The following is a 225940-nucleotide window of genomic DNA, read 5'->3' on the forward strand; positions in this document are numbered from 1 at the left end:
TCCATACGGACCGGAGACGGGGTATTTTATAGTCTGGCGTTGACTTTTGGCACGCTGTTGAGTTCTCAAGGAACGGACGCTTCCTTTGTACTCACCCTCTCGGGCTTTCCTCCGGGCGCTTCCCTTCTGTGCTTCACACTCTATCAGGAGTTTTTCCGCTCTCTTACCGCTCTGTTTTCCATCCGTACACACAAAAGACATACGGACACACAGCAGCGGATCCAAGATTGGATCACTTCTGAAGGGTGCTGCCCCCACCTCGCCGGCAGTTGACTGCGGGCCTCGGTCGTGGGCAGGGATCTGACAGTACATGCCCTCCCCACCCGAGGCAAATCGATTACGCACCGCACACGGCAGGGCCCTCTTCACTCGTGCGGAATCCTCAGTTCCTATGACTTAGGCTTCCGATCAGTGCGCCGTCCAGGACAGGTAGTGACGGCGCGTGACGAATCTCCACCTGGGAGGCTTCCCATGACCACCGTGTCGTCCCCGATCGCCGGACGCGCCATCGGACTCGCGGCAGTGCCCGATCCGGTCTTCTCCGGCGCGATGGTGGGACCCGGTACCGCCGTCGACCCCGTCCGTGAGCCGCACGCCGCGGTCTCCCCCGTAGACGGTGTCATCGTCTCGCTGCACCCGCACGCGTTCGTCGTCGTCGACGCCGAGGGCCACGGCGTGCTGACGCACCTCGGCATCGACACCGTCCAGCTCAACGGCGAGGGCTTCGAGCTGCTCGTGAACAAGGGTGACACCGTGACCCGCGGCCAGGAGGTCGTGCGCTGGAACCCGGTCGCCGTCGAAGAGGCCGGCAAGTCGCCGGTCTGCCCGATCGTCGCGCTCGAGGCGACCGCCGACTCGCTCGGCGACGTCCGCGAGGACGGCGACGTCAAGGCCGGCGACCAGCTCTTCAGCTGGCAGTAGCCGATACCGCTCCCTAAGAAGGGGAGCGGCACGTACGACATCCAACCGCGGCGGCGCGGTCGCCGCCGCATCAACCGGAGACGGGTGAAATGGAGACAACGCTGCGAGGCGTCGGCGTGAGCCACGGTGTGGCGATCGGCGAGGTCCGGCACATGGGCACGGCGGTGCTGGAGCCGCCGGCCAAGCAGATTCCGACGGACGAGGCGCCGCGCGAGCAGGGCCGCGCGCGCCAGGCCGTGGAAGCTGTGGCCGCCGACCTCATCGCGCGCGGCAACCTGGCCGGTGGCGAGGCCCAGCACGTGCTGGAGGCCCAGGCCATGATGGCCCAGGACCCCGAGCTGATGGCCGACGTCGAACGGCGCATCACCGTCGGCAGCACCGCGGAGCGCGCGGTGTACGACGCCTTCGCCGCCTACCGCGCGCTGCTCGCCAACGCCGGCGAGTACCTGGCCGGCCGCGTGGCCGACCTGGACGACGTGCGGAACCGCATCGTCGCGCGCCTGCTGGGCGTGCCGATGCCGGGCGTGCCGGACAGTGACGAGCCCTACGTGCTGATCGCCCGGGACCTGGCTCCCGCCGACACGGCGCTGCTGGACCCGACGCTGGTGCTGGGCTTCGTGACCGAGGAGGGCGGGCCGACCAGCCACAGCGCCATCCTGGCGCGGGCGCTCGGGGTGCCGGCGGTCGTGGCGCTGCCGGGCGCGGGTGAGCTCGCCGAGGGCACGGTGGTGGCCGTGGACGGCAGCACGGGTGACATCTTCGTCGACCCGAGCCCGGAGAAGCGCGCCGAGCTGATCAAGACGGCCGAGGAGCGCAAGGCGGCGCTGTCGGCGTCGTCCGGCCCGGGTGCGACGTCGGACGGTCACAAGGTGCCGCTGCTGGCGAACATCGGTGGCCCGGCGGACGTGGCGGCCGCGGTCGAGGCGGGTGCGGAGGGCGTGGGCCTGTTCCGCACCGAGTTCCTCTTCCTGGACGACAGCGCGAAGGCGCCGTCGGAGGCCAAGCAGGTCGAGGCGTACCGCAAGGTGCTGGAGGCGTTCCCCGAGGGCCGTGTGGTCGTGCGGGTGCTGGACGCGGGCGCGGACAAGCCGCTGGACTTCCTGACGCCGGCCGATGAGCCGAACCCGGCGCTGGGCGTGCGCGGTCTGCGGACCCTGCTCGACCACCCGGAGGTGCTGCGCACGCAGCTCACCGCGCTGGCCAAGGCCGCCGAGGGGCTGCCGGTCTACCTCGAGGTCATGGCCCCGATGGTGGCGGACCGCACGGACGCGAAGGCCTTCGCGGACGCGTGCCGCGAGGCGGGGCTCCAGGCGAAGTTCGGTGCGATGGTGGAGATCCCCTCCGCCGCGCTGCGCGCCCGTTCGATCCTGCAAGAGGTCGAGTTCCTGTCGCTGGGCACCAACGACCTGGCGCAGTACACGTTCGCGGCCGACCGTCAGGTCGGTGCGGTCTCGCGGCTCCAGGACCCGTGGCAGCCGGCGCTGCTCGACCTCGTCGCCGCGTCCGCCGAGGCGGCCAAGGCCGAGGGCAAGAGCTGCGGCGTGTGCGGTGAGGCCGCGTCCGACCCGCTGCTGGCCTGTGTGCTGACCGGTCTGGGCGTGACGAGCCTGTCCATGGGTGCGGCGTCGATTCCGTATGTCCGCGCGACGCTGGCCAAGCACACGCTGGCCCAGTGCGAGCGTGCCGCTGCCGCGGCCCGTGCGACGGACTCCGCGGAGGAGGCCCGGCTGGCCGCGCAGGCGGTGCTGTCCGGCGAGTGAGCCGGCCGTCGCCGTAGCGATGCTGTGAGGTGAAGGGTGTCCCGCCGTGGCGGGGCACCCTTCGCTCGTTGTCGGCCCCGCTCCGGCGTCTCATTCGTCCAGAGGCAGCCCCGCGCGGTAGTCGACGCCGGGCTCCGGTGGTACGGGTTCGCCGGTGCGGGCATCGGTGCAGTAGGCGGCGAAGACTTCCGCTTCGGTCAGCGGGTGGAGCCTGCCGCCGGCCTTGAGGTTCCAGCCGCGGACGGTGTCGCGCCGGCCGGGCAGGGTGCTGCGCAGGACGACTCCCCCGGGCCGGTCCGTGGCGATGCCCGCCGCGAGGACCGTGCAGAACAGGAGGGCGGCCGCCTCGCCGAGGTGCAGCAGGCCGTCGTCGCGGGTCTCGGTGCGGAGGGCGGCGACGAGCGGCGCCGGTCCTTCGGCCGGGACGCTGCACACGAGGTGGTGGGTGCCGGGGCCGGCCGCTTCGATGATGCGGCGCAGGAGTGCGGTGGCCCGGGCGAAGGCGGCGCGGCCGGTGTCCTGGCCGCAGGAGTCGCAGTCGCCGCGGGTGAGCAGGGCGGAGGCGTACTCCCAGGTGGCCTGTTGTTCCGCTTCGGCGACGAGGCGGGGCAGCAGGCGGGCGAGGGGCTGGCCCTCGTAGGTGACCTTGGTGCCGGCGGCGGCGACCTCCGCGGTGTAGCGCGTGCGGCTGGCCGGGGTGTCGGGGTCGAGGCGGGACTCGGTGCAGAACTCCTCGTAGCCGGCGGGGTCGAAGAGGGCGACGCTCGTGTGCGTGCCCCGGGCGGCGAACTCGCGCAGCAGGCCTTCCATCTGCCGCATGTACGTGGCGTGGTCGTCGAAGGTGAAGCTCGCGTAGCCCTGCATGGCCGCGAAGTCCTCCGCGCCGGCCAGGACGGCCACGGTGCCGGGGACTTCGCTGCGCAGGCGTCGCCGGGCACTCACCATGCGCCGTGCGGTGGGCGGTCTCTTCCTGCCGTCCCGCTGCCGGGGTCCGGTGTGCGGCCGCTTCCCGGCCGGAGTGCGCTTCCTTCCCCCGCTGCCGCCCCCGGTGCGGTCCCCGTCCGACGGCCGTCCTCTTCCGTTGCTCGTGTGCGCCATCTGTCTCCCCCTCAGCGCGTGTGATCAGTGCTCACTCACCGTAAGGCGGGGCACTGACATTGCGGTCTCGTCATCGTCGCGGGTGAGCCTGCGCTGGGCGAGGCAGATGACGGCGAGACCTGTGCCGAGGCCGAGCCAGCCGAGGGGGCCCACTGCGATGGCGCCGGTCACGACCAGGGGGCCGGCGCTGCGCTGGGCGGCTTGTGCGAGGCCGTGGACGCCGAGGTAGGCGCCCTGGGCCGTGGGCGGTGCGAGGGCTACGGACAGTTCCCAGGACACGGTGGCGTGGAGCATCTCGGCGACGGTGAAGGCGGTCGCGGCCAGGGTCAGTGCCGTTGCGGCGAGCCAGCGGTTGCCGGTGGCCGAGGCGGCGAGGGCGGCTCCGCCCGCGAGGTAGGCCGCGGCCAGGGGGACCAGTGCGCTGCGTGCCTTCGTCACGGTCGTGCCGAAGCGGGCGAAGGGGACCTGGAAGCAGACGACGAGGACGTTGTTGAGGACGAGGAGGAGGGGAATGGCCTGGTGCGGGAGGGTCGTTGCCGTGACCGCCCACAGGGCGAGGCCGATCTGGAAGACGGAGTCGTCGAGGAAGAGGACGGCTTCGGTGGCGGTGTAGGTGAGGTAGCGGCGGTCACGCCAGGGGCTGCGCGCCGGGGCGGGGTGGGCCTGCGCCATGGCCGCGGTGTCCGCACCGGTACGGGCGCCGTTCGTGGCCACGATCCGGGCCGGCGACGGTGGTTCGCCGCAGCGCAGGGTGAGGAGGGCGATGGCGGCGAAAGACAGGGCGTCGCCGGTCAGCAGCCAGCGGTAGACGGCGGTCGTTCCTGTGGTGAGGGCCGCGGCCGCGACGAGTCCGCCGACGGCCCAGCCCAGGTTGGAGGCGGTGCGGTTGATGGCCTGGTAGCGGCTGCGGTCGGGGCCGGCGATGCGTGTCGCGTAGAGCTTGGTGAGGACGGAGGAGGCGCGGTCGCCGAGGCTGCCGACGGCGGTGACGGCGATCAGGAGCCGGAGGTCCGTGGTGGTGAGGAGGGTGAGAGAGGCGACGGCGCGGAGGACTTGGACGGCGGCGAGCAGCGGCCGGAGGGGGACGCGGTCGGCGAGGAGGCCGCCGAGGGGCGGGCCGGCGATGCCGACGGCGCCGGAGACGCCGAGCAGCAGGCCGATCTCGGCCGTGCGGAGTCCGGCGACGTAGGTGAAGTACAGGGCCGCGGTGGCCGCCCAGAGGCCGGAGCCGGCCTTGTCGACGAAGGTGACGGCCAGCATGCGGCGGCCGTCCCGTCCCCCCGGTATCTGCATGTGCTGATCCCCCTTGACCCGGATATTGTATTGATACATACTCAGATCTGTGGCAACACAATATGAGATCACCGGTACGAACGCCAAGGGGATTGCCGCGTCCATCGAGCGCGGCGTCGCCGACGGCGCCCTGACTCCCGGGAGTTCGCTCCCCCCGGTGCGCGCGCTCGCCGAGCGGCTCGGCGTGAGCCCGGGCACGGTCGCCACCACGTACAAGGAGCTGCGCCGCCGGGGCATCGTCGTCACGCGCGGGCGCGGCGGCACGGTGGTGGCCGAGGCCCCCGCGGTCGCCTCCCGGCGCCCGCCGAAGGTGCCGGAAGGGCTTCGCGACCTGGCGGGCGGCCACCCCGACCCGGCCTTCCTGCCGGAGCCGGTGCCGCCCGCACGGGTCGCGGGCGCGGCGCGCTCGCACCGGGCGGCGCCGCGGCTGGCCCGGCTGGAGGAGATCACCCGCGCCTGGTACGAGCGCGACGGCGTCCCGTCCGCGCACGTGACCTTCGCGCACAGTGCGCTCGACTGCGTGGCGCGGCTGCTCTCCACCGAGCTCCGCCCCGGTGACGCGGTGGCGATGGAGGACCCCGGCTACCACCACATGCTGGACCTCGTGCCGGCGCTCGGCCTGCGGATCGTGCCGGTCGCGGTGGACGACGAGGGGATGCGGCCGGAGGAGCTGCGGGCCGCCGTGCGCGGCGGGGTGCGGGCCGTCATTTGCAGCCCCCGGTCACAGAATCCGTACGGGGGCTGCTTCACCGCCTCGCGCCGGGACGCCCTGGCCGCGGTGCTCGCGGAGGCGCCGGAGGTCCTGGTGATCGAGAACGACTACGCCGCGGAGGTCTGCGGCGCCCCGTTGCACAGCCTGACCGCCGGGGGCGGGCTGCCGCGCTGGGCCCAGGTCCGCACGGTCACCAAGCACTTGGGGCCCGATCTGCGCTGGGCGGCGGTGGCGTGCGACGCGACGACGCTGGCGCGGCACGACGGGCGGCTGCTGCTGACATCCGGCTGGGTCAGCCACCTGCTCCAGGAGACCGTGGCCGGGCTGCTGACCGATCCGTCGGCCCTGGCCCTGGTCGCGGAGGCCCGCACCGCCTACACCGCTCGGCGCGAGGCGCTGATCGGGGAGCTGGCCCGGCGCGGGATTTCCGCGCACGGGCGGGGCGGGCTGCACGTGTGGGTGCCGGTACGGGATGAGGCGGCCGTGGTCAGCGGGTTGCGGTCGGCGGGGTGGTGGGTGGCCGCGGGGGCGCGGTTCCGGATCGGGACGGCTCCCGGGGTGCGGATCACTACGGCGGATCTGCGACCGCAGGAGGCGGAGCGGCTTGCGGCCGATTTCGCCGCGGTGCTGGGTGAGGCGCAGGCTACGTACGGGGGGTAGGGCGTTCGCGGCCCAGCTCCTCGTAGAACTTCAGCAGGTCCGCGTTGTCCACCGAGCCCGGGTTGACCGCCTTTTCCAGGGGCGTGCCCTGGAGGAGGCGCTTGACCGGGACCTCGATCCGCTTGCCGGTGAGGGTGTGCGGGATCGCCGGGACCTCGATGACCTCGTCGGGGACGTGGCGCGGTGAGAGGTTCTCGCGGATGGTGCGCTTGATGCGGTCCAGCAGCGCGTCGTCCAGCCGGGCGCCCGGCGCGAGGTGGACGAAGAGCGGCATCCAGTAGCCGCCGTCCGGCTGTTCGGCGCCGATGACGAGGGACTCGCGGATCTCGGGGAGCCGTTCGACGACCTCGTAGATGTCGGCGGAGCCCATGCGGACGCCCTGCCGGTTGAGGGTGGAGTCGGAGCGGCCGTGGATGATGACGCTGCCGCGCGAGGTGAGGGTGATCCAGTCGCCGTGCCGCCAGACGCCGGGGAACATCTCGAAGTAGCTCTCGCGGTAGCGGGTGCCCTCGGGGTCGTTCCAGAACCGGATCGGCATCGACGGCATGGGCTTGGTGACGACCAGCTCGCCGACCTCGTCGGTGACGGGCTTGCCGTGCGGGTCCCAGGCCTGGAGGCCGGTGCCGAGGCAGGGGGCCTGGAGCTCGCCGATGTGGACCGGGAGGGTCGGCACGGCGCCCGCGAAGCAGCTGCACACGTCCGTGCCGCCGCTGACGGAGGCGATCCACATGTCTTCCGACACCTCGTCGTGGATCCAGCGGAATCCGTCGGGCGGCAGCGGCGAGCCCGTCGTGGCGACGCACTTGACGCGCGAGAGGTCGAAGTCCCGGCCGGGGTGGACGCCGGCCTTGCGGCAGGCCATGACGTACGCGGCGGAGGTGCCGTAGAGGGTCGTTCCGGTGCGCTCGGCGACGCGCCACTGGGCGCCGGTGTCGGGGTGGCCGGGGCTGCCGTCGTAGAGGACGACGGTCGCGCCCACGAGGAGGCCGGAGACGAGGAAGTTCCACATCATCCAGCCGGTGGAGGTGTACCAGAAGAAGCGGTCGCCGGGGCCGAGGTCGCAGTGCAGGGAGAGCTGCTTGAGGTGTTCGACGAGGATGCCGCCCTGGGACTGGACGATGGCCTTGGGCAGGCCGGTGGTGCCCGAGGAGTACAGCACCCACAGCGGGTGGTCGAAGGGGACCTGCTCGAAGACGGGCTCCGTCTCCGCCGCGACCAGGGCGTCCCACTCCAGAGCGCCTTCGGGGGCCGGGGTGCCCAGCAGCGGGATGTGGACGACGGCGCGCAGCGTGGGCAGGCCGGCGCGGAGTTCGGCGACGGTGCCGGCGCGCTCGTGCTCCTTGCCGCCGTAGCGGTAGCCGTCGACGGTGAACAGGACGACGGGCTCGACCTGCTGGAAGCGGTCGAGGACGCTGCGGGCGCCGAAGTCGGGCGCGCAGGAGGTCCACACGCCGCCGACGGCCGCGGTGGCGAGGAAGGCGACGACGGCCTGCGGGATGTTGGGCAGGTAGCCGCTGACGCGGTCGCCGGGGCGCACGCCGAGGCGGCGCAGTTCGGCGGCGAGCGAGCCGACCTGCCGGCGCAGCTCCGCCCAGCCGACGGGGCGCGGGTCGTGGGTCTCGTCGACGGCGAGCAGGGCCGGTTCGCCGGCCCGTGCGGGGTCCTCGGCGGCGCGCAGGGCGTGCTCGGCGTAGTTGAGGGTGGCGCCGGGGAACCAGCGGGCGCCGGGCATGGCCGGGTCGGCGAGGACGCGCTCGTAGGGGTGGGAGAAACGGACGCCGGACCATGCGGTGAAGGCCTGCCAGAACGTCTCCAGCTCGTCGACGGACCAGCGGTGGAGCGCGGCGTAGCTCGCGGCGGGGTCGCCGGGGACGGCGGCCGGGGCGCCGTGCCGCTCGGCGGCCCACTGCTGGAAGCGGGTGACCTGTGCGCGGGCGATGCGTTCCGGGCCGGGGCTCCAGAGGGGCTCCGGGCTGCCGGTGTGCTGCGGTGCGGTGGTCATGACTGCTCCCGGGCTCCTGCGCGTCGTGGGCGGTGCCGCGCACGGCCGGGTGAGCGCATGGCGCGGCTGAGCAAGGACGATGCCACGTGATCGACTCCTGCACCAGAGCCGGTGGCGTACATCTCCTTCGCCCTGCTCCCTCACCCGCCGCCCCGCCACGCGTCATGTGTGCGCAGGTCCTCCCTGCGTGGGTGAACGCCGTCTGAACGCAGGGCGCCGGCGATCGTGCGGGTGGCAGGCTGAGCAGCATGGATGCGCGTGATCTGCTGCGGTTACTGAGGACGGTCCGTACGGCGCGGGGGATGCGGTCCCTGCGGTCGGCGCTGCGGCGGCGGTGCACGGACAGAGCGGGGCTGCCGCGGCCGGGTGCGGAGCGGGCCCGGGTGCCGGGTGCGGCGCAGGGGGCCGATCCCCTGCCGGGCGGCGGGGTGGTGCACTTCGCTCGGTCGTCGCTGCGGGTGCGGGTGACGGCGGGCGGTGCGGTGTTCTGCGGCTGGGACGGGGCCGGGCCGGAGCCCTCGTACGCGCTGGCCGGGCGGGGTCCGGAGGCGGACGAGCGGGCGGTGCTGGAGCCGGACAAGGACGGCGGCTGGCGGGTGGTGTCGGAGCGGGTGCTGGTCGTGGTGGGCCGTCACGGGTCGGTGGAGGTGCGCACGCCGGGCGGTGTCCTGCTGCGGCGCGACCTGCCTCCGCGCTGGTGGGAGCCGGCGGACACGGCGGCGGGCGGGCAGCAGGGCGGGGCGCGCTGGGCGGTCCGCTCGGAGGTGCCCGCGGACGCGCGGTTCTTCGGGCTGGGCGGCAGGTCGGCCGGTCCGCGGCTGCGGGACGGCACGTACCGGCTGTGGAACACCGATCCGGACGGGGCGTTCGAGCCGGGCGACGATCCGCTGTACATCACGATGCCGGTGCAGCTGGTGGTGGCGGACGCGGGGACGCACCTGGTGTTCCACGACGACACGTGGGACGGGCGGGTCACGCTGGCGGAGGGCGAGGAGGGGGCGGGTTCGGGCCATGACCGGCCGGGCCGGTGCGAGGTGCGCATGGACGGCGGCCCGCTGCGCTACTGGGTGCTGGCGGGGACTCCGGCGCGGGTGTTGCAGGGCTGGTCGGTGCTGACGGGGGCCGCCGCGGTGCCGCCGTCGTGGGCGCTCGGGCACCACCACGCGCGCTGGGGCTTCGGCAGCGAGCAGGAGGTGCGCCGGGTGGTGGCGGGCTACGCCGAGCGCGGGCTGCCGCTGTCGGTGCTGCACCTGGACATCGACCACTACCGGGGGCACCGGGTGTTCACGGTGGACCGGGAGCGGTTCCCCGATCTGCCGGGGCTGGCGGCGGAGCTGCGGGAGAAGGGGGTGCGGCTGGTGTCGATCGTGGACCCGGCGGTGAAGGCCGAGCCGGGCCAGTGGGTGTTCGACAGCGGTACGGCGGCCGACGCGTTCGTGCGGGACGGCCGGGGGCGGCGGGTGCGGGGCGAGGTGTGGCCGGGCGAGTCGGTCTTTCCGGACTTCACGGACCCGCGGGTGCGCAAGTGGTGGGGCGGGCTGTACGGGGAGCGGCTGGCGCAGGGCTTCTCGGGGGTGTGGCACGACATGAACGAGCCGGTGTCGTTCGCGCCGTTCGGGGATCCGTCGCTGCCGCTGTCGGCGCGGCACTCGCTGGAGGGCCGCGGCGGCGACCACCGCGAGGCGCACAACGTGTACGGGCTGTCGATGGCGCGGGCGGGTCACGAGGCGCTGTGCGAACTGCGGCCGGCCGAGCGCCCGTTCCTGTTCTCGCGCTCGGGCTGGGCGGGCATGCAGCGCTACGGCGGCACGTGGTCGGGCGACGTGGCGACGGGCTGGCCGGGGCTGCGGGCGTCGCTGGCGCTGGTGCTGGGCCTGGGGCTGTGCGGGGTGCCGTACTCGGGGCCGGACGTGGGGGGCTTCTCGGGGTTCCCGTCGCCGGAGCTGTTCGTGCGCTGGTTCCAGCTGGGCGCGTACGTGCCGCTGTTCCGCACGCACTCGGCGATCACGGCGGGGCGGCGGGAGCCGTGGGAGTTCGGCGCGGAGGCGCTGGAGCACACGGCGGCGGCGCTGCGGGAGCGGACACGGCTGCTGCCGTACTTCGTGACGCTGGCGCACCTGGCGCAGCGCACCGGGGCGCCGTACGTGCGCCCGGTGTGGTGGCGTTCGCCGGAGGACCGGGCGCTGCGGGACTGCGAGGACGCGTTCCTGCTGGGTGACGCGCTGCTGGTGGCGCCGGTGCTGGAGCAGGGTGCGGACCGGCGGGCGGTGCGGCTGCCGCGCGGGCGGTGGTACGACACGGCGACGGGCCGGGCGTACGAGGGGCCGGGGCAGGTGCTGCTGGACGCGCCGCTGTCGCGGATCCCGGTGCTGGCGCGGGCGGGTTCGGTGATCCCGGTGCGGGCGGAGGCCGGCGGTCCGGTGGAGCTGGAGGTGTGGGCTCCGGCCCCGGGCCGTACGGGCGGCGGCGTCCTGGTGCCCGACGCGGGGGACGGCTGGGAGGCGCCGGAGGTGGTGCGGTTCACGACGTGTCTGCGGGACGGAGCGGTCGTGGTGGAGCAGGAGGGCGCCGCGGAGGTCGGGTATCCCGTACGGGTGCGGGGTGAGGGCGTGAAGTGAAGTGAGGGGGCGGGCGCTCTTCCCCGGGCACCCGTCTCCCTGCTATCTGGTCGTCATGGACAGAACCCGGTTCTCTGCCGCCCTGCGGGCCGTCACCCTGCTCATAGCGGCTCTCCTGGCCCTGCTGACCTTTCCGTTGTCGCCTCCGGCGCAGGCTGCCGCGGCGCACGAGCCGCGCCCGCCGCGCGGTTTCGTCGCCCTCGCCGACGTGGATCCGACGATCCTGCAAGAGATGCGGTACGTCACCGTCCACAACTTCACGGGCCATCGCGTCGACGGCTACCGGCGGCCCCTGTGCGTCCTGACGCGGGAGGCCGCCGAGGCCCTGCACCGGGCGCAGCTCTCGCTGCTGCGCCGGGGCTACTCGCTGAAGGTGTACGACTGCTACCGCCCGCAGCGGGCCGTGAACGACTTCGTGGAGTGGGCGAAGGACCTCGCGGACACGCGGATGAAGGCGGAGTTCTATCCGCGCGTGGACAAGACGCGGCTGTTCGCGGACGGGTACATCGCGGAGAAGTCGGGGCACAGCCGGGGCAGCACGATGGACGTGACGCTGGTGAAGCTGCCGGTCCGGCCGACGAGGCCGTACGTGCCGGGTGAGCCGCTCGTGCCGTGCTACGCGCCGCGGCAGCAGCGCTTCCCGGACAACTCGGTCGACATGGGGACGGGCTTCGACTGCTTCGACACCCTCGCGCACACGCTGGACCCGCGGATCACGGGCGTGCAGCGGGCGAACCGGCTGCTGCTGAAGTCCGCTCTGGAGGGCGTCGGGTTCGTCAACCTGCCGGAGGAGTGGTGGCACTTCACGCTCAAGCCGGAGCCGTTCCCGGACACGTACTTCGACTTCCCCGTCCTGCGCCGTCCGTACGGGATCGGGGCGCTCTAGCCGGCCCGGTGGGCGAGTTCGGCGAAGCGCTGTTCCACCACTGACACCAGCACTCCCTTCACCGATTCCTTCTCCCGTGCGTCGCAGAGGATCACCGGCACGCCGGGGTCCAGGTCGAGGGCGGCGCGCACGTCGTCCTCGGGGTAGCGGTCTGCGCCGTCGAAGCAGTTGACGGCGAGGGTGAAGGGGATGCTGCGGCGCTCGAAGTAGTCGACGGCGGCGAAGCAGTCCTGGAGCCGGCGGGTGTCGGCGAGGACGACGGCGCCCAGGGCGCCGCGGGCCAGCTCGTCCCACAGGAACCAGAAGCGGTCCTGGCCGGGGGTGCCGAAGAGGTAGAGGACCAGGTCGTCGCGGAGCGTGATGCGGCCGAAGTCCATGGCGACGGTGGTGGTGCGCTTGCCCTCGACGCCGGCGGTGTCGTCGACCGGCCGGCCGGCCTCGGTGAGCAGTTCCTCGGTGTGCAGCGGCCGGATCTCGCTGACCGCTCCGACGAGGGTGGTCTTGCCGACGCCGAAGCCGCCGGCGACCAGGAGTTTGAGGGCCACCGGGGCCGGCGCGGGGCGCGTGCGGCCGCGGTCTGCGCGCAGGAGCCTCATGGTTGTTCGTCCTCCGGTCGTGGGTGCCCGCGGGGGCCGGCGCCCCCGGTGGAAGGTGATCGTTCCGTAAAGACCATGGCCACGACAAGTCTCGACGGAGGGCCCGTCAGCTCGGACCGGGCGTCGCCTCGCGTCGGCCGGGGAGTCCCGTGCGCCGGATCCGGCGGGCCCGCGGGCCGGTTCACAGGGCCCGCAGGCCGTCGATCACCACGCGCAGAATGCTTTCGTCGGGCAGTTCGGCCGGCGGCACCGGGCGGGTGACCCGCACCAGGCCCGCGTGCACGAGGTCGCCGACGAGCACCCGCACCACGCCGACCGGCAGGTCGAGCCCGGCCGCCAGCTCCGCGACGGAGCGCGGCAGGCCCTCCGTGAGGTCCACGATGTCCAGGTGTTCCGGGGACAGCGTCTGGTCGGCGAGGGCGGCGGCGGGCCGGCCGGCCGGATCCTCGGCGACGACGACCGCGATGAGGTCGAGGCCGGCCCCGTCCGCGATCCGGGTGCGCCCGCGGGTCATGGCGTACGGGCGGACCACCGGGCCCGCCGCGTCGTCGTACCAGCGCACGTCCCCGTCGCCGGGGCCGTCCCCGGGCAGGCCGGCGGTCACCCGTCGGCGGCCACGCCGGTGCGCGGAGCCGTGGCCAGGTGCGCGCCCACCCGCTTGACCAGCAGGGTCATCTCGTAGGCGACCTGGCCGATGTCGGAGTCGGCGTCGGCCAGGACGGCCAGACAGCTGCCGTCGCCGGCGGCGGTGACGAAGAGGAACGCCTCGTCCAGCTCGACGACGGTCTGGCGGACCTTGCCCGCCTCGAAGTGCCGGCCGACGCCCTTGGCGAGGCTGTGGAAGCCGGAGGCCACGGCCGCCAGGTGCTCGCCGTCCTCGCGCGAGAGGTCCTTGGAGGTGCCGGTCGCCAGGCCGTCGCCGGAGAGCACGAGCGCCTTGCGGATGCTGCCGACGCGCTCGACGAGTTCGTCGAGGAGCCAGTTCAGCTCGCCCGTGGCGGCGGGCTCGGCGCCGGCTGCGGTGGTTGTCGCGTTCTCGGCCTTCGGTGCGGTCATCGACCGTCCCCCTCCGATGTGGTTCGTGGTGCTGTTCTCGGTGATCTTCTCGGTGCGTCCGCCTCATTGTGCTCCCGGCCGCGCTGCCAGCCGCGCTGGAGGGCGGCCATCCTGGCCCGCACCTCGTCGGCGTCGCGCTCGGGTTCCGGACCGGCGGGGTCCGTGCCGGTGGTCCCGCCCCGGGTACGGGGGGCCTCCGGATCCTTCCTCAGCTGGGGGGCGAGGCTCGCCTGGCGCACGCGCCGGGGCAGCCCGCCGGACGGGGTCCGCTCGGCCCCGGGCCCCTCGGGAAGCTGCGGGGAGGGCCTGCGGCGGGGCAGGGGCACGAGGGCGCCGCCCGCCCGGTGGTGCTCCTCCCCCTCGTCCGCGCACGGCTCGAACGGGCAGAGCACGTCGTCGTCCGCGGCCGGGCGGGCGGGTGCGGGCGGGCGGCCCGCGGCCGGGGAGAGCGCCTCGTGGCGGGGCGGCGGCGTCGTGCGGCCGCGGGCGAGGAACTGCTCGCCGGTGTCCTCGTCCCCGGGGCCGGTTCCCGCGCCCTTTCCGGCTCCGGCCTCGGTCAGCAGGTCCAAGGGGATGAAGACGACGGCGGTGGTGCCCCCGTACGGGGAGGTCTGGAGCGTGACCTTGACGTCGTGGCGGCGCGCGAGGCGGCTGACGACGAACAGGCCGAGCCGGTCGGTGTCGGAGAGCTCGAACTCGGGGGTCTCGGCGAGCCGGAGGTTGGCCTCCAGCAGGGCGTCCGGGGACATGCCGAGGCCCCGGTCGTGGATCTCCAGGGTGAAGCCGTTGGCGACGCGCTGGCCGTGCACCTGCACGGCGGTGTGCGGCGGGGAGAACACGGTGGCGTTCTCCAGGAGTTCGGCGACGAGGTGGGTGAGGTCGCCGACGGCGGGGCCGCGGACGGCCAGCCGCGGCAGGCGCCGCACCTCGATCCGCTCGTAGTCCTCGACCTCGGCGACGGCGCCGCGGACGACGTCCATGAGGCGGACGGGCTTGCGCCACTGCCGGGCCGGGGCGGCCCCCGAGAGGATGACCAGGCCCTCCGCGTGGCGGCGCATGCGCGTGGTGAGGTGGTCGAGGCGGAAGAGGTCGGCGAGCTCCTCGGTGTCCTCGGTACGGCGCTCCATGGCGTCGAGCAGGGTGAGCTGACGGTGCAGCAGGACCTGGCTGCGGCGGGCGAGGTTGACGAAGACGTCGGCGACGCCGCGGCGCATGTCGGCCTGTTTGACGGCGGCCTCGACGGCGGCCCGCTGCAAGGTGTTGAGGGCCTTGCCGACCTGGCCGAGCTCGTCCGGCCCGAAGTCGCGCAGCGGTGCCTCGGCCGCGAGGTCGACCTTCTCACCCGCGGCCAGGCGGCGCATGACGGCGGGCAGCCGCACGCCGGAGACCTCGTGGGCCTCCTTGCGCAGCTGCCGCAGGTCGCGCACGAGGCCGCGGCCGATGCGCAGGGAGATGACGAGGGAGGCGACGAGCGCGGCGGCGCCGAGGACGCCGGCGACGGCGGCCTTGGTCAGGACGCGGGTGGCGATGGGCTCGACGCGGTCGGCATAGCGGCCGGTGGCCTCGGTGTTCATCCGGGCGAGCTCGTCGAGGACGACGCCCGCGGCCTTCTCCCAGCGCTGCGGGTCGATGGTGCGCGGGGCGCGGGCGTAGCCGGCGAGGATCGCGGTGTCCTCGGCGGCGCGCAGGGTGTGCGGCGCGGTGCCCCGCCAGTACTCCTCGAAGATCTTCTGGTCGGCGGCGGGCAGGACGGCGAGGTTGGTGCTGTAGAGGATCTGCCGCTCGGCGACGCGGTCGGAGACGGCCCGCAGGTCCTGGCGGCTCATGGTGCCGGCGGTGAGGGCGGCGGCGAGGAGGGCGTCCTCGCGGGAGAGCGCCTCGCGGGCGCGGGCGACGCCGATGAGGGCGCGCGCCTGCTTGTCCATCTCGGCGTCCTCGAAGGCGCCGAGGCTGCCGAGGAAGGCGTAGTACGGCTCCACGAGGTCGTTGTAGGCCTGGAAGGCGCCGTGCCGGCTGATGGAGTCGTCCCGGATCTTGCCGCGCAGGCCGTCGAGGTCGCCGAGGGCCTTCTCGATGCGCCGGAAGCGGACGTCCGTGGCGGGGCTCATGTCGTCGCGGACCTTCGCGGCGCCGGACCGGAAGGCCGTGGCCGCCCGGTCGGTCGTGGCCTGCTGATCGCGCAGGGCGGCGAGGTTGTCGGCGCGGCGCGGGTCGGCGAGCAGGACGAGGGCCTGGCGGCGTTCCTTCTGCAGCGCGCGGACGAGGTCCTCGGCGGGGAGGCCGGCCGTGCGGATGGCCTCGGCGGCGTTGAGCAGCCGGGCGGCCTCCGTGCCGGTGATCACGGTGGCGAAGACCCACAGGCCGGTGAGCGACACCAGCGGCACCAGCAACAGCGCCACGATCTTCCGGCGGATGGACTTCCCGCGAAAGCGCATGGCCTCCCCAACGTCGACCCCGCTCCGGCGGCGTGGTGTTCCGACAACAATGCGGCGTGAGCCTACTACTGCGTGGTACACGACTCGAAGACCAGTACGGTGATCGGACTGCCGGGACGGCCACCCGTATGGCGGTAATTCCTTGCCCATGGGAACTATCGGGCACGGTCCTTCGCTCTTGTGAAGGGAGCCGGACCGCTCTGTCCGGCCGTCGGCAGGGGAGTCGGCGGGGTGGTCCGCCGACGAGGGGGTGAGCCGTCGTGGAGCGGGATCATGACGTCCCGTCGTACCGTGCGCGACCGGCGCTGTGGGTGGAGGAGCCCGCCCGCAGGCGCCGGATGCCGGATCCGGTGCGGACGGCCGCGGTGCGCGCGGTCCTCTTCGCCGCCTTCACGCTGGTGCAGGGCATGGTGGCGGCGCTGTTCGCGCTGGCCGGGAGCTGGCTGGCGCTGCCGGCGCTGCTGTGCGTGCTGGCGAGTGTGGTGGCCACCACATGGGCGGTGCTGGACGTGTGGGTGACGCGGCAGGTGTGGCGGCAGCGGCACGGAGTGGTGTCCGTGCCCAGCAGTACGGCGCGTGCGCGCAGAAGGGCCCGTCGCCCCGGCTTCCCCTGATCGTCAACTGCCCGGTAGGTTCGGCAGTTGACGGTGGCGTACACCGGGCACGGGCGGGCGGACGGGCCATGGGGGGATGTACGGATGGCGGAGCGGGACCGGGCGGTACATCGGATTCCGGAGATCCTCCGGGATGCCGGCTGGACGGTGTGTCTGGTCGGTGAGGAACAGTCGGGCAAGCTGGCGCAGGTGACGGCCGGGCTGCGGCGCGGCCCGGACCCCGCGGGCTCGGGAAAGCTGATCACCTCCGGCTTCTCGTACTGGGGCCTGGAGTCGACGGTGGCGTGGGCCCACGCGTGCAACGACCTGTACTACCCGGTGATGCGCGAGAGCATCGCCTCCTTCAGCCGCCGCTGGCGCGGCCTGAGCGAACGGCTCCCCGACGGGCCGCTGCACTACGTGAGCCTCGGCCCCGGCACGGGCCAGAAGGACCAGGCGCTGCTGCGCTCCCTGGACAGCCGGGGCCGCTGCGGCTGCTATCTGCCCGTGGACGTCAGCGCCGAGATGCTGCGCCTCGCCCAGCGCGAGGCGCTCCAGCACCTGCACGTGCCCGCCGCGGACGTGCTCCCGGTCCAGCTGGACTTCTCCATGCCCGCCAACCTCGACCGGCTGGGCACACTGATCCGCAGCACGGTGGGCGACGAGCCGGTGGTGTACTCGCTGCTGGGCAACACCCTGGCGAACTTCGACAGCGACACGCAGCTGCTGACCCTGCTGGCCGAGAAGCTGCTGCGGCCGCAGGACCGCTTCCTGCTGGAGGTGGCCAGCACGGCCGGGCAGGACGAGGTGGCGGCCCGGGCCGCCGCGCAGGAATACGAGAACAGCCCGCGCTTCCGCGAGTTCGTCACCAGCGCCCTGCTCCAGTACACCGACCTGCAAATCGACATGAACAGCCTCACCTGCGAGGGGCTCGTCGAGGGCGACCGGGCGCTGCTGGTCAAGGTGATCTACCGCAACCGGACGGGCGCCGAGCTGGAGCTGACGCTGCCCGACCGCAGCACGGTGCCGTTCCCCGACCAGGACACCATCCGCCTCCTGCTCAGCCGGAAGTACACCCGCGCCGGGCTGGAGAAGATGCTGGTGGACGCCCGGGTCACTGCGGTGGGCGAGACCCACGAGGCCGGGCACACGTCCTTCGACCGGCCCGCGTTCGGGATGACGCTGCTGCTCCTGGCCAAGGGCGACGGGGTGCGGCCCGACGGGCCCAACCCCTTCGACTGACGGCGCGTCACCGTGACGGGGTTCCTCGGCCGGTTCGGCCGGCAGTTCTTCGCCGCCGCCACCATCGCCTGCCTGCTGCTCGCGCTCGGCGTCTGCGGCTGGTGGCTGGTCGTCGCGCAGGGGCGCGACGAGCGCTTCGAGCCCGCGGCCTCCGGGTTCGCGCTCGTCGCCGCCATCACCGGGGTGTACGCCGAGCGGCGGGCGGCCGCCCGCGAGCGGCGCGCCCAGGTGCTGCACGCCTTGTCCGACGAGCTCGTGAAGAACACCGAGTTGCTGACGGGCGGGGGCTTCGCGCCGCTGGACCGCTTCGCGCCGAAGGCGCGCGTCTACCCCCGCCTGGTGCAGTCGGCGACGGACGCGGCGCTGGTGTCCGGGGTGTTCGCCGACCCCGGGCACGCCGCGCTGGTCTCCCTGCTGCACCGCTGGCGGGACGCGGTGCACGACTTCAACCGGCGCCTCGACCTCACCGAGCTGCGCACGTACGTCTCCCGGGTGCCCGCCGAGGAGCTGCTGGCCATCGACGAGGCCATGCACCGCCCGGGCGGGCAGCTCGACAGGCTGCGGCAGCTGCGCGACAGCATCGAGGAGGTGCTGCGGGCCTAGCGGGCCGGGGCGCCACGGGCCGTGGAGGCCGCGGCGCCCGCCGGCTCGCGCCTGTGGGCGCCCGCCGGCTCAGGCCTGAGCCGGTGCCTCCTCCGCCGGGCGGCGGTACATCCGCGTCGCCGTGATCTGGCCGTGGACCTGCTCCCCGTCCGGGTCCTGCTGCTGGGGCAGGCCCGGGCGCAGGTGCTCCTCGACGCTGATGTACTTCAGGCCCGCCCTCAGGTCCGCGTCGTTGCGCAGCCGGATGACCAGCGGGAACTCGGCCAGGGCCGTGGTGTCGAACAGGCCGGTGGTGTACAGCAGCTGGACGCCGAGGGCGTCGGCGACGGCCCGCTGGAGCTCCAGCAGGTACGTGGCGTTGGCGCGGCCGATGGGGTTGTCGAGGAACAGGGTGCCCGCGTGGCGCTGCTTGTCGCGGCCGCGGTCGTTGCTGCGCAGCGCCGCCATGGTGCAGTACAGGGCGATGGCCGCGGTCAGCAGCTGGCCGCCGGAGAACACGTCGCCCATCTGCCGGACGGGCACCCGCTCGGCGCGCAGCACCGCGTCGGGCTTGAGGATCTCCACGGCGACGCCGCGCGGCAGCAGGGCCGCCTGGACGCCGCGCAGCAGCAGGGACATGCCGTCGCGGCGCAGGTCGGAGTTCTTCTTGACGGCGGAGCGGGTCGCCTCGTCGATGACCTCGCCGAGGCGCTCGGTGAGGGTGCTCTGGTCGGGGTCGTCGAAGCGGATGCGCAGGAACTCCTGGCCCGACCACTCCCCCAGGCCCTCGGGCAGCCGGGACAGGCGCTGGGCGGAGCGCAGGGTGGTGAGCGAGGACTCCACGAGGCCGCGCAGCCGGTCCACGATGCTGTCGCGGTTGCGCTCCAGCTGCTCCAGCTCGTCGGTCAGCACGCGCAGGCGGGGCGCGAACGCCTCGGCCCACGCGGCCGCGTGCTCGGGCAGGGCGGCCGCGGGCAGCTCGCGGATCTGCTGGCGGGCGGGGGTGCGCACCTGCTCGTAGCGGGTGGAGTTGGCGTGCCGGACGAGGACGTCGCTCGCCTCGCGGACGGCGGACTCGGCGGCCGACAGGTCGCCCGCGCAGCCGCGCAGGGAGCGGCGGGCCTCGGCTGCGGCCTGGCGGGCCTCCTCCAGGCCGCCGGTGTACGGCTCGGGCTGTTCGGCCTCGTCCTCCGGGGAGTTGTCGCGCAGGAGGTCGCGCAGGAGGGCGGCGGTGTCGTCGAAGCCGGTGGCGGCGTCCTCGGCGGAGCGGTGGGCGCGCAGCAGGTCGCTGTGGGCGGCGCGGGCGCGCTCCAGGGCGTCGGTGCGGGCGGCGAGTTCGCCGGTGGCGGTGCGCAGGAGCTCCTTGGCGCGCTCGGCGTCGCCGGGCACGAGCTCTTCGGGGAGCTCGGTGTGGGCGCCGCCGTCGGCCGGGGCGAGGCGCTCGGCCTCGCCGCGCAGCCGGCCGAGCTGCTCGCTGGCCGCGGAGGCGCGGCTCTCCAGCATCTGGACGAGCTCTTCGGCGCGGGCCGCGGCGGCCTGCCGGGAGGGGCCGTCGGCGCCTTCGGTGCCCTCCAGGAGCTGGGCGGCGCGGGTGCGCACCTTGTTGGTGAGCCGGTCCAGTTCGTTGCGGGCGGCGCTCTCGTCGCTCTCGGCGCGGGCTTGCTCGGCGCGGAGGTCGGCGCCGACGCCGACCTTCTCGTAGACCTGGGAGGCGGCGCGGTAGGCCTCGCGCAGGGCGGGCAGCGAGGCGGTGGGGGGCTCGGCGGCCTCGGGCACCTCGTCGGGGGCGCCGGCGATCTCCGCGCGCTCGGCGCGCAGGGCGCGGGCGGTGCGGCGGGCGTCGTCGGCGGCGCGCTGGGCGGTGCGGCGGTCCTCGTCGGCGGCGCGGGCGCGGTCGACGAGGGTGGCGGCGCTCTCCTCGGCCTCGGCGGCCTCTTCGGCGAGCTCGCGGGCGCGCGTCTGCCAGTTGGCGCGCTCGCGCAGGCGGTAGGCGAGCCCGGCGAGGGCGTCGGCGACGCGGCGGGCGCGCTGGGCGGTCTCCTGCCGCTCGTCGCGCACGCGGGCGGTCTCGGCGGCGGTCTCCTCCGCCTCGGCGCGGGCGGCGCGCAGGCCGGCGAGCTCCTCGTGGGCGGTGTCGGCGGCGCCGCGGGCGCGGGCGGCTTCGGCGGCCAGCTCGGCGAGGCGGCCCGCGGGGCAGCCGGCGCGCCAGGAGGAGAGGCGGGCGGCGAGGGTGCGGTCGCCGGCGAGGCGGGCCGCTATGGCGCGGATCTCCTCGTCGCGGGCGAGGGCCCGCTCGCGCAGGGTGTGCCGCTCCTCGTCTGCCGCGCGCTCGTCGTGCATGGCGGGGTTCGGCGGTACGAGGAAGACGCCCGTGTCCTGCCGGCCGGTCTCCGGTACGGGGGCGAGCAGGGCCTCGGAGGTGCCGACGGCGAGGGCGGAGCGGGGCAGCAGGGAGGCCGCGCCGAGGACTTCGCGGGCGCGGGCGTGGGAGTCGGCGTCGGTGATGACGACGCCGTCGACGAGCTCGGGGCGGGCCGCGAGGACGGCGGCGTGCCGGGCCGGGTCGACGGCCTGGGCGAGGTAGCGCCAGCCGGGCAGGGCGGGGATGCCGTGCTCGCCGAGGTACTCCACGGCCGCGAGGACGTCGGGGCGGGGCGGCAGCAGGCCGCCGTCGCCGAGGGCGCCCAGGATGCGGGAGTCGTCGGCGGCGGCCGTGCGCAGGTCGAACAGCTGGCGCTCGGAGGCGGCGACGCTCTCGTCGAGCAGCTCGCGCAGCGCGTCGGCGTTGCGGTCGAGCTCCTCGGCGGTGAGCGGGCCGGTCACGGGCGGCCGCTGGGCGTTGCCGCGGGCGGCGGCGCGTACGGCGCCGGGGTAGTACAGGCCCGCGGCCTGGGGGTCGCCCTCGGCGGAGCGGCGCGGGGCGGGCGGCTGCTCGCCGCCGTCCGGGTCGGACTCGGCGCGCGGGCCGGGCACCTGGCCGGCGGCGGCCGGCTCGGGCAGGCCCAGCAGTTCGGTCAGGCGCTGCTCGGCGCCGATGGACTCGGCGGCGCGCCGCTCGGCGTCGTGGGCGGCTTCGGCGGCCGTGGCGGCGTCCGCGGCGCGGGCGGCGGCCAGCTCGGCGCGGCTCTCGGCGGCGGCTGTCTCCTTGGCCCGGTCGGCTGCCTGGCGGGCGGCCTCGCGCGCGGCTTCGTAGGCGGCGACGGCCGGCTTCTCGGCGTCGCTGGCGGCGAGCGCGGCACGGGCCGGGTCGGCGTCGGGGCCGGTGTCGTCGATCCAGCCGGCGCGGACGGCCTCGGCGGTCTCCTGCTCGACCTCGGCCAGGCGCTGGCGCAGGTGGCCGGCCTCGCTGCGGGCGCGCTGGGCCTCCGTGGCGGCGGCGGTCGCGTCGCGGTGGGCGGCCTCGCTCGCCTCCTGGAGGGCGGCGGAGCGCTCCTCCTCCTCGTTGGCGCGCTGCTCGCCGATCCCGGCGGCGGTGTTGAGGGCCCGTACGAGCTCGGTGGCGGCCTCGGCGCGGGCGGCCAGGGCGGGGGCGGCGTCGCGCTCGGCCTCGCGGATGGCGGCGGCGACGCGCGCGGAGCGGTCGGCGGCGGCGCGGTGGCGCAGGACGGTCTCGGCGGCCTGCCAGGCGGAGTGCAGCGTGCGGGCGTCGTTGAGCTCGCGGCGCTGGGCGGCGGCGGCCTTCTCGGCGGCGGCCAGGGCCAGGGAGGCGTGCCGGTAGGCGATTTCGGCGGCGACGAGGGAGCTGCGGCCGCGCTCGGTGTCGGCGTCGGTCACGGCGTGGGCCGCCGCGGCCACTTGCTCGGCCAGCTCGGCGGTCCGGCCGCGCTCTTCGAAGGCGCGGGCGGACAGGCGGCGGGCCAGGCCGCGGGTGCGGCGCTCGGCGCCGGTGTGCACGCCGCGGGCCTGCTCGCGCTTGACGGCGGCGTCGGCGATGCGGGAGAGCAGGTCCAGGGAGCCGGCGGTGAAGTCCCGCTCGGCGGTGAGCTCGGCGCGTCGGCCCAGCTTGTGGGCGAAGCCGTGCACGAGGTCGGCGAGGCCGTCGGTGTCGCGGGTGTCGGTGACCGCGCGCAGCAGCAGGTCCGTGAAGTCGGAGTCGTTCTTGACGGCGAAGAGGCCTGCGGCCTCGCCCTCGTCGGCGTTCATCTCGCGCTGGTAGCGGAAGAGTTCGGGGTCCAGGCCGAGCTCGCCGAGGTGCTCGTTCCAGCGCTCGTGGACCTCCTCCCACACCACGTCCAGGTGGGGGTAGGCCTTGCCGGCCTCGGTGAGGGCATCGCGGAAGCCCTTCATCGTGCGGCGGCGTCCCCGTGCGCCGGAGGCGCCGGAGAGCACAGAGCCGGAGGTGCCGTCGGCGGCGGTGCGCATCGCGGTGGACTCGGCCACGGGCAGGGCGTCCAGGCTCAGGCCCGGGCCGGGCCGGAACGAGTACCAGGCCTCGGCGAACTTCCGCGGGTCGTTGGAGACCTGGCGGCCGCGCCACTCGCTGACCTTGCCGACGACGATGGTCTCGCCCGTCAGGACGTGCTGCCACTCCAGGGCGACGTGCCCGCAGTCGTCGGCCAGCAGGAACTTGCGGAGCACGCCCGAGCTGGCGCCGCCCAGGGTGTTGCGGTGGCCCGGCAGCATGACCGAGAAGATGAGCTTGAGGAGGACGGACTTGCCGCCGCCGTTCTCCAGGAAGAGCACGCCGGCCGGGGCGGGGCGGCGCGGCGGCCCCACCGGCTCCTCCTCGAAGAACTCCGCCTGCGCGGGCGCGGGGGTGGGCACGGGCGCGCCCACTCCCCGCAGGTCCAGCACGGTGTCGGCGTAACGCGCACCGGCGGGCCCGATGGAGTAGAGGCGGACCCGGGACAGCTCGTACATGGCGGACTCTCGTGTGTGGCGGGACGGTGGTCAGGAGGACTGGCTGTGCTGGTTCTCGAAGAACGGCAGGCCGGCGTCGGCGACCAGGTCGAGGTCGTCGGCGTCGTCCGGCGGCAGGAGCGTCGCGCTGCCGTCGCCGACGGGCACGACCCCCAGCTCCAGCAGCTCGGTCATGGCGGCGCTGCCGGCCATGTCGCGGACCTGGAGCTGGTAGCGGGCGGTGGTGCGGAACGCGCCGCCGGCGTCGTCGCCGGTGCGCTGGAGGAAACCGGAGTCGACGAGGAAGGCGACGGCCTTGGCGATGATGCCCGTGGTCGAGCCGGCCAGGCGGCGGGCGTCCTTGGTGGCGCCCGTCGCGCTGCGGCGCGCGTAGACCCGCCAGGCGGCCTCCAGGCCGGGGGCGTCCGTCGTCGGGTCGGTGTTCTCGCCCTGCGCGGCGGAGCGCTCCTCCAGGCGGCGGCAGGCCTGCCGGACGAACGTGTCCACGCCGTTGACGGTGATCCGGCCGATGTAGCCGTCGTCGGCGAGGTCCTCCGGGCGCGGGAAGGCCAGGGCGGCGACCGCGAGGTGGGCGAGGCCGTGCAGGAAGCGGTCGCCGGAGTCGACGGTGGCGCGGCGGGCGTAGTCGCCCATGCGCACGGCGAAGACGGAGTCCTCCGCGGCGGTCACGGCCATGCCGGCGCGGGTGGACACCTCCAGGACGATCAGGCCGAGGCCGGCCGCGACGGCGTCCGCGAGGCGGGCGAACGCGGGGTCGTCGCGGTGGCGGCGCAGCAGCTCGGTGTACTCGGCGTCCCGCGCGGGCGCGAGCTTGGGCTGCAAGCCGAAGGCGATGAGCCGCGCCGCGTCGGCCGCGTCCGCGGGGGTCACGGCACCGGGGCCGCTCGCCGCTCGGGGTTCGCCGCTCTCGGGTCCGCCCGTGCCGGGCTCGTCGGCCGGGGCCTCGGCGTCGTACTCAGTCACGGTGTGCTTCTCCTGCGGAAGAGGTCGTGCGGTGGGTTCGGCACCGCCGGAATGCGCCGTCGCGGCCGGTCGCCGTCGCGGCGGAAGGGCAAGCCCGGCTTCCCGGGAACGCGTGGTCGACCGTTGCAGCCGCGGGGCTCTCCGTGCCGGGACGGCTCCCGGTGCCTTCTTTTCCGCCGCAACGGCGAGGAGACGTACGGTGCGGCCCGGCGGTGCCGGGACGGCCGCAAGCCGTCGTCGTCGCCCGCGGGCGAGCCGCAATGTCGGGCCGGGCAGAAATCCGGGCCGCATGCCGCAGGCGCCCCGTCATGACGCCTCCGCCCGGTCCGCGGCCATGCCCGCCGCGTCGAGGAGCGCCGTGCCGACGATGAGGTCGGCGCCGCCGAATTCGGGGTCGTCGAGGACCGTGCCGTCGTCGACGGCGAAGAGGAGGGACTGCTCGCCCTGGCGGTAGGCCGTGCCGACCGCGGGGCTCGCGGCGTGGACGGCGAGGAGGGCGAGGAGGTAGGGCAGTTCGGGGTCGCGGCGGCGGGCGTCGGCGAGGAGCCCGGAGAGGCGGCGCGGCGCGTCGGGCGGCAGGGTGAGCAGCTCCATGGCGCTCGCGAGCTGCTCCTCGCTGAAGCGGCTGTCGTCGGGCGTGGCGATGAGGTCCGGCTCGGGCATCTCCGCGCCGAGGTGCTCCCGCTCGGCGGGCGGGCTCAGGAGTATGTCGACGAGGTCGGCGACGCGCACGGAGACGGGCGTGCGCAGCCCCGTGCCGTGGGCGAAGAAGGCGTCGGTGACGCGCCCGGCCGCCTCGAGCGGCAGGGGGAGGACGGGGGCGAGGAGCTGTCCGTAGAGGTCGAGCCCGGCCCGGCCGGAGGAGACGGCGAACGCCTGGCGGTCCTGCTCGGCGCGGAAGAGGGGCCCGGCCTCCAGGAGCCGGGACTGGAGCTGGGTGTGGCGGCGGATGCAGTCCTTGACGATGTCGACGAGCTCGGCGGCGCGCCGCTTGTGCTCGGCGCCCTCGGCCTCGTCGCGCGCCTTGCGGATGTTGGTGAGGATCGCGTTCTCGTGGCGGTAGCGGTCGGCGACGTGGTCGAGCGCTTCGGCGATCATGTCGGGGACGGCTTGCAGCCAGTCGACGGCGCGGACGTTGCGCCGGGTGGCGTCGAGGGTCTTGCGGAGGGTCTCGGCGTACTGCACGGTGCGGTAGCGGGCCTGCTCCGCGGCGAGCTGGGCGTCGGCGAGCCGGCCCCGGCTGATGAGGACCTCCAGCTTCACCTCGGCGGCGATCTGCGCGCTGGTGACGTCGGTGTCGAGGGCGCCGACGAGGACGTTGACGGCTTCGTCGGTGGTGCGCAGGAAGACCGTGCCGCCGGGGCCGGGCACCTCCTCGACGAGCTTGAAGTCGTAGTCGCGCCGGACGTAGACCCCGTCGGCCCCGAAGGTGCCGTAGACGGCGCGGAAGCCGCGGTCGACGCTGCCGACGTTGATGAGGTTCTCCAGGACCCAGCGGGCCACCCGCTCGTGCTCGGCCTGCGGCCGCTCCGGCGCCTGGGCGGCGACGCGCGGCTGCAGCCGGGCCACTATCTGCTCGTGGTCGGCGCCGGTGTCGAAGTCCATGTTGAGCGTGACCAGGTCGATGGCGGAGAGCGCCACCTCCGCCATGGCGTAGACGCCGTACTCGCCCGCGAGGTTGGCCTTGCGCGCGTCCAGGTCGTGCAGCGGCGCCGTGCAGGCGAGCGCGCGCAGGCGGCGGGCCAGGCCCTCGTCGGCGGCCGGGCCCGGGGCCGGCCGCGACGGCCCGTTGAGCTGGGGCGGAGCGGCCGCCGGGGCTGGAGAAGTCACGTCGCACAGAGTAGGCGGTCACACCGACAACGGACGAAACGGCACGGGCGGAATGTCCGGCACGCCCCTAGTGTGTGGCTCCGCCTTCCGCACGGATGTCCGTGGTGCGCCCCGCGGCGGTGACGGCGATCACACAGAGTGCTTCCGCGGTGGCGGGGACGGGCAGCGAGGGCAGGGCCCGGTCGGTGACCTGTGCGGGCGCGTAGGGGACGTGCACGAATCCGCCCCGCAGGCCGGGCCGTTCGGTCGCGGCGAGGTGCATCAGGCCGTAGAAGACGTGGTTGCAGACGAACGTGCCGGCGGTCTGGGAGACCGACGCGGGCAGCCCGGCCTCGCGCACGGCCGCGACGCACGCCTTGACGGGCAGGGTCGCGAAGTAGGCGGCGGGCCCGCCGGGGACGACGGGCTCGTCGACGGGCTGCGCGCCCGCGTTGTCGGGGATGCGGGCGTCGTCGACGTTGACGGCGACGCGTTCGACGGTGATGTCGGGGCGGCCGCCCGCCTGCCCCACGCAGAGGACGAGGTCCGGCGCGGTGCGGTCGACGGCCTCCCGGAGGGCGTCGAGGGCGGTGCCGAAGGCGCAGGGCAGTTGTGCGGTGGAGAGGACGAGCCCGTCGGCGCCCCGCGCGGCGGCCGCGCGGACGGCCTCCCAGGAGGGGTTCACCCCCTCCCCTCCGAAGGGCTCGAATCCGGTGAGCAGGACACGGGTCACGGCTGGTTCCCTCCCGGCGGGCCGTCAGACGGCGAAGGCGTACATGATGACGATGTTGCAGCCGAGCAGGGCGAGGGCCGTCGGCATCTGGGCCTTGATGGGCCCGTACTGGTCCTTCAGTTCGAGGAGCGCGGCCGGGACGATGTTGTAGTTGGCGGCCATGGGCGTCACCAGCGTGCCGCAGAAGCCGGCGAGCATGCCGATGGCCAGGACGGCCGGGGCGTTGCCGCCCTCCTGGACGACGAGGACGGGCCAGCCGACGGCCGCGGTCATGACGGGGAAGGCGGCGAAGCCGTTCCCCATGACGACGGTGAAGAGGAACATGCCGACGCAGTAGACGGCGACGGCGGCGAAGAGCGAGCCGTCGGGCAGCACGGCGGTGGCGATCCGGCGGACCTGGTCACCGACGCCGGCGACGGAGAAGATGCTGCCGAGCGTGGCGAGGAGCTGGGGCAGCAGCATCGCCCAGCCCATCGACTCCAGCATGGAACGCCCGGCGTGCACGGGCGTCGAAAGCCGCTTCTCGCGCAGCATCACCATGCCGGCGACGAGGGCGACGACGGCTCCGATGCCCAGGCCGAGGATGGTCTCGCTGCCCTTCTGGAGGACGGGTTCGCCGTCCAGGGAGAGCTTCTTGACGCCGACCGCGCAGATGAGGGCGACAACGGGGATGGTGAGGGCGGGCACGAACAGGCGGTTCCCCCACCGCTGTGCGCGCGCCTCCCGCTGCTCGGGCGTGGCGGCGGTGCCCTTGCCGCGCCCGGTGAAGCCGAAGCCCGCGAGGCAGACCATGACGAGGACGGCCGCGCCCAGGGGTTCGGCGGGGGCGGACTTGTCGGCGACCCAGGTGCCGTAGATGAAGCCGAGCCCGAGCAGGCCCCAGAAGGCGGCGGTGCCGACGCGCTTGGGGTTGGTGCGGTCGGTGAGCATCTGCGCGGCCATCACCAGGAAGATGCCGCCGACCAGCCAGTAGAACCACTCCGCCTTGATCACTTGACGGTCTCCCCGAGTTCGGCGGTGCGGCCGGGCCCGGGGTCCGCCCCGGGCAGTTGCCGGTCGAGCCGCAGCAGCCGCCAGCCGTGGACGGCGAGCGCGCACAGGGCCGTGGGCACGGCCCACAGCGCGAGCTGGAGCGGTTCGAGGTGCGTGTGGTACGTGGTGTTGACGAAGCCGGTGATCAGCAGGATCGAGCCGACCGCCAGGAAGACGTCCTCGCCGAAGAACAGCCCGACGTTGTCCGCGCTCGCCGCGAACGAGCGCACCTTCTCGCGGGCCTTCTCGCTCAGCGGCCCGTGCCGGCGCTCGGCGGCGCCCTCGGCCATGGGCGCGGCGAGCGGCCGCACGGTCTGGGCGTGCCCGAAGACGTTGTTGAGGCCGACGGCGGCGGCCATCTGGCGCAGCAGGAGGTAGAGCGCGAGGAAGCGGCCCGCGGTGAGCCCGGCGAAGCGGGTGATCAGGCGGCGGGCCTGTTCCTGGAGGCCGTGGTGTTCGAGCAGGCCGATGACGGGCAGCGTGATCACGAAGATCGTCACCGAGCGGCTGGAGGCGAACCCGGTGCCGAAGGCGGCCAGGACGCGCTGGAGGGAGAGGCCGCCGAGGAGGCCCGTGACGATGCCGGCGGCGCCGACGACCAGCAGGGGGTTGCGTCTCGTGGCGAAGCCGAGCACGACCACGAGGACGCCCAGGAGAACGATCATGGGCTCCGCCTTCCGGGATCCCGGACGACCCTCACTCGATCGGGTGAGGGGATTGGCGAGGAGGCTAAGATATTGTTCAACAATTCTCAATAGGCTTTGGGTTCTCAGCAGGCATTGGGGATGACGATGGCCCTGTCCACCGCACAGCGCGTCGCCGGCGTGCTCCGCGACCGCATCGAGGGCGGCGGCCTGCCGCCCGGCACCCGGCTCTCGGAAGAGGCCCTCGGCCGGGACCTCGGGGTCTCGCGCAACACCCTGCGCGAGGCGTTCCGGCTGCTTATCCACGAGAGCCTGGTCGTGCACCGGCTCAACCGCGGCGTCTTCGTCCGCGTCGTCGACCCCGCCGACGTCACCGACATCTACCGCGTCCGCGCGGCCCTGGAGTGCGCCGGCGTGCGGGCCGCCGCGGGGGCCGGGCGGCCGCTGCGCGAGGCCGTGACCGCGGCGGTGGAGGAGGCCGGGCGTGCCGCCGCCGGGGGCGACTGGCAGGAGGTCGGCTCGGCCGACCTGCGCTTCCACCGGGCGCTCGCCGCCCTGTCCGGCAGCCCGCGCATCGACGCCGCGATGGACCGGCTGATGGCCGAACTGCGCCTGGCCTTCCACGCGATGCCCTCGCCGCGCCGCTTCCACGAGCCCTTCCTCGCGCGCAACCGCGCCTTGGCGAAGCTCCTGGCGGACGGCGAGTACGCCCGCGCGGAGAGCGAGCTGACCACCTATCTGGACGACGCCCTGGAGCTCATCCTGGGCGCTCTGCGCGAGCGGGAACGGGAAGGGGAGAACGCATGAACGCCCACGGCACGGCCGTGCTCGACCTCAACGCCGACCTCGGGGAGGGCTTCGGGCGCTGGCGCCTGACCGACGACGACGCCCTGCTGTCGGTCGTGACCAGCGCGAACGTCGCCTGCGGCTTCCACGCCGGCGACCCGTCCACGATGCGGCGGGTCTGCGAGCGGGCCGCCGAGCGCGGCGTGCGCATCGGCGCCCAGGTCTCCTACCGCGACCTGGCCGGCTTCGGGCGCCGCGCCATGGACGTGCCCCCGGACGAGCTCGCCGACGAGATCACCTATCAGATCGGCGCGCTGCGCGTCTTCGCGCGGGCGGCCGGCGCCGACGTCGCCTACGTCAAGCCGCACGGCGCGCTCTACAACCGCACGGTCACCGACGCGGAGCAGGCCGCTGCCGTCGTCGCCGGGGTGCTGCGCGCCGGCGGGGCCCTGCCCGTCCTGGGCCTGCCGGGCTCCCGGCTGCACGAGGCCGCCGCGCGGGCCGGACTGCCGGTGGTCGGCGAGGCGTTCGCCGACCGCGCGTACACAGCCGCGGGCGCGCTCGTGCCGCGCCGGACACCCGGCGCGGTCGTCCTCGACCCGGACGCCGTCGTCGCCCGCTCCGTACGGATGGCCCGGGAGGCCGCCGTGACGGCCCTGACGGGCGAGGAGGTCGCCGTGCAGGCCCGCTCCCTGTGCCTGCACGGGGACACGCCGGGCGCCGCGGACCTCGCCCGCAGGGTGCGCGCCGCGCTGGAGGCCGCGGGCGTCCGCCTGGAGGCCTTCGCGTGACCGCGCACCCCGTCGGCGCCCCGCCCCGCCGGCCCCTGCGCGTCGGCCCGCACGCCCTGCTCGTCGAGGTCGCCGGCGGCGAGGAGGCCCAGGCACTCCACGCCGAGCTGCTGCGCCGCCGGGCCGCCGGGACCCTGCCGGCCGTCACCGAGATCGTGCCCGCGGCGCGCACCGTCCTCCTCGACGGGCTCGCCGACCCGCAGGCCCTCGCCGCCGACATCGTGCGCTGGGACGTGCCGCCGCTCGCGGCCTCCGGCGGCACCCCCGTCGTCCTGCCGGTCCGCTACGACGGGGCCGACCTCGCCGAGGTCGCCGCCCTGTGGGGGGTCGCCGCGGACGAGGTCGCGGGAATCCACTCCGGCCTCGAATTCCGCGTCGCCTTCTGCGGCTTCGCCCCCGGCTTCGGCTATCTGACCGGCCTCCCGGCGCACCTGCACGTGCCGCGCCGGGCCACGCCCCGCACCGCCGTGCCCGCGGGCGCGGTCGGCCTGGCCGGCCCGTACACGGGCGTCTACCCCCGCTCCTCCCCCGGCGGCTGGCAGCTCATCGGCCGTACGGACGCGGTCCTGTGGGACGCGGCGCGGGAACCGGCGGCGCTGCTGGCTCCCGGCACCCGCGTACGTTTCGAGGTGAGCGCATGACCGGGTCCGGAACGGACGGCCCCATGTCCGAAACGGACGACCGTACGACCGGAACGGCCGCCGGCCCGCCCGCCCTGACCGTCGTCCGGCCCGGCGCCCTGACGACCGTGCAGGACCTCGGCCGGCCCGGCCACGCGCACCTGGGCGTCGGCCGCTCCGGCGCCCTGGACCGGCCCGCGCACGAGCTCGCCAACCGCCTCGCCGGCAACCCCGCGGGCCACGCCACGCTGGAGACCACCGTCGACGGCTGCGCCGTGCGCGCCGGTACGGCCGTGACCGCGGTCGTGACCGGCGCGCCCTGCCCGGTGCGGGTCGACGGCCGCCCCGTGGCGTGGGGGGCCGCGGTGCGGGTGCCAGCGGGCGCCGTGCTGGACGTGGGCCGGGCAGCCGGGGGGCTGCGCAGTTACGTGGCGTTCGCGGGCGGCCTCGCCGTGCCGCCCGTCCTCGGCAGCCGCTCCCGCGACCTGCTGTCGGGCCTCGGGCCGGAGCCGCTCGCCGCGGGTGCGGTCCTGCCGCTCGGCGCGCCCTGCGGGCCGCCCGCGCACGCCGACGCCGTCCCGTGGGCGGGCCCGCCCGTCGGCGGGCTGGTGCTCCCGGTCGTGCTCGGCCCGCGCGACGACTGGTTCACTCCCGCCGCGCTGCGCACCCTGGCCCGCGGCGCCTTCCGGGTGGCGGCCGCGAGCAACCGGATCGGCCTGCGGACCGAGGGGCCGGCCCTGGAGCGCGCCACGGACGGCGAGCTCCCGAGCGAGGGCATGGTCCTGGGAGCCGTCCAAGTCCCCCCGGACGGCTGCCCGGTCGTCTTCCTGGCCGACCACCCGACGACCGGCGGCTACCCCGTCGTGGGTGTGGTCCCCGAGGCGGAACTGGCCGCCGCGGCCCAGGCCGTGCCCGGCACGCCGGTGCGGTTCGTGCCCGTACGGGGCTGAGCGCGCCCGTACGGGGACGGCTGGGCGTGCCCGTACGGGCAGGGGCCGCCGCGCGTCACGGCCGCGGGCGGCCTGCCCCGTGCTCGTCGCCGATCGGCCCCGGAGCTAACCGGTCCCAGGGTCAACCGGTCCCGGAGTCAGTCGAGGCCGCGGATGATGTGCGACTCGGCGTCGGGGTCCTCGCCGGTACGGTCCGGGGTCTCGCTCTGGACCGAACGGCGGGTCCGCGCGGCCTCCTCCCGGGTCTCGCCCCGGTGCTGCATCCGCTCGCCCTGTCCCTTGAGCTGTTCCACGGCCGCCTCCTCGCATCGCCGAACCCCCGGAAACCGACTGCCCGGGTTCCCCCAGGGTGACGGGGCGAAACCAGGTCCCAACACAGGGGAAATCGCCAGATATAACGACCCCCATTCAGGTGAAAATGCCGCCAATCAGGTTAAAATGCAGGCAGGTCAGACCTGACACTGAAAGAAGGTGGCTGACGTGACCGCCCCTACGTCGCCCCGGATAGACCAGCACCCGGACATCCTGGCGCTCCGCGCCCACTCCGAAGCGGCGACGAGCACCCCCGTCGCCCAGGCCGTTGAGGCACTCGCTCTCCTCTGCGGCGTCTACCTGGCCGCTTCACCATGGATTGTGGGCTTCAGCGGCGCCTCCACCCTTGCCATCCACAATCTGATCGTGGGTGCGGCCTTCGCATGCCTGGTCGGCGGTTTCGGCCCCGCCTATGAGCGCACCCACGCGATGAGCTGGGCAGCCCTCTGCCTCGGCGCCTGGACGATCATTTCGCCCTGGGTCGTCTCCGGTCACGCGTTCGCCACGGCCGCCGTCGTCAGCAATGTCATCGTCGGAGCGGTGGCATGCCTGGTGGCCCTCGCCCTGGCACGCATGGGGATGGCGAGGTCACGGCGCTGACCGCCCCCCGCCCTGAAGAAGGCTGGATTTCGCCGTTCTGCGGTTCTCCACCGCTCCTGCCCCTTGCCGTTGTCGTCGCCGTGGCCGTCCAGCCGGGACGGCCACCGGCGGCAGCAACGGCATTGGCAAGGGCACGAGCAAGGGGTAAGGGCGCGGCACCAGCGGCAACCTCAATCACCCTTTTCACCCCTGGGGATGAAAACTCGGGTGATCTTCCTACCTGATGACTCCGCCGGACCTGAAGTGGCAATGCTCCCCTCTCACTGATCACTTCAACCTCATGAGGTCCGACGCATGACGATCGCGCCCGGGGTCGGCACGGGCCGGGGGACGGCACTGCCCGCCGCATCCGCGGGAGAGAACCTCCGGCTCACCCTCGTCTATTTCCTCCCCAACTACCTCAAGGGCGCCTTCCGGTCCCGGCCCCGGATCGCCGCGCTCGTCGCGCGCGCGGACACCGCCCGCCGCGCCCCGGAGGCCATGCGCCGGCTGCGGCGGCGGCACGGCCGCGGCCCGGTCATGGTGCGCGGCGCCGCCGGCCCCGCCCTGCTCGTGCTCGACGCCGACGACGCCCGGCAGGTGCTGTCCGGCCCGGCCGAGGTCTACGCGGTCGACACCTGGGAGAAGGTGAGCGGGTTCGCGCCCGTCCAGCCCGAGACCCTCGTGGCCTCGCACGGCCGGCAGCGCATCGTGCGCCGGATGTTCAACGACGCGGTCCTGGACGCCGGCTGCCCGGTGCACCGGCTCGCGGACCGCTTCCTGCGCGTCGCCGGGGAGGAGGCCGCCGCCCTGCTGGGCCCCGGAGCCGTGGCCGGGCTGCGCGCCGAGGCCCTGCGGGAGAGCTTCGAGCGCGTGGGGCGGCGCTGCTTCCTGGGCGAGGCGGCCGCCGACGACGTGGAGTTCTCCCGGCTGCTCGGCGAACTCCTCGCCGAGGCCAACTGGATGGGGGCCCGCCGCTGGCGCGCCGGCCGCGCCCGCCGACTGCGCCGCAAAATGATGCAGCGCCAGGCGAGATATCTGTACGAGGCGGATCCGCGCAGCCTGGCCGGGCTGTTCGCGGCCGCGCCCCGGGGCCCCGAGACCGCCCCGGAGTGCCAGGTCAGCCACTGGTTCATGGCCCTCGGCTCGCTGAGCTCGGTGACGGCGCAGACGCTCGCCCTGCTCGCCACGCACCCGCGCCACCACGAGCGCGTCATGGAGGAGATCCGGGCGGCGGACCGCACCCACGGCCCGCGCACCGTCCCCGGCTTCCTCGGCATGCCCTACCTGCGCGCCTGCGTGCAGGAGGCGGCCCGGCTGTGGCCCCCGGTCGCGGGCCTGACGCGCCGGACCACGAGCGAGACCCGCTGGCGGGACGCCGTCGCGCCGGGCGGGGTCGGCGTCGTCGTGCCGGTCGCCTTCCACGCCCGCGACGGCGAACGCCTCGACTACGCCCACCGGTTCGCGCCCGAGAAGTGGCTGGACGGCACCGCGGAGCGCGACTGGGCGGTCGGCCCGTTCGGCCGTGGCGAGGCCCAGTGCAGCGGCATGGAGCTGGCGCTCCAGCTGGCCACCGGGTTCGTCGCCGAACTGCTGCGCGGCGGCGAGCTCGCCGTCGCGGGGGTCCGGCTCGGCCCCGGCCGGCCGCTCCCGCACACCTTCGACGCCTCGCGGCTGCGGATCGGGATCCGCGGCCCCCGGGCGCCGGAGGCCAGCACGGCGAAGGCCCGGGCCGCGCAGTCCCGCACGCCGGAGGAGGACGCATGACGGCAGCAAGCACCCCGGGCCCCCGGGACACCACAGGGGCCGGCCCGCAGGACGCGGCGGCCGCGGCCCGGCTCACCGCCGTGGCCCGCGAGCTGGCCGAGGCCGCCGGAGCGGTCCGGGCGGCGGGGCGGGCGGTCACGGCCGTCGCGAGCGACCCCGCGCTGCTCGCCTCGCTCGGCCGCTCGCCCCGCAGCGGCCTGCGGGCGGCGGGCGCCCTGGCCCGCGGCCTCACCGAGCCCGCCGGGCTCGGCCACGCCCCGGACGGCGGGCGGGCCGGGCACGCCGCCCGGCTGGCCGGCGTGGCCGCCCGCCGCGGGAGCCTGGCCGGCGACCTCGCGGCCACCGCGCTGCGGCTGCGGATCCGGCTGTGCGCGACCCGGCACGCCGAGTACGGGGCCGAGAGCCCGGTCCGGCGGATGCTCGTGGCCGTCGAAGCGGGCCTGCCCGCCCTGGCCCTGCGCATCCTCCGGGAGGACGTCCGCGTCCGCAGCGCCGGGCACGCCCTGGCCGCGCTCGCCCCGGCGTGGGAAGAGGTGACGGCGTGGGACGCCCTGGCCGACGGCAACCCCTTCAACGACGCGGCGGCCTGGCACACCGTCACGGGCACCCGCGTGCAGAGCGCTCCCCCGCCCGTCCCCCGGCCCCGCCGCTCCCCCGGCGCGGGCTCCCTCGCGGAGCCGCCGGACGGCGTGTTCCCGGACGGCCTGGACGAGGACGGCGGCATCTGCGCCCACCTGCGCAACCTGGCTGCCCTGGGCCCGGGCAGGATGCTCACCCGGCAGGTCACGGGCCCGGACGGCACCACCCGGTGCCTGGTGCTCCTGCCCGGACCGGAGTTCGTCCTGCCGCGCACCGCCTCCCCGGAGGGGTTGGTCGCGGCCGTCGCCGCACTCGGCTGCGGCGGCTCCCCGTACACGCTGGCCGCCCGCCACGCCCTCCGCCGCACCGTGCCCGACGGGATGCCGGTCGCGCTCGTCGGGCACGGCCTGGGCGGTGTGACGGCCCTGCACCTGGCCGGCGGCCCGGGGCGGACCGGCCGGGCCGTCACGCACGTCGTCACCGTCGGCTCGCCCACCGGCTCCGGGCGGCTGCCCGCGCCCCGCGCCCGCGTCGCCGGGCTGGCCGAAGAGCACGACCTGATGCCCCGTCTGGAGGGCCGCAGCCCGGTCCCGGCCCTGCCCCCGCCGCCGTGCCCGTCCCCGGACCGGCTGGAGCTCGCCTGGACGGATCCCTCGTACGACCTCCCGCTGTGCCTCGGCGCGGAGGCGTACGCGCAGAGCCTCGACAAGAGCGCCCCCGAGGCCCGCGACCGGGTGGACGAGCTGCTCGCCGCCTACCGGGGCCGGCCCGGAAAGACCGCCGTCCACCGCCTCCCGGGCGGCTAGGCCGGTGCGCCCGAGCACACGGAACTCCTTACGCACCACCCGCCGCAACCCTCACGGAGACTGTCGATGACGCCGGTACCGCGCCGCCGCGAGTGGCACGACCTCCCCTTCCCCCTCGCGCTGCTGGACCTCAGAAGACAGCGGCAAGTGCTGCGGACGCACAATCTGTACGACACCTACGGGGCCGGCGGGGAGCGTCCCCGCACGCCCGTCGCCGAACTCCTCCCCCACCGCAGCTACGACGGCTCGGGCAACGACCCCGGCGACGCCGACATGGGCCGGGCGGGCACCCGCTTCGACCGCAACTGTGCGCTGCCCGAGACGTACCCCGAGCCCGAGGACGACGGGCTGCTCTCGCCCAGCCCCCGCGAGGTCAGCCGGCAGCTGCTGCGCCGCCGCTCCGGCTTCCGCCCGGCGACCGGGCTGAACCTGCTGGCCGCGGCGTGGATCCAGTTCCAGAACCACGGCTGGTTCAGCCACGGCGACAACCGCGCCGACCGGCCGCTCGACGTGCCGCTCGGCGCGGACGACGACTGGCCGCAGTGCCCGATGCTCGTGCGCCGCTCCCGCCCCGACCCCGTCCCCCGCACGGACACCACCCGGCCGCCCACGTACGAGAACACCGTCAGCCACTGGTGGGACGGCTCCCAGCTCTACGGGTCGAGCGAGGAGCGGTGCCGCGCCCTGCGCACGGGCGAGCGCGGGAAGCTCGCCCTGGCCGGCGGGCGGCTGCCCGACGAGACCGCGCCCGGGCTGTCCGGCATCGACCTCACCGGCTTCAACGACAACTACTGGGTCGGGCTGTCCCTGCTGCACACGCTCTTCGCCAAGGAGCACAACGCGATCTGCGACCGGATCGCCGCCGCCCACCCCACCTGGGGCGACGAACGGCTCTTCCAGACGGCCCGGCTCGTCAACACCGCCGTCATGGCCAAGATCCATACGGTCGAGTGGACCCCGGGGATCATCGCCCACCCGGTCACGCGGGCGGCCATGCACATGAACTGGTACGGGGTCCTGCCCGCGCGGGTGCGGCGCCGCACCGGCCGGTTCGGCAGCGGCGAGATGCTGTTCGGCATCCCCGGCTCCCCCACCGACCACCACGCCGCGCCGTACTCGATGACGGAGGAGTTCGTCTCCGCGTACCGGATGCATCCGCTGATCCGCGACGAGTACGCCGTCCACTCGCACCGCACGGGCGCGCTCGTCGAGCGGACCGGCTTCGACGAGCTCCAGGCCCTGGCCACGCGGCCCGCGGTGGACAAGTACGGCGTCTCCGACCTGCTGTACTCCTTCGGCATCATGAACCCCGGCGACATCACCCTGCACAACCACCCCGACTGCCTGCGCGACCTCGTCCGGATCTCCGGCGAGCACGTCGACGTCGGCGCGGTCGACGTGCTGCGCGACCGCGAGCGGGGCGTGCCCCGCTACACCGCCTTCCGGGCCGCGCTGCACCGCCCGCCCGTCTCCGGCTTCGAGGAGCTGACCGGCGGTGACGTGGGGCTCGCCGCGGAGCTGCGCGAGGTCTACGACGGGCGGCTCGACCGCGTCGACACCATGGTCGGCATGTACGCCGAACGGCGGCCGCGGGGGTTCGCGTTCAGCGACACGGCGTTCCGGCTGTTCGCCCTGATGGCCTCCCGGCGGCTGAAGAGCGACCGCTTCTTCACCCGGGACTACCGCCCCGGGATCTACACCGCCGAGGGCATGGAGTGGATCGACCGCACCGGCATGGCCGACGTGCTCCTGCGCCACCACCCGGAGCTGGCCCCGGCGTTGCGGGGGGTGCGCAACGCGTTCGCGCCCTGGCGGATGCTGCGGCCCGGGGGGATCCGGTGATGGGCGGGGGCGCGGAGCACGCGCCCTGGTCACAGCCCGTCCGGGCGCAGGCCGCCTCGCTGCGGGAGCAGGCGGCCCGGCTGCGGTCGAGCGCGGAGGAGGTGGCGTCGCTGGGGGCGGAGGGCGCCGCGCTGCGCAAGCGGATGGTCGCCCACGCGGACCGCGCCGAGACGGCCGCGCGCTCCCTGGAACGCGCGGCGGAGTCCTTGGCTCACCACGAGGCGGTCCTGGCGGCCTTGGACCGCCGCCTGGAGGAGGGCGGCTCCGGCCCGCTGCGGCCGCGGTGGCGGTAGGCCCACCGGGCGGCCCGGAGCCGTAGGCGACCGAGCCGCCGTCCGGATTCCGCCGGACCCTCGCCATCGTGGCCGCGCGCATCGCGGCGGGTGCTTGCGCTGCCGCAAGCATGTGAGCACCGTCGCCGCGACGAAGGACCACGACAGTGGAGCCCGGCGGTGCCGGCACTGCCGTCCAGGCGGTCGGCGCCGGCGCCCGGGCGGCAGGGCCGGAGGGGGCGCCGGCGGCACCCCCTCCCTCCGCCGCCGTGGCGAGCAACCACAAGCGTGGAGCCCGGCGGTGCCGACGCCGCGGCAGTCCGGCGCGGCCTTAACGGGCCGCCAGCGCTCCCGCCGGTTCCCGGGCGTACCAGCGGTCGGCGCGGAGTTCGGCCAGGCCCTGGTCCGCGAGGCCCTGGACGTGCTTGGTGACCGTGCGCGGCTGGTAGCCCGCGGACGCGCACAGCTCTTCCAGGGAGGCCCCGGCGGCGCCGCACGTGCGCAGGCTCTCCCAGGTGCGCGCGGCGTGCCTGCCGAGCCCGGTCTCCTGCTCCAGGGGCTGCTGGGCCACCGTCACGGCCGGCCGCACGGGCATCACGCGGGGGCGGGCCGCGCCGACCGGCCGCGGTGTGCGGTTGACCCTGCGGTGCCTGCGGCCCTTCTGGCGTTTGCTCATGGATGTACCACTGCTCCGTCCTGTGGCGGGGTGCGTGCTGCGTGCTCTCCCCCGGGTCAACCCGGCGGTCATCAGGCGGTTACGGCCCTGTCTCCGAGTGTGCGGGACATCACGCGCGAGCCAGGAAGGACGCGCCGCAAGTGCTTCTGGTGGCATATGTGACGCTTGGGACGTGCGCATTCTGATAGTGGAGGACGAGGCCGGACTGGCCGATTCGCTGCGGCACGGCCTGTCCGCCGAGGGCCATCTGGTCGACGCCGTCCACGACGGGCACCGCGGTCTGGAGGCGGCGCTCACCGGCGTGTACGACGTGATCGTCCTGGACGTGATGCTGCCGGGGCTGAGCGGCTACGAGATCTGCCGGCGGCTGCGCGGGCTCGGCCAGTGGACGCCGGTGCTGATGCTCACCGCCAAGGACGGCGAGTACGACGAGGCGGAGGGGCTGGACGCGGGGGCGGACGACTACCTGTCGAAGCCGTTCTCGTTCGTCGTACTGCTCGCCCGGCTGCGCGCCCTGGGCCGCCGCCGGGGCCCGGCGGCGGCGCTCCCGCTGCGCGCCGGGGACCTGGTGCTGGATCCCGCGGCGCGCCGCTGCGCGCGCGGCGGGCGGGAGATCGAGCTGACCGCGCGCGAGCTGTCCGTCCTGCGGTACCTGATGGCGAACGCCGGGCAGGCGGTCGCCAAGCGGGACATCCTGGACGAGGTCTGGGACTTCCCCGGCGACACGGACCCGAACATCGTCGAGGTCTACATCTCCTCGCTGCGCAAGAAGATCGACGCGCCGTTCGGCCGGCGCACCATCGTGACGGTGCACGGCACCGGCTACCGCATCGACCCGGACGACGGATGCGCGTGAGACTTCCCTCGTCCCTGCCGTGGAGGCTGCGGCCGCCCCGTACGGTACGGGGCCGGTGCGCGGCCGCGGCGGCGCTGGCGATGGCCGTGGTCCTCGGCGTGGGCGGCACCTGGCTGTACTTGGTGCTGCGCGCCAACCTGCTGGACACCACGACCGGCCGCACCGAGCTGGCCGCCCGCGAGGTGGCGGCGCAGGCGGACGCCGGGGAGCTGCCCGCGCTGCTGGCCGCGCCGCGCGCGGGCGTCGACATCGTGCTCGTCCTGGACGCGGACGGCCGGGTCGTCGCGACGACCCGGCCGTCGGCGGAGGCCCTCGCCGAGGAGCTGGCGCCGCTGCGCCCGGAGGCCGGCCGGGACTCGGCCCACCGCATCCTGTCCGGGGCGCGGGCGGCGGGCGGCGGCCGGGCCGGCGAACCGGACCGTGCCGACGTGGTGGCCGTCCGCGCCCCGGCGCCGCCGGGGCCGGGCGGGGAGCGGCACGAGCGGTACGTGTACGCGCTGACCGTCCTCAACGACGTCGACGGCGCCACGCACGCCGTCGCGGTCGGGCTCCTGGCGGGCGCGCCGCCGCTGATCGCCCTGGCCGCGGCCATCGCGTGGGCGGTGACGGGGCTGGCCCTGCGGCCGGTGACCACGATCCGCACGGAGCTGGCCGCCGTCACGGCGAGCGCGCTGGACCGGCGGGTGCCGGTGCCGGCGGCCGGCGACGAGGTGACGCAGCTGGCCCGTACGGTCAACGCCACGCTGGACCGGCTGGAGCTGGCGGTCGGCCGGCAGCGGCAGTTCGTCGCGGACGCCTCGCACGAGCTGCGCAACCCCGTGGCCGCGGTGCGCTCCCGGCTGGAGGTCGCGCTGGCCGCGCCCGGCGGGCCGTCGCCGGAGGCCGTCGGCGCGGCGCTGGAGGACACCGTCAGGTTGCAGCGCGTGGCGGCGGACCTGCTGCTCCTGGCCCGGTTCGACGCGCGGGCGCCGATGGCCGCCGCGGAGCCGGCGGACCTCGCGCTGCTGGCGGCCGAGGAGGCGGCCCGCCGGCCGGCGCCGCGGGTGCCGGTGAGCGTGCGCGCGGGCGCCCCGGTACCGTTGCGCGGCCGGACCGGCCAGCTGGAGCGCCTGCTGGCGAACCTGGTCGACAACGCGCTGCGGCACGCCGCCTCCCGCGTGGTGATCACGGCGTCGCTCGACGAGGCGGCGGGGCGGGCGGTGCTGGAGGTGGCCGACGACGGGCCGGGGATCCCGGAGGAGGAGCGCGAGCGGGTCTTCGAGCGCTTCGTGCGGCTGGACGCGGCGCGCACCCGGGAGAGCGGCGGCAGCGGGCTGGGCCTGGCCATCGCCCGGGAGATCGCGCGGGCCCACGGCGGGAGCCTGGAGGCGGCGCCCGGCGGGGAGCCGGGCGGGAAGGGCGCGCGGCTGGTGGCGCGGTTCCCGGTGACCGGCGGGCCGGCTGACCCGGTGGCCGGGTCCCCACCGCACGGAACATCCGATTCCTGAACGTCCGTTCAGGAATCTCAGCTTTTCTTCAGGCCGGTCCCCCGATAGTGATCGGTGTGACCGTGGATTCCGTGCACCTCGACGGCAGTGACGAGCACCGCGTGCGGGCGCGGGGCCCGTCGGCGGCCGTGCGGCGGGGCCGCGAGGCGCTGCTGCTCGGCCTGGCCGTGCTGATCAGTTGCTTCGGCTACGTGTACACCGGCCTCGCGACGACCGGCCGGGTCCCGGACGGCTTCGCCGGGTTCGCGGGCGCCATGGGGTGCCTCGCGCTCGTGCCGCACCTGGCGGCGCGCCGCTGGGCCCCGTACGCCGACCCGCTGATCCTTCCGCTGGCCGTGCTGCTGTCGGGGATCGGCCTGGTGCTGCTGTACCGGCTGGACTTCTCGTACGCCGCGCGCTACTCCTCGGAGCCGACGGCCGCCGGCCAGCTGATGTGGACGGTCATCGGCGTGAGCTTGTGCGTGGGCGTGCTGATCGTCCTGAAGGACCACCGCCGGCTCCAGCGGTACATCTTCCTGACGATGGCCGTGGCGCTGGTGCTGCTGATGGCCCCGGCGTTCTTCCCCGGCGACACCTACGGCGCCAAGCGGTGGATCTTCATCGGCTCGCTGTCGTTCCAGCCGGGCGAGTTCGTCAAGACCATGATCGCGGTGTTCTTCGCGGGCTATCTGGTGATCCACCGGGACGCGCTGGCGCTCACGGGACGCAAGGTGCTGGGGGTGCGGCTGCCGCCCGGCCGGCAGCTCGCGCCGATCCTGACGGTGTGGGTGCTGAGCCTGCTGGTGCTCGTCTTCGAGCGCGATCTGGGCACGTCACTGATCTTCTTCGGGCTGTTCGTGGTGATGCTGTACGTGGCGACCGAGCGGTTCAGCTGGGTGCTGTGCGGGGTGCTGATGGCGGCGGCGGGCGCGGTCGTCGTCGGCTCGGCGGAGCCGCACGTCAAGGGCCGCATCGACGCCTGGCAGCACCCGTTCGCCGCGCTGCACAGTCAGAGCGCCGGCTCGGACCAGCTCGCGAAGGCGCTGTTCGGCTTCGGCAGCGGCGGCGTGACCGGCACGGGCCTGGGCACGGGCCACCCCGACCTGATCGGCTTCGCCGGCCGCAGCGACTTCATCCTCACCACGGTCGGCGAGGAGCTGGGCCTGGCCGGCACGATGGTCGTGCTGATGCTCTACGCGCTGCTGGCCCAGCGGGGCCTGAGCACGGCCGTGGCCCTGCGCGACCCGTTCGGGAAGCTGCTGGCGGTGGGCCTCTCGGCGGCCCTGGCCTTGCAGGTCTTCGTCGTGGCGGGCGGAGTGCTGGGCCTGATCCCGCTGACCGGCAAGGCGCTGCCGTTCCTCGCCAAGAGCGGCTCCTCGCTCGTCGCCAACTGGCTGATGGTGGCGCTGCTGATACGGATCAGCGACAGCGCGGGCCGGGCGCGCGCCGCGGGCGGGACCGGATGACGGCTTTTCGGTCGTGAAGGAGCGCCGGGCGACGCCTTGTTGACTGAGGCACCCATTTTTGCGGAGGCTTGGGTTACCGCCGGACGGCCGCACGGCCGGCGGCGGTACGGGGGAGCCACGGAATTCGCAAGAAGACCAGGTAGGAAAGAGGCGCCCGGATGTCCATCGCCCACGACGAGCCCACCGCCTATCCCTTCAACGAAGCCACCGGACTCGACCTGTCCGGGAAGTACGCGGAAGCGCGCAGCGGCGAGGGCCTGCTGCGCGTCCGCATGGAGTACGGCGAGCCCGCGTGGCTCGCCACGCGCTACGCCGACGCCCGGCTCGTCCTCGGCGACCGGAGGTTCAGCCGCGCCGAGGGCCTCCACCACGACGAGCCGCGCCGCGGCGAAGGGCCGCGCGACACCGGCCTGCTGAGCATGGACCCGCCCGACCACACCCGGCTGCGCACGCTGGTCACCAAGGCGTTCACCACGCCGCGGGTCGAGAAGCTGCGCCCGGACGTGCGCGCGCTCGCCGAAGGCCTGGTGGCCGCGATGGTGGCGGCGGGCCCGCCCGCCGACCTGGTCGAGGACTACGCCCTGCCCATCCCCGTGGCGGTGATCTGCCGGCTGCTCGGGGTGCCGCTGGAGGACCGGCCGCGGTTCCGCAGGTGGAGCGACGCCGCGCTGTCGACGAGTTCGCTGACCGGCGAGGAGAAGACCGCGAACCGGGACGAGCTGCGGGCCTACATGGCCGGGCTCATCGAGCAGCACCGCGCGCACCCGGCCGACGACCTGATGACGGCGCTGATCGAGGCCCGCGACGTCAACGACCGGCTCTCGGAGCTGGAGCTGACCGACCTGTGCGTGGGCATTCTCGTCGCCGGCCACGAGACCACCGCGACCCAGGTCCCCAACTTCGTGCTCACCCTCCTCGGCCACCCCGGCGCGCTCGAACGGCTGCGCACCGACCCGGACCTGATCCCGGCCGCCGTCGAGGAGCTGATGCGCTACGTCCCGCTGGGCGCGGGCGCCTCGTTCGCCCGTTACGCCCTGGAGGACGTCGAGGTGGGCGGGACGCTGGTGCGCAAGGGCGAGGCGGTGCTGGTGTCCGTCGGCGCGGCCAACCGGGACGCGGGGCGGTTCGCCGACCCGGAGACCCTCGACATCGGGCGGACGGGCAATCAGCACCTCGGCTTCGGCCACGGCGTGCACCACTGTCTCGGCGCGCCGCTGGCCCGGCTGGAGCTGCAAGAGGCGCTGCGGGCCCTGGTCCTGGGGCTGCCGGGGCTCCGCCCGGCCGGTGACATCGTGTGGAAGACGGAGATGCTGGTCCGCGGGCCGCGCTCGATGCCGGTGGCGTGGTGAGGGCCGTGCCGGACGCGACGACAGGAGCGGCGGCGGACACGGAGGCTACGAACGCGCAGACTGCGAACGCTCAGTCTGCGGACGCGAAGGCGTGGCGGGTGACCGTGGACCGGAGCGCGTGCCTCGGCTCGGGGATCTGCGCGTCCCTGGCCCCGGAGTCGTTCCGCCTGGAGGACGAGCGGTCCCGGCCGGTGAGAGAGACGGCGGAGCCCGGCGAGGCGCTGCTGGACGCGGCGGACTCGTGCCCCGCGGCGGCCATCACCGTCACCGAGGGGACGGAGGTCATCGGACCCAGGCCATGAGGTGACGGCCGGTAGTGGTGCGGCGCGGAGGTACGAACGGGCCGGGATGGGTACCTACCCCGGTGCCCGGGCCCGACCGCGTGCCCGCCGGCCGAAGGGACATCCGCAATGCAGCATGTCCGGCTCCCGCACCGCAGAGGCGGGGCGCTCCTGGCCCTCCTCCTCGCGCTGTTGTCCGTCACCTCCGCAGCCGCCGCGGCGCCGCCCGGGCCGCGGACCCGTACGCCGGACGGGCCGGTCGTGGGCACCGACCACGGCCAGGTGCGCGGCAGATCGCACGGCACGTACACCACGTACGAGGGCATACCGTACGCCGCGCCGCCGACCGGACCGCTGCGCTGGCGCGCCCCGCAGCCCGCACGCCCCTGGGAAGGCGTGCGGGACGCGGGGGCGCCCGGCCCGGTGTGCCTGCAACTGCCGGTGTTCGGCCCCGGGCCCGTCACCGGCTCCGAGGACTGCCTGTACCTCAACGTCACCACGCCGTCCGGCCGCGCCCCGGGCCGGGGCCGGCCCGTCATGGTGTGGGTGCACGGCGGCGGCTTCACCGGCGGCTCCGGCAGCGACTACGGCGCGGGGCGGATGGCCGCGCGCGGCGACGCCGTCGTCGTGACGCTCAACTACCGGCTGGGCGCCCTCGGCTTCTTCGGCCACCCGGAGCTCGGCGACGCGCCCTCCTTCGGCCTGGCCGACCAGCATGCGGCCCTGCGCTGGGTGCAGGCCAATGCCGCGCGCTTCGGCGGCGACCCGCGCAACGTGACCCTGTTCGGCGAATCGGCCGGCGCGATCAGCACCTGCGCCCAGCTCACCTCGCCCGGCGCGGCCGGCCTCTTCCACAAGGCCGTGCTGCAAAGCGGTTCGTGCGCGACGACGTTCCCCCGCGGCGCCACCGTCCCTGGCACGCCGGCCGCCGCCTTCTTCGTGCCGCAGAAGACCGTCCAGGACGCGGGTGCCACCGCGGCGGGCCGGCTCGGCTGCCCGGAGGGGCCCGGGGCGCTGGACTGCCTGCGCGGGCTGAGCGCGGAGAAGCTGGTGACGCCCGAGCTGTCGCAGGAGTTCAGCAAGCCCTCCTACGGCAACGCCCTGCTGCCGTCGGCGCCGGACCGCGCGCTGACCGCCGGCCGCTTCCACCGGGTGCCGGTGGTCCAGGGCACGAACAGCGACGAGATGCGGCTGTTCGTCGGCCTCAACCTGGGCACGTACCCGCTGCGGGACGAGCGCGACTACCGGGCCCGGCTGACGGAGTCCTTCGGCGCGGCCGCGGGCGCCGTCCAGGCGGAGTACCCGCTGAGCAAGTACCCCACGCCCGCGCTGGCCTGGGCCGCGGTGCTCACCGACAACACGTTCGCGTGCTCGTCGGACCGGGTGAACAAGGCACTGGCCGGGCGCACGCCCACGTACGCGTACGAGTTCGCCGACCGTGACGCGCCCGTCCTCCAGGGCATTCCCGAGGTGCCCGGGTTCCCCTACGGGGCCTCGCACGCCTTCGAACTGCCCTATCTGTTCGACGGCTTCCCGCTCCAGAAGCCGCTGAACGAGGCGCAGGTCGCGCTGGCGGACCGGATGACCGACTACTGGACGCGCTTCGCGCGCACCGGCGACCCGAACGCGCCCGGCGCCCCGCGCTGGCCGGTCTTCCGGGACCGGGCCCCGCTCACGCAGTCCCTCGCGCCGGGAGCGGACGGCATCCGTCCGTTCGACTTCGGCGCCGCCCACCACTGCGGGTTCTGGGAGAAGCAGCGGCAGGGCTGAGCCGGACTGCGCGCCGGGTGTGCCCGTAGCACGATGAAGGCATGCTCCTCGCCGATGTCGCCCGCGTGTCCGCCGAGGTGGCCGCGACGTCCGCGCGGTCGGAGAAGACCGCCCTGCTGGCCGGTCTCTTCCGCGGCGCGGACCCGCACGAGGCGCCGGTCGCCCTGACGTACCTGTCGGGGCGGCTGCCGCAGGGCAGGATCGGCGTCGGCTGGAGCGTGCTGCGCGATCCGCCGGCACCCGCGGCCGTGCCCGTGCTGACCGTCGCGGAGGTGGACCGGGCGGTCGGCGCCCTCGCCGCCGTCGCCGGCAAGGGCGCGCAGGCCGAGCGGCGCCGCCTGGTGGACGCGCTGATGGGCGCGGCCACCGCGCAGGAGCAGCGCTTCCTGCGGGGCCTGCTCGGCGGGGAGCTGCGCCAGGGCGCCCTGGACGCACTCGCGGCCGAGGGGCTCGCGGCGGCCGCCGGCGCGGACCCCGCCGAGGTGCGGCGGGCCGTGATGCTGGGCGGTTCGCTCGCCGCGGTCGCCCGGGAGCTGCTGGCGCGGGGCCCGGCGGCGCTGGCGGACTTCCGGCTGGAGGTCGGGCGCCCGGTGCTGCCGATGCTGGCGCACACCGCCGGGGACGTCGGCGAGGCGCTGGACCGGCTCGGGCCTTGCGCCGTCGAGGAGAAGCTCGACGGCATCCGCGTGCAGGTGCACCGGGACGGCGGCTCCGTACGGATCTGGACGCGCAGGCTGGAGGAGATCACCGAGCGGCTGCCGGAGCTGTGCCGCGTGGCGCGCGAGCTGCCGGTGTCGTCCGCCGTGCTGGACGGCGAGGTGATCGCGCTGGACGCGGAGGGCAGGCCGCGCCCGTTCCAGGAGACCGCGGGCCGGGTCGGCTCGCGGCTGGACGTGGCCGGGGCGGCGGTGACGGTGCCGCTGTCGCCGGTCTTCTTCGACCTGCTGGCCGTGGACGGCCGGGACCTGCTGGCGCTGCCGGCGGCCGGGCGCCACGCGGAGCTGGCGCGGGTGGTGCCCGGGCCGCTGCGGGTGCGGCGGCTGGTGGTCGCGGATCCGGCGGATGCCGGAGCCCGTGCCGCGGCGCGGGACTTCGCGGAGGAGGTGCTGCGGCGCGGGCACGAAGGTGTGGTGGTCAAGGCGCTGGACTCGCCTTACACGGCGGGGCGGCGGGGCTCCGCGTGGCTGAAGGTGAAGCCGGTCCACACCCTGGACCTGGTGGTGCTGGCGGTGGAGCGGGGGCACGGGCGGCGTACGGGGAAGCTGTCGAACCTGCACCTGGGAGCGCGGCGGCCGGACGGCTCGTTCGCGATGCTGGGCAAGACGTTCAAGGGCATGACGGACGCGATGCTGGCGTGGCAGACGGAGCGGCTGCGGGAGCTGGCGGTGAGCGACGACGGCTTCGTGGTGACCGTGCGGCCGGAGCTGGTGGTGGAGGTCGCCTTCGACGGCGTCCAGCGGTCCTCCCGGTACCCGGCGGGGGTGACGCTGCGGTTCGCGCGGGTCGTGCGGTACCGGGAGGACAAGCGGGCGGAGGAGGCCGACACGGTGGACGCCGTGCTGGCCCTGGGCGCTACGGGTTGACGTTCGCGGGGACGGCCGCCATCTTGCGCTTGAGGCTGCCGAGTTGCCCGTGTTCCTGGAGCAGGGCCCGGTAGTCGAGGGCGGGGGCGACCGGGGAGCCGTCGGTGAGGCTGAAGGCGACGGTGTACTCGGTGGTGTCCTCGCCGCGGGAGAAGGCGGGGGCGGCGGTGGCGCTGACGGCGCCCGGGGCGCCGGGGGCGGTCGCGGCCGGCGCGGGACCGCACGACTCGCCGCGCAGTAAATCACCCCCGCCGCAACGGCGATCGACCACGAACGGCCGGTCCGGCGGTGCCGGACCGGCCGTTCGTGGTCGGGTCCGGTCCCCGCCCGGCCGCGTGGGCTCACTCGCCCCGGAAGAGTTCCAGCAGGTCCTGCCGCCCGAAGACGCCCGCCGCCTCCACGGCGGACGGCGCGCCCGCGGCGGGGTCCGCGCCGTGCGCCAGCAGCGTGCGGACGATCTCGTCCTCGCCCTTGAAGACGGCGCCCGCGAGGGGCGTCTGCCCGCGGTCGTTGGGCCGGTTCGGGTCCGCGCCGCGCTCCAGGAGGGCCAGGACCGCGTCGAGGTGGCCGTGGTAGGCGGCCAGCATGACCAGCGAGTCGCCGCGGTCGTTGGTGAGGTTGGCCGGCACGCCGGCGTCCACGTAGGCGGCGAGCGTGTCGGTGTCGCCGTGGCGCGCCAGGTCGAAGACCTTGGCCGCGAGCTGGAGCACCTCGGGGTCGTGGGCGGGCTCGGTCTCGGGGGTCTGCTCGGTCATGGGTCCGCGGTCCTCCGGTCAGTGCGCACGGGTGCACGCGATGTCGGTGTACCCCCACCCTATGTACGGGCGGCGCACGCTGTCCGGCAGGCACGGACGCGCCCATCCGGGTGAATCACCGGACAGCCGCGCGGGAAGTTCCGTGGCCGGCCGGCGCCGGGGCGGAGGCGCGGACCGGGGCCGCGGGGCAGGCGGTTTGCATATTTGCGGCCTCCCGCGACTCTCCGCCGTCCCTCCACCGGGCCCGGCAACGGGCCCACTGATCGAACTGCGAGGTCTTTATGCGGCATTAATACTTTCCGTGAGTCCTGAGGAGCTCATGGTGAACCCCTCGACCCACTCAGGAGAAACGTCATGATCCTGTCCATGTCCGGCGTCGTGCTGTTCGGTGTCATCGTCTACCTGTTCTTCCGCAAGGACAGCCTGAAGGCCAGCCACGCCATCGTCTGCGCCCTCTTCGGCTTCTACCTCTCCAGCACGGCCATCGCCCCCAGCATCAGGGCCGGCAGCGCCAGCCTCGCGGGGCTCCTGGGCGGCCTCAAGTTCTAAAACCCCCGCACCGGCCCGGCGCCCCGGCCCCGACCACCCGCAGGAGGAGACCGACGTGGACCCACGACAGCTCCCCCGCACCCTGGCCGGCGGCCGGCCCGCCGCGCGCGGGCAGGAGCTCGCGCGCACCGCGGCCGACAGCGCGGCCGACATATTCCACCCGCTCTGCGTCATCGCGCGCGGCCTGCGCGTCCTGGCCGCCGGGGCGTGGCGCAGGTGGCAGCGGACACCGGGCGACCGCCGCGGCCCCACGCTGCTGCTGGCGGGATCCTGCGCGGCCATCGTGGCGCTCGTGCCGTACGGGCCGGTGCTCAGCGGCGTCGTCCTGATGACCGTGGCGGCCTGGGCGGGGCGCGACCGCGACCCGGCGTACGAGACGGGCCGCGAGAGCGAGGGCGAGCGGCTCCAGGCGCTGTACGAGGCCCTCGTGCCCTACTTCTCCGTCCCGGAGGACCCCGCGCCGCTCTACGCGCACGACGGCGACTGGGAAGAGGCCTTCGCGGCCCACTCCTTCGGCCACGGGGGCCGGCTCGACTCCCTGGAGCTGCGCTACCCGGCCTATTTCACCGACGGCGAGCCGGAAGCGCGGGCCAGGATCGAGCAGTTGCTGCGGGTGAAGGCGGGGCGGGGGCGCGAGTACCGGTTCGACTGGGACGAGGAGGCCAACCGCCTCCACGTGCGCGTGCTGCCGCCGCTGCCCGCCGACATCTTCGCCCAGCGGTTCGTGACCGCGCCCGGCGAGGCCGTCCTCGGCTTCACCGACCCCGGCGCCGTGCACCGCACCCTGCCCGTCTTCGACGGCACGGACCGCCGTGACGAGCCGCCGGTGCTGTGGCGCACGGGTCCGCGCTCCACGGAGCCGCACCTGCTGGTCCTCGGCCGGGCCGCCGCCGGCACGAGCACGCTGCTGCGCTCCCTCGCGCTCCAGGCCCTGCACCAGGGCGACGTGGTCGCCGTCGACGGCGGCGGGGCCGGCGAGTTCTCCTTCCTCTGCGGCCGGGACGGCGTGCTGGCCGTCGAGTCCTCGGCCGCCGGTGCCGTCGCCGTCCTGGAGTGGGCCTCGCACGAGACCGAGCGGCGGCTCCTGGCCGCCAACCGCGCGCGCCAGGAGGGCCGCCAGGCGCCCGAGGACGTCCGCCGGCCCCTGTGGATCGTCGTCGACCGGCCCACCGCGCTGGGTCACCTGGCGGCGGCCGACGGCCGGGCCGATCCGCAGGTGCTGCTGCAAGTGCCGTTGCGGCACGGGCGGATCGCGAACGTCACGGTCGTCCTGGGCGATCACCTCGACGACGCGGCGGCCCTGCTGACGGATCCGGTGCTCGCGCACACGCGCGCCCGCGTGCTGCTCGGCGCCGTCACCGACGAACAGGTGCGGACCGTGCTCGGCGCCCCGCCCCGCACCACGCCACCGCCGGAGACCCCGCCGGGCCGCGGCTACGCCCGCCTGGGCTCGGGCCCGGTCCACCGCCTCCAGGTGCCGGCGACGCCGGACCCGTACGACGAGGAAACCTCCGACCACGAACGCGAGACGGTCCTGGCGCTCCTGCCGAACGCGGGGCCCGCCCCCGCCGGGGCGTAACGGGATTCCGCCGCCGCGGCGCAGCCCGGCCGTGCCGGGTGCGGCTCAGGCCACGTACGTCCTCGGGGCCTCCACCGCCGCCGTCGCGCCGCTGGCCACCAGGCGGGCCGCCTCCGCCAGGCGGGAGGCCGCCTCCTCGGCGACCGCGCCCGTGACCGTGAACGGGAGGCGGACGTAGCCCTCGAAGGCGCCGTCCACGCCGAAGCGCGGGCCCGACGGCACGCGCACCCCGAGCCGTTCGCCCGCCTCGGCGATGCGGGAGCCGGACAGGCCGCCGGTGCGGACCCACAGCGTGAGGCCGCCGCGGGGCACGGTGAACTCCCAGTCGGGCAGGTGGCGGCGGACCGCCGCCACGAGCGAGTCGCGGCTCTCGCGCGTCGTCGTGCGCCGTATCCCGACGGCGGAGTCCCAGCCGTCGGTGGTCATCAGCCAGGTGACCGCGAGCTGTTCGAGGACGGGCGTGCCGAGGTCGGCGTACGCGCGGGCGGCGACCAGGCTGCGGATCACGTCGGGCGCGGCCCGCACCCAGCCGATCCGCAGCCCGGCCCAGAAGGACTTGCTGGCGGAGCCGACGGTGATGACCGCGCTGCCGGCGGGGTCGAAGGCGCAGACGGGGCGCGGCAGTTCCAGGCCGGGCTCCAGGCAGAGGTCGGCCATGGTCTCGTCGGCGACGAGGAGCGTGCCCGCGGCGCGCGCCGCCTCGACGAGCTGCCGGCGCTGCTCCTCGGTGGCGAGGGCGCCGGTCGGGTTGTGGAAGTCGCCGATGACGTAGGCCATGCGGGGCGCGGCGTCGCGCAGCACCTGGCGCCAGGCCGGCAGGTCCCAGCCGGCGAGGCCGTCGCCCATGGCGACGGGCACCAGCCGGGCGCCGGCCTCGCGCATGAGCTGGAGGACGTTGGCGTACGAAGGCGAGTCGACGGCGACCCGCTCGCCGCGCCCGGCGAAGAGCCGGCAGATCGCGGCGACGGCGCCCATGGCCCCCGTGGTGATCATGATCTGCTCGGGCATGGTGGGCACGCCGCGGGCGGTGTAGCGGTCGGCGACGGCCTGGCGCAGGGCGGGCAGGCCGGCGGGGTAGTCGCCGTGGGTGGCGGCGTAGGGCGGCAGCTCCTCCAGCGCGCCCTGGACGGCGCGGCCGAGCCAGGGCTCGGGGGCGGGCAGGGCGGCGCAGCCGAGGTCGATGACGGAGCCGGCGGCCTCGGGGGGCAGCGGGTCCAGGGCGCGGGTGGGCAGCGGGTTACCCGCGGGGACGGCGGTCCAGCTGCCGGCGCCGCGCCGGGATTCGAGGAAGCCTTCGCTGCGCAGCGCCTCGTACGCGGCGGCGACGGTGGTGCGGCTGACGGAGAGGGCCGCGGCGAGCTCCCGCTCGGCGGGCAGCCGGGCGGCGACGGGCACGCGCCCTTCGAGCACGAGCAGCCGGATGCCGTCGGCGAGCGAGCGGTAGGCGGGGGCGCGGCGGCCGCCGAGCGGTGTGACCGTGCCGCGGCCGCCCTGCGGCGTCTCGCGGTCCTGCTGGGAGCCGAGGAGGCGCGCCAGTTTCTGCGCACCCACCGACGAGGTCCAATGACTCATCTGAATCGGTCCACCTTTCGGCGATTGGCCATGGATCTTGCGTCCACCTGTCCTCCAGAGTGTCACGTGGCAGGCCACTTGCACCACTGCGGGTGGCCGCGACTTATGCCGTCCACACGGCCTTCGGGCCGTACCGAGCACCAGGAGGATCCGTGTCCGCATCAGGGGGACCGTCAGGAGAGCCATCCCTCACCCGCCGGCTGATACAGCTCTACGTCGGCCTCGCGCTGTACGGGGTGAGCGGGGCGCTCCAGCTGCGGGCGGGGCTGGGGCTCGCGCCGTGGGACGTGCTGAACCAGGGCGTCGCGCGCCACACGGGCATCTCGATCGGCGCGGCGTCGATCGCGATCGGCGCGCTGGTCCTGCTGCTCTGGATCCCGCTGCGGCAGCGGCCGGGCCTGGGGACGGTCTCGAACGTGCTGGTCATCGGCCTGGCGATGGACGCGACGCTGAGCGTGGTGCCCGACCCGCGGTCCCTGTGGCTGCGGATCCCCCTGCTGGGCTTCTCGGTGGTGCTGTGCGCGGTGGCGACGGGGCTGTACATCTCGGCGCGGTTCGGCCCGGGCCCGCGGGACGGCCTGATGACGGGGCTGCACCGGCGCACGGGCCGCTCGGTGCGGCTGGTGCGGACGTGCATCGAGGTGGCCGTGCTGGCGACGGGCTTCGTGCTGGGCGGTTCGGTGGGTGCGGGCACCGTCTTCTACGCCCTGGCGATCGGCCCGCTGTCGCAGTTCTTCCTGCGGCGGTTCGCTCTTCCGGAACAGGCCGCTCCGGCCCCCGTGGCTCCGGCCGGGGAGAAAGTTCCGGACCTGGTTTAGGCCGGGACGAAGCGGGCCGGTAGTGTACGCCTTCGACCCACCGAACGAACCGTTACTGCACGCTAAAGCGACAGAAACGCAGGGTGACATCCGTTGCCAGATGTGACAAAACGGGCGTTGGTGGGTACAACAAGGGGCGGCACGACGGGCGACGCATGTCCCTCAACGGGAATCTTCACCGCCGACCGGACGTTGACCGGATGACGACGACAGCGACACCTGTCCTGTGGGCGACTAAGCCCGGGAGGCACGATTCATGAGTGAGCGAGCTCTCCGCGGCACGCGACTTGTGGTTACCAGCTACGAGACCGACCGCGGCATCGATCTGGCCCCGCGCCAGGCGGTGGAGTACGCATGCCCGAACGGCCATCGATTTGAGATGCCGTTCTCGGTAGAGGCGGAGATTCCGCCGGAGTGGGAGTGCAAGGCGTGCGGCGCCGTGGCACTCCTGGTGGACGGCGATGGTCCTGAGGAGAAGAAGGGCAAGCCTGCGCGTACGCACTGGGACATGCTCATGGAGCGACGTACCCGTGAGGAGCTGGAGGAGGTGCTGGCCGAGCGGCTGGCGGTCCTTCGTTCCGGCGCCATGAACATTGCCGTTCATCCGCGGGACACCCGCAAGTCCGCCTGAGCGGGCACCACGCAGTACCAGCAGTACAAAAGGGCCCGGGCCACTGCCGAAGCAGTGGCCCGGGCCCTTTTGCGTCTCCCTGAGCCGTCTCCCTCAGCGCGGCAGCCGGGGGCCGCCCGGGCGCGGGGCCGGCGGCTCGTCGTCGCGGATGACCTCGCCCTGGACGACCTTGCCGCCGGGCCCGCCCGGCCCGCCCGTGCCGCCCGCGGCCCCCATGCCGCCGAGATCGGCGGTGCGGGCCTGCCGGAAGGCGTCCCCGAGCGTGCCGGGGGCCGCCGGGCGGTTCAGCCACCGCTCCCCCGCCTTGCGCAGCAGGGCGCGGGTGGGCGGGAAGAGGCAGAGCAGGCCGGCCGCGTCGGAGAGCAGCCCGGGCAGGATGATCAGCAGGCCGCCGAGCATCGTGAGGGCGTTGCCGCCGGTCTCCTGGCCGCCCGGCTCGGCGGTCGCGCCGCCGGGCTGGAGGGAGACCGTGAGCCGCTTCCAGGCCCGCCGCCCCGCCCGCTTGATCACGTAGGAGCCGAGGACGACGCCGCCGGCCAGCAGGGCGAAGACGGTCAGGCCGCCGGCGGCGCCGGCCACCAGCGTGAGCAGCCAGATCTCCAGGACGGCCCAGAGGGCGACTCCCAGGGGGATGAGCCTGCGGGCGCGCCGCCGCTGCGGCGGGCGGCCGTTCATCGTCTGCTGTGCTCCGAACGTCATGCCTCAAGTGTGCCTGGCCTGCGGCGGAAGCCGGGCGCGGCACTTATGGGCCGCTTACGGCGCGGCCGGCCCGGACGGGGCGCCGCACGTCACGGCGCCGCCCGCCGGGCTACTTGCGGCCGAGCGCCTTGCCGACCCGGGAGCCGACGCCCCAGGAGGTGACCCGCCACAGCGCCTCGGCGACGATGTCGCGGCTCATCTTGCTGTCGCCGAGCTCGCGCTCGACGAAGGTGATGGGGACCTCCACGACGTGGAAGCCGGCCTTGACGGCGCGCCAGGCCAGGTCGACCTGGAAGCAGTAGCCCTGGGAGGCCACGTCCTCCATGCCGAGACCCTCCAGGGTCTCCCGGCGGAAGGCCCGGAAGCCGCCGGTGACGTCGCGGATCGGCACGTCGAGGAGCAGCCGGGAGTACGTGGAGCCGCCGCGGGAGAGGATCTCGCGCGACTTCGGCCAGTTCACGACCCTGCCGCCGGGCACCCAGCGGGAGCCGAGCACGAGGTCGGCGCCCTTGAGGGCGGTGAGCAGGCGGGGCAGCTCCTCGGGTTGGTGGGAGCCGTCGGCGTCCATCTCGACGAGCACGCCGTAGCCGTGGTCGAGGCCCCAGCGGAAGCCCGCGAGGTAGGCGGCGCCGAGGCCCTCCTTGCCCTTGCGGTGCAGGACCTTGACGTGGTCGTCGTCGCCCGCGAGCTCGTCGGCGAGCTTGCCGGTGCCGTCGGGGCTGTTGTCGTCGGCGACGAGGACGTGCGCCTCCGGCACGGCCGACCGCACCCGTCCGACGATGCTCTTGATGTTCTCCGCCTCGTTGTAGGTCGGGATGATCACCAAGGTCGTGCCGAGCGGACCGAATCTCCGCTGCCCGTCGTTCACTGCTGGCCCCTCTTGTTCCGCTCGTCCGTACGTACCCGACGGCCGATCAGGAGTGCGGCCGCACAGGACAGAAGGCCCACCATAGCGAGCACCCATTCGGGCGCCGCACCCACGCGGTCGGCCACGGTCGTCCCGTCCCGCAGGGGGAGGGTCGCGCTGATCACATCGCGGGTGAATTCCTCGCTCCGCTGCTGCACCGTGCCGTCCGGCGCGACCACGGCGCTGATGCCGCTGGTGGCGACGGTGACCACGGCGCGGCCGTGCTCGACGGCCCGCAGCCGGGACATGGCCAGCTGCTGCTCGGGCTGGCCGGTGCGGCCGTAGGTGGCGTTGTTGGTCTGGACGACGAGGGCGCGGGCGCCGGCCTTGACGGTGTCGCGGACGATCTCGTCGTAGGCGACCTCGAAGCAGATGACGTCGCCGAGCCGGGCCGGGCCGACCTGCATCACTCCGGTGTGGTCGCCGGGGTAGAAGTCGCGCTGGACGCGCTGGAGGCGGGTGATGACCTTGCTCAGGGTGCTGCGGAAGGGCACGTACTCGCCGAACGGCACGGGGTGCTGCTTGGCGTAGGAGGCGCCGGGGCCGGTCTTCGGGTCCCAGACGATGCCCTTGTTGTCGATGTAGCCGCTCTGCCCCGGGTGGTCCACGAGGGCGCCGACGAGGACGGGCACGCCGACCGCCTTGACCGCTTCCTGGATGCGGTCGTAGGCCTGCGGGTACTGGAAGGGGTCGAGGTCGGAGGAGTTCTCCGGCCAGATGACGAGGTCCGGCTTCGGCACGCGGCCGGCCTTGACGTCCCGGGCCAGTTGCAGGGTGGCTTCGGCGTGGTTGTCGAGGATCATCATCGGGCGGCCGAGGAAGTCCATGCCGGCGTGCTGGACGTTGCCCTGGACGAGCGCCACCTTGACCTCGTCGTCGGCCTTCGTCGGCACGGGCACCGCGTAGCCGGCGAGCAGGACGGCGGCGGCCAGCGCCAGCGCCTCGACGCCCGGCAGGGCCGCCCGGAGCCTGCCCGCGCCCGCGGCCGCGCGCAGCTTCAGGGCGGCGGTGACGGCGTACGCGAGGAGGCCGCCGGTGAGGGCGACGGCGAAGGTCACCAGCGGGGCGCCGCCGAGGGCGGCGAGCGGGGTGAACGGCGAGCCGGTGTTGGCGAAGGCGAGCCGGCCCCAGGGGAAGCCGCCCAGCGGCAGCCGGTCGCGGGCCAGCTCCTGCGCGACCCACAGGCAGGCGCCCCACAGCGGCCACGCGCGCAGCCGGGAGACGAGCGCGAGGGCCGCGCCGAGGACGGCGACGAACAGCGCTTCGGCGATCGACAGGCCGGTCACGGCGTCGTAGCCGACGACGCGCAGCCAGCGCAGCAGCAGGAAGAAGAAGGGGAGCGCGAAGGCGAAGCCGGTCCAGGCGGCCTGCCGGACGGTGCGCCCGCGGGTCAGCAGGGCCAGCGCGGCGACGGCCACGACCGACAGCGGCCACACGTCGTAGGGCGGGAAGGCCAGGGCGAACGCGATGCCGGCGAGCGCGGCGATCCCGGTGCGGGCCGCCTCGCGGCGCGCGAGCCGGGCCAGGCGCACGGCCCGGCGGGGGCGCGGCTGCGGGGCGGGCACGGTCGCCTCCGGGGCGGGGGCCTCTGCGGTGATTTCGGGACCCGGGGGCACGGGCGAGCCTTCCTGCTCTGTCTTGCGGTGGTGAGCCGACGGTACCTCGCTCGGGGCACCGTGCCCGCCCTGGGTACGCGCGCGGGGCAGGGGAAGGCCGGGGAAAGGCCGGGAAAGGGCCGGGAAAACGCGGGGGTGGGGCGAATGGGGGCCCGGCGTCCTTCGGGCCGACCCGGGACCCGCTGGCTGCGGGTCGACCTAGAGCCGTTGTCTACTGAACGTCCGGGCCCCACCCGGGTCGCACCTGCCGGCCCGGCAGCACCTCACTCGCCCCCGTGCGCTGGAACCTGGCTGCCAGTGGCGGTGGCCGCTCCCCGGCGCACCGCCCCATGGCCCAGCGGCGTTCGACGACTGTGTGGAAGTGCACCGGCCGGACGTCCTGTGGTGGACTCCGCAGAACCTACCGGCCGCCGCCCGGACCCTGTCAACACCTCTGTGACCTGGGGATATGCACTAAATCAGCAGGTCAGTACGGCGAGTGATCACGGGCGGCGACAGGCCGACGTCTCATCGTTCGGCGGTACGCGACGGGCGCGGAGTCACTCGTTCGGACGCTCGTAGACGGTGTGCCCGCCGACGACCGTGCGCAGGCAGGTGGGGAGCGCGGTGCCGGGGGTCAGATCGGGCAGGCCCGGGGTGCCCGAGCGCGGGTCCGTGGACCAGCTCGCCACGCGCTCGTCCGGCACCTGTACGACGAGGTCGCCGGCCTGCCAGACCGCGTAGTCGGCGGGCGCGCCCGGCACGAGGACGCCCGCGTCGTCGCGGCCCACGGCCCGCCAGCCGCCGCGCGTGTGCGCGGTGAACGCGGCCCGGACCGAGATCCGGTGCTCGGGGGTGCGGTGGAAGGCGGCGGCGCGGACGGTGCCCCACGGGTCGAGCGGGGTGACCGGGCTGTCGGAGCCGAGGGCGAGCGGCACGCCGGCGCGCAGCAGAGCCGCGTACGGGTTGAGGGTGCGGGCCCGCTCGATGCCGAGGCGCTGGGCGTACATGGCCGTGTCGCCGCCCCAGGCGGCGTCGAAGGCGGGCTGCACGGACGCGGTGAGGGCGAACTCGGCGAAGGCGGCGATGTGCTCGGGCGTGAGCATCTCGGCGTGCTCGACGCGGTGGCGGGCGGCGCGCACGCGCGCCAGGCCCAGCTTGCCGGCCGCGGCGCGGACGCCCTCCACGACGGCGGTCAGCGCGGCGTCGCCGATGGCGTGGAAGCCGGCCTGGAGGCCCGCCTCGGTGCACGCGGCGACGTGGGCGGCGACGGCGGCCGCGTCGAGGTGGGCGGTGCCGGTGCGGCCGGGCAGGTCGGCGTACGGCTCGTGGAGGCACGCGGTGTGCGAGCCGAGGGAGCCGTCCACGAAGAGGTCGCCGGCGGCGCCCGCCGCGCCGAGCTCACGGATGCGGTCCGCGTCGTTCGCGGTTGCGACGGCCTCCGCCCAGTAGCCGACGACGCGCGGGCCCGGGCGGCCGGCGGCGAGGCGCAGCAGCCCGGTGAAGTCGTCGGCGCCGGAGATCTGCGGCCCGGCGCACTCGTGCACGGAGCCGATGCCGAGCGAGACGGCGCGGTCGAGCGCGGCGGTCTGGGCCGCGGCGCGCTGGGCGGCGGTGACGCCGGCGTGCGCGGCGGCGCGCACGGCGTGGTGGGCGTCGCCCGTCAGCGGCCCCTCGGGGTCGTATCCGTCCAGGCCGGCGAGGCCCGGCACGAGGCCGAGCAGGGCCGTGGTGACGACGGCCGAGTGGACGTCGGACCGGGTGAGGTACAGCGGCCGGCCGCCGGTGGCCTCGTCCAGCTCGCGGCGGGACGGGGGGCGCTGCTCGGGCCACGCGCTGGCGTCCCAGCCGTGGCCGAGGAGGACGCCTTCGGCCGGGCGGGCGCCGGCGTGCGCCCGGATCCGGTCGAGTGCCTCGGCCAGGGAGCGGGAGCCGGTGAGGTCGAGGCCGGTGAGCGCGAGGCCGGTGGCGGTGGTGTGGACGTGTGCGTCCGTGAAGGCGGGGGTGACGAGGGCGCCCTGAAGGTCGACCACGTCGTCGACGCCTTCGGCGAAGGAGTCGGCGGCTCCTTCGGAGCCGACCCAGGCGACGGCGCCGCGCTCGACGACCATGGCCGTGGCGAACGGGTCGGCGGGGCTGTGCACGGTGCCGTTGCGCAGCAGAACGGTGCGCGGCTTGTCCTGGGATGCGAGGGGCTCGGTCATGGGGATCAGTCTCTCCCACCCGGGGTTCCGCCCCGGACCCCGGTCCTCACCGGCCGGACGAGGGCGTCAGCCGACCCTCGGCGGCCTCGCCTCGTACGGCGTGGACAGGACGATCGTCGTCCGCGTCGAGACGCCCGCCAGGGAGCGGATCCGCGCCAGCAGGTGCTCCAGCTCCAGCGGCGTGGCGACCCGCACCTTGAGGATGTAGTTCTCGTCGCCGGCGACGCTGTGGCAGGCCTCGATCTCGGGGATCTCGGCGAGCCGGTCGGCGATGTCGTCGGGGGCGCTGGGGTCGAACGGCTTCACCGAGATGAACGCGGTGAGGGGCAGCCCGACCGCCTCGGGGTCCACGACGGCCGCGTATCCGCGGATGACGCCCCGCTGTTCGAGCCGGCGCACGCGCTGGTGCACCGCCGAGGTGGACAGGCCCGTGGCCTTCCCCAGGTCGGTGTAGCTCATCCGCCCGTCCTTGACGAGCAGTTCCACGATTTCTCTGTCCAGCTCCTCCACGCGGATCAACCTACTGGGTCCGGGCCGGAGCGGCACAGTCGACCGGCTCCGCGGGGGCGCATGACGACGCACAAAGACATGTGACGAACAACACAGATATGCACCCGTGTCCTCCGTGATGCGGAGATTACCCGGCTCGTGACGCGGGAAGTGCTTGCTGTGGCCGAGGCCGAGGCGCCTGGCCGGCCAATCCGAGGGGGAGAAAGACTATGCCCAGCCTGGAACGCCTGAATGAAGGCGACGGCAGCAGCCCGTACGAGTCCTATGAGGTCGACACCACCACGATGTTCCGGGTGATCTGCCCGGACTGTGCGCGCCCGATCGCGCTGCTCCCCGACGAGGACGTGCTCCCCGAGCACGCGCTGTGCCCCTCGCCGTGGAATCCCTTCGGGCTCACGGTGTGCCCCGGCTCGGGCCGTGCGATGGAGGACGCCGCCGCGGCGGACGAATCGCCGGACGGCCAGGAGTTCGACGCGGCGCTGATGCTCACGCTGCCGGAGAGCCTGGACTGGCGGACGCAGCCGTTCTCCCACATCGGGGGTCCCGGCTCGCGCCCGGTCCGCGTCCCGGAGATGCGTCGGCCGTCCTGACGGACTCATGGCGCGGATGACGCACTCCTGACGTGACGCACTCCTGACGCAGGAGCGTTTCCGGCGGGCGGGCCGCATGGAGCCCGCCCGCCACGCCGCCGCTCAGCGGCTCTCGGCGCCCGCCAGGTGACGGGCGATCACCATGCGCTGGATCTGGTTGGTGCCCTCCACGATCTGGAGCACCTTGGCCTCGCGCATGTAGCGCTCGGCCGGGAAGTCCGCCGTGTAGCCGTAGCCGCCCAGGAGCTGGACGGCGTCGACGGTCACGCGCATCGCCGCGTCGGTGCAGAACAGCTTGGCCATGGCCGCCTGCTTGGAGAACGGCAGGCCGGCGTCGCGCAGCCGCGCCGCGGCGAGGTAGAGCGCGCGGCCGGCCTCGATCTGGGTGGCCATGTCCGCGAGCATGAAGCGCAGGCCCTGGAAGTCGGCGATGGGCCGGCCGAACTGCCGCCGCCCGGCGGTGAAGGCGATCGCCTCGTCGAGCGCGGCCTGGGCGACGCCGATCGCGCAGGCGGCGATGCCGAGGCGCCCGGAGTCCAGCGCGGACAGGGCGATCGCGAAGCCCTGTCCCTCGTCGCCGATGCGGCGCGCGTCCGGCACCTGCACGCCGTCGAAGTGCAGTTGGGCCGTCGGCGAGCCCTTCATGCCCATCTTGCGCTCGGGCGGCGCGGCCGACAGGCCGGGGGCGTCGCCGGGGACGAGGAAGGCGGTGATGCCGTGGGCGCCTTCGCCTCCCGTACGGGCCATCACGGTGTAGAAGTCCGCGATGCCGCCGTGGGTGATCCAGGCCTTGGTGCCCTCGATCGTCCAGGTGTCGCCGTCGCGGGTGGCGCGGGTGCGCAGGGAGGCGGCGTCAGAGCCGGAGGAGGGCTCGGAGAGGCAGTACGCGCCGAGGAGCCCGCCGCCGAGCATGGCGGGCAGGTGCTCGGCCTGCTGCTCCTTGGTGCCGTAGCCGGCGAGGGCGTGGCAGGCGAGGGTGTGCACGCTGACGCCGAGGCCCACGGTGAGGCGGGCGGCCGCGAGCTCTTCCAGGACCTGGAGGTAGACCTCGTAGGGCTGGTCCCCGCCGCCGAACTCCTCGGTGTAGGGCAGGGCGAGCAGGCCGGAGGCGGACAGCAGCCGGAAGACCTCGCGGGGGAAGCGCCCGGCTTCCTCCTCCTCGGCCGCGCCGGGCTCGATCTCCCGCTGCACCAGATCGCGTACGAGCGCGAGCAGGTCGCGGGCCTCCTCGGTGGGCAGCTGTCGCTCCACCGGCTGCGGGCCGTGGTCGGTCATGGCGGCGCTCTCCTCCCTGTCGGGCGCTGCGGCGACGGGCGCGCAAGGGTGTGGCGCCGTCGCCGGTGATGCCCAAAGCCGATGATCCCGCGCCGGGTCGCGGCACCGGATGACCTGCGGCTGTGGCGGCTTGGAGTATGCCCGATCGGCGGGCTGACGTCACGGGTTGACAAGTCGCGCACCAGGCACAACGGCCTTGTGACGCAGTCATGAACGGGGTTGGTCCAAACCATTGACCGCACTGGTCCAGACCTTCTATGGTCCTGGGCACGCTTAGCGCGTTCATGCCAGGTCACCCCCCGCAGAGCACCTCTCCCCACCCCCACCGAGGAGAACCGATGCCCGCACGACCGCGTACCCTCCTGCCGTCACGACCCCGTACCGTCCTGGCCGCCTTCGCCGCCGCCGGGGCCCTGCTCACCACGACGCTCCTCACCGGTCCGGCGACCGCCTCCCCCGCCGCGTCCGCCGCCGCACCCGCGGCACCCGCGGCACCCGCCGCCGGGTCGGACGACGGGTCCGACGACACCGCCTCAGGCCGCAAGGTCGTCGGCTACTTCACCAACTGGGGCGTCTACGAGCGCAATTACCACGTCAAGAACATTCAGACGTCCGGCTCGGCCGACCGGCTCACGCACATCAACTACGCCTTCGGGAACGTCACGAACGGCAAGTGCACCATCGGCGACTCCTACGCCGACTACGACAAGGCCTACGACGCCGCCGGCAGCGTCGACGGCAAGGCCGACACCTGGGACAACGGCGCCCTGCGCGGCAACTTCAACCAGCTCCGCAAGCTCAAGAAGCTGCACCCCGGCCTCAAAGTGGTCTGGTCCTTCGGCGGCTGGACCTGGTCGGGCGGCTTCGGCGAGGCCGCCCGCAACCCGGCCGCCTTCGCCGAGTCCTGTTACGGCCTCGTCAAGGACCCGCGCTGGGCCGACGTCTTCGACGGCATCGACATCGACTGGGAGTACCCCAACGCCTGCGGCCTCACCTGCGACACGAGCGGTCGCGAGGGGTTCGTGAAGCTGATGGCCGCGCTGCGCGCCAAGTTCGGCACGCGCAACCTCGTCACGGCCGCCATCACCGCCGACGCCTCCGACGGCGGCAAGATCGACGCCGTCGACTACGCGGGCGCCGCCCGCTACGTCGACTGGTACAACCCCATGACCTACGACTTCTTCGGCGCCTGGGACGCCAAGGGCCCCACGGCCCCGCACTCCCCCCTCACGTCCTACACCGGCATCCCCAAGCCCGGCTTCAACAGCGACGCCACGATCACCAAGCTCAAGTCCCTCGGCGTGCCCTCCTCCAAGCTCCTGCTCGGCATCGGCTTCTACGGCCGCGGCTGGACCGGCGTGAACCAGTCGGCGCCCGGCGGGACGGCCACCGGCCCGGCGAAGGGCACGTACGAGGACGGCTTCGAGGACTACAAGGTCCTCAAGGCCAAGTGCCCGGCCAACGGCACGGTGGCGGGCACGGCCTACGCCAAGTGCGGCAGCGACTGGTGGAGCTACGACACCCCGTCGACGATCGCCGGGAAGACGGCGTACAAGAACCGTCAGGGGCTGGGCGGCACATTCTTCTGGGAGCTGAGCGGCGATACGGCCGACGGCGAACTGATCAAGTCGATCGGCTGACGGCGACCGGGCGTGCGGTGGTCGAAGGCGATCAAGGGATCGCCCGTCAGCGGGTGGTCGACCACCGCCGCCCGGACGCCGAAGACATCGGCCAGCAGCTCCGGGGTCAGCACCTCCCGCGGCGGGCCCGAGGCCACGAGCGCGCCCTCGTGCAGGACGTGGAGGCGGTCGCACAGCGACGCCGCCGCGTTCAGGTCGTGCAGGGACAGCAGGGTCGTCCGGCGCTGCGCGCGCAGCAGGGCCAGGAGCTCGACCTGATGCAGGACGTCCAGGTGGTTCGTCGGCTCGTCCAGGACCAGCACCTGCGGGTCCTGGGCCAGCGCCCGCGCCAGCAGCACCCGCTGGCGCTCGCCGCCCGACAGCGCCGAGAAGCGCCGCTTCTCCGCCCCCGCGAGCCCGACCCCGGCCAGCGCCGCCGCCACGATCTCCGCGTCGGCGCGGTCCTCGCCCGCGAACGCCCGCTTGTACGGGGTGCGGCCCATGGCCACCACCGCGCGCACCGAGAGTTCGAAGTCGCTGCCGCGCTCCTGCGGGAGCGCGGCCACCCGCCGGGCCGACTCGGCGGCGGTCAGCGACGTGATGTCCGTACCACCGACCAGCACCCGGCCCGCGTGCGGGCGCAGATAGCGGTAGACGGTGCGCAGGACCGTCGACTTGCCGCTGCCGTTCGGCCCGACCAGCCCGGCGATCTCCCCCTCCTCCGCGACCAGGTGCACCCCGGAGACGACCGTCCGCCCGGACAGGGACACCTCCAGGTCCTCGACGGCGATCCGCATTCCGCCCGTCGCCCCGCCTGCGATTCCGCCCGTGATTCCGTCCATGCCGCTAGCCCCTCTCCACCAGGCGCCGGTCCAGCAGGTACAGCAGCGTCGGCGCACCGACGAGCGCCGTGACCACGCCCACCGGGAGTTCCTGGTCCGGCAGCGCCGTACGGGCCACCAGGTCGACCACGACCAGCAGGACCGCGCCGAACAGCGCGGCCACCGGCAGCAGGACGCGGTGCGCGCCGCCCACGACCATCCGGCACACGTGCGGCACCATCAGCCCCACGAAGCCGATCGCGCCCGAGACGGACACCAGCACTCCGGTGAGCACGCTCGTCACGACGAACAGCTCGCGCCGCAGCCGTGTCACGTCCACGCCCAGCCCCGCCGCGGTCTCGTCGCCCATCAGCACCGCGTCGAGCGCCCGGGCCCGGGCCAGGAGCGCGGCGAGGCCGAGCACCACGGCCGCGGCGGGCACGCCGAGCGTGGACCACTGGGCGCCGCCGAGGGAGCCCATCAGCCAGAACAGCACGCCGTGCGTCTGCTGGTCGTCGCCGGCCTGGAGCACCAGGTAGTGCGTGAAGCCGGACAGGAACTGGCCGATGCCCACGCCCGCCAGCACCAGCCGCAGCGGCGAGAACCCGCCCCCGCGCCGCGCCATCGCCCACACCAGCGCGAACGACGCGAGCGCGCCGGCGAACGCCGCCGCCGAGAGCCCGAGCCCCAGCAGCCCGCCCGCGCCCGCCCCCAGCACGATCGCCCCGACCGCGCCGAGCGAGGCCCCGCTGGAGATGCCCAGCAGGTACGGGTCCGCGAGCGGGTTGCGGACGAGGGCCTGGACGGCGGTGCCCACCAGGCCCAGGCCCGCGCCCACCACGGCCGCCAGCAGCGCCCGCGGCACCCGCAGCCGCCACACGATCAGGTCCTGGGTGCCCGGCACCGGCGCCTGGCCGCTCACCCCGCGCACCACCGAGGACCACACGTCGCCGAGCGGCACGTCCGAGGAGCCCAGGCACACCGAGGCCGTCAGCGCGACCAGCAGTGCGCAGCCCAGCGCGGCCGCCACCCACGGCGCCCGCGCCCCGGGCTCGCGCTCCTCCGCCCGCTCCGCGGCGACCGCGGCGGGCGCCCCCAGGGACCCCACTTACTTGACCCGGTCCGGGTGCAGCGTGTGCGCGATCTCGCGGACGGTGTCCGCGCTGCGCACGCCGCCGATCGTGGTGCGCTCGGAGCCGATGCGCAGGAAGCGGCCCTCCTTGACGGCCGTGAGGTCCTTCGTGGCGGGGAAGGTCTTCAGGAACTCCGCGGCTTCGTCGAAGGCCTTGGCGTTCGCCTCGTCGCTGCCGCGGTTGCGGACGCCGAGCTGGATCCAGTCGGGGTTCTTGGCGACGACGTCCTCCCAGCCCACGGGCTTGAAGTCGCCGTCGCAGCCGTCGAAGACGTTGCGGCCGCCGGCCATGGAGATCACGGCGTTGGCGACCTGCCGGTTGCACACGGCCATCGGCTGCTTGGTGCCCGCGTCGTAGTCGAAGAAGAAGTACGAGGGCCGCTTGCCGGCGGGGACGTCCTTGAGGGCGTCGCGCACGGCGCCCGTCTTCTTCCGCATGTCCTGCACCAGTTCGGCGGCGCGCGCGGAGGTGCCGGTGACCTTGCCGAGCTCCTCGATGTCGGCCTCGACGCCCGACAGGTCCGTCCGCGGGCTCTTGCTCATCGACGCGCAGGCCGTCGACTTCAGGAAGACGTGCTTGATGCCGGCGGCCTTGAACTCCTCGGCCGTCGGCGCGTCGCCCATCTTGCCCATGTTCTTCATGGACGAGAACGCGTCGACGTAGAGGTCCGCGCCCGAGCCGAGCAGCTTCTCCTTGGGGATCACCGTCTTCCCCAGCGCCGGCACCTTCGCCGCCCGGTCCGCGTACTGCCCCGGCATGGCGCCCTTGCCGGGCGGGAAGCCCGTGCCGGCCGCCTTGTCGGCCGCGCCCAGCCACATGAGCAGTTCCAGGCCCGCGGCGTTGCTGGTGACGATCTTCTTCGGCGCCGCGTCGAAGGTGGTCTTCGCGCCCATGCAGTCCGTGACGGTCACGGGGAAGCCGGACCGCGCGCCGGACCCGGCGTCGTCGGACTTCTCCGCCGCACCGCCACCGCCGCCGCTACCGCAGGCCGTCGCCGACAGGGCCACTGCGGCCAGGACACCGCACCACGCACGAGGGCGCATCAGACAACTCCAGGAAAATCGGTTTCGCCACGGCCCGCCGGTGCGGGCCCGGATCAGGTAGTCGGACCGCGGGACCGCCCGGTTCCCGCGTGTCGCGAAGAACTGCGACGTACTCTTCATCGAACGCCCTGCCGACGGCGCGCGGCGCGCGGCGCCCCGGGGCGGATCCGACCGGCTGAAGGCTGACGGCCGTACTGAAGGCTGAAGGAGACCGTGATGGCGGATGCGACGGAAGTGACGGCCACGGCGGGCACGACGGGGACGGATACGGGCACGGCGGATGCGGCGGGCGCTGCGGAGCAGGCCGCCGCCCTGCTCAAGGAGATGCCCACCGACTGGCGGCGCGCCCTCGCGATCGTCGCCCACCCCGACGACCTCGAATACGGCGCCTCCGCCGCCGTCGCCGCCTGGCTGGACGACGGCCGCGAGTGCGTCTACCTGCTGGCCAGCGCCGGCGAGGCCGGGATCGACACCCTGGCCCCCGCCGAGGCCGGCCCGCTGCGCGAGCGCGAGCAGCGGGCGAGCGCGGCCGCCGTGGGGGTGGCGACCGTGGAGTTCCTCGGCCACCCCGACGGCGTCATCGAGTACGGCACGGCCCTGCGCCGCGACTTCGCCGCCGCCATCCGACGCCACCGCCCCGAGCTCGTGCTGACGCTCAACCACCACGACACCTGGGGCGGCACGTACTGGAACACGCCCGACCACCGCAACGTCGGCCGGGCCGTCCTCGACGCCGTCGGCGACGCCGGCAACCGCTGGATCTTCCCCGACCTCGCCGAGGAGGGCCTCGTGCCCTGGGACGGCGTGCGCTACGTGGCGGTGGCCGGCTCCCCGCAGCCGACCCACGCCGTCGACGCGAGCAGCGGCCTGGAGCGGGCCGTCGCGTCCCTCCTCTGCCACCGCACGTACATCGAGGCGCTGACGAAGGAGGACCCGGAGACGTACTGCCGCACGTTCCTGGAGGGCAGCATGCGGGGCGTGGCGGCGCGGTTCGGGGGGCGGCCGGGCGTGGCGTTCGAGCTGTTCATCCGCTGACGGGCCGCGGGCGCGGAGGCGGACGCGCACCCTACGGGGCCGGAGCCCCCGCCGCCTCCTCCCCCTCGCCGGCGGCCGCTCCGTGGTACTCCGCCGCCCGTTCCATCACCAGGACCGCCACGTCGTCCTGGAGCCGCCCGCCCGTGTGCGCGTCGAGGTCCGCGCGCAGCCGCCCCAGCAGCTGGGGGGTGGGCAGGGCGGCCCACGCGCCGAGCCGCTCCGCGAGCGGGTAGAAGCCGCCGTCCGGCGACCGGGCCTCGGTCACCCCGTCGGTGCAGGCCAGCACCCGGCAGCCGGGCGGCAGGGCGACGCGCTGCACCGTCCGCGGCACGGCGGCCAGGTCGCCGAGGCCCAAGGGCAGCCCCGCGTCGGCCGGTTCCAGCTCGCGCACCCCGCCGTCCGGGCCGATCAGGAACGGCGCCAGGTGCCCGCAGTCCACGAACACCACCGGCACGTGCCCGTTGACGCCGGGGTCGCCCGGCCCCTCCTCCGTGCCGAAGGCCAGGGCCGTCACGAACTCCTCCGCCGCGCGCATCCGCACGTCCTCCGGCCGCCCGGCGTGCCGCTCCGGCAGCAACCGCGCCTGGTACTCCGCCGACCGGTGGTAGCGGTACAGCCCCTGCTCCATCGCCACCACCCCGCCCTCCAGGTCGCGCCGGTGGTAGGCCGCCTCGCGGAAGGCGGTCAGCACGGCCGCCCCCGCACCCAGCGTGCCCAGCCCCTTGCCCCGCACGTCACCGATGAGCACGCGCGTCCCGTACGGCGTGTCGACCACCTCGTACAGGTCGCCGCCGACGAGCGCCTCCCGCTGCGAGGACACGTAGAAGCCGTCCACGACCACGCTGCGCGTGCGCAGCGGCAGCGGCCGCAGCAGCGCGCGCTGCGCGGCCTCGCCCGTGGCCCGCACGCGCTCCAGCAGCGACTCCGCGTCGCGCCGCAGCCGGGCGACGGCGATGCTCGCGCCGACCATCAGGGCGTTGCCGACGAACGAGCCGACCCTGTTGACGGGCACCTCGCCGTTGACGACGCCGTGGTGCGCCACCATCAGGCAGAAGTCGAGGACGCCGACGAACACCGTCTGCCGGTACGTGCACACCGCCGCGGCCGTCATCGGGGCGAGGGCGGCGAAGACGTCCAGGCGGAGGTTCGACGGTGTCATCAGGTCGACGGCCACGATGGCGCCCAGGTAGGCCAGGACCAGCGCGAAGGGGAGTCTGCGCGACGACACCGTGGCGAGACCTCCACGCCGGGACGGAACGGAACGAGAACGGGAGCGGGAACGCGGGCAGGACACATGGGGGCATTTGTGCCATTACACCCTGGCACGGGTGATGCATCCCGGCCACCGCTGCGATCTTGGTGCCGCCGCCTCTTGACTCAGAGTTTGCGGTAGGCGCGGGCGTCGTCCGCCGCGGCGAGCACGGCCGCGAGGTCGCCGCCGGCCGAGGCCGTCACCAGGGCGGCCACCGCGCCCTCCACGAACGGGGCGTCGGCGATCCGCACCTCGGAGCCGCCGAAGCCCTCCGCGAGCAGCGCCTTCACCGTCAGGACCGCGCTGCCCATGTCGCAGAACACCGCCACGCCCCGGCCCTGGTCCGCCGCCCCCACCGCCCGGCGCACCAGCTCGGCGCTGGTGCCGACCGCACCGTCCGGCAGCCCGCCGGCCGGGGCCGCGGGGGCCGGGTCGCCCGTGCCGACCAGGGCCTTCGCGAGCTCCGCCGTCGAAGCGGCGACCTCGCGGCTGTGCGAGACCAGCACGATGCCGACCCGGCCGGCGGGCTCCGCCCGCGCGGGGGCCTCGGCGGCCGCGGCCTCCCGCTCCGGCGGCACCGCGCACAGCTCCGGGTCCGTGGCCTCGTACAGCGCCGTGACCAGCAGCGCGGACGACGTCGCGCCCGGGTCCTGGTGGCCGATGCTGCGCTCGCCCAGATAGCTCGCCCGGCCCCGGCGGGCCTGGAGCGGAATCGTTGCCTTGGCCCCTTCGCGGGCCGCCCGCGCGGCGGCGTCCAGCGCGGCCACGACGCCCTGCGGGAGGGCGGCGTTGTACGCGTCGGCGGCGGGTTGCAGCGCGTCGACCATCGTCTTGTCCCCGGGCGCCGAGTCCCCGAGCCGCCGCACGCTCGCCACGGCGGCGCCGAGCGCCCGCCCCAGCGTCTCCGCTTCGACCACGGGCTCCTCGCCCAGCACCTTCCCCATGCGCCGCAGCACCGTCCCGTACAGCGGCCCCGACGCCCCGCCCACGGTGTTCGTCAGATGCGCCCCGACGGCCGTGAGCAGCGCCCCCGGCGTGGCGGGCGGCTCCGCGGCCACCGCCTCGGCGGCGGAGGTGAACCCGCGCTTGAGGTTCGCGCCGTGATCGGCGTCGCCGATGGCGGCGTCGAGTTCGGTGAGGTGCGCCGACTCCGCCACGATCACGCGCGTGGCGCGGTCGAGGAAGCGGCGGAAGAAGGCGAGGTCGAGCGGGACGGTCATGTGCGGTGACTCCCTCGGTGAACGACTCGGTGAGCGACTCTGAGAACGGCTCGGTGAACAGCTCCGTGAACAAAAGGGCTCGGCCCGGCTCAGCGTAATGTGCGGGCGTCGCGCGCATGATCGCCCGGGGGCCGGGCGGTGTCCGGCCGCCGTCGTGGCGCCGGGCGGCTTCCCATGGCGAGGGGCCGGTGGCATAGTGCCGGGCGGTCCGGTCCTGTCTCTTCCTGCCCTTGTTGCTCAGGAGGCGCGCTGATGCGGCGGAACCCCGTGCTGTTGCTGTGGGCGGTCGTGGTCATGGCGGTGGCCGCCGCTCTTGTTCCGCTCGGTTCCGCCCCCGCGCGGGCGGACCCCCCGCCCCACCCCGTGATCTTCGTGCACGGGCGCAACGCCGGGCCCGGCGTGTGGGACGGGATGCGGGCGGACTTCGCCGCCGCCGGCTATCCGCAGGAGCGGCTGCACGCCTGGTCGTACGACACGAGCCGGTCGTCGAACGAGGCGCTCGCCGGGGAGTTCGCCGCGTACGTGGACGGCGTCCTGGCCCGGACCGGCGCGGCGCGGGCGGACGTCGTCACGCACAGCCTGGGCGGCCTGCCGACGCGCTGGTACCTCGCGTTCGGCGGCGGTACGGGCAAGGTCGCGCACTGGGTCTCGCTCGGCGGGCCCAACCACGGGACGAGCCTGGCGTATCTGTGCGCGCTGTGGGACCAGGGCTGCAAGGACATGACACCGGGCTCGTACGTCCTGACGCACCTCAACGCCGACGACGAGACGCCGGGCCCCACGCGCTACGCGACGTGGTGGTCGTCCTGCGACGAGCAGATCGCCCCCGTGTCGAGCACGGCACTCGACGGCGCGGAGAACCACGCGACGGCCGGGTGCCTCAAGCACAACGATCTGCTCACCGATGACACCGTGTCACAGCAGGTGCTGGCGTTCCTCCGCTGACGGCCCCGGCGGCCTCGGAGGCCCCAGCAGCCCCGGCGGCCCGTGAGATGATCATGGCCATGTGGAACCACGGGGGAACGTGCAGGAGCTGCGGGCGATCGGGCCGCTTCCGGCGCGGTCAGTGCCGGAAGTGCCGGCGCGGGGAACGGGCCGAGCTGGCCATGGACGCCGCGGACACGGCGATCGAGGTGGGCGCCCTGGGCGGTCTGTGGCGCGCGATCCGGGCCGTGGCGAAGGCGCTGCCCGACTTCTGAGCACCCGCTGACCGCCCAGCGGCGCGAGCGCTCAGCCGCGTTCCTCGAAGTGGCTCGGGCGGCCCGCGCGGAGGACCAGGCACCCCAGCTTCTCCGCCTCCGCCCGGTGCACCAGGCGCGCCTCTCCCCCGGGCCCCCGCAGGACGGCCGTGTGCCACGGCGTGGCCCACGCGTCCGCCGCCTCCAGCAGCCGGATGCCGAACTTCTCCGCGCCCGGGCGCTGCGGGTGGATGGACAGGCGGACGGACCGCGGGTGGCAGTCGGCGATGAGGTCGCCCCAGGCGCGGCTGCGCGCGATGACGCCGTACGCCCGGGACCGGCACTCGCGCTGGAGCGCGGACCGCGTGCCGGCGAATTCCGCGGTGTCCTCGACGAGGAAGCGGGTGATGCCGCGGTAGAGCCGTGCCGTCTCCTCGTCGCCGCGCACCAGGGCCCGCAGTTCCTCGACCGGCGGCGCGTAGGCCTCCGTCACGAGCCGCCGCTTGGTGTCGTGGTCCAGGTCCCCGTGGACGTCGCGCAGGTCGAACGTGTCCAGCCGGCCGAGCCCCTCCCCGGCGATCAGGGCGCGCAGTTCGTCGCCGTAGGCGTCGATGTGCTCGTCGGGCACGTGGATGAGGTCTCCGAAGATGTGGCCGTCGGAGCAGATCAGTATCCGCGCGCCGGGCGCGTAGACCTCGCCGATGCGCGCGCAGAGCCGGTCGAGGAAGGCGAGCGAGAGGCGCTCGCCCTCGTCGGGCAGGTGGCCGAGGACCTTGGCGGGGTTGGGGGACTTGCACGGGAAGCCCGGCAGGGTGAAGAGGACGGGCTCGCCGGCGTCCGTGAACTGCCGTATCTGGCGCAGCTGCTCCGGGAAGTCCGCGGGGTCCGCGGACCCCGGGCCGGTGGTGCGGTGGTACGGGAGGAGGAAGCGGAGGATGCGCGCCTCGACCGAGGAATCGGCCGAGGAGTCGGCGGCGGTAGGGGTGATGGCGGCGGTGGCCGCCGGCGGGGCCAGCGTGGCCTGGGACATGCGCGCGCTCACCCCCGACCGCGCGGGCAGACGGACGCGGCGGGCCGGTCGAAGGCGACCGGCAGCTCGGCGGTGCCGCGGCCGAGGACGGCGGGGATCCAGGACAGCTCCTCCTCGGGCACGGCGAGCCGCAGGCCCGGCAGGCGGGCCAGCAACGTTCCGACGGCCACCTGGAGTTCGATCCGGGCGAGGGCCGCGCCGGGGCAGAAGTGGACGCCGTGGCCGAAGGCGAGGTGCGGGCCCTGGGCCCGGTCCAGGTCGAGGGTGTCGGGGTCGGGGAAGCGCTCGGGGTCGCGGTTGGCGGCGCACAGGGAGACGATCACGGAGTCGCCGGCGGGCACCCGCGTGCCGTGCAGGTCCGCGTCCTCGGCGAGGAACCGCCAGGTCGTCAGCTCGAAGGCGCTGTCGAGGCGCATCAGTTCCTCGACGGCGGCGGGCATGAGCCCGGGCTCGGCCCGCAGCCGGGCCAGTGCCTCGGGGTGGCGGAGCAGGGCCACCATCGCGGTGGTGATCTGGTTGGTGACGGGCTCCTGGCCGGCCACCAGCAGCTGGAAGATCATGGAGTCCAGCTCCTCCCGGGTCAGTTCGCCGCCGTCACGGGCGGCGACCAGCCGGCTGAGCAGCCCGTCGCCGGGCGCGCCGCGGCGGTCGGCGACGACCTCGGCGATGTAGCCCTGGAGTTCGCGGAGCAGCGCCTCGTAGGCGGGCCGCCCGGGGTCCGCGGGCCCGACGGGCGCCACGACCTTGCCCCACTCGCGGCGGAAGCGGGCGGCGAGGTGCGGCGGCAGGCCGATGACCTCGGCGAGGACCTGGAAGGGGAAGCGGGCGGCGAAGCACCGCACGAGGTCGGCGGAGTCCGCGTCCGCCGGCATCGCGTCGACGAGCGCGTCGGCCATCTCCTGGAAGCGCGCCCGCATCCCCTCGACGCGCCGCGGCGCGAAGGCGTCCGTCACCAGGCGCCGCATCGTGGTGTGCTTGGGCGGGTCCTGGTGGAGCAGGTGCACCTGGAGCTGCGAGTGCTGCGGCTCGGGCATGATCGAGGCGCGCTCGCGCCAGCGGTCGTTGCCGCGGTCGTGGTTCTTGCCCAGCCGGGGGTCGGCGAGGGTCTTCTGGGCGGCCTCGTGCCCGGTGACGAGCCAGGCGGTGACCCCGCTGGGGAAGAGGACCCGGTGGATCGGGCCGGCCTCCCGCATGCGCGCGTACAGCGGGTAGGGGTTCCGCTTGTACTCCGGCCCGTAGAGGGGGACCGGGTCGGGCAGCACGGAAGGCTCGGACGCCTCAGAGGCCTCGGACGGCTCGGGCAGGGACACGGTGAAGGGCTCCTCGCGAAGTCGTGGACCCCTGAGAAGTCGGACGGGCGACGGGGTGAGTTCCCGCGGGTCCGGCGAAAGTTCATAAGGTCGTACGGGATGCGGGCCGGTTCCCGGCCGGGAACCGGCCGGTTCGGGCGAGTTCCGGCGGGTTCCGTATCCCCAGGTAGTCGGCCGCGGACGGCCTCCGGTTCCCGCGGACAGAAGGGACAATCCTCACGCGCCGCGAGCCGGTCATGAGCGGCCGAACGGGCCGCGCAGCGTGCCACGATGCCCGGATGACCGTTCGTCGCCCCCTCAGTCCGTACGGAACCCTGGCCGGTTTCGCCCTGCTCCTGGCAGCCCTCTTCGGCGTCTCGTACGCGGTCGGCACGGCCGCCGGGCCGGCCGCCCCCGGCATACACCGCACCGGCGGCGGTTCCGGTTCCGGTTCCGGGCATGGTTCCGGTGGCGGGACGGGCGGCATGGGCGGCATGGACGGGATGCACGGCATGGGTGGTGGACGGTGAGTACGAGTACGGGCACGGGCACGGGCGCTGGCAGCAGCACCGCGACAGCGACGACCGAGCTGATCGTCGGCGGCATGACCTGCGCCGCGTGCGTCGCGCGGGTGGAGAAGAAGCTGGGCAGGGTGGACGGCGTGAGCGCGACCGTCAACCTGGCCACCGGCCGGGCCCGCGTCTCCCACCCCGCCGAGGTCACCGCGGCCGAGCTGATGGCGGTCGTCGAGGGCGCCGGCTTCACCGCCGCGCTGCCCGAGCCGCAGCCCGGTCCGGGGTCGCAAGGCGGCAAGGACGGGAAGGGCGGCAAGGACGGGGATGCCGAGGCAGCCACCGGCGCGCTCACCCGGCTGCTGATCACGGCGCTGCTCTCCGTCCCCGTACTCGTCCTGTCCATGGCCCCCGGCTTGCAGTTCCGCAACTGGCAGTGGCTGTGCTTCGTGCTCGCGACGCCGGTCGCCGTGTGGGGCGCGTGGCCCTTCCACGAGCGGGCGCTGCGCGGTCTGCGGCACTCGGCCGCGACCATGGACACGCTCGTCTCGCTCGGGGTGCTCGCCTCCTACTCCTGGTCCGCGTACGCCCTGTTCTTCGGCGGCGCGGGGCGGCCCGACATGCGGATGCCGTTCACGCTGGTGCCGTCGATGGCGGGCGGCACGGCGGACGTGTACCTCGAAGCGGTCGTGGGCGTCCCGCTGTTCGTGCTGATCGGCAGGCTGCTGGAGGCGCGGGCCCGGCACAGCACGGGTTCGGCGCTGCGCGCCCTCGCCTCCCTCGCCGCGAAGGACGTGCTCGTGCGGGGCGCGGACGGCACGGAGCGCCGGGTGCCCATCGAGGAGCTGCGGGTCGGCGACCGCTTCGTCGTCCGGCCGGGCGAGCGCGTCGCGACCGACGGCGTCGTCGTCGCGGGCAGTTCGGCCCTGGACCTGTCTCTGGTGACCGGCGAGAGCGCGCCCGTGGAGGCCGGTCCGGGGTCGTCCGTCGTGGGCGGCGCCGTCAACTCCGGCGGTCTGCTGGAGGTGCGGGCCGAGGCGGTCGGCGCGGACACCCGGCTCGCCCGGATCGCGAAGCTGGTGGAGGAGGCGCAGGCGGGCAAGGCGAAGGCGCAGCGCGTGGCCGACGCCGTCGCCGGCGTCTTCGTACCGGCGGTGCTGGCCGTCGCCGTGACGGTGCTCGGCTTCTGGCTGGGCGCGGGCGCCTCGCCGCAGGCGGCCGTCACGGCCGCGGTGGCGGTCCTCGTGGTCGCCTGCCCGTGCGCGCTCGGGCTGGCCACGCCCACGGCCCTGCTGGCGGCCACGGGCCGCGGCGCGGGCCTGGGCATCCTGGTCAGCGGGCCGCAGGCGCTGGAGGGGCTGCGCCGCGTGGACACGGTCGTCCTGGACAAGACGGGCACGCTGACGACGGGTTCGATGACGGTCACGGACGTGACGGCCCGCCCGGACGGCCTCGGCGCGGAGGCGGCACTGCGGCTGGCCGCGGCGGTCGAACGCGGCTCGGAGCACCCGGTGGGGCGCGCGGTGTGCGCGTATGCGGCCGGGCGGGAGACGGGGGCGGACGGGGTCACGGCAGACACTCCGGACCTGCCCGTCCTTCCGGACGTCACCGGCTTCGACGCCACGCCCGGCCGGGGTGTCGCGGGGCGCGTCGGGGAGCGGCTCGTCGAGGTCGTACGGCCGGACGCCTCCCCCGCCGCACAGGCATCCGCCGCGCAGGCACCGGCGGCCCGAAAGTCCAAGAAGAACGAACAGAAGGGGCGAAAGGGTCAGGCCGTCCCGTCGGGCGACCGTCTCCCCCAGGTGCTCGCCGACGCCGTGGAAGCCGCCGGGCGCGACGGCCGTACCGCGGTCGTCGTCCGCGTGGACGGCACGCCCGAGGCCGTGATCGTCCTCGGCGACACCGTCCGCTCCGGCTCGTACCGCGCCGTCGACCACCTCAAGCGGCTCGGTCTGCGGCCCGTCCTCGCGACGGGCGACAGCGAGGGCGCGGCGCGGGCCGTCGCCGCCGAACTCGGCATCACCGAGGTGCACGCGCGGGCCACGCCCGAGGACAAGGCCGCGCTCGTCCGCGAGCTGCGCGAACAGGGCCGCCGCGTCGCCGTCATCGGCGACGGCGTCAACGACACGGCCGCACTCGCCGGCGCGGACCTCGGCATCGCGATGGGCGGCGGCACGGACGCGGCCATCGGCGCCGCGGACGTGACGCTGGTCCGCGAGGACATGGGCGCCCTGGCCGACGCCGTCCGGCTGGCCCGGCGGACGTCCGCCACGGTACGGGCCAACCTCGCATGGGCGTTCGGCTACAACCTGGTCACGCTGCCACTGGCGGCGGTGGGCCTGCTCAGCCCGATGGTCGCGGCGGCGGCGATGTCCGTCAGCTCGGTGCTGGTCGTCGCCAACAGCCTGCGGCTGCGCGGCTGGCAGCCGGTGCCCTCGCGGGCGGCGGCGGGCAGGGGCCCGCGGCGCGGCGGCGCGGCACCCGGCTCGCACGGTTCTCATGGTTCTCACGGCCGGCGCACGGCCGCCGCCCTGGCCTCGCGAGGTGACGCATGAAGCTCTCGGTTCCCTCCGCCCTCGTGTCCGCCGGGCGCGCCGCGCTCGTGCCGGTCGTCGCGGGGGCCGTGGCCCTCGGCGGGCTCTGCGCCTGGACGGCCTCGGGCGCGGCGCCCCGGCCGCCGGCCGTCAAGGTCGAGGAGGCACGGGTCCTGGTGCCGCTCGGCCGGGACGACACCGCCGCCTTCTTCCGCGTACGGAACACCGGTGACGTCGACGACGAGCTCATCGGCGTCGAAGCGCCCACGGCCGGGGGCGCGATGCTCAGCCGCACCGTGGTGCGGAAGGGCGCGGGCCACATGGAGATGGTGCAGTCCGCTCCCCTGCCGGCCGGCCGCACGCTGGAGATGACCCCGCACGGCCTGGACGTCATGGTGTGGGCCCCGCCCCGGCTGAAGCCCGGCGACCGGCTGCCCGTCGTCCTGCGGTTCCGGGAAGCGGGGACGGTACGGGTGGAGGCGGAGGTCGTACGGGCGGGCAGCCGCTGAGACAGGGGCGGCCGGGCATGTGCCCGGCCGCCCCTATGCCGTCCGGCGGAAGGAAACGGCCTGCGCAAGCAGAGCGTCCGCTCCGCACCCTCCGCCGGAAGGGCCTACTACGCCGCGACCGGCATGCGGACCGCGTCCCGCTCCGCCGTCTCCAGCTGGCAGATCAGCGACTCGCGGGCCCGCGCGACGCGCGACCGCACCGTGCCGACGGGACAGCCCGCGACGACGGCCGCCTCCGCGTAGGGCAGACCCAGCATCTGGGTGAGCACGAACGCCTCGCGGCGCTCGTACGGCAGCCGGTCCAGCAGCTGCGACAGCGCCACGCCCTCGTCGAAGCCGGGCAGCTGCGCCGTCTGGGCGCGCTCGGCCGCCGACTGCCAGTCGTCGGTGTCCGAGACGCGCGGCCGCGCCGCGTTGAAGCGCAGCCGGTCGACCACCGTGCGGCGGGCGATCGTCAGCAGCCACGTACGGGCCGACGCGCGGCCCTCGAAGCGGGGCAGCGAGCGCAGGGCCCGCAGGTACGTCTCCTGGACGAGGTCGTCCGCGCCCTGCGGGTCGTTGCTGAGCCGTGCGACGTAGCGCCGCACGTCGTTCTGCGTGGCCCGGATGAAGCACTCGATGGCGTCGGCGTCACCGCTGCGCGCGGCGAGCGCCCAGGCGGTCACCGTCTCGTCGTCACGCACGGCGGCCTCCCCCACGGACGGTGCGGGGAGAGCGGGGGGTGATGCACGGGGCAAAAGCGGCACCGGAGACGATGGCGGGGTGCATTGCAGTGAATTTCGTACCGCCCTGTCCGCCCGCGTCGACGGCGAGGACCTGCCGCCGGGGATGACCGGCGCGGCCCTCGACGCGCACCTGCGGGGCTGCGGAGAGTGCTGTGCGTGGGGCGAACGGGCGCGCCGGCTGAGACTGCTCGCGGCGCGGTTCGACGTGGCGTGAGGGGGTTGCGGGGACGGCGTGCCGGCGTGGCACGTCCCCCGTACGGGCAGGGGTCATCGCCCTGTGTCCTTCCTGGAATCCGGGCAGCCCGAGGAGCGGGACGGGCCCGGTGACGTGATGCGGCGCTGGAGGTCGCCGTCAGTCAGCTGACGGCGACGCGGGCCGGCGGACCACGTCGGGAGAGGACATGCGCGTACAGCAGCTGCCGCAGGCGCTGCGCGGCGCGGCTCCGGTCGGCGCGGATGCGCGGCGGCCCGGGGGGCGCGGGCACGGCGCCGACGAGGACGAGGAGCGGGGCGAGAAGCCGGCCGCGGACGGTGCGGGCGAGCCGGAAGGCGGCCTGTTCGCCGCCGGCGAGCCACATGCCGCAGATGACGGCGACGAGGACGTGCGCGGACCACATGCCGAGCGCGCCGTGGCCGGCGTGCATGGACATGGAGTGGCCGGCCATGCCTGCCATGCCGTCCATACCGCTCATGCCATCCATGCCACCCATGCCCGCCATATCGCTCATGGAGGGCATCGACTGGCTCATGTCCATGGAGTGGGGAGCCATGTCGCCCATGGAGGCCATGTCACCCATGGGTGACGCGGCACCGTGATCCACGGGCATGCCCGGATCCAGCCCCAGCCGGGCCGCCCGGGCGGTGTTCACGACGACGTTCTGCGCGAGTGCGAAGAAGAAGTGCAGGCCCGTCTGGGCGCCGACGGTGGCGAGCGTGATCAGCAGCGGCCCGCGCTCGCGCCCCGCGAGGAACCACGCTCCGCTGCCCGTGCCGCACAGCGCGACGGCGACGGCCCACCACGGGACCGTCGTTCCGGACATGAGCGCGTGGCCCAGGGCAGCGAGCAGCACACAGACCGCTGCGAACACCGCGGCTCGCAGCGCTCGCGGTACCTGTTCCGGCTGCGGCCCTGCTCTCATGACGTGGACATCGTTGCACCCGCGCCGCGCGGCGCGACGGCGGGGTGCGCAATGACGCCCGTACGAACCCCCCGCACGGGCGCACGGGCCCGCCCCGTACCGTCCGCCCGGCGGTACGAGGCGGGTGGGCCGCCGGCTCGGGGGAAGGACCGACGGCCCGGGGTCCCGTCGCTCCATTGGGACTCGCACGACCGAGTCAAGCGCGGCGCCGGCGGGCGCGGGAGCGTGTGCGCGGGGGCGATCGCGGGTGCGCGCTTCACACCCCGTGTGAACGATCAGCTTCCGGTCGTACGTCCACTCGTGCCACTACTCGGACCACCACTCGTGCCTCCACCGCTTCGGCTACGGCTGCGGCGGCCGTCCGGGAGCCAGGCCGCGCTGCCCTTGTCGCCGAAGCGGCTGCCTATCGCGCCCTTGATCACCGAGAGGGCGGCGGGGAGGGCGGCGATGGCCGCGGCCTTGAGGGCGGACACGTCGGTGAGGTCGAACCCGTCGGCGAGGAGGAGACCGAGGAAGGTGGTGACGTACGCGGCGGCGGTGCGCTCGAGGATGTCGAGCAGGACTTTCTGCGCTTTCTGCATGACTGTTTCTTCGTCTCTTCCGTTCGTGTGCGATGGGTAAGGGAAGCGTCGTGGCGGGGCGGCCCGCACCGCAAGACCCGTAACTGCACGTACGCACGTTGAGGAGGGAATCAGGTGGCCAACCCCGACCCCTGGCTGGCGATGAGCTCCGCCGACGACCCGGCTGAGCGGAGCCGTGCGGTCCGCGGCGCGCACGAGGAGTTCGTGACCGGGGGCACGGTGGGCGCGGGCGTCCGCACGGTGGTCGCCGGCTCGTGGCGGCGGTCGGCGGCCGCGCTGCCCGCGGCCGACTTCCTGGCGCCGGTCGAGCTGGACGGCGCGGAGCTGGAGGAGTACCGGCGGGCGCATCCGCTGGCGTCGGTGATGCCGCTCTTCAGGGAGCTGCTCGGCACGGTCGCCGACGACGGGGCGCACCTGCTCGCGGTCTGCGACGCGTACGGCCGGATGCTGTGGGTCGAGGGGCACCGGGGAGCCCGGAGCCGGGCCGAGGCCATGAACTTCGTCGCCGGTGCCCGCTGGGACGAGCGGCACGCGGGCACGAACGCGCCCGGTACGGCGCTCGCCCTCGACCACGCCGTGCAGATCTTCGCCACCGAGCACTACAACCGCGCGGTCCAGCCGTGGACGTGCGCGGCGGCGCCCGTCCACGACCCGCGGACCGGGCGGCTGCTGGGCGCGGTCGACCTCACCGGCGGCGACCAGCTGGCCGCCCCGCACAGCCTGGCGCTGGTGCGGGCGACGGCGCTGGCGGCCGAGGCGAGACTGGCGGCCGGCGCCGGGCCGGGACCGCTGCTGTCGGCCCTCGGCCGCGACGAGGCGGTCCTGGCGACGGCGGACGGCCGCCGGATCCACCTGGGCCGGCGGCACAGCGAGATCCTCGTGCTGCTGGCCGCCCACCCCGAAGGGCTGACCGGGGATCAGCTCGCGACGGCGCTGTACGGGGAGCGCCCGGTGCCGCCGGTGACGCTGCGCGCCGAGCTGTCGCGGCTGCGGCGGCTGGTGGGGCCGCTGCTCGGCTCGCGCCCGTACCGGCTGTGCGCGCCCGTCGCCACGGACGTCGCGCGGGTGGAGCGGGAGCTGGCGGCGGGCGACGTGCGCGGGGCGCTCCGCACGTACGACGGGCCGCTGCTGCCCACCTCCGAGGCGCCGGAGGTGTGCCGGATGCGGCGGGTGCTGGAGGGGCGGCTGCGGCGGGCGGTGCTGAGCTGCGGGGACGCTTGGGCGCTCCAGCTGTGGGCGGACAGTGCGTGGGGCGAGGAGGACCTGGAGGTGTGGGAGCGGCTCCTGGCGGCGCTGCCGGTGAGTGCGCCGCAGCGGGGAGGGGTGGCGGCGGAGGCGCGGAGGTTACGGGAGATGTACGAGGCGGGCGTACGGGGTGGAGCGGCGGGCGTACGGGCTGAGGCAACGTTCGCGCAACGTCCCCGGCCCTAGCGTCCTGCCGGTCGCCGTCCGCGCCGCAAACGGACGGCAGTGAACCGGATCCCCGAATCCCTGACTCCCGGAACCCCGGAAGCCTGGAAACCCGGAAGGGAAGGCCGTCCCATGCCTCGCTACGCCAGCCCCGGCTCCCCCGACGCGGTGGTCTCGTACCGCCCGCGCTACGACCACTGGATCGGCGGCGAGTACGTACCGCCCAAGCAGGGCGGCTACTTCGAGAACCCGACGCCGGTGAACGGGCAGCCGTTCACCGAGATCGCCCGGGGCACCGCCGAGGACGTCGAGCGCGCCCTGGACGCGGCGCACGCGGCGGCCCCGGCGTGGGGCCGCACCCCCGTGGCCGAGCGGGCCGCCGTCCTGAACCGCGTCGCCGACCGCATGGAGCAGCACCTGGAGGCGCTCGCGGTCGCCGAGTCCTGGGAGAACGGCAAGCCGGTCCGCGAGACCCTGGCCGCCGACATCCCGCTCGCGATCGACCACTTCCGCTACTTCGCGGGCGCGATCCGCGCCCAGGAGGGCGGCCTGTCGGAGATCGACGCGGACACGGTCGCGTACCACTTCCACGAGCCGCTGGGCGTGGTGGCCCAGATCATCCCGTGGAACTTCCCGATCCTGATGGCGACGTGGAAACTGGCCCCGGCCCTGGCGGCGGGCAACGCGGTCGTGCTCAAGCCCGCGGAACAGACCCCGGCGTCGATCCACGTGTGGATGGACCTGGTGGCGGACCTCCTCCCGCCGGGCGTGGTGAACATCGTGAACGGCTTCGGCGCGGAGGCGGGCAAACCGCTGGCGACGAGCCCCCGCGTGGCCAAGATCGCGTTCACCGGGGAGACGACGACGGGCCGCCTGATCATGCAGTACGCGTCGGAGAACCTGAAGCCGGTCACGCTCGAACTCGGTGGCAAGAGCCCGAACATCTTCTTCGACGACGTCTCCGCGGCGGACGACGACTTCCTGGACAAGGCCCTCGAAGGCTTCACCATGTTCGCCCTCAACCAGGGCGAGGTCTGCACGTGCCCGTCGCGTGCCCTGATCCAGCGCGGCCACTACGCGGCCTTCCTGGAAGCGGCGACGGCCCGCACCGAGGCGATCGTCCCGGGCCACCCCCTGGACACCGCAACGATGATCGGCGCCCAGGCCTCCAACGACCAGCTGGAAAAGATCCTCTCCTACCTGGACATAAGCCGCCAGGAAGGCGCCCGCACCCTCACCGGCGGCCACCGCGCCGACCCGGGCGGCGAACTGGCCGGCGGCTACTACGTCCAGCCCACGATCCTCGAAGGCCGCAACGACATGCGCGTCTTCCAAGAGGAAATCTTCGGCCCGGTCGTAGCGGTAACCCCCTTCACCGACTTCGACGACGCCATCACCCTCGCCAACGACACCCTCTACGGCCTGGGCGCCGGCGTCTGGACCCGCAACGGCACCACGGCCTACCGAGCCGGCCGCGCCATCCAAGCAGGCCGCGTCTGGACCAACTGCTACCACGCCTACCCGGCCCACGCCGCCTTCGGCGGCTACAAACAATCAGGAATAGGCCGCGAAACCCACAAAATGATGCTGGACCACTACCAGCAGACCAAGAACTTGCTGGTGAGCTACTCCCCGAAGAAGCTCGGTTTCTTCTAGAGAAGCGGAGTCCGCCATCCTGCGCGGGGCTATCGCGAGTGGGAAGACCCGTTTCGCGGTGCCCCGCCGCACACCTTCCGTACCCGGTGGTTGCCGAAGTCGCCGATGTACAGCTCGCCGGCGTCGCCCAGCGCGATTCCAAGGGGTTGATCCAGCGCGGCCAGAGGAGCGGGCCCGCCGTCACCGCCGTAGCCCTTGGACCCGTCACCGGCCACCGTGGTGATGATGCCGTCCGGGCCCACCCTCCGCACCCGCTCATTGCCGTAATCGGTGATGTAGAGATTGCCGGCGCCGTCGACCACCACGCATTGGGGCAGGTTGAGGGCGGCTGCGGTGGCAGGGCCCCCGTCGCCGCCGAAGCCGATGGTGCCGTTACCGGCGACCGTGGTGATGATGCCGTCCGGACCCACCCTCCGCACCCGGTAGTTGTACCGGTCCGCGATGTAGAGGTTGCCGGCGCCGTCGACCGCCACGGCGTGGGGGAAGTGCAGCGAGGCAGCAGTAGCGGGGCCTCCGTCACCGCTGAAGCCGTCGGAACCGTCGCCGGCGACCGTGGTGATGGTGCCGTCCGGGCCCACCTTCCGCACCCGGTGGTTGTAGTCGTCGGCGATGTAGAGGGTGCCGGCGCCGTCGGCCACCATGGCGTGCGGGAAGTTCAGCGAGGCGGCGGTCGCGGGCCCTCCGTCGCCACCGAACGCGGCGGTGCCGTCGCCGGCGACCGTGACGATGACGCCGTCCGGGCCCACCTTCCGTACCCGCTGATTGGAGCGGTCCGCGATGTAGAGGTTGCCCTGACCGTCCAGTGCCACACCGGCCGGATCTTTGAGGCTCGCCTCGGTCGCGGGCCCGCCGTCACCGCCGTAGCCCTTGGACCCGTCACCGGCCACCGTGGTGATGATGCCGTCCGGGCCCACCTTCCGCACCCGGTGGTTCTGATAGTCGGCGATGTAGAGGTTGCCGGCAGCATCGAGCGCCACGCCATAGGGACACCGAAGACCGGCCGCGGTGGCGGGCCCGCCGTCGCCGCCGAACCCGGGGGTGCCGTTTCCCGCCACCGTGGTGATGACGCTCCCGGACAGCGGCGTTGTCGGTTCCGCGATTGCGTCCTTCGTCGTTGTCACGTCCATGGAGCCCCTTTTCGCCGGATGATGGATGCGCCGCAGCACACGGGTCCCGTCCGGCCGGGCGGGCCGGACGGGACCCTGTGCGCTGTCTTACGAACCTTCGTGCCCGCTGTTCACACCGGTCACAGGATGCGACCGGTCAGCGGCACGGGTGCGAGGCGGCCGATGACGGCCCGGCCGTCGGTGGACTGGGTGCCCGATGTCGCGCCCGGCAGTGCCCTGACCACGATCGTGTGGATCAGAGAGGTCTTGTCCGTGGTGCCGGTGTTCAGGTGCGGGTTGGAGTGGATGACGAGCGTCTTGCCGTTGTCCTCGAGGCGGGTGTCGAGGTTCCCCGTGACGTACGGCTTGGTGTTGTAGTAGCCGTAGGAGGCGGCGCCGGTGAACTCGAAACCGGTGGGTGCGGTGATGCGCTGTTCGATGGTGCCGGGGTTGACCGGCTGGTTGTCGAACGAGCGCAACTCCAAGTTGAACTTGGAGATCTGGCCCGGTGCCGCCGCGGGTACCGACGCCTGCACCACGCGCAGCGCGGTTTCGTCCTGGGCCTTGCTGGTGATCTTGCCGGAGATCTGGACCGGGGTGTGCCGGCCGATGCTGGCCGAGCCGTTGTCGTACTGCCCGGGCAGCGCGTTGATGCGGGCCTGGACGGGAATCGTGTAGATCACCGAGCCGCTGTCGCTGGGGGTGGTGTTGACGTGCGGGTTGGCGGTGATGATCAGGGTCCGGCCGTCGTCCTCGATCCGGTAGTCGAGGTTTCCGGTGACGATGCCGTCGAGGGCCTCGTAGTACGCGTACGTGGGCTGTCCGGCGAAGGTGAAGGCCGTCGGGGCGGTGAAGCGCTGGACGATGGTGCCGGGGTTGACCGGCTGCCCGGCCGGTGAGGTGTAGCGCATGATGAAGGTGGACCGCTGGCCCGGGGCGACGTCGGGAATCGTGTCCTGATAGATCGTCAGTGCCGTCTCGTCCGCGACGGGGGAGGGCACGACGACCGTGACGGGCAGGGCGTACGTGTTGTCCTTGAGGTTCAGGTCCCCGCCGTACTGGATCTCCAGCGTGGACTCGTACGTGCCCGCGGGCGTGGTGTCCGGGGCGATCACCCGGAAGACGCCGTCCAGGCTCCCCTGGTACGGAATGAGTTGCTGTCCGGTGAAGGTGCGGGTGAGCCGTCGTCCCGTGGTGCCGGGGCCGCCGACGAGGCCGTCGGCCAGGGTGAGCACCACGGTCACGTGCTGGCCGTCGGCCGTGTTCGGACCGCGGCTCCTGATCCGCGCACCGAGGTCGAACTCCTGGCCGCGCTGCACCCGGTACGGGCTGACGACCTCTCCGTACAGGTCGGCGGCCGGCGGGAGCGGCGGGGTCATCTGGGCCACGCCCGTGACGCCGCGGACCCGCTGGTTGCTCTGGTCGGCGATGTACAGGTTGCCGGCCCGGTCCAGTGCGATTCCGTAGGGGTAGTAGAGGCGCGTGCCCGCGGCGGGACCGCCGTCGTCCACGTATCCGGCGGTGCCGTTGCCCGCGATGGTGGTGATGATGCCGTCCGAAGTGACCTTACGGATCCGGTGGTTGTGGCCGTCCCCGATGTACAGGTTGCCGGCCTCGTCCAGCGCCACCCCCCAGGGGTAGTGGAGCCGGGTGCCGAGGGCCGGTCCGCCGTCGGAGACGTAGCCGGCGGTGCCGTTGCCCGCGACGGTGGTGATGATGCCGTTGGGCGTGACCTTGCGGATGCGGTGGTTGTGCCGGTCGGCGATGTAGAGGTTGTCGGCGGCATCCACGGCCACACCGATCGGGTATTGGAGCCGGGTCGCGATGGCCGGTCCGCCGTCGGAGACGTAGCCGGCGGTGCCGTTGCCCGCGATGGTGGTGATGTTGCCGTTGGGGGTGACCTTGCGGATGCGGTGGTTGCCGTAGTCGGCGATGTACAGATTTCCGCTGCGGTCCACAGCCACCCCGTACGGGGAGTTGAGCGGCGTGGCGATGGCGGGTCCGCCGTCGGAGATGTATCCGGCGGTGCCGTTGCCCGCGACGGTGGTGATGATGCCGTTGGGCGTGACCTTGCGGATGCGGTGGTTGCTGGTGTCAGCGATGTAGAGATTGCCCGCGTCGTCGACCGCCACGCTGCTGGGGTTGTAGAGGCGGGTGGCGACAGCGGGTCCGCCGTCGGAGATGTATCCGGCGGTGCCGTCGCCGGCGATGGTGGTGATGATGCCGTTGGGCGTGACCTTGCGGATGCGGTGGTTGGCCTGGTCGGCGATGTAGAGGTTGCCGTTCTTGTCCACGGTCACGTCGGTGGGGTTGTAGACCCTGGTCAGCGCGCCCGGTCCGCCGTCGGAGATGAACCCGGCCACGCCGTTGCCCGCCACCGTGGCGATGGCGCCTTCGGCCAGGCCCGCGGGTTGCGGGCCGGTTCCGGTGCTGGTTGTGGTTGCCATGAGTTGGTGCTCCTGTCTCTGGTGTGAGGACTGGGGCGCTCAGTGGTGGTGGAACCTGGCCGCCGAAGGCGATCCGCGGGTCGTGCCCTTGCCGGCCGCCGCCGGAGCATTGCCTTCCGCGCTCCCCGCCGCGCCTTGCCCGCGAGCGCCACCGCGGGCCGCGCTGCCGGGGTCGTCATCACCGCTCCCCCGGGATGTCGGACGGCCTGGGAGAGCGGCCGAGAAGCCAGCCGCAGGCTGCCGCGCAGCGCCGGGCCGCCTCTCCGTCGCCGTAGGGATTGCGCCGCGGGTACGGACCCTTCACCGTCCCCGACAGCGCGCCCTCGCGCACGAATTCCTTTTCCGCCGCCGCCACGATCTCCGGTTCCTGGGTACCGACGAGCCGGGCGAGACCGGAATCGATTCCTTCGGTTCGCTCGGTGTTGTCACGGGTCACCAGAACCGGAATGCCGAACGCCGCGGCCTCCTCCTGGATTCCGCCCGAGTCCGTGATGACCAGAACGGAGCGGGCGAGCAGCCGCGCGAAGGCGTCGTACGGAATGGGGCCCGGCAGCTGCACATTGGGGCGGCCGTGCAAGGATTCCTCGATCGCGGTACGGACCGAAGGGTTCATGTGCGCCGCCACCACGAAGGTGATTTCCGGGTATTGGTGGCTGAGACTCGCCACTGCCCGGCCGACGCGCCGGATGGGGGCTCCCCAGTTCTCCCGGCGGTGCGCGGTCACCAGGACCAGCGGAGCGGAATTCGCGATTCGATGCGGAAGCGGATCGCCGGCGGCGGGCGGGCGGCGGCTCGCGGCGACTACCGCGTCGATCACGGTGTTGCCGGTCACCAGGATCCGCTCGGCCGCCACCCCTTCGGCGACCAGATTCCGGTGGGCGGCACGGGTGGGCGCCAGGTGCAGATCGCTCACCTCGGCGATCATGCGGCGGTTCGCCTCCTCGGGGAACGGGTTGCGCAGGTCCCCGGAGCGCAGCCCCGCCTCCACATGCACCACGGGGACCGAGGAGTAGAACCCGGCCATGGCCCCGGCCAGGGCGGAGGCGGTGTCGCCCTGGACGACGACCGCGTCGGCCGCGGGCGCGCGCAGCCTCTCCCCCAGCCTGCTCAGCAGCCCGGCCGTCAGCTCGGAGACCGAAACCGCGCCGGGTGGTGCCGTCAGCTCCACCTGCGCGCGCAGCCCGAAGCAGGAGAGGGTCTCCCGGACCACCTCGCCGTGCTGGCCGGTGGCGACGAGGACCGGCTCCGCCCAGCTCTGCCGATTCAGCTCCTGCACGACCGGAGCAAGTTTGACGGCCTCGGGACGGGTGCCCACGACAATGGCAATGCGTTTACTGTCGTTCAACGTTCCTTGCTCTCCGTCCGTGGCGCAGGGAATGGGGCTGCCGTCAAGATGGCGCAAGAAAAAAGAATGGCGGCGCACGGGATTACCATCGCTGAACAGTGCGGAAGATCGCGTGAAGGCGCGGGGAAGTTGAAAGAGATACCTACTGCTCCAGGTATTGGAGCGCGGTCCGCCGATGAAACTAACTCCCGGTGCGCGCTCCGTGCAACGGGCCCGATTCGGCATGGTTGGCCGGATCCGGGCAGTGTCCATAATCACTGGACGGGAAATCCTTGATATCTCTGAAGGGATGGGTAGCCGGATGTATCCGGGTTGGCGCGAAACCACCTCCCGCCGCACCGTTCAAGCCGCGGTGGGGTCTGGTCACCGGCCATTTCCTGAGCAAGAGTGGTCGGGCTCTCCTCCCCCCTTGCACACAAGATGCGCTCATTGCTGCCCGGAGGTGCCTCCGCACTATGTACACGGGATTCACCTGGCCGCTGGTCGGCGGCATGGCGGCGGCCCGTGTCGGGGGAGGTGCGGCGCCCGGTCGCGGAGCTTTGCTGGCGACCATCGGTGCGGCGGTGCTGCCCGTGGGTTTCGTCCTGGGACGGGAGATACAGCGTCGCCTGACCGGACGGGAAGGGGCGGAACCGGCCCCGGAACGAGGAACCGACCATCCAGTGGTGCCCGCCCGCCCGTATCCGGCCCCCGTCATTCCGGTGGGGCCGCCCTCATGGAGACGCCGGAAGCGGGAGGTCCGTCAGTGAGACGCAAGCTGCTCAAGGCCGTCGACACGATCGGCTATGCAGTCATCGGCATGTCCGCGGGCTATCTCGCCCTCGCCATGAGTGCGGGGCTCTTCGAGCTGCGCCGCCAGAAGGCCGCGCTGCGCGTCCAGGGCGACACGGCGTACGGCAGCCCGCACCTCGGCCGCCGCGACCACCGCCATCTGTACGCCCTCATCCCCTGCCTCAACGAGGAGTCCGTGATCGGCACCACGGTCACCGGGCTGCTCGGCCCGCGCACCACGGTCATCGTCATCGACGACGGCTCGGACGACGCCACCGGGCGGGAGGCCGAGCGGGCGGGCGAAGAGGCACGGGCGGCGGGGCGGCCGGGCGAGGTGGTCGTGCTGCGCCGGGAGCCGCCGAACGCCCGGCAGGGCAAGGGCGAGGCCCTCAACCACGGAATCCGGCGGATCCGGGAGAGCGTCGCGGCGCACGGCCAGGACCCCCGCGAGGCGATCGTCTGCGTGATGGACGCGGACGGCCGGCTCTCGGACCGGGCCCTGAGCCACGTCCTGCCGCTCTTCGACGACCCCCGCGTCGGCGGCGTGCAACTCGGTGTGCGCATCCGCAACCGCCGCGGGAACTTCCTGACCTGGTTCCAGGACTACCAGTTCTGGGCGATGGCCGCGGTCACCCAGTTCGGCCGCAACCTCACCTCGACCGTCAGCCTCGGCGGCAACGGGCAGTTCACCCGGCTCTGCGCTCTGGACGGCCTGGGTGAACGCCCCTGGTCGCGATCGCTGACCGAGGACCTGGACCTGGCCATCAGCCTCGCCGTGCGCGGCTGGCGGCTGCGGACCACCGCCCACGCCTCCGTGGACCAGCAGGGCGTCAGCGATCTGCGGCGGCTCGTCCGGCAGCGGACCCGCTGGTACCAGGGCCATATGACGTCGATCGGACGGATGGGCGAGATATGGCGGGCGCCCCGGATGCGGCACCTGGCCGCACTGGAGATGTTCTCCTACCTGCTGGTTCCCTGGGTGCTGGACCTGCCGTGGTCGATCCTCTTCCAGTACTGCCTGATCTGGTTCATCCGCAGCCCCAACGTCCTGGTCCTGCGCGGCCGGCGCACCACCGCCCTCAACGCCACCTGGCTGAAGTGGCCCGCCAACCTGGCCGCCTGGTACCTGCTCACCTTCGCTCCCGCGCTCATCACCTCCTGGACGTATCTGCGCCGGGACAAGGCCGTGGGCCTGCCACGGGCCCTGATGCTCGGGCACTCCTTCGTCGTCATGAACTACATGTCGTTCCTCTGCGCCTGGAGCGCCCTGTTCCGCATGGTGCGCGGGCAGACGGGCTGGACCAAGACCACCCGGGAGGCCGAGGCGGCGCGCTGAGCCGCCGCGGGGTTGTCACGCCTCTTCGCATAGGGTGATATCGCCGGAACGTGGAGTGCATGTGGGGGCGTGGGGGTTGGTGTGCGGTCGGAGCAGGGTGGTCCTGGTGAGCGGAAGCGGGTGAAGGCCGCCAGGGCGCGGCGGCCGTTCTGGAAGGAGCTGCCCCTGCTCATCGTGGTCGCGCTGGTGCTGGCGCTGCTGATCAAGACGTTCCTGTTGCAGGCGTTCTCGATCCCCTCGGAGTCCATGCAGGACACCCTGCAACCGGGCGACCGGGTCCTGGTCGACAAACTGACGCCGTGGTTCGGGTCCAAGCCCGAGCGCGGGGAGGTCGTCGTCTTCCACGACCCCGGTCACTGGATGAAGGACCAGCCGACGCCCGAGCCCGGCGTGGTGCAGAAGGTGCTGGGCTTCGTCGGGCTGATGCCGTCCGCCAACGAGAAGGACCTCATCAAGCGGGTCGTGGGCGTCGCCGGCGACACCGTCGAGTGCAAGGGCGCCGGTCCGCTGACGGTCAACGGCAAGCCGCTGGACGAGCCCTACGTCTTCCCGGGCAACGTTCCGTGCAGCACAAACCCGGATGCCCACTTCAAGGTCACGGTGCCCAAGGACCGGCTGTGGGTGATGGGCGACCACCGGCAGGACTCGCAGGACTCCCGCTACCACCGGGACGAGGACGACAAGGGCTTCGTCCCCGTGGACGACGTGGTGGGCCGCGCCATCGTCGTCGCCTGGCCCCTCGACCGCTGGGACACGCTTCCCGTCCCCGACACCTTCGATCAGAAGGGCATCGGCAAAGCGGCCGCCGCCGCACCCACCGCGGTGGCCTTCGCCGGTGCCGTTCCTCTGGTGATGGTGCGCCGGCGCCTGCTTTCCCGTCGCTAGGCCGACGGCACGTCGCATCGGCCTGCCGGCGCCCGTCTCCGAAGAAGCCGGGCTTCTTCCAGCCGTTCGATAAAGACGCCTGAAAATCTGCCTTTTGCCCGTCAGGCGACATTTATCTGCCATTCGGTGACCGGTAACTACCCGTTCCAGTAGTCCAGTTCTCACGCATACCTGAATTGGCGTCAAGTGCCCTTACTCCACTAGACTTTACGCAAGCACCAGCAAAAGAAAGGGCGCCATTCATGGGCACCAAATTCATTGAGGTAGACGAATCCCACAAGGGTCAGCCCAACGTGGAAGAGGGCGTGAAGACGATCGAGGTCGGTGGTCAGACGATCACGACGACGATTTTCGTTCAGCGGATCGACTTCGATGACCTCGCCCCCGAGGTGACCGATGAGCTGACCACGGTCAAGTTCGCCGTAACGGTGACCGAGGAGATGGAGGACCTGACGGGGGAGGTGGACGAGGACGGTTCCCCGGTTACGGAGATCAAGGAGATCCAGGTGCCCAAGTGGCTCGAGATCGATCTCGGTCCCGAATCCCTCAAGCAGTACGAAGAGGTAATGGCGCCGTTCTTCGCCGCCGCCCGCGAGACCGAAACGCCGATCGTGCCCGCGCCCCGCAAGCGCCGGAAGAAGTGACCTCGCGCCCCTCTCCTGTCGACAGGAGAGGGGCTTCGTTGCTCCCGCACGAGCCGCGGCGCCGAGTCGGCGAGCGGCACTCCCCTGCCGCCCCGGCGCCAGCGCCGGCCAGCCGCACCCCGGCCGTCGCGGCCCATCCCCTGGGCGCCCCCGTCGGGGCCGCCCAGGGGATGTGGGGTGTTACCAGCTGCCGCCCCAGACGGCTCGGGTGCCTGCGGGGCAGGTCAGGCGGAAGTCCCACTGGCCCGAGAAGGTCTCCGGGAACAGGTGGCGGCCGTCCGTGCAGTCCACGTACACGTGGTACGAGGTGCCGTTGCACGTCATGAAGAAGTTGCGGCCGCCGTCGGTGCGGCCGTTCCAGCAGGTCGCGGCCAGTTCACGCTCGGTGGAGCTGGATGCGCGCTGGACCTGGGTGTTCGCCGCGCTCGACGTCACCCCCGCGGTGCTGGTCTTGCTCTGCCCGTCCGTGCTGGTCGCCTGGGCATCGGCGGTGTTGGGCACCGGGTCCGCGCCGGCGGGTGCGGCGAAGCCGCCGAACGCCGTGATGGCGATCGCTGCGGCAGCAGCGGCGTTCCTCAGGAACGTCACGTTCTCCTCCGAGAGATGACTGTTGACGTAGGTACGGGGGGTTCCCCGCCCTTTCGGTGCCATCGTGGATGATTGCCGCCTTGGGTGGAGTTGGTGCCGTTTCGGGGGGCGTGCGGGAAGAATCGTCCCCAACTGGGCATGTGTCCCTGCCGGGTTGGGACGCGCTCCTGCGAAGGTGTGGTCAGCGGCCGCTCGTTGCCCGTTCGTGTGGGGGACCCCGCCGCCCGCCCGACCTCCGGCCTCCCACCTCCCGCGGCCGCCGCCCCGGATTTGACGGGCGCTTAACGGGCCTTCCCGTACCGCGACGCATACGCCCCGCTTTCTGCCCGCAGGGCCCTGGTAGCGTGCTTGTCAGCGTATCTATCACTCGGGGGGTATAGATGTCGTTTGAAGAGGAATGGTCGCAGCTCGTCGCCGAAGCGAAGGCCGAGCACGCCCCGCGCATGCGACTCAATGGCGCGGGCGGCGACGCAGGGCGGGGAAAGCTTCACGTGACCGCCGCGCTGCTGCGGGACCGGGCCGGCACGGCGGAGGACAAGGCCGCCAAGGAATTCCGGGACGCGCACAAGGACGCGGTGTCGAAGACGTCCGACGTATCAGGGACGTTGAAGGGGTTCGCCTCCAGCGGCGCGTTCGGCGACTTCGCGGAGTCCTGGAAGAAGGGGGCCGCCTACGTGGCGGGGCAGATCGGCGGCGAAGGGCTCGCGAAAGCCCTGCGGGCGGCCGCGGACTCGTTCGGGCACGCGGACAAAAAGGTGGAACAAGACCTGCAAAAGGCCCGTTCCGCGTACAAGCCCGGCGACATCATCTGAGGGGAACGACGGCACCATGTCCTTGACCTACAGGGACCTCAGGCACGTGGATCTGGAGAAGCTCTCGTCCGCGGTGGGCGCCTGGGGGAAACTGCCCAAGCGCGTGCACGACGCGGGCGAGACCTTCCGCACCGAGGTCGCCAAAGGCTTACAGGAGTCGGACTGGCAGGGGGAAACGGCGGAGGCCGCGTCCACGGCCATCACGGGGCTGTCGTTCCAGCTCGCGAACGCGGAGCAGGAGGCGCACAGCGTCCACGACTTCCTCAACAGCTGCCTGGAGTCGTTCCGTTCCGCGAAGAAGGAACTCGACGGGATCGCCACGGAGCTGGCCGGGCACGAGCACCTGTCCCTGAGCCCGGACGACGGCTCGGTCCGCGTGGACACCGCGAAGGTGAAGCCGGAGGACCTGGCGGACCTCCGGAAGGCGTACGAGCCCGCCATCAGGGCCTACGAGAAGCGGACGCACCAGGCCCTCGAAGACGCCCGGGAGACCGACGAGACACTGAGCTGGGCGCTGCGCAGCATGAAGCAGAGCTACGACAGCGGCTTTCTCCCCACCGCTCCTACCGACCTCGCGGACGCACGGCGGATGCGGACGGAGCAAAGCCGGGAGAGCGACAAGAAGATCTCGCTCAAGCTGCTCTCCGACCAGGAGATCGCGTACAAGATGCAGCACGCGTCGGACGGCAAGTTCGGCAGCACCTGGCTCAAGCCCGCAGCCGAGTTCATCGGCTACCGGTCCTGGATGAACAGTGCCGACAGCATTCAGAAGCGGGACTGGGAGAGCGCGAAGACGTACTTCATCGGCGGCACGCCCGCTTACGCGGCGGGCATGGAGGCGTGGCTGATGGAGACTTCCGGGGGCGGAGGGCTGCACCGTAAGCCCACGCTGATGAACAAGGCCGGCAAGTTCGGCGGCAAGGTCTTCGGATTCCCGGCCGGTGTCGTCGCCACCGGTCTGGACTTCTACTACACCCCCGCCATGCACGCCTCCGAGCGCCCTGATGCGAAGATCATGGCGCCGAAGGATCCCGGGCGGGTGCACTGGAAATGAGGCGCGGATCGATGCAGCGCGGATCAATGCAGCAGAGAAACACTCCGGCGCGCCGGGGCGGGCGGGTGCCGGTCGCCCACGTGCTCTTCGGCAATCACCGGACCCTCATCATGGGGATTCTCGGGACGATGGCCGGCGTCGTGGGCTCCGTCGGCGGGATCTCCGCCGGCGCCGGCGTCCTCGAAATCCTCGGCTTCATCGGGATCGGGCTCCTGGGGCTCGCCCTGGCCGTCGGCTATGTCGTGGTCGCTTCACCATCCAAGGGGCGGCGCTCGCCGCGCCGATAGCGGCACCCTCGGCTACACCACGAACGCCCACGACATTCCCGCGCTCCGCGAACCGTTCACCACCGGCGAGTCGACGGCCCCGCGCACGACCACGCCGCTCGCCCGCTCCCCGTAGAGGTACATGCCCAAAACCAGGTGATACGGCTCAGAAAAGCCTTCCTCCCCCGGAAGGTCGACCGTCGAAGCGTAGACGCGCCGCTGCGCGTACCAGGTGGCATCGGCATCCCGCGTCAGCAGGTCACGCAGCTCCTCCGCGGTGTGCTGGTCGCCGGCCAGGACGCCCCTGCCGCCGTACAGGTAGCTGCGTTTGAACACCAGCCGGTCCTTGTCCGCGACCATCGCGTCGACGTCGCCGGGCCCGACGACGGCGGTGTGCGGCACGTACTGCTCGATGGCCGCCCGTTCCTCCGCGGTGAGCAGGTGGTGGTGGGCCGGGTCGCAGAGGAGGGCGAACCAGCGGCGGTGCATTTTCAGTTCCGCTTCGAACATGCAGGAGAGCACGGCTCCGCAGGCCCGCAGCCGGGCGAGGAAGGCGCCGTTGTCCGTGGTGTCGTCGAACGTGACCAGCCGGTGGACCAGGGTGCGGCCGGCCTCGCCGGGCTCCAGCCACTGCACGGGATACGTCAGCTCGTCGTGGTACGCGAGCTCGATGTCGGGGGCCAGGAGGCGGAGGTACTGCTGGAGCATCAGGTGCTGCCCGTAGCCCTGGGCGCGGTGTCCCGGCGTGTCGAGGACGACGATGCGGGTGAGCCCTGCGCGCCGGCACTCCGTCACGTACTGGAGGGCGAGCTGCCGGAACGGCGAGATGCCGGTCACCGGCCGGCCGAGGATCTCGGCGTGCAGGTGGGCCGCGTGGTAGGCCTCTCCCCCGCCGACGCCGGAGAAGTGGTTGAGCTCGCAGAACCAGTAGCCGTCGGCGGTGGGGATGATGTCGGCCCGCAGCATGCGCAGCCCGGACGAGGGCAGGGCCTGCCAGTCGACGTGGGCCGCCATCTCCGCCGGGACATCGAACATGGCCACGAGCTCGTCGGCGGTCAGGGTGGCGCAGAGGTGGGCCAGCACCTTGTCCTGGGCGTCGGCCAGCAGGCGGGTGGCCCGCTCCAGGGCCGCGTGCTCCGCCGGGGCGATGCGGAAGTGGCAGGGCAGCATGGGGACCTTCATGCCGGCGTCGCGCAGGAGCTGGTCGGCGGCCCGCGCCGCGAGCGCGTGCTCCGGCGAGCGGCGGGCGTCGTACTGCTCGGCGAGGAAGGCGCGGTTGTCTTCAGCGAACACGGAGATCACCCATCGGTGGTGAGGGGGGCCGCGCGCCGCTCCCGGAGCCGGCGCAGTGCATAGCCGGCCACGAGGGAGAGCGCGAGCAGCAGGAGGATCGCGAACGCCACGGCGAACACGTCGTGGAGAGCCAGGCTCCGGACGCTTCGGCCCGCGCCGTCTGCGGTCGGCAGGCCGGCCGCATGCGCATGGTACGCCTGCCGGATCGTCAGGAACGCCGCGCAACCCGCGGCACCGACCGATCCGCCGAGGCTGCGCGCCATGTTGAACAGCAGCGACCCGGAGGCCGCCTGATCGGCGCTCAGCGCGCGGGTGGCCATCAGGCCGAGCGCGGCGAGCAGCAGGCCGGAGCCGACGGCGCGGCACATCAGCGCGATGACGATCAGGACGTACGGCGGGGAGGAGCCGGCGAGGAAGGGCAGCAGCGCGGCCGTCGCGAACAGGAGGGCGCCCGTGCACGACACGAGGTAGGTGTCGATGCGGCGCAGGAAGAGCGGCAGGCCGAGCGCGATGACGAGCTGGACGGTTCCGCCGTAGAGCGAGACGGTGGCGATGCCGGCGGCGGAGAAGCCGAGCGTGGTCAGGTAGACGGGGATGAGGACGTAGCTGGAGTAGACGGCCACGCCGCCGACGACGTTGAACACGCAGCCGGCCAGGAACGGCCGCAGCCGCAGCAACCGCAGGTCGACGAGCGGGTGGCGGCTGCGCAGCTCGGTCACCACGAACAGGACGGCGGCGACGATCGCCGCGCCCACGGTGAGGGTCACGACGGCGGAGGAGAACCAGCCGCGCTCCTGGCCGGTGTCCAGTGCGTACTGGGTGCAGGCCAGGCCCACCACGGCCGCCCCGGCGCCCACGGCGTTCACCCTGCGCCCGAGCGGGGAGGCTTCCGTGCGCATGTGCCGCAGCCCGGGCAGGGCGAGCCACAGCCCGAGCGCGCCCACCGGCGCCGCCACGCAGTACAGCGCGCGCCAGCCGGTCCACTCCCCCAGGGTGATGCACAGGACGGGGGCGAGGACGTACGAGCCGGTGACCAGGATCGAGAACGCCGAGATCGCCTTCGGGTGCTTGTCGCCCGGCAGGAGCACCACGATCGCGTAGTACGCGAACGGCATGATCGCGCCGCTCGCCGCGCCCTGCACGACGCGCGCGACGAGCAGGCTCTCGAAGCTCCACGCGCAGGCGGACAGCAGCGCGCCGCCCACGAACAGGCACACCAGCAGGACGAGGTACGTCCGGGCGGGGAACACGCGGGTCAGGAAGGCGCTCAGCGAGAGGGTGATGAGCTCGGCGGTCGCGTAGGCCGAGATCACGAGGGCGCCCTTGGCGAGCGGCTCGTCCATGCTCTCCTGGATGCTGCCCAGCACGGTGCTGGTCATGGCCAGGTCCAGGACGGTCATGGCGGCGGCGATGATGCAGCCGAGGACCGCGCGCCAGGCGAGCGGGGAGAGCGGGGACGGTCCCGCCCCCTGCCCCTCGGGGCAGGGGGCGACCGCCGCCGGCTTCGGATCCGTCACGACCCGCCCTCTGCGCCGGCGGGCTTGCGCCCCCACGCGTAGACCGTGAGCGAGCGGAGGTCGGTGAATCCGGGATCCGCGCACAGGTCCATGACCGCGTCGACGTCGGCCTGCGTCAGGAGGCCGGCGCCGACCAGGTAGGCGCCCTCCTGCCGGATGTTGGCGGCGGCCAGCGCGCCGTAGGGGCCACGCTCGCCCAGGCAGTTCGCCCGCGTCAGGACCTCGATGTCGCGCAGGCCGGCGCGCGCCAGCTGGGACGGGAGCGTCTGCGCCCACCGGTGCATGTCGGAGCCCTGGGCGGTCCAGCTCGTCTCCATGGCGCCGAAGAAGCGCCGGACCGGCTCGTGCACCGAGCCCGCCGCGGGCATGAGCAGCGGCTCGCCGAGCGCCAGGCCGCCGCCGGGCTTGAGCCACCGCACGGCCCTGGCGACCAGTTCCTCGCGCTCGGGCAGGTGGCAGAAGGTGAACCGCGAGTGCACCAGGTCGAACGAGCCGGGCGCGAAGTCGAGCTCGCGGATGTCGCCGGCGCGCCATTCGAGGTTGGCGCGGTCGGTGTCGGCCAGATACCGGGTGTCCATGTCGACGGCGAGGACGGAGCCGTCCGGGCACTGGTCGGCGGTCCAGCGCGCGACGGAGCCGGCGCCCGCCCCGATCTCCAGGCACCGCCAGTCGCGGCCGAGCCCGAGCTTCCCCAGCACGGTGCGGGTGTCGGGATCGCCCCACGCCTGGAGCAGCCGCAGCCGCTCGAACTCCTCCGGTGTGTCCTTGCTGAGCGCGCCCGACGCGTAGTCGGTCGCCAGAGTCGTCACTGTACGGCTCGGTGTACGGCTCGCTGTACGGCTCATGAGTTCCCCCCTGTACGCCCTGCGGGCGCCCCTGTGCGGCCGAGGCCGATGCCCGTATCCATGCCCTGCGGGCGGCGGTGCCGCTCCCCCAGTTCCGCCTCCAGCACCTCGGCCACGCGGAACACGGTCGCCTCGTCGTGGGCCCGCCCGACGATCTGGAGGCCGATGGGCAGCCCGTCCGCGGCGAACCCGATCGGCAGCGACAGGGCCGGATGGCCGGTGACGCTGAAGGGGATCGTCTGCATGTCGTTGGCGAGCTTGGGCGGCGGCCAGTTCTCGGGGAAGTCGCTCCAGCGCGCCGCGGTGGTCTGGCCGCACACGGTCACCAGGACGTCGTGCCGCTCGAACACGGTCTCGTCGAGCCGCCGCTTGAGCCATTGCCGTACGTCCAGGGCGCGCAGGTAGTCGGCCGCCGCGATCCCGGCGCCGGGCATCACCCGCTGGTACGTGTAGCGCCCGAACGAGCGCGGCCGGCGGCGCAGGTCGTCCTGGTGGACCGCGAAGGCCTCCGCCGCGAAGACGACGCGCCCGCACGCGTTGAACACGTCGTACGGCGGCAGCGTGACCTCCTCGACGGACGCGCCGTGTCCGCCGAGCACGCCGAGCGCCCGCTCGATGCCGGCGGTGATCTCCGGCATCGTCAGGGGGTCGTCGGCGTACCAGCCCGGCGACGTGGCCACGCGCAGCCCGGCGACCCCGCGGCCCAGGGCGGACATCCAGTCCGGGGCCGGGGCGCCGGCGGTGCGCGGATCGGCCGGGTCGGCGCCCGCGACCACGTGCAGCGCGGCGGCCGCGTCGGCGACGGTCCAGGTCAGCGGCCCGAAGTGGTCGAGCGTCCGCGACAGGGTCTGGACGCCGTGCCCGGACACCCGCCCGTAGGTCGGCTTGAGCCCGACCGCGGCGCAGTGGAACGCCGGGCCGCGGGTGGAGCCGCTGGTGTCGGAGCCGATGGTGACGCGGGTCAGCCCCGCGGCGACCGCCGCGCCCGAACCCGACGAGGAGCCGCTGGGGACGTGCTCCTCGCTCCACGGGTTGCGGGCGGGCGGGACCGGCAGGTCGAAGCTGGGGCCGCCGACCGCGAACTCGAAGGTGGTCAGCTTGCCCAGCCCGACCGCGCCCCCGGCGCGCAGGCGGCTCTCCACCGTGCTGTCCGCGCGGGCCACGTCGTCGGTCCGCAGCCACGAGGCGTTCGTGGTGGGCACGCCCTCCGCGTCGAAGATGTCCTTCAGTGCGTACGGGATGCCGTGCATCGGGCCGCGGTCGGTGCCGGCCCGCAGGTCGCGGTCGGCGGCGGCGGCCCGCTCCAGCGCGGTCTCCTCCGTGACCAGGATGAAGGCGTGCAGCGCGGGGTCGAACCGGGCGATCCGGTCGAGGGCGTGCCGGGTGAGCTCGACGGAGGTGAGCTCACCCGACCGCAGGAGCGCCCCCGCCTCGGGAACGGACAGCTCGTGCAGTGCCGTTGCCTGCCGAGCCGAGGGCATGTCAGGCACCCGGTCTCTCCTCGTCGTCGCCCGTACGGATCTCCCCACCCGTACGGCCGTGCTGATCGGTCCGGCCGGTCCGGCCGGTCTCCACGCCCCGCAGCAGCGCGGTCATGTCCCGCAGCCCGCGGTAGCCGGCGAGGACGCCGCCCTTGAGGTCGGCGGGCACCTCGATGCCCAGCCGGCCGGTGAGGGCGTCGAACTCCGCCTCGGCGGCGGACTCCGCCACGGCAGCGGGATTCGCCACCGCCGCGGAGTCCGCCACGAGCGCCGCGCGGGCGTCGTCAGTTGCCATCGAGGCCCGGCTCACGGGGGCCCGCCTCGCGCTGGGCGGCGAGCCAGGACTCGACCTCGTGCGACTCGGTCGGCAGCGCCTCGGTCAGCAGGCGGTTGCCGGTGGCGGTGATCAGGACGTCGTCCTCGATGCGCACGCCGATGCCGCGCAGTTCCTCGGGCACCAGCTCGTCGTGCGGCTGGAGGTAGAGGCCGGGCTCCATGGTCAGGACGTGGTTCTCGCGCAGGACGCCGCGGCCGTAGTGCTCGGGCCGGGCGTGGCCGCAGTCGTGGACGTCCAGGCCGAGCATGTGGCCGAAGCCGTGCAGCGACCAGCGGCGGTACGCGATCGACTCCGGGTCCATGGCCTCCTCCACGCTGCCCTTGAGGATGCCGAGGCTGACGAGGCCCTCGGCGAGCACCCGGTTGCAGGTCGCCTGGATCTCCGCGAAGGCGGTGCCGGGGGCCATCTTGGCGAGGCCGGCGGTCCGCGACGCGTGCACGATGTCGTACACGTCGCGCTGGGCCTTGGTGAACGTGCCGGAGACCGGCAGGACGCGGGTGACGTCGGCGGTGTAGCCGTTGTTGTTCTCGATGCCCATGTCCATGAGCAGGATCTGCCCGGGCTCGACGACGGCGTTGTTGTGCGACCAGTGCAGGATCGTGGAGCGGGGGCCGCCGGCGGCGATGGAGCTGTAGCCGAGGCTGTTGCCGACGATGCGCGCGCGCCAGGTCATGATGCCCTCGATGTACCGCTCGGGGGTCGGCGCGTCGGGGCGCAGCCGCCGGGCGATGTCCTCGAAGCCGAGGATCGTGGCGTCGACGGCCTCCTGGAGCTGGGCGATCTCCCACTCGTCCTTCTCCAGCCGCAGCTCGGACAGGACGCTGGCGAGCATGGCGTCGCGCTCGGCGTTCTCGGCGGTGGCGGGCAGCGCGCCGCGCTCCAGGCCGCCGTCGATGCCGGTGTCGTAGCCGCGCAGGACGCGCGTCCGGTCCGAGTCCGCCACCTTGGCGAGCGCCGCGGGCAGTTCGTCCAGGGGGCGCGTGGCGATGCCGAGGATGGCGGACTTCTCCTCCGGGGAGAAGCGCCGGCCGTGCCAGATCTCGCCGTCCATCCGGTCCAGGTACGCGGCGCCGGCCCGGTGGTCCAGGCGCGGCTGTACGTAGAGGACGGCGTCGTGGCCGGTGGCCGCCGGGTGCATGATCAGGACGGCGTGCGGCTCCTGATCGCCCGTCAGCCACAGGAAGTCGCTGCCGGCCCGGAACTCGTAAGGGGCGCCGAAGGTGCGCGAGCGGTGGCTGCCCGTGGGGATCACGAGGGTGTCGCCCGGGAAGGCCGCGGAGAGCCGGGCCCGGCGGCGGGCGAGGTGCGCAACGTGCGCTACGGGCGTGAGGTCGATGTCCTCCTCCTCGCGCCAGCCGGAGGCCATCAGGTCGAGGAACTTCCGCGGGATCTGCGCGTCGTGGGCGCCCGAGATCTCGTCGCGTCCGATGTTCGCCCTGTTCGCCTTGCTTGCCATGCGATTCCCTCCCTTGGTCGGGGGCGTACCGGCGCTCACGGGGCAGCACCCGTCAGCCGGAAACCCTCGAAGTCGTCGCGCCCTGCCAGATGGGCACAAGTGATCAAATCAAGATACGCGCACCCGGTCGAGGCGAAGATCGTTCCCTGCTTGGTGAACTCCCCGGCGCCCGGGGCGAAGAGGGCGTCGAGCTCGATCGCCCGGGCGTGGCTCTCTCCGGCCTCGGCGAGCGCCGTGCGCAGGTCCTCGACGATCACGACGCTGCTGCGCAGCAGCTCGGCGGAGACCTCCCGCGACGCGGTGGTGTGCGCCCCCATGCAGTTGATGTGCACGTGGGCGGGCAGGCCGTCCCCGATCGGCAGCGGGCGCACCGAAGTGGTCGCCGTCGACAGGATGTCGGCGCCCCGGGCGGCGTCCTCGGCCGACCGGGCCACCACCACGCCGGCGTGCCGGCCGCCGGCGGCGGCCATCTCCTCGACGTCGCGGGCGAAGGCCGCCGCGCGGTCCGGGTCGCGGGACCAGACCCGGACCTCGGCGAGGTCGCGCACCGCGGAGACGCCGAGGTACTGCTGGCGCGCCTGGACGCCCGACCCGATGATGCCCAGGACCCGGCTCTCCGGGGCGGCGCACCGGTCCGTCACCAGCGCCGTGACGGCCGCGCACTTGAGGTTGGTGACGGTGTCGCCGTCCAGCGTGCCCAGGAAGCGTCCGGTGGACGCGGAGAACACGGGCACGACGGAGGTGACGGTCGCGCGGCGGCCCGGTACGGGGGACGCCACGATCGTCGCGACCTTGTTGACGTAGAGGTCGTGGTCGGGCGACACGGCGGGCATCGAGATGAACTTCGCGCCCGCGGCGTCCTCTACGGTCTCCCGCGGCGGGACCAGCATCCGGCTCACGGCGCCGCTGCGGAGCGCGTCGCGCATGGCCCCGGCCAGGGACCGGACGAGGGTCACGGACCCTGCGGAGGCGGGGCCGGGCGCCTCCGCGGGGTCCGTCATCCGCATGCAGTCCGTCATGCGGGCCCGTCCAGCACGTCGTCCAGTACGTCTTCGAGGACGGTGACGAAGTCCTCCGTCATGGCGGTGGTCATGTCGCCCCGCAGCATCAGCCGGACGCCTGCCCGGCCGCGCGGGACGACCGGGAAGAACATCGCCGAGCAGTAGTAGCCGCGCCGGTAGAGCTCGGTGGAGAGCCGTACCGCCTTCTCGTTCTCGCCGACCGTGACGAACTTGATGTGCGAGCCGGTGCCGCGGACGTCGCGGCCCTTCATCCGCCGGTCGAAGATCGCGATGTTCTCGGCGAGTTGCCGCTGGCGCACTCCGAGCTCCGGTGAGCGGTGGACGGCGATGCTGCCCAGGGTCGTGCCGATGGCGCCGGTGCGCATCCCCTGGGACCAGCCCATCGGGCCGGAGCGGTAGAGGAAGTCGAAGACGCTCGACGAGCCGAGCATGGCGATGCCGCCGGTGCTGCCGAAGGCCTTGGCGGTCGAGGCGACGATCATGGTGCGTTCGTCGAGCTCCCGGAACACCGACCGGGCGTAGCCCTCGCCGTTGGGGCCCTGTGTGGAGAGGGCGTGCGAGTCGTCCAGATAGACGTACATGCCGTACTTCTCCTGGAGGGACTTGATGCCCTCCAGGTCGGCGAGGCCGCCGGTGGAGTACGCGCCCTCGCACACGTAGGCCACGCGCGGGTACTTGCGGCACACGTCTTCGAGGAACTGCATGTCGTTGTGCGGGCTGGTCAGCACCATCGTCTCGTCGGCCACGACCGGCTTGACGAAGTTCATCGAGAAGTGCGCGAACCGGTCGAACACCATGACCAGCGGCTCGCTGTCGGTGAGGTGCCCGGAGGCCAGCAGGGGCAGCACGGCGGCGCTGGTGACGCCGCAGGAGATCGACGGCAGGACGGGCCCGCCGAACAGGCCGGCGAGCTCCTCCTCCAGGCGGTGCGCGGCCTCCAGGCGGATCCGGAACTCGGCCATGGCCAGCCCCGTGATCTGCTCCTCCCGCAGGGCCGCGACGCCGGCCTCGACGACGGTCGGGTGGCTGTTCAGGCCGAGGTAGGAGCACGAGGAGAGGTTGAGGAACTCGTGCCCGGTGCGGACGTCGCGCAGCCGGTTCTGGCCGTTCGTGGCGTCGACGCGGATGTCGAGCATCCCGTGGTCGCCGGCGAGCTTCCAGGCGGCCTCGCCGGCCGGGACCATGCGCTGGTTGTTCCGGAACCGGTGCGGTCCCATCACCGTCTCGGCCTCCGGGCCGGTCACGGTGTCGTCGCTCATGAGTTTCCCTCGTTCCGTGCGCCCTCGCGGGGCGCCGCCGTGCCGGGCTCGCGCAGGAAGGCACCCAGGCGCGCGAGCGCCTCGCGGGCCTTGGCCAGGCGCGAGTGGTGCATGTGCCAGACGTGGACCATGCCCGGCCACACCTCGATGGAGACCGGGGAGCCGGCGGCGGCCAGCTTCGCGGCGAACCGCTCGGAGTCGCTGTGCAGCATCTCCCGCTCGCCGACCTGGATGAGCACCGGCGGGAAGCCGTGCGGGTCGCCGTAGTGCGGGGAGGCGTACGGGGTCTCGGGGGCGGTTCCGTCGAGGTAGGCCTCGGCGACGTCGTCGACCACCGACCGGGACATGAGCGGGTCGATGTCCTCCTTCGTCGTGAAGGTCTCCCCCGTGCCGGCCAGGTCCGTCCAGGGCGAGACGACGGCGGCGGCCGCGGGCATGGGCAGCCCGCGGTCCCGGGCGGCGAGCAGGGCCGCGAGCAGGAGGCCGCCGCCGGCGGAGTCGCCGGCCATGACGATCGACTCGGGTGCCCGGCCCTCGTCCAGCAGGGCCGCGTAGACGGCCACGGCGTCCTCGACGGGCGCGGGGAACTTGTGCTCCGGGGCCCGGCGGTACTGCGGGTGCAGGAACGCGCAGCCGGCGCTGCGCGCGGCCTCGGCGACCATGCTGCCGTGGCTGGTCTGCGTGCCGAACACGTAGCCGCCGCCGTGCAGCCAGATGCCGATGCGGGCGGGGTCGGCGTCCGGCGGGGTGAGCACGTAGGCGGGCACGCCGCCCGCCTCGCGCTCGGTCACCCGGACGTCCGCGGCCACCGGGGTGCCCCACTGGTCGTAGAACGTGCGGCCCTCGAAGAGGTCCTCGGGCCAGTCGTCCGCGTTCAGCAGGTCGAGCAGGTCCGCGAGTTCGGCCTCGTCGGCGGGGCTCATGGCCGGGGCGTCCGGCCGGTGCAGCAGTGACATGGCGTGCCTCTTGCCGGGCGTGGCGGGGCTCTGGGCGGCGAGGGCGGTGTCCACACCACGGTGGTAGCGGTTGTGGTCCGGGGTGTCCAGGTCCGGCACCTTGACCTTGACCTCGGGAATGTCCAGGCGGTAGTGGCGGTACCAGTTGTTGAGGTTCTCGCCGTCGGTGAACTGGAGCTCGATGTGGCGCAGGGGGCGCTTGCCGGGCTGTGCCGGGTCCGCGAGGCGCGGTGTCGAGCCGGCGTGCGCGAGGCCGCCGTCGACCTCGTTGTTGAGGACGACCATGACCATGTCGCCCTTGAGGTCGACGTCCAGGGCGACGGCGTGGCGGGCGAGGACGGCCTCGGTGTGCTCCTGCTTGACCGCGACGTTGTAGCTGTGCGGCATGAGCTCGATCAGGTCGGCCGGGTCGACGCCGTTCTCGCGGCAGTACGCGCTGGTGTCGCACACGATCGGCAGGCCGCCGTCGATGTTGGTGTTGGGGCCGTAGACGTTGCCGATGAACGTCGTGGCGGAGTCGAAGTGGACGCACTTGGTGGTCAGGAACTCGCGCGACTCGGTGTGGTCGGAGTTGGGCGTGAAGCTGGTGTTCTTGTTGAAGCCGTCCACGTCCATGCTCGCGACCTGGTCGTAGCCCATGGGCAGCGGCGAGTGCGGTGCGGGGTCGACCGCGGCGGCGAAGGCGCGGAAGACCGCCTCGAAGTAGTCGCGCACGGCGGCGGCGTCGGCCTCGCGGTGGATGTCCAGGCCGTGCCGGTCGAGCAGGGCGCTCGCGCCGTGGCAGACGGCCAGGCCGGCGCCGTCGGCGACCAGTTCCACCAGGCGCGCGACGAGCGCGTCGGGCACGCCGGCGAAGCGCCCGTCGGTCAGCTCGACGGGGTACGTGGAGACGTCGACCATGGCCTGGTGCGCGACGTCGGTCATCGGGGTGCTCACAGTGTCCTCCACGGGTGCCGGCCCGGTTGTACGGGACCGGGGCCGGCGTAGGTTCGGTGGGTCAGCGGATCGGGCGGGCGATGCCGTCGTGCAGCGCGAGCATGCGCCGGGCCCGCAGGACGAAGGGCGGGGCGAGGACCCTGTCCTTGCTGACGGCGAAGCCGCGTTCGTCCGCTTCGTAGTCCTTGATCGTCTGCCGGTACTCGTCCAGCTCGGCCGGGGGGACGCTGAAGGTCTCGACGATCGTGTCGACCTGTTTGGGGTGGATGGCGGCCTTGCCGGTGAAGCCGCACTGCTTGGAGGCCTCGCACTGGGCGCGGACCAGGTCCATGTCCCACAGCTCGAAGGAGTTGGTGTCGATGACCGGCAGGCCGTAGCGGGAGGCTGCCACGCACATCCGGGACCGGGCGTGGGCGAGGTAGTTCTCGTCCTGGGCCCACATCTCGGCGACCAGGTCGGCCTGCCCGAAGCAGAGGCCCTCGCTGGCCGCGGCGATGTCGAAGGCATTCTCGACGGCGTCCAGCGTCTCGATGAAGCTGCAGATCTCGGGCGGGTCGTCCAGGCCGGCCAGCAGGGACCGGTAGATGGCGACGTCGCGGCCCGCGGCGACCTTCGGCACCAGCACCGTGTGCAGGGGCAGGCCGCCGATGCGCCCGCCGAGGGCGAGGATGGTCTGGATGTCGAGCAGGCCTTCCGGCGTCTCGATGCTGTTGATGCGCATGGAGACCCCGGTGAGCCCGGTCCCGGTCAGGTCGACGGTGCCGAGCTGCTCGCGGGCGGTGGGCTTGGCGTCCTTGGGGACGGAGTCCTCCAGGTCGAGAACGAGCGCGATGGATTCCCGCGGCACGTTCTTGAGCAGGGTGTCCACGCGTGACGCCGGGACGTAGAACAGGCACGGGTCGACCTTCACGAGCGGGCCTCCCGTCCGAAGAGCGCGTCCATCTTCTGGAGCGAGAACGTCTCGTAGCGGATGGGCTCGTACGTGGCGGGGCGCTCGCGGGTGAACTTCGGGAAGGCCTCGATGACGGCGTCGTCGTTGGCCAGCTTGAAGAAGACGATCGACTGGCGCGGGCGGTCCACGAGCCGCACCCGGTGCGGCGTCGAGACGTACTCGTCGTTGGACCAGCGGGCCATGAGGTCGCCGATGTTGACGATGAAGTGGTCGCGCTCGGGGACGTCCACGTCGAGCCAGGTGCCGGACAGGTCGCGCAGCTGGAGGCCGGGGCCGTCCTCGGTGAGCAGGGTGATGAGCGTGCCGTCGGTGTGCTCGCCCATGCCCTGGTCGTTGAGGAACTCCCGCTGCACGCCCGGGTAGTACTGCGAGCGCAGCGAGTCGTTGGAGCGGTCCGTGCGGGTGGCGAAGAAGTCGCGCGGCAGTTCCAGGGCGATGGTCAGCAGCTCGGTCACCCGCGAGGAGACCGTCTCGCACGCGGCGAAGTAGGCCTTCAGGGCGGCGCGCAGCGCGCTTCCGTGCTCGTCGGCGGGGAAGGGCAGGTCCTCGGAGTCGTCGAGGACGAGGCGCCCGACGCTGAACTTCTCGACGTAGTCGGACGGCATGCCCTGCTTGCCGGTGTAGGCGTAGGCGTTCTCCGACAGCAGGGCGCTGTAGCCGTAGGGGCTGTAGTCGTTGTCGCCGCGGGCCGTGCTGGTGCGCATCGGCAGGGCGTCCTTGTCGGCGGCGGGCCGGCCGAAGAAGCCGAGGGACAGCTCGTAGGCGTCGTCGAAGACCTTCCGGTCGATGCCGTGGCCGCGGACGATGAAGAAGCCGACCTCGGTGCAGGCCCGGGAGATCTCGTCGGCGACCTTCTCCTCGTTGCCGTGCAGGGCGTCTTCCAGGTTGATCACCGGTAGGACCGTCATGGGCGTCTCCTGTCTCGGGACCGGTCTCAGGACCGGGGTGTCTCAGGACCGGGTGTCTCAGGGCCGGGGTCGGTGGCCGGGGCGCCCGGCCGGCGCATGGCCGCCAGGACGGTGCGGTCGAACTCGATGACCTGGACCCCGTCCTGGTTGCGGCCCACGGTGTGGACGGTGACGATGCCCTCACCGGGGCGGGAGCCGGACGGCCGCTTGCCGGTGATCGTGGTCTCGGCGTAGAGCGTGTCCCCGACGAAGACGGGGGCGCTGAGCCTGACCTTGTCCCAGCCGAGGTTGGCGACGGCCCGCTGGCTGATGGTCTTGACCGTCATGCCGTTGACGATCCCGAACGTCACCAGGCTGGACACGAGCAGCTTCTTGAACTGCGTCCCCGAGGCGTAGACGTCGTCGATGTGGAGCGGGTGCAGGTTGAGGCAGAGCAGCGAGCTCCAGATGTTGTCCGTGGTGGTGATCGTGCGGCCGGGGCGGTGCTCGAAGACGTGGCCGACGACGTAGTCCTCGTAGGCCAGGCCCGCGTCCTCGCGGAACCGGCCGGGCTCCAGCTCGACGTAGGCCGGCAGGGCCGGTTCGCTCATCGGGTTCCCTCCTTGGGCCCGGCCGGCTGCGGCTCGGGCGCGCTGTCCTCGGGTCTGAGCCCGCTGCGGTGCAGGGCCGACAACACCGCGTTCACGGCCGCGGCCCGGGCCGATGCGCCCAGGCCCACGCCCCACACGGGCCGCTCCTCGACGAGGATCCGGGCGTAGCAGGCGTGCGCGGCGCCGGTCGCGGACCCGGCGCCGTCGTGCTCCAGCCGGTCCGTCCCGGCGCGCACGCCGCGCTCGCGGGCGGCGGCCAGCACCGCGTCCGCCGCGTCGCCGGGGTCGTCGCCGGTGACCGTGCCGGGCGCCGTGAAGCCGGCCCAGCCGCCCGGGTCGCAGTACTGGGCGCGGAAGGCGTCCCAGATCCGCTGCGGTTCCAGCTCCGCGCCGGTCGCGTTGGTGACCTGCTGGATCGCCGCGGCGAATTCGACGCGCAGTTCGACGGGCAGGTCGAGGCCCCAGCCGCTGCGCAGGACGTACGCGATGCCGCCTTTGCCCGACTGGCTGTTGACGCGGATGATCGCCTCGTAGCTGCGGCCGATGTCCTGCGGGTCGATCGGCAAGTACGGCACGTCCCAGGGCAGTTCGGCGGGCGCCCGGCCGGCCGTCGCGGCCTGGTCGCGCAGGTGGGCCAGGCCCTTGGCGATGGCGTCCTGGTGGGTGCCGGAGAAGGCGGTGAAGACGAGGTCGCCGGCGTAGGGGTGGCGGGGCGGCACGCCCATCTCGGTGCACTCCTCGGCGGTCTGACGGACCGCCGGGAGGTCGGAGAGGTCGAGCTGCGGGTCGATGCCGCGGCTGAACAGGTTCAGCGCGAGGGTGACCAGGCAGACGTTGCCGGTGCGCTCGCCGTTGCCGAAGAGGGTGCCCTCGACGCGGTCGGCGCCGGCGGCCAGGGCGTACTCGGCGGCGGCCACCGCGGTGCCGCGGTCGTTGTGCGGGTGGACCGACAGGATGATGGAGTCGCGCCGGTCGAGGTGGCGGTCCATCCAGGCGATCTGGTCGGCGAAGACGTCCGGCGCGTGCATCTCGACGGTGCTCGGCAGGTTGAGGATCAGCGGCCGTTCCGGGGTCGCGTCGACGATCTCGGCCACGGTGTTCGCTATCTCCAGGGCGAAGCCGGGCTCGGTGACGTTGAACGTCTCGGGCGAGTACTCGAAGCGGATGTCGCCGCCGGCCCGGTCGGCCAGGCGCACCATGCGCTCCGCGCCGTCGCGGGCGAGCGCCATCACCTCGGAGGGCGTCATGCGGAAGACGATCTCGCGCCACAGGCACGCGGTGGCGTGGCAGAGGTGGACGACGGCGCGGTCCGCGCCGCGGATCGCCTCGAAGGTGCGGTCGATGGCGTCCGGGCGGGCGGAGGTGAAGACCGAGACGGTGACGTCGTCGGGGATGTGGCCGCCGGTGACGAGGTGGCGCACGAACGCGAACTCGGTCTCGGCGGCGGAGGGATAGCCGATCTCGATGTCCTTGAGACCCAGGCGGACGAGCAGGTCGAACATCGTCCGCTTGCGTTTGCCGTCCATCGGGTTGGCCAGGGCCTGGTTGCCGTCCCGCAGGTCCACCGAGCTCCACAACGGCGCCCGGTCGAGCGGGCGGTCGAGCCACGGGCGCGGCGTGCCGGGCCCGGGCAGCTCCTGCGGAACGGCGCGCCGGTAGCGGTGGACCGGCATTCCGGAAGGCTGCTGGGCATTCCACCAGGGTTGGCCGGCCGGATGGCCGACGGCAGACGACGGCGTCCTCATAAATTCCCCCTCGGCATACCTGTGCGCGTTGTTCACGAACAATGAAGCCTCGGGATCCGGCTCCATCCGAGCAGGGGGAAATGCCGGGGACTTACGGACCACAGAACGGGCGGCCCGGACCGGACAGATGAAGAAATTCCCCCGTATAGCGACTGCGGCGAGGCCCGCACTCTGCGCGCTATTGCGCCGCGTTGGCGGTGAATTCCCTCGCTCCGCAGCGAACGTATCGACAGGGTTCAGCACTGTCAAGGGATCAGCAGTCCGGCACTTATCCCTCCGGTACGGGGCGGAAATTTTCGCGATACGAAAGCGGAATCAATTCTTCAGAACATGTGATCCAGGCCACGTCGGCCCGTACAGTGTCACAAAAATCGGTGACCATAGCGGGACATTCAGCCTTATTCCACTTTCCCCGCATCTCAGCATACGGACGAGATCTTGTTCGCGTCCGCGGGGCCGCCCCTACCGTGAACCTGCCCGTGCAGGAGAGGGATTCCCTCAAAGACCACCGGTGGGGCGATGCCGGGGGAGGACCGCCATGCCGAATAGCTGTGTTCCGCACCCGTTGCTACCGCGACTTCGATTCAGGAAGCGGGAAGGGCGATCAGGGACTTCTGCCGGGACTTGATATCGGTGCCCCGCTCTTCCGTCACATAGCCGGCCGAGAGGTAGAGCGTGCGGCCGTGCGTGACGGGATAGGGGTCGGAACCGATCCAGGCCTTGGTGGGCGTGGGGCGGTAGCGGCGCACGTCGGTGCGGGCGCCGGTCTCCGGGTCGAAGCGCACCAGGCCGGCCGCGTCGTGGATGTTTCCGGCGACGTACGCGAGGATCTCGTCCGTCTCCGAGGCCACCAGGTGGAACGTCCGGAGGTATCCGCCGGCCCGCTTCTCCCACAGGCGCTTTCCAGTCGTCAGGGACCAGGCCGCCATGCGGTTGTTGTCGTCGGAGTCGTCCTCCTCCTTGTCCAGCGTCATGACCAGCTTGTCGCCCTTGACCTGGACGTCGGAGGCAGGGGCGCTGCCGTCGTCCCCCGAGAGGTTGTAGCGGCGCCTGGGCTCGCCTTCGAGGCGGGTGCGGACGGACCCGTCGTCCCCGAGGACGGTCAGGCGCATGGCCTGGAAGGGCCGTTCGGGGTCGTCGACGACGACCGGCGAGGTGGCGAGAACCTGGGCGTCCGTGCCGTGCTCGCCCAGCCGGTGGCGCCACTTCTCGCGGCCCGTCGCGGGATCGACCACCACGGCGTACGCGGCGGTGTCGGTGCTGCCGAGGAGGCAGCGCTGGATGCGGACGAGCTGCTTGCCGCCGGTGTAACTCTGGCCCCGGCAGGTGTCCTTGTCGCCGGCGCCCTCGTACAGGCCCTTGTCGCCGTCCTTCCACAACTGCTTGCCGTCGGTGACCCGGAACGCCGTGGTGAGGCGGCCATTGGCCGAAACGACCACCACGTCACCACTGCGGGCGATCCGGGGCGTGCTGCCGGGCGCCCACTCATCGGGGTCGAGGGAGTGCTCCCACAGCGTCCTGCCGGACGTCAGGTCGACCGCGTAGAAGGTGTCGCACTGCTCCCCCGAACCGCGGGCGAGAACCGCGACGCCGCCCGACGAGTCGGTCGACGCCTGGCACATGACGCTGCCCGAGCCGGGCGTGGGCGCCTCCCACAACTTGCCGCCGCGCTTGGGGTCGAGGCCGACGATACGGTCCGGGAGCGCCTTGACCACGGCCTTGTCCGTGAACCAGAGGCCGCGGATCATCCTGGGGTGGCCGAGACCGGAACGGGTGTACGGCAGGCTCCACGACACGGTCCGGCTGCCGCCGGCGCGCACCGCCTTCTTGGTGGCCAGGAACATCCACACGCCCGCGCCCAGCGACGCGACCAGCAGCAGCGCGACCACCACCGCGAGGACGACGAGCCCCGTGCGCCGCGGGGATGCGGGGCGCGGCGGCACGGCCGGCGGTGCGCCCACCGGCAGCGGCGGTGGCGGCATCTGCGCCACCGGCGGCAGCGGCGGCGCGGACGGCACGGGTGGCGCGATCACGTAATCGTCCGCGCCGGTGCTCGTACCCGGACCCGTACCCATACCCGTACCCGTGCTCGTACCGGTGCTCTTACCCGTGCTCGTGTCGTTCTGCTTCGGCGGCTCGCCCATCCGGCTTCGGATCTCCTTTTCTCCGTCTTCTCCGTCAATAAAGGAACAGTCATACCAAGTCGGGTTTCCCGGCGGCCCGCCGGGCGGGGTGCGGGCGCCGGGTGCGGGGAAGCGCGGGCCGCCTACGACGCGTTCCTGCGCATCGGTGCGAGCAGCGTGAGGTGCGCGGCGGGCCGGGTCCCCGGGCGGCCGTCACGGCGGCCGTTGGTGGTGCGGTAGACGTCCACGGGCCCGGCGGGGCGCCAGTGCTGGCCGAGGCGCTTGGCGGTGTACATCGCCTCGTCCGCGCCCCGCAGCAGGTCCGGCAAGGCCGCACCGGGCCGGTGACTGGTGCGGCAGACACCGATCGAGGCGCGCGGGGAGAGCGTGACGCTGCCGGTCTCCAGGGGCGCCGAGAGACGCGCGGAGAGGCTGTACGTCAGCTCCGAGTCCAGGTCGGCGTCCGGGGCGAGGCGCACCACGGCGGTGAACTCGTCGCCGCCGAGCCGCGCCGCGAACCCGCCCCGCTCCCGGCACCAGGCGGACAGGCGCCGGCCGACGGCCGCGATGACCTCGTCGCCGACGGCGTGCCCGTGCGTGTCGTTGATCTGCTTGAAGCCGTTGAGGTCGAGCAGCAGCACGGCGGCGTGCGGCCGCTTCACGGCCCGCTGCGCGCGGTGGGTGAACTCCTCGCGGCACATGAGGCCGGTGAGCGGGTCGGTGCGGGCGGTGCGCAGGCGGCGGACGAGGACGAGGGCGTGGGCGGCCCATCCGAGCGTCGGGGCGGCTATCGGTAAGGCCTGGAGCAGGAGGTTCATCGGGCACCTTCCGGAACGTAGAGGTGGCCCGTCGCATCCCTCGCCGTGAACGCGGGCAACGCCGTCGCGGCGGGGCGCGAGCGGGCCGGTGGGTGGGTCCGGTCATGCTGGAGATCCCCCGTTTCCCCGGGTTCGCCTCTGGCGGGCGGCTGCCGTCACCGGCAGGCTGTGCAGTCCGCAGTTCGTGCCGTCCTACGGGAAGGAGATCCACCGTGAGCCCGCAGCCGATCCGCGTCTCACGCGTCGCCCTCACCCCCGGTGCCGCGCGCCTCCTGCGCCTCCTCCGCGAGCGCCACGGCCCCCTGATGTTCCATCAGTCCGGCGGCTGCTGCGACGGCAGTTCGCCGATGTGCTATCCCGCGGGCGAATTCCGTACGGGCGGCTCCGACGTGCTCCTCGCGGAGCTGGCGGTGGAGGGCGTGGCGGAGCCCGTCGGCTTCTGGATGTCCGCGGACCAGTTCGAGCGCTGGCGCCACACGCACCTCACCGTGGACGTGGTGCCCGGCCGCGGCAGCGGCTTCTCCCTGGAGGCGCCGGAGGGCCTGCGCTTCCTGCTGCGGTCACGGCTGCTGACGGACGAGGAGGCGCGGCGCCTGGGCGAGGGCGCGGGCGCCCGCGGTCCGGCGCGTCAGGACGCCGCGTCCACCAGCGACAGCGTGTGCAGCCGCTCCGGCGGGCCCGGCCGCGCGTAGTACCAGCCCTGCGCCGTGTCGCACCCGAGCACCCGCAGGTGCTCCGCCTGCGTGCCCGTCTCCACGCCTTCGACCGTCACTGACAGGTCGAGGGTGTGGGCGAGCGAGACGATCCCCTCGACGATCTTGACGTCGACCGGGTCCGCGGGCGCGCACTGCATGCCGCGGGTGAAGGAACGGTCCAGCTTGAGCGTGCTGACGGGCAGCCGGCGCAGGTAGGACAGGTTGGAGTAGCCGGTGCCGAAGTCGTCCAGGGCGATGTCCACGCCCAGGTCGGCGAGCTGGCGCAGCGGCCGCAGCTCCTCCTCGTCGGCGCCGATGAGGGCGTTCTCGGTGACCTCCAGGCACAGGGCCGACGGGTCCAGGCCGGAGCTGTCGAGGACGGCGACGGTGTCGGCGACGAGGGCGGGGTGGCGCAGCTGCGACGGCGAGAGGTTGACGTTGACGCGCAGGGGCGCCTCGCAGGTGCCGTCGGTCCGCCAGGCGCGGGCCTGCCGCGCGGCCTCCTGGAGCACCCAGCGGCCGAGGGGCACGATGAGCCCGGTGCTCTCGGCGAGGGGGATGAACTGGTCGGGGCCCAGCACGCCGTGGACCGGGTGCAGCCAGCGCACGAGCGCCTCGGCGCCGCGCACCGTGCCGTCGGTGAGCCGGACGAGCGGCTGGTACTCGATGAAGAACTCGCCGTTGTCGAGCGCGGCCGGCAGGCGGTTGGTCAGGCTGTGCCGGGCGATGACGCGGGCGTCGGAGTCGGCGTCGGCCAGCTCGTAGCGGTTCCCGCCCGCGGCCTTGGCGCGGTACATGGTGATGTCGGCGCTGCGCAGCACCTCCGCGGGGCCGCACTCGCCGGCCGCGCCGTCCACGATGCCGATGCTGGCCCGTACGGACAGGTCCCGGCCGTCGAGGCGGACGGGCTCGGCGAGGGCGGCCAGCATGCGGCGGGCGAGGGCGGTGGCGTCGCTCTGCGCGGTGGGGCCGGTGAGCAGGGCGACGAACTCGTCGCCGCCGAGGCGGGCGACGACCTCCGCGGGGGCGCCGGTGCAGGTGCGCAGCCGCTCGGCGACGGCGACGAGCAGCCGGTCGCCCACGGCGTGGCCCAGGCTGTCGTTGACGGCCTTGAAGCCGTCGAGGTCGAGGTAGCAGACGCCGAAGCGGTCGCCGCCGGGGGCGAGGGCGCGGTCGAGGCGCTCGAAGAACATGGTGCGGTTGGGCAGGCCGGTGAGGGCGTCGTGCGTGGCCTCGTAGCGCAGCTGCTCGTGCAGCAGGCGGCGCTCGGTGATGTCCTCCATGAGGGCCAGCTGGTACTGGGGGCGGCCGTGGGCGTCGCGCAGCAGCGCGACGGACAGGTCGGTCCACAGCACGCTGCCGTCGCCGCGGTAGTAGGCCTTCTCGACGCGGTAGTAGTCGCGCTCGCCGCGGACGAGCTCGCTGTAGAGGCCCCACACGTCGGGCGAGTCGTCGGGGTGGACCATCTCGCCGACGTTCCGGCCGGTGACCTCGGCGGGGCGGGTGCCGAACATCCGGCTGAGGGCCTCGTTGACGTCCATGATGCGGCCCTCGACGTCCGCGATGCCGACGCCTATGGCCGCGCCTTCGAACACGGCGCGGAACCGCTCCTCGCTGGTGTGCAGCGCCCGCTCGGTCTCGGCCTGCGCGGCGAGGGCGGCGCGGGAGAGGGCCTCCTGCTCGGCGAGGGTGCGCTCGCGCAGCGCGCCGGCGAAGCCCGCGGCGACGGCGTGCTGCAAGCGGGCGCAGCGGTCCCGGGCCTGCCCGGCCGTCAGGTGCCGGCCCGGCGGGCAGTACAGCAGGAGGTACGCGTCGATCGCGCCCAGGAGCGGGGCGAGGGCGTCGGGTTCGGTGCAGTGCGCGCGGACGATCGCGGCGCCGACCTCGGCGGCGGGGGCCGGGTCGAAGGGCTCCGAGCGCAGTGCGGCGCGGAGCCGGCCGGCGAGCGGGACGAGGTGCTCCTCGAACTCGGCGCGGGTCATGGAGGTCGCCGTCGCGGGGTAGACGGCCCGGCTCCAGACGGCGGCGAAGCGCCGCAGTGCGGCGTCACCCACCGGCGGGGGGCCTACGGCCGCGGCGGCCGCGGCGTGGCCGGGCTCCGTTTCCTCCGGGCCCGGCGGTGCTCCCGCGTCGCGCACCATGTGTGCGTGGGCGTTGCGCGCCCCCGGCCGTCTCGTGCCCGGAGCCACGTCCGAACTCCCGATCCCCACCCCGACCTCGGTTCCGCTTCCGCTTCTGATTCCGTTTTGGATTCCGCTTGTACCGTCGGTCCCGGCCTCACTCCCCCTGTGAGGCCTTGTGACTTCTGCCCCGGCGGGACCGCCGGTAATCGAATCTTCGGTTCCGTCTCCGGATCCGCTCGACTCCGCGCCGGGTGGCGTCGCGGTCATGGTTTGCGCCCCACGCCGGCGAAGCCGACGTACATCGCGGGGTCCTCGTCCGCCGCGGCGGGGGCGTCCGCCGGGTCGGGCCGCCAGTCCGGCATGGCCACGAGCCCGGGCTCGACCAACTCGAAGCCGTCGAAGAAGCGCGCCACGTCCCGGTGCGCGCGCATGAGCAGCGGCGAGCCCACGTTGCGGTAGACGCCCTCCACTCCCTGCCCCTCCTCAGGCCTGATCGGACCGGTGTCGGTCGTCGCGTGCGTGAGGACGAGCAGGCTCCCCGGCGCGAGCGCGTCGCGCAGCTCGGCCACCGCCGCCCAGGGGTCGTCCTGGTCCTCCACGAAGTGGAGGACCGCCACGAGCAGCAGTGCGACCGGCCGGTCCAGGTCGAGGAGCCTGCCGACCTCGTCACTGGTCAGGATGTCATGGGGCTTGCGGAGGTCGGCGGGCAGGACGGCGGTGCGCGGATCGCCCTCCAGCACGGCCCGGCCGTGGGCGACGGCCACGGGGTCGTGGTCGACGTAGACGACGTGCGAGCGCGGGTCCGCGGCCTGCGCGATCTCGTGGACGTTGCCGAAGGTCGGGATGCCCGAGCCGATGTCGAGGAACTGGGTGACGCCCTCGCCGACGGCGTAGCGCACGGCGCGCCGCATGAAGGCCCGGTTGGCCTGCATGATCTTCGGCAGCCCGGGATAGGCCTCCATGGCGCGCCGGGCGGCTTCCCGGTCGACCTCGAAGTTGTGCGAGCCGCCCAGGTAGTAGTCGTAGATCCGGGACACGCTCGGCACGGAGGGGTCGATGCCCTGGGGGACCCAGGTGGGGCGGTCCATCAGTCTGTTGCTCCAGCTCGTCTCGGGGACATGTGAGCAGAGGCTACTGATCATTCGTTCGAATGGAAGCGTCAAGCGGAAATCAGCCATCCGCATGCAGCTGCCATCCACCCTCGTCCGCACGGCGTCGATCATGTCAATAAATGACCATGAGGGGAAATATGCACTGATGCGGGCTCGGAGCGGCGGCGGCCGCCGGGCGACGGCCGTCCCGCGGGCCGGCGCGGGCCCCACGGAACGGCAGGCGCGGGCCCCACGGAACGGCAGGCGCGGGTCCCGCGGAACGGCCGCCGCACGGGCGCGTGTCAGCCTCGCGGCTCGCGCCACATGGGCCACATCCGCGGCCCGCCGTCCGGCAGGTCGATGGGCGCGCCGGTGAAGACGAAGCCGAGGCGTTCGTAGAGCGCCTTGCTCCGGGAGTTGCTCGCCTCCAGGTAGGCCGGCATGCCCTCGCGGTCGCACCGGTCGAGGACGGGCGCGAGGAGCGCCCTCCCCCGGCCCTCGCCGCGCCGCCCGGGCGCGGCGACGATGTTCGGCAGGTAGTAGTGCGAGCGGTCCCCGGGGTGCGCCGCGCCCGTCAGCTCGCCGACGATGCGCGCCCGGTCGTTGCCGGGGGCGGCCTTCGCCAGCTCCTCGCCGATCCCGCCGTCGGCCGCCTCGCCGCCCTCACCGTCCTCGCCGTGCTCCCCCGCACGCACCGGTATCCACAGCGCCGCCGCCGAGAGGTCGTCCGTCACGTCGACCCACCCGTCGCGCAGGGCCGCGTCCAGGAACACGCCGAAGAAGCCGGGGTGGACGGCGCGCCGGTGCGCCTCGTCCGGAAAGACCCAGCCGCTGACGGGGTCCTCCATGAAGGCCTCCCCGAGCAGCAGGCTGATCGCGTCCCGCTCCTCCTGCCGGGCCCGGCGGATCTCGGGTACGACGGTGGCTGCGGTTGTCTGATGCACAGTCATGGTTCCTTCCGTACGGGGTACGACGCACACGTGCTGTCCGCGCCCGATCGTACGGAGGTGCGCCCTCCGCACGTCAGCGGATTCCCAGCTCCTGGAGCGCCCGGCGCTGCCGCTCGTCCGGCTCGGCGGGGAAATAGAGGTAACAGACTCCGCCCGAACCGCTCCTGACCTCGCCCTGGGCGTTATGGCGCTTGGTCCGCAGCCAGATCGTCTCGAACTGGCGGCGCTTGTAGACCCGCCGGACCGCCGCGTTCGAGGGGCTGTTCGGGTCGTTGACGACCACGTCGCCCTGCGCGGTGAAGCCGATGACGCACATCAGGTGGCCGGCGGTGCCGTAGCCCGCGCCGTCGAGCTCGGCGGCGAGGAAGGACTGGGAGGTGATGACGGGGATCCGCGCGCGGATCAGCTTCTCGGCGTCGCCCAGCGAGCCCAGCCGCGTGACCACCGCCTGCATGTCGTGGTACGTCGCCGCGTAGGCCGCGTTGAAGGGCCAGTTGCCGCACCCCTTGTACTGGTAGTCGTAGGTGAAGCGGGCGGCGTGGCAGACCTGCGGGTCGGCGTAGGCGGGGTCGACCCAGGCGAGGTCGGCGGCCGTGGGCTTGCGGCCCCAGTACTCCAGGGCCATCTGCGAGGAGGTCGGGCTGCACCACGCCTCGCCGCCGTTGTCGTACTCGGGGTACTGCCCCTTGTGGATCTCCTGCGAGTAGCCCGGCACGCGCAGCTCGTGCCCGGCGCCGGGCCCCGGCACGGAGGCGGGCACGGTGAAGCGGTCGGGGACGTCGGAGCCCATGACGCCGAGCCGCCGCACGGTGGGGGTGAGCCGGGTGCCCGGCTTGCGGAAGAGGGTCAGGCGCAGTTCGTACGAGGCGATGCGCAGCCCGGTGGCGGGCTTGCCGACGGCGAGCGTGTCGGTGTTGACGCTGCTGCGGCCGTCGCCCTGACCGTCGACGGAGGTGCGGCGGATGTCGCCGGGCCCGTCGCCGGCCGTCCAGCGGCCCATCACGTACCAGGGGGTGCGGGTCCCGTCCGAGTACCTGCCGCGCACCTCGGTCTGGAGCCAGGTGCCGGCGGGCGCGTGGGCGTTCCAGGACGCGATGACCTCGCTCGCGGGAGCGGGCGGGGTGCGGACCGGGGACGTCCAGGTGGCGTACTCCCAGGCGGCCTTGGTGCCGGTGTGCGGGTCGGTGTGCTCCATGGTGCCGGCGGGGCGGTCGATGACCAGGCCCGTACGCCCGCCGCCGGCGGGACGGGTGCCCTCGGCGGTGCCCCGCCGCCAGTCGTCGTCCGAGGTCCAGGCGTGGTAGTCGATGGACGCCGAGCCCGCGCGGGAGGGCCCGGAAGCCCCGGATGAGGCGAAGGCGAGCGGAGCGGAGGAGGCCGCGAGGGAGGTGGCCGCGGCGCCCAGGGCGGCGGCGAGCACGGTGCGGCGGGGCGTGGGTCTGCTGGGCATGCTGCTGGACATGGCGCTGGTCCCCCAGTCGTCTGCGGACGGGGCGCGCGTACGGATCCGCCGCGCGCCGGTGCGTGCCAGTGATTCCCCGTGCGGCCGGTTGCGATACCGGCGGCCTCGGGGATGGGGCCGTTGGAGGGCCGCGCCGGGGCGGCACAGCCGTCAACACGGCTCCCCCAGGGTCCCGCCATAGGGTGGTCCGGTGCACCCTCCCCTCCCCCACGGCCCCGCCTCCTTCGACGCCCTCGCCCCCTGGCTGCTGACGCTCCCTCCGTCCCTGGGCCCCGTACGGCTGGTGGCCGTGGACGGGCACGCCGGATCGGGGAAGAGCACGTTCAGCGCACGGCTCGCGACGGCGCTCGGCGGGGCGCCCGTCCTGCACCTGGACGACCTCGCGACGCACGAGGAGCTGTTCGCGTGGACGGACCGGCTGCGCGAGCAGGTACTCGCCCCGCTGTCCCGCGGGGAGACCGCGCGCTTTCGCGCGTACGACTGGGTGGAGCGACGGTTCGCCGCCGGGCGGGAGGTCGGACCGGAGCCGGTCGTGCTCGTGGAGGGCGTCGGGGCGGGGCGCCGGGCGCTGCGCCCGCACCTCGCGTCACTGCTGTGGATGGAGTTGCCTCATGAGCACTCCTGGGAAAGGGGTCAACTCCGTGACGGCGTAGAGCTGTCCGATTTCTGGGACGGCTGGATGCGGGCGGAGCGCGCGCATTTCGCCGCCGATCCGACGCGCCCGTACGCAGAACTGCTGATTCTTCAGCGCGACGGGGGGTACGAGGTGCTGCCGGGGCCGCGCGGGACGGCCCGGACGGGCCCCGAGCGGCCCTGATCATCACGCTGCGTGAACGACTTCGGGCGGCCCGGCCGGCATCCCGGCCGGATCCCCGGATACTGCGCCAACTCCGCTTGACCGACGGGGCGTACAGGACTTACGTTCTCATTGTGCGGCCACTGGAGGCCGCCCGCGGACGCGAAGCCCCCGGTTGTTCCCCCGTGATCGGGGGCTTCGTACCACTCCGTAATTCCCCTTTCGGGCACTTTGCTCCACCGCGCCCCTCACCCTGGGTGACCATCACGTGGAGCGGCCCGCCGCGTCTTCAAGACCGCCTTTCCCGCCGCCTCTCGCCGCCGTCCGCCGCGAACGGCGGTGCCGCACCCTTCGGCCCGGACCAACGGCGCAGGTACGATGCGACTCGGTGCACCTATCGGCGGGTGCACTGGCACACACTGGTCAACTCCCGTCCACAGCACAGCGGTTCGGCAAGGCGTGCCCGGCACTCGCCGGGCAGCACGCTACGGGGGCACGGTTTGTGGGGGACGTGATGGATTTCGGCATGCAGGGCCCACCCGCCCCGGCCGATCTCGCCTGGCTGCGCGCCGTCGACGCCTACACCATGGGCGCGTACGCACAGGCCGAGGAGGAGTTCCGGGCCGCGGTCCGGGCGGACCCCGGCATGGCGGACGCCTGGCTGGGCCTGCACGCGCTGCGCGCCGACACCACGACCGCGCTGCTGCGCATGTACCGCCACCGGGACCGCTTCGGCGAGCAGCGCACGCGCCACCGGCGCACCCTCAATTCCTGGTACTGGCTGGGCTGGTGGGTCCAGCCCGTGCTGGAGACCGGCCGCGACCTGCTCCTCGCGCACGCCTCGCACTGGCTCGACGGCCGTCACGTACCCGAGCTGGACCGCGCGCTGGCCGGCTGCCCGCCCGTCGACACCGACGCCCAGGCCCGCTTCCTGCACGCCTGCCGCGCCTACCTCGTCAAGGACTGGGACCAGCTGCTGCGGCACACCGAGCCGCTCCTGGACGATCCGCTGCTCGGCATCGAAGCCGGCCTGTTCGGCGGCATGGCCCGGGTGCGGCTGGAGATGTACGGGCAGGCCGAGCCGCTGCTGGCCGCCGCGCTGATGCGCTGCCGCAGCGAGCAGCCCCAGCGCAAGGAGCTGCGCTACTGGCTCGCGCGCGCCCACGAAGGCACCGGCCGCAGCGCCGCGGCGCTCCCTCTGTACCGCGCCGTGCACCGCGTGGACCCGGCGTTCATGGACACCTCGGCCCGGCTCACCGCCATCGCCGACGGGGACGGCCTGGACCAGGAGCTGGACCTGTCGCCGGTGCCGCTGGGCGGGCCCGGCGAGGAGCCGGCCGCGCCGCCCCCGCCCGCCGCCTGCGCCGACGCCGCGGCCGACGCCCCGGACGTCCTCGACGGCCGTGACGTGCTCACCGGCACGGACCCCGGGCCTGTCGGTACCGCACAGGCGGATGCCGGGCCCGACGACATACGCCGGAAGGCCCGCGTCCCCGCCCAGTCCGGCGGGAAGGCTTTGGCGGGGCCCTCCGACCCCGTCCTGCTCGCCAAAGCCCTCGCCGAGCTGGAGCGGATGGTCGGCCTGGAGCCGGTCAAGCGGCAAGTGCGGGCGCTCTCCGCGCAGCTGCACATGGCCCGGCTGCGGGCCGTCCAGGGCCTGCCGGTGCAGCCCCCCAAACGGCACTTCGTCTTCTCCGGCCCCTCGGGCACCGGAAAGACCACCGTCGCCCGGATCCTCGGCCGGGTCTTCTACGCCCTCGGGCTGCTCGGCGGGGACCACCTCGTGGAGGCGCAGCGCGCCGACCTCGTCGGGGAGTTCCTGGGCCAGACCGCGGTCAAGGCCAACGAGCTGATCGACTCCGCGCTCGGCGGAGTGCTCTTCGTCGACGAGGCCTACAGCCTCTCCAACTCGGGCTACTCCAAGGGCGACGCCTACGGCGACGAGGCGCTGCAAGTCCTGCTCAAGCGCGCCGAGGACAACCGCGACCGCCTGGTGGTGATCCTCGCCGGCTACCCCGAGGGCATGGACCGGCTGCTGGCCGCCAACCCCGGCCTCGGCTCCCGCTTCACCACCCGCGTCGACTTCCCCAGCTACCGCCCCGCCGAACTCACCAGCATCGGCGAGGTGCTGGCCGCGGAGAACGGCGACAGCTGGGACGAAGAAGCCCTGGAGGAGCTGCGCAGCATCAGCTCGCACGTGGTCGCGCAGGGCTGGATCGACGAGCTGGGCAACGGCCGCTTCCTGCGCACCCTGTACGAGAAGAGCTGTGCCTACCGCGATCTGCGGCTGTCGGGCTACCCCGGCACGCCCACGCGCGACGACCTGGCGACGCTGCGGCTGCCGGACCTGATGCAGGCCTACGGGGAAGTGCTGTCGGGTCCGGGCTGGGGCGCGCGGAACGGGTCTCGCGACCCGCAGGATCCGGCCACGTAACGGCTCCGGCTGCCGCGGATTCGCCGGACCCTCGCCGCGGGGGCGCGCCGCCGTGGCGGCGGGGTCCTTCTTCTTGCGCCGGGCAGCGCCCTCCCGCGGGTGGCCGGGGACATGCCCGTCGCGGCCTACCCCGCGTCCTTCTCCCCCGTGGCAGCGGCATCCGTGGCGGCGTCGTAGCTGCTCGTTCCCTCGTCCAGCAGGGGTTCCTGCGTCTTGAGGTGGGCCGGGGCCAGGGCGCGCAGGACGTGGTAGCCGGAGAGGACGACGATCGTGCCCAGGGCGATGCCGCTGAGCTCGAAGTTGGAGCTGATCTTCAGGCTGACGCCGCCGATGCCGATGATGACGCCGGCCGCGACGGGCACGAGGTTCAGCGGGTTGCGCAGGTCGACCTTGTTGTGGACCCAGATCTGCGCGCCGAGCAGGCCGATCATGCCGTAGAGGATGACGGTGATGCCGCCGAGCACGCCGCCGGGGATCGCGGCGACGACGGCGCCGAACTTCGGGCAGACGCCGAAGAGCAGGGCGAAGCAGGCCGCGGCCCAGTAGGCGGCGGTGGAGTAGACGCGGGTGGCCGCCATGACGCCGATGTTCTCGGAGTACGTGGTGTTGGCGGGGCCGCCGACGGCGGTGGAGAGCATGGTCGCGAAGCCGTCCGCGGAGATCGCCGTGCCCAGCTGGTCGTCCAGCCGGTCGCCGGTCATCTCGCCGACGGCCTTGACGTGGCCCGCGTTCTCGGCGATGAGCGCGATGACGACGGGCAGCGCCACCAGGGCGGCGGACCAGCCGAAGCTCGGCGCGTGCAGCGACGGCAGGCCGATCCAGTCGGCCTTGGAGACGCCGGACAGGTCCAGGCGCCAGTGGTCGACCGCCTCGGCCCCGCCGTTCACCGAGTGGATCTTCCCGAAGAGGCGGTCGAAGAGCCAGGAGACCGCGTAGCCGAAGAGCAGCCCGAGGAAGATCGCGACGCGCGACCAGAAGCCGCGCAGGCACACCACGGCGAGGCCGGTGAAGAGCATCGTCAGCAGCGCCGTCCACTGGTCCTGCGGCCAGTACGTACGGGCCGTGACCGGCGCCAGGTTGAAGCCGATCAGCATGACCACGGCGCCGGTGACCACGGGCGGCATCGCCGCGTGGATGATGCGCGCCCCGAACTTCTGCACGACCAGGCCGCTGAGCAGGAGCGCCACGCCGACCACGAAGATCGCGCCGGTGACGGCCGCGCTGCCGCCGCCCTGCGCCCGGATGATCGCGGCGACGCCGACGAAGGAGAGGCTGCACCCCAGGTAGCTGGGCACCCGGCCGCGGGTCGCGAGGAGGAACAGGATCGTGGCGACGCCCGACATCATGATCGCGAGGTTCGGGTCCAGGCCCATGAGGACCGGGGCGACGAACGAGGCGCCGAACATCGCGACCACGTGCTGGGCGCCGAGTCCGGCGGTGCGCGGCCACGAGAGCCGCTCGTCCGGCCGGACGACGGCGCCCGGGGCGGGGGTACGCCCGTCACCGTGCAGGGTCCAGCGCACGCCGAGGCCCATGGATGCTCCCGAAAGGTCGAGTGGGGGGTGATCCGGTTCATGCTAAGCCGGGCCGGACGGTGCTCCGGTCCATCTCCCGGGGCGGTGGGCCACGGGCCGGCCGCCGGGCCGCGGGGTGTGCTGCAACCGGCGCAATTGATCGCCCGTAGGACTGTATGACCGGCTTCTCGTGCTGTTCTCCTCGCCCCACACGGTATCGGTGCCATTGTCCGATTCCTGCAACTCAGGAGACACATATGCGTAAGCTCGCCGGCCGCGCAGCGGCCGCTGCCGTCATCGCCGCCGTCGCCATCGTCCCGGCCGCCGGGATGGCACAGGCCGCCCCCGCCATGCCGGCGGTCCAGGCCTGGGACCACGACCGCGACGACGACGACCACGGGCGCGACCACGGCCGTGACCACGGACGCGACCACGGCCGCGACCGTGACTGCGACCACGGTCGCGACCACGACCACGGCCGCGGCCACCACCACGGCGGTGGCTGGGGCCACCACGACCGCGACGACTGCGACCACGGCTGGGGTTGGGACGACTGGGGCTGGGGCGGCGGCTGGGGCTGGGGCGGCGGCCACCGCGGCGGCCACGGCGGCTGGGGCTGGGACGACTGCAACCGCAGCTGCGGCTGGGGCCACCACGGTGGCTGGGGCGGCGGCTGGGGCGGCGGCTGGGGTCTCCTCGGCGGCATCCTCTAACCGCAGCAGTAGCGCAACACAACCACGGCACGGGCTGTGGCGACGGACCCTCACGGGTCCGCCGCCCGGCCCGTCCGGCGTTTTGCCCTTCCGGCGGATCGCTATGAACGTGCGGGTGCGGTGCCCGCGGATTCCGCCGGACCCTCGCCGTCGCCGGTACCTCGCCGTTGCGGCGGGGAGGTTTCCGGATCGGATCCGGGCTCACTCCGTCTTCGACGGCTCCCGCGCCGGCGCGGGCGCCGCCGTCCGTTCCGGCGTGCGCAGCACCCCCGCTCCCACCACCAGGCCCGCCGCCAGGGCCGTCACCAGGCCGAAGGACGCCACGAGCGAGCCGGCCCGGGCGATCTGTCCGATGGCCGCCGGGGCGACGAGCCCCGACGTGTAGGTGATCGTCGCGACGCCCGCGATGGCCTGGCTCGGCGCCGGCCCGCTGCGCCCCGCCACCGCGAACGCCAGCGGGACGACGACGGCGACGCCCACCCCGATGAGGGCGAACCCGGCGATCGCGGACGGCGCGCCCCGCGCCGTGACCACCAGCAGCCCGCCGGCCGCGGCCAGCACCCCGCTCGCGCGCACGGTCCGTACGGGCCCGAAGCGCCGCACGGCCGGGTCGCCCGCGAACCGGGCGAGGGCCATCGTGCACGTGAAGGCCGTGGTGCAGGCCGCGGCCACGCCCGGATCGGAGCCGACGACGTCCCGGAGGTAGACCGCCGACCAGTCCAGGCTCGCGCCCTCGGCGAAGACCGCGCAGAAGCCCACGGCGCCGATGACCAGCGCCGCGCGCGGCGGCAGCGTGAACCGGGGCGGCGGGTGCTCGTCGCCGGCGGCGCGCAGGTCGAGGACCCAGTGGCAGGCCGCCGCGCCCAGCACGGCCAGCACGGCGGCCGCACAGCCCAGGTGGACCCGGGCGTCGAGGTCCGCGTGCGCGGCGAGCGTGCCGGCGGCCGACCCCGCGAGCGTGCCCGCGCTCCACATCCCGTGCAGGCCCGACATGATCGAGCGGCCCAGCCGTTCCTCGGTCTCCACGCCGAGCGCGTTCATGGCGACGTCCGCTATGCCGGCCGTCGCGCCGTAGACGGCGAGCGCCCCGCAGAGCGCGGGCAGCCCCGGCGCCGGGGCGGGCAGTGCCAGGGAGGCGCACCACAGCACCAGGAGCAGGCGGAGCGCGGCCCGGGAGCCGAGGCGGTGGCTGATTCGGCCTGCGAGCGGCATGGCGCACGCGGAGCCGACGGCGGGGAGGACGAGCGCGAGGCCCAGCGCCCCGGAGCCGAGGTCCAGGTGGCTCTGGATCCAGGGGATGCGGGTGGCGAAGCTGCCGGTGACCGCGCCGTGCACGGCGAACACCGCGGCCACGGCGTACCGTGCCCGGCGCAGCCGGCCGTCGTCGGTGCGGCCCGTGTCCCGTTCTCCGGCACCCATGGGCCGACATCCTTCCGGACGGGGCCCGCGCGGGTCGACCCTCGCGCGGGCCCGGTCGGCCGTGCACGGCCGGGTATCAGCAGGCGCCCTGGTCCTGCCACACCCCCCATTCGCCGGTGGTGCCGGGCTCGTCGCCCTGGGTCCACCACTTGGCCTTCCAGGAGCGGGACTTCCACGCGACGCCGGCGCCGCCGTTGTAGACGGCCGCCTTGTCCCACTGCGGTGCGGTGCAGGTGCCGCCGGTCGGTTTGCCGGTGGGGGTGCCGGTCGGCGTGCCCGTCGGGGTGGAGGTGCTGCCGCCGGGGTCGACGACGGTCGTGCCGCGGGCGAGGTCGCCGGCGAGGGCGTACGTCTTCCCGCCGAAGGTCACGCTCCAGTTCGAGGGGGTGGCCGCGGGCAGGTAGTAGACGTAGTCGAGGTCCGCGGAGGCGCCGGGGGCGAGCGGCTGGGAGGCCGGGAGCTTCACGGAGACCCGGTTGTAGTCGCCCTTGAGGCCGCCGATGTTGTTCCCGGCGGTGTGGTCGCTGCGGATGACCTTGAGTCCCCAGCCCGACTGGTCCTTGGCGTTGCCGGGCGCGGAGTTGCCGTAGTCGAACTGGAATTCCGTGCCGCCGGGCAGGGTGGCCCTGGTCCGGTTCGTGATGTGGATCTTCGGGTTGATGGGGTAGTTGCTGTCGCCGAGCGGGAAGTTCGTGAGGCTCACGTCGATGTCGAGCGCCTGTGCGGGCAGGTCGGTCGTCGCGCGCCGGGCCCCGTAGGCGGGCGCGCCCTTGAACGCGTCGTCCATCGCGGTGGTGAGCGTGCTGCCGGGCTCGTACTGGCCCTTGGCGGCGTTCCAGCCGTAGTCGCCGGCGAGTTCCCAGATCATGGTGCCGCCGAGGCCCTTGTCGACGACGTACTGGGCCTTGGCCTTGACCGACTGCTCGTCCTCGGTGGAGAGGAAGACCTTCTTCTCGGCGTTCCAGAGCCAGGGCGCGGTGAGCGTGGCGTCGTAGGTGCGGACGTAGGTGCCGGTCAGCTTGGTGCCGGCCGGGAAGCCGTACTGCGCGGCATAGTCTCCGACGACGCCCTTCTCCAGGTTCTTCGCGTGCCACATCGGGTTGGAGCCGGCCGGGGACTCCTTGCCGTCGTCGTCCTTGTCGTGCCAGAGGTTGTCGATGCCGACGGCGCCGTCGCCGCAGGTGGTGAGGCCGGACCCGGCCGGGCACGAGGTGGTCTTCGCCGTGCCCCACAGGCCGTTCGTGCCGCCGGTGACGTTCTTCCAGCCGCGGGTGTAGTACGGCAGGCCGAGGTTGATGCGGCCCGGGGGCAGGGACCCGCGGAAGTAGTGGTACGCCCAGTCGCCGTTGAGGTAGCCGATGCCGCCGTACTGGGCGGTGGTGTAGACGCCCCACTTGGCGAGTTCGGCGTCCTTTCCGTCGTCGTAGAGCGCGGCATTGGGCCCGACGAATTCGTTCCAGGCGCCGTGCAGGTCGTACGACATCACGTTCACGTAATCCAGGTATTGCGTGGCCTGGTACGTCTCCATTCCGCGCAGCAGATATCCGGAGGAGGGCGCGGCGACGGAGAGGAGGTAGTGCTTTCCGTCGGCCGACCCGGCCTTGTCGAGCTTTTCCCGGAGCGTCTTCATGAGGGCCGCGTAGCCCTTGTTGAGTCCGCCGCGCCGGGCGTTGGCGAGGGCCCAGTCCTTGGGGTTCCCGGCGTCCTTCATCGACGTCGGGTATTCGTAGTCGATGTCGACGCCGTTGAAGCCGTACGTCCTGAGGAAGGAGACGGCCGATTCCGCGAAGGTGTCGATGCCGGCCTGGTTGACCGAGCCGTCGGCGTTCGTGGCGGTCTTGTAGAAGCCGCCGGAGCCGACGCGCTTCCCGTTCTCGTCTATGTAGCCGCCGGTCTCCGCCCAGCCGCCGACGGATATGAGGGTCTTCACGCCGGGGTGCTGCTTCTTGTACTTGGTCAGGAGGTTGAAGTGGCCCTTGTACGGCAGGGCCGGGTCCATCTCGGCGCCGGCGACGCCCGGCCAGGTCATGCCGGTCGCGGGGTTGCCCGGGCCGTCCGCCCCGACGGAGATCTTGTCGTCGGGGCCGACGTGCGCGAAGGCGTAGTTGAGGTGGGTGACTTTGTCCCAGGGGATGTCGGGGACGAGGTAGGCGGGGGTGCCGTCCTTGCCGGTGCGCCAGCCCGTGAAGTAGCCGATGACGCGGCGCTGGTGGCCGGCGCCCATCTTCTCGCGGCCGGCGGAGTCGTAGACCGAACAGTAGGGGACGTCGGTGCCGGGGGTGGCGTAGAGGCCGTCGGGGCGGCAGGCGCTCTGGTCCTCGGCGTGCGAGGCGGTCGCGGCCAGGGTGCCCACGAGCAGCCCGGCCAGTGCGGTGCCCGCCGATGCGAGGGCGGCGCTCCTGCGGGCGCGGGGTCTGAGGTGGCTGAGGGGTCTCTTGCGGAACAACACGATCGGGTCCTCCAGTGGGGGGCTCAAAAGAGCGGTGCGTGGGGGGTGTGCGACGTGCTGTGGCCCGTGGTGCGCGCGTACCGCCGGGCCGTACTCCTCGGAGGTGTGGCAGAGGTTAAGAGGACTAGACCAGTGCGTCAATAGGTACGGACCAAGTCCGGAAAACGGAGTCCTCAGCTCCAGCGCGGCCGTCGCGGAAGCCCCGTCGCGAGCCGTGTCCAGTGCGTCACATCTCCGTGGACACCGCGCCGCGGCCCGGCGTAGGCTCGTCCCGTCGACCAGCGGTTTTCAGAAGCCGCCGGCCGGCCGCATGTAGCATGACCAGACATTTACGAAACGCAGCGCACTCCGGGGTCGGTGAAAGTCCGAACCGGCGGTTACAGTCCGCGACCCGTCCGCAGCCAGCGGCCGGTTGACCAGGTGAAATTCCTGGACCGACGGTTAAAGTCCGGATGGGAGGCAGTGCGCGGCGGGCACGCATCAGCACACCGTCGCAGGCGGTGGGCCCCTTCATCGGGCGCCCCCTCCCGTACGGCTCCGTCAAGGGCCGTGGTGTCCCCGCTGTGGCGTACCCGCTTCATATCGTCGTCCCGTACGACAGCCCCGGAGTCCGTGCCCGAAGAGGCAGGAGGACCCGGTGGCCACCGCGACCGAAGCAGACGCGATGCGACGCGCCGTTGCGCTCGCCGCTCGCGCCCTTGGCGCGACGAGCCCCAACCCCGTCGTCGGCTGCGTGATCCTCGATCCGCAGGGCGCCGTCCTGGGCGAGGGCCGGCACCGCCGGGCCGGCGGGCCGCACGCCGAGGTCGAGGCCCTCGCCGCGGCCTCCGCCGCGGGCCACGACGTGCGCGGCGGCACCGCCGTCGTCACCCTTGAGCCCTGCAACCACACCGGTCGCACGGGCCCCTGCTCCCAGGCCCTGATCGACGCCGGCATCGGCCGCGTCGTCTTCGCCATCGCCGACCCCACGGGCAACGCCACCGGCGGCGCGGCCGCCCTGCGCGCCGCCGGCGTCTCCACCGAGGGCGGCCTCCTCGCCCACGAGGCGGCCACCGTCAACATGGCCTGGCTCACCTCGGTCCGCCTCGGGCGCCCCTTCGTCACGTGGAAGTACGCCGCCACGCTCGACGGGCGCAGCGCGGCCGCCGACGGCACCAGCCGCTGGATCACCTCGGCCGCCTCCCGCGCCGACGTCCACCGGCTGCGCGCCGAGGCCGACGCGGTCGTGGTCGGCTCCGGCACCCTGCGCGCCGACGACCCGCACCTCGCCGTACGGGGGCAGCTCGTCGAAGAAGGAGAAGGAGAGGGAGAGGGAGAGGGAGAAGGTGAGGGCGCCGCGGTGCAGCCGCTGCGCGTCGTCGTCGACACCCACGCCTCCGTCAAGCCCGGCGCGCGCGTCCTCGACGACGCGGCGCCGACCCTGATCGCCGTCGGCGAGGACGCGGACACCGGCCACCTGCCGGGCGTGGACGTCGTCCGCCTGCCCCGCGCCGGGGCCGGCCGCGGCGGGCTGGACGTGCCCGCGCTGCTCGCCGAGCTGTACGGGCGCGGGGTCCGCTCCGTCCTGCTCGAAGGCGGTCCCGCCCTCGCCGGCTCGTTCCTCGCGGCCAAGGCCGTGGACCGCGTCATCGGCTATCTCGCTCCCGCCCTGCTCGGCGCCGGGCCGGCCGCCCTCGGCGACGCCGGCGTCGGCACCATCGCCCGGGCCCTGCGCCTCGAGGTGACCGACGTCGCCCGGCTCGGGCCCGACCTGCGGATCACCGCGTTCCCCACCACTTCCGCCACCGCCTCTGAGGAGAACTGACAGTGTTCACCGGAATCGTCGAAGAACTGGGCGAGGTCGTCTCCGTCGAGAACCTCGGCGACAGCTCCCTGTTCCGGCTCCGCGGCCCGATCGTCACCGAGGACGCCAAGCACGGCGACTCGATCGCCGTCAACGGCGTGTGCCTCACCGTCGTGGAGACCGCCGGCGGCGAGTTCACCGCGGACGTGATGGCCGAGTCCCTCAAGCGCTCCAGCCTCGGCGCCCTCGTCCCGGGCTCGCGCGTCAACCTCGAACGCCCCATGGCGCTCGGCGGCCGTCTCGGCGGCCACCTCGTCCAGGGCCACGTCGACGGCACGGGCACGGTGCTGGAGCGGATCCCCGGCGAGCACTGGGAGATCGTGAAGATCGGCCTGCCGGCGGAGCTCTCCCGCTACGTCGTCGACAAGGGCTCCATCACCGTCGACGGCATCAGCCTCACCGTGGTCGAGGCCGGGGCCGACTTCTTCACCGTCAGCCTCATCCCCACCACGCTCGAACTGACGACGCTCGGCATCAAGCAGCCCGGCGACCTCGTCAACCTCGAAGTGGACGTCCTCGCCAAGTACGTCGAGCGGCTGCTCGGCGGCGGCGCCGGCCCGGCCGGGGAGCCCGTCGCATGAGCGCCCTGAACTGGCTCACCGCGGAGGCGTTCAGCGCCTTCGGGCAGCACGTCATCTGGTCCGACCTGATCGGCAACAGCATCGGGCTCGCCGCCCTCGCCCTCGGCTGGCGGCGCTCCATATGGACCTGGCCCGTGCAGTTCCTCTCGGGCGTCGTCCTCGTCGCCGCGTACGCCTCCGCGCACCTCAGCGGCGGGGTCGGCAAGCAGCTCCTCGTCATCGGCGTGGCCGTGTGGGGCTGGCGGCAGTGGCACCGCGGCAAGCAGGAGGCGCAGGACGGCTCCATCGCCGTCCGCTTCGCCACCTGGCGCGAGCGCGCGGCACTGCTGGGCGGCACGGCGCTCGGCACCCTCGCCGTGGGCGGCCTCTTCACGGCCGTGCCGGAGCTGTCCTGGAACCCCTGGCCGGACGCGTACATCTTCGTCGGCACGCTCGCCGCGATGGTGGCCCAGGCCCGCGGGCTCATCGAGTTCTGGGTGGCCTGGCTGCTGGTCGACGTCGTGGGCGTCCCGCTCGCCTTCAGCAGCGGCCTCGCCTTCTCCGGCCTGGTCTACGTCTTCTACCTCGCCCTCGTCCTGTGGGGCATGCGCGACTGGTGGCTGCGCTCGCGCACCGGCACTGCCGCCCTGGAAGGAGCACTCTCGTGAGCGACGCGCGGGCGGCCGCCGGGCTGCTGCCGACAACGAAACCCGCACCTCTGCGCCGCCCGGGCGGAGAAGCGAACAAAGGAGTAGGGGCATGACCATTCTTGACGCCTTCGCCCCGGTCGGTGAGCTCGTCCTCGACCCCGTCGAGCGTGCCGTCGCCGACATCGCCGCCGGCCGGCCCGTCGTCGTCGTGGACGACGAGAACCGCGAGAACGAGGGCGACCTCGTCGTCGCCGCGGAGAAGGTCACCCCCGAGATCGTCGCCTTCATGATGAGCGAGTGCCGCGGGCTGATCTGCGTACCGCTGGAAGAGGACGACGTCGACCGGCTCGACCTGCCGCAGATGGTCGCGGACAACACCGAGTCCATGCGCACCGCCTTCACCGTCTCCGTCGACGCGTCCCGCGCGCACGGCACGGACACGGGCATCTCGGCCGCGGACCGGGCGATCACCATCCGGCTGCTGGCCGACCCGGCCGCCGTCCCGGGCGACTTCGTCCGCCCGGGGCACGTCTTCCCGCTGCGGGCCAAGCCCGGCGGCGTCCTGGTCCGCAACGGCCACACCGAGGCCGGGGTCGACCTGGCCCGGCTGGCGGGGCTGCGGCCCGCCGCCGCGATCGTGGAGATCGCCGGCGAGGACGGCGCGATGCTGCGGCTGCCGGAGCTGGTCCCGTTCGCCCGCAAGCACGGCCTGGCGATCATCTCCATCGAAGACCTGATCGCCCACCGCCGCGCCGTGGAGACGACGGCCGCCGACGTTCCCGAGGCGCCCGCGGTGCCCGGCGTGCGCCGCGAGGCCGTGACGCGGCTGCCCACCGCCTTCGGCGACTTCCGCGCCCACGGCTACCGCTCGGCGGCCGACGGCGTCGAGCACATCGCCCTGGTGGCGGGCGACCTCGGCGACGGCGAGGACGTGCTGGTGCGCGTCCACTCCGAGTGCCTGACGGGCGACGTGTTCGGCTCGCTGCGCTGCGACTGCGGCCCGCAGCTCCAGGCATCCATGGAGCGCATCGCCGCCGAGGGCGGCGTCGTCCTCTACCTGCGCGGGCACGAGGGCCGCGGCATCGGCCTGCTGCCCAAGCTGCGCGCCTACGAGCTCCAGGAGGACGGCCGCGACACGCTGGACGCCAACCTGGAGCTGGGCCTGCCCGCGGACGGCCGCGACTACGCGGCGGGCGCGGAGATCCTCGCCGACCTGGGCATCCGCTCGCTGCGGCTGATGACCAACAACCCCGACAAGAGCGCGGCCCTGGCCCGCCACGGGCTGACCGTCACCGGCCGGGAGCCCGTGCCCGTCCAGGCCGGGGAGCACAATCTGCGGTACCTGCGCACGAAGCGGGACCGCATGGGGCACGACCTGCCCTGGCTGGACGGCGCGCACGCCTCCGTCTGCACCACCAACCAGTGACCGGCACCGGAACACACCGAACGAGGAGAGTGGAAGAGTGAGCGGCAAGGGCGCCCCCGAGCTGAGTGTGAAGAACTGCCAGGACCTGCGCGTGGCCGTGATCGCCGCGCAGTGGCACGAGAAGGTCATGGACGGCCTGGTCGACGGCGCCCTGCGCGCGCTGCACGACCTCGGCATCGACGAGCCGACGCTGCTGCGGGTGCCCGGCAGCTGGGAGCTGCCCGTCGCCGCCAAGGTCCTCGCGGGCCGCGGCTACCACGCGATCGTCGCCCTCGGCGTCGTCATCCGCGGCGGTACGCCCCACTTCGACTACGTGTGCCAGGGCGTCACCCAGGGCCTCACCCGGGTGGCCGTGGACACCGGAGTGCCGGTGGGCTTCGGCGTCCTCACGTGCGACGACGACGAACAGGCCCTGGACCGGGCCGGCCTGGAGGGCTCGAACGAGGACAAGGGCCACGAGGCCGTCACCGCCGCGGTCGCCACCGCGGTGCTTCTCCGCTCGGTGTCCGAGCCCTGGCACTGACGGCGGGGGCGGACCCCGTAGGGTAGGACGCACCATGTCCAAGAAGACGTTCGAGGAGCTCTTCGCCGAGCTCCAGCAGAAGGCCACCGGCGATCCCGCCGTCTCCCGCACCGCCGAGCTCGTGGGCAAGGGCGTCCATGCCATCGGCAAGAAGGTGGTCGAAGAGGCCGCCGAGGTGTGGATGGCCGCCGAGTACGAGGGCGCCGACGCCACCGCCGAGGAGATCTCCCAGCTGCTGTACCACGTTCAGGTGATGATGGTCGCCCGCGGGATCTCGCTGGACGACGTCTACGCCCACCTCTGATCAGCACCGCCGCACCACTGCATCACCCCTGCACTACCGCACCACCCCGCACATCCCCAGCACCATCCTCACGCACAAAGGAAACCGACCTCATGCTGCGCATCGCCGTTCCCAACAAGGGTTCTCTCTCCGAGCCTGCGTCGGCGATGCTCCATGAGGCCGGCTACCGCCAGCGCAAGGACCGCAGGGAGCTCGTGCTGGTCGACTCGGCCAACGACGTCGAGTTCTTCTTCCTCCGCCCCCGCGACATCGCCGTCTACGTGGGCTCCGGCAAGCTCGACATCGGCATCACCGGCCGTGACCTGCTGCTGGACTCGGGCTCGCAGGCCGAGGAGATCATGCAGCTCGGCTTCGCCGGCTCCACCTTCCGCTACGCGACCCGGCCGGGCACGGCCGAGGACGTCAGCGAGTTCGGCGGCATGACGGTGGCCACGTCCTTCTCCGGCCTGGTCACCAAGCACCTCGCCGACAACGGCGTGGACGCCTCCGTCGTCCACCTCGACGGCGCGGTCGAGACGGCCATCCAGCTCGGCGTCGCCGAGATCATCGCGGACGTCGTGGAGACCGGCACCACCCTGCGCAACGCCGGCCTGGAGATCATCGGCGAGCCGATCCTGGAGTCCGAGGCCGTCGTCATCCGCCGCTCCGGCGCGCCGGCCGGCGACCCGAAGGTCCAGCAGTTCCTCCGCCGCATGCAGGGCGTCCTCGTCGCCCGCCGCTACGTGATGATGGACTACGACATCCGCGTCGAGCACGTGGAGCGCGCCGTCGCCCTCACCCCCGGCCTGGAGTCGCCGACCGTCTCCCCGCTGCACCACGAGGGCTGGGTCGCGGTCCGCTCGATGGTCCCGTCCAGCGACGCCCAGCGCATCATGGACGAGCTGTACGAGCTGGGCGCCCGCGCCATCCTCACCACCAACATCCACGCCTGCCGCCTCTGACCGGCCCGGCCCTTCCCACCCAGCGAGAGCCACCAGCGACGTGTCCACGCCCGTATCCCCGTCCGGCCCGCCCGGGCTCCCGGTCACCTTCCGCCCGACCCGCACCCGGGTCGTGCTGATGAGCCTGGGCACCGCCCTGCTCGTCGTGCTCACGGCGGTGTCCTTCCTGCTCGACGCGGCGACGGCCGGGGACCGGGCCTCCTTCATCGGCACCGGCCTGCTGGTCTTCGCGTTCCTCGGGCTGCTCAGCCGGCCCAAGGTGGTCGCCGCGCAGGACGGGGTCACGGTGGTGAACCTGACCACCAAGCGGCGGCTGGAGTGGGCCCAGGTCGTCCGCGTCACCCTGCGCCCGGGCGACGCCTGGGTCCATCTGGACCTGGCCGACGGCACGACCCTGCCGGCCATGGGCATCCAGCCCGGCATCGCCAAGGACCAGGCCATCGCCGACGCCCGGGCGCTGCGGGCCCTGGTGGAGGAGCACGGCACGGGGACCTCCGCCACCTGATCACCTGATCGCCACCTGATCGCCGGCAGGCAGGCCCGGCGGTGGGCGCGGTTCCTTGATTACTCTGGTGCCCACGGGCACACACGTGCCCCGTCCCGCACGAGGAACCGGCCGTGGCACGCCCGCACGGCCCGCGGGGCACCTGCGACCCGAGGAGTGACTCCCTCCGGCAATGGACGGATCGTCCTGTAGTACCCGCGCCGCCGCCCGCACCGTGGAGGCGGCGGCATGAGCATCACCGTGTCCCTGCTGCTGCTCGCAGCAGCGCTCCTCCTCATCCTCGCAAACGGCTTCTTCGTCGCCGCCGAGTTCGGCCTGGTGACCGTCGAGAAGCCGGAGGCCGAACGGGCCGCGGCCGGCGGCGACCGCCGGGCCCGCACCGTCGTCGCCTCCCTGCGCGAGCTCTCCTTCCAGCTCTCCGGGACCCAACTCGGCATCACCATCACCTCCTTGGTCGTCGGCATGCTGGCCGAGCCGGCCCTGGGCCGGCTGCTCACCGGGCCGCTGGCCACGGCGGGCCTGCCCGCCGGGGCCGCGCCGGGCGCCGCGGTCGTGACCGGCATGCTGGTGGCGTCCGCGGTGCAGATGGTCATCGGTGAGCTGGTGCCCAAGAACTGGGCGGTCTCCCGGCCCTTGCAGGTCGCGCGGTTCGTCGCCGGGCCGCAGCACGCCTTCGCCCACTTCTTCCGGCCCGTGATCACCCTGCTGAACGCGGTCGCCAACCGGCTCGTCCGGGCGCTCGGCGTCGAGCCCGCCGAGGAGCTGGCCTCCGCCCGCACCCCCGGCGAACTCGTCTCCCTGGCCCGGCACTCGGCGCGCGCCGGCGCCCTGGAGCAGGACACCGCGGACCTGTTCGTCCGCACCCTCTCCCTCGGCGACCTCACCGCGCAGCACGTGATGACGCCGCGCGTGAAGGTCAGCGCGCTCCAGTCCTCGGCGACCGCCGAGGACGTCCTCAACCTCACCCGTGCCACGGGGCTCTCGCGCTTCCCGGTCTACCGGGAGCGCCTGGACGACATCGTCGGCATGGTCCACCTCAAGGCCGCCCTTGCGGTCCCGTCCGGCGAGCGGCTGCGCACGCCGGTCGGGCGGATCTCCGTGCCGCCGGTGCTGGTGCCGGAGACGCTGCCGGTGCAGCCGCTGCTGGAGCAGCTGCGCAGCGAGCAGCCGATAGCCGTGGTCGTCGACGAGTACGGCGGCACGGCGGGCGTGGTGACCCTGGAGGACATCGTCGAGGAGCTCGTCGGCGAGGTCCGCGACGAGCACGACCACGAGGACGCCGACCGGCCCGAACTGGCCCCCGTGGCCTGCGAGGACGGGCGGGCGGCGTGGGAGGCCGACGGCGGCTGCCGGGTCGACGCCCTGCGCCGCATAGGCCTGGAGGCGCCGGACGGGCCGTACGAGACGGTCGCCGGTCTCGTCGCGGACCTGCTGGGCCGCATCCCGGCGGCGGGCGACGCCGCCGAGCTGCCCGGGTGGCGGATCTCGGTGCGCCGGGTCGCCCACCACCGGGCCGAGCGGGTGCGCTTCGCGCGCGCCCTCGCGGGCAGGGGGGAGGCGCGATGAGCGTCCTGCAACTCCTCTTCGCCGCGCTGCTGGTGCTCGCCAACGGCTTCTTCGTGGGCGCCGAGTTCGCGCTGGTGTCCGTGCGCCGCAGCCAGATCGAGCCGAAGGCGGCCGCGGGCTCGGGACGGGCCCGTACGGTCCTGACCGGCCTGGAGAACTTGCCGCAGATGATGGCCGCCGCCCAGTTCGGCATCACGGTCTGCTCGCTGACGCTCGGCGCGGTCGCCGAGCCGACGGTGGCGGCGCTGCTGGAGCCGGTCTTCGAGGCGGTGCGGATGCCCGCCGGGCTGATCCACCCGCTGGGGTACGTCATCGCGCTCGCGGTCGTGGTCTTCCTGCACCTGGTGATCGGCGAGATGGTGCCGAAGAACCTGGCCATGTCGGCGCCCGACCGGGCGGCGCTGTGGCTGGGGCCGGGGCTGGTGGCGTTCGCCCGGGTGTGCAGGCCGGTCACCCGGCTGCTGGGCGCGTGCGCGCACGGCGTGCTGCGGCTCTTCCGCGTCGAGCCCAAGGACGAGGTGGAGGCCGTCTTCACCAGTGAGCAGCTGACGCACCTGGTGGCGGACTCGCGCCAGGCGGGCCTGCTGGAGCGGGCCGAGCAGGAGCGCCTGGAGGACGCGCTGGAGCTGGGCAGCCGCCCGGTCACCGACGTCCTCCTCGACCCCGCGTCGCTGGTCACGGTCGACCCGTCCGTCACGCCCCGGCAGATCGAGGAGCTGACGGTGCGGACCGGCTACTCCCGCTTCCCGGTGTGCGCGGCGGGCGGCGCCGTCATGGGCTACCTGCACGTCAAGGACGTCCTGGACCTGGAGGACCGCGAGCGCGCGGTGCCGCAGCGGGTCTGGCGGCGGGTCGAGACCGTACGGGCCGAGCTGCCGCTGGACGACGCCCTGACCGTGATGCGCCGGGCCGCCTCCCATCTGGCCGCGGTCACGGACGCGTCGGGGCGGGTGCTGGGCCTGGTGGCGCTGGAGGACGTGCTGGAGAAGCTGGTGGGCGAGGTCCGCGACCCGGCCCACCGCCGCGCTCCGGTGCCCCCGGCGGCTCCGCGCTCCCGGCTGGCGGACCCGCGCGTCCCGGAGGAGCAGGAGGCGGAGGTCATGGCGGGCTGAGGACCGCCGGGCGGGCATGGCGGGCTGAGGACCGCCGGGCGGGCGCCGTATCGCCTGGGGCCGCGCCCGCGTTGAGCCGGTATGAGACCTTTCACCGGACCGGTTCCGCGCGGGCTGCTCGGTTGCACAGCGGCCCTGCTCGCTCTTGCGGCGCTCCTTCTGGGGGCGCAGCAGCGCCCGGCTCACGGGGCGCAACCGCGCCCCGTGAGCGAGCTCTTCGGCAGGAAGGTCAAGGTCCTGCCGGAGACCCGGCCCGTCGTCGCGCTGACGTTCAACGCGGCATGGGACGAGGCCGGGATCGGGGACGTCCTGGCGACGCTCCGGCGGGAAGGGGTGCCGGCGGCGTTCTTCCCGACCGGGCAGTTCGCCGAGCGGCATCCGGGGGCGGTGCGGGCCATGGCCGCGCAGGGGTTCGGGCTCGGCAATCATTCGTACAGCCACCCGTACTTCGACCGGCTGGACCCCGAGGAGACGGCCACGGAGGTGCTGCGGGCGGACCGGGCGATCCGCGCGGCGGGGCGGACGGAGCCGTTGCCGTTCTTCCGCTTCCCCTACAGCGCGACCACGCCCCGCGCAATCGTGGCGGTCAACGCACTGGGTTTCGCGGACCTCGAGTTCACGGCCGACACCAAGGGCTACCTCGGCGCGTCGCACGGCATGACCGTTGACGAGGCCGTGCGGCGGGCCCTGGACGCACTGAAGCCGGGAGCGGTGATCCAGATGCACGTGGGCAGCGACGACGGCGGGCCGGTGCTCGACGCGCTCGCGCTTCCGCGGATCGTCGCGGGGGCGCGGGCGCGCGGGTACGGCTTCGCGGACCTGCGCGCTTACACCGGCAGGGCATATGCCGGGAGGCCCTGCCCGTTCATCCGTTCCGGTCAACTACCGCACCCGCCCCCCTACTCTGCGTATTCACGTGTCACTCTGTGTGCATGACGCTGACTTGGGCGAAGCCCGCGGCGCCGGCCGGGATCGAGGACGTGCTGGCGCAGATGCGGATGCTGGACGGAGCGCTCCCCCCGCGGGACGGGGTGCATGTCTTCAACCGCGTGTATCTGTCGGTCACGCAGCGGGTCGGGGAGCATGCGGAGGCCGGAGGGTTCCGGGAGGGCGCGGCGGCCACGGAGCTCGCCGTGCGGTTCGCGGCGCGCTATCTGGCCGCCGTCGACCACGTGGCGGCGGGCCGCCGGCCGCCCGCGTGCTGGCAGCCGCTGTTCCAGCTGCGCGGCCACCCGGCCGTCCGGCCGCTGCAGTTCGCGCTCGCCGGCATCAACGCCCACATCGGGCACGACCTCGCCCTGGCCCTCGTCGACACGTGCCGGGCGCTGCGCCTCCAGCCGTACGCACTGGAGGCGGACTTCGACCGGGTGGGCGCCCTGCTGGTCGCCATGGAGGAGCGGATCCGCGAGGACCTCATGCCCGGCCCGGATCTGCTGGACGTCGCCGATCCGCTGACGCACCTGGTGGGTTCGTGGTCCCTCCAGGCGGCGCGGCGCGGGGCGTGGGCGTCCTTCCGCGCGCTGTGGGCGGTGCGCGGACTGCCCGACGTGGCCGAGGAGCTGACCGAGCGGATCGACGCGAGCATCGGGCTGGTGGGGCGCTGCCTGCTCACGCCCCTGGGGTGAGGACCCCCGGCTGGGGGGCCGGGGGTCCTCGGTCCGGGGAGGCCGCGGAGGCCGCGGAGGCCTCCGGGGGCTCGGAGGAGGAGGCTCAGTCCTCCGGGAGCTCGACCGGCGCGAGCTCGTCGTAGCGGTCGCCGGGGCCCGGGTTCGTCGGGTCGGTCTCGCCGCCGAACTGGTGCATGACGCCCCACACGGCGTTGAGCGCGGTCTGCACGGCGCCCTCGGCCCAGCCGGCCGTCCAGGAGATGTCGTCGCCGGCGAGGAAGAGCCCGCGCTTGTCCTCCGGCAGGCGGTCCTGCATGAAGTGCGTGAAGAGGCGCCGCTGGTAGCGGTAGTGGCCGGGCAGGTTCGCCTTGAACGCGCCCATGAAGTAGGGCTCGTTCTCCCAGGAGACGGTGACCGGGTTGCCGATGATGTGCTTCCGGATGTCGACCTTGGGGTAGATCTCGCCGAGCGACTTGAGCATGACCTCCAGGCGCTCGTTCGCCGACAGCGGCAGCCACTTGAGGCTGTCGTCGCACCAGGTGTACGAGAGGCAGATGACGGCCGGCTTGCCGGGCCCGTCGTCCAGGAGGTAGGTGCCGCGCGTCATCCGGTCGGTCAGCGTCATCGACATGACGTCCCGGCCGGTCTCCTCGTCCTTGTCCAGCCAGAACGGCCGGTCGACCGGCACAAAGAGCTTGGAGGACTCCATGTAGTGGGTGCGCTCCATCGCCGTCCAGTGGTCGATGGGGAACAGCGAGTCGTCGCAGGCGATCTTCGACAGCAGCATCCACGACTGGGCGGTGAAGACCGCCGCCTTGTACGTACGGATGTCGCCGGTCGCGTCGGTGACCGTGATGCCGTTGCCGGCCGTGCGGTGCAGGCGGGTCACGGCCGGGCGCGGGTCGCCGCCGTGCAGCGAGGACAGCGAGGTGCCCGGCGCCCAGTGGACGATCTTCTGCGGCTCGCGCGCCCACAGCCGCTCCGGGAGCTGCTGGCTGCCGCCGACGATGCCGCGGTGGTGGTCGTCCGCCTCGGTGTAGACGACGCGCAGGATCTCCAGGATGGAGTTGGGGAAGTCGGTGTCCCAGCCGCCCGTGCCGAAGCCGACCTGGCCGAAGATCTCGCGGTGCCGGAAGGACTTGAACGCCTCCGATTCGCACAGGAAGCCGTAGAAGGTCTGGTTGTCGAGCTTCTCGACCAGCTTCGCCCAGATCTCCCGGATGCGCGGCACGTCGCGCTCGCGCAGGGCGCGGTTCATGTCGGAGAAGTCCGCGCCCTCCTCCAGGCAGGCGTTCCAGGCGTCGGCGACCTCGCGGTAGACCGGCGGCAGGTCGTCGATGGTCTTCGCGTAGTGCGACTCGCCCTTGAGGTCGACGACGGTCGATGGGGTGTCGGGCGCCAGCGGGTTGGGGAACGGCTTGGTCTCCAGGCCGGCCAGGTCGATGTAGTACTGGAGCGCCGTGGAGCTCGGCGGGAAGCGCATCGCGCCCATCTCGGCGGTCAGCGAGGGGTCGCAGCCCTCGAAGCCGACGGTGCGCAGCCGGCCGCCGATCTTGTCGGCCTCGTAGACGACGGGCTTGAGGCCCATCTTCATCAGCTCGTAGGCGGCGATGATGCCCGACAGGCCGCCGCCGATGACGGCGACCTCGGTGCCGTGCTCGGTCGCCGGTATCTGACCGATCCCCGCGGGGTGGGCGAGGAAGTCGTCGTAGGGGAACGGGAAGTCCGGGCCGACCATCGTGATCGGCGGCAGGACCGGCTCCGACGGCTCGTCGTGGGCGGCGTTGGGCACCATGGACGTCATCGGCTGAACTCTCCTGCGGAAGTGGGGGTTGCGGCTCTGGGGCGCGGGACGGGGCGGTGCGGGGCGGGGGTCAGACGAGCGAGGTGTACAGCTCCGGCCGTCGGTCGCTCAGGTAGGTGTTCTCGGCGCGCGAGGCCTTCAGCAGCGCCGGGTCCACGTCGGCGGTGATCAGGTCCTCGCCGTGGCCGGCCCGCGCCCGGACGGTCCCGTCGGGGGCGGCGAGGCAGCTGAGGCCGGCGAAGGAGTACTCCCCCTCGTCGCCGCATCGGTTGGCGTAGGCGATGTACAGCTGGCTCTCCCAGGCGCGCACCGGGATCACGCTCTGCGGCACGATCTCGTACGGGCGCATCAGCGCGGTGGGCGCGAGCAGCAGCTCGGTGCCGGCCAGGGCGTGGGCCCGCACGGTCTCGGGGAACTCGACGTCGTAGCAGATCAGCAGGCCGAGGCGGAGGCCCGCGAAGTCCGCCTGCACGACGGGTTCGGTGCCGGGCCGGAAGTGGGCCGTCTCGTACGCGCCGAAGAGGTGGGTCTTGCGGTAGTTCGCGAGGCGGGCGCCGTCGGGGGCGACGAGCTGGAGCGCGTTGTAGAGCGTGGCCGGGTCATCCGCGTCGCGCTCGGGGTAGCCGTAGGCGACGGCCAGGCCGTGCTCGGCGGCGATCCGCGCCACGGCGCGGGCGCCGGGGCCGTCGGCCGTCTCGGCGCGGTCGGCGACGGCGGCGCCGAGGGCGTAGCCGGTGAGGAACAGCTCGTTGGTGAGCAGCAGCCGGGCTCCGGCGGCGGCGGCCCGGCGGGCGGCGGCGTCGAGGGCGGCGAGGCTGTCCGAGGTGGAGGAGGGAACGCCGGCGGGGCCCTGGTACAGCGCGATACGCGACGGCGTCATGCGGCCTCACTTCACCTGGTCAAAAGGGGGTGGCGCGGGTGCCCCTGCGGGGGCGCGCGTTAAGACGCCTTGACGGTACGGGCCGCCGTCATGACCGGACAAGGCTCGTCCGTTGCGCGAGGGTGAGTGATTCGTTGCGCCTTTCCGCGGTTTCGGCGCGATTCGTTGCGCGGCCCCTACCGAGGGGTAGGCGGGGCCCTTCACGGTCCGGGCAGCGCGAGGGTCAGGAGGGGGCGCCGGAGCTGAAGCGGCGGAGGAGGGGGGAGAGCACGAGCACCGACTTGGTGCGCTCGACGAACGGCTCCCCGGCGATGCGCTCCAGCACGCGCTCGAAGTGGCGCATGTCGGAGGCGAAGACCTGCACGAGGGCGTCCGCCTCGCCGGTGACCGTGGACGCGGACGCCACCTCGGGGTAGCGCGACAGGCCGCGGTGGATCGCCTCGGGCGAGGTGTTCCGGCGGCAGTAGATCTCGATGAAGCCTTCCGTCTCCCAGCCGAGCGCCGCGGGGTCCACGCGGACGGTGAAACCGGTGATGGCGCCCTCGGCGCGCAGCCGGTCCACACGCCGTTTCACGGCCGGCGCGGACAGGCCGACCTCGGCGCCGATGTCGGCGTAGGAGCGCCTGGCGTCTTCGGCCAGGGCATGCACGATGCGTTCGTCGAGCTCATTCAATCGCACGGCGGGTGGATCACATTTCTACGGGTAACCAGCTGCTGCTACGAGCAGTAGATCACGTCCCCGGCCGTGTCCCCGACCCGAACGCAGCACCACCGCCCCCGGACGGCCGGGGGCGGTGGTGCGGTTCTTCAGCGGTGAGGGGCCACTCGGCCGGCGTGGAGAGGGTTACTTCTCCTCGCCGGACTTCGCCTGCGCCTGCTTGCCGCGCGCCTTCTTCTGCGGCTTCGGGCGGCCCTTGCCGGCGGCCTTCGAGGCGGGCGTGCCCGCGGAGGCGGACGCCTTCTTCGCCGCCGTGGTCCCGGCCTTCGTGCCGGTCCTGGCTCCGGTCTTCGGGCCGGCCTTCACGCCCGCCTTGGCACCGGTCTTCGGGCCGGCCTTGGTCCCGGCCTTCGGGCCGGTCTTCGCGGCAGCCGCCGCCTCCGCCGCGGGGACGGCCTCGGCCACGACCACGTCGCCCGTGGCCAGCCGCGAGCGCCGCATCCCGTAGACGAAGTAGATCACCAGGCCGACGAGCATCCAGCCGCCGAAGACCTGCCACGTGATGGCGTCGAGGCTGAGCATCATGTAGACGCACATCGCGAAGCCCAGGACCGGGAAGATCAGGCCGAGCGGCACCTGCGCCCCGGCCACCCGGAAGCGCACGCCCGAGAACGGCACCCGGAAGCTGCGGTGCATGTCGGGGCGGGTGAAGCGCAGCACGATGACGGCGATGTTCACCAGGGCGAAGGCGAAGAGCGTGCCGATGCTGGTGGCGTCGGCGAGCTGGCCGAGCGGGACCGCGGCGGCCAGGACGCCGCAGAACAGCGAGACGATGACGGTGTTCGCCAGCGGCACGCCCTTGCGGTTGACCTTGGAGAAGGTCTTGGGGACCAGGCCGTCGCGGGACATCGCGAAGAGGATGCGGGTCTGGCCGTACAGGACGGTGAGGACGACGCTGGCGATGGCGATGACGGCACCGGCGGCGAGCAGCACGGCCCAGATGCTCATGCCGGTGACGTCCTTCATGATCCCGGCGAGCGCGGCCTCGGAGCCCTTGAAGTCGCCCCACGGCATGGCGCCGACCGCGACGGCCGCGACCAGCACGTACAGCACCGTGACGATCAGCAGCGACAGCATGATCGCCTTGGGGAGGTCCTTCTTCGGGTTCTTGGCCTCCTCACCGGCGGTGGAGGCGGCGTCGAAGCCGATGTAGGAGAAGAAGAGCGTGGCGCCCGCGGCGCTGACGCCGCCGAGGCCGAGCGGCATGAAGGGCGTGTAGTTGCCGGCGCGGATGCCGGTGAAGGCCACGGCGCAGAAGAGCAGCAGGGCCACGATCTTCACGCCGACCATGATCGTGTTGGCGCGGGCGCTCTCCTTGGCGCCGCCGATCAGGAAGGCCATGCACAGCAGCACGACGAGCAGGGCGGGCAGGTTGAAGATGCCGCCGTCCGTGCCGGGCGGGTTGGCCAGCGCGTCCGGGATGGTGACGCCGATCGTGCCGTCGAGGAGCTCGTTGAGGTACTGGCCCCAGCCGACGGCCACGGCCGCGACGGAGACGCCGTACTCCAGGATCAGGCACCAGCCGCAGACCCAGGCGATGATCTCGCCCAGGGTGGCGTAGGCGTACGAGTACGAGGATCCGGAGACCGGGATGGTGCCGGCCAGCTCGGCGTAGGACAGGGCCGAGAACAGGGCCGTGACGCCGGCGAGCACGAAGGAGATCACGACGGCGGGGCCGGCGTCGGGGACGGCCGAGCCGAGCACGACGAAGATGCCGGTGCCGAGGGTGGCGCCGATGCTGATCATGGTCAGCTGCCACATGCCGAGCGAGCGGCGCAGGGTGCCGCCCTCGCCCTGGCCGCCCTCGGCGACCAGGCGCTCGACGGGCTTGCGGCGCATCAGGCGGGCGCCGAAGCCGGTGGCGGGCGGCGGGGAGAGCCGCTTGTCACCGGTGACGGGGGGCGCGGTGCCTTGGTCCAACACGGGGTTGCTCCGTTCATGACCTGCCGGTCGGGGGATGCCGGTCAGGAAGCGGCGGCCCACGGCGGCACCCGGGGGGCGCTGGGGCATGACAGAGCAAACCCGTAGCGAGGGGGTACCGCCGAGCAAGCGGTACCCGCCACTCCACGTTCTGCGCAGACCCTACGAGGTCAGGGCCCGCGCTCGTAATGCACCATTCTTGCGTATGCCCGGCTGATCATTGCGTCCGGGGGTCCAGAACGGGCGATCGTTGCACGTCGCGTTATGAATCGGTACATGGGCAACGAAAAAGGGGCGCGACCCGGCGAACCGGATCACGCCCCTTCCGGGGTGCGGACTACTGCCAGCTGGCGTGCAGCGGCTTGCCCTCGGCGTAGCCGGCGGCGCTCTGGACGCCGACGACGGCACGCTCGGCGAACTCGGTCAGGGAGCCGGCGCCCGCGTAGGTGCAGGAGGAGCGGACGCCCGCGATGATCGAGTCGATCAGGTCCTCGACGCCCGGGCGGGCCGGGTCGAGGAACATGCGCGAGGTGGAGATGCCCTCCTCGAACAGGCCCTTGCGGGCGCGGTCGTAGGCGGACTCCGTGGAGGTGCGGTTCTGCACGGCGCGCGCGGAGGCCATGCCGAAGGACTCCTTGTAGGAGCGGCCGTCGGCGGTCTGCTGGAGGTCGCCCGGGGACTCGTAGGTGCCGGCGAACCAGGAGCCGATCATCACGTTGGACGCGCCGGCGGCCAGGGCCATCGCCACGTCGCGCGGGTGGCGGACGCCGCCGTCGGCCCACACGTGCTTGCCGTACTTCTTCGCCTCGGCGGCGCACTCCAGGACGGCGGAGAACTGCGGGCGGCCCACGCCGGTCATCATGCGGGTGGTGCACATGGCGCCCGGGCCCACGCCGACCTTGATGATGTCCGCGCCGGCCTCGATGAGGTCGCGCACGCCCTCGGCGGCGACGATGTTGCCCGCGACGATCGGGACCTGCGGGTCGAGGCCGCGGACGGCCTTGATCGCGGCGATCATCGACTCCTGGTGGCCGTGCGCGGTGTCGACGACGATCGTGTCGGCGCCGGCCTCCAGCAGGGCCTTGGCCTTGCCCGCCACGTCGCCGTTGATGCCGACGGCGGCGGCGATGCGCAGCTTGCCGTCCGCGTCGGTGGCGGGGGTGTAGAGCGTGGCGCGCAGGGCGCCCTTGCGGGTGAGGATGCCGGCCAGGCGGCCGTCCTTGTCGACCGCGGGGGCGAGCTTGCGGTGGGCGCCGTCGAGCTGGTTGAAGGCCTCGCGCGGGTCCATGTCCGCGTCGAGGAGCAGCAGCTCCTTCGACATGACCTCGGACAGCTGGGTGAAGCGGTCCACGCCGGTCAGGTCGTGCTCGGTGACGACGCCGACGGGGCGGTGGTCCGCGTCGACGACGACGCCGGCGCCGTGGGCCCGCTTGGGCAGCAGGGACAGCGCGTCGGCGACGGTCTGGGAGGGGCTGAGGACGATCGGGGTGTCGAGCACGAGGTGGCGGCTCTTGACCCAGGAGATGACCTCGGTGACGACCTCGATCGGGATGTCCTGCGGGATGACGACGATGCCACCGCGGCGGGCGACGGTCTCCGCCATGCGGCGGCCGGCGATCGCGGTCATGTTGGCGACGACGAGGGGGATGGTGGTCCCGGTCCCGTCCTGGGCGGAGAGGTCCACCGCCTGGCGGGAGCCGACCGCGGAGCGGCTCGGCACCATGAACACATCGTCGTACGTGAGGTCGTACGGCGGCTTCTGGTCATTAAGGAAACGCATACTGGCTCTCTCACCTGCGATTTTACGTACGGAGCGGGTGGGGAGTCAGACCGGGCCGAGGCCGGATCGGGCTGAGGTTCCTGGACCCATCATCCACGATTGCGGGGCGTCGTGGCGAACTGGCGTGGCATTCTGTGACTTCGGCCAAGCGCTCCGGACGAGCCCTGTGGCTTCGCCCGAGGCGTCCGGCTTGCCTGCTTTTACGCCGTACGGTGCCCGCTGGAGCGGGAACGCGCCCTGAAAAGGAAGAAGCGGACGCCGTGCCCGTCGGCACGTACGCCCGCTCCACGCCGTTCGTGACGGCCTACGACCCGTCCGGGTCCGCCCGGTCGAGTGCCGGGCGGGGGCCCGGGCCCGTCTCGCTGAGGAGGTAGTCGGCGGCCGTGGTGTCCGTGACCAGGCTCGTGACCAGCCCGGACCGCAGCACCGCGCCGATCGCCGCCGCCTTGCGCCGGCCGCCCGCGATCGCGACGACCTCCGGTATCCGGCGCAGCCGGTCCGCCTCGACCGTGATGCAGCGCTCGCCCAGGTCACGGCCGATCCGGCGGCCCTCGGCGTCGAAGAGGTGCGCGGACATCTCCGCGGCGGCGCCCAGCGACGCGTAGTGGGCCCGCTCCTCCTCCGTCAGCATGTCGTAGACGGTCGAGATGCCCGGCGCCCACGAGCCGATGGAGACGGCCGCGACCGTCACCTTGTCGAAGTAGTCGAAGGCGCGGGCGATGCCCGTCTGGCCGCGCAGCGCGGCGGCCGTGGCCGGGTCCGGCAGCAGCATCGGCGCGTAGATCGGGTGCGCCTCGCCGCCGGAGACCTGCGCGGCGCGCCGCACGGCCTCCACCGAGCCGCGCTCCGCCGTGCCCGCGTCGTAGACGCCGGTGAGCTGGACGACGGTGCACGGCGGCAGCCGGTGCAGCGCCGCGGCCATGTGAATGGTCGAGCGGCCCCAGGCCAGGCCCAGCACATCGCCCTCGTGCACCAGCTCGCCGAGCAGGTCCGCAGCCACCTCGCCGAGGTTCTCGGGGTCGGGCGCGTCGTCCGCGGCGTCGGCGGGCGACTCGACGACCACCGCGTGGCGCAGGCCGTAGCGGGCGCGCAGCGCGTCGGAGCGCTCCGCGTCCAGCTCGGCGGGGACCCGGATCTCGATCCGCACGAGATCGCGTTCGAGCGCCGTCTCCAGCACCCGGGCGACCTTGAAGCGGCTCACGCCGAACTCCTCGGCGATCTGGATCTTCGATTTGCCCTCGAGGTAGAAGCGGCGGGCCATGGCCGCCGCCTGCACCAGCTCGGCGGGCCCCATCGGCGTGGCTGAACGGCCCGTCGACACCACCGTCTCCTCACTGTTCTCACACTGTTCGAGCTTGGACTCCACCGTCATCCTGTCAGAAACGGCGGTCCTTGATCAGACCCTGACCTTCGCGCTCAGCATTTCGGGCGAGCGCGGCGAGCCGCTCAGTGCCCGCAGGCCCGGGCCGCACCGGCCGCCACGCGCTCCGCCTGGGCGCGCAGGCCCCGTACGGCCGCCGCCGGGTCCTCCGTACCGTAGACGGCGGATCCGGCCACGAACACGTCCGCTCCGGCCTCCGCGCACCGCTCGATCGTCTCCGCCGAGACCCCGCCGTCGACCTGCAGCCACATCTGAAGGCCGTGCTTCGAGATCAGCTCCCGGGTGCGGCGGATCTTGGGCAGCATGATGTCCAGGAAGGCCTGGCCGCCGAAGCCGGGCTCGACCGTCATGATCAGCAGCATGTCCAGCTCGGGCAGCAGGTCCTCGTACGGCTCGATCGGCGTCGCCGGCTTCAGCGCCATCGACGCGCGGGCGCCCTTCGCCCGGATCTCCCGCGCGAGCCGCACCGGCGCGGCGGCGGCCTCCGCGTGGAAGGTCACCGACCCGGCGCCGGCCTCCACGTACTGCGGGGCCCAGCGGTCCGGGTCCTCGATCATCAGGTGGCAGTCCAGCGGGGTGTCCGTGGCCCGGCTCAGCGACTCGACGATCGGCACGCCGAGGGTGAGGTTGGGGACGAAGTGGTTGTCCATGACGTCGACGTGGAGCCAGTCGGCGCCCTTGACCGCCTCCGCCTCGTCGGCGAGGCGGGCGAAGTCAGCGGACAGGATGCTGGGGTTGATCTGCGCGGCCATGCCTTAAGCGTGCCATGCCCACTGCGCTCAGTTGTGCGGGGGCCTCCCCAACGGGGAGGCGAGGGCACGCCGCGCCCTCGCCCTTCCGGAGCCGGAGCGCGCCGCTACGCCGTGCGCCGGAGCAGCGCCAGGTACATCGCGTCCGTGCCGTGCAGGTGGGGCCACAGCTGGACGTCCGGGCCCTCGCCCAGGGCCGGAACGCCCTGCATGTGCGGACGCGCGTCGATCCACTCCGCGCTCACGCCGTCCCGCTTGAGCACGTCGTCCACGACGGCCTTCGTCTCCGCCGGGTGCGGCGAGCACGTCGCGTAGCCGACGACGCCGCCGACCCGCACGGCACGCAGCGCCTCCCGCAGCAGGTCGCGCTGGAGCGGGGCGAAGCCCGGCACGTCCTCCGGGCGGCGGCGCCAGCGGGCCTCGGGGCGGCGCCGCAGGGCGCCGAGACCGGTGCAGGGCACGTCGACGAGGACGCGGTCGAAGACGCCCTCGCGCCACGGCGGCCGCGTGCCGTCCGCGGCGATGACCTGGTACGGACCGGGGTTCCCGGCGAGCGCCCGCTCGACCAGGCGGGCCCGGTGCGGCTGCTTCTCGGAGGCCAGCAGCGCGGCCCCCCGCTCGGCGGCCAGCGCGCCCAGGAGCGCCGCCTTGCCGCCGGGGCCGGCGCAGCCGTCGAGCCAGCGGGTGTCCGGACCGTCCACCGGCACGGACGCGAGGGCGAGCGCGACCAGCTGGCTGCCCTCGTCCTGAACGCCGGCCCGGCCCTCCCGTACGGCGTCGAGCGCACCCGGCTCGCCGCCCTCGGCGAGCCGTACGGCGTACGGCGACCAGCGGCCCGGCAGCGCGGAGTCCTCGCCGACGGCCGCCAGCAGCTCCTCCGGGGTGGAGCGGCCCGGCCGGGCGACCAGCGTGACCTCCGGCCGCTCGTTGTCGGCCTCCAGCAGGTCCTCGATGCCGGCGCGGCCGCCGCCGAGGGCGTCCCACAGGGCGGAGACGACCCAGCGCGGGTGCGCGTGCACCACGGCGAGGTGCTCCTCGGGGTCGTCCTCGTACGGCGGGGCGACCTTCTCCAGCCACTCCTCCATGTCGTGCGCGGTGATCTTCCGCAGCACGGCGTTCACGAACTTCGCCCGCCCGTCGCCGAGCACGACGCGCGCCAGCTCCACGCTGGCGGACACCGCCGCGTGCGGCGGGATGCGCGTGCCGAGCAACTGGTGGGCGCCGAGGGAGAGGACGTCCAGGACCGGCGGGTCCACCTCGCGCAGCGGCCGGTCGACGCACGCCGCGATGATCGCGTCGTACGTCCCCTGGCGGCGCAGCGTGCCGTAGACCAGCTCCGTGGCGAGCGCGGCGTCGCGCGCCTCGAAGTCGCCCTTCTCCCGGGCCTTGCGCAGCAGCGGCGGCAGGACCAGGTTCGCGTACGCGTCCCGCTCGTCGACCGCCCGCAGCGCCTCGAAGGCGAGGATCCGCACCGGGTCCTTCTTGGGCCGGCGGTAGGGCTTTGCGGGGCGGCGGGCGGGACGGTCGTTCACGAAAGGTGCTCCGGGGCTGTGGTGGCGAAGGTGTCCAGCCTACGCTCTGCCCTCTGCGCTCCGCCTTACGCTCTGTGCTCCGCTTTACGCTCTGCGCCCCGCGTCCACGCTTTGTGCCCCGCGCCGCCCTCAGGCCGCGCCGAGCCGCTCGCCTGCGGCGATGCGGACGCCGCGGGCCCAGTCGGCGGCCTTCATCGGCTTCTTGCCCTGCGGCTGGACCCACTGGAGCTCGACCGCGTGGGAGCCCGTACCGACGTGCACGGAGTTCTTCGCGGCGCCGATCTCGCCGGGGGCGAGGCCCGCCCGGTCGGGGGTGGGCGCCACGGACATGACCTTCAGGCGCTCGCCGCGGAAGAGCGTCCAGGCGCCAGGCGCCGGGGCGCAGCCGCGGACCACGCGGTCCACGCGGAGCGCCGGGGCCGACCAGTCGATCCGGGCGTCCTCGACGTTGATCTTCGGGGCGAGGGAGACGCCCTCGGCGGGCTGCGGCACGGCCTTCAGCGTGCCGTCCTCGATGCCGTCCATGGTCGCGGCGAGCAGCCCGGAGCCGGCGAACGCGAGCCGGGTCAGCAGGTCGCCGCTGGTGTCCGTGGGCCGCACGTGCTCGGTGACCACGCCGAAGACCGGGCCCGAGTCCAGGCCCTCCTCGATCAGGAAGGTGGAGGCGCCGGTCATCTCGTCGCCCGCGAGGATCGCGTGCTGCACGGGGGCCGCGCCGCGCCACGCCGGCAGCAGGGAGAAGTGCAGGTTGACCCAGCCGTGCGCGGGGATGTCCAGGGCGGCCTTCGGCAGCAGCGCGCCGTAGGCGACGACCGGGCAGCAGTCCGGGGCGATCTCGCGCAGCCGGGCGAGGAAGTCCTCGTCGCGCGGGCGCGCCGGCTTGAGCACCTCGATGCCGGCCTCCTCCGCGCGCTCGGCGACGGGGCTCGCGACCAGGCGGCGGCCGCGGCCCGCGGGGGCGTCGGGCCGGGTGACGACGGCGACGACCTCGTGGCGGTCCGAGGCGAGCAGGGCGTCGAGGGCGGGAACGGCGACCTCGGGGGTGCCGGCGAAGACGAGCCTCATGGGTGGCGAACTACCTCTCCTCGAGCGCCGAGCGGAACGGCCCACCAGTCTAAGGGGCCTTTGGCCCGGGGGGCGTACGGACAGTCACGCGCCTCATTCCGGCGGATGTGCGCCCCCATACCGTGACCCGGTGGCCCATGGCGCGTTGTGGTCAAGAGAGATTGACCGAATGGCGCCGCCGCCGCGGGACTCTTCCGTTGCTCGTCGGCCGTCGCGTCAACTCTCGTCATTTTCCGTCCTTTTACCCCGCCGGTCCGAGAGGCTTCTTCATGGCCGACCACGCAACCCACGACGCCCAGGCACGGGCCAGCCTGCATCTGTTGGTCCGGGACATCGAGCGGGTCCGCAGGCAGGTGGACGCCCTGCGCACCCTCACCGCTCAGCTGGGCAACGTCTACCGCCCGCGGCGCACCGGCCCCTCGGCCGGCTTCGTCGTCTACGGGCGGGCTCCCGCGCCGACGGTACGGCTGGCGCAGGAGCTGCGGGACAGCGTCGAGACCCTGGTGACGGCCGCGGTCGACTTCGACCGCTCGCTGGGCTTCTCGTGGGACGCGGTGGGCTCGGCGCTCGGGGTCACCAAGCAGGCGGTGCACCGGCGTTACGGGGCGCGCCGTACGAACGGGGCCGCATCCGCGGAGGCCCCGGAGGCGGTCCGGACGGCGGAGCCGTCGCCGGTCCCGGTCGTCCCGGCGGCCCGCACCGTCCCGGGCCAGACCCCACCCCCCGCCCACCGCGAAGAACGCCCCCCGGCCTTCCCGGGCCCCCGCAACGGCTAGCCCTGCGGGCGGCGGACCCGGCATGCCCGGTGCCGGGCACGTCACTTCCGCCGCGGGACGGGTCGCCGTCGCGGCGGGAGCCCAAGAGCCCCGGCACCGCGCGCCCGCCGCAACGGCGAGCAGCCGAGCACAACGCCACCGGCGGTGCCGCGCCCACCCCGGGCCGGAACGGCGCCGCCGGCCCGCACCGCGGTGGATCCCAAAGGCCGGAGCCCGGAGACCGTTCGGGTCCCCGCCGGAGGCGAGCCGTCAGCCGATGTCCGGAGGGTCGACCCGTAGGCGGACCGGTTCGCCGTCGCGGCGGGCGAGCCGGGTCGCCTGGGCCGTCTTGAGGGCCGCGGCCAGGGCCGCGCCGCGGCCGGGGCGGACGCGGAGGAGGGCACGGTCCCACCGCTCCCCCGGCGGCGGATCGCCGGGCCGCCGCGGGCGGCCCGCGGCCGTCACGGGCAGGGGCACCGGCCCGAGCACCTCCGCATCCTCCGGAAGCTCCGCCGCCGCGAGCAGATCGGCGACATCCCCCGGCGGCCCGGAGACGGACGCCATCCGGGACACCGGCGGGAAGCCGAGCTCGGCCCGGTCGGCGAGCTCCCGCATCGCATGCCCGGCGGGATCCCACCGTACGAGCGCCTGCACGGGCCGCAGCGTGGGCTCCGCGACCACGACGACGACCCCGCCGTCCTCCTGCCCGCGCACGAGCGCCGCCGCGGACAGCCAGCGCCGCAGCGCCTCCTCCCCCGCCCGCAGGTCGGGGAAGCCGAGCAGCGCCCAGCCGTCGAGCAGCAGGGCCGCGGCATAACCGCCCTCGGCGACGGGTTCCGCCCCGGGGGTGGAGACCACGATCGCGGGCCGGTCGGGCACCGTGTCGAGGATGTGATCCCGCCCGGAGGTCCGTACGGGCACGGACGGGAACGCCCGGCCGAGCTCCTCGGCGGTGCGCCCCGCGCCCACGACCCGGGCCCGCAGCCGGGAGCCGCCGCACTCCGCACAGTGCCAGCCCGGGGGCGCGTCCTGGCCGCACCAGCCGCACCGCAGCGCGCCGTCGGCGTCACCGGCCTCCAGCGGCCCGGCGCAGTGCCCGCACCGGGCGGGCTCGCGGCACCTCTCGCAGCCCAGGCGGGGCACATAGCCGCGCCGCGGCACCTGGACCAGCACCGGCCCGTGCTTGAGCCCCTCGCGGGCGGCCTGCCAAGCGTGACTGGGCAGCCGGGCGGCCCGCGCCGCCGCATCACGGGAATCGTCGACGTCGCCGACGGTCCGCACGGCGGGGGCGACGGCCCGCACGGTCTCACGGGCGGCGGCGAGCGGCAGGGCCCAGCCCGTGTTCACGAGCTGCGCGGCCTCCACCGTGCAGCCGAAGCCGCCGAGCAGGAACGCGGCCTTCTCGTGCACCGCACGCTGCACGAGCACCTCGCGGGAGTGCGGATGCGGGGCGTTCTGCGCGCTGTGGCTGGAGTCGCCGTCGTCCCAGACGGCGACGAGCCCGAGGTCCCGTACGGGCGCGAACATCGCCGCCCGCGTGCCGACCACGGCCCGCACCGAGCCCCGGCTGACCGCGAGCCAGCGGCGGTACCGCTCCTCGGGCCCGAGCTCGGCCGTCAGCAGCACGTGCCGGCCCTCCCCCAGGAGCTCCCCGAGGGCGGCGTCGACGCGCACGGCGTCCCGCCCGTCCGGCACGACGACCAGCGCGCCGCGCCCGGACGACAGCGCCGCCGCGGCAGCCCGCGCGAGCTCCTGCGGCCAGTGCGGGCCGGGCAGGGCCGTCCACACGGCCCGCGGGGTGTCCCCCCGGGCCACGGCGTCGAGGAACGCGGTCCCGGTGGGATACCGCACCCAGCTCCCGGGCTCCGGCGCCCCCGGCGGCGGCAGCGGCGCGGGCGACGGCTCGGCCTCGATGCGGGCGTGCCGGGGCGGTACGGCCAGCTGGAGCACGTCGGCGAGCGAACCGGCATACCGGTCGGCGACCGCCCGGCACAGCTCGTACAGCGCGGGACTGAGCACCGGCTCCGGCGAGAGCACCTGGGCGATCGCGGCGAGCGGCCCCTGATAGTCGGACTCGGCCACCCGGTCGACGATGTACCCGTCGAGCAGCCCGCCGCCTTCCCGGCGCCCCCCGCGCACATTGCGCGTCCCGGCCCCGAAACGCACCCGCACCCGCACGCCCGGCAGGGCGTCGGCGTCGAGCTCCTCGGGCACGGCGTAGTCCCACAGCCGGTCCAGGTGGACGGGGCCCTTGTCGACGAGCACGCGCGCGACGGGCAGCGTCTTGGCCAGCGGCGCACCCCGCCACGTGCGCGGCTTGGCCTTGGGCGCCTTGGCCTTCGCCTCGCGCACGCTCTCCCGGATGAGCGCAAGCTGCTCCCCGTGCTCCGGGACCCCGCCGCTCCGCCCGTTCTCGCTGCTCACAGCCACAGTCCTACCAGACCCCACTGACAACGCCGGGCGGACTGGATTTCCAGCCCGCCCGGCGCTTGAGGACAGCGGTGACCGGGGCGGTGCCCCGGAGGTGCTTACAGGCCCGCGGCCTTCTTCAGGGCGTCCACGCGGTCCGTGCGCTCCCACGTGAAGTCGGGCAGCTCGCGGCCGAAGTGGCCGTACGCGGCGGTCTGCGCGTAGATCGGGCGGAGCAGGTCGAGGTCGCGGATGATCGCGGCCGGGCGGAGGTCGAAGACCTCGCCGATGGCGTTCTCGATCTTGTCCGTGTCGATGGTGTTCGTGCCGAAGGTCTCGACGAACAGGCCCACCGGCTCGGCCTTGCCGATCGCGTAGGCGACCTGGACCTCGCAGCGCGAGGCCAGACCGGCCGCGACGACGTTCTTGGCGACCCAGCGCATCGCGTACGCGGCGGAGCGGTCGACCTTGGACGGGTCCTTGCCGGAGAAGGCGCCGCCGCCGTGGCGGGCCATGCCGCCGTACGTGTCGATGATGATCTTGCGGCCGGTGAGGCCGGCGTCGCCCATGGGGCCGCCGATCTCGAAGCGGCCGGTCGGGTTCACCAGGAGGCGGTAGCCGTCGGTGTCGAGCTTGATGCCGTCCTCGACGAGCTCCTTGAGGACGTGCTCCACGACGAACTCGCGGACGTCCGGCGCGAGCAGCGAGTCGAGGTCGATGTCGCTCGCGTGCTGCGAGGAGACGACGACGGTGTCGAGGCGGACGGCCTTGTTGCCGTCGTACTCGATGGTGACCTGCGTCTTGCCGTCGGGGCGCAGGTAGGGGATGGTGCCGTTCTTGCGGACCTCCGACAGGCGGCGCGAAAGGCGGTGCGCCAGCTCGATCGGCAGCGGCATCAGGTTCGGCGTCTCGTCGCAGGCGAAGCCGAACATCAGGCCCTGGTCGCCCGCACCCTGCTTGTCGAGCTCGTCCTCGTCGCCCTCGACGCGGGCCTCGTAGGCGGCGTCGACACCCTGGGCGATGTCCGGCGACTGGGCGCCGATGGAGACCGAGACGCCGCACGAAGCGCCGTCGAAGCCCTTCTTGGACGAGTCGTAACCGATCTCGAGGATCTTGTTGCGCACGAGCGAGGCGATCGGCGCGTAGGCCTTGGTCGTCACCTCACCGGCGACGTGGACGAGGCCCGTGGTGATGAGGGTCTCAACGGCGACACGAGACGTGGGGTCCTCGCGCAGCAGGGCGTCGAGGATGGTGTCGCTGATCTGGTCAGCGATCTTGTCGGGGTGACCCTCGGTCACGGACTCCGAGGTGAACAGGCGGCGGGACACATCGCTCCCTGGGGTTGCAGCGGCTGCTGGCTGATCATTGACGGACCCGGCCGAGAGCTGCGCTCGGCGCTGGGTCCACGGTCAGTTTATCCGGCGTTCTCGTGGTTGGGGCATCCTGTCTCGTATCACCGGCCTGGTGACCTGCGACACTCGCACGCTCCGGCGCGCGGAAAGCTCAGGCGAAGCGCCGCACGACGAGGTCCCAGACGGTGTCCGCAAGGTCGTCCTTGGGGCCGTAGGGAACCGGGGTCTCGGAGCCGTCGGGGGCCAGGACAACGGCCTCGTTCGCCTCCGAACCAAAGGTCTTCCGCTCCCCCACCTCATTGACAACCAGCAGGTCACAGCCCTTGCGGGCGAGCTTGGCGCGACCGTTGGCGAGGACGTCGTCGGTCTCCGCGGCGAAGCCCACGACGATCTGCCCGGGGCGCGGCCGGCTCGCCGAGAGCTCGGCGAGGACGTCGGGGTTCCGGATGAGCTCGACGGGCGCCGGCTCCTCGCCGTCCCGCTTCTTGATTTTGCCCTCGGCATAATGCGAAGGGCGAAAATCAGCCACCGCGGCGGCCATGACGACGGCGTCCGCGTCCTCGGCGGCCTTCAGAACGGCCTCCCGCAGCTGGACGGCCGTGCCCACCCGTATGACGTCGGCACCGGCCGGGTCGGCCAGCTCGCTGTTGGCGGCGACGAGCGTGACGCGGGCGCCGCGCGCGACGGCGGTACGGGCCAGGGCGTACCCCTGCTTGCCGGAGGAGCGGTTACCGAGGAAGCGGACGGGGTCGAGCGGCTCGCGGGTGCCGCCGGCGCTGATGACCACGTGCCGGCCGGCGAGGTCGGCGACCGGGGCCGCGGCACCGCGGGCCAGCACCCGGCGGCAGACCTCGAAGATCTCCTCGGGGTCGGGGAGCCGGCCCTTGCCGGTGTCGACGCCGGTGAGGCGGCCGACGGCGGGCTCGATGACGATCGCGCCACGGCGGCGCAGCGTCGCCACGTTCTCCTGAGTGGCCGGGTTCTCCCACATCTCGGTGTGCATGGCGGGCGCGAAGACGACCGGGCAGCGGGCGGTGAGCAGCGTATTGGTCAGCAGGTCGTCGGCGAGGCCGTGGGCGGCCTTGGCCAGCATGTCGGCCGTGGCGGGCGCGACCACGACGAGCCGGGCCTCCTGGCCGATGCGCACGTGCGGCACCTCGTGGACGCTCTCCCAGACCTCGGTGCCGGCGGGGTGGCCGGACAGCGCCGACCAGGTCGCCTCGCCGACGAAGTGCAGGGCCGAGGCCGTCGGCACCACGCGGACGTCATGGCCGGACTCGGTGAGCCGGCGCAGCAGCTCGCACGCCTTGTACGCGGCGATCCCGCCGCTGACCCCCAGGACGACCTTGGGCTTGTCCATCGTCTCCCCATCCATCGTTGAGTACAGCTCCATGACACACCAAAGGCCCGGCAGCCGTGCTGCCGGACCCGTGGTGACGAATATGTGCCGTGCTTACTGAGCCGGGGCCTCGATGGCCTCGGAGGTCAGCAGGCCCGCGTTGATCTCGCGGAGCGCGATGGAGAGCGGCTTCTCGTGGACGTGGGTGTCCACCAGCGGGCCGACGTACTCCAGCAGGCCCTCGCCGAGCTGCGAGTAGTACGCGTTGATCTGACGGGCGCGCTTGGCGGCGTAGATCACCAGGCTGTACTTCGAGTCGGTGGCCTCGAGCAGCTCATCAATCGGCGGGTTGATGATGCCCTCGGGCGCGGTGATGGAAGAGGACACTCTCTGCCTTCCGAAGGGGGGTGAAGAAAGATGGTCAACGGAGCAAGGCTAGCAGCTCACGCGCAACGTCCTCGACGGAGGTGTTGACCAGCGTGACGTCGAACTCCGACTCGGCGGCGAGCTCGACCTTGGCCGCCGCGAGGCGGCGCTCGATCACCTCGGCGGACTCGGTGCCCCGGCCGGTGAGCCGGCGGACCAGCTCGTCCCAGCTCGGCGGCGCCAGGAAGACCAGCCGGGCGTCCGGCATGGTCTCGCGGACCTGCCGGGCGCCCTGGAGGTCGATCTCCAGCAGCACCGGCTCGCCGGCCTCCAGGCGGTCGAGGACCGCCCGGCGCGGCGTGCCGTAGCGGTTGCCGGCGAACTCGGCCCACTCCAGCAGCTCACCGTTGGCGATGAGCTTGTCGAACTCCTCGTCGTCCACGAAGAAGTACTGGACACCGTCCTGCTCGCCGGGGCGCGGCTTGCGGGTGGTGGCCGAGACCGAGAGCCACACCTCGGGGTGCGCCTTGCGCATATGGGCGACGACCGTGCTCTTACCGACCCCGGATGGGCCGGAGAGCACGGTCAGCCGCGGTTGTCTGGCCGGGGATACGGGGGACGTCCCCCGGGAGACTGCAGTACTCATGCAGCGATTATCCCGGTTCGCGGGAGTGCCTGGGAACGTCAGGCGGCCTTGCCGCCGAACTCACGCTCCAAGGATGCGATCTGGTTCGAGCCCAGCCCGCGCACACGACGGCTCTCGGAGATCCCGAGCCGCTCCATGATCTGCTTGGCGCGGACCTTGCCCACGCCCGGCAGGCTCTCCAGGAGTGCGCTGACCTTCATCTTGCCGATCACTTCGTTCGTCTGGCCCTGCGCGATGACATCGTGCAGCGAGGCTCCGGAGTGCTTGAGCCGATTCTTGACCTCGGCGCGCTCCCGGCGAGCCGCGGCGGCCTTTTCGAGCGCGGCAGCGCGCTGTTCAGGGGTAAGGGGCGGAAGAGCCACGCCTACGTCACCTCGGATATCGAACTGTCGGATAACGGACCGGTGAGGAACCTAGTAGGCCCACACCTGGATGAGCAACGAGCAACGCGCTTGCACGTTCGCTCTCGTCGGAGACTAGCGGCCGATTCCGCTCCAGTCAGCGAGAACAAGCGAAAAGTCCTGGTCAGACTCGCTCGACCAGGACTTTTCCGGACATATAGACCAACAAATTTGACGCTTCTGTGGCAGACGCCCGCACCACCGCTCGCGCGGCGGGCCCCCGGCGGCTACCCGGCCGCCGGATCCACGGCGCTCACGGCCTCCCGCACCTCGGCGGCGAACCGCTCGGCGCTCGCCCGCAGCGCCGTGGCATCCGGCCCGTGCCGGAGCACGCCGCGGCTCACGTTCGGCACCACGTTGCGCACGGCCGCGCCGAAGACCTTCGGCAGGTCGGCCGCGGTCGCGCCCTGGGCACCGATGCCGGGGGCGAGCAGCGGGCCGTTGATGTCCAGATCCGCGCGCGCCGCGCCGAGGCTGCCGCCCAGGGTGGCGCCGACGACCGCGCCGAACGAGCCCATGGGCGCGGCGTCCGCGTTCTCGGCCCGCAGGTGGTTGAGCATGGTCGCGCCGACGCTCGCACCGTCGGCGCGCACGGCGTGCTGCACCTCGGCGCCCTCCGGGTTCGAGGTGAGCGCCAGCACGAACACGCCGGTGCCGCTCTCGCGCGCCAGCTCCAGCGCCGGGCGCAGCGAGCCGTAGCCGAGGTAGGGGCTCACGGTCACGGCGTCGGAGAAGAGCGGGGAGGCGGGGTCGAGGTAGGTGGCGGCGTAGGCGGCCATGGTGGAGCCGATGTCGCCGCGCTTGGCGTCCATCAGGACCAGCGCGCCGGCCTCGCGGCAGTCGGCGACGGCCCGCTCCAGGACGGCGATGCCGCGCGAGCCGAAGCGCTCGAAGAAGGCGGACTGGGGCTTGAGGACGGCGACGCGGTCGGCCAGCGCCTCCACCACGGTGCGGGTGAAGCGCTCCAGGCCGTCGATGTCGTCGTTCAGGCCCCAGTCGGCCAGCAGGGAGGCGTGCGGGTCGATGCCGACGCAAAGGGGGCCGCGCGTGTCCATGGCACGGCGCAGGCGCGCGCCGAAAGGTTCGAGGGTCATGCGGCTGCCTTCTTCCGGGTCTCAGCGCCGACGGCCTCGGCGAGGGTCTTGTACGGGCTTGCCGCGAGCTTCTCGGCGAGGCCCTTGTGGAGCTTGCGGCACCAGAACGGGCCCTCGTAGATGAACGCGCTGTAGCCCTGGACCAGCGTGGCGCCCGCCAGGATGCGCTCCCAGGCGTCGTCGGCGGTCTCGATGCCCCCGACACCGACGAGGGTGATCCGGTCGCCCACGCGGGCGTACAGGCGGCTCAGGACCTCCAGCGAGCGGGCCTTGAGCGGGGCGCCGGACAGGCCGCCGGCGCCGATGGCCTCGACGGTGCGCTTCGGGGTGCGCAGGCCGAGCCCCTCGCGGGCGATCGTCGTGTTGGTGGCGATGATGCCGTCCAGGCCGAGCTCGACGGCCAGGTCGGCGACGGCGTCGACGTCCTCGTCGGCCAGGTCGGGGGCGATCTTCACCAGCAGCGGCACGCGGCGCGAGGTGACCGTGCGGTCGGCGGCCTCGCGGACGGCGGTGAGCAGCGGGCGCAGCGCCTCCGTGGCCTGGAGGTTGCGCAGGCCGGGCGTGTTGGGCGAGGAGACGTTGACGACGAGGTAGTCGGCGTGGGCGGCGAGGCGCTCGGTGGAGGTGACGTAGTCGGCGACGGCCTCTTCCTCCGGCACGACCTTGGTCTTGCCGATGTTGACGCCCACAGTCGCGCGGAAGACCGCCTTGCGGGCCGCCAGGCGCTCCGCCACGGCCGCCGAGCCGTCGTTGTTGAAGCCCATGCGGTTGATCAGCGCGCGGTCGGCGACGAGGCGGAAGAGGCGCTTCTTGGGGTTGCCGGGCTGCGGCTGCGCGGTGACCGTGCCGATCTCGACGTGGTCGAAGCCGAGCATGCTCATGCCGTCGATGGCGGCGGCGTTCTTGTCGAAGCCGGCGGCGAGCCCGAAGGGGCCGTGCATCCGCAGGCCGAGCGCCTCGGTGCGCAGCTCCTTGCGGCGGGGCGCGAGGACGGCCGCGACGAGGGTGCGCAGGACCGGCACGCGGGCCGCGGCGCGGATCCAGGCGAAGGCCAGGTGGTGGGCCTTCTCGGGGTCCATGCGCTTGAAGATCAGGTCGAAGAAGAGGCGGTACATGGCGGGCCTTCCGGGGCGAGAGGGGCGGACGGGGCGCATGCCGAGGGGGACACCTTCCGGTGTCCCCCTCGGCCCGGGAGTCTTACGCCTCGCGCGCCGCGGTCAGGTGCTCCGCGTGCTCCTGGAGGGAGCGCACCCCCACGTCACCGCGAGTGAGCGCCTCGATGCCCTGGACGGCGGCCGCGAGGGCCTGGACCGTGGTCAGGCACGGCACCGCGCGGGCGACCGCGGCCGTACGGATCTCGTAGCCGTCGAGGCGGCCGCCGGTGCCGTACGGGGTGTTGACGATCAGGTCGACCTGGCCGTCGTGGATGAGCTGGACGATCGTCTTCTCGCCGTTCGGGCCCTCGCCCTCGCTCTGCTTGCGCACGGCGGTGGCGTTGATGCCGTTGCGCCGCAGCACCTCGGCGGTGCCGGAGGTGGCCAGCAGCTCGAAGCCGTGGGCGACCAGCTCGCGCGCCGGGAAGATCATCGAGCGCTTGTCGCGGTTGGCCACCGAGACGAACGCCCGGCCCTTGGTGGGCAGCGCGCCGTAGGCGCCGGCCTGCGACTTCGCGTAGGCCGTGCCGAAGACGCTGTCGATGCCCATGACCTCGCCGGTGGAGCGCATCTCCGGGCCGAGGACGGTGTCCACGCCGCGGCCGGAGGCGTCGCGGAAGCGCGACCACGGCATCACGGCCTCCTTGACGGAGATCGGCGCGTCCAGCGGCAGCGTGCCACCGTCGCCCTCCTTGGGCAGCATGCCCTCGGCGCGCAGCTCGGCGATGGTCGCGCCCAGCGAGATCCGGGCGGCGGCCTTGGCGAGCGGCACGGCGGTCGCCTTCGAGGTGAAGGGGACCGTGCGGGAGGCGCGCGGGTTGGCCTCCAGGACGTAGAGGATGTCCCCGGCCATGGCGAACTGGATGTTGATCAGGCCCCGGACGCCGACGCCCTTGGCGATGGCCTCGGTGGAGGCGCGCAACCGCTTGATGTCGAAGCCGCCGAGGGTGATCGGGGGCAGGGCGCAGGCGGAGTCGCCGGAGTGGATGCCGGCCTCCTCGATGTGCTCCATGACGCCGCCCAGGTAGAGCTCCTGGCCGTCGTAGAGCGCGTCGACGTCGATCTCGATGGCGTCGTCGAGGAAGCGGTCGATGAGGACCGGGTGCTCGGAGATCAGCCCGGCGTGGCGCTCCAGGTACTCGCCGAGGGAGGGCTCGTCGTAGACGATCTCCATGCCGCGGCCGCCGAGCACGTAGGACGGGCGGACCATGACCGGGTAGCCGATCTCGCCGGCGATGCCCTTGGCCTCCTCGAAGGAGAAGGCGGTGCCGTACTTGGGCGCGGGCAGGCCGGCCTCGGTGAGCACGCGGCCGAACGCGCCGCGCTCCTCGGCGAGGTCGATGGCCTCGGGCGAGGTGCCGACGATCGGCACGCCGTTGTCCTTGAGCGCCTGGGCGAGGCCCAGCGGGGTCTGGCCGCCGAGCTGGACGACGACGCCCGCGACGGGGCCGGCCTCCTGCTCGGCGTGGACGATCTCCAGGACGTCCTCCAGGGTGAGCGGCTCGAAGTAGAGCCGGTCGGAGGTGTCGTAGTCGGTGGAGACGGTCTCGGGGTTGCAGTTGACCATCACGGTCTCGTAGCCCGCGGCGCTGAGCGCGAAGGAGGCGTGGACGCAGGAGTAGTCGAACTCGATGCCCTGGCCGATGCGGTTCGGGCCCGAGCCCAGGATGATCACCGCGGGCTTCTCGCGGCGGGCGACCTCGGTCTCCTCGTCGTAGGAGGAGTAGAAGTACGGGGTCTTCGCGGCGAACTCGGCGGCGCAGGTGTCGACCGTCTTGTAGACCGGGCGGACGCCGAGGGCGTGCCGGACCTCGCGGACGACGGCCTCGGGCAGCCCGCGGATCTCGCCGATCTGGGCGTCGGAGAAGCCGTGCCGCTTGGCCTCGGCCAGCAGCTCGGGCTCCAGGCGGACGGCGTCGGCCAGCTCGGCGGCGATCTCGTTGATCAGGAAGAGCTGGTCGACGAACCACGGGTCGATCTTCGTGGCGTCGAAGACCTCCTCGGCGGTGGCCCCGGCGCGGATGGCCGCCATGACCGTGTTGATGCGGCCGTCCGTGGGGACGACGGCCTTCGCCAGCAGCTCCGCCTTGTCGCCGGGCGCGGAGACGAAGTCGAACTGCGAGCCCTTCTTCTCCAGCGAGCGCAGGGCCTTCTGGAGCGCCTCGGTGAAGTTGCGGCCGATGGCCATGGCCTCGCCCACCGACTTCATGGTGGTGGTGAGGGTGGCGTCGGCGGCCGGGAACTTCTCGAAGGCGAAGCGGGGCGCCTTGACCACGACGTAGTCGAGCGTGGGCTCGAAGGACGCCGGGGTCTTCTCGGTGATGTCGTTGGGGATCTCGTCCAGCGTGTAGCCGACGGCGAGCCGGGCGGCGATCTTGGCGATCGGGAAGCCGGTGGCCTTGGAGGCGAGCGCGGAGGAGCGCGAGACGCGCGGGTTCATCTCGATGACGATGACCCGGCCGTCCTCGGGGTTCACCGCGAACTGGATGTTGCAGCCGCCGGTGTCGACGCCGACCTCGCGGATGATCGCGATGCCGACGTCGCGGAGGATCTGGTACTCGCGGTCGGTGAGCGTCATCGCCGGGGCGACGGTGATGGAGTCACCGGTGTGCACGCCCATGGGGTCGAAGTTCTCGATGGAGCAGACGACCACGACGTTGTCGTTCTTGTCGCGCATCAGCTCCAGCTCGTACTCCTTCCAGCCGAGGATGGACTCCTCCAGGAGCACCTCGGTGGTCGGGGAGAGCGTGAGGCCCTGGCCGGCGATGCGGCGCAGCTCCTCCTCGTCGTGGGCGAAGCCGGAGCCGGCGCCGCCCATGGTGAAGGAGGGGCGGACGACGACGGGGTAGCCGCCGAGCGTCCCGACGCCCGCGAGGACCTCGTCCATGGTGTGGCAGATGACCGAGCGGGCGGACTCGCCGTGGCCGATCTTGGCGCGGACGGCCTCGACGACGCCCTTGAACAGGTCGCGGTCCTCGCCCTTGTGGATCGCCTCGACGTTGGCGCCGATGAGCTCCACGCCGTACTTCTCCAGCACGCCGTTCTCGTGCATGGAGATCGCGGTGTTGAGCGCGGTCTGGCCGCCGAGGGTGGGCAGGAGGGCGTCGGGGCGCTCCTTGGCGATGATCTTCTCGACGAACTCGGGGGTGATCGGCTCGACGTACGTGGCGTCGGCGATCTCCGGGTCGGTCATGATCGTGGCCGGGTTGGAGTTCACGAGGATGACCCGCAGGCCCTCGGACTTCAGCACGCGGCAGGCCTGGGTGCCGGAGTAGTCGAACTCCGCGGCCTGGCCGATGACGATCGGGCCGGAGCCGATGACCAGAACGGACTGGATGTCGGTGCGCTTAGGCACGCTGGCCCTCCATCGGGGAGACGCTGTGCTGATTGTTGTCTCGCATGAGCTCGACAAACCGGTCGAACAGGTACGCGGCGTCGTGCGGGCCTGCGGCTGCCTCGGGGTGGTACTGGACGCTGAATGCCGGCTGGTCGAGCAGCTGGAGGCCTTCCACCACGTCGTCGTTCAGACACACGTGGGAGACCTCCACCCGGCCGTACGGCGTATCGGTCGCCCGGTCGAGCGGGGCGTCGACGGCGAAGCCGTGGTTGTGCGCGGTGACCTCGACCTTGCCGGTCGTACGGTCCTGCACGGGCTGGTTGATGCCGCGGTGGCCGTACTTCAGCTTGTACGTGCCGAAGCCGAGCGCGCGGCCGAGGATCTGGTTGCCGAAGCAGATGCCGAACAGCGGCGTCTTGCGGGAGAGGACCTCGCGCATGACGGCGACGGGGTGGTCGGCCGTGCTCGGGTCGCCCGGGCCGTTGGAGAAGAACACGCCGTCGGGCTTGACCGCGTAGACGTCCTCGGCGGTGGCCGTGGCGGGCAGGACGTGCACCTCGATGCCGCGCTCGGCCATCCGGTGCGGGGTCATGCCCTTGATGCCCAGGTCGATCGCGGCGACGGTGAAGCGCTTCTCACCGATCGCGGGGACGACGTAGGTCTCCTTGGTGGCGACCTCGGCGGAGAGGTCGGCGCCCGTCATCTCGGGGGCCTGGCGCACCTCGGCGAGCATGGTGCCCTCGTCGGGCAGGGAGTGTCCGGAGAAGATGCCGACGCGCATGGCGCCGCGCTCGCGCAGGTGGCGGGTGAGGGCGCGGGTGTCGATGCCGCTGATGCCGACGACGCCCTGCTTGGCCAGCTCCTCGTCCAGGGAGCGGCGCGAGCGCCAGTTGGACGGGATGCGGGCGGGGTCGCGCACCACGTAGCCGGCGACCCAGATGCGCGCGGACTCGGGGTCCTCGTCGTTGACGCCGGTGTTGCCCACGTGCGGGGCGGTCATCACGACGACCTGGCGGTGGTACGAGGGGTCGGTCAGGGTCTCCTGGTAGCCGGTCATGCCGGTGGAGAACACGGCCTCGCCGAAGGTCTCCCCCACGGCCCCGTAGGCCCGGCCGCGGAAGATCCGGCCGTCCTCCAGGACGAGTACGGCGGGGATCTTGGCAGTCCCCCTGGTGGAGGTCGTCATCGTGCGCCTTCCGTGTCGCTGTTCAGGTGGTGCAGGTGGGTGAGGGACTCGACCCAGGCGGCGTGCTCGGCCGCCTGGTCGGAGCGGAAACCGGAATCGATCTCCCGGTCCCCGTGCACCCAGGTGATCACCAGCAGGCCGCCCTCGGTGAGGACCTTGCCGGCGATGCCCTTGTCGAGCCGGGCGCCGCGCACCCGGTCGGCGGGGATGAAGAAGTCCTGGGCGCCCGGGCGCACGACGGTGACGCCCTGCTCCGTCAGGGTGAGCTCGGCCCGGCTGCGGGTGCCGAGGCCGCGGGCGACGATGCGGTCGAGCCACTGCCCGGCCGTGGTGGAGCCGTGGTAGCGGCCATTCATCGTCAGGGTGGGCTCGCCCTGGTCAGCGGGGGCGGTGGGCAGCTCGGGCAGGTCGCCCTGGAGCGTGCCGCGCCACTTCCAGCCCTCGCGCATCAGCCAGTAGAGCAGCGCGATGAAGAGCAGCAGCCCCACGACCCAGCCGATGCGCGCGGCCCAGTCGGTGACGTCGGCAGACTTCTGCTCGGCCGCCAGGTTGATCAGTGCAGATGGTGCTGATGTCACGCGAGTTTCCCGTCCACGACCGTAGCCCGGCCCCGCAGGAAGGTGTGGGTGACGCGACCCGGCAGCTCGCGGCCCTCGTAGGGGGTGTTGCGGCTGCGGGAGGCGAAGCCCGCGGGGTCCACGACACCACGGTAAGCGGAATCGACCAGGGTGAGGTTGGCGGGCTCACCGGCGGCGATCGGGCGGCCGTGGCCTTCGAGGCTGCCGATGCGGGCGGGCTTGACGGACATGCGCTCGGCGACGCCGGCCCAGTCCAGCAGCCCGGTCTCGACCATCGTCTGCTGGACGACGGACAGCGCGGTCTCCAGGCCCACCATGCCCATGGCGGCCGCGGCCCACTCGCAGTCCTTGTCCTCGTGCGGGTGCGGGGCGTGGTCGGTGGCGACGATGTCGATCGTGCCGTCGGCCAGGGCCTCGCGCAGCGCCAGGACGTCGCGCTCGGTGCGCAGCGGCGGGTTCACCTTGTAGACCGGGTTGTACGAGCGGACGAGCTCGTCGGTCAGGAGCAGGTGGTGCGGGGTGACCTCGGCGGTGACGTCGATGCCGCGGGACTTGGCCCAGCGGACGATCTCGACGGAGCCGGCCGTGGACAGGTGGCAGATGTGCACCCGGGAGCCGACGTGCTCGGCGAGGAGGACGTCGCGGGCGATGATCGACTCCTCGGCGACGGAGGGCCAGCCGCCCAGGCCGAGCTCGGCGGAGACGATGCCCTCGTTCATCTGGGCGCCCTCGGTGAGCCGGGGCTCCTGGGCGTGCTGCGCGACGACGCCGCCGAAGGCCTTCACGTACTCCAGGGCGCGGCGCATGATCACGGCGTCGTCGACGCACTTGCCGTCGTCGGAGAAGACGGTGACGCCGGCGGCGGAGTCGTGCATGGCGCCGAGCTCGGAGAGCTGCTTGCCCTCCAGGCCGACGGTGACGGCGCCGATCGGCTGCACGTCGCAGTAGCCGGACTCCTTGCCCAGGCGCCAGACCTGCTCGACGACGCCGGCGGTGTCGGCGACGGGGAAGGTGTTGGCCATGGCGAAGACGGCGGTGAAGCCGCCGCTCGCGGCGGCCCGGGTGCCGGTCAGGACGGTCTCGGAGTCCTCGCGGCCGGGCTCGCGCAGGTGGGTGTGGAGGTCGACCAGGCCGGGCAGCAGGATCTTGCCGTCGGCCTCGACGACGGTGGCGCCCTCGGCGGACAGGCCGTTCCCCACCTCGGCGATGGTCTCGCCGTCGATCAGGACGTCCTGCGGCTCACCGCCGAGGACCTTCGCACCGCGGATCAGGATCTTGGACATTACTTGTTCTCCTCGGTGCGGGCGTTGTTCGTGGTGGCGGCGCTCGTGGTGACGGCGGGCTCGGATCCGCCGAGCAGCAGGTAGAGGACGGCCATGCGCGTGCTGACGCCGTTGGCGACCTGCTCGACGGCCGTGCAGCGGTCGGAGTCGGCGACCTCGGCGGTGATCTCCATGCCGCGGTTCATCGGGCCGGGGTGCATCACGACGGCGTGCTCGGGCATCTTCGCCATGCGGTCGCCGTCCAGGCCGTAGCGGCGCGAGTACTCGCGCTCGGTCGGGAAGAACGCGGCGTTCATGCGCTCGCGCTGCACGCGCAGCATCATCACGGCGTCGGACTTCGGGAGCACGGCGTCGAGGTCGTAGGAGACCTCGCAGGGCCAGCTCCCGACGCCGACGGGCACCAGCGTGGGCGGGGCGACGAGGGTGACCTCGGCGCCGAGGGTGGTCAGCAGGTGGACGTTGGAGCGGGCCACGCGGCTGTGCAGCACGTCGCCGACGATCGTGATGCGGCGCCCGGAGAGGTCCTGGCCGATCCCGGCGTCCCGGCCGACCAGGCGGCGGCGCATGGTGAAGGCGTCCAGCAGGGCCTGGGTGGGGTGCTCGTGGGTGCCGTCGCCGGCGTTGACGACGGCCCCGTCGATCCAGCCGGAGTTCGCCAGCCGGTAGGGGGCGCCGGAGGCGTGGTGGCGGATGACGACGGCGTCCGCGCCCATGGCCTCCAGGGTCAGCGCGGTGTCCTTCAGCGACTCGCCCTTGGAGACCGAGGAGCCCTTGGCGGAGAAGTTGATGACGTCGGCGGACAGGCGCTTGGCGGCGGCCTCGAAGGAGATACGGGTGCGCGTCGAGTCCTCGAAGAAGAGGTTGACGACGGTGCGGCCGCGCAGGGTGGGCAGTTTCTTGATCGGCCGGTCCGCGACCCGGGCCATCTCCTCGGCGGTGTCGAGGATCAGGACGGCGTCGTCGCGGGTGAGGTCGGCGGCCGAGATGAGGTGGCGCTTCATCCGGTTCTCCGTGGGTTAAGGAGGTGTGCGAAGGCGGGGGCCGGGCATGCGGCGGCACGGTCCCGGGCAGCTCGCCGGGTCCGCGGAGGAGGGTGCTACTGCCCGTCGGCCGGGGCGGTCGTGCCCGCGCCGAGGAGCACGCTGTCGCGGCCGTCCTCCTCGGTGAGGTGGACCTTGACCGTCTCCCGCAGCGACGTCGGGAGGTTCTTGCCGACGTAGTCGGCACGGATGGGGAGTTCGCGGTGACCGCGGTCGACGAGGACCGCGAGCTGGACGGCACGGGGCCGACCGAGGTCGTTCATCGCGTCGAGCGCGGCGCGGATCGTGCGGCCGGAGAAGAGCACGTCGTCGACGAGGATCACGAGCCTGCCGTCGATGCCCTCGCCGGGGATCTCCGTGCGGGCGAGCGCACGCGCCGGGCGGAGCCGCAGGTCGTCGCGGTACATGGTGATGTCGAGGGAGCCGACCGGGGTCTTGCCTCCGGTGATCTCCTCGAGCTTGGCGGCCAGCCGGCGGGCGAGGAAGACGCCGCGGGTGGGGATGCCGAGGAGCACGACATCGTCCGCGCCCTTGGCGCGCTCGACGATCTCGTGAGCGATACGGGTGAGAACCCGGGCGATGTCCGGTGCTTCGAGCACGGGACGCGCGCTGGGAATGGCGTCCATAGAAACGGACCTCCTTCTCCGCCTCACGGGACGGACTTTAAAGGACGTCGGAATTACTCCCTCACCGTACCAGGCCCGGCGCCGGGCGCTCACCGTCACCCCTCCTGGAGGACGGTATGGACCATTCGGCTTGACGAAGTCAGATTACGCTGCGTAACCTCACAGTGAGTTACCAGACACGCGGCAGTCGCAGAAGACGCCGTCGCACGTCGATACAGCGTCCGGGGAGCTTTATGTCCAGCGAATACGCCAAACAGCTCGGGGCCAAGCTCCGCGCCATCCGCACCCAGCAGGGCCTCTCCCTTCACGGCGTGGAGGAGAAGTCCCAGGGCCGCTGGAAGGCCGTCGTAGTGGGTTCGTACGAGCGCGGCGACCGTGCCGTGACCGTGCAGCGCCTGGCCGAGCTGGCCGACTTCTACGGGGTTCCCGTGCAGGAGCTGCTGCCCGGCACCACGCCGGGCGGCGCCGCCGAGCCGCCGCCGAAGCTGGTTCTGGACCTTGAGCGCCTGGCCCACGTGCCGGCCGAGAAGGCCGGCCCGCTCCAGCGTTACGCGGCCACCATCCAGAGCCAGCGCGGTGACTACAACGGCAAGGTCCTCTCGATCCGCCAGGACGACCTGCGGACCCTTGCCGTCATCTACGACCAGTCGCCCTCGGTGCTCACCGAGCAGCTGATCAGCTGGGGCGTGCTCGACGCGGACGCGCGCCGCGCGGTCCAGCACGAGGACGCCTGACAGCAGGTCCTCTTCCCCCACACAACCGCCCGGGGGCGGGAAACCTTGCGGTTTCCCGCCCCCGGGCGGTTCGCTTTCTGCGGCTTACTTCTCGTCGCGCCGAAGGCTCGGCTTGAGCTCCTTGAAGCGGCCGAGCAGACCGTTGACGAAGGCCGGCGAGTCGTCCGTGGAGAACTCCTTGGCGAGCTGCACCGCCTCGTCGATCGCCACCGCGTCCGGAGTGCCGTCCTCCCAGATCAGCTCGTAGGCACCGAGCCGCACGATGTTCCGGTCCACGACCGGCATCCGGTCCAGGTCCCAGTCGACCGCGTAGGTGGAGATCAGCTCGTCGATCCGGGACACGTGCTGCGCGTACCCCTCGACCAGCTCCATCGTGTACTCGTTCACCGGCGGCTGGCGGTCGTCGGACCGCGAGTGCCGGATCCAGTCCGCGAGCACGTTCTGCACGGTGATGCCGCGCTGGTCGGCCTCGAAGAGGATCTGGAAGGCGCGCTTACGGGCCTTGCTGCGGGCAGCCACGGTTAGCTGTTCACCCGGCCGAGGTAATCGCCGGTGCGCGTGTCGACCTTGATCTTCTCACCGGTGGTGATGAAGAGCGGGACCTGGATCTCGTAGCCGGTCTCCAGGGTGGCGGGCTTGGAGCCACCGGTGGAGCGGTCGCCCTGGACACCCGGCTCGGTGTGCTCGATGACGAGCTCGACGGCGGCCGGCAGCTCGACGTAGAGCACCTCGCCCTCGTGCGCGGCCACGGTGGCCGTGAAGCCCTCGAGGAGGAAGTTGGCGGCGTCGCCGACGGTCTTGCGGTCGACCATCAGCTGGTCGTACGTCTGCATGTCCATGAAGACGAAGTACTCGCCGTCCATGTAGGAGAACTGCATGTCGCGGCGGTCGACGGTGGCCGTCTCGACCTTCACGCCGGCGTTGAAGGTCTTGTCGACGACCTTGCCGGAGAGCACGTTCTTCAGCTTCGTACGGACGAAGGCGGGGCCCTTGCCGGGCTTGACGTGCTGGAACTCGACGACGGACCAGAGCTGGCCCCCGTCGAGCTTGAGCACCATGCCGTTCTTGAGGTCGTTCGTGGATGCCACGGTTGCGGTATCTCCTGGACTGGTGGAACCAGAAAGTGCGGTGCGCCCCGCTAGAGCGCGAGCAGCTCTTTGGTCGTGATGGTGAGTAGCTCGGGTCCGCCGTCCGCCTCGGGGCGGACGACGAGCGTGTCATCGATCCGGACTCCGCCGCGGCCCGGGAGGTGAACCCCCGGATCTACGGTGACCGGCACGCAAGCGTCCAGTTTACCCATTGCCGAAGGTGTCAGCCGAGGGTCCTCGTCGTTTTCGAGTCCCACGCCGTGTCCGACGCCCGGCCCGACCCGCTCGCCGTGCCCCGCGGCCTCCAGCACCAGGCGCGCCGCGCGGTCCACTTCCCGGTACGGAGTGCCCGGCGCGAGCGCCTCCCGGCCGGCCCGCTGGGCTGCGAACACCTGGTCGTAGAGCTCGATCTGCCAGTCCGCCGGGCTGGTCCCGATCACGAACGTCCGGCCGATCTCGCTGCGGTAGCCGCGGTAGTCGGCGCCCACGCACACGCTGAGGAAATCGCCCTCCTCCACCCGGCGGTCGCCCGGCAGGTGCCCGGCCAGCCCCGAGTTCGGGCCCGTGCCCACCGAGGTGGGGAAGGCCGGGCCCGTCGCGCCGTGGTCGACCAGCCGGCGCTCCAGCTCCAGGGCCAGGTGCCGCTCGGTGCGCCCGACCAGGATCGACTCCAGGAGCTCCCCCAGGGCCTGGTCGGCGATCTCCGCGGCGATCCGCAGGGAGGAGATCTCCTCATCGTCCTTGACGAGCCGCTGCTGTTCCACGGCCGGGCCGAGGTCGGTCAGGCGCAGCCGGGGCGCGACGGACCGCAGGGCGCGGTGGCGGGAGACCGTCAGGTGGTGCTCCTCCACGGCGAGCGAGCTCCTGCCCGCGGCCGCGGCATGCTCGGCGGCGGCGACGGCCGGGTCGCCGTCCGCCTCGGCCAGCACGACGACCTGGAGATCCTCCGCGGCCCGGGGGCCGGAGGCCTCGCCCCCGCAGGGGTCGCAGGGGCACAGCAGGACGTCCCGGCCGGGGCACACGAGCAGCACCGCCCCGGCCGGTGCGGTGCCGGCCAGATAGCGGACGTTGGCGTTCCCGGAGACCAGGGCGGCCTCGCTCCCGGCCGCGTGGCAGCGCTCGCGCAGCCGGTCGCGGCGCGCCGCGTACACCTCGGACATGTCTGTGAGCCTACGGCGGGGTGCCGCGGGCGGCCGTCCCAGCGCGTCCGACCGGGCACCGGCTCCCGGAACCCGGCCGGAGGGGGCGGCCGGGGAGGGCGGTCACCAGCTGGGCGGGCTGGCCAGCGAGCGGGCGACGACCTCGTCGAGGAGGCGGGCGGTGGTGGTGACGTCCTGCTGGGAGTTGTCGATGATCGGCAGGCCGGAGCCGTACCAGCCGGCCATCCGGCCGTGGATCCGGGCCACCTCCTCGTCGCCGAGGCGGCGGTTGCCCGAGCGCTCGGCGTTGCGCTCCAGGACGACCTCCAGGCCGGGCAGCAGGACGACGGGGAGCAGGCCGGGGCCCACGTGGCGCTTCCAGCCGCCGAGGCCGACGGCGGGCCGGTCGGGGAAGACGGCGTCGTCGAGGATGCAGGAGATGCCGTTGGCGAGGAAGTTGCGGGCGGCGAAGCCGCAGGTGCGGCGGGCCAGCCGGTACTGCGCCTCGGAGTGGTCGTTCCAGCCGGACTGCGGGTCGGCGAAGCCCGAGCGCACCCACTCGCGGACGTCGTCCAGGCTGATGTGGGCGGTGGGCACGCGGCGGGTGTCCGCCCAGTGCCGGGCCACGGTCGTCTTCCCGGCGCCGGCCGGGCCGATGAGGATCACCGCGACGGGGGCGTGGGCGGGGTCGGCGGGCTGCGCGGCGGGCACGGCGCCCGGCACGGGTACGCCCTGCGGCAGCAGGAAATGGCCGGTCTGCGCGGCGGGCGGCGGGGGCGCGCCCGGCATCGGGGGGTGGGCCGGCGGCAGCGGCGGCCCCACGGGGTACTGCATCCGGTGGCACTCCGTCTCGTAGGGGCGCGGGCGTCAGGGGCGCCCGGTGGCGTGAGCTGAGAGGGCCTCAGCTCACGCCACCGGGCGACGGCCAGACGGGAGAGTACCCGAGCCCCGTCCCCGTTGCCCCTCCAGGGGCAACGGCCGCGTCAGCCCGCGAGTTCCTCGGCCAGGGCCCGCAGCGCGAGCCGGTAGGAGCCGATGCCGAAGCCCGCGACGGTGCCGCTGGCGACGGCCGCGATCACGGAGGTGTGGCGGAACTCCTCGCGCGCGTACGGGTTGGAGATGTGCACCTCGATCAGCGGCGCGGTGCGCTGGGCGGCCGCGTCGCGCATGGCGTACGAGTAGTGCGTGAAGGCGCCGGGGTTGATGACGACCGGGAGGGCGCCGTCGGCCGCCTCGTGCAGCCAGCGGACCAGCTCGCCCTCGTCGTTGGTCTCGCGCACGTCGACGGCGAAGCCGAGCTCCGCGCCGAGCCGGGTGCACTCCTCCACCAGGCCCTTGTAGGAGGTCGAGCCGTAGACGTCGGGCTCGCGGGAGCCGAGGCGGCCGAGGTTGGGGCCGTTCAGCACGAGGACCCGGCGCGCGGTCATGCGGCGATCTCCGCGTGTGCGGCCAGCAGCATCGCCGGGTCGGGGCCCTCCAGGACCGTCGGCTTGGCCAGGCCGTCCAGGACGATGAAGCGCAGCCGGTCGCCGCGGGTCTTCTTGTCGACCTTCATGGTCTCCACCAGCTTGGGCCACTGGTCGCCGCGGTAGGTGACGGGCAGGCCCACGGAGGTGAGGATCTCGCGGTGCCGGTCGGCGGTCGCGTCGTCGAGGCGGCCGGCGATGCGGCCGAGCTCGGCGGCGAAGACCATGCCGACGGCGACGGCCGCGCCGTGCCGCCAGTTGTAGCGCTCGTTCTTCTCGATGGCGTGGGCGAGGGTGTGGCCGTAGTTGAGGATCTCGCGCAGGCCCGACTCCTTGAGGTCGGAGGAGACCACGTCGGCCTTGACCCGGATCGCGCGCTCGATCAGCTCGGCGGTGTGCGGCCCGGCGGGGGTGCGGGCGGCCTCGGGGTCGGCCTCGATGAGGTCGAGGATGGCCGGATCGGCGATGAAGCCCGCCTTGATGACCTCGGCGAGGCCGCTGACGTAGTCGTGGACCGGCAGCGAGTCCAGCGCGGCCAGGTCGCACAGGACGCCGGCCGGCGGGTGGAAGGCGCCGACGAGGTTCTTGCCCTCGGCGGTGTTGATGCCGGTCTTGCCGCCGACGGCGGCGTCGACCATGGCCAGCACCGTGGTGGGCACGGCGATCCAGCGCACGCCGCGCAGCCAGGTGGCGGCGACGAAGCCGGCGAGGTCCGTGGTGGCGCCGCCGCCCACGCCGACGATGACGTCGGTGCGGGTGAAGTTGGTCTGGCCCAGCGCCTTCCAGCAGTAGGCCGCGACCTCGACGGTCTTGGACTCCTCGGCGTTGGGCAGCTGGATCGCGATGGCCTCGTAGCCCTGGGAGGCCAGGTCCTCGCGGATCGCCTGGCCGGTCTCGGCGAGGGCCTCGGGGTGGAGCACGGCGACCCGCTTGGCCTTGGTGCCGATGAGGCCGGGCAGCTCGTCCAGCAGCTGGCGCCCGACCAGGACCTCGTACGGGTCGGTGCCCGCGCTGCCGGCGACCTGGATGCGGGTGGGGGCGTCGGTCATGCGTTCCTCACTGCGTGGTGTCCTGTGTACGGTCGCCGGGCACCGGGGCCAGGTGCAGGGCCTCCAGCACGGCGTCGGCGACCTCGTCCGGCGTGCGGCCGCCGGTGGTGACGGTGGCCCGGGCGACCTCCGTGTAGAGCGGGCGGCGGGCCTCCATCAGCTCGCGCCAGCGCTGCCGCGGATTGACCGCGAGCAGCGGGCGCGGGGCGTCGAGGCCGACGCGCCGGACGGCGTCGGCGAGCTCGACGTCGAGGAAGACCACCGGCAGCCCCACGAGGAGGGCCCGGGTCCCGTCGTCCATGATCGCGCCGCCGCCGAGGGAGAGCACGCCGGGGTGCCCGGCGACGGCGGCGCGCACCGCCTGCCGCTCCAGCTCGCGGAAGTGCGGCTCGCCCTCGTCGATGAAGATCTCCGGGATGGGCTTGCCGGCGGTCCGCTCGATGTCGGCGTCGGTGTCGCGGTAGCCGGTGCCCAGCCGCTGGGCGAGCAGGGCGCCGATGGTGGACTTGCCGGCTCCCGGCGGGCCCACCAGCACGACGACGGGCGCGGTCACTTGATGGCCAGGTTCTCGAGGTAGCCCTGGACGTTGCGGCGGGTCTCGGCGACGTTGTCGCCGCCGAACTTCTCCGCCACCGCGTCGGCCAGGACGAGGGCGACCATCGCCTCGGCGACGATGCCGGCGGCCGGGACCGCGCAGACGTCGGAGCGCTGGTGGTGGGCCTGGGCGGCCTCGCCGGTGGCGACATCGACGGTGCGCAGGGCGCGCGGCACGGTGGCGATCGGCTTCATGGCCGCGCGGACGCGCAGCAGCTCGCCCGTGGACAGGCCGCCCTCGGTGCCGCCGGAGCGGCCGGAGGCGCGGCGGATGCCGTCCTCGGTGGAGACGATCTCGTCGTGGGCCTGCGAGCCCGGCACCCGGGCCAGCTCGAAGCCGTCGCCGACCTCGACGCCCTTGATCGCCTGAATGCCCATCAGGGCCGCGGCGAGGCGGGCGTCCAGGCGGCGGTCCCAGTGCACGTGCGAGCCCAGGCCGACGGGGACGCCGTAGGCCAGCACCTCGACGACGCCGCCGAGCGTGTCGCCGTCCTTGTGGGCCTGGTCGATCTCGGCAACCATCGCCTTGCCGGCCGCCTCGTCCAGGCAGCGGACCGGGTCGGCGTCGAGCTTGTCGACGTCGGAGGGCGTGGGGTAGACGCCGAGCGGCGCCTTGGCCGCGGCCAGCTCGATGACGTGGGAGACGATCTCGATGCCCGTCGTCTCCTTGAGGTAGGAGCGGGCGACGGCGCCGAGGGCGACGCGGGCGGCGGTCTCGCGGGCGGAGGCGCGCTCCAGGATCGGGCGGGCCTCGTCGATCCCGTACTTCTGCATGCCCGCGAGGTCGGCGTGGCCGGGGCGGGGGCGGGTCAGCGGGGCGTTGCGGGCCATCGCCGCCAGCTCCTCCGGGTCCACCGGATCGGCCGCCATGACCTTCTCCCACTTGGGCCACTCGGTGTTGCCCACCATGACCGCGACCGGGGAGCCCATCGTCAGGCCGTGGCGCACGCCGCCGAGGAAGGTGACCTCGTCCCGCTCGAACTTCATGCGCGCGCCGCGGCCGTAGCCGAGCCGCCGCCGGGCCAGGTGGTCCGCCACCATGTCCGTGGTGACGGGGACACCGGCGGGCAGGCCCTCCAGCGTCGCCACGAGTGCCGGACCATGCGACTCACCGGCAGTCAGCCAGCGCAACCTGCTCAACGGGACTCCTCTTGCTCGCGCGCCTCAAGATCGTGCGGCGCCCGGGTGCGCGGCCCCGGCCCGCCACTTCTGATCCTCCCATGCCGGACGGTCCTGTCCGCCCTCCGGTCCGCGTTGTGGAACGGAGTGAGTCACGTCGTGGTCGCCCGGACGGGTGCCGTCAGCCGCGGGCGGCCAGGGCGGCCTCGCCCGCCGCGCGCATCGCGGCCAGCGGCGCCCGCGGCCGGCCGGTCATCCGCTCGACCTGGAGAACCGCCTGGTGGACGAGGAGGTCCAGGCCGCCGAGGACGGTGCCGCCGCGCGCGGACCAGGCCGCGGCCAGGGGCGTGGGCCACGGCTCGTAGAGGACGTCGAAGAGGGCGCCGGGACGGTCCGGGACGGCCTCCGCGAGGGCGTCGGTGGCCCCCGCGGGAGTGGTGGCCACTACCAGCGGGGCGGTGAGCGCCTCGGCCGCGCGGGACCAGTCCTCGGTGCGGACGGCCACGCCGAGCCGCTCGCCCCACTCGCGCATCTCGGCCGCACGGGCCTCGCTGCGCACGTACACGACGACCTCGCCCGTGCAGATCCCGGCCAGGGCGGCCAGCGCGGAGGACGCGGTGGCGCCCGCGCCCAGCACGGCGGCGGAGGCGGCCTCCGTCACGCCGCGCTCGCGCAGGGCCGCGGCGATGCCGGGGATGTCGGTGTTGTCGCCGAGGCGGCGGCCGTCCTCGGTGAACACGACGGTGTTGACGGCCTCGACCGACGCGGCCGTGCTGCTGACCTCGTCCAGCAGCGGCATCACCGCCCGCTTGAGCGGCATGGTCAGGGACAGCCCTGCCCAGGTCTCGTCCAGCTTGTCGAGGAAGGCGGGCAGCGCGGCCTCGTCCACCTCGAAGCGGTCGTACGTCCACTCCCCCAGGCCCAGCTCCGCGTACGCGGCGCGGTGCAGGACCGGGGAGAGCGAGTGGGCGATCGGGGAACCGAGGACGGCCGCGCGGCGGCGCTCCGGGGCGTGGCTCATCACGGCTTCCGGCTCTTGTTGAACTCGTCCACGAGCTTCTGGTGCTCCGCCAGGTTCTTGGTGAACGTCGTCTTCTCGTTGATGGAGACGAAGTAGTACCAGTCGCCCTGCTCCGGATCCATGGCCGCCTTGAGGGCCTGTTCGCCCGGGTTGCCGATGGGGCCGGGAGGCAGGCCCTTGTAGAAGTAGGTGTTGTACGGGTCGTCGAGCGCCCGGAGCTGCTTGGGGCTGAGATCCAGCTTGCTCTGGTTCTTCGTGTAGTTGTACGTCGAGTCGAACTCCAGCTTGCCGTTCGTCTCGACGTTCGTGGGCTTGAGGCGGTTGTAGATGACCCGCGCCATCTTGCGGAAGTCGTCGTGCGTCATGCCCTCGGCGTTGACCAGGCTGGCCACGGTGATCAGCTGGAGCGGGGACTTGAGGCCCAGCTCGCGCGCCTTGCCCTCCAGGTCCTGCTTGGCGTAGTTCTCGTTGGCCCGGGCGACCATCTGCTTGAGGATGGTCTCCGGCTTGGTGCCCTTGCCGGCGCTGTACTGCGAGGGGAAGAGGAAGCCCTCCAGCGGGTCCCTGATCTTGGGGTCGGTGCCGGCCCACGCCGGCAGCCCGAGGTTCTTCGACTGGTTCTTGGCGACGTCCTTGGTGGTGCCCGCCGCGAGGCCCAGCTTCTGGTCGATGGCGGCGTAGATCTGGACGGCCCGCCGGCCCTCGGCGATGGTCAGGAAGTTGCCGGCGTTGGTCATCATCTCGACGGCCGCCGCGCCGGACATCTGCTTGTGCAGGGTGTACGTGCCCGGCTGGATGGCCTTCTTGGCGGCGGCGTCGGTGAAGGCGCCGACGCTCTTGACGACCCCGGCCTTCTCCAGGACCCGGCCCATCTCGGTCAGGCTGGCCCCCTTGGGGATCTCGACCTGGACCTGGCCGTCGCCCTGGCCCTCGTAGTCGGGCGCCGCGCCGAAGTGGGTCTGCCAGTAGTCGTAGGCGAAGTAGCCGCCACCGCCCACGACGCCGAGGAGCACCACGGCGACCACGAGGCAGGCCGTGCCGCTGCGGCGCTTGTTCTTCTTCTTGGGCTTCTTGCCGCGCCGGTCGCGGCCGCGGGAGCGCTCCTCGCGCTCCTCGTCGTCGTCCTCGTCCCCGGGCACGCCGGGCTCGCCGTCGTGCTCGCCGGGGCGGGCCGTGGCCGGAGGCAGGTCGTCGAAGAGGGAGATCTTCTCCTCGTCGGGCTCGGACCACTCCTGCTGCGGCTGGTACGGCCCGGCGTGCTGCGGCTGCTGTTGTGCCTGCTGCGCCTGCTGCATCTGCTGCGGGGCCTGCTGATGCCCCTGCTGGCCATGCGGCTGCTGAGGCACCTGGTGCTGAGGATGCTGCGGCTGCTGGTGCTGCGGCTGCTGAGGGTGCGACTGCTGCTGGGGATGCTGCGGCTGCCGCTGATAGCCGTCGGGCGTGCCGTAGTAGTCGGACTGCCCGCCGCCGTACGTGCCGCCGCCCTGCTGCCCGTACTGCTGCTGCCCGCCCTGGGCGGGGTCCCAGCCGTACTGCTGCTGGTCGTGACCGTACTGGGGCTGCTGCGACTGCTGCGGGTGCTGCTGCTGTCCGCCGCTGTAGCCCTGGTCCCCGTACAGCGGGTCGTCAGGATGCCACGGTTGGGAGCCGGAGCCCCGGCCGTACTCAGTCATCGATCCCCTAGAGCCGCGCAGCGGCAGCAGGTGGGCGCTCGGAGGAGCGCGGTTCCCAGTCGCCCGGCCGTCGTCGAGGACGGCGGCCGGACGGCTGCCATGTGTTCAGCGCGGAACGTTACCGTACTGCGATCAGATGACCACTTCGACGGTCTCGCCCGGGGGCCTGCCGGAGACCTTCTCGGTCTCCAGGGCGTTCTGCAGGATGACGACCGCGGCCGCCTGGTCCACCACGGACCGGCCCTTCTTGGAACTGACGCCCGAGGCGCGCAGCCCCTGCGTCGCGGTGACCGTCGTCATGCGCTCGTCGACCAGGCGCACCGGGACGGGCGCCACGCGGCGCGCCATCTCCTTGGCGAAGGTACGCACCTTGGCCGCGGCCGGCCCCTCCCCTCCTTTGAGGGAACGGGGCAGGCCGACGACGACCTCGATCGGCTCGTACTCCGCGACGATCTCCACGAGCCGCTTGTGGGCCTTGGGGATGTCACGGCCGGGCACGGTCTCCACCGGGGTGGCGAGGATCCCGTCGGGGTCGCACGAGGCGACCCCGATCCGGGCGTCCCCGACGTCGACGGAGATGCGTCTTCCTCGGCGCACGGGTCAGGCCGCCTCGGCCACGAGGCGCTCGACGGCGGCCATGGCCTCGTCGACGGCCTCGGGGTTCTGGCCGCCGCCCTGGGCGACGTCCGGCTTGCCGCCACCGCCGCCACCGAGGGTCTTGGCGGCCGTACGGACCAGCTCGCCGGCCTTGAGACCGCGCTCACGGGCGGCCTCGTTGGTGGCGATGACCGTCAGCGGACGGCCGTTGGCCACGGTGAACAGCGCCACCACGGCCGGGCGGCCGCCGTTGATGCGGCTGCGCACGTCGAGGACGAGCTTGCGCAGGTCGTCGGCGCCGGTGCCGTCCGGGACGCGGCCGGTGACCAGGGCCGTGCCGTGCACGTCCTTGGCGCCCTCGGCCAGGCCCGCGGCGGCCTGGAGGACCTTCTCGGCGCGGAAGCGCTCGATCTCCTTCTCGGCGTCCTTGAGCTTGGCGAGCATCCCGGAGATCTTCTCCGGCAGCTCCTCCGGGCGGCCCTTGACGAGCTCCTGGAGCTGGGCGACGACCGTGTGCTCCTTGGCCAGGAAGTTGTAGGCGTCGACGCCGACGAGGGCCTCGACACGGCGCACGCCCGAGCCGATGGACGACTCGCCCAGCAGCTTCACCAGACCCAGCTGGGCGGTGTTGGCGACGTGCGTGCCGCCGCACAGCTCCTTGGAGAAGTCGCCGATGGTGACGACGCGGACGCGCTCGCCGTACTTCTCGCCGAACTCGGCGATGGCGCCGGACTTCTTGGCCTCGTCCAGGCTCATGATCTCGGCCTGCACCTCGAGCTCCCGGGAGAGGACCTCGTTGATGCGCTGCTCGACGTCGGTCAGCACGGTGCCGGGCACAGCGGACGGCGAACCGAAGTCGAAGCGGAAGCGGCCCGGCGAGTTCTCCGAGCCGGCCTGGGCGGCCGTCGGGCCGAGCGCGTCGCGCAGGGCTTGGTGCGTGAGGTGCGTGGCCGAGTGGGCGCGGGCGATGGCGCGGCGGCGCTTGACGTCGATCGAGGCGTAGGCGGAGGCGCCCACGGTGACCTCGCCGACCTGGACGACGCCCTTGTGCACGTGCACGCCCGGAACGGGCTTCTGCACGTCGCGGATCTCGATCACGGCGCCCGTGTCGAGCTTGATGCGGCCGGTGTCGGCGAGCTGGCCGCCGCCCTCGGCGTAGAAGGGGGTGCGGTCCAGGACGACCTCGACCTCGTCGCCCTCGGTGGCGGCCGGCGAGGGCAGGCCGTCGACGAGGAGACCGACGATCGTGGACTCGTTCTCGGTGAGGCTGTAGCCGGTGAAGTCGGTCTCGCCGGAGGTGTCCGCGACCTCGCGGTAGGCGGACAGGTCGGCGTGGCCGGTCTTCTTGGCCTTGGCGTCGGCCTTGGCGCGCTCCCGCTGCTCCTTCATCAGGCGGCGGAAGCCGTCCTCGTCCACGGACAGGCCCTGCTCGGCGGCCATCTCCAGGGTGAGGTCGATCGGGAAGCCCCAGGTGTCGTGGAGCAGGAACGCCTTGTCGCCGGCCAGGACCTTGCCGCCGGAGGCCTTGGTCTCCGTCACGGCGGTGTCGAGGATGTTGGTGCCGGCCTTGAGCGTCTTGAGGAAGGCGGCCTCCTCGGCGAGGGCGACCGTCTCGATGCGCTTGCGGTCGCTCTCCAGCTCCGGGTACTGCTGGCCCATCGTCTTGATGACGACGTCGAGCAGCTCGGCGACGACGGGGCCGGTGGCGCCCATCAGGCGCATGTTGCGGATGGCGCGGCGCATGATGCGGCGCAGGACGTATCCGCGGCCCTCGTTGCCGGGGGTGACGCCGTCACCGATGAGCATCGTGGACGTGCGCATGTGGTCGGCGACCACGCGCAGCGAGACGTCGGTGTCCCGGGCGGCGCCGTAACGGACGCCGGTCAGCTCGGTGGCCTTGTCCATGACGACGCGCAGGGTGTCGGTCTCGTACATGTTCTGCACGCCCTGAAGAATCATCGCCAGGCGCTCGAGGCCGAGACCGGTGTCGATGTTCTTCGACGGCAGCTCCCCGAGGATCGGGAAGTCCTCCTTGCCGTCGCCGGCACCGCGCTCGTACTGCATGAAGACCAGGTTCCAGATCTCCACGTAGCGCTCGTCGTTGACGGCCGGGCCGCCCTCGACGCCGAACTCGGGGCCACGGTCGTAGTTGATCTCGGAGCACGGTCCGCACGGGCCGGGAACGCCCATGGACCAGTAGTTCTCCTTCTTGCCCAGGCGCTGGATCCGCTCGGCGGGCACGCCGACGACGTCGCGCCAGATGCGCTCGGCCTCGTCGTCGTCGAGGTAGACGGTGATCCAGAGCTTCTCCGGCTCCAGGCCGTAGCCGCCGTCCGCCACGGGAGTCGTCAGCAGCTCCCAGGCGTACTTGATGGCGCCTTCCTTGAAGTAATCGCCGAAGGAGAAGTTGCCGCACATCTGGAAGAACGTGCCGTGGCGGGTGGTCTTGCCGACCTCTTCGATGTCCGGCGTGCGGACGCACTTCTGCACGCTGGTGGCGCGCGGGAAGGGCGGCTTGACCTCGCCGAGGAAGTAGGGCTTGAAGGGCACCATGCCCGCGGGGACCAGCAGCAGGGTCGGGTCGTCCGCGATGAGCGACGCCGACGGCACGACGGTGTGCCCACGCTCCTCGAAGAAGCGCAGCCAGCGCCTGCGGATTTCAGCCGACTCCATCAGTGGTCCTCTTTCCGGGTGAGCGAGTTGTAGGTGTGGTGCTGGTCGAGGGCGACGAGGTGGCGCTGCCCGGGGACCGCGCGGTGCTCGGGGGCGGGCGGCGCGGCGCTGAGGCCGAGCGCGTCCTTGAGCGCCGCTTCCCGGTGCGCCATCCCGTCACGGACGTCCAGCGCGAAGAGCTTGACCCTGCGCCCGGCGATGACCGCGCGGTCCGCGGCCTGCAGGGCCAGGCTCTCCGGGGTGAGCTTGGCGAGCTTCCGGTTGACCTTGGTGGTGGCCCAGACACCGGCTGCTACACCGGTCGTGAACCAGAAGGTGCGGCGGAACATTCCTGGGGTCAACCCTTCCCACGGGTGCGGCGGCCGGCGCGGGCGGACGGCAGGGGGCTGCCGACGGCCTTGCCGACGAAGACGGAGCCCTTCGGCTCGGGAGCGGCCTTGCGGCCCATCGCCCGCCGGACGCCGTAGCCGAAGGCGGCGACCTTGACCAGCGGGCCGCCGAAGGCGGAGGAGACGGTCGAGGAGAGCGCCGAGGCGTTCGCCGTGACCTCCTGGACGTCCGCGGCGATCGAGTCGACGCGGGCGAGCTGGGTGTGCGCGGAGCGGACGGTCGCCGAGGCGTCGGCGAGGAGCGGCACGGCCTGCTCGGTGACGTCGGCGACCAGCTTGGTGGCCGCCTTGAGCGTCTGCGCGAGCCGCACCAGCACCAGGGCGATGAAGGACACCAGAATCGCCCAGAAGACGGCCACGAGGATCCCGGCCACCTCTCCACCGGACACGCTGCACCGCTCCCTAGCTGTGGTCTTTTCTGCTCGGATACCGACCTTATCGCGCCGGGCCTCCGCGCCCGTACCGCATTACCGGTCCGTACGGCACGGATGTGCGAGACGCGGCGGCCCGGAAACGCGCCAGCCCGCCGGCCCGCGGCCACGAGGGCGGCGGAACGACGGGCTGGGCGAAAGGCGGTCCTGCTCCCCCGGCTGCTGCCGGGAGGTACACCCGGACTTAGCGGGCGTAGTACTCGACGACGAGCTGCTCGTCGCAGATGACCGGAACTTCCTTGCGGTTGGGCAGGCGGTCCAGGCGGAAGGCCAGGGCGCCCAGGTTGACCTGCAGGTAGCGCGGGGTCTCACCGTCGGCGGCGAAGCCACCGGCGCGAGCGGTCTCGAACAGCGGCTTGCTGCGGCTGCGCTCGCGGACCATCACGACGTCGTTCGGGGTGACGCGGAAGGACGGCTTGTCGACCTTGCCACCGTTGACCTCGATGTGGCCGTGGACGACCATCTGGCGGGCCTGGTAGATGGTGCGGGCGATGCCCGAACGCAGGACGAGGGCGTCGAGGCGGCGCTCGAGCTCGACCACCAGGGCCTCGCCGGTCTTGCCCTCGGCCTTGCGGGCGCGGTCGTAGGCGCGGACCATCTGGCGCTCGCTGATGTCGAACTGGGCGCGCAGACGCTGCTTCTCGAGCAGACGGACCTTGTAGTCGCTGTTCTGCTTGCGGCCACGGCCGTGCTCGCCCGGCGGGTAGGGGCGGGCCTCGAAGTACTTGACGGCCTTCGGGGTCAGCGCAATGCCGAGCGCACGAGACTTCTTGACCTTGGGACGCGACTGGTTAGGCACGTTCTCCAGACCTCCGAAATAGGTTAGGTTAGGCTTACCTTACTCAAGGAGATCGCATGTCTCGCCCGGGGAACACCAGTCACATCACGGACAGCACGCAGAAGACCGGCGCTCTCGATGGCGCCGACGTGACGGAGGTCCGATCAGATCGTGGTCAGCCGCGTCCCAGCGGACTTGAAATCGCGCGGATGCCGTCAGCAGCCGAGCGCACACGAACTCTCGTACAGAGTACATGCTCCGCGGTGCTGCTCGTTCCCGGGGCCGCCGCCACCCGCCCCGACCAGCTGATGCCCGAGGCGCGCAGCGTCGGCCCCGACGGCGAGGTCTTCCTGGTCTTCCCCGCCGACAGCCCGGCCGTGCGCGCCGCGACCCACGCCCAGGACGACGAGCTGCCCGCCGTCCTGGAGCTCACCGACGTGGCCCCGGTCTCCGTGCCCAGCCGCATCCGCGGGCGGGCCTGGATCTCCGGCTGGGTCACCTGCGTCCCCGGCGTGACCGAGCCCGGCCGGATGATGGTGCGCCTTGAGGTCGGCGAAGCGAGCGTGGACGACCTGTGGGGCGCGGAGGACGTCGAGCCCGAGGAGTTCACCCGGGCGAAGCCGGACCCGCTCGTCGGCCACGAGGCCGAGCTGCTCCAGCACCTGCACGCGGGCCACGGCGACCAGGTCCTCGGGCTGTACGCGCTCCTCGGCGAGCGGGCCGAGGACGCGCGCCGCGCGGGCGACCGGGCGGTGCCGCTGGCCCTGGACCGCTTCGGGCTGCGGGTGCGGTTCACCCGTGCGGGCAGCGGGGCGCCGACGGACCGGTCCTTCGACGCGCGGTTCGAATTCCCGGACCCGGTCCGCGACGTGGTCGGCCTGCGGCGGGCGATGCACCGCCTCTTCGAGGCCGCGGGGGAATGACGCCGGGCGGAGGGTTCGGCACCACCGGACGCCACCACGGGGGTCGCGCGCCGTTGCGGCGGATTCAAGGTGCTTGTCCGGCACCTTGAATCAGCCCTCCTGTTCTCCCCGCAAGCGCGAGCGAACCCTCTCCGCCACATCCGCGTAGCGGGCCTCCGCCCCGTACCGCGTCGGCGCGTAGTACTGCTTGCCCCGGACCGCGTCCGGTGCGTACTGCTGGGCCGCGATGCCGCCGGGCAGATCGTGCGGGTACAGATACCCCTGCGCGTGCCCCAGCTTCTCCGCGCCCTTGTAGTGGCCGTCCCGCAGGTGCGGCGGCACCGGGCCGGCGAGGCCCGCCCGGACGTCCGCGAGGGCGGCGTCGATGGCGAGGTAGGCCGCGTTGGACTTCGGGGCCAGCGCCAGCGCGATCGCCACCTGGCTCAGCGTGATCCGCGCCTCGGGGAAGCCGATCAGCGCGACGGCCTGCGCGCCGGCGACCGCCGTCTGGAGGGCCGTCGGATCGGCCAGGCCGATGTCCTCGCTCGCGGAGATCATCAGCCGCCGCGCGATGAACCGCGGGTCCTCTCCCGCCTCGATCATGCGGGCCAGATAGTGCAGCGTGGCGTCCACGTCGGAGCCGCGGATCGACTTGATCAGGGCGCTCGCGACGTCGTAGTGCTGGTCGCCGGCGCGGTCGTACTTCACGGCCGCCCGGTCGACGGCGTCCTCCAGCGTCTCCAGGGTGATCTCGGCCTCGCCCTTGGCTATGGCCGAGCCCGCGCCCGCCTCCAGCGCGGTGAGGGCGCGCCGGGCGTCGCCGCCGGCGATCCGCAGCAGGTGCGCCTCGGCGTCCTCGGGCAGGGTCACGGCGCCGCCGAGCCCGCGCTCGTCGGTGAGGGCGCGGTGCAGCAGCCCCCGCAGGTCCTCGTCGGTGAGCGCCTGGAGCGTCAGCAGCAGGGAACGGGAGAGCAGCGGGGAGATGATCGAGAAGTACGGATTCTCCGTGGTGGCCGCGATGAGCGTGACCCAGCGGTTCTCCACGGCCGGCAGGAGGGAGTCCTGCTGGGCCTTGCTGAAGCGGTGGATCTCGTCGAGGAAGAGGACGGTCTCCTTGCCGTAGCCCCCGGAGGCGCGGCGCGCGCCGTCGATGACGGCCCGTACTTCCTTGACGCCCGCGGTGATCGCGGAGAGCTCCACGAAGCGCTTGTTGGTGGCCTGGCTGACCACGTAGGCGAGGGTCGTCTTGCCGATGCCGGGCGGGCCCCAGAGGATCACCGACGAGGGGCCGGCCGGGCCGCCGCTGCCCTCCCCCACCAGCCTTCGCAGGGGGCTGCCGGGCTTGAGCAGATGTCCCTGCCCCACGACCTCGTCGAGCGTGCGGGGGCGCATGCGCACGGCCAGGGGACTGCTCGCCGGGTCTCTCTCCTGGCGGTCCTCTGCGGCTGCGGTGAACAGGTCGGGCTCCACGTCCGAAACCCTATGCCACCCCACTGACAACGCCGCCGGACCGTGAGGTCCGGCGGCGTCGATCAAGCCAGGTGCGCGAGGGGCGGGGGATCAGGCGGTGCCGCCGGTCCAGAAGTCCCACCAGCGGGTGAGGATCAGCATGCCGATGATGCCGACCCACAGCACGGGCACGACCCAGTGGAACTCCAGGATCGCGCGGCGCGGGCCGTCCGGCAGGGGAATGAAGCGGTGCCGGATGTTCTGCACGGTCACGTAGCAGAACATGAAGATCGTGGCGACCCAGGCCAGGCAGCACCACAGGCACAGCGACCCGATGACGTACAGCGACTGGTACTGGAGCCAGGTGCAGAAGGCGACGCCGAAGAGCGTGCCGGCCTGCATGCCGAGCCAGTACCAGCGCGGGAAGCGGGCGCCCGAGAGCAGCGCCAGGCCGATCGCGATGATCGCGCCGTAGCAGACCAGCCCCAGCATCGGATTGGGGAACCCGAAGGCGTGGGCCTGCTCACTCTCCATGATGTTGCCGCAGGAGACGATCGGGTTGAGGCTGCACCCGGGGGTGAAGGTCTTCCCGACCGCCTTGGCCTCAAGGATCTTGTTCTTGTCGATCGTGATGACCCACGCGGCGAGCAGCCCCAGCGCACCGGTGATGACCAGCAGCAGCGCGAACGCGCGGCTGCCTCCCGCGGCGCCGGTCGCGGGGCCGTCCCGCTCGTCGCCGTCGGTGTCGGAGCGGTCGAGTGCCGAAGTGGTCATAGCGCCGTTGATCCCATCAGTCGGTCCCTGGCGCCCATTCTGCACCAGCGGAGTGACAATCAGCCCTGCTTGGCCAGGACTTCACCCACGACGTCGGCGAGGGCGACGGCCTTCTGCTCGCCGCTCTCCAGGTCCTTGAGCTGCACGTTCCCCTCGGCCAGGTCGCGCTCGCCGGCGATGACCGCGAAGCGGGCGCCGGAGCGGTTGGCCGACTTCATCGCGTTCTTCAGACCCTTGCCGCCGTACGCGAAGTCGGTGGCGACGCCCTGCCGGCGCAGCTCGGTGACCAGACCGAAGAGGATCTTGCGGGCCTCGTCGCCGAGCGGGACGGCGTAGACCTCGGTGGGCGAGGGCAGGTCGAGCGCGATGCCCTCGGCCTCCAGGGCGAGCACCGTGCGGTCGACGCCGAGCGCCCAGCCGACGGACGGCAGCGCGGGGCCGCCGATCATCTCGGACAGGCCGTCGTAGCGCCCGCCGCCGCCGACCGCGGACTGCGAGCCGAGGCCGTCGTGGACGAACTCGAAGGTGGTGCGGGTGTAGTAGTCGAGGCCGCGGACGAGCTTGGGGTCGTCCTCGAACTCGACGCCCGCGGCGGTCAGCAGCTCGCGCACCTGGTCGTGGTAGGCCTTGCAGGCCTCGCAGAGGTGGTCGCGGAAGAGCGGGGCGCCGACGAGCTGCTTCTGGACGTCCTCGCGCTTGTCGTCCAGGACGCGCAGCGGGTTGATCTCGATGCGGCGGCGGGTGTCCTCGTCCAGCTCCAGGCCGCGCAGGAAGTCCTGGAGGGCGGCGCGGTAGACGGGGCGGCACTCCTTGTCGCCGAGCGAGTTCAGCAGGAGGCGGAAGTTGCTCAGGCCCAGCGACTTGTACGCGTCGACGGCCAGGATGATCAGCTCGGCGTCCAGCGCCGGGTCCTCGGCGCCGATGGCCTCCGCGCCGACCTGCGAGAAGTGGCGGTAGCGGCCCTTCTGCGGGCGCTCGTAGCGGTAGTACGAGCCGGAGTACCAGAGCTTGACGGGCAGGTTGCCGTCCTTGTGGAGGTTGCCCTCCAGGGCGGCGCGCAGCACGGAGGCGGTGCCCTCGGGGCGCAGGGCGAGCTGGTCGCCGCCGCGCGTGGTGAGGGTGTACATCTCCTTGGTCACGATGTCGGTCGACTCGCCGACGCCGCGGGAGAACAGCTCGACCTGCTCGAAGCCGGGGGTCTCGACGTAGCCGTAGCCGGCGCGCTTGAGCGGGGCGGCGATGGCCTCGCGGACCGCGAGGTAGACGGCGGAGGTGGGGGGCTTGAGGTCGTAGGTGCCCTTGGGGGCCTTGAACGTACTCACGGGAAAATCGTCACATTCCTCTTCGCGGAGCGGCGGTAGGGCCGCCTCCGGAGCCGCGCAGCGTGTCCGCCACTTCCCGCAGGTACGGGTTGGTGGCGCGCTCGCGGCCGATGCTGGTCTGGGGGCCGTGGCCGGAGAGGACCACGGTCGAGTCGTCCAGGGGCAGGCACACGCGTGCCAGCGACCGGAGCATCTCGGCGTGATCACCGCCCGGCAGGTCGGTGCGTCCGATGGAGCCGGCGAACAGCAGGTCGCCCGAGAAGAAGACCGACGGGACGTCGGCGGTCTCGGGCATCCGGAAGGTCACCGACCCCTTGGTATGGCCGGGCGCGTGCGCGACGGTGAATTCCAGCCCGGCGAGGTCGAGGCGCGAGCCGTCGGTCAGCTCCTTGACGTCGTCCGGCTCCCCGACGGTCAGCTCGCCCATGAGCTGCTGCCCGATGGAGCGGCCGAGGGCCTTCTCCGGGTCGCTCATCATGTAGCGGTCGGCGGGGTGGATCCAGGCCGGGACGTCGTGGGCGCCGCACACCGGGACGACCGAGGCGACGTGGTCGATGTGGCCGTGGGTGAGGACGACGGCGACGGGCTTGAGCCGATGCTTCCTGAGCGCCTCCTCGACCCCGGGGGCCGCCTGGTGGCCCGGGTCGATGATCACGCACTCCTCGCCGGCGGCAGGGGCGACCAGATAGCAATTGGTCCCCCAGGCCCCGGCGGGGAACCCGGCAATCAGCACATTCGTCCTTAATGATCGACCAGCAGTTTTCATCAGCGGTGCGGCCGCGACGCCCTGCGGGGATCACCGGCTGCGAACAAGAGCCTACCGGCGGCACCTCCGCGGCCGCGAACCCGTATACCGTACGGGCACACCAGCAACACAGGGCTCATGACATGGACAAGTCGGTATGAGGAGTAGACCCGGTGGTCAGTAACGAGCAGCGGCGGCGGCAGCTCGCCCGGGAGAAGTTCGAGCGGCAGCAGCAGCGCCGCGAAGAGGCCCGGCGCAAGGCCCGGCGGCGGAACGCGGTGATCGCCGCCGCCCTGGCGGTGGTGGTGGCCGCGGGCGTGACCGCGTACGCCACGGGTGCGCTGTCCGGCGACGACAAGAAGGACAAGACCGACGCCGCGGCGCCCGAGACCTCCAAGGCGCCCTCGAAGGGTCCGGACCCGTGCGCCAAGCCCGCCCCCGGCTCCCCCGCCACGAAGACGTGGAAGTCGGAGCCGGAGATGAGCATCGACAAGTCCGCGGCGTACGCCATGGACTTGAAGACGACCTGCGGCACGATCGACGTCAAGCTCGACGCGGCGAACGCCCCGCACACGGTCAACTCCTTCAACTTCCTGGCCGGCGAGGGCTACTTCGACCACACCAAGTGCCACCGCCTGACCACTGCCGGGATCTACGTCCTCCAGTGCGGCGACCCCAAGGGCACCGGCTCGGGCGGCCCGGGCTACACCCTGCCCGACGAGAACCTCAAGGACCCGAAGCTCAAGGGGAACGTCTACCCCGCGGGCACGGTCGCGATGGCCAACACCAGCCAGCCGCACACCGGCGGCAGCCAGTTCTTCCTCGTCTACCAGGACAGCCCGCTGCCGCCGTCGTACACACCCTTCGGCACGATCGGCGCCGAGGGCATGAAGACGCTCAAGAAGATCGCGGACGCGGGCGAGGACCGGGGGTCCGGCGACGGTGCCCCGAACGCGACGGTCGTCATCGACAAGGCGACGGTCGCCAAGTCCTGACGCCGGGCGCACCGCTCCGATCAGGCCTCCGTTGCCCGGCTGTTGCCCGCTCAGCGAAATTTCGGTCGCGCGGGATACGGACAGCCAGGGCGCCGGTCGCCTATGTTGGCGTTGTGTAGGGTGCCTGATCCGGCGGCTACCCGCACCCGAATGATCAGGCGATGATCAAGCCGCCGGACCGGCCAGGGCGCGGCCCTGCCCGGAACAACTGTGGACGATGCGCGAGGGCCGCACGCCGGCCCCGGCATCATGTGGAGGAGGCGCTGTGAGCAGCGACCCATGGGGCCGCGTCGACGAGACGGGGACCGTGTACGTGCGTACTGCCGACGGCGAGCAGGTCGTCGGATCGTGGCAGGCCGGGTCTCCCGAGGAGGCCCTTGCTTACTTCGAGCGCAAGTACGAGGGCCTGGTCGTCGAGATCGGCCTCCTCGAGAAGCGGGTCAAGACCACCGACCTGTCGGCCAAGGACGCGACCGTCGCGATCGACCACCTGCGCACGCAGGTCGACGAGCACCACGCCGTCGGTGACCTCGACGCGCTGCGGACCCGGCTCGACAAGCTCGTCGCGACGGTCGAGGCGCGCCGCGAGGAGCGCAAGGCGGCGAAGGCCAAGCAGGCCGACGAGGCGCGCACGGCCAAGGAGGCGCTGGTCGCCGAGGCCGAGGAACTGGCGGCGAGCGAGCAGTGGCGGGCCGCCGGCGAGCGGCTGCGCGCCCTGGTCGACACCTGGAAGGGCCTGCCGCGGCTGGACCGCAAGGCCGACGACGAGCTGTGGCACCGCTTCTCGCACGCCCGCTCGGCGTTCTCCAAGCGGCGCAAGGCGCACTTCGCGGCCCTCGACGCCCAGCGCGAGGACGCCCGCAAGGCCAAGGAGAAGCTGGTCGCCGAGGCCGAGGCGCTGTCCGGTTCCACCGACTGGGGCCCGACGGCCGCGCGTTACCGCGACCTGATGGCCGAGTGGAAGGCCGTCGGCCGTGCGCAGCGCGAGGCGGAGGACGAGCTGTGGGGCCGCTTCCGCGGTGCGCAGGACGTCTTCTTCCAGGCGCGCAGCGAGGTGTTCGCCGAGCGCGACGCCGAGCAGTCGGTCAACCTGACGCACAAGGAGGAGCTCGCGGCCGAGGCCGAGAAGCTCCTGCCCGTCACCGACCTGAAGGCCGCCCGCGCCGCGTTCCGCTCGATCAACGAGCGCTGGGAGGCCATCGGCCACGTCCCGCGCGACGCCCGGCCGAAGATCGAGGGCCGGATGCACGCGGTGGAGCGCGCCATCCAGGAGGCCGAGGAGGCCGAGTGGCGGCGTACGAACCCGGAGGCGCGGGCCCGTGCGGCGGGGCTGACCGGCCAGCTTCAGGCGGCCGTCGACAAGCTCCAGGAGCAGGTCGACAAGGCGCGTGCCGCGGGCAATGACGCCAAGGCGAACAAGCTCGCGCAGGAGCTCGAGGGGCGCAAGGCGCTGCTGGACCAGGCCCTGAAGGGCCTGGAGGAGTTCGGCGGCTGAAGGCCTCGTTAAAAAGACTCCGCCCCCGGTGCGTCGCACCGGGGGCGGAGTCTTTTTACGCGTTTACGCGTTACGGCCTGCGGGCCGACGTCACGCGGTAGACGTCGTACACGCCCTCCACGCCCCGTACGGCCTTCAGGACGTGGCCGAGGTGCTTCGGGTCGCCCATCTCGAAGGTGAAGCGCGACGTGGCCACCCGGTCCCGGGACGTCTGCACGGCCGCCGAGAGGATGTTGACGTGCTGGTCGGACAGGACGCGCGTGACGTCCGACAGCAGCCGGGAGCGGTCCAGCGCCTCGACCTGGATCGCGACCAGGAAGACCGAGGACTGGGTGGGCGCCCACTCGACGTCGATGATCCGCTCGGGCTGCTGCGAGAGCGACTCGACGTTGACGCAGTCGGCGCGGTGCACCGAGATGCCGTTGCCGCGGGTGACGAAGCCGATGATGGGGTCGCCGGGCACCGGCGTACAACAGCGGGCCAGCTTCACCCAGACGTCCTCGACGCCCTTGACGATCACGCCGGGGTCGGCGCTGGAGCGGCGCTTGGAGCGGCCGCGGATCGGCGCGGTCTCCTCGATGTCCTCGGTCGCCGCGTCCTCGCCGCCGAGGGCCTGGACCAGCTTCTGCACGACGCCCTGCGCCGCGACATGGCCCTCGCCGATGGCGGCGTAGAGGGAGGAGATGTCGGGGTAGCGCATCTCGTGCGCGAGGGTGACCAGGGAGTCGCCGGTGAGGATCCGCTGGATCGGCAGGTTCTGCTTGCGCATGGCGCGCGCGATGGCGTCCTTGCCCTGCTCGATCGCCTCGTCGCGGCGCTCCTTGGAGAACCAGGCCCGGATCTTGTTGCGCGCGCGGGGGGACTTGACGAAGCCCAGCCAGTCGCGGGAGGGGCCGGCGCCGGGCGCCTTGGAGGTGAAGACCTCGACCAGATCGCCGTTGTCCAGGGTGGACTCCAGGGGCACGAGGCGCCCGTTGACCCTGGCCCCTATCGTGCGGTGGCCGACCTCGGTGTGGACGGCGTAGGCGAAGTCGACCGGGGTGGCCCCGGCCGGGAGCGCTATGACATCGCCCTTGGGGGTGAAGACGAAGACCTCGTTGCGGGAGAGGTCGAAGCGCAGGGACTCCAGGAACTCGCCCGGGTCCTCCGTCTCCTTCTGCCAGTCCAGCAGCTGCCGCAGCCAGGCCATGTCATTGACGGTGTCCTGGTTCTTGCCGGCGTTCTTGGGCACGTCGGTGCGCACCTTGGAGGCGCCGGCGACGGCCTCCTGCTTGTACTTCCAGTGCGCGGCGATGCCGTACTCGGCGCGGCGGTGCATGTCGAACGTGCGGATCTGGAGCTCGACGGGCTTGCCGCTGGGACCTATGACCGTCGTGTGCAGCGACTGGTACATGTTGAACTTGGGCATCGCGATGTAGTCCTTGAACCGCCCCGGGACCGGATTCCACCGGGCGTGGACGGTGCCGAGCGCCGCGTAGCAGTCGCGGACGGTGTCGACGAGGACGCGGATGCCCACCAGGTCGTAGATCTCGGCGAAGTCCCGGCCCCGCACGATCATCTTCTGGTAGACGCTGTAGTAGTGCTTCGGGCGGCCGGTGACGGTGGCCTTGATGCGGGCGGCGCGCAGATCGGCCTGGACCTCGTCGGTGACGATGGCGAGGTACTCGTCGCGCTTGGGGGCCCGCTCGGCGACGAGGCGGACGATCTCGTCGTACATCTTGGGGTAGAGGATCGCGAAGGCGAGGTCCTCCAGCTCCCACTTGATGGTGTTCATGCCCAGCCGGTGCGCCAGCGGGGCGTAGATCTCCAGGGTCTCGCGGGCCTTCTTCTCCTGCTTCTCCCGCTTGAGGTAGCGCATGGTGCGCATGTTGTGCAGGCGGTCGGCGAGCTTGATGACCAGGACGCGCGGGTCCTTGGCCATGGCGACGACCATCTTGCGGACGGTCTCGGCCTGCGCGGCCTCGCCGAACTGCACGCGGTCCAGCTTGGTGACGCCGTCCACCAGCAGGGCGACCTGGTCGCCGAAGTCGCGGCGCAGGTCGTCCAGGCCGTACTCGGTGTCCTCGACGGTGTCGTGCAGCAGGCCCGCCATCAGCGTGGCCGGGTCCATGCCGAGCTCGGCGAGGATCGTGGTCACCGCGAGGGGGTGGGTGATGTACGGGTCGCCGCTCTTGCGCTTCTGGCCGCGGTGCCAGCGCTCGGCGACCTGGTAGGCGCGCTCGATCTGGCGCAGGGTGGTGGCGTCGGCCTTCGGGTCGTTTCCGCGCACTATGCGCAGGAGCGGTTCGAGCACCGGGTTGTACGGGCTGGAGCGCTGGACGCCGAGGCGGGCGAGGCGGGCCCGGACGCGGCTGGAGGAGCCGGGGCGGGGAGCGCTCGGCGGGGGCGTGGGCCGGGCGGGCGAGGTGCCGGCGACGGCCGGGACCGGGCTCTTCGGCCCGCTGCCGGCCCCGGCCCCGGGGCCGGCGGGCGGCCGGGGCGTGGACTCAGGCGCGCTCTGCGGGCGGCCCGTGGGCGTACCCGTGGCCGCCGCGGCCTCGGGAGACGGCTTGTCCTGCTGTGCGGCGGTGAGCGGCTGGGCCTCGTCTGGCAAGAGCACTCCTCATGCGGGGTCCGGCCCCCCGATCAGGTCCGGACTGCCATGGTATCGAGCCCGGGCGGCGGGGGCTTCGCGCACCCGGCTGTGCTCACAAGAACGCGGGACGGCCCCCGGGGTCTTCCCCGGGGGCCGTCCCGCATGTCCGGTCCGTGCCGTCGTGGCAGGTCAGACGGTGATCAGCGCCTCCAGCGGCGCGCCCTCGAGAGCGCCGGAGAGGCGCTCGCGGCCGGGCAGGAAGCCGAGCTCCATGAGCACGACGACGCCGGCCACCTCGGCGCCGGCCCGGCGGATCAGCCGGACCGAGGCCTCGGCGGTGCCGCCCGTGGCCAGGACGTCGTCGATGACGAGGACGCGGTCGCCCGGGCCCACCGCATCGGCGTGCATCTCGATCTCCGCCGTGCCGTACTCCAGCTCATACGCCTGGGCCAGCGTGGCTCCGGGGAGCTTGCCGGCCTTGCGCACGGGCACGAAGCCGAGCCCGGCGCCGACGGCGGCCGGGGCGCCGAGGATGAAGCCCCGGGCCTCCAGGCCGACGACCTTGGTGGCGCCGTGGCGCTTGCACGCCTCCGCCAGGGCGTCGGTCAGGGCGGCGAATGCCGTGGCGTCGGCCAGCAGCGGGGTGATGTCCTTGAACATCACGCCCGGCTGGGGATAGTCGGGCACGTCGTGGATGTGCGCGAGCAGCAGGTCACGCAGCTTCTCGTCGGCCGGGCCGACTCCGGTGGCGCTCATCGGCGCTTCCCCTGGGCACGGCCGCGGCTGCCGCGGGCGCGGGGGGCGACGACGCCGGCGGTGCCGGTGTCCTCATCCTCGTCGTCCTCCACTCCGGGGACGGCGTCGCGCGGCTCCGCCTCGCCCGGCTCGCCCTTCGCGGCCGCGGCGGCGCGCTTGGCGCGCACCCGCTTGGCCAGGGCCTTCATCTGCGGGTCGCGCTCCTTGAAGTCGGCGACCAGCGGGGTGGCGATGAAGATCGAGGAGTAGGCGCCGGCCGCGAGGCCGACGAACAGGGCGAGCGAGATGTCGTTGAGCATGCCCGCGCCGAGGAAGCCGCCGCCGATGAACAGCAGGCCGGCGACCGGCAGCAGCGCCACCACGGTGGTGTTGATCGAGCGCACCAGGGTGCCGTTGAGGCTGCGGTTGGCGATCTCGCTGTAGGTGAAGCGGGTCTGCTTCGTGATGTCCTTCGAGCTCTCCTTCAGACCGTCGAAGACGACGACGGTGTCGTAGAGGGAGTAACCGAGGATCGTGAGCAGACCGATCACGGTGCCCGGGGTGACCTCGAAGCCGACCAGGGCGTAGACGCCCACGGTGATGGTGAGGTCGTGGATCAGCGCGACCAGGGCGGCGAGCGCCATCCGCCACTCGAAGGCGATCGCGAGGTAGATCACCACGAGGATCATGAAGACGGCCAGGCCGGTCCATGCCTTGTTGGCGATCTGGTCGCCCCAGCTCGGGCCGACGATGTCGGTGTTGACCTTGTCCGTGGAGACGCCGAGCTTCTTGGCCAGGGCTTCCTGGGTGGCGCGCGACTGCTCGGTGGTGACGTCGCTGACCTGGATGCGCAGCGGGCCGTTGCCGAGCTTCTGGACGATCGCGGTGTGGCCGGAGGCCTCCTCCGCCGTCTGGCGGGCGGCGTCCGCCGAGACCGAGGTCTTGGGCGTGGTGAAGACCGCGCCGCCGGAGAACTCGATGCCGAAGTTCAGGCCCCGCACCGCCAGGCCGACGATGGCCGTGATGGTGATGAGGATCGAGATGCCGTACCAGATCTTCCGCTTGGCCACGAAGTCGTAGCCGACCTCGCCGCGGTAGAGCCGGGCACCGAGATTGCCGAGCTTGGACATCTCACGCCTCCTTCGGGTCGGCGGGGGCGGCGGGGCGGCGGCGGGAGGCCCGCAGCGGCGGCCTGGCGCCGAGCCGCTTCGGGTCCAGCCCGGACCAGGGGTGACCGCTGGCGAAGAACTTGCGGCGGGCCAGGAGCGTCATCAGCGGCTTGGTGAAGAAGAAGACCACGACGACGTCGAGGAGGGTGGTCAGGCCAAGCGTGAACGCGAAGCCCTGCACCTTGCCGACGGTGACGATGAAGAGCACGGCGGCGGCGAGGAACGACACGAAGTCGGAGACCAGGATCGTGCGGCGGGCGCGCGGCCAGCCGCGCTCGACCGCCGGGCGCAGGGTGCGGCCCTCGCGGATCTCGTCGCGGATGCGCTCGAAGTAGACGATGAAGGAGTCGGCGGTGATGCCGATCGCGACGATCGCACCGCAGACGGCCGGCAGGTTCAGCGCGAAGCCGATGGCCTGGCCCAGCAGCACCATGATCGTGTAGGTGAGGATCGCCGAGCACAGGAGGCTGGCGAGGGCGACGAGCGCGAGACCGCGGTAGTACGCCACGAGGTAGACGACGACCAGGAGCAGGCCGATGGCACCGGCGAGGAGGCCGGCGCGCAGCTGGTCGCCGCCGAGCGCGGCGGTGACCGTCTGCTCGGTGACGACGTCGAAGGAGAGCGGCAGGGCGCCGTAGGACAGCACGTTGGCCAGGTCCTGGGCGGTGGCCTGGGTGAAGCCGCCGGAGATCTCCGCCTGGCCGCCGGTGATCGAGGTGGAGACGGACGGGTCGGAGACGACCTCGCCGTCCAGCACGATCGCGAACTGGTTCTGCGGGGCCTGCTTGCTCGCGAGCTGGCCAGTGACCGCGGCGAACTTCTTGGAGCCGGTGGAGTCGAACTTCAGCTGGACGAGCCAGCCGCGGCCCTGCTGGCTGTCGAAGACGGCGCTGGCGCCGGTGACGTTGGTGCCCTCGACGGACACCGGGCCGAGGATCTCCTTGGCCGAACCGTCCTTCTTGCACGCGACGATGACGTCGGTGGTCTTGGCGCCCGACGCGGCCTCGTTGGCCTTGGCGCGGCCCTCGGGGGTGGTGCAGTCCAGGGCGTCGAGCTGCTTCTGCAGCGCGGCGACGTCGGCCGGGGACGGCGTGGGCTCCTTGGACTTGTCGTCCTTGGCCTTGTCGTCCTTCTTGGCGTCGTCCTTCTTCTCGTCCTTCGCCTTGTCGTCCTTGGCGACGGCCGAGGCGGACGGGGTGGCGTCGGCCTTGACGGCGTCGGTGACCGGGCGGCCCTGCTGGCGCGGGCTCGCGCTCGAGGAGGGGCTGCCGGCGCCGGCGGAGGCGGACGGAGAGCCGGACGGCTTGTTCTTGTCGTCCTTGCTCTTGTCGTCCTTGTCCTTGCCGTCCTTGTCCTTACCGGGCGTGGAGGCGTTGGGAGTGGGCTCGGTCTTCGCACCGGGGGCCACGGACAGGACGGGGCGGAAGCCGAGCTTGGCGGTGGTACCGACCTGCTGGCGGGCCTGCTTCGCGTTCGTCCCCTTGGGGATGTTCACGATGATGTGGTTGTCGCCCTGCGTCTGGACCTCGGCCTCGGTGACGCCGAGACCGTTGACACGCCGCTCGATGATGCCGACCGCGGTGTTCATGTTGGTCGGGTTGATCGCGTTGGGCTTGCCGGGCTCGTTCTTGGCCTCCAGCGTGAAGCTGGTGCCGCCCGCGAGGTCGATGCCCAGCCGCGGCGTGGTCCGCCCGGAGGCGAACATCCCCCCGGTGAGCGCCACCATGGCGATCAGGATCAGGGCCAGGACCCTGCCCGGCCTGCCCTGGCCGCCCGGGGACCTGCGGCCCTTCTTCGGTGCTGCCACCTTGTCGTTTCTCCCTGTCCAACCGCCCGGCGCCGTGCAGTGGCCGGGCGGCCACGAATGTAGTGGGGACCTGCCCCCCGCCGGAGCCTAGACCGTCAGGGAACCGCGGCGCACCGACCGAGCGGTGCTCCGCGGTTCCTCGATGGGCTACTTCGCGTCGGTGCCGCCGTCCTTGCCGTCCCGCTCGGCGCCCTTGACGTCCTTGACGTCCTTGGCCTGCGGCTCGGCGCCCTTCTCGGCGTCCTCCGGCTCCGCGGCCTTCTCCGCCTCGGCGGCCTCGCCCTTGCCCAGGTCGATCTTCTTCTCGCCCGGGGCCTCGGCCTCGGTCAGCGACGACGCATCGTCCGGGACGACAGGGGTCTCGGACTCGTCCTGCTCGATCCCGTGGACGATGCGGTTGTACTCGGAGTCCTCCAGAACGGCGCCGATGGCGTTCTTCGCGTAGATGGCGTGGACGCCGGGGGCCACCTCGAGGAGGACCGTGTCGTCGTTGACCTCCTTGACGGTGGCGTACATGCCGCCGATCGTCCGCACGCCGGTGCCCGGGTGCATCTGGTCGCGCATCTGCGCCGCCTGGCGCTGCTTGTTCTTGGCCGACCGCGTCATCAGGAACATGGCCCCGATGAGCACGATGAACGGCAGGAGAGTCACGATATTCACGGGACGGGGTTTCCTTCACACGACCGCGGGACGCGGCCTTCTACGGGGGTGGTATGCCGTGCCGGTACCGGACGGCATCGGCGGAGTCTAAGCGAGTCCGCACCTATGGAACAACGCCCAGCATGGCACCGTGGTTCCTGACCGGACCAGCCCCCGCGCCGTCACCCGCCGAAGAGGCCCTGCTGGGACGGGGTGCCCGCCGCGCCCGCGTCCCGCACGAGGCCGAGGTGCTCCCAGGCGGCCGGGGTCGCGACGCGGCCCCTGGGCGTACGGGCCAGCAGGCCCTCGCGGACGAGGAACGGCTCGGCGACCTCCTCGACCGTCTCGCGCTCCTCGCCGACGGCCACGGCCAGCGTCGACAGGCCGACCGGGCCGCCGCCGAAGAGCTTGAGGAGGGCGGTCAGGACGGCTCGGTCGAGGCGGTCGAGGCCGCGGGCGTCGACCTCGTAGACGTCCAGGGCCTGGGCGGCGATCTCGCGCGTGATCACGCCGTCGGCCTTGACCTGGGCGTAGTCGCGGACGCGGCGCAGCAGGCGGTTGGCGATGCGGGGGGTGCCGCGGGAGCGGCCGGCGATCTCGGCGGCGCCCTGGTCCGCTATCTCCACGTCCAGCAGGCGGGCGGAGCGGTGCACCACGCGCTGGAGCTCGGCGGGGGCGTAGAACTCCATGTGCCCGGTGAAGCCGAAGCGGTCGCGCAGCGGGGGCGGCAGGAGGCCGGCCCTGGTGGTGGCGCCGACGAGGGTGAAGGGCGGCAGCTCCAGGGGGATGGCGGTGGCGCCGGGGCCCTTGCCGACGATCACGTCGACGCGGAAGTCCTCCATGGCCATGTAGAGCATCTCCTCGGCGGGCCGCGACATGCGGTGGATCTCGTCGAGGAAGAGGACCTCACCTTCGGTGAGGGAGGAGAGGATCGCGGCGAGGTCGCCGGCGTGCTGGATGGCGGGGCCGGAGGTGATGCGGATGGGGGCGCCCATCTCGGCCGCGATGATCATCGAGAGGGTGGTCTTGCCGAGGCCGGGGGCGCCGGAGAGCAGCACGTGGTCGGCGGTGGCGCCGCGGGCGCGGGCGGCCTTGAGGACGAGGTCGAGCTGCTCGCGGACGCGCTCCTGGCCGACGAACTCGCCGAGGTCCTTGGGGCGCAGCGCGGCCTCGACGGCCCGGTCCTCGCCGTCGGCGTCGGTGCCGACGAGGCGGTCGCCGGCAGCGTCGGATGCGTCGTCGTCCCAGTTCACGGGTGAAACCTCACGGTTGAATGCTCGGTCAGTTTGTGGGCAGGCGTTCCGCAGGGCGATGGGGGCACCTCCCAGCGGTAGCTGGGGGAGGGTGGGCACAAACCGCCCACCGGGCTGCACCGGACCCTGGTCATCGCGCCCGGTTCAGCGTCTGCAGCGCGGCCCGCAGCAACTGGCCGACCTGCGGCTGACCGCCGTCGGCGAGAACGGCCTCCGCCCGGGGCGCCACCGCCTCCACCGCCTCGTCCGCCTCGCGGGCGGCATAGCCCAGACCGACGAGCGCGGCCTGCAGCTGATCGCGCCACCCCGCGGCGGCGTGAGCGGGGGCCGCCGCGGCGGAGCCGACCGGCTTGCCGAGCCGGTCCTTCAGCTCCAGGAGCAGCTTCTGCGCGCCCTTCTTGCCGATGCCGGGGACGGCGGTGAGCGCCTTCTCGTCGGCCGAGGCGAAGGCCTGCCGGAGGGCGTCGGGGCTGTGGACGGCGAGCATGGCCTGGGCGAGGCGGGGGCCGACGCCGCTCGCGGTCTGGAGCAGCTCGAAGGTCTGGCGCTCGTCGTCGTCGGCGAAGCCGTAGAGGGTCAGGGAGTCCTCCCGGACGACGAGGGAGGTGGCGAGGCGGGCCGGCTGCCCGACGCGCAGGGTCGCCAGCGTGCCGGGCGTGCACTGGACGGCCATGCCGATGCCGCCGACCTCGACGACCGCGGTGTCGGGGGCGAGGGCGGCGACGGGGCCGGAGACGAAGGCGATCATCGGGTGCCCTTCGGGAGGCGTACGGGGGCGGTGGTGCGGCGCTGGGCGGCGGCGAGCTGCTGGAGGCGGTTCGTCACGGGGGCGCGCCAGATGTGGCAGATGGCCAGGGCCAGGGCGTCGGCGGCGTCGGCGGGCTTCGGCGGTGCGTCGAGCCGCAGGAGGCGGGTGACCATGGAGCCGACCTGGGCCTTGTCGGCCCGGCCGGAGCCGGTGACGGCCGCCTTGACCTCGCTGGGGGTGTGCAGCGCGACGGGCAGGCCGCGGCGGGCGGCGCAGAGCATGGCGACGGCACTGGCCTGGGCGGTGCCCATGACCGTACGGACGTTGTGCTGGCTGAAGACGCGCTCCACGGCGACGAATTCGGGCCGGTGCTCGTCGAGCCACTGCTCGATGCCGCGCTCGATGAGGACGAGGCGGTCGGCGACCTCGGCGTCCGCGGGGGTGCGGACCACTCCGACCCCGACCATGCGCAGCGGGCGGCCCGCGGTGCCCTCGACCACGCCGACGCCGCACCGCGTCAATCCGGGGTCCACACCCAGCACCCGCATGTCCGCCCCCTCCGTATCGCTCATCTGCCCGGGCAGGCTATCGGCTGCCACTGACAACGGCCGTTCACGACGACGGGCCGGCGGGACGCGTGTCCCGCCGGCCCGTCGGCCGACCGCAGGCGGATGCCGTGCGTGCCTTACGCATCTACCTTCGCCATGACGTCGTCGGAGACGTCGAAGTTGGCGAACACGTTCTGGACGTCGTCGCTGTCCTCAAGGGCGTCGATCAGCTTGAAGATCTTGCGCGCGCCCTCCTCTTCGAGCTCCACCTGCATGGTGGGGACGAAGTTGGCCTCGGCGGAGTCGTAGTCGATGCCCGCCTCCTGGAGCGCGGTGCGGACCGCGACCAGGTCGGTGGCCTCGCTGATGACCTCGAAGCTCTCGCCGAGGTCGTTGACCTCTTCGGCGCCGGCGTCGAGGACCGCGCCCAGGACGTCGTCCTCGGTCAGCTCACCCTTGGGGACGATGATGACGCCCTTGCGGTTGAACAGGTACGACACGGAGCCCGGGTCGGCCATGGAGCCGCCGTTGCGGGTCATGGCGACGCGCACGTCGGAGGCGGCGCGGTTGCGGTTGTCGGTGAGGCACTCGATGAGGACCGCCACGCCGTTCGGGCCGTAGCCCTCGTACATGATCGTCTCGTAGTCGGCGCCGCCCGCTTCGAGACCGCCGCCGCGCTTGACCGCGGAGTCGATGTTCTTGTTGGGGACCGACTGCTTCTTCGCCTTCTGGATGGCGTCGTAGAGCGTCGGGTTGCCCTCGATGTCGACGCCGCCCATGCGGGCCGCGACCTCGATGTTCTTGATCAGCTTCGCGAAGAGCTTGCCGCGCTTGGCATCGATCACGGCCTTCTTGTGCTTCGTCGTAGCCCATTTAGAGTGGCCGGACATCTGCCTGTCTCCTTCGCGTAACCAATTTCTGAAACGAACGACAGAGATCCTACCGGGGCCGGGCTACTGGGCTGCGCGCACCATGTCCACGAACAGCGCGTGGACGCGGTGGTCGCCGGTGAGCTCCGGGTGGAAGGACGTGGCCAGCACGTTGCCCTGGCGCACGGCGACGGTGTGGCCGTCGTAGGTGGCGATGACCTCGGCGGCGGCGCCGGTGGACTCGACCCAGGGGGCGCGGATGAAGATGCCCTCGACAGGGCCGCCTTCGATGCCGGCCACGTCGACGGTGGCCTCGAAGGACTCGTTCTGCCGGCCGAAGGCGTTGCGGCGGACGATCATGTCGATGCCGCCGAGCGTCTCCTGGTCCTCGCGGCCGTCGAGCAGCTTGTCGGCGAGCATGATCATGCCGGCGCAGGTGCCGTAGACGGGCATCCCGGCGCGCACGCGCTCGCGCAGCGGCTCCAGCATGCCGAAGGCGACGGCGAGCTTGGACATGGTGGTGGACTCGCCGCCGGGTATCACCAGGCCGTCGATCTCCGCGAGCTCCTCGGGGCGGCGCACGGGGCGGGCGAGGGCGTCGGCGGAGGCGAGGGCGACGAGGTGCTCGCGGACGTCGCCCTGGAGGGCGAGGACGCCGATGGTGGGCGTGGAAAGGGATGCCACGGGGGAGTTCTCCGTCTCGGGTCTGGACGACCGGTGGGCGGCCCGCCGTCGTGCGCGGGCCGCCCGGCCGGGAAAAGCGGTGCGGTGTTTACCAGCCGCGGTTGGCGTAGCGCTCGGCCTCGGGGAGGGTGTCGCAGTTGATGCCGACCATGGCCTCGCCGAGGTTGCGGGAGGCGTCCGCGATGACCTTCGGGTCGTCGTAGAAGGTGGTGGCCTTCACGATGGCGGCGGCGCGCTTGGCCGGGTCGCCGGACTTGAAGATGCCGGAGCCGACGAAGACGCCCTCGGCACCGAGCTGGCGCATCAGCGCGGCGTCGGCGGGGGTGGCCACGCCACCGGCGGAGAAGAGGACGACCGGCAGCTTGCCGAGCTCGGCGACCTCCTTGACGAGCTCGTACGGGGCGCGCAGCTCCTTGGCGGCGGCGAACAGCTCGTTGTTGTCGAAGCCGCGCAGCTTGGCGATCTCGTTCTTGATCTGGCGCAGGTGGCGCACGGCCTCCACGACGTTGCCGGTGCCGGCCTCGCCCTTGGAGCGGATCATGGCGGCGCCCTCGGCGATGCGGCGCAGGGCCTCGCCCAGGTTGGTGGCACCGCAGACGAAGGGGGTGGTGAAGGCCCACTTGTCGGAGTGGTTGACCTCGTCGGCCGGGGTGAGGACCTCGGACTCGTCGATGTAGTCGACGCCGAGCGACTGGAGGACCTGGGCCTCGACGAAGTGGCCGATGCGGGACTTGGCCATGACCGGGATGGAGACGGCGCCGATGATCTCTTCGATCATGTTGGGGTCGGACATGCGGGCCACGCCGCCGTCCTTGCGGATGTCGGCCGGAACCCGCTCGAGCGCCATGACGGCGACCGCGCCCGCGTCCTCGGCGATCTTCGCCTGCTCGGCGTTGACGACGTCCATGATCACGCCGCCCTTGAGCTGCTCGGCCATGCCGCGCTTGACGCGGGCGGTACCGGTCTCGGGGGTGGTGGACGTGCTGGGGACCGTGCTGGACACGTGGTGACCTCACTATCAAGGGCGGTGATGCTGCGGCCCTCATACAACCCAGCCGGGTTCCCCGGAAAAAGAGCCAATCGGAGGCCGGTGGCTCCTCCGGTCAGCTGTTCATCCCGGGTTCCAGTGCGGCGGGCGGCTCGTCGTCCATCTCGAAGGCCATCGGAAAGGGCGCGTGGCCGGCGAGGCGGAACCAGCGCACCACGCGGTGCTTGCGCACGGCGCGGGCGGCCCGGACCGCGTCGTTGTGGAAGCGCCTGGCCATCGGCACCCGGCGGACCGCCTCCGACAGCTCGGTCAGCGACTCCTCGCCGCCCGGGGCCTCCCGGACGGCCTCGACCTGCGGGCCCTCCGTGAAGACCGCGCGCAGGGCCTGGCTCAGCTCGCTCTCGGCGACCTCGCGGTGCTCCTCCTCGGCCTGCCGGGCCGCGTGGGCGGCCTGGTAGAGCACGATCGAGGCGGCCGGGTCGAGGACTCCGGCGGTGCCCAGCTCCTGGGCGACGGAGGCGCGGCGCAGCAGCTGGGCGTCCAGGGCGGCGCGGGCGGCGTCGATGCGGCTGTGCAGGCGGTCCAGCCGGCCGGCGGTCCAGCTCAGATAGACGCCGATGACGACCAGCGCGGCGACGATCCAGATCAATGTGGTCACGCCGGGCCACGTTACCGCTCGCCGCGGGGCCGCTGTGCGGGGCGATATCGGCCTCCGGCTCCACCCGCGGGTGGAGCCGGACGGAGCGGCGGTCCGTGCGTTTCTCCACCCCGGCTCCGATCCGTCTCCACCCGGCCGGCGCCTAGCGTCGTTGCAGGACGCAGAAGACCGGCGAAGGGCCGGGGAGGAAACCCCATGACACCGCACGCCTGGCGAGCGCTGCTCGTCCCCCTGACCATCACGATCGCCCTGCCCGTGGCGCTGTATTACGTGCTGCGGGCGCAGGGCACCGCCCAGTGGCAGGCCCTGCTGATCAGTGGCGCGATACCGGCCGCGCACGCGGTCGTCACGGCCGTCCGCCGCCGGCACGTCGCCTTCTTCGACCTGCTCGTCGTCGCCCTGCTCGCCGTCTCGGCGGCCACGTCGGTGGTGAGCGGGGATCCGCGGGTGCTGCTGCTGAAGGACGCCGCGATCCCGGCCGTGCTGGGCCTGTGGATCGGGGGCACGCTGTTCCTCTCGCGGCCCTTCGCCTTCCACCTCGGCACGCACCTGCGGCGCGGCAGCGGCGACGCGGAGGCCGAGCGGGCCTGGCAGGAGATGCCCGCGTACCGGCAGGCGCTGCGGGGCCTGACCCTGCTGTGGGCGGGCGTGCAGCTGGTCGACGCCGCCCTGAGCACGGTGCAGGCGCTGGTGCTGCCCGTCGACGCGGTCCCGGTGGTCGGCCGGATCCAGTCGTTCACCCTGCTGGCCCTGGTGGTGGTGATCACCGTACGGCGCAGCCGGCGCTTCCGGGCGCGGCACGGCATATCCCTGTTCGGAACGGCGGGCGCGTCGGCCCGGGCCGACGGCCCGGCGCCGCGCGAGGCGGAGGGCCCGGCGTAAGCCGTCCGCGGCGGTCCGTCACCGGCCCTGAAACCATGGGCCGCCGCAACGGCAAGAAGCCACCACGGCGAGGGTCCGGCGGAATGCGCACGCTGCCGGTTACCGGCACGTACCCGGCATTCCGCCGGAACGGCTAGTCGCGGGCGAGGCCGAAGCGGGCGCGCAGGCCGGTGCGTTCGTCGGCGGCGACCGAGGCCGCGCCGGCCGTGACCGTCTCGTAGACGGCCAGGATGTCGGCGCCCACGCGGGACCAGTCGAAGCGGCGCACGTGCGTGCTGCCGCGCTCGCTCAGCCCGGCCCGCTGCTGCGGGTCGCCCAGCAGCCGGACGGCCGCGGCGGCGAGCGCGTCGGCGTCCTCGTTGGCGAAGAGCTCGCCGGCCGAGCCCTGGTCGAGCACCTGGGCGAAGGCGTCCAGGTCGCTGGCGAGGACGGGGGCGCCCGCCGACATCGCCTCGACCAGGATGATGCCGAAGGACTCCCCGCCCGTGTTGGGGGCGACGTAGACGTCGACGCTGCGCAGCAGCCGCGCCTTGTCCTCGTCGCTGACCATGCCGAGGAACTCGACGCGGTCGCGCATCTCGCGGGGCAGGCCGGCGACGGCCTCCTCCTCGTCGCCCCGGCCGGCGACCAGCAGCCGGGCGTCCGGGCACGCGGCGAAGATCTTCGGCAGGGCGCGCATGAGCACAGGCAGGCCCTTGCGGGGTTCGTCGATGCGGCCGATGAAGCCGATCGTCCCGCCCTGCCACTCCTGCTTGGGCTCGGCGCGGGCGAAGAAGTCGACGTCGACGCCGTTGGGAATGACGACGGCGTCGCCGCCCAGGTGCTCGACGAGCGTCCGGCGTGCGTATTCGCTCACCGCGATGCGGGCACTGATCTTCTCCAGGGCGGGCTGGAGGATCGGATAGGCCGCGATCATCGCGCGGGAGCGCGGGTTGGAGGTGTGGAAGGTCGCCACGATCGGGCCCTGCGCGGCCCAGCAGGCCAGCAGGCCCAGCGAGGGGGAGGTGGGTTCGTGGATGTGGATGACGTCGAAGTCGCCGTCGTGCAGCCAGCGCCGCACGCGGGCGGCCGACAGGAAGCCGAAGTTCAGCCGCGCCACCGAGCCGTTGTACGGGACGGGCACGGCCCGCCCGGCCGAGACGACGAAGGGCGGCAGCGGCGTCTCGTCGTCCGCCGGGGCCAGCACCGACACCTCGTGGCCCAGCCGGATGAGGTGCTCGGCCAGGTCCCGGATGTGGAACTGCACGCCTCCGGGCACGTCCCACGAGTAGGGACAGACGATCCCGATCCTCATGCCCCGTCCCTCCGGTCGCTCTCCGACGTGCCCGCGCCTTTGCCCCGCGCCCCGCCCGCAGGCCCGTCCGGCGCGCCGGGCGGCCCGTCCGGCCCGTCCGGCCCGTCCGGGCGCGGCTCCAGGTCGGCGAGCCACAGTCGCTGGAGCATATGCCAGTCCTGCGGGTGCTCGGCGATCCCGGCGGCGAAGATGTCGGCGACCTGCTGGGTCATGGCGGCGGCCTTCTCGGCGCGGGTGCCCTCCGCGGGCACCTCGACCGGGGCGTGCACCCGGCCCTTCATCACCGGCGAGCTGTCGTACCAGAGCGTCACCGGGAGCAGCAGCGCCCCGGTCTGCACGGCGAGCATCGCGGGCCCGGCGGGCATCTTCGTGGCCTCGCCGAAGAAGGTGACCTCTATGCCCGAGGAGGACAGGTCGCGGTCGGCCACCAGGCACACCAGTCCCCCGGCGCGCAGCCGGCGCGCCAGCGTGCCGAAGGCACTGCCGCCCGCGTGGGGCAGCACCTCCATGCCCAGGCCCTCGCGATAGGCGACGAAGCGGTCGTAGAGCGTCTCGGGCTTCAGCCGCTCGGCCACCGTCGTGAAGGGCACCCCGAGCCGCGTGGTCACCCACGCGCCCGCGAGGTCGTAGTTGCCCATGTGCGGCAGCGCGACGACCACGCCGCGCCCGCTCGCCAGGGCCTCCTCCAGGTGGCCCAGGCCCTCCGGGGCGAAGGACGAGCGCCTGCGCTCCGCACTCCACACCGGCAGCCGGAAGGACTCCATCCAGTAGCGCATGTACGAGCGCATGCCCGCCCGGGACACCTGCGCGAGGCGCTCCGCGGACGCCCCCGGCAGCACCCGGGCCAGGTTGGCCTCCAGGCGCAGCACGCCGCCGCCGCGCCGCCGCCACGCCACGTCGGCGATCTGCTGCCCCAGCCGTACGGCCAGCGGCTCCGGCAGCTTCTTGACGGCGGCCCAGCCGAGCCCGTAGAGCGCGTCGGTCAGCCGTTCCTTCACCCGTTGCCACCGCCCTGCGCCGCCGCGGCCTCGGCCTCCGCCTCGGCCGACTCGCGGCGCACGGTCACCACCCGCTGGATCAGGGTCACGAGGCTGCCGGCGGCCACGATCCACAGCGCCACGGGCAGCAGGTACTGGATGCCCGGCACGCCGAACTTGTGCAGGCCCGCGAAGCCGCACGCCACCAGCGAGATGACCAGCCGCTCGGCGCGCTCGACGAGGCCGTTGACGTTCACGGGCAGCCCGATGCTCTCGCCGCGCGCCTTCGTGTACGAGACGACCTGGCCGCTGGCGAGGCAGAAGATCGACACCGCGCAGAGCACGTTGTCGTCACCGCTGCCCGCGTACCACAGCGCGAGTCCGCCGAAGATCGCCGAGTCGGCGACGCGGTCGAGCGTGGAGTCCAGGAAGGCGCCCCAGCGGCTGGAGCGGCCCAGCTGCCGGGCCATGTTGCCGTCCACCAGGTCCGAGAAGACGAACAGGGTGATGACGACCGTGCCCCAGAAGAACTCCCCCCGCGGGTAGAAGACCAGGGCGCCCGCCACCACACCGCCGGTACCGACGAGGGTCACCGCGTCGGGGCTGACGCCGAGGCGGATGAGCAGGGCGGCGAACGGCGTGAGAACACGCGTGAAGAACGCACGCGCGTACTTGTTCAGCATGGCCTTCCCGGAGGGGTGTCGTATCGGGCCGCGTGGTCAAGCGGGCCACCGGCTGGCCCATCGTAGCCAGGCGCCCCCTCCGGGCCGCGCACGCACTGCTCGCAGCGCGCGCACCGGCGCCTCCGCCTCCCCCGGCGGCGCCACCGCGGGGCGTACGGATGTGCCCGCGTGTGCGACGTATGGACGCAGCGTTACCGCAGTGGAAAGCTCGGTGTACCGCAGGTGTCGACCGGGAGGCGGGACACATGGGCGAGAAGACGGGCACGTACCCAGGGGCCGCGGGCAGAGCAGTATCGGCCGACCGGCCGAGCCACGTACGCAATGTGGTGCTGGTCGGCCACAGCGGCTCCGGAAAGACGACGCTGGTGGAGGCCCTCGCGCTGGCGACCGGTGCGGTCAACCGGGCCGGCCGCGTCGAGGACGGCGGCGCGCTCTCGGACTACGACGAGATCGAGCACCGCCAGCAGCGCTCGGTGCAGTTGTCGCTGGCCCCGGTCGAATGGGCCGGCATCAAGATCAATCTGCTGGACACCCCCGGCTACGCCGACTTCGTCGGGGAGCTCAGGGCCGGTCTGCGGGCGGCGGACGCCGCCCTCTTCGTCGTCTCGGCCGCCGAGGGCGCCGAGAACATCAACGGCGCCACCCGCATGGTCTGGGAGGAGTGCGCCGCCGTCGGGATGCCCCGCGCCATCGTCATCACCCATCTGGAGGCGGCCCGCTCCGATTTCGAGGAGATGACGGAGACTTGCCGCACGGCCTTCGGCGGCGACTCCCCCGACGGCGTGCTGCCGCTCTACCTCCCCCTGCACGGGCCCGAGGGCCCCGACGGGCACCGCTGCGTGGCCGGCCTCATCGGCCTGCTCTCCCAGCGCGTCTTCGACTACTCCTCCGGCGAGCGGGCCGAGACCGCGCCCGGCCCCGAGCACCTGCCCCTCATCGAGGAGGCCCGCAACCGGCTCATCGAGGGCATCATCGCCGAGAGCGAGGACGAGACCCTCATGGACCGCTACCTCGGCGGCGAGGAGATCGACGTCAAGACCCTCATCGAGGACCTGGAGCGCGCCGTGGCGCGCGGCAGCTTCCACCCCGTCCTCGCCGCGGCCCCCGCCGCCGAGGGCGCCAAGCAGGGCCTGGGCACCGTCGAGCTCCTGGAGCTGATCACCGGCGGCTTCCCCACCCCCCTCGAACGCGAGGCCCCGGCCGTCACCACCCCCGACGGCCGCCCCCGCACACCCGTGACCTGCGACCCCGCGGGCCCCCTCGCCGCCGAAGTGATCAAGACCTCGTCCGACCCGTACGTCGGCCGGATCTCCCTCGTCCGCGTCTTCTCCGGCACCCTGCGCCCCGACGAGACCGTCCACGTCTCCGGCCACGGCCTGGAGGACCGCGGCCACGAGAGCCACGACGTCGACGAGCGCATCGGCGCGCTGTCCTCACCCTTCGGCAAACAGCAGCGGCCCCTCCCCCAGGCCATCGCCGGCGACATCGCCTGCGTCGCCAAGCTCACCCGCGCCGAGACCGGCGACACCCTCTCCGCCAAGGGCGACCCCCTCCTCATGGAGCCCTGGCGGATGCCCGACCCGCTGCTGCCCGTCGCCATCGAGGCACACAGCAAGGCCGACGAGGACAAGCTCTCCCAGGGCCTCGCCCGGCTCGTCGCCGAAGACCCCACCATGCGCCTGGAGCAGAACCAGCACACCCACCAGGTCGTCCTGTGGTGCCTGGGCGAAGCCCACCGGGACGTCGCCCTGGAACGGCTGCGCACCCGCTACGGCGTCCAGGTCGACGTCGTGCCCCACAAGGTGTCGCTCCGCGAGACCTTCGGCGGCAAGGCCGCCGGCCGCGGCCGGCACGTCAAGCAGTCCGGCGGCCACGGCCAGTACGCCATCTGCGAGATCGAGGTCGAACCGCTGCCCGGCGGCTCCGGCATCGAATTCGTCGACAAGGTCGTCGGCGGCGCCGTGCCGCGCCAGTTCATCCCCTCCGTGGAGAAGGGCATCCGCGCCCAGGCCGCCCGCGGCGTCGCCGCCGGCCACCCCCTGGTCGACATCCGGGTCACCCTCCTCGACGGCAAGGCGCACTCGGTGGACTCCTCCGACGCCGCGTTCCAGACCGCGGGCGCCCTCGCCCTGCGCGAGGCCGCCGCCGAGACGAAGATCCACCTCCTCGAACCCGTCGCCGAGATCGAGGTCCTGGTCTCCGACGACTACGTCGGCCCCGTCATGAGCGACCTGTCCGGACGCCGCGGCCGCGTCATCGGCACCGAGCAGTCCGGCGCCGGCCGCACCCTCGTGCGCGCCGAGGTCCCCGAGATCGAGATCGGCCGCTACGCCGTCGACCTGCGCTCCCTCTCGCACGGCACCGGCCGGTTCACCCGCTCCTACGCCCGCCACGAACCGATGCCCCCTCAGATCGCCGAGCGGCTGCGGGAATCGGCGGACGGCGGAGCGTAACGAGCGCGAACCGCCCGCCCCGCAACCGTACGGGGCGGGCGGCCTTCACGATCTCTGCGACAGCCGGCACCCCGCGCCGATACGCTGGTCCCGCGGACCAACACGTATGACGCGGGCGGTCGTCGGCATCCGTCGGAAGGCCGCAGCACCGGACATGCGCGGCATTGGGGGCAGCAGTGGCAGCAGGGGACCCGTTCGACTTCAGCCCCGGGGCACAGATCCCGCTCTCGGGCTCCTCCGGACAGACCGCGGCGACCCAGGCGCTCGCCTCGGCCGCCTACCGCGACGGCCCGGTCGACCAGCTCCTCAAGGCCAATTCCGACTGGGCCAAGTCCGAGGTCAAGCCGCCCCGCATATCGCTCTTCGAGCCCAACCTGGGCGAGGCCTTCGCCCGCGCCGTCCAGCTGCGCGTGCTCGGCGGCGGCCGCAAGCCCCTCATCCAGTCTTTCGGCCTCGACCCGCAGCCCGTCGTCGAGCACTGCCTCGCGGCCAATCGCATCCGCAAGCAGCGCGACGCCAGGCTCACCCTCATCATGGGCGTCTGCGGGCTGCTCTTCCTCCCCGGCGTCCTGCTCTGGCTCGGCGTCTTCCAGCTCCGCCGCACCATCGCCGGCGCCCAGAACAAGCGCGCCGGCGCCCTCGGCACGGCCCTCCTCGTGGCCCTCGGCATCCTCGCCGCCATCATGCTGGTCAAGCTGCCCTTCCACGGCTTCTGGGCGTTCTACCTGCGCGCCATGCTCATCGCCCCGCTCGTCGGCGGCTTCTGGGCCAAATCCGTCTGCGAGCGCACCGCCAAGGACCTCCGCGAGCGCTGGTCCGGCCTCCTCTCCGGCGGCGGCATCGGCGCCAAGATCCCCGAAGCCGTCCCCAAGAACCCCGGCGAGACCGCCGCCGAGCGGCTCCGCCAGTCCCTGGAGCGGCTCGCCGCCGAGCAGCAGAGCAACGTCGCCTTCTACGCCGGCACCAAGGGCATACTCGGCATGGGCACCCGCTGGGGCAGCTGGCAGCTCGCCGAAGAGCTCGTCCCGCTCGAACCCGGCAAGGAGATCAACCCCTTCCGCAGCTGGGACGTCGTCCGCGCCATCCACGACCAGCTCCACCTCCTGGAGCGCAGCCCCCTGCACACCGGCGGCTTCCCGACCCCCTCCGTCGAGCACTGGGTCGTCTCCGACGTCGGCGAGGGCGCCGGCGCCGTCTCCCGCCCCGAGGGCCACGACGGCTTCCAGATAAGGGGCGCCGAACTCCAGAAGATCTGCAACGAACAGCAGTTCGGCGCGGGCAGCCGGCACTACCTCGGCGTCCAGTTCGTCCTCTGGGACGGTCAGCTCGTCATCACCCTCCTCATCACCGTCACCGTCCTCCACAAGACGCTGCGCATCGAGGTCACCGGCCACGCCCTCGGCCCCGTCCACGGCGTCTTCATGGGCAAGCCCTCCGCGCGCACCAAGACCACCGCCAAGACCATCAAGTTCTGGGAGAGCCGGACCAGGACCCTCTCCGTCGTCCCGCCCCGCGAAGTCGTCCGCCTCGCCGCCCGCGCCCCCCTCACCTGGTACCCCCCGCTCCTGGAGTACTGGGGCGGCAAGCTCGTCCTGCCCGAGCCCTTCGGCCTGCGCCACGCCTGGGCCGGCAAGCCCTGGCGCCACCGCTTCATGGCCGACGACGCCCTCCGCGCCACCACCCCCGTCCTGCGCGTGGTGCACGAGGCCGCCCTGCGCGTCCTCAAGGAGCACGGCGTCAACACCGAGCGCTTCACCAGCCGCGCCATGTCCCTCAGCGGCGCCGTCCAGGACGCGAAGCCGAGCGCGGCGGACGTCTACAACGCGTGACCGCGACGACCGCAGCGGCCCGGCAGTACCGGACCGCTGCGGTCGTCACGATCCGCCGGACAGGCCTACGTCACCGGAAGATCCCCGTGTGGCCCAGCGAGTACCGGCCCGGCTGCGGGTACACCGCCAGCCCGTGCGGCCCCGCACCCACCCGGATCTTCGCGATCTGATGCCCGTCCCGCGTGTCGATCGCGTACACCTCCGAGTCGTAACGCCCCGACAGCCACAGCACATTGCCGTCCGCCGACACCCCGCCCATGTCCGGACTCCCGCCCTCCGGCAGCTCCCACTTCTTCACCAGCTTGCGGCTCGGCAGGTCCAGCACCGAGATCGACCCCTCGCCACGGTTCGAGATGTACATCGACTTCGAGTCCCGGCTCACGTACAGCCCGTGCGCACCCTTCCCCGTCGGCATCAGCCACGGCTCGGTGAACCGGTCACCGTCCAGCACCCACACCCCGTCCGCCATCATGTCCGCGATGTACCACGTCTTGCCGTCCGAGGAGATCTTCACGTCCTGCGGCATCGCCCCCTCGAACGGCAGCTTCTGCTTGCCGATCACCTTCATCTTCGCCGTGTCGACCTTCAGCAGCTCACCCGAGAACTCGCACGACACGATGAAGTACCGGCCGTCCGGCGAGAAGTCCGCGTGGTTCACCCCCTTGCACGCCACCGGCTCCGTCTTCTTCCGCTTCATCGTGTGGGCGTCCCGGAACACCAGCTCCCGGTCCATCGACGCCATCACCACCGCGTACTTCCCGTCCGGCGTGAAGTAGAGGTTGTACGGATCGTGCACGTCGACCGTCCGCCCCTTCTTCCCCGTGGCCGGATCGATCGCCGTCAGCGTGTGCCCCCGGTCGTTGTTCACCCACAGCGTCTTCATGTCCCACGACGGCACCACGTGCTGCGGCTGCGCCCCCACCGGGATCGTCTCGATCACCTTGTACGTCTTCGGGTCGATGACGCTCACCGTGTCCGACTCCGTGTTGGGCACGTACACCCGCGACGGGAAGTCCTTCACCACCGGCGACAGCTGGTTCGGCCGGTCCGCCGCGTACAGGTCGTGCGGGTCCAGCAGCGGCGGCATCCCGGGCAGCCCCGCCGGCGCCGCCCCTCTCTGCTGCTGTTGCTGCCGCTGCTGCCCGTCTTTGTGCGGCGCACGGTCGGCCGCCTCCGAACCGGACTCCCCGCCGCAACCGGAGGCCAGCAGAGCACAGGCGGCGGCGAACAGCACGGCACGGTGCACCCCGCGCAGACGCGGCCGCCGCAGAGAGCTCGGGAACGAGGAGAACTGGTTCATCAGGTCAGCAGCTCCGTAGTCGTCACCGCGCGCAGACCGCGGCGGTGCAGGCCGTCGAGGATCGCGGGCAGCGCGGCGACCGTGCCCGCGTGCCCGAAGTGCAGGCTCACCACCGAACCCGGCCGCACCGCGCCCAGCACGGCCCGCCGGACCGCCTCGGGCCCCGGGTCGGTGAAGTCCAGGGAGTCCACGTCGTAGGAGAGGACGTGCGGATAGCCGGCCTGCCGGGCCAGCCGGGCCACCTGATCGGTGGCCCGCCGCGCGCGCGACGGCCGGAACCAGCGGCCGATCCCGCCCGTCAGCCGCCGCAGCCGCTCCGCGCACTCGGTGATCTCCGCGGAGGCCTCGGCCGCGGGCATGGCACAGATGTCGAGGTGGCGCATCGTGTGGTTGCCCAGCTCGTGCCCGCCGTCCAGGATGCGCCGGGCGAGCTGCGGCTGGGCGTCCAGCCAGGTGCCCACGGCCAGCACCGTCACCCGCGCCCCGGCCCGCTCGGCCTCCCCCAGCAGCTCGGTGACGGACTTCGGCTCCCCCTGGCCGTGGAACGTCAGCGCCACGTCCTTGCCGGTACGGGGGCCGTGCTCGATCTGCGCGGGAAGCCCGGGCGGGAGGGGGGCGAGGGACAGCGAGGGGGGCGGCTTCGACGGCGACGACGACGGTGCCGGTGACCGGGAGGCCTTGCCCGCCTTGGGGCTCTTCGCGGCTTTGGACGGCCCGGGCGGCGGCCCCGTGGCCCGTACGGACGGGTTCGCGGCGGCCCCGTCGCCCGTCTCGCCGTCCGACGGACCGCAGCCCACCGCGGCGGCCCCGGCAAGGGCACCGCCGGCGGCCGCGCGCAGCACGGTGCGGCGGTGGAGGAACGTCACCGCACCATTAGAACTGCTTTTAATGAGGAATCGGGGAGATTTGCCCGCTTTGCTGGGGCGCGTGTCCTCAGGCGGACGGCCAGGCGTCGGCCACCATCTTGCGGGTGTCGGCCAGCAGTTGAGGAAGGATCTTGGTCCTGCCCACCACAGGCATGAAATTCGTGTCCCCACCCCAGCGGGGCACGATGTGCTGGTGCAGGTGAGCGGCGATACCGGCACCCGCGACCGTGCCCTGGTTCATGCCCAGATTGAAGCCGTGCGCCCCGGACGCCGTGCGCAGCGCGGTCATGGCTCGCTTGGTGAAGTCGGCGAGCTCGGCGGTCTCGGCGTCGTCGAGCTCGGTGTAGTCGGCGACGTGCCGGAACGGGACGATCATCATGTGACCGCCGTTGTAGGGGTACAGGTTCAGCACGGCATAGACGTGCTGCCCCCGGGCGACGACCAGCCCGTCCTCGTCACTCTTCTCCGGAATCAAACAGAACGGGCAGCCGTCCTCGGCTTCCGGGCCGGTCGGCTTGTTCTCGCCTTGGATGTACGCCATCCGGTGGGGCGTCCACAAGCGCTGGAACGCGTCCGGCGCCCCGACTCCGATCTGCTGCTCCGGCTCACTCGTCATGGTGGGAAGCATATGCGCCCGGGCGGGCGCGGATGCAGAGAGGGGCGGCCCTGATGGGCCGCCCCTCTGACCCCGCGGGTGCGGGGAGCACGAGCTTGGCCAGCGCTTGGTCGCAGGGAATCCCGGGAACACCCCCGCTCACACGGGGAACACGTCAGACCTGGATACGACGCTCCACGGCGTCAACGATCTCCTGCAGCGCGACGTCACGGGGAATGCCGTTCTTCTGCGAACCGTCGCGGTAGCGGAAGGACACCGTGCCCGCGTTCATGTCGTCGTCACCGACGATGATCATGAACGGGATCTTCATCTTCTGCTGGTTCCTGATCTTCTTCTGCATCCGGTCCGACGAGGCGTCCACCTCGACCCGCAGGCCCTTCTTCCGCGCCTCGGCGGCGAAGTCCTGAAGGTACTCGACGTGGGCGTCGCCGATCGGGATGCCGACCGCCTGCACCGGGGCCAGCCACGCCGGGAACGCACCCGCGTAGTGCTCCAGCAGGACACCGAAGAACCGCTCGATGCTGCCGAACAGGGCTCGGTGGATCATGACGGGCTGCTGGCGCGTGCCGTCCGCCGCGGTGTACTCCAGGCCAAACCGCTTGGGCTGGTTGAAGTCGACCTGGATGGTCGACATCTGCCAGGACCGGCCGATCGCGTCCCGGGCCTGAACGGAGATCTTCGGGCCGTAGTACGCGGCGCCGCCCGGGTCCGGGACCAGCGGGAGGTCCTGCTTCTCGGCCGCGAGGCGCAGCGCCTCGGTGGCCTCCTCCCAGTCCTCGTCCGAGCCGATGAACTTGTCCGACTCCGGGTCCCGGGTGGAGAGCTCCAGCTCGAAGTCGTTCAGGCCGTAGTCGCGCAGCAGGTCGAGCACGAAGGTGAGGAGCGTATCGAGCTCCTGCGGCATCTGCTCCTTGGTGCAGTAGATGTGCGAGTCGTCCTGGGTGAAGCCGCGGGAGCGGGTCAGGCCGTGGACGACGCCGGACTTCTCGTACCGGTAGACCGTGCCGAATTCAAACATCCTCAAGGGCAGCTCACGGTACGAGCGGCCGCGCGACTTGAAGATCAGGTTGTGCATCGGGCAGTTCATCGCCTTGAGGCGGTAGTTCTGCCCGTCGAACTCGATGGGCGGGAACATGCCCTCCGAGTAGTGCGGAAGGTGCCCGGAGGTCTCGAAGAGGTGCTCCTTCGAGATGTGCGGGGTGTTCACGAACTCGTAGCCGGAGGCCTCGTGCTGCTTGCGCGAGTAGTTCTCCATCTCCTTGCGGATCACCCCGCCCTTGGGGTGGAAGACCGCGAGGCCCGGGCCCAGCTCGTCGGGGAAGGAGAAGAGGTCCAGCTCGGCGCCCAGCTTGCGGTGGTCGCGCTTCTCGGCCTCGACGAGGAAGTCCAGGTACGCCTTCAGCTCGTCCTTGGTCGGCCACGCGGTGCCGTAGATGCGCTGGAGCTGAGGGTTCTTCTCGCTGCCGCGCCAGTACGCCGACGCGTTCCGCATCAGCTTGAACGCCGGGATCACCCGGGTGGTCGGCAGGTGCGGGCCTCGGCAGAGGTCCTTCCAGCACAGGTCCCCGGTCTTCGGGTCCAGGTTGTCGTAGATCGTCAGCTCGCCCGCGCCGACCTCGACGTCCGCGCCGTCGTCGTGCGAGGCGGCGCCCTTCAGACCGATGAGCTCCAGCTTGTACGGCTCGGCCGCGAGCTCGTCGCGGGCCTCCTCGTCGGTGACCACGCGGCGGGAGAACTTCTGCCCGCGCTTCTGGATCTCCTGCATGCGCTTCTCGATGGCCTTGAGGTCATCGGGGGTGAACGGCTTCTCGACGTCGAAGTCGTAGTAGAAGCCGTCCTTGACCGGCGGGCCGATGCCCAGCTTGGCCTCGGGGAAGAGCTCCTGCACGGCCTGGGCCATGACGTGCGCGGTCGAGTGGCGCAGGATGTCGAGGCCGTCCTTGGAGGAGATCTCGACGGGCTCGACCTCCTCGCCGTCGGCGACGACGTAGGCGAGGTCCTTGAGCTCGCCCGCGACGCGCGCGGCGACGATGGTGCGCTCACCGGCGAAGAGCTCGGCGGCCGTAGTGCCCGTCGTCACCACGCGCTCTTCCCGCTCGGAATCGCGTTGGATGATCACACGGACGTCTGACACCGGTCTCTCCTGACGTATGGGTCGCCGCAGCGGTCACTGCGCGCCTGAATCGTACCGAGAGCGGCAGCCTGGTCGCGAAACGGTTTACCGGGCGGCCCGGGAGGCGCCCTCCCGGTGGCCGCCTCAGTCGCCGTCTCAGTCGCCGCCGCAGGCCTCACCGAAGAAGTCGAGGTTCTCGTGGAGCGACTTCAGGAGGCGGTCCCGCTCCCCGTCCTCGACCCGTACGGGCATGACGTCGCGGGCGCCGGTCAGGCGCCGGAAGCCGCCCTTGCTCTCCAGGCGGCCGCTCATGCGTACGGGCAGGCCGACGAGGTGGGCGTGGCCCGCGATGCGGTAGTCGTCCTCGTCGAGGACGGCGCGGATCTGGGGCACGTCCGCGCCGGCGAGGACCTTGAGCCGGACCGCTCCGGGGCCGCTCTGGGCCTCGCGGCGCATGCGGAGGACCACGGCGGTGAGGCGGACGGTGACGGGCGGCTCGTCCCGGATGTAGCGGGCGCCGGCCTCGCGGAGGACGGGGAGGTCGCCGGGGGTGAACTCGACGGGGGCGGGGCGGGCGGCGAAGCCGTCGGGCGGGCCGGCGGCGGGGGCCCAGTGGAGGGTGATGCGGATGCCTCCGGAGCCGCGGACGAGCTTGCCGATCGCCTCGGTGAGCTCCTGGCAGACGCCCGCCTCGACGGCCGGCTCGAAGGCCTCGCAGCCGCCGGTGGCCCGCTGGTGGTCGGTGGCGTCGCGGGTGGCGCAGAGGGCGCGGAGCAGGGTGGTGGTGATCAGCCGGCCGTCGTCGGGGCCGGGTGCCGCGGAGGTGCCCACGGGGAGGAAGGTCGTCAGCTCGCGGCCGCCGGCGGCGGTGCCGGCGAGGAGGCGGTCGAGGGCGGCTTCGGCGTGCCGGCGGTGGCGGGCGCCGTGGTAGCCGGCCCGGCCGCGCGCGGCGAGGGCCGCGGCGAGGAGGAGGGCGCGGGCGCCGGAGCGCAGTTGTTCCTGGGCGGCCCAGGCGGCCGCGGGCGCGTCGGGGTCGGGGGTGTCGCGCTGCCAGTGGATCTCGTCGAGGGGGGTGCGCAGGGCGGTGAGGATGTCGGGGGCGGAGGGGATGGCGCTGTGCTGGAGTGCGGTGAGTGCTTCGGCGATGAGGTCGGTGCTGTCGGGGTAGGCGCGGCTTTCGGGCACGAGGAGGCTGGTGCGGGCGGGGCGGCCGCGCGCCGGCACGGCGGCGCCGTCGGGCGGGGTCCAGCGGCTGTACGTGCCTGCTGCCGCGCCGCTGCGGCGCCAGCCGTGGCGGGCGAGGAGTGCCGTGAGGACGGCGGGGTCGACGGTCTCGGGCGGGGGGCCGCCGGGCGGGGTGTGCCGGGGCGGGCGTCCGGGCTGCCGATCGGGTGCAGTCGGCCGGTGCATCAGGGTCTCCCTCCCGCCCCGACCCGCGTCATGATCTCGCAGAGTGCGCGGTCGTCGAAGACGCGTGTGGCCGGGATCCGCACGGTGGTCCTCTGCTTTCCGGTCACGGGGTGGCCGGCGAGGTTCGTCCAGTAGCAGCAGTGCCTCAGCTGGAGGCTGTCGTGGCCGGCGCGCAGCCAGTCGTCGCGCGATCTGGGCACGATCATCACGACGAGGATCCGGTGGACGGCGACGGGGGTGCGGGCCAGCTTGGCCAGGTGGTCGTTGTCGAGCGTGAAGGCGAAGGTGGGCGCCGGCACCGGGGCGGCCCGGCCGGCGGGGCCCGCGGGGGCTCGGGGCGGCGGCTGCACGGCCGGGCGGGGGCCGAGCTGGTAGGTGCACTTGAGCTGCACCTTGATGGTGACCTCGTCGTCGACGGCGTGGCCGGGGGCGGTGTGGCTGATGTGCCAGTCGATGCCGTGGTCGGGGAAGGGCTGGGCGAGCGAGCAGCCGGCGGCCGCGGCGACGGCGTGCAGGTAGCCGATCTGGAGCGTCTCCATGCAGGCGGTGGTGGCGAGGGAGCCGCGTGCGGGGGCGGGGGCTGCGGGCCGGGGTGACTCAGACAGCAGCCCGCCCGGTTCGGGCCGCGGGAACGCCATGTCCGAATCCTTCCGGGCGACTTCGGGCGTTCGATCCGTACATCTGTGTTGTTTCCTTTGCAACTCCCGTGCAAACAACGGCGGTTCGCATGACTCCGCGGCCGGGTATCACCAGCCGGGGAGGGTGAAACACGCCATTCGCCGGGCAAGTGCGAGGAGTTGTGAACATGTGCTGGTTCGAGGGGCCACTCGCCGCGTTCGATACCGAGACCACCGGGGTGGATGTCGAGCACGACCGGATCGTGTCGGCGGCACTCGTGGTGCAGTCGGCGGACGAGGCCGCTCCGGTCGTGACGCGCTGGCTGGTCGACCCGGGGGTCCCGGTGCCGGAGGGGGCCATTGCGATACATGGGCTGACGGATGCCTTTTTGCAGCGCAACGGCCGGTGGCCGGCGCCGGTCATGGAGGAGGTGGCGCGGGCGCTGGCCGGGCAGGCGGCGCGGGCGACGCCGCTGGTGGTGATGAACGCGCCGTTCGACCTGACGCTGCTGGACCGCGAGTTGCGGCGGCACCGGGCGTCGTCGCTGGCCGATTACCTGGGGGCGGCGCCGCTGTGCGTGATGGATCCGTGGGTGCTGGACAAGCACCTGGACCGCTACCGCAAGGGGCGCCGGACGCTGACGGACCTGTGCGCGCAGTACGGGGTGGAGCTGACGGGCGCGCATGACGCGGCGTCGGACGCGCTGGCGGCGTTGCAGGTGGTGCGGGCGGTGGGGCGCCGGTTCGCGGCGCGGCTGGAGCGGCTGAGCCCGGCGGAACTGCACGCGCGGCAGGCCGTGTGGCACGCGGCACAGGCGCGGGGCTTGCAGGCGTGGTTCGCGCGGAACGGGACGGAGGAGGCCTGTGACCCGGCGTGGCCGTTGCGGCCCGCGCTGCCGGCCGCGGCCTGAGGCGGTTGCCGGCCGGCGCACCGGTGGTGCCGGGTGGTGCGTGCTGTACGCGTCGGGCGGGCAACGCACAAGGCCGGTCCGTCGATTGACGGACCGGCCTTGTCTGCGTGTGGGCGATACTGGGATCGAACCAGTGACCTCTTCGGTGTGAACGAAGCGCTCTCCCGCTGAGCTAATCGCCCGGGATTCGTGCGGGGTTTCCCCCGGCAACGCACTGAACAATACAGGTCGTGGCGGCCCTCCATCAAATCCCTGCCGCACCCGTAGTCGCCTCGGCGGCCAGCAGGGCCCGCAGGCCGCGCCGGCCGGTGCGCATCATCCAGGCATGGTTGGCGGCGAAGAGGGGCCGGGCGGGCAGGGCGAGGCGCCTGAGGAGGGGTTTGCGGGCTTCGACGTCCTGCTCGTAGCGGGCGGTGCAGGCGGCGGGGCCGTGCGGGAGGACGGTCCAGCGAGCCCAGCCCTCCAGGTCGCCGGTCATGGCGATCTCCAGGACGCGGGCGGCGGGGTCGTGCCGGGTGGAGCGGACGTCGACGGTCACGTCGTAGGGCAGCAGGGAGCGGATGCGGGCGGTGCCGGAGGTTCCGTCCACCCGGCGGACCTCGCGGATCTGCGGCCACCAGCGGGGGTAGTCCTCGACGGCTTCGAGGCGGGCGTAGACGGCGTCGGGCGGGGCGGCGAGGGCCCATGCGCCGTGGAAGCGGTAGCGGTGGATCCGGGCGAGGGCCGCGGCCGGTGAGGGCATGGGACCAGCGGATACCAAACGACCGAGGGTCCGCAAGGGGTGAACCTTGCGGACCCTCGGTCCTGTGTGGGCGATACTGGGATCGAACCAGTGACCTCTTCGGTGTGAACGAAGCGCTCTCCCGCTGAGCTAATCGCCCGGGCGCACCGCAAACATTACCGCATGTCAGACGGTGCTTTGAACCGGTGACGGGCCGGTCGGCCGGGGCGCCCGGCCGAGGCGTTCCGCCGTGCGTTCCCAGCCGCTCTAGCCGTGGACCTTCCACGGCAGGACCAGGCCGAACTTCCAGAGGTAGATCCCGGCGAGAGTGCCGGCGATCACCAGGCCCGTCACGGTGATGATGATGTTCCGGCGCCGGACGCGGGGGTCGAGGGCGCGCTGGGCGGCCTCGGTGACCTTGCGCTTGGTCCAGCGGAGCACGAGCTGGGCCCAGACGAACTCCGTGGCCCAGATGGCCATGCCCGCGAAGATCACGAGCCAGCCGGGGCCGGGCAGGGGCAGCATGATGATGCCCGCGACGACGACGGCCAGGCCGACGACGAAGACGCCGACCTGCCAGCTCAGGTGCAGGGCCCGTGAGCGCTTGATGAAGCGGGGCGCGCGCGACCCGAGGGCGGGCGGCTGCGCCGCACCGTCCCGGCCCGCTCCTTCACCCTGTGTCGCGTCCCCCGCCGCGGCGGCGTCCTGCCGCCGGTCACTCTCCGCATTCATGCGCCCAACCTACCGGACCGATCCGGAACTCACCGGAATGGCGGTATTACGGCGTGAGCGGCTGGGCCGTCCGAGGTATCCGAACAGTCTCAAAACGGTCAGAGGGGTTTACAACGGCACCGTAGGTGGCATGTCGATTTCGCCGACGTGCGAATCCCCGAGCGCACACTGAGCGAAAGGCCCTGGCGCTTATGAACACCACGGTCAGCTGCGAGCTGCACTTGCGCCTCGTCGTGTCGAGCGAATCCTCACTGCCTGTTCCCGCAGGCCTGCGGTACGACACGGCCGATCCGTATGCCGTGCACGCCACGTTCCACACCGGAGCCGAAGAAACGGTCGAATGGGTGTTCGCCCGCGATCTGCTCGCCGAGGGGCTGCACCGGCCCACCGGCACCGGCGACGTCCGCGTCTGGCCGTCCCGCAGCCACGGTCAGGGCGTCGTGTGCATCGCGCTGAGCTCCCCGGAGGGCGAGGCGCTGCTGGAGGCCCCCGCACGGGCCCTGGAGTCGTTCCTCAAGCGGACGGACGCCGCGGTGCCGCCGGGCACCGAGCACCGGCACTTCGACCTGGACACGGAGCTCTCGCACATCCTGGCGGAGAGCTGAGTCCGGGCCGGGGCTGACCCGGAGCGCGCCAGCCCACTCGGGGAGGCTGCGCGCCACATCTCGCACACAGGGCACGGCACGGCGCCGTCGTCCGCGGAGCGCTCCGCGGACGACGGCGCCGTCGCGTGACGGGGCCGCGCGAAGGCCGCCCAGCCAGTAAGGTCGGGGGCCGCGGTCGAACACTTGCCGCCTCCGACCGGCCAGGGAGCGTACGAACGTGCAGATCAACCACGACACCAAGGCTGCGCTCGACTCCGTCGTCGATCTCCTCAACACGGGTCCGCAGGACCTGGCGGAGCTGCGCTCCTTCGTGACGCGGCACGGGATCACCGGCGTCGTGCTGCGGGAGCGGGACGTCGTCGCGGTGCGGTCGATACGCGAGCGGTTCGGGCAGGTCTTCGACGCGGCGAGCACGGGCGAGGCGGCCGGGCTGATCAACGAGCTGGTGGCCGAGGCCGGGACGACGCCGCAGCTGAGCGCGCACGACGGCTACGACTGGCACGTGCACTACTTCGCCCCCGGGGCCTCCGTCGCCGAGAACCTTGCGGCCGACGGGGCCATGGCGCTGGCGTTCCTGCTGGTCGCGGGCGAGCGGGACCGGCTGCGGCGCTGCCACGCGCCGGACTGCGGGCACGCCTTCGTGGACCTGTCCCGCAACCGCTCGCGGCGCTACTGCGACGGGCGCACGTGCGGGAACCGGCTGCACGTGGCCGCCTACCGGGCGCGGCGGCGGGGAGCGGAGGCCGAAGGCGCCGGCGCGGAGGCCGAGGGGTCCGGCGCGGCGGTCTGAAACCGGGCAGGAAACGCCGGATTTCCCTCCCTCTTACGGGCGGGATTACGGGCGGGTTTACGGGCGCGCGAATAGGCGCCCGGTGAATTACCCGGAAAACGGCTGCGCGCACACGACCGCAGGGCCGCGGGAGTGCCCGCTACGGGGCCGGTTTCGGGCACCAGGCAATCCCACCGGGGTGGTCTCCCGGCAGCGGGGCCCGACGGCCCGTCATATTCCGTGCTTCTTCAGAATGGCCTCGATATCCGAGAAGTCCTCCCCGTCGGACGATTTCTTCGCCTTGCCCTGCGGGCGGCTCGCGGCGCGGCCCGGGCCCAGTGACGGAGCGGAGGCACCGGGGGCCATGGCATCGCGCCGCGCAGCGGCTTCCGCCGCCTTGGGCTCCTTGCGGCCGCCGCCGGTGCGGCGCCGCTCGGCCACCCTGCTCACCATGAACAGCAGCGCGGAGAGCGCGAGGACCCCGAAGCCGGCCCAGACGCTCGGCTTGAAGACGACGTCGGTGAGCCAGTCGACGATCCCGGTCAGGACCAGCCCGATGGGGACGAGGGAGAACGCGGCGATGCGGGTCGCCGCGAGGAACCGCTTGCGGTAGGCCGTCAGCGCGGCGATGCCGAGGCCCGCCGCGGACGCCGCGGCACAGATGGTCGAGGTCAGCATCGGGCTCCTCCTGCTCTTCGCTGCCGGGCTCGCCCTTCCATCGTGCACCGTCCGCCGCCGGACGGGCCACGTCCGGCCGCCGAGCTCAGGGAGATCTCCGGGTCATCCCCCACGGCCGTCGTCCCCGGAGGGCCGCGAGGACCAGGAGAGCCGCGAGGACCCGGAGGGCCGCCGCCTCCGCCGCCTGGAAGACTGGCCGCATGAGCGAGACCAACACCGCCCCCGTCGTCCTCGACGTGTGGTGCGAGCTGCAGTGCCCCGACTGCCGTACCGCCCTGGACGACCTGCGGGCGCTGCGCGCACGCTACGGCGACCGGCTGGAGCTGCGGCTGCGGCACTTCCCCCTGGAGAAGCACAAGCACTCCTACGCCGCGGCGCAGGCCGCGGAGGAGGCGGCCGAGCAGGGGCAGGGCTGGCCGTACGCGGAAGCCGTGCTGGCCCGGGCCGAGGAACTGGGCGCGCGCGGCGAGGCGCTGCTGACGGAGGTGGCGGGCGAGCTCGGGCTGGACGCCGAGGAGGTGGACATCGCCCTCGTCGACGGCCGCCACATGCTGATCGTGGACGCGGACCAGGCCGAGGGCAAGGCGATCGGCGTCACGGGCACGCCCACGTACGCCATCGGCGGGGAACTCCTGGACGGCAGCAAGAACCAGGACGGCCTGCGCGAGCGCATCGAGGAGATCGCGGACCGGCTGCTCGCGGAGGGCTGAGGCCGGTCCGGCCGCCGCTAGAGCAGCGGCTTGTACAAGTGGTACGCCGTCGGTGCGTAGCCCAGCGACTCGTACAGCCGCAGGGCCGGGGTGTTCCCGGCGAAGACGTTGAGGCCGAGGGTCCGCGCACCGTGCGCGAGAGCCTCGGCCTCTGCCATCAGCATCAGGGACCTGCCGTGGCCGCGGCCCCGGTGCGCGGGCACGACCTCGACGTCGAAGACGTAGGCGTCCGGGGCGTCCGGGCCGCCGTCGCGCAGCGCCACCCAGAGGGTGCCGACGACGGTGTCCTCGTAGGTGAGGACGCGCAGCATGGTGCCGGCGGTATCGGCGCCGTCGGGCAGCAGCGCGAGGTCGTCCGCCTCGGCCTTGGCGCGGGCCTGCTCGGCCGGGACGCCGCGGTCGATCCATTCCTGCGCGTACGCGGTGCGGGACGCCTCCCGCCAGCCGGGGTACTCCTGCTCCGTCATCCGCCGTCCTTCGGTGCCCTCGGGCAGCCGGGGGGCGGCGGTCAGCGTTTTGGCCATGGCGCGGCTGCGTTCGACGTAGCCGAGCGCGCCGGCGAGCCCGAGACCGACCTCGGCGCCGGCGTCGACGGAGACCTCGACGCGGGTGCAGCCCCAGCCGCGCAGCACTTCCTCGGCGGCGAGCGCGGCGACCGTGCCGCGGCCGCGCCGGCGGTCGCGCTCGTCGACGGCGAGCCGGACGATGCGGCCGGCGGCCGGTCCGAAGCGGTGGTCGGTGGCGAGGTCGACGGTGCCCACGGGCCTGCTGTTGACGCAGACCTCGTACGAGCGGGACCGGGCGCCGCCGGGGCCGCGCTGCTCGGGTGCGGTGGGCCGCAGGGTGGTGGTCACCCTGGTGTTGTACCGGGCCCGGCGGCCCCGCGCCACGGGGTTTGCGAGGGTGCGGCCCCGCAGGGCCTGCGCGGGGCCTGCTCAGGGCCTACGGGTCGAGGTCCGCCGTCGACTGCTCGTCGAAGATCCGGGCGGCCTTGGCGGTGACGGGGCCCGGGGCCCCGGGCAGTTGCCGCCCGTCGACGGCGTGGACGGCCTGGATGTCCCGGAGGCTGGAGGTCAGGAAGACCTCCTCGGCGCGCTCCAGCACGTCGTAGGGCAGCTCGGTCTCCTTGGCGCCGGCCCACTCCAGGACGAGGGCGCGGGTGATGCCGGCGAGGCAGCCGGAGGAGAGCGGCGGGGTGTGCAGCTCCCCGTCGAGGACGACGAAGACGTTGGACGCGGTGCCCTCGCACAGCGCCCCGGCCGTGTTGGCGAGCAGGGCCTCGCCGGCGCCGTGGGCCTTGGCGCGGGCGAGGGCGATGACGTTCTCGCCGTACGAGGTGGATTTGATGCCGGTCAGGGCGCCGCGTTCGTTGCGGGTCCAGGGCACGGTGACGACGGCGGCCGTGCGCGGGGCCGGGGGCGATTCCGCCACGGCGACGACGAGGGTGGGGCGTGCGGCGCCGCGCTCGGAGCCGAGCGGGGCGAGGCCGCCGGTGTAGGTGATGCGGAGCCGGCCGAGCGGCACGGGGTTGGCGTCGAGGACGGCCGTGCAGGCACGGCGGATCTCGTCGAGGTCGGGTTCGGGCAGGCCGAGGGCGCGGGCGGAGGCGGTCAGCCTGGCGAGGTGGCGGGTCAGGGCGAACGGGCGGCCCCGGACGGCCTTGAGGGTCTCGAAGACGCCGTCGCCGACGGTCAGGCCGTGGTCGAGGACCGAGACGCGCGCGCTGTCGGTGTCGTGCAGGGAGCCATTGAGCCAGATCGTCACCGGATCGTCCCTCCGAGCGGCTGATGGGTGCCCGACGCTATCGCGAGGAGCCGGGAAGCCTTGAGTTCCGTCTCGGCCCACTCGCGCTCGGGGTCGGAGCCCCAGGTGATGCCGGCGCCGGTGCCGAAGCGCAGGACGGGGCCGGGGGCGGCGGTGCGGTCGATCCAGAAGGTGCGGATGCCGACGGCGAGCTGGCCGGTGCCGCGGTCGGCGTCGACCCAGCCGATGCCGCCGCAGTAGGGGCCGCGGGGGGCGGTCTCCAGGGCGCGGATGATCTGAAGGGCGCTCTCCTTGGGGGCGCCGGTGACCGAGCCGGGCGGGAAGGTGGCCGAGAAGAGCTCGGGCCACCCGGCGCCGTCGGCGATCCGCCCGCGCACGGTGGAGACGAGGTGGACGAGCCCGGGGTGGGGTTCGACCGCGCAGAGCGCGGGGACGGTCACGGAGCCGGTGGCGCAGACGCGCCCGAGATCGTTGCGGACGAGGTCCACGATCATCACGTTCTCGGCGTGGTCCTTCTCCAGCAGGTCGGCGGCGGTGCGGCCGGTGCCCTTGATCGGACCGGACTCGACGGTGCGGCCGGTGCGGCGCAGGTAGAGCTCCGGGGAGGCGGTGGCGACCTCGACGCCGTGGGCGGGGAGGCGGACGCAGCCCGCGTAGGGGGCGGGGTTGCCGCGCGCGAGGAGGGCGGTCAGCGCGTCGACGTCGGCCGCGGCGGGATCGGGCAGGGGCGCGCTGAGGACGCGGCAGAGGTTGGCCTGGTAGACCTCGCCGGCCGCGATGTGCTCGCGGATGCGGCGGACGCCCGCGGTGTAGGCGGCGTGGTCCAGGGAGCTCGTCCAGTCCCCGGCGGCCGGGCCGCGCCACCGGGCGGGGGCCGCGGGGCGGGGCGGCTCGGGCCGTACGTCGCCGAAGCGCGCGCAGGTCAGCCGCCCCTCGAAGTCGGCGACCACCGCCCACCAGCCCGTGGACTCCAGGGCTGCCGGGTCGCGGGTGACATCGCGCAGATCGGTGGCGAGGAGGCCGCCGAAGCGGGCCATCGGAGGGAGGCTCGGGGGGAAGCTGTGCACGTCATTGAGTCTATGGCGGGGCCGTCCGGAGTGGCCCGGGTGAACAATCAGGGCAGCACGCTGCGGAAACGGAATTTGAGCTGGCGCCGGAATCCGCTAGAGTTCAACACGTCGCCGGGACGCGGAAGCGGACCGGACAGACACTGCGGACGTAGCTCAGTTGGTAGAGCACCACCTTGCCAAGGTGGATGTCGCGAGTTCGAGTCTCGTCGTCCGCTCGAGTTGGGGGATCTTCCCGAACCCCCGCACTCCTGGTGGAGTGGCCGAGAGGCGAGGCAACGGCCTGCAAAGCCGTCTACACGGGTTCAAATCCCGTCTCCACCTCCAAGGACGATTAGCTCAGCGGGAGAGCGCTTCCCTGACACGGAAGAGGTCACTGGTTCAATCCCAGTATCGTCCACCAGGTCTTCACGGACCTTCCCGCGCGATTAGCTCAGCGGGAGAGCGCTTCCCTGACACGGAAGAGGTCACTGGTTCAATCCCAGTATCGCGCACGCTGCACCTGCGTCTTCGCAGTGCGTCCCGGACGATTAGCTCAGCGGGAGAGCGCTTCCCTGACACGGAAGAGGTCACTGGTTCAATCCCAGTATCGTCCACCAGGTCTTCACGGACCTTCCCGCGCGATTAGCTCAGCGGGAGAGCGCTTCCCTG

The 225940-nt window shown here is 73.0% G+C and carries 201 protein-coding genes, 7 tRNA genes, 1 pseudogene and 1 riboswitch; of the genes and pseudogenes, 77 read left to right on the plus strand and 132 right to left on the minus strand.

Annotation, left to right across the window (positions count from 1 at the left end; genetic code table 11):
• The first annotated feature begins 471 nt into the window (after nt 1–471).
• Entirely contained in the window at nt 472–921 is a 450-nt protein-coding gene (locus D7231_RS26850; RefSeq protein WP_120758144.1) for a PTS sugar transporter subunit IIA, read from the plus strand.
• Nucleotides 922–1010: 89 nt separating this feature from the next.
• Entirely contained in the window at nt 1011–2681 is a 1671-nt protein-coding gene (gene ptsP / locus D7231_RS26855; RefSeq protein ID WP_120758145.1) for a phosphoenolpyruvate--protein phosphotransferase, read from the plus strand.
• Nucleotides 2682–2771: 90 nt separating this feature from the next.
• On the opposite strand, the gene D7231_RS26860 is transcribed toward ptsP, so the two are convergent.
• Nucleotides 2772–3626 (minus strand): hypothetical protein, encoded by an 855-nt coding sequence (locus D7231_RS26860; RefSeq protein WP_120758146.1) that lies wholly within the window; start codon nt 3624–3626, stop codon nt 2772–2774.
• A gap of 177 nt (nt 3627–3803) precedes the next feature.
• Nucleotides 3804–5072 (minus strand): MFS transporter, encoded by a 1269-nt coding sequence (locus D7231_RS26865; RefSeq protein WP_277875646.1) that lies wholly within the window; start codon nt 5070–5072, stop codon nt 3804–3806.
• A 49-nt stretch (nt 5073–5121) separates the two neighbouring features.
• Between D7231_RS26865 and D7231_RS26870 the strand changes: the two genes are divergently transcribed.
• The gene (locus D7231_RS26870) at nt 5122–6444 is read left to right on the plus strand and encodes an aminotransferase class I/II-fold pyridoxal phosphate-dependent enzyme (RefSeq protein WP_120758148.1); all 1323 of its coding nucleotides are present in this window, start codon (nt 5122–5124) and stop codon (nt 6442–6444) included.
• On the opposite strand, the gene D7231_RS26875 is transcribed toward D7231_RS26870, so the two are convergent.
• Nucleotides 6428–8446: an acetoacetate--CoA ligase gene (locus D7231_RS26875; RefSeq protein WP_120758149.1), complete on the minus strand. Its 2019-nt coding sequence runs from the start codon at nt 8444–8446 to the stop codon at nt 6428–6430. The two genes, D7231_RS26870 and D7231_RS26875, sit on opposite strands and share 17 nt — an antisense overlap.
• 248 nt (nt 8447–8694) lie before the next feature.
• On the opposite strand from D7231_RS26875, the gene D7231_RS26880 reads away from it, so the two are divergent.
• Together D7231_RS26880 and D7231_RS26885 are read left to right on the plus strand one after the other, a co-directional pair.
• Nucleotides 8695–11064, plus strand: coding sequence for a glycoside hydrolase family 31 protein (locus D7231_RS26880; RefSeq protein ID WP_120758150.1), 2370 nt, complete (start codon nt 8695–8697; stop codon nt 11062–11064).
• Between the two features lie 55 nt (nt 11065–11119).
• A complete protein-coding gene (locus D7231_RS26885) occupies nt 11120–11950 on the plus strand; it encodes a M15 family metallopeptidase (protein ID WP_120758313.1) in 831 nt (276 codons plus the stop codon).
• Here the strand turns inward: D7231_RS26885 and D7231_RS26890 are convergent.
• From D7231_RS26890 to D7231_RS26905, 4 genes are all read right to left on the minus strand, one after another.
• Nucleotides 11947–12546: a GTP-binding protein gene (locus D7231_RS26890; RefSeq protein ID WP_120758151.1), complete on the minus strand. Its 600-nt coding sequence runs from the start codon at nt 12544–12546 to the stop codon at nt 11947–11949. The two genes, D7231_RS26885 and D7231_RS26890, sit on opposite strands and share 4 nt — an antisense overlap.
• A 181-nt stretch (nt 12547–12727) precedes the next feature.
• Nucleotides 12728–13150 carry a DUF742 domain-containing protein gene (locus D7231_RS26895; protein ID WP_241999943.1) on the minus strand — a complete coding sequence of 141 codons (423 nt, stop codon included), beginning with the start codon at nt 13148–13150 and terminating at the stop codon, nt 12728–12730.
• A complete protein-coding gene (locus D7231_RS26900; RefSeq protein WP_120758152.1) occupies nt 13147–13602 on the minus strand; it encodes a roadblock/LC7 domain-containing protein in 456 nt (151 codons plus the stop codon). Before D7231_RS26900 ends, D7231_RS26895 begins: the two co-directional genes overlap by 4 nt.
• Nucleotides 13599–16037: a sensor histidine kinase gene (locus tag D7231_RS26905; protein ID WP_120758153.1), complete on the minus strand. Its 2439-nt coding sequence runs from the start codon at nt 16035–16037 to the stop codon at nt 13599–13601. Before D7231_RS26905 ends, D7231_RS26900 begins: the two co-directional genes overlap by 4 nt.
• A gap of 260 nt (nt 16038–16297) precedes the next feature.
• On the opposite strand from D7231_RS26905, the gene D7231_RS26910 reads away from it, so the two are divergent.
• From D7231_RS26910 to D7231_RS26920, 3 genes are all read left to right on the plus strand, one after another.
• On the plus strand, nt 16298–16651 hold the full coding sequence (locus D7231_RS26910; RefSeq protein ID WP_120758154.1) for a hypothetical protein: 354 nt from the start codon (nt 16298–16300) through the stop codon (nt 16649–16651).
• Between the two features lie 84 nt (nt 16652–16735).
• Nucleotides 16736–17872, plus strand: a complete 1137-nt coding sequence (locus tag D7231_RS26915; protein ID WP_120758155.1) for an L-histidine N(alpha)-methyltransferase — start codon at nt 16736–16738, stop codon at nt 17870–17872.
• A gap of 12 nt (nt 17873–17884) precedes the next feature.
• On the plus strand, nt 17885–18475 hold the full coding sequence (locus tag D7231_RS26920) for a hypothetical protein (protein WP_120758156.1): 591 nt from the start codon (nt 17885–17887) through the stop codon (nt 18473–18475).
• Between the two features lie 69 nt (nt 18476–18544).
• Here D7231_RS26920 and D7231_RS26925 read toward each other — a convergent pair whose 3' ends face one another.
• From D7231_RS26925 to D7231_RS26950, 6 genes are all read right to left on the minus strand, one after another.
• A complete protein-coding gene (locus tag D7231_RS26925; RefSeq protein WP_120758157.1) occupies nt 18545–23314 on the minus strand; it encodes a hypothetical protein in 4770 nt (1589 codons plus the stop codon).
• A 30-nt stretch (nt 23315–23344) separates the two neighbouring features.
• Nucleotides 23345–24277, minus strand: a complete 933-nt coding sequence (locus D7231_RS26930) for a hypothetical protein (RefSeq protein WP_120758158.1) — start codon at nt 24275–24277, stop codon at nt 23345–23347.
• Nucleotides 24278–24583: 306 nt separating this feature from the next.
• Nucleotides 24584–26107 (minus strand): hypothetical protein, encoded by a 1524-nt coding sequence (locus D7231_RS26935; protein ID WP_120758159.1) that lies wholly within the window; start codon nt 26105–26107, stop codon nt 24584–24586.
• Nucleotides 26108–26174: 67 nt separating this feature from the next.
• A complete protein-coding gene (pcp, locus tag D7231_RS26940; RefSeq protein WP_120758160.1) occupies nt 26175–26819 on the minus strand; it encodes a pyroglutamyl-peptidase I in 645 nt (214 codons plus the stop codon).
• A gap of 24 nt (nt 26820–26843) precedes the next feature.
• Entirely contained in the window at nt 26844–27812 is a 969-nt protein-coding gene (locus D7231_RS26945) for a DUF979 domain-containing protein (RefSeq protein ID WP_120758161.1), read from the minus strand.
• Nucleotides 27809–28516 carry a DUF969 domain-containing protein gene (locus D7231_RS26950; RefSeq protein ID WP_120758162.1) on the minus strand — a complete coding sequence of 236 codons (708 nt, stop codon included), beginning with the start codon at nt 28514–28516 and terminating at the stop codon, nt 27809–27811. Before D7231_RS26950 ends, D7231_RS26945 begins: the two co-directional genes overlap by 4 nt.
• A 126-nt stretch (nt 28517–28642) precedes the next feature.
• Here D7231_RS26950 and D7231_RS26955 point away from each other — a divergent pair, with 126 nt between their 5' ends.
• Genes D7231_RS26955 through D7231_RS26970 form a run of 4 tightly spaced genes read left to right on the plus strand, consistent with a single transcriptional unit; the run spans nt 28643 to nt 31642 of the window.
• A complete protein-coding gene (locus D7231_RS26955) occupies nt 28643–29302 on the plus strand; it encodes a GntR family transcriptional regulator (RefSeq protein ID WP_120758315.1) in 660 nt (219 codons plus the stop codon).
• On the plus strand, nt 29299–30072 hold the full coding sequence (locus D7231_RS26960; protein ID WP_120758163.1) for a LamB/YcsF family protein: 774 nt from the start codon (nt 29299–29301) through the stop codon (nt 30070–30072). Before D7231_RS26955 ends, D7231_RS26960 begins: the two co-directional genes overlap by 4 nt.
• Nucleotides 30069–30713, plus strand: a complete 645-nt coding sequence (locus tag D7231_RS26965) for a 5-oxoprolinase subunit B family protein (protein WP_120758164.1) — start codon at nt 30069–30071, stop codon at nt 30711–30713. The genes D7231_RS26960 and D7231_RS26965 overlap by 4 nt, the downstream gene beginning before the upstream one ends.
• 23 nt (nt 30714–30736) lie before the next feature.
• Nucleotides 30737–31642, plus strand: coding sequence for a 5-oxoprolinase subunit C family protein (locus tag D7231_RS26970; RefSeq protein WP_120758165.1), 906 nt, complete (start codon nt 30737–30739; stop codon nt 31640–31642).
• A 137-nt stretch (nt 31643–31779) separates the two neighbouring features.
• Here D7231_RS26970 and D7231_RS36605 read toward each other — a convergent pair whose 3' ends face one another.
• Nucleotides 31780–31935 carry a hypothetical protein gene (locus D7231_RS36605; RefSeq protein WP_158673822.1) on the minus strand — a complete coding sequence of 52 codons (156 nt, stop codon included), beginning with the start codon at nt 31933–31935 and terminating at the stop codon, nt 31780–31782.
• 187 nt (nt 31936–32122) lie between these two features.
• On the opposite strand from D7231_RS36605, the gene D7231_RS26975 reads away from it, so the two are divergent.
• The 5 genes from D7231_RS26975 to D7231_RS26995 all read left to right on the plus strand — a co-directional run bounded on the left by D7231_RS26975 (nt 32123) and on the right by D7231_RS26995 (nt 37820).
• Nucleotides 32123–32554 (plus strand): SPW repeat protein, encoded by a 432-nt coding sequence (locus tag D7231_RS26975; protein ID WP_120758316.1) that lies wholly within the window; start codon nt 32123–32125, stop codon nt 32552–32554.
• A 294-nt stretch (nt 32555–32848) separates the two neighbouring features.
• Complete coding sequence (locus D7231_RS26980; RefSeq protein WP_120758166.1) at nt 32849–34300, plus strand: cytochrome P450; 1452 nt, start codon at nt 32849–32851, stop codon at nt 34298–34300.
• The gene (locus tag D7231_RS26985; protein ID WP_120758167.1) at nt 34297–35685 is read left to right on the plus strand and encodes a hypothetical protein; all 1389 of its coding nucleotides are present in this window, start codon (nt 34297–34299) and stop codon (nt 35683–35685) included. Before D7231_RS26980 ends, D7231_RS26985 begins: the two co-directional genes overlap by 4 nt.
• 66 nt (nt 35686–35751) lie before the next feature.
• On the plus strand, nt 35752–37527 hold the full coding sequence (locus D7231_RS26990) for a peroxidase family protein (RefSeq protein WP_120758168.1): 1776 nt from the start codon (nt 35752–35754) through the stop codon (nt 37525–37527).
• Nucleotides 37527–37820 carry a hypothetical protein gene (locus tag D7231_RS26995; RefSeq protein ID WP_120758169.1) on the plus strand — a complete coding sequence of 98 codons (294 nt, stop codon included), beginning with the start codon at nt 37527–37529 and terminating at the stop codon, nt 37818–37820. Before D7231_RS26990 ends, D7231_RS26995 begins: the two co-directional genes overlap by 1 nt.
• Before the next feature lie 310 nt (nt 37821–38130).
• On the opposite strand, the gene D7231_RS27000 is transcribed toward D7231_RS26995, so the two are convergent.
• Nucleotides 38131–38475: a hypothetical protein gene (locus tag D7231_RS27000; protein WP_120758170.1), complete on the minus strand. Its 345-nt coding sequence runs from the start codon at nt 38473–38475 to the stop codon at nt 38131–38133.
• Nucleotides 38476–38647: 172 nt separating this feature from the next.
• On the opposite strand from D7231_RS27000, the gene D7231_RS27005 reads away from it, so the two are divergent.
• The 7 genes from D7231_RS27005 (at nt 38648) to D7231_RS27035 (ending at nt 47246) form a co-directional block, all read left to right on the plus strand.
• Nucleotides 38648–39331 carry a response regulator transcription factor gene (locus tag D7231_RS27005; RefSeq protein ID WP_120758171.1) on the plus strand — a complete coding sequence of 228 codons (684 nt, stop codon included), beginning with the start codon at nt 38648–38650 and terminating at the stop codon, nt 39329–39331.
• Nucleotides 39328–40818 carry a sensor histidine kinase gene (locus D7231_RS27010; RefSeq protein WP_241999944.1) on the plus strand — a complete coding sequence of 497 codons (1491 nt, stop codon included), beginning with the start codon at nt 39328–39330 and terminating at the stop codon, nt 40816–40818. Before D7231_RS27005 ends, D7231_RS27010 begins: the two co-directional genes overlap by 4 nt.
• 101 nt (nt 40819–40919) lie before the next feature.
• Nucleotides 40920–42263, plus strand: a complete 1344-nt coding sequence (locus D7231_RS27015) for an FtsW/RodA/SpoVE family cell cycle protein (RefSeq protein ID WP_241999955.1) — start codon at nt 40920–40922, stop codon at nt 42261–42263.
• A 158-nt stretch (nt 42264–42421) separates the two neighbouring features.
• Nucleotides 42422–43612 (plus strand): cytochrome P450, encoded by a 1191-nt coding sequence (locus D7231_RS27020; protein ID WP_120758173.1) that lies wholly within the window; start codon nt 42422–42424, stop codon nt 43610–43612.
• A gap of 98 nt (nt 43613–43710) precedes the next feature.
• Nucleotides 43711–43914 (plus strand): ferredoxin, encoded by a 204-nt coding sequence (locus tag D7231_RS27025; protein WP_120758318.1) that lies wholly within the window; start codon nt 43711–43713, stop codon nt 43912–43914.
• Between the two features lie 108 nt (nt 43915–44022).
• Nucleotides 44023–45663, plus strand: coding sequence for a carboxylesterase/lipase family protein (locus D7231_RS27030; RefSeq protein ID WP_120758174.1), 1641 nt, complete (start codon nt 44023–44025; stop codon nt 45661–45663).
• Between the two features lie 41 nt (nt 45664–45704).
• Nucleotides 45705–47246, plus strand: a complete 1542-nt coding sequence (locus D7231_RS27035; protein WP_120758175.1) for an ATP-dependent DNA ligase — start codon at nt 45705–45707, stop codon at nt 47244–47246.
• Here D7231_RS27035 and D7231_RS27040 read toward each other — a convergent pair.
• Complete coding sequence (locus D7231_RS27040) at nt 47236–47517, minus strand: hypothetical protein (protein ID WP_120758176.1); 282 nt, start codon at nt 47515–47517, stop codon at nt 47236–47238. The genes D7231_RS27035 and D7231_RS27040 overlap by 11 nt on opposite strands.
• Nucleotides 47518–47587: 70 nt before the next feature.
• Nucleotides 47588–48001 carry an ankyrin repeat domain-containing protein gene (locus D7231_RS27045; RefSeq protein WP_120758177.1) on the minus strand — a complete coding sequence of 138 codons (414 nt, stop codon included), beginning with the start codon at nt 47999–48001 and terminating at the stop codon, nt 47588–47590.
• A gap of 354 nt (nt 48002–48355) precedes the next feature.
• Here D7231_RS27045 and D7231_RS27050 point away from each other — a divergent pair, with 354 nt between their 5' ends.
• The gene (locus D7231_RS27050) at nt 48356–48550 is read left to right on the plus strand and encodes a hypothetical protein (protein ID WP_120758178.1); all 195 of its coding nucleotides are present in this window, start codon (nt 48356–48358) and stop codon (nt 48548–48550) included.
• A 55-nt stretch (nt 48551–48605) separates the two neighbouring features.
• Entirely contained in the window at nt 48606–50129 is a 1524-nt protein-coding gene (locus D7231_RS27055) for a hypothetical protein (protein WP_120758179.1), read from the plus strand.
• 45 nt (nt 50130–50174) lie between these two features.
• Here the strand turns inward: D7231_RS27055 and D7231_RS27060 are convergent, their stop codons facing one another.
• Entirely contained in the window at nt 50175–51701 is a 1527-nt protein-coding gene (locus D7231_RS27060) for an SCO1417 family PLP biosynthesis transcription factor (protein ID WP_120758180.1), read from the minus strand.
• Nucleotides 51702–51853: 152 nt separating this feature from the next.
• Between D7231_RS27060 and yczE the strand changes: the two genes are divergently transcribed.
• Together yczE and D7231_RS27070 are read left to right on the plus strand one after the other, a co-directional pair.
• Complete coding sequence (gene yczE / locus D7231_RS27065) at nt 51854–52519, plus strand: membrane protein YczE (RefSeq protein WP_120758181.1); 666 nt, start codon at nt 51854–51856, stop codon at nt 52517–52519.
• 256 nt (nt 52520–52775) lie between these two features.
• Entirely contained in the window at nt 52776–53150 is a 375-nt protein-coding gene (locus D7231_RS27070) for an RNA polymerase-binding protein RbpA (protein WP_004948858.1), read from the plus strand.
• 93 nt (nt 53151–53243) lie between these two features.
• Here D7231_RS27070 and fxsA read toward each other — a convergent pair whose 3' ends face one another.
• The 5 genes from fxsA to D7231_RS27095 all read right to left on the minus strand — a co-directional run bounded on the left by fxsA (nt 53244) and on the right by D7231_RS27095 (nt 59065).
• Nucleotides 53244–53849, minus strand: coding sequence for an FxsA family membrane protein (gene fxsA / locus D7231_RS27075; protein ID WP_120758182.1), 606 nt, complete (start codon nt 53847–53849; stop codon nt 53244–53246).
• Nucleotides 53850–53958: 109 nt separating this feature from the next.
• Complete coding sequence (locus D7231_RS27080) at nt 53959–54717, minus strand: polyprenol monophosphomannose synthase (RefSeq protein WP_120758183.1); 759 nt, start codon at nt 54715–54717, stop codon at nt 53959–53961.
• Entirely contained in the window at nt 54714–56372 is a 1659-nt protein-coding gene (gene lnt, locus D7231_RS27085; RefSeq protein ID WP_120758184.1) for an apolipoprotein N-acyltransferase, read from the minus strand. Before lnt ends, D7231_RS27080 begins: the two co-directional genes overlap by 4 nt.
• Nucleotides 56373–56911: 539 nt before the next feature.
• Complete coding sequence (locus tag D7231_RS27090; protein ID WP_120758185.1) at nt 56912–58555, minus strand: amidohydrolase; 1644 nt, start codon at nt 58553–58555, stop codon at nt 56912–56914.
• Nucleotides 58556–58621: 66 nt separating this feature from the next.
• Entirely contained in the window at nt 58622–59065 is a 444-nt protein-coding gene (locus D7231_RS27095) for an Lrp/AsnC family transcriptional regulator (RefSeq protein ID WP_030365423.1), read from the minus strand.
• A 209-nt stretch (nt 59066–59274) separates the two neighbouring features.
• Here D7231_RS27095 and D7231_RS27100 point away from each other — a divergent pair, with 209 nt between their 5' ends.
• Nucleotides 59275–59655 carry a hypothetical protein gene (locus tag D7231_RS27100; RefSeq protein WP_120758186.1) on the plus strand — a complete coding sequence of 127 codons (381 nt, stop codon included), beginning with the start codon at nt 59275–59277 and terminating at the stop codon, nt 59653–59655.
• A gap of 102 nt (nt 59656–59757) precedes the next feature.
• On the opposite strand, the gene D7231_RS27105 is transcribed toward D7231_RS27100, so the two are convergent.
• On the minus strand, nt 59758–60930 hold the full coding sequence (locus tag D7231_RS27105) for an acyl-CoA dehydrogenase family protein (protein WP_120758187.1): 1173 nt from the start codon (nt 60928–60930) through the stop codon (nt 59758–59760).
• A 338-nt stretch (nt 60931–61268) separates the two neighbouring features.
• Between D7231_RS27105 and D7231_RS27110 the strand changes: the two genes are divergently transcribed.
• Complete coding sequence (locus D7231_RS27110; protein ID WP_120758188.1) at nt 61269–62570, plus strand: glycoside hydrolase family 18 protein; 1302 nt, start codon at nt 61269–61271, stop codon at nt 62568–62570.
• Here D7231_RS27110 and D7231_RS27115 read toward each other — a convergent pair.
• From D7231_RS27115 to D7231_RS27125, 3 genes are all read right to left on the minus strand, one after another.
• On the minus strand, nt 62492–63346 hold the full coding sequence (locus D7231_RS27115) for an ABC transporter ATP-binding protein (protein ID WP_120758189.1): 855 nt from the start codon (nt 63344–63346) through the stop codon (nt 62492–62494). The two genes, D7231_RS27110 and D7231_RS27115, sit on opposite strands and share 79 nt — an antisense overlap.
• A gap of 49 nt (nt 63347–63395) precedes the next feature.
• Nucleotides 63396–64400 carry a FecCD family ABC transporter permease gene (locus D7231_RS27120; RefSeq protein ID WP_241999957.1) on the minus strand — a complete coding sequence of 335 codons (1005 nt, stop codon included), beginning with the start codon at nt 64398–64400 and terminating at the stop codon, nt 63396–63398.
• Between the two features lie 78 nt (nt 64401–64478).
• Entirely contained in the window at nt 64479–65546 is a 1068-nt protein-coding gene (locus tag D7231_RS27125; protein ID WP_120758190.1) for an ABC transporter substrate-binding protein, read from the minus strand.
• Nucleotides 65547–65870: 324 nt separating this feature from the next.
• Between D7231_RS27125 and D7231_RS27130 the strand changes: the two genes are divergently transcribed.
• The gene (locus tag D7231_RS27130; RefSeq protein ID WP_120758320.1) at nt 65871–66581 is read left to right on the plus strand and encodes a PIG-L deacetylase family protein; all 711 of its coding nucleotides are present in this window, start codon (nt 65871–65873) and stop codon (nt 66579–66581) included.
• A 31-nt stretch (nt 66582–66612) separates the two neighbouring features.
• Here D7231_RS27130 and D7231_RS27135 read toward each other — a convergent pair whose 3' ends face one another.
• From D7231_RS27135 to dhaL, 3 genes and pseudogenes are all read right to left on the minus strand, one after another.
• Nucleotides 66613–67809: a PP2C family protein-serine/threonine phosphatase gene (locus tag D7231_RS27135; protein WP_120758191.1), complete on the minus strand. Its 1197-nt coding sequence runs from the start codon at nt 67807–67809 to the stop codon at nt 66613–66615.
• Between the two features lie 149 nt (nt 67810–67958).
• The gene (locus D7231_RS37825) at nt 67959–68411 is read right to left on the minus strand and encodes a PTS-dependent dihydroxyacetone kinase phosphotransferase subunit DhaM (RefSeq protein WP_241999958.1); all 453 of its coding nucleotides are present in this window, start codon (nt 68409–68411) and stop codon (nt 67959–67961) included.
• A gap of 21 nt (nt 68412–68432) precedes the next feature.
• Nucleotides 68433–69053 (minus strand): annotated as a pseudogene (dhaL, locus tag D7231_RS37830) (dihydroxyacetone kinase subunit DhaL); the annotation flags it as partial.
• A 252-nt stretch (nt 69054–69305) separates the two neighbouring features.
• Here dhaL and D7231_RS27145 point away from each other — a divergent pair.
• Nucleotides 69306–69998: an esterase/lipase family protein gene (locus D7231_RS27145; RefSeq protein ID WP_120758193.1), complete on the plus strand. Its 693-nt coding sequence runs from the start codon at nt 69306–69308 to the stop codon at nt 69996–69998.
• A 285-nt stretch (nt 69999–70283) separates the two neighbouring features.
• Here D7231_RS27145 and D7231_RS27150 read toward each other — a convergent pair whose 3' ends face one another.
• Entirely contained in the window at nt 70284–71261 is a 978-nt protein-coding gene (locus D7231_RS27150; protein ID WP_120758194.1) for an L-tyrosine/L-tryptophan isonitrile synthase family protein, read from the minus strand.
• A gap of 8 nt (nt 71262–71269) precedes the next feature.
• The gene (locus tag D7231_RS27155; RefSeq protein WP_120758321.1) at nt 71270–72565 is read right to left on the minus strand and encodes a cytochrome P450 family protein; all 1296 of its coding nucleotides are present in this window, start codon (nt 72563–72565) and stop codon (nt 71270–71272) included.
• Between the two features lie 284 nt (nt 72566–72849).
• On the opposite strand from D7231_RS27155, the gene D7231_RS27160 reads away from it, so the two are divergent.
• From D7231_RS27160 to D7231_RS27170, 3 genes are all read left to right on the plus strand, one after another.
• On the plus strand, nt 72850–73080 hold the full coding sequence (locus D7231_RS27160; RefSeq protein ID WP_120758195.1) for a hypothetical protein: 231 nt from the start codon (nt 72850–72852) through the stop codon (nt 73078–73080).
• A 74-nt stretch (nt 73081–73154) separates the two neighbouring features.
• Entirely contained in the window at nt 73155–75617 is a 2463-nt protein-coding gene (locus D7231_RS27165; RefSeq protein WP_120758322.1) for a heavy metal translocating P-type ATPase, read from the plus strand.
• The gene (locus D7231_RS27170) at nt 75614–76105 is read left to right on the plus strand and encodes a copper chaperone PCu(A)C (RefSeq protein ID WP_120758196.1); all 492 of its coding nucleotides are present in this window, start codon (nt 75614–75616) and stop codon (nt 76103–76105) included. Before D7231_RS27165 ends, D7231_RS27170 begins: the two co-directional genes overlap by 4 nt.
• A gap of 107 nt (nt 76106–76212) precedes the next feature.
• Here D7231_RS27170 and D7231_RS27175 read toward each other — a convergent pair whose 3' ends face one another.
• The gene (locus D7231_RS27175) at nt 76213–76788 is read right to left on the minus strand and encodes a sigma-70 family RNA polymerase sigma factor (protein WP_194962792.1); all 576 of its coding nucleotides are present in this window, start codon (nt 76786–76788) and stop codon (nt 76213–76215) included.
• 79 nt (nt 76789–76867) lie between these two features.
• Between D7231_RS27175 and D7231_RS27180 the strand changes: the two genes are divergently transcribed.
• Nucleotides 76868–77044 carry a zf-HC2 domain-containing protein gene (locus D7231_RS27180; RefSeq protein ID WP_120758198.1) on the plus strand — a complete coding sequence of 59 codons (177 nt, stop codon included), beginning with the start codon at nt 76868–76870 and terminating at the stop codon, nt 77042–77044.
• A 142-nt stretch (nt 77045–77186) separates the two neighbouring features.
• Here the strand turns inward: D7231_RS27180 and D7231_RS27185 are convergent, their stop codons facing one another.
• Nucleotides 77187–77870, minus strand: a complete 684-nt coding sequence (locus D7231_RS27185) for a hypothetical protein (RefSeq protein ID WP_147449805.1) — start codon at nt 77868–77870, stop codon at nt 77187–77189.
• A 374-nt stretch (nt 77871–78244) separates the two neighbouring features.
• On the minus strand, nt 78245–78550 hold the full coding sequence (locus D7231_RS27190; RefSeq protein WP_120758200.1) for a holin: 306 nt from the start codon (nt 78548–78550) through the stop codon (nt 78245–78247).
• Between the two features lie 141 nt (nt 78551–78691).
• Here D7231_RS27190 and D7231_RS27195 point away from each other — a divergent pair, with 141 nt between their 5' ends.
• Nucleotides 78692–79981, plus strand: coding sequence for a helix-turn-helix domain-containing protein (locus D7231_RS27195; RefSeq protein ID WP_120758323.1), 1290 nt, complete (start codon nt 78692–78694; stop codon nt 79979–79981).
• Nucleotides 79982–80092: 111 nt separating this feature from the next.
• Complete coding sequence (exaC, locus tag D7231_RS27200; protein WP_120758201.1) at nt 80093–81616, plus strand: acetaldehyde dehydrogenase ExaC; 1524 nt, start codon at nt 80093–80095, stop codon at nt 81614–81616.
• 29 nt (nt 81617–81645) lie between these two features.
• Here the strand turns inward: exaC and D7231_RS27205 are convergent, their stop codons facing one another.
• The 3 genes from D7231_RS27205 to wecB all read right to left on the minus strand — a co-directional run bounded on the left by D7231_RS27205 (nt 81646) and on the right by wecB (nt 86766).
• Nucleotides 81646–82743 (minus strand): NHL repeat-containing protein, encoded by a 1098-nt coding sequence (locus D7231_RS27205; protein WP_120758202.1) that lies wholly within the window; start codon nt 82741–82743, stop codon nt 81646–81648.
• A 119-nt stretch (nt 82744–82862) separates the two neighbouring features.
• Nucleotides 82863–85169, minus strand: coding sequence for an NHL repeat-containing protein (locus D7231_RS27210; protein ID WP_120758203.1), 2307 nt, complete (start codon nt 85167–85169; stop codon nt 82863–82865).
• Between the two features lie 178 nt (nt 85170–85347).
• Complete coding sequence (gene wecB, locus D7231_RS27215; RefSeq protein ID WP_228775602.1) at nt 85348–86766, minus strand: non-hydrolyzing UDP-N-acetylglucosamine 2-epimerase; 1419 nt, start codon at nt 86764–86766, stop codon at nt 85348–85350.
• 493 nt (nt 86767–87259) lie between these two features.
• On the opposite strand from wecB, the gene D7231_RS27220 reads away from it, so the two are divergent.
• From D7231_RS27220 to D7231_RS27230, 3 genes are all read left to right on the plus strand, one after another.
• Nucleotides 87260–88621 carry a glycosyltransferase gene (locus D7231_RS27220; RefSeq protein ID WP_120758204.1) on the plus strand — a complete coding sequence of 454 codons (1362 nt, stop codon included), beginning with the start codon at nt 87260–87262 and terminating at the stop codon, nt 88619–88621.
• Between the two features lie 81 nt (nt 88622–88702).
• Complete coding sequence (gene lepB / locus D7231_RS27225) at nt 88703–89506, plus strand: signal peptidase I (RefSeq protein WP_120758205.1); 804 nt, start codon at nt 88703–88705, stop codon at nt 89504–89506.
• Between the two features lie 242 nt (nt 89507–89748).
• Complete coding sequence (locus D7231_RS27230; protein ID WP_120758206.1) at nt 89749–90150, plus strand: hypothetical protein; 402 nt, start codon at nt 89749–89751, stop codon at nt 90148–90150.
• A gap of 180 nt (nt 90151–90330) precedes the next feature.
• On the opposite strand, the gene D7231_RS27235 is transcribed toward D7231_RS27230, so the two are convergent.
• Entirely contained in the window at nt 90331–90738 is a 408-nt protein-coding gene (locus tag D7231_RS27235) for a hypothetical protein (RefSeq protein WP_120758207.1), read from the minus strand.
• 380 nt (nt 90739–91118) lie between these two features.
• Between D7231_RS27235 and D7231_RS27240 the strand changes: the two genes are divergently transcribed.
• Genes D7231_RS27240 through D7231_RS27250 form a run of 3 tightly spaced genes read left to right on the plus strand, consistent with a single transcriptional unit; the run spans nt 91119 to nt 92891 of the window.
• Entirely contained in the window at nt 91119–91550 is a 432-nt protein-coding gene (locus D7231_RS27240) for a hypothetical protein (protein WP_147449806.1), read from the plus strand.
• Nucleotides 91551–91596: 46 nt separating this feature from the next.
• A complete protein-coding gene (locus D7231_RS27245; protein WP_147449807.1) occupies nt 91597–92604 on the plus strand; it encodes a hypothetical protein in 1008 nt (335 codons plus the stop codon).
• A gap of 26 nt (nt 92605–92630) precedes the next feature.
• Nucleotides 92631–92891: a hypothetical protein gene (locus D7231_RS27250; protein WP_147449808.1), complete on the plus strand. Its 261-nt coding sequence runs from the start codon at nt 92631–92633 to the stop codon at nt 92889–92891.
• A 12-nt stretch (nt 92892–92903) separates the two neighbouring features.
• Here the strand turns inward: D7231_RS27250 and D7231_RS27255 are convergent, their stop codons facing one another.
• From D7231_RS27255 to D7231_RS27325, 15 genes are all read right to left on the minus strand, one after another.
• A complete protein-coding gene (locus D7231_RS27255) occupies nt 92904–94163 on the minus strand; it encodes a hypothetical protein (protein ID WP_147449809.1) in 1260 nt (419 codons plus the stop codon).
• Nucleotides 94164–94168: 5 nt separating this feature from the next.
• A complete protein-coding gene (locus D7231_RS27260; RefSeq protein ID WP_120758212.1) occupies nt 94169–95680 on the minus strand; it encodes an MFS transporter in 1512 nt (503 codons plus the stop codon).
• Nucleotides 95677–96489, minus strand: coding sequence for a class I SAM-dependent methyltransferase (locus tag D7231_RS27265; protein WP_158673823.1), 813 nt, complete (start codon nt 96487–96489; stop codon nt 95677–95679). The genes D7231_RS27260 and D7231_RS27265 overlap by 4 nt, the downstream gene beginning before the upstream one ends.
• A gap of 32 nt (nt 96490–96521) precedes the next feature.
• A complete protein-coding gene (locus tag D7231_RS27270; RefSeq protein WP_120758214.1) occupies nt 96522–98006 on the minus strand; it encodes an amidase in 1485 nt (494 codons plus the stop codon).
• A 1-nt stretch (nt 98007) separates the two neighbouring features.
• Nucleotides 98008–98301, minus strand: a complete 294-nt coding sequence (locus tag D7231_RS27275; RefSeq protein WP_120758215.1) for a hypothetical protein — start codon at nt 98299–98301, stop codon at nt 98008–98010.
• Nucleotides 98291–99799: an aminopeptidase P family protein gene (locus D7231_RS27280; protein WP_120758216.1), complete on the minus strand. Its 1509-nt coding sequence runs from the start codon at nt 99797–99799 to the stop codon at nt 98291–98293. Before D7231_RS27280 ends, D7231_RS27275 begins: the two co-directional genes overlap by 11 nt.
• 35 nt (nt 99800–99834) lie before the next feature.
• Nucleotides 99835–100818, minus strand: a complete 984-nt coding sequence (locus D7231_RS27285; protein ID WP_241999945.1) for an ornithine cyclodeaminase family protein — start codon at nt 100816–100818, stop codon at nt 99835–99837.
• On the minus strand, nt 100815–102080 hold the full coding sequence (locus tag D7231_RS27290) for an aminotransferase class I/II-fold pyridoxal phosphate-dependent enzyme (RefSeq protein ID WP_120758217.1): 1266 nt from the start codon (nt 102078–102080) through the stop codon (nt 100815–100817). The genes D7231_RS27285 and D7231_RS27290 overlap by 4 nt, the downstream gene beginning before the upstream one ends.
• Nucleotides 102077–103972, minus strand: a complete 1896-nt coding sequence (locus D7231_RS37835; protein WP_120758218.1) for an alpha/beta hydrolase — start codon at nt 103970–103972, stop codon at nt 102077–102079. Before D7231_RS37835 ends, D7231_RS27290 begins: the two co-directional genes overlap by 4 nt.
• Before the next feature lie 61 nt (nt 103973–104033).
• Nucleotides 104034–104882 carry an HpcH/HpaI aldolase/citrate lyase family protein gene (locus D7231_RS27300; RefSeq protein ID WP_120758219.1) on the minus strand — a complete coding sequence of 283 codons (849 nt, stop codon included), beginning with the start codon at nt 104880–104882 and terminating at the stop codon, nt 104034–104036.
• On the minus strand, nt 104879–105832 hold the full coding sequence (locus D7231_RS27305; protein WP_120758220.1) for an isopenicillin N synthase family dioxygenase: 954 nt from the start codon (nt 105830–105832) through the stop codon (nt 104879–104881). Before D7231_RS27305 ends, D7231_RS27300 begins: the two co-directional genes overlap by 4 nt.
• Before the next feature lie 26 nt (nt 105833–105858).
• Nucleotides 105859–106422: a MaoC family dehydratase gene (locus tag D7231_RS27310; RefSeq protein ID WP_120758221.1), complete on the minus strand. Its 564-nt coding sequence runs from the start codon at nt 106420–106422 to the stop codon at nt 105859–105861.
• Nucleotides 106419–108095, minus strand: a complete 1677-nt coding sequence (locus D7231_RS27315) for a 2-isopropylmalate synthase (RefSeq protein WP_199739470.1) — start codon at nt 108093–108095, stop codon at nt 106419–106421. Before D7231_RS27315 ends, D7231_RS27310 begins: the two co-directional genes overlap by 4 nt.
• Before the next feature lie 656 nt (nt 108096–108751).
• Nucleotides 108752–110311, minus strand: a complete 1560-nt coding sequence (locus D7231_RS27320) for an outer membrane protein assembly factor BamB family protein (RefSeq protein WP_120758223.1) — start codon at nt 110309–110311, stop codon at nt 108752–108754.
• Between the two features lie 122 nt (nt 110312–110433).
• Nucleotides 110434–111108 (minus strand): GGDEF domain-containing protein, encoded by a 675-nt coding sequence (locus D7231_RS27325; RefSeq protein ID WP_120758224.1) that lies wholly within the window; start codon nt 111106–111108, stop codon nt 110434–110436.
• A 212-nt stretch (nt 111109–111320) separates the two neighbouring features.
• On the opposite strand from D7231_RS27325, the gene D7231_RS27330 reads away from it, so the two are divergent.
• The gene (locus D7231_RS27330) at nt 111321–111800 is read left to right on the plus strand and encodes a DUF779 domain-containing protein (RefSeq protein ID WP_241999946.1); all 480 of its coding nucleotides are present in this window, start codon (nt 111321–111323) and stop codon (nt 111798–111800) included.
• Here D7231_RS27330 and D7231_RS27335 read toward each other — a convergent pair.
• The 4 genes from D7231_RS27335 to D7231_RS27350 form a co-directional block, all read right to left on the minus strand.
• Complete coding sequence (locus tag D7231_RS27335) at nt 111737–113944, minus strand: putative bifunctional diguanylate cyclase/phosphodiesterase (protein WP_120758226.1); 2208 nt, start codon at nt 113942–113944, stop codon at nt 111737–111739. The genes D7231_RS27330 and D7231_RS27335 overlap by 64 nt on opposite strands.
• 245 nt (nt 113945–114189) lie before the next feature.
• Nucleotides 114190–115014: an SAM-dependent methyltransferase gene (locus D7231_RS27340; protein ID WP_120758227.1), complete on the minus strand. Its 825-nt coding sequence runs from the start codon at nt 115012–115014 to the stop codon at nt 114190–114192.
• A gap of 305 nt (nt 115015–115319) precedes the next feature.
• Nucleotides 115320–115967 carry a GNAT family N-acetyltransferase gene (locus tag D7231_RS27345; protein WP_120758228.1) on the minus strand — a complete coding sequence of 216 codons (648 nt, stop codon included), beginning with the start codon at nt 115965–115967 and terminating at the stop codon, nt 115320–115322.
• Nucleotides 115968–116040: 73 nt separating this feature from the next.
• Nucleotides 116041–117429: a peptidase C39 family protein gene (locus D7231_RS27350; RefSeq protein WP_241999947.1), complete on the minus strand. Its 1389-nt coding sequence runs from the start codon at nt 117427–117429 to the stop codon at nt 116041–116043.
• Between the two features lie 190 nt (nt 117430–117619).
• On the opposite strand from D7231_RS27350, the gene D7231_RS27355 reads away from it, so the two are divergent.
• On the plus strand, nt 117620–118246 hold the full coding sequence (locus D7231_RS27355) for a uridine kinase family protein (protein ID WP_391475717.1): 627 nt from the start codon (nt 117620–117622) through the stop codon (nt 118244–118246).
• Between the two features lie 493 nt (nt 118247–118739).
• Nucleotides 118740–120659 carry an AAA family ATPase gene (locus D7231_RS27360; RefSeq protein ID WP_120758229.1) on the plus strand — a complete coding sequence of 640 codons (1920 nt, stop codon included), beginning with the start codon at nt 118740–118742 and terminating at the stop codon, nt 120657–120659.
• A gap of 125 nt (nt 120660–120784) precedes the next feature.
• Here D7231_RS27360 and D7231_RS27365 read toward each other — a convergent pair whose 3' ends face one another.
• Entirely contained in the window at nt 120785–122194 is a 1410-nt protein-coding gene (locus D7231_RS27365; RefSeq protein WP_120758230.1) for a uracil-xanthine permease family protein, read from the minus strand.
• A 236-nt stretch (nt 122195–122430) separates the two neighbouring features.
• Between D7231_RS27365 and D7231_RS36610 the strand changes: the two genes are divergently transcribed.
• On the plus strand, nt 122431–122886 hold the full coding sequence (locus D7231_RS36610; RefSeq protein ID WP_158673824.1) for a hypothetical protein: 456 nt from the start codon (nt 122431–122433) through the stop codon (nt 122884–122886).
• A gap of 201 nt (nt 122887–123087) precedes the next feature.
• Here D7231_RS36610 and D7231_RS27375 read toward each other — a convergent pair whose 3' ends face one another.
• Both D7231_RS27375 and D7231_RS27380 read right to left on the minus strand, forming a co-directional pair.
• Nucleotides 123088–124305, minus strand: coding sequence for an MFS transporter (locus D7231_RS27375; protein ID WP_120758231.1), 1218 nt, complete (start codon nt 124303–124305; stop codon nt 123088–123090).
• A 76-nt stretch (nt 124306–124381) separates the two neighbouring features.
• Nucleotides 124382–126754 carry a chitinase C-terminal domain-containing protein gene (locus D7231_RS27380; RefSeq protein ID WP_241999948.1) on the minus strand — a complete coding sequence of 791 codons (2373 nt, stop codon included), beginning with the start codon at nt 126752–126754 and terminating at the stop codon, nt 124382–124384.
• A gap of 339 nt (nt 126755–127093) precedes the next feature.
• A riboswitch (FMN riboswitch) is annotated at nt 127094–127224 on the plus strand.
• A gap of 167 nt (nt 127225–127391) precedes the next feature.
• Between D7231_RS27380 and ribD the strand changes: the two genes are divergently transcribed.
• From ribD to D7231_RS27440, 12 genes are all read left to right on the plus strand, one after another.
• Nucleotides 127392–128558, plus strand: coding sequence for a bifunctional diaminohydroxyphosphoribosylaminopyrimidine deaminase/5-amino-6-(5-phosphoribosylamino)uracil reductase RibD (gene ribD / locus D7231_RS27385; protein WP_120758233.1), 1167 nt, complete (start codon nt 127392–127394; stop codon nt 128556–128558).
• A gap of 2 nt (nt 128559–128560) precedes the next feature.
• Nucleotides 128561–129178 (plus strand): riboflavin synthase, encoded by a 618-nt coding sequence (locus tag D7231_RS27390; protein WP_120758234.1) that lies wholly within the window; start codon nt 128561–128563, stop codon nt 129176–129178.
• Nucleotides 129175–129825, plus strand: a complete 651-nt coding sequence (locus D7231_RS27395) for a nicotinamide mononucleotide transporter family protein (protein WP_120758235.1) — start codon at nt 129175–129177, stop codon at nt 129823–129825. The genes D7231_RS27390 and D7231_RS27395 overlap by 4 nt, the downstream gene beginning before the upstream one ends.
• A 91-nt stretch (nt 129826–129916) precedes the next feature.
• On the plus strand, nt 129917–131233 hold the full coding sequence (locus D7231_RS27400; RefSeq protein WP_120758236.1) for a bifunctional 3,4-dihydroxy-2-butanone-4-phosphate synthase/GTP cyclohydrolase II: 1317 nt from the start codon (nt 129917–129919) through the stop codon (nt 131231–131233).
• A 37-nt stretch (nt 131234–131270) separates the two neighbouring features.
• Nucleotides 131271–131756: a 6,7-dimethyl-8-ribityllumazine synthase gene (gene ribH / locus D7231_RS27405; protein WP_120758237.1), complete on the plus strand. Its 486-nt coding sequence runs from the start codon at nt 131271–131273 to the stop codon at nt 131754–131756.
• Between the two features lie 34 nt (nt 131757–131790).
• Nucleotides 131791–132060, plus strand: coding sequence for a phosphoribosyl-ATP diphosphatase (locus tag D7231_RS27410; protein ID WP_106675003.1), 270 nt, complete (start codon nt 131791–131793; stop codon nt 132058–132060).
• 92 nt (nt 132061–132152) lie between these two features.
• Entirely contained in the window at nt 132153–133001 is an 849-nt protein-coding gene (gene hisG, locus D7231_RS27415; protein WP_120758238.1) for an ATP phosphoribosyltransferase, read from the plus strand.
• A 40-nt stretch (nt 133002–133041) separates the two neighbouring features.
• Nucleotides 133042–133506, plus strand: coding sequence for a PH domain-containing protein (locus D7231_RS27420; RefSeq protein WP_241999949.1), 465 nt, complete (start codon nt 133042–133044; stop codon nt 133504–133506).
• A 228-nt stretch (nt 133507–133734) separates the two neighbouring features.
• Nucleotides 133735–135072, plus strand: coding sequence for a hemolysin family protein (locus D7231_RS27425; RefSeq protein WP_194962038.1), 1338 nt, complete (start codon nt 133735–133737; stop codon nt 135070–135072).
• Nucleotides 135069–136184: a hemolysin family protein gene (locus D7231_RS27430; RefSeq protein ID WP_120758239.1), complete on the plus strand. Its 1116-nt coding sequence runs from the start codon at nt 135069–135071 to the stop codon at nt 136182–136184. The genes D7231_RS27425 and D7231_RS27430 overlap by 4 nt, the downstream gene beginning before the upstream one ends.
• Nucleotides 136185–136388: 204 nt before the next feature.
• Entirely contained in the window at nt 136389–137120 is a 732-nt protein-coding gene (locus D7231_RS27435; protein ID WP_241999950.1) for a polysaccharide deacetylase family protein, read from the plus strand.
• On the plus strand, nt 137117–137809 hold the full coding sequence (locus D7231_RS27440) for a DUF5995 family protein (RefSeq protein ID WP_120758241.1): 693 nt from the start codon (nt 137117–137119) through the stop codon (nt 137807–137809). The genes D7231_RS27435 and D7231_RS27440 overlap by 4 nt, the downstream gene beginning before the upstream one ends.
• An 85-nt stretch (nt 137810–137894) precedes the next feature.
• Here the strand turns inward: D7231_RS27440 and D7231_RS27445 are convergent, their stop codons facing one another.
• The 9 genes from D7231_RS27445 to fmt all read right to left on the minus strand — a co-directional run bounded on the left by D7231_RS27445 (nt 137895) and on the right by fmt (nt 149620).
• The gene (locus D7231_RS27445; protein WP_120758242.1) at nt 137895–139595 is read right to left on the minus strand and encodes a flavin monoamine oxidase family protein; all 1701 of its coding nucleotides are present in this window, start codon (nt 139593–139595) and stop codon (nt 137895–137897) included.
• Nucleotides 139596–139665: 70 nt separating this feature from the next.
• The gene (locus D7231_RS27450; RefSeq protein ID WP_120758243.1) at nt 139666–140475 is read right to left on the minus strand and encodes a carbon-nitrogen hydrolase family protein; all 810 of its coding nucleotides are present in this window, start codon (nt 140473–140475) and stop codon (nt 139666–139668) included.
• A 223-nt stretch (nt 140476–140698) separates the two neighbouring features.
• The gene (locus D7231_RS27455; RefSeq protein WP_030365350.1) at nt 140699–141154 is read right to left on the minus strand and encodes an Lrp/AsnC family transcriptional regulator; all 456 of its coding nucleotides are present in this window, start codon (nt 141152–141154) and stop codon (nt 140699–140701) included.
• A gap of 165 nt (nt 141155–141319) precedes the next feature.
• Complete coding sequence (locus tag D7231_RS27460) at nt 141320–143116, minus strand: amino acid permease (RefSeq protein WP_241999951.1); 1797 nt, start codon at nt 143114–143116, stop codon at nt 141320–141322.
• 334 nt (nt 143117–143450) lie between these two features.
• Nucleotides 143451–144893, minus strand: coding sequence for a GuaB1 family IMP dehydrogenase-related protein (locus D7231_RS27465; protein ID WP_120758244.1), 1443 nt, complete (start codon nt 144891–144893; stop codon nt 143451–143453).
• A gap of 304 nt (nt 144894–145197) precedes the next feature.
• Nucleotides 145198–146187, minus strand: a complete 990-nt coding sequence (locus D7231_RS27470; RefSeq protein WP_194962059.1) for a sugar-binding transcriptional regulator — start codon at nt 146185–146187, stop codon at nt 145198–145200.
• 152 nt (nt 146188–146339) lie between these two features.
• Nucleotides 146340–147026: a ribulose-phosphate 3-epimerase gene (gene rpe / locus D7231_RS27475; protein WP_120758245.1), complete on the minus strand. Its 687-nt coding sequence runs from the start codon at nt 147024–147026 to the stop codon at nt 146340–146342.
• A 104-nt stretch (nt 147027–147130) separates the two neighbouring features.
• Entirely contained in the window at nt 147131–148555 is a 1425-nt protein-coding gene (locus D7231_RS27480; RefSeq protein WP_120758246.1) for an RsmB/NOP family class I SAM-dependent RNA methyltransferase, read from the minus strand.
• Between the two features lie 129 nt (nt 148556–148684).
• Complete coding sequence (gene fmt / locus D7231_RS27485; protein ID WP_120758247.1) at nt 148685–149620, minus strand: methionyl-tRNA formyltransferase; 936 nt, start codon at nt 149618–149620, stop codon at nt 148685–148687.
• Between the two features lie 269 nt (nt 149621–149889).
• Between fmt and D7231_RS27490 the strand changes: the two genes are divergently transcribed.
• Nucleotides 149890–150396: a hypothetical protein gene (locus tag D7231_RS27490; protein ID WP_120758248.1), complete on the plus strand. Its 507-nt coding sequence runs from the start codon at nt 149890–149892 to the stop codon at nt 150394–150396.
• Nucleotides 150397–150645: 249 nt separating this feature from the next.
• Here the strand turns inward: D7231_RS27490 and D7231_RS27495 are convergent, their stop codons facing one another.
• The 14 genes from D7231_RS27495 to pyrR all read right to left on the minus strand — a co-directional run bounded on the left by D7231_RS27495 (nt 150646) and on the right by pyrR (nt 167186).
• Nucleotides 150646–152799, minus strand: a complete 2154-nt coding sequence (locus tag D7231_RS27495; RefSeq protein WP_120758249.1) for a primosomal protein N' — start codon at nt 152797–152799, stop codon at nt 150646–150648.
• A gap of 104 nt (nt 152800–152903) precedes the next feature.
• Nucleotides 152904–154112 carry a methionine adenosyltransferase gene (gene metK, locus D7231_RS27500; RefSeq protein ID WP_120758250.1) on the minus strand — a complete coding sequence of 403 codons (1209 nt, stop codon included), beginning with the start codon at nt 154110–154112 and terminating at the stop codon, nt 152904–152906.
• A gap of 175 nt (nt 154113–154287) precedes the next feature.
• Entirely contained in the window at nt 154288–155496 is a 1209-nt protein-coding gene (gene coaBC, locus D7231_RS27505; RefSeq protein ID WP_228775224.1) for a bifunctional phosphopantothenoylcysteine decarboxylase/phosphopantothenate--cysteine ligase CoaBC, read from the minus strand.
• A 93-nt stretch (nt 155497–155589) separates the two neighbouring features.
• Nucleotides 155590–155862: a DNA-directed RNA polymerase subunit omega gene (gene rpoZ / locus D7231_RS27510; protein WP_004948662.1), complete on the minus strand. Its 273-nt coding sequence runs from the start codon at nt 155860–155862 to the stop codon at nt 155590–155592.
• Nucleotides 155863–155896: 34 nt separating this feature from the next.
• Complete coding sequence (gene gmk, locus D7231_RS27515; RefSeq protein WP_120758252.1) at nt 155897–156487, minus strand: guanylate kinase; 591 nt, start codon at nt 156485–156487, stop codon at nt 155897–155899.
• Between the two features lie 38 nt (nt 156488–156525).
• On the minus strand, nt 156526–156849 hold the full coding sequence (locus D7231_RS27520) for an integration host factor (RefSeq protein ID WP_030365336.1): 324 nt from the start codon (nt 156847–156849) through the stop codon (nt 156526–156528).
• A 266-nt stretch (nt 156850–157115) separates the two neighbouring features.
• Nucleotides 157116–157982 (minus strand): orotidine-5'-phosphate decarboxylase, encoded by an 867-nt coding sequence (pyrF, locus tag D7231_RS27525; protein WP_120758253.1) that lies wholly within the window; start codon nt 157980–157982, stop codon nt 157116–157118.
• A complete protein-coding gene (locus D7231_RS27530) occupies nt 157979–159097 on the minus strand; it encodes a quinone-dependent dihydroorotate dehydrogenase (protein ID WP_120758254.1) in 1119 nt (372 codons plus the stop codon). Before D7231_RS27530 ends, pyrF begins: the two co-directional genes overlap by 4 nt.
• 82 nt (nt 159098–159179) lie before the next feature.
• Nucleotides 159180–162491 (minus strand): carbamoyl-phosphate synthase large subunit, encoded by a 3312-nt coding sequence (carB, locus tag D7231_RS27535; protein WP_120758255.1) that lies wholly within the window; start codon nt 162489–162491, stop codon nt 159180–159182.
• Nucleotides 162484–163659 (minus strand): glutamine-hydrolyzing carbamoyl-phosphate synthase small subunit, encoded by a 1176-nt coding sequence (carA, locus tag D7231_RS27540; protein WP_120758256.1) that lies wholly within the window; start codon nt 163657–163659, stop codon nt 162484–162486. The genes carB and carA overlap by 8 nt, the downstream gene beginning before the upstream one ends.
• A complete protein-coding gene (locus D7231_RS27545; RefSeq protein WP_241999952.1) occupies nt 163656–164237 on the minus strand; it encodes a PH-like domain-containing protein in 582 nt (193 codons plus the stop codon). The genes carA and D7231_RS27545 overlap by 4 nt, the downstream gene beginning before the upstream one ends.
• Nucleotides 164234–165520: a dihydroorotase gene (locus D7231_RS27550; RefSeq protein WP_120758257.1), complete on the minus strand. Its 1287-nt coding sequence runs from the start codon at nt 165518–165520 to the stop codon at nt 164234–164236. The genes D7231_RS27545 and D7231_RS27550 overlap by 4 nt, the downstream gene beginning before the upstream one ends.
• Nucleotides 165520–166521, minus strand: a complete 1002-nt coding sequence (locus D7231_RS27555) for an aspartate carbamoyltransferase catalytic subunit (protein ID WP_120758258.1) — start codon at nt 166519–166521, stop codon at nt 165520–165522. Before D7231_RS27555 ends, D7231_RS27550 begins: the two co-directional genes overlap by 1 nt.
• Nucleotides 166522–166616: 95 nt before the next feature.
• Nucleotides 166617–167186 (minus strand): bifunctional pyr operon transcriptional regulator/uracil phosphoribosyltransferase PyrR, encoded by a 570-nt coding sequence (gene pyrR, locus D7231_RS27560; protein WP_120758259.1) that lies wholly within the window; start codon nt 167184–167186, stop codon nt 166617–166619.
• A 233-nt stretch (nt 167187–167419) separates the two neighbouring features.
• Between pyrR and bldD the strand changes: the two genes are divergently transcribed.
• Nucleotides 167420–167920, plus strand: a complete 501-nt coding sequence (gene bldD / locus D7231_RS27565; RefSeq protein ID WP_004948690.1) for a transcriptional regulator BldD — start codon at nt 167420–167422, stop codon at nt 167918–167920.
• A gap of 84 nt (nt 167921–168004) precedes the next feature.
• Here the strand turns inward: bldD and nusB are convergent, their stop codons facing one another.
• From nusB to rpsD, 15 genes are all read right to left on the minus strand, one after another.
• Nucleotides 168005–168439, minus strand: coding sequence for a transcription antitermination factor NusB (nusB, locus tag D7231_RS27570; RefSeq protein ID WP_120758260.1), 435 nt, complete (start codon nt 168437–168439; stop codon nt 168005–168007).
• Nucleotides 168440–168441: 2 nt separating this feature from the next.
• Nucleotides 168442–169008, minus strand: a complete 567-nt coding sequence (efp, locus tag D7231_RS27575; RefSeq protein WP_120758261.1) for an elongation factor P — start codon at nt 169006–169008, stop codon at nt 168442–168444.
• A gap of 50 nt (nt 169009–169058) precedes the next feature.
• Nucleotides 169059–170168, minus strand: a complete 1110-nt coding sequence (locus D7231_RS27580) for an aminopeptidase P family protein (protein ID WP_120758262.1) — start codon at nt 170166–170168, stop codon at nt 169059–169061.
• A 102-nt stretch (nt 170169–170270) separates the two neighbouring features.
• Nucleotides 170271–170981, minus strand: coding sequence for an AAA family ATPase (locus D7231_RS27585; protein ID WP_120758263.1), 711 nt, complete (start codon nt 170979–170981; stop codon nt 170271–170273).
• A gap of 149 nt (nt 170982–171130) precedes the next feature.
• Nucleotides 171131–171574: a type II 3-dehydroquinate dehydratase gene (gene aroQ, locus D7231_RS27590; RefSeq protein WP_120758264.1), complete on the minus strand. Its 444-nt coding sequence runs from the start codon at nt 171572–171574 to the stop codon at nt 171131–171133.
• Nucleotides 171571–172662, minus strand: coding sequence for a 3-dehydroquinate synthase (gene aroB, locus D7231_RS27595; RefSeq protein ID WP_120758265.1), 1092 nt, complete (start codon nt 172660–172662; stop codon nt 171571–171573). The genes aroQ and aroB overlap by 4 nt, the downstream gene beginning before the upstream one ends.
• A gap of 7 nt (nt 172663–172669) precedes the next feature.
• Entirely contained in the window at nt 172670–173215 is a 546-nt protein-coding gene (locus D7231_RS27600; RefSeq protein WP_120758266.1) for a shikimate kinase, read from the minus strand.
• Nucleotides 173212–174396 (minus strand): chorismate synthase, encoded by a 1185-nt coding sequence (gene aroC, locus D7231_RS27605; RefSeq protein WP_120758267.1) that lies wholly within the window; start codon nt 174394–174396, stop codon nt 173212–173214. The genes D7231_RS27600 and aroC overlap by 4 nt, the downstream gene beginning before the upstream one ends.
• 160 nt (nt 174397–174556) lie before the next feature.
• On the minus strand, nt 174557–175396 hold the full coding sequence (locus D7231_RS27610; RefSeq protein ID WP_120758268.1) for a shikimate dehydrogenase: 840 nt from the start codon (nt 175394–175396) through the stop codon (nt 174557–174559).
• The gene (mltG, locus tag D7231_RS27615; RefSeq protein WP_120758269.1) at nt 175396–177069 is read right to left on the minus strand and encodes an endolytic transglycosylase MltG; all 1674 of its coding nucleotides are present in this window, start codon (nt 177067–177069) and stop codon (nt 175396–175398) included. Before mltG ends, D7231_RS27610 begins: the two co-directional genes overlap by 1 nt.
• A 132-nt stretch (nt 177070–177201) precedes the next feature.
• A complete protein-coding gene (gene ruvX / locus D7231_RS27625) occupies nt 177202–177666 on the minus strand; it encodes a Holliday junction resolvase RuvX (protein WP_043188057.1) in 465 nt (154 codons plus the stop codon).
• Between the two features lie 3 nt (nt 177667–177669).
• Nucleotides 177670–180339: an alanine--tRNA ligase gene (gene alaS, locus D7231_RS27630; RefSeq protein WP_120758270.1), complete on the minus strand. Its 2670-nt coding sequence runs from the start codon at nt 180337–180339 to the stop codon at nt 177670–177672.
• Nucleotides 180339–180668: a DUF6167 family protein gene (locus D7231_RS27635; protein ID WP_120758271.1), complete on the minus strand. Its 330-nt coding sequence runs from the start codon at nt 180666–180668 to the stop codon at nt 180339–180341. Before D7231_RS27635 ends, alaS begins: the two co-directional genes overlap by 1 nt.
• A gap of 8 nt (nt 180669–180676) precedes the next feature.
• A complete protein-coding gene (locus D7231_RS27640; RefSeq protein ID WP_241999953.1) occupies nt 180677–181117 on the minus strand; it encodes a DUF948 domain-containing protein in 441 nt (146 codons plus the stop codon).
• Nucleotides 181118–181343: 226 nt separating this feature from the next.
• A complete protein-coding gene (gene rpsD, locus D7231_RS27645) occupies nt 181344–181958 on the minus strand; it encodes a 30S ribosomal protein S4 (protein WP_120758273.1) in 615 nt (204 codons plus the stop codon).
• 188 nt (nt 181959–182146) lie between these two features.
• Between rpsD and D7231_RS27650 the strand changes: the two genes are divergently transcribed.
• A complete protein-coding gene (locus tag D7231_RS27650; protein ID WP_120758274.1) occupies nt 182147–182860 on the plus strand; it encodes a DUF2470 domain-containing protein in 714 nt (237 codons plus the stop codon).
• A gap of 90 nt (nt 182861–182950) precedes the next feature.
• Here the strand turns inward: D7231_RS27650 and D7231_RS27655 are convergent, their stop codons facing one another.
• The 4 genes from D7231_RS27655 to D7231_RS27670 form a co-directional block, all read right to left on the minus strand.
• Entirely contained in the window at nt 182951–184309 is a 1359-nt protein-coding gene (locus D7231_RS27655) for a replication-associated recombination protein A (RefSeq protein WP_120758275.1), read from the minus strand.
• Nucleotides 184310–184399: 90 nt separating this feature from the next.
• A complete protein-coding gene (locus tag D7231_RS27660) occupies nt 184400–185062 on the minus strand; it encodes a vitamin K epoxide reductase family protein (RefSeq protein WP_120758276.1) in 663 nt (220 codons plus the stop codon).
• A gap of 59 nt (nt 185063–185121) precedes the next feature.
• A complete protein-coding gene (gene hisS, locus D7231_RS27665) occupies nt 185122–186384 on the minus strand; it encodes a histidine--tRNA ligase (RefSeq protein WP_120758277.1) in 1263 nt (420 codons plus the stop codon).
• A 10-nt stretch (nt 186385–186394) separates the two neighbouring features.
• Nucleotides 186395–187117, minus strand: a complete 723-nt coding sequence (locus tag D7231_RS27670; RefSeq protein ID WP_120758278.1) for an MBL fold metallo-hydrolase — start codon at nt 187115–187117, stop codon at nt 186395–186397.
• A gap of 185 nt (nt 187118–187302) precedes the next feature.
• Here D7231_RS27670 and D7231_RS27675 point away from each other — a divergent pair, with 185 nt between their 5' ends.
• Nucleotides 187303–188124 carry a peptidylprolyl isomerase gene (locus D7231_RS27675; RefSeq protein WP_120758279.1) on the plus strand — a complete coding sequence of 274 codons (822 nt, stop codon included), beginning with the start codon at nt 187303–187305 and terminating at the stop codon, nt 188122–188124.
• Nucleotides 188125–188389: 265 nt separating this feature from the next.
• On the plus strand, nt 188390–189619 hold the full coding sequence (locus D7231_RS27680; RefSeq protein WP_120758280.1) for a DUF349 domain-containing protein: 1230 nt from the start codon (nt 188390–188392) through the stop codon (nt 189617–189619).
• A 70-nt stretch (nt 189620–189689) separates the two neighbouring features.
• Here D7231_RS27680 and D7231_RS27685 read toward each other — a convergent pair whose 3' ends face one another.
• From D7231_RS27685 to D7231_RS27740, 12 genes are all read right to left on the minus strand, one after another.
• Nucleotides 189690–192212, minus strand: coding sequence for a RelA/SpoT family protein (locus D7231_RS27685; protein WP_120758281.1), 2523 nt, complete (start codon nt 192210–192212; stop codon nt 189690–189692).
• 171 nt (nt 192213–192383) lie between these two features.
• Entirely contained in the window at nt 192384–192950 is a 567-nt protein-coding gene (locus tag D7231_RS27690; protein ID WP_120758282.1) for an adenine phosphoribosyltransferase, read from the minus strand.
• A complete protein-coding gene (secF, locus tag D7231_RS27695) occupies nt 192947–194059 on the minus strand; it encodes a protein translocase subunit SecF (RefSeq protein WP_120758283.1) in 1113 nt (370 codons plus the stop codon). The genes D7231_RS27690 and secF overlap by 4 nt, the downstream gene beginning before the upstream one ends.
• Before the next feature lies 1 nt (nt 194060).
• The gene (gene secD / locus D7231_RS27700; protein ID WP_120758284.1) at nt 194061–195905 is read right to left on the minus strand and encodes a protein translocase subunit SecD; all 1845 of its coding nucleotides are present in this window, start codon (nt 195903–195905) and stop codon (nt 194061–194063) included.
• 147 nt (nt 195906–196052) lie between these two features.
• Nucleotides 196053–196565: a preprotein translocase subunit YajC gene (yajC, locus tag D7231_RS27705; protein WP_120758285.1), complete on the minus strand. Its 513-nt coding sequence runs from the start codon at nt 196563–196565 to the stop codon at nt 196053–196055.
• A 161-nt stretch (nt 196566–196726) separates the two neighbouring features.
• Nucleotides 196727–197797 carry a Holliday junction branch migration DNA helicase RuvB gene (ruvB, locus tag D7231_RS27710; RefSeq protein WP_120758286.1) on the minus strand — a complete coding sequence of 357 codons (1071 nt, stop codon included), beginning with the start codon at nt 197795–197797 and terminating at the stop codon, nt 196727–196729.
• Nucleotides 197798–197927: 130 nt separating this feature from the next.
• Complete coding sequence (gene ruvA, locus D7231_RS27715) at nt 197928–198545, minus strand: Holliday junction branch migration protein RuvA (RefSeq protein WP_120758287.1); 618 nt, start codon at nt 198543–198545, stop codon at nt 197928–197930.
• The gene (gene ruvC / locus D7231_RS27720) at nt 198542–199093 is read right to left on the minus strand and encodes a crossover junction endodeoxyribonuclease RuvC (RefSeq protein ID WP_120758288.1); all 552 of its coding nucleotides are present in this window, start codon (nt 199091–199093) and stop codon (nt 198542–198544) included. The genes ruvA and ruvC overlap by 4 nt, the downstream gene beginning before the upstream one ends.
• A gap of 137 nt (nt 199094–199230) precedes the next feature.
• Nucleotides 199231–199983 carry a YebC/PmpR family DNA-binding transcriptional regulator gene (locus D7231_RS27725; protein ID WP_120758289.1) on the minus strand — a complete coding sequence of 251 codons (753 nt, stop codon included), beginning with the start codon at nt 199981–199983 and terminating at the stop codon, nt 199231–199233.
• 63 nt (nt 199984–200046) lie between these two features.
• A complete protein-coding gene (gene pdxT / locus D7231_RS27730) occupies nt 200047–200646 on the minus strand; it encodes a pyridoxal 5'-phosphate synthase glutaminase subunit PdxT (RefSeq protein WP_120758290.1) in 600 nt (199 codons plus the stop codon).
• An 88-nt stretch (nt 200647–200734) separates the two neighbouring features.
• A complete protein-coding gene (gene pdxS, locus D7231_RS27735) occupies nt 200735–201649 on the minus strand; it encodes a pyridoxal 5'-phosphate synthase lyase subunit PdxS (protein WP_120758291.1) in 915 nt (304 codons plus the stop codon).
• Between the two features lie 100 nt (nt 201650–201749).
• Nucleotides 201750–202292 carry a LemA family protein gene (locus tag D7231_RS27740; protein WP_120758292.1) on the minus strand — a complete coding sequence of 181 codons (543 nt, stop codon included), beginning with the start codon at nt 202290–202292 and terminating at the stop codon, nt 201750–201752.
• A 195-nt stretch (nt 202293–202487) separates the two neighbouring features.
• Between D7231_RS27740 and D7231_RS27745 the strand changes: the two genes are divergently transcribed.
• Nucleotides 202488–203174 (plus strand): VC0807 family protein, encoded by a 687-nt coding sequence (locus D7231_RS27745; protein ID WP_199739471.1) that lies wholly within the window; start codon nt 202488–202490, stop codon nt 203172–203174.
• A gap of 133 nt (nt 203175–203307) precedes the next feature.
• On the opposite strand, the gene D7231_RS27750 is transcribed toward D7231_RS27745, so the two are convergent.
• Genes D7231_RS27750 through pgsA form a run of 3 tightly spaced genes read right to left on the minus strand, consistent with a single transcriptional unit; the run spans nt 203308 to nt 206128 of the window.
• Nucleotides 203308–204468, minus strand: a complete 1161-nt coding sequence (locus D7231_RS27750; protein ID WP_120758293.1) for a glycosyltransferase family 4 protein — start codon at nt 204466–204468, stop codon at nt 203308–203310.
• A complete protein-coding gene (locus D7231_RS27755) occupies nt 204465–205466 on the minus strand; it encodes a phosphatidylinositol mannoside acyltransferase (RefSeq protein WP_120758294.1) in 1002 nt (333 codons plus the stop codon). Before D7231_RS27755 ends, D7231_RS27750 begins: the two co-directional genes overlap by 4 nt.
• Nucleotides 205463–206128: a phosphatidylinositol phosphate synthase gene (pgsA, locus tag D7231_RS27760; RefSeq protein WP_120758295.1), complete on the minus strand. Its 666-nt coding sequence runs from the start codon at nt 206126–206128 to the stop codon at nt 205463–205465. The genes D7231_RS27755 and pgsA overlap by 4 nt, the downstream gene beginning before the upstream one ends.
• 245 nt (nt 206129–206373) lie before the next feature.
• Here pgsA and D7231_RS27765 point away from each other — a divergent pair, with 245 nt between their 5' ends.
• Nucleotides 206374–208581, plus strand: coding sequence for an elongation factor G-like protein EF-G2 (locus D7231_RS27765; RefSeq protein WP_120758296.1), 2208 nt, complete (start codon nt 206374–206376; stop codon nt 208579–208581).
• A 176-nt stretch (nt 208582–208757) separates the two neighbouring features.
• Entirely contained in the window at nt 208758–210410 is a 1653-nt protein-coding gene (locus D7231_RS27770; protein ID WP_120758297.1) for a hypothetical protein, read from the plus strand.
• Nucleotides 210411–210480: 70 nt separating this feature from the next.
• On the opposite strand, the gene D7231_RS27775 is transcribed toward D7231_RS27770, so the two are convergent.
• The 6 genes from D7231_RS27775 to D7231_RS27800 all read right to left on the minus strand — a co-directional run bounded on the left by D7231_RS27775 (nt 210481) and on the right by D7231_RS27800 (nt 217353).
• The gene (locus tag D7231_RS27775; RefSeq protein ID WP_120758298.1) at nt 210481–211710 is read right to left on the minus strand and encodes a YVTN family beta-propeller repeat protein; all 1230 of its coding nucleotides are present in this window, start codon (nt 211708–211710) and stop codon (nt 210481–210483) included.
• On the minus strand, nt 211710–212576 hold the full coding sequence (locus tag D7231_RS27780; protein WP_120758299.1) for a polysaccharide deacetylase family protein: 867 nt from the start codon (nt 212574–212576) through the stop codon (nt 211710–211712). Before D7231_RS27780 ends, D7231_RS27775 begins: the two co-directional genes overlap by 1 nt.
• A gap of 67 nt (nt 212577–212643) precedes the next feature.
• Nucleotides 212644–213204, minus strand: a complete 561-nt coding sequence (locus tag D7231_RS27785; protein WP_120758300.1) for an HIT family protein — start codon at nt 213202–213204, stop codon at nt 212644–212646.
• Between the two features lie 142 nt (nt 213205–213346).
• Nucleotides 213347–215326 carry a threonine--tRNA ligase gene (gene thrS / locus D7231_RS27790; RefSeq protein ID WP_120758301.1) on the minus strand — a complete coding sequence of 660 codons (1980 nt, stop codon included), beginning with the start codon at nt 215324–215326 and terminating at the stop codon, nt 213347–213349.
• 135 nt (nt 215327–215461) lie between these two features.
• A complete protein-coding gene (locus D7231_RS27795) occupies nt 215462–216715 on the minus strand; it encodes a hypothetical protein (protein ID WP_120758302.1) in 1254 nt (417 codons plus the stop codon).
• On the minus strand, nt 216715–217353 hold the full coding sequence (locus tag D7231_RS27800) for a DUF4365 domain-containing protein (RefSeq protein WP_120758303.1): 639 nt from the start codon (nt 217351–217353) through the stop codon (nt 216715–216717). The genes D7231_RS27795 and D7231_RS27800 overlap by 1 nt, the downstream gene beginning before the upstream one ends.
• 167 nt (nt 217354–217520) lie before the next feature.
• On the opposite strand from D7231_RS27800, the gene D7231_RS27805 reads away from it, so the two are divergent.
• Entirely contained in the window at nt 217521–218243 is a 723-nt protein-coding gene (locus D7231_RS27805) for an exonuclease domain-containing protein (protein ID WP_120758304.1), read from the plus strand.
• A 110-nt stretch (nt 218244–218353) separates the two neighbouring features.
• On the opposite strand, the gene D7231_RS27810 is transcribed toward D7231_RS27805, so the two are convergent.
• From D7231_RS27810 to D7231_RS27825, 4 genes are all read right to left on the minus strand, one after another.
• Nucleotides 218354–218425 (minus strand) — tRNA-Val (locus D7231_RS27810).
• 62 nt (nt 218426–218487) lie between these two features.
• Nucleotides 218488–218985 (minus strand): SRPBCC family protein, encoded by a 498-nt coding sequence (locus D7231_RS27815; protein WP_120758305.1) that lies wholly within the window; start codon nt 218983–218985, stop codon nt 218488–218490.
• 67 nt (nt 218986–219052) lie between these two features.
• Nucleotides 219053–219124: transfer RNA gene (locus D7231_RS27820), tRNA-Val, on the minus strand.
• Between the two features lie 107 nt (nt 219125–219231).
• Nucleotides 219232–219696 (minus strand): TIGR02611 family protein, encoded by a 465-nt coding sequence (locus tag D7231_RS27825; RefSeq protein WP_120758306.1) that lies wholly within the window; start codon nt 219694–219696, stop codon nt 219232–219234.
• A gap of 191 nt (nt 219697–219887) precedes the next feature.
• Here D7231_RS27825 and D7231_RS27830 point away from each other — a divergent pair, with 191 nt between their 5' ends.
• Together D7231_RS27830 and D7231_RS27835 are read left to right on the plus strand one after the other, a co-directional pair.
• Entirely contained in the window at nt 219888–220301 is a 414-nt protein-coding gene (locus D7231_RS27830) for an SsgA family sporulation/cell division regulator (protein ID WP_003959770.1), read from the plus strand.
• A 217-nt stretch (nt 220302–220518) separates the two neighbouring features.
• Complete coding sequence (locus D7231_RS27835) at nt 220519–221091, plus strand: CGNR zinc finger domain-containing protein (protein WP_120758307.1); 573 nt, start codon at nt 220519–220521, stop codon at nt 221089–221091.
• Between the two features lie 210 nt (nt 221092–221301).
• Here D7231_RS27835 and D7231_RS27840 read toward each other — a convergent pair whose 3' ends face one another.
• Nucleotides 221302–221748 (minus strand): hypothetical protein, encoded by a 447-nt coding sequence (locus tag D7231_RS27840; RefSeq protein ID WP_120758308.1) that lies wholly within the window; start codon nt 221746–221748, stop codon nt 221302–221304.
• A gap of 200 nt (nt 221749–221948) precedes the next feature.
• Between D7231_RS27840 and D7231_RS27845 the strand changes: the two genes are divergently transcribed.
• Nucleotides 221949–222458, plus strand: a complete 510-nt coding sequence (locus D7231_RS27845) for a DsbA family protein (protein WP_120758309.1) — start codon at nt 221949–221951, stop codon at nt 222456–222458.
• A 17-nt stretch (nt 222459–222475) separates the two neighbouring features.
• Here D7231_RS27845 and D7231_RS27850 read toward each other — a convergent pair whose 3' ends face one another.
• The 3 genes from D7231_RS27850 to D7231_RS27860 form a co-directional block, all read right to left on the minus strand.
• Nucleotides 222476–223312 (minus strand): GNAT family N-acetyltransferase, encoded by an 837-nt coding sequence (locus tag D7231_RS27850; protein ID WP_120758310.1) that lies wholly within the window; start codon nt 223310–223312, stop codon nt 222476–222478.
• A gap of 88 nt (nt 223313–223400) precedes the next feature.
• Entirely contained in the window at nt 223401–224222 is an 822-nt protein-coding gene (locus tag D7231_RS27855) for an aminotransferase class IV (protein WP_120758311.1), read from the minus strand.
• Nucleotides 224219–225259 (minus strand): chorismate-binding protein, encoded by a 1041-nt coding sequence (locus D7231_RS27860; protein WP_120758312.1) that lies wholly within the window; start codon nt 225257–225259, stop codon nt 224219–224221. Before D7231_RS27860 ends, D7231_RS27855 begins: the two co-directional genes overlap by 4 nt.
• Before the next feature lie 175 nt (nt 225260–225434).
• Here D7231_RS27860 and D7231_RS27865 point away from each other — a divergent pair.
• The 5 genes from D7231_RS27865 (at nt 225435) to D7231_RS27885 (ending at nt 225888) form a co-directional block, all read left to right on the plus strand.
• A tRNA-Gly gene (locus D7231_RS27865) sits at nt 225435–225507 on the plus strand.
• A 35-nt stretch (nt 225508–225542) separates the two neighbouring features.
• A tRNA-Cys gene (locus D7231_RS27870) sits at nt 225543–225616 on the plus strand.
• A gap of 1 nt (nt 225617) precedes the next feature.
• Nucleotides 225618–225692: transfer RNA gene (locus D7231_RS27875), tRNA-Val, on the plus strand.
• A 19-nt stretch (nt 225693–225711) separates the two neighbouring features.
• Nucleotides 225712–225783: transfer RNA gene (locus D7231_RS27880), tRNA-Val, on the plus strand.
• A gap of 30 nt (nt 225784–225813) precedes the next feature.
• Nucleotides 225814–225888 (plus strand) — tRNA-Val (locus D7231_RS27885).
• The last annotated feature ends 52 nt before the right edge of the window (nt 225889–225940 follow it).

Origin of the sequence: Streptomyces klenkii, from assembly GCF_003626645.1 — a bacterium.
GTDB lineage: Bacteria > Actinomycetota > Actinomycetes > Streptomycetales > Streptomycetaceae > Streptomyces > Streptomyces klenkii.

Coding starts and splice junctions, on each gene's coding strand:
- D7231_RS26850 (WP_120758144.1), top strand. CDS start 472: ATGACCACCGTGTCGTCCCCGATCGCCGGACGCGCCATCGGACTCGCG.
- ptsP (WP_120758145.1), top strand. CDS start 1,011: ATGGAGACAACGCTGCGAGGCGTCGGCGTGAGCCACGGTGTGGCGATC.
- D7231_RS26860 (WP_120758146.1), bottom strand. CDS start 3,626: ATGGTGAGTGCCCGGCGACGCCTGCGCAGCGAAGTCCCCGGCACCGTG.
- D7231_RS26865 (WP_277875646.1), bottom strand. CDS start 5,072: ATGCAGATACCGGGGGGACGGGACGGCCGCCGCATGCTGGCCGTCACC.
- D7231_RS26875 (WP_120758149.1), bottom strand. CDS start 8,446: ATGACCACCGCACCGCAGCACACCGGCAGCCCGGAGCCCCTCTGGAGC.
- D7231_RS26880 (WP_120758150.1), top strand. CDS start 8,695: ATGGATGCGCGTGATCTGCTGCGGTTACTGAGGACGGTCCGTACGGCG.
- D7231_RS26885 (WP_120758313.1), top strand. CDS start 11,120: ATGGACAGAACCCGGTTCTCTGCCGCCCTGCGGGCCGTCACCCTGCTC.
- D7231_RS26890 (WP_120758151.1), bottom strand. CDS start 12,546: ATGAGGCTCCTGCGCGCAGACCGCGGCCGCACGCGCCCCGCGCCGGCC.
- D7231_RS26900 (WP_120758152.1), bottom strand. CDS start 13,602: ATGACCGCACCGAAGGCCGAGAACGCGACAACCACCGCAGCCGGCGCC.
- D7231_RS26905 (WP_120758153.1), bottom strand. CDS start 16,037: ATGCGCTTTCGCGGGAAGTCCATCCGCCGGAAGATCGTGGCGCTGTTG.
- D7231_RS26915 (WP_120758155.1), top strand. CDS start 16,736: ATGGCGGAGCGGGACCGGGCGGTACATCGGATTCCGGAGATCCTCCGG.
- D7231_RS26925 (WP_120758157.1), bottom strand. CDS start 23,314: ATGTACGAGCTGTCCCGGGTCCGCCTCTACTCCATCGGGCCCGCCGGT.
- D7231_RS26950 (WP_120758162.1), bottom strand. CDS start 28,516: ATGATCGTTCTCCTGGGCGTCCTCGTGGTCGTGCTCGGCTTCGCCACG.
- D7231_RS26955 (WP_120758315.1), top strand. CDS start 28,643: ATGGCCCTGTCCACCGCACAGCGCGTCGCCGGCGTGCTCCGCGACCGC.
- D7231_RS26960 (WP_120758163.1), top strand. CDS start 29,299: ATGAACGCCCACGGCACGGCCGTGCTCGACCTCAACGCCGACCTCGGG.
- D7231_RS26970 (WP_120758165.1), top strand. CDS start 30,737: ATGTCCGAAACGGACGACCGTACGACCGGAACGGCCGCCGGCCCGCCC.
- D7231_RS26980 (WP_120758166.1), top strand. CDS start 32,849: ATGACGATCGCGCCCGGGGTCGGCACGGGCCGGGGGACGGCACTGCCC.
- D7231_RS26985 (WP_120758167.1), top strand. CDS start 34,297: ATGACGGCAGCAAGCACCCCGGGCCCCCGGGACACCACAGGGGCCGGC.
- D7231_RS26990 (WP_120758168.1), top strand. CDS start 35,752: ATGACGCCGGTACCGCGCCGCCGCGAGTGGCACGACCTCCCCTTCCCC.
- D7231_RS26995 (WP_120758169.1), top strand. CDS start 37,527: ATGGGCGGGGGCGCGGAGCACGCGCCCTGGTCACAGCCCGTCCGGGCG.
- D7231_RS27000 (WP_120758170.1), bottom strand. CDS start 38,475: ATGAGCAAACGCCAGAAGGGCCGCAGGCACCGCAGGGTCAACCGCACA.
- D7231_RS27020 (WP_120758173.1), top strand. CDS start 42,422: ATGTCCATCGCCCACGACGAGCCCACCGCCTATCCCTTCAACGAAGCC.
- D7231_RS27030 (WP_120758174.1), top strand. CDS start 44,023: ATGCAGCATGTCCGGCTCCCGCACCGCAGAGGCGGGGCGCTCCTGGCC.
- D7231_RS27035 (WP_120758175.1), top strand. CDS start 45,705: ATGCTCCTCGCCGATGTCGCCCGCGTGTCCGCCGAGGTGGCCGCGACG.
- D7231_RS27045 (WP_120758177.1), bottom strand. CDS start 48,001: ATGACCGAGCAGACCCCCGAGACCGAGCCCGCCCACGACCCCGAGGTG.
- D7231_RS27050 (WP_120758178.1), top strand. CDS start 48,356: ATGATCCTGTCCATGTCCGGCGTCGTGCTGTTCGGTGTCATCGTCTAC.
- D7231_RS27060 (WP_120758180.1), bottom strand. CDS start 51,701: ATGAGTCATTGGACCTCGTCGGTGGGTGCGCAGAAACTGGCGCGCCTC.
- D7231_RS27070 (WP_004948858.1), top strand. CDS start 52,776: ATGAGTGAGCGAGCTCTCCGCGGCACGCGACTTGTGGTTACCAGCTAC.
- fxsA (WP_120758182.1), bottom strand. CDS start 53,849: ATGACGTTCGGAGCACAGCAGACGATGAACGGCCGCCCGCCGCAGCGG.
- D7231_RS27090 (WP_120758185.1), bottom strand. CDS start 58,555: ATGACCGAGCCCCTCGCATCCCAGGACAAGCCGCGCACCGTTCTGCTG.
- D7231_RS27100 (WP_120758186.1), top strand. CDS start 59,275: ATGCCCAGCCTGGAACGCCTGAATGAAGGCGACGGCAGCAGCCCGTAC.
- D7231_RS27105 (WP_120758187.1), bottom strand. CDS start 60,930: ATGACCGACCACGGCCCGCAGCCGGTGGAGCGACAGCTGCCCACCGAG.
- D7231_RS27110 (WP_120758188.1), top strand. CDS start 61,269: ATGCCCGCACGACCGCGTACCCTCCTGCCGTCACGACCCCGTACCGTC.
- D7231_RS27115 (WP_120758189.1), bottom strand. CDS start 63,346: ATGCGGATCGCCGTCGAGGACCTGGAGGTGTCCCTGTCCGGGCGGACG.
- D7231_RS27125 (WP_120758190.1), bottom strand. CDS start 65,546: ATGCGCCCTCGTGCGTGGTGCGGTGTCCTGGCCGCAGTGGCCCTGTCG.
- D7231_RS27130 (WP_120758320.1), top strand. CDS start 65,871: ATGCCCACCGACTGGCGGCGCGCCCTCGCGATCGTCGCCCACCCCGAC.
- D7231_RS27145 (WP_120758193.1), top strand. CDS start 69,306: ATGCGGCGGAACCCCGTGCTGTTGCTGTGGGCGGTCGTGGTCATGGCG.
- D7231_RS27150 (WP_120758194.1), bottom strand. CDS start 71,261: ATGTCCCAGGCCACGCTGGCCCCGCCGGCGGCCACCGCCGCCATCACC.
- D7231_RS27160 (WP_120758195.1), top strand. CDS start 72,850: ATGACCGTTCGTCGCCCCCTCAGTCCGTACGGAACCCTGGCCGGTTTC.
- D7231_RS27165 (WP_120758322.1), top strand. CDS start 73,155: ATGACCTGCGCCGCGTGCGTCGCGCGGGTGGAGAAGAAGCTGGGCAGG.
- D7231_RS27170 (WP_120758196.1), top strand. CDS start 75,614: ATGAAGCTCTCGGTTCCCTCCGCCCTCGTGTCCGCCGGGCGCGCCGCG.
- D7231_RS27185 (WP_147449805.1), bottom strand. CDS start 77,870: ATGTCCGGAACGACGGTCCCGTGGTGGGCCGTCGCCGTCGCGCTGTGC.
- D7231_RS27190 (WP_120758200.1), bottom strand. CDS start 78,550: ATGCAGAAAGCGCAGAAAGTCCTGCTCGACATCCTCGAGCGCACCGCC.
- D7231_RS27195 (WP_120758323.1), top strand. CDS start 78,692: ATGAGCTCCGCCGACGACCCGGCTGAGCGGAGCCGTGCGGTCCGCGGC.
- exaC (WP_120758201.1), top strand. CDS start 80,093: ATGCCTCGCTACGCCAGCCCCGGCTCCCCCGACGCGGTGGTCTCGTAC.
- D7231_RS27205 (WP_120758202.1), bottom strand. CDS start 82,743: ATGGACGTGACAACGACGAAGGACGCAATCGCGGAACCGACAACGCCG.
- D7231_RS27210 (WP_120758203.1), bottom strand. CDS start 85,169: ATGGCAACCACAACCAGCACCGGAACCGGCCCGCAACCCGCGGGCCTG.
- wecB (WP_228775602.1), bottom strand. CDS start 86,766: ATGGACACTGCCCGGATCCGGCCAACCATGCCGAATCGGGCCCGTTGC.
- D7231_RS27230 (WP_120758206.1), top strand. CDS start 89,749: ATGGGCACCAAATTCATTGAGGTAGACGAATCCCACAAGGGTCAGCCC.
- D7231_RS27240 (WP_147449806.1), top strand. CDS start 91,119: ATGTCGTTTGAAGAGGAATGGTCGCAGCTCGTCGCCGAAGCGAAGGCC.
- D7231_RS27250 (WP_147449808.1), top strand. CDS start 92,631: ATGCAGCAGAGAAACACTCCGGCGCGCCGGGGCGGGCGGGTGCCGGTC.
- D7231_RS27270 (WP_120758214.1), bottom strand. CDS start 98,006: ATGCCCTCGGCTCGGCAGGCAACGGCACTGCACGAGCTGTCCGTTCCC.
- D7231_RS27275 (WP_120758215.1), bottom strand. CDS start 98,301: ATGGCAACTGACGACGCCCGCGCGGCGCTCGTGGCGGACTCCGCGGCG.
- D7231_RS27280 (WP_120758216.1), bottom strand. CDS start 99,799: ATGGCAAGCAAGGCGAACAGGGCGAACATCGGACGCGACGAGATCTCG.
- D7231_RS27285 (WP_241999945.1), bottom strand. CDS start 100,818: ATGACGGACTGCATGCGGATGACGGACCCCGCGGAGGCGCCCGGCCCC.
- D7231_RS27290 (WP_120758217.1), bottom strand. CDS start 102,080: ATGAGCGACGACACCGTGACCGGCCCGGAGGCCGAGACGGTGATGGGA.
- D7231_RS27305 (WP_120758220.1), bottom strand. CDS start 105,832: ATGACGGTCCTACCGGTGATCAACCTGGAAGACGCCCTGCACGGCAAC.
- D7231_RS27310 (WP_120758221.1), bottom strand. CDS start 106,422: ATGAGCGAACCGGCCCTGCCGGCCTACGTCGAGCTGGAGCCCGGCCGG.
- D7231_RS27315 (WP_199739470.1), bottom strand. CDS start 108,095: ATGCCGGTCCACCGCTACCGGCGCGCCGTTCCGCAGGAGCTGCCCGGG.
- D7231_RS27320 (WP_120758223.1), bottom strand. CDS start 110,311: ATGGGCGAGCCGCCGAAGCAGAACGACACGAGCACGGGTAAGAGCACC.
- D7231_RS27325 (WP_120758224.1), bottom strand. CDS start 111,108: ATGAACCTCCTGCTCCAGGCCTTACCGATAGCCGCCCCGACGCTCGGA.
- D7231_RS27335 (WP_120758226.1), bottom strand. CDS start 113,944: ATGGTGCGCGACGCGGGAGCACCGCCGGGCCCGGAGGAAACGGAGCCC.
- D7231_RS27340 (WP_120758227.1), bottom strand. CDS start 115,014: ATGGACCGCCCCACCTGGGTCCCCCAGGGCATCGACCCCTCCGTGCCG.
- D7231_RS27345 (WP_120758228.1), bottom strand. CDS start 115,967: ATGACTGTGCATCAGACAACCGCAGCCACCGTCGTACCCGAGATCCGC.
- D7231_RS27350 (WP_241999947.1), bottom strand. CDS start 117,429: ATGTCCAGCAGCATGCCCAGCAGACCCACGCCCCGCCGCACCGTGCTC.
- D7231_RS27360 (WP_120758229.1), top strand. CDS start 118,740: ATGGATTTCGGCATGCAGGGCCCACCCGCCCCGGCCGATCTCGCCTGG.
- D7231_RS27365 (WP_120758230.1), bottom strand. CDS start 122,194: ATGGGCCTCGGCGTGCGCTGGACCCTGCACGGTGACGGGCGTACCCCC.
- D7231_RS36610 (WP_158673824.1), top strand. CDS start 122,431: ATGCGTAAGCTCGCCGGCCGCGCAGCGGCCGCTGCCGTCATCGCCGCC.
- D7231_RS27375 (WP_120758231.1), bottom strand. CDS start 124,305: ATGGGTGCCGGAGAACGGGACACGGGCCGCACCGACGACGGCCGGCTG.
- D7231_RS27395 (WP_120758235.1), top strand. CDS start 129,175: ATGAGCGCCCTGAACTGGCTCACCGCGGAGGCGTTCAGCGCCTTCGGG.
- D7231_RS27400 (WP_120758236.1), top strand. CDS start 129,917: ATGACCATTCTTGACGCCTTCGCCCCGGTCGGTGAGCTCGTCCTCGAC.
- D7231_RS27410 (WP_106675003.1), top strand. CDS start 131,791: ATGTCCAAGAAGACGTTCGAGGAGCTCTTCGCCGAGCTCCAGCAGAAG.
- hisG (WP_120758238.1), top strand. CDS start 132,153: ATGCTGCGCATCGCCGTTCCCAACAAGGGTTCTCTCTCCGAGCCTGCG.
- D7231_RS27425 (WP_194962038.1), top strand. CDS start 133,735: ATGAGCATCACCGTGTCCCTGCTGCTGCTCGCAGCAGCGCTCCTCCTC.
- D7231_RS27430 (WP_120758239.1), top strand. CDS start 135,069: ATGAGCGTCCTGCAACTCCTCTTCGCCGCGCTGCTGGTGCTCGCCAAC.
- D7231_RS27440 (WP_120758241.1), top strand. CDS start 137,117: ATGACGCTGACTTGGGCGAAGCCCGCGGCGCCGGCCGGGATCGAGGAC.
- D7231_RS27445 (WP_120758242.1), bottom strand. CDS start 139,595: ATGACGTCCATGGTGCCCAACGCCGCCCACGACGAGCCGTCGGAGCCG.
- D7231_RS27450 (WP_120758243.1), bottom strand. CDS start 140,475: ATGACGCCGTCGCGTATCGCGCTGTACCAGGGCCCCGCCGGCGTTCCC.
- D7231_RS27465 (WP_120758244.1), bottom strand. CDS start 144,893: ATGCGTTTCCTTAATGACCAGAAGCCGCCGTACGACCTCACGTACGAC.
- D7231_RS27470 (WP_194962059.1), bottom strand. CDS start 146,187: ATGGGGCCCGCCGAGCTGGTGCAGGCGGCGGCCATGGCCCGCCGCTTC.
- rpe (WP_120758245.1), bottom strand. CDS start 147,026: ATGGCCGCGCAGATCAACCCCAGCATCCTGTCCGCTGACTTCGCCCGC.
- fmt (WP_120758247.1), bottom strand. CDS start 149,620: ATGAGGCTCGTCTTCGCCGGCACCCCCGAGGTCGCCGTTCCCGCCCTC.
- D7231_RS27490 (WP_120758248.1), top strand. CDS start 149,890: ATGGCCGACCACGCAACCCACGACGCCCAGGCACGGGCCAGCCTGCAT.
- coaBC (WP_228775224.1), bottom strand. CDS start 155,496: ATGGACAAGCCCAAGGTCGTCCTGGGGGTCAGCGGCGGGATCGCCGCG.
- gmk (WP_120758252.1), bottom strand. CDS start 156,487: ATGAGTACTGCAGTCTCCCGGGGGACGTCCCCCGTATCCCCGGCCAGA.
- pyrF (WP_120758253.1), bottom strand. CDS start 157,982: ATGACCCTCGAACCTTTCGGCGCGCGCCTGCGCCGTGCCATGGACACG.
- D7231_RS27530 (WP_120758254.1), bottom strand. CDS start 159,097: ATGTACCGCCTCTTCTTCGACCTGATCTTCAAGCGCATGGACCCCGAG.
- carA (WP_120758256.1), bottom strand. CDS start 163,659: ATGACGACCTCCACCAGGGGGACTGCCAAGATCCCCGCCGTACTCGTC.
- D7231_RS27550 (WP_120758257.1), bottom strand. CDS start 165,520: ATGTCCAAGATCCTGATCCGCGGTGCGAAGGTCCTCGGCGGTGAGCCG.
- D7231_RS27555 (WP_120758258.1), bottom strand. CDS start 166,521: ATGAAGCGCCACCTCATCTCGGCCGCCGACCTCACCCGCGACGACGCC.
- pyrR (WP_120758259.1), bottom strand. CDS start 167,186: ATGGACGCCATTCCCAGCGCGCGTCCCGTGCTCGAAGCACCGGACATC.
- bldD (WP_004948690.1), top strand. CDS start 167,420: ATGTCCAGCGAATACGCCAAACAGCTCGGGGCCAAGCTCCGCGCCATC.
- D7231_RS27580 (WP_120758262.1), bottom strand. CDS start 170,168: ATGTCCGAGGTGTACGCGGCGCGCCGCGACCGGCTGCGCGAGCGCTGC.
- D7231_RS27585 (WP_120758263.1), bottom strand. CDS start 170,981: ATGCAGTACCCCGTGGGGCCGCCGCTGCCGCCGGCCCACCCCCCGATG.
- aroQ (WP_120758264.1), bottom strand. CDS start 171,574: ATGACCGCGCGCCGGGTCCTCGTGCTGAACGGCCCCAACCTCGGCCGC.
- aroB (WP_120758265.1), bottom strand. CDS start 172,662: ATGACCGACGCCCCCACCCGCATCCAGGTCGCCGGCAGCGCGGGCACC.
- D7231_RS27610 (WP_120758268.1), bottom strand. CDS start 175,396: ATGAGCCACGCCCCGGAGCGCCGCCGCGCGGCCGTCCTCGGTTCCCCG.
- mltG (WP_120758269.1), bottom strand. CDS start 177,069: ATGACTGAGTACGGCCGGGGCTCCGGCTCCCAACCGTGGCATCCTGAC.
- alaS (WP_120758270.1), bottom strand. CDS start 180,339: ATGGAGTCGGCTGAAATCCGCAGGCGCTGGCTGCGCTTCTTCGAGGAG.
- D7231_RS27635 (WP_120758271.1), bottom strand. CDS start 180,668: ATGTTCCGCCGCACCTTCTGGTTCACGACCGGTGTAGCAGCCGGTGTC.
- D7231_RS27650 (WP_120758274.1), top strand. CDS start 182,147: ATGCCGTCAGCAGCCGAGCGCACACGAACTCTCGTACAGAGTACATGC.
- D7231_RS27660 (WP_120758276.1), bottom strand. CDS start 185,062: ATGACCACTTCGGCACTCGACCGCTCCGACACCGACGGCGACGAGCGG.
- D7231_RS27690 (WP_120758282.1), bottom strand. CDS start 192,950: ATGAGCGCCACCGGAGTCGGCCCGGCCGACGAGAAGCTGCGTGACCTG.
- secF (WP_120758283.1), bottom strand. CDS start 194,059: ATGTCCAAGCTCGGCAATCTCGGTGCCCGGCTCTACCGCGGCGAGGTC.
- ruvA (WP_120758287.1), bottom strand. CDS start 198,545: ATGATCGCCTTCGTCTCCGGCCCCGTCGCCGCCCTCGCCCCCGACACC.
- ruvC (WP_120758288.1), bottom strand. CDS start 199,093: ATGCGGGTGCTGGGTGTGGACCCCGGATTGACGCGGTGCGGCGTCGGC.
- D7231_RS27725 (WP_120758289.1), bottom strand. CDS start 199,983: ATGTCCGGCCACTCTAAATGGGCTACGACGAAGCACAAGAAGGCCGTG.
- D7231_RS27745 (WP_199739471.1), top strand. CDS start 202,488: ATGACACCGCACGCCTGGCGAGCGCTGCTCGTCCCCCTGACCATCACG.
- D7231_RS27750 (WP_120758293.1), bottom strand. CDS start 204,468: ATGAGGATCGGGATCGTCTGTCCCTACTCGTGGGACGTGCCCGGAGGC.
- pgsA (WP_120758295.1), bottom strand. CDS start 206,128: ATGCTGAACAAGTACGCGCGTGCGTTCTTCACGCGTGTTCTCACGCCG.
- D7231_RS27765 (WP_120758296.1), top strand. CDS start 206,374: ATGGGCGAGAAGACGGGCACGTACCCAGGGGCCGCGGGCAGAGCAGTA.
- D7231_RS27775 (WP_120758298.1), bottom strand. CDS start 211,710: ATGAACCAGTTCTCCTCGTTCCCGAGCTCTCTGCGGCGGCCGCGTCTG.
- D7231_RS27785 (WP_120758300.1), bottom strand. CDS start 213,204: ATGCTTCCCACCATGACGAGTGAGCCGGAGCAGCAGATCGGAGTCGGG.
- D7231_RS27795 (WP_120758302.1), bottom strand. CDS start 216,715: ATGCACCGGCCGACTGCACCCGATCGGCAGCCCGGACGCCCGCCCCGG.
- D7231_RS27800 (WP_120758303.1), bottom strand. CDS start 217,353: ATGGCGTTCCCGCGGCCCGAACCGGGCGGGCTGCTGTCTGAGTCACCC.
- D7231_RS27805 (WP_120758304.1), top strand. CDS start 217,521: ATGTGCTGGTTCGAGGGGCCACTCGCCGCGTTCGATACCGAGACCACC.
- D7231_RS27815 (WP_120758305.1), bottom strand. CDS start 218,985: ATGCCCTCACCGGCCGCGGCCCTCGCCCGGATCCACCGCTACCGCTTC.
- D7231_RS27825 (WP_120758306.1), bottom strand. CDS start 219,696: ATGAATGCGGAGAGTGACCGGCGGCAGGACGCCGCCGCGGCGGGGGAC.
- D7231_RS27830 (WP_003959770.1), top strand. CDS start 219,888: ATGAACACCACGGTCAGCTGCGAGCTGCACTTGCGCCTCGTCGTGTCG.
- D7231_RS27840 (WP_120758308.1), bottom strand. CDS start 221,748: ATGCTGACCTCGACCATCTGTGCCGCGGCGTCCGCGGCGGGCCTCGGC.
- D7231_RS27845 (WP_120758309.1), top strand. CDS start 221,949: ATGAGCGAGACCAACACCGCCCCCGTCGTCCTCGACGTGTGGTGCGAG.
- D7231_RS27860 (WP_120758312.1), bottom strand. CDS start 225,259: ATGGCCCGCTTCGGCGGCCTCCTCGCCACCGATCTGCGCGATGTCACC.